This is a genomic window from Mesorhizobium sp. M0571 (assembly GCF_040320985.1).
Classification (GTDB): domain Bacteria; phylum Pseudomonadota; class Alphaproteobacteria; order Rhizobiales; family Rhizobiaceae; genus Mesorhizobium.
On sequence record NZ_JAMYQT010000007.1, the window covers coordinates 1 to 227,293 of the forward strand.

At 62.9% G+C, this 227,293-nt stretch carries 203 protein-coding genes and 2 tRNA genes (1 of these 205 cut by a window edge); 107 read left to right on the forward strand and 98 right to left on the reverse strand.

Annotation, left to right across the window (positions count from 1 at the left end; genetic code table 11):
* Positions 1-99: 99 nt before the first annotated feature.
* Complete coding sequence (locus NKI85_RS10755) at positions 100-273, reverse strand: SlyX family protein (RefSeq protein WP_352524695.1); 174 nt, start codon at positions 271-273, stop codon at positions 100-102.
* Positions 274-439: 166 nt separating this feature from the next.
* On the opposite strand from NKI85_RS10755, the gene NKI85_RS10760 reads away from it, so the two are divergent.
* The 6 genes from NKI85_RS10760 to deoA are packed head-to-tail and all read left to right on the forward strand — an operon-like array spanning position 440 to position 6,614.
* The gene (locus NKI85_RS10760) at positions 440-1,972 is read left to right on the forward strand and encodes an ABC transporter ATP-binding protein (RefSeq protein ID WP_352524694.1); all 1,533 of its coding nucleotides are present in this window, start codon (positions 440-442) and stop codon (positions 1,970-1,972) included.
* Entirely contained in the window at positions 1,969-3,108 is a 1,140-nt protein-coding gene (locus NKI85_RS10765) for an ABC transporter permease (protein ID WP_352524693.1), read from the forward strand. The genes NKI85_RS10760 and NKI85_RS10765 overlap by 4 nt, the downstream gene beginning before the upstream one ends.
* A 1-nt stretch (position 3,109) precedes the next feature.
* Entirely contained in the window at positions 3,110-4,081 is a 972-nt protein-coding gene (locus NKI85_RS10770; RefSeq protein ID WP_352509889.1) for an ABC transporter permease, read from the forward strand.
* A 6-nt stretch (positions 4,082-4,087) separates the two neighbouring features.
* Positions 4,088-4,480 carry a cytidine deaminase gene (gene cdd, locus NKI85_RS10775; RefSeq protein ID WP_352524692.1) on the forward strand — a complete coding sequence of 131 codons (393 nt, stop codon included), beginning with the start codon at positions 4,088-4,090 and terminating at the stop codon, positions 4,478-4,480.
* Entirely contained in the window at positions 4,477-5,295 is an 819-nt protein-coding gene (locus NKI85_RS10780; protein WP_352524691.1) for a purine-nucleoside phosphorylase, read from the forward strand. The genes cdd and NKI85_RS10780 overlap by 4 nt, the downstream gene beginning before the upstream one ends.
* A complete protein-coding gene (gene deoA, locus NKI85_RS10785; RefSeq protein ID WP_352524690.1) occupies positions 5,295-6,614 on the forward strand; it encodes a thymidine phosphorylase in 1,320 nt (439 codons plus the stop codon). The genes NKI85_RS10780 and deoA overlap by 1 nt, the downstream gene beginning before the upstream one ends.
* A 109-nt stretch (positions 6,615-6,723) precedes the next feature.
* Here deoA and NKI85_RS10790 read toward each other — a convergent pair whose 3' ends face one another.
* The 3 genes from NKI85_RS10790 to NKI85_RS10800 all read right to left on the reverse strand — a co-directional run bounded on the left by NKI85_RS10790 (position 6,724) and on the right by NKI85_RS10800 (position 9,209).
* Positions 6,724-7,284, reverse strand: a complete 561-nt coding sequence (locus tag NKI85_RS10790) for a TIGR02281 family clan AA aspartic protease (RefSeq protein WP_352524689.1) — start codon at positions 7,282-7,284, stop codon at positions 6,724-6,726.
* A 201-nt stretch (positions 7,285-7,485) separates the two neighbouring features.
* Positions 7,486-8,115, reverse strand: coding sequence for a uracil phosphoribosyltransferase (gene upp / locus NKI85_RS10795; protein ID WP_352524688.1), 630 nt, complete (start codon positions 8,113-8,115; stop codon positions 7,486-7,488).
* A gap of 119 nt (positions 8,116-8,234) precedes the next feature.
* The gene (locus NKI85_RS10800; RefSeq protein WP_352524687.1) at positions 8,235-9,209 is read right to left on the reverse strand and encodes an adenosine deaminase; all 975 of its coding nucleotides are present in this window, start codon (positions 9,207-9,209) and stop codon (positions 8,235-8,237) included.
* Positions 9,210-9,312: 103 nt separating this feature from the next.
* Here NKI85_RS10800 and ubiE point away from each other — a divergent pair, with 103 nt between their 5' ends.
* From ubiE to coaBC, 3 genes are all read left to right on the forward strand, one after another.
* Positions 9,313-10,089 carry a bifunctional demethylmenaquinone methyltransferase/2-methoxy-6-polyprenyl-1,4-benzoquinol methylase UbiE gene (ubiE, locus tag NKI85_RS10805; protein ID WP_352776730.1) on the forward strand — a complete coding sequence of 259 codons (777 nt, stop codon included), beginning with the start codon at positions 9,313-9,315 and terminating at the stop codon, positions 10,087-10,089.
* Positions 10,090-10,102: 13 nt separating this feature from the next.
* Positions 10,103-11,677 (forward strand): 2-polyprenylphenol 6-hydroxylase, encoded by a 1,575-nt coding sequence (ubiB, locus tag NKI85_RS10810; RefSeq protein WP_352524685.1) that lies wholly within the window; start codon positions 10,103-10,105, stop codon positions 11,675-11,677.
* 65 nt (positions 11,678-11,742) lie between these two features.
* Positions 11,743-13,200 carry a bifunctional phosphopantothenoylcysteine decarboxylase/phosphopantothenate--cysteine ligase CoaBC gene (gene coaBC, locus NKI85_RS10815; RefSeq protein ID WP_352776731.1) on the forward strand — a complete coding sequence of 486 codons (1,458 nt, stop codon included), beginning with the start codon at positions 11,743-11,745 and terminating at the stop codon, positions 13,198-13,200.
* A 149-nt stretch (positions 13,201-13,349) separates the two neighbouring features.
* Here the strand turns inward: coaBC and NKI85_RS10820 are convergent, their stop codons facing one another.
* From NKI85_RS10820 to NKI85_RS10845, 6 genes are all read right to left on the reverse strand, one after another.
* On the reverse strand, positions 13,350-14,840 hold the full coding sequence (locus tag NKI85_RS10820) for an MFS transporter (RefSeq protein WP_352524683.1): 1,491 nt from the start codon (positions 14,838-14,840) through the stop codon (positions 13,350-13,352).
* A 431-nt stretch (positions 14,841-15,271) separates the two neighbouring features.
* Positions 15,272-15,745, reverse strand: a complete 474-nt coding sequence (locus tag NKI85_RS10825) for a DUF992 domain-containing protein (protein WP_352776732.1) — start codon at positions 15,743-15,745, stop codon at positions 15,272-15,274.
* Positions 15,746-15,881: 136 nt separating this feature from the next.
* The gene (locus NKI85_RS10830; protein ID WP_352524681.1) at positions 15,882-16,727 is read right to left on the reverse strand and encodes a tetratricopeptide repeat protein; all 846 of its coding nucleotides are present in this window, start codon (positions 16,725-16,727) and stop codon (positions 15,882-15,884) included.
* Positions 16,728-16,887: 160 nt separating this feature from the next.
* The gene (gene rpsU / locus NKI85_RS10835) at positions 16,888-17,154 is read right to left on the reverse strand and encodes a 30S ribosomal protein S21 (RefSeq protein ID WP_023797519.1); all 267 of its coding nucleotides are present in this window, start codon (positions 17,152-17,154) and stop codon (positions 16,888-16,890) included.
* A 266-nt stretch (positions 17,155-17,420) separates the two neighbouring features.
* Positions 17,421-17,807 carry an SET domain-containing protein gene (locus tag NKI85_RS10840; protein WP_352524680.1) on the reverse strand — a complete coding sequence of 129 codons (387 nt, stop codon included), beginning with the start codon at positions 17,805-17,807 and terminating at the stop codon, positions 17,421-17,423.
* Between the two features lie 109 nt (positions 17,808-17,916).
* Positions 17,917-18,675, reverse strand: a complete 759-nt coding sequence (locus tag NKI85_RS10845) for an SDR family oxidoreductase (RefSeq protein WP_352524678.1) — start codon at positions 18,673-18,675, stop codon at positions 17,917-17,919.
* A 193-nt stretch (positions 18,676-18,868) separates the two neighbouring features.
* Between NKI85_RS10845 and NKI85_RS10850 the strand changes: the two genes are divergently transcribed.
* The 7 genes from NKI85_RS10850 (at position 18,869) to NKI85_RS10880 (ending at position 25,552) form a co-directional block, all read left to right on the forward strand.
* Positions 18,869-19,615: a HEAT repeat domain-containing protein gene (locus tag NKI85_RS10850; protein ID WP_352524677.1), complete on the forward strand. Its 747-nt coding sequence runs from the start codon at positions 18,869-18,871 to the stop codon at positions 19,613-19,615.
* A gap of 129 nt (positions 19,616-19,744) precedes the next feature.
* The gene (locus tag NKI85_RS10855) at positions 19,745-20,998 is read left to right on the forward strand and encodes a sarcosine oxidase subunit beta (RefSeq protein ID WP_352776733.1); all 1,254 of its coding nucleotides are present in this window, start codon (positions 19,745-19,747) and stop codon (positions 20,996-20,998) included.
* Between the two features lie 8 nt (positions 20,999-21,006).
* Positions 21,007-21,417 carry a hypothetical protein gene (locus NKI85_RS10860; protein ID WP_352524673.1) on the forward strand — a complete coding sequence of 137 codons (411 nt, stop codon included), beginning with the start codon at positions 21,007-21,009 and terminating at the stop codon, positions 21,415-21,417.
* The gene (locus tag NKI85_RS10865; RefSeq protein ID WP_352524709.1) at positions 21,417-21,713 is read left to right on the forward strand and encodes a sarcosine oxidase subunit delta; all 297 of its coding nucleotides are present in this window, start codon (positions 21,417-21,419) and stop codon (positions 21,711-21,713) included. The genes NKI85_RS10860 and NKI85_RS10865 overlap by 1 nt, the downstream gene beginning before the upstream one ends.
* On the forward strand, positions 21,710-24,703 hold the full coding sequence (locus NKI85_RS10870; protein WP_352524672.1) for a sarcosine oxidase subunit alpha: 2,994 nt from the start codon (positions 21,710-21,712) through the stop codon (positions 24,701-24,703). The genes NKI85_RS10865 and NKI85_RS10870 overlap by 4 nt, the downstream gene beginning before the upstream one ends.
* Positions 24,696-25,274 (forward strand): sarcosine oxidase subunit gamma, encoded by a 579-nt coding sequence (locus NKI85_RS10875; RefSeq protein ID WP_352776734.1) that lies wholly within the window; start codon positions 24,696-24,698, stop codon positions 25,272-25,274. The genes NKI85_RS10870 and NKI85_RS10875 overlap by 8 nt, the downstream gene beginning before the upstream one ends.
* A gap of 53 nt (positions 25,275-25,327) precedes the next feature.
* The gene (locus tag NKI85_RS10880) at positions 25,328-25,552 is read left to right on the forward strand and encodes a hypothetical protein (protein ID WP_352524670.1); all 225 of its coding nucleotides are present in this window, start codon (positions 25,328-25,330) and stop codon (positions 25,550-25,552) included.
* Between the two features lie 101 nt (positions 25,553-25,653).
* Here the strand turns inward: NKI85_RS10880 and NKI85_RS10885 are convergent, their stop codons facing one another.
* Both NKI85_RS10885 and NKI85_RS10890 read right to left on the reverse strand, forming a co-directional pair.
* Positions 25,654-25,917 carry a DUF680 domain-containing protein gene (locus NKI85_RS10885; RefSeq protein WP_502900654.1) on the reverse strand — a complete coding sequence of 88 codons (264 nt, stop codon included), beginning with the start codon at positions 25,915-25,917 and terminating at the stop codon, positions 25,654-25,656.
* Between the two features lie 172 nt (positions 25,918-26,089).
* On the reverse strand, positions 26,090-26,731 hold the full coding sequence (locus NKI85_RS10890) for a TetR/AcrR family transcriptional regulator (protein WP_352524669.1): 642 nt from the start codon (positions 26,729-26,731) through the stop codon (positions 26,090-26,092).
* A 190-nt stretch (positions 26,732-26,921) separates the two neighbouring features.
* On the opposite strand from NKI85_RS10890, the gene NKI85_RS10895 reads away from it, so the two are divergent.
* Positions 26,922-27,623 carry a hypothetical protein gene (locus tag NKI85_RS10895; RefSeq protein ID WP_352524668.1) on the forward strand — a complete coding sequence of 234 codons (702 nt, stop codon included), beginning with the start codon at positions 26,922-26,924 and terminating at the stop codon, positions 27,621-27,623.
* Between the two features lie 42 nt (positions 27,624-27,665).
* On the opposite strand, the gene NKI85_RS10900 is transcribed toward NKI85_RS10895, so the two are convergent.
* The 3 genes from NKI85_RS10900 to NKI85_RS10910 all read right to left on the reverse strand — a co-directional run bounded on the left by NKI85_RS10900 (position 27,666) and on the right by NKI85_RS10910 (position 30,341).
* The gene (locus tag NKI85_RS10900; RefSeq protein WP_502896069.1) at positions 27,666-28,145 is read right to left on the reverse strand and encodes a MaoC family dehydratase; all 480 of its coding nucleotides are present in this window, start codon (positions 28,143-28,145) and stop codon (positions 27,666-27,668) included.
* A 40-nt stretch (positions 28,146-28,185) separates the two neighbouring features.
* A complete protein-coding gene (locus NKI85_RS10905) occupies positions 28,186-29,001 on the reverse strand; it encodes an SDR family oxidoreductase (protein ID WP_352524667.1) in 816 nt (271 codons plus the stop codon).
* A 512-nt stretch (positions 29,002-29,513) separates the two neighbouring features.
* On the reverse strand, positions 29,514-30,341 hold the full coding sequence (locus NKI85_RS10910) for a MurR/RpiR family transcriptional regulator (RefSeq protein WP_352524665.1): 828 nt from the start codon (positions 30,339-30,341) through the stop codon (positions 29,514-29,516).
* A gap of 145 nt (positions 30,342-30,486) precedes the next feature.
* Here NKI85_RS10910 and NKI85_RS10915 point away from each other — a divergent pair, with 145 nt between their 5' ends.
* The 15 genes from NKI85_RS10915 to NKI85_RS10985 all read left to right on the forward strand — a co-directional run bounded on the left by NKI85_RS10915 (position 30,487) and on the right by NKI85_RS10985 (position 46,146).
* A complete protein-coding gene (locus NKI85_RS10915; protein WP_352524664.1) occupies positions 30,487-31,311 on the forward strand; it encodes an N-formylglutamate amidohydrolase in 825 nt (274 codons plus the stop codon).
* Positions 31,312-31,333: 22 nt separating this feature from the next.
* Positions 31,334-32,896, forward strand: coding sequence for an amino acid permease (locus tag NKI85_RS10920; protein WP_352524663.1), 1,563 nt, complete (start codon positions 31,334-31,336; stop codon positions 32,894-32,896).
* 93 nt (positions 32,897-32,989) lie between these two features.
* A complete protein-coding gene (locus NKI85_RS10925) occupies positions 32,990-34,360 on the forward strand; it encodes a glutamine synthetase family protein (protein ID WP_352524662.1) in 1,371 nt (456 codons plus the stop codon).
* A gap of 100 nt (positions 34,361-34,460) precedes the next feature.
* Entirely contained in the window at positions 34,461-34,865 is a 405-nt protein-coding gene (locus tag NKI85_RS10930) for a helix-turn-helix domain-containing protein (protein WP_352524661.1), read from the forward strand.
* Positions 34,849-35,274, forward strand: a complete 426-nt coding sequence (locus NKI85_RS10935; RefSeq protein ID WP_352776735.1) for a type II toxin-antitoxin system VapC family toxin — start codon at positions 34,849-34,851, stop codon at positions 35,272-35,274. Before NKI85_RS10930 ends, NKI85_RS10935 begins: the two co-directional genes overlap by 17 nt.
* On the forward strand, positions 35,237-36,673 hold the full coding sequence (locus NKI85_RS10940; protein WP_352776736.1) for an aldehyde dehydrogenase family protein: 1,437 nt from the start codon (positions 35,237-35,239) through the stop codon (positions 36,671-36,673). The genes NKI85_RS10935 and NKI85_RS10940 overlap by 38 nt, the downstream gene beginning before the upstream one ends.
* Positions 36,674-36,718: 45 nt before the next feature.
* Positions 36,719-37,210: a DUF2569 domain-containing protein gene (locus NKI85_RS10945; protein ID WP_352524656.1), complete on the forward strand. Its 492-nt coding sequence runs from the start codon at positions 36,719-36,721 to the stop codon at positions 37,208-37,210.
* A 38-nt stretch (positions 37,211-37,248) separates the two neighbouring features.
* A complete protein-coding gene (locus NKI85_RS10950) occupies positions 37,249-38,421 on the forward strand; it encodes an iron-containing alcohol dehydrogenase (protein ID WP_352454040.1) in 1,173 nt (390 codons plus the stop codon).
* A gap of 241 nt (positions 38,422-38,662) precedes the next feature.
* A complete protein-coding gene (locus tag NKI85_RS10955) occupies positions 38,663-39,769 on the forward strand; it encodes an ABC transporter substrate-binding protein (RefSeq protein ID WP_352524655.1) in 1,107 nt (368 codons plus the stop codon).
* A 64-nt stretch (positions 39,770-39,833) separates the two neighbouring features.
* The gene (locus NKI85_RS10960) at positions 39,834-40,748 is read left to right on the forward strand and encodes an ABC transporter permease (protein WP_023675356.1); all 915 of its coding nucleotides are present in this window, start codon (positions 39,834-39,836) and stop codon (positions 40,746-40,748) included.
* Positions 40,745-41,536, forward strand: a complete 792-nt coding sequence (locus NKI85_RS10965) for an ABC transporter permease (RefSeq protein ID WP_023675357.1) — start codon at positions 40,745-40,747, stop codon at positions 41,534-41,536. The genes NKI85_RS10960 and NKI85_RS10965 overlap by 4 nt, the downstream gene beginning before the upstream one ends.
* A gap of 16 nt (positions 41,537-41,552) precedes the next feature.
* Entirely contained in the window at positions 41,553-42,617 is a 1,065-nt protein-coding gene (locus NKI85_RS10970) for an ABC transporter ATP-binding protein (RefSeq protein ID WP_352524654.1), read from the forward strand.
* 121 nt (positions 42,618-42,738) lie between these two features.
* The gene (locus tag NKI85_RS10975; RefSeq protein WP_352524653.1) at positions 42,739-44,289 is read left to right on the forward strand and encodes a cation:proton antiporter; all 1,551 of its coding nucleotides are present in this window, start codon (positions 42,739-42,741) and stop codon (positions 44,287-44,289) included.
* An 89-nt stretch (positions 44,290-44,378) separates the two neighbouring features.
* Entirely contained in the window at positions 44,379-45,293 is a 915-nt protein-coding gene (locus tag NKI85_RS10980; protein WP_352524652.1) for an endonuclease/exonuclease/phosphatase family protein, read from the forward strand.
* Between the two features lie 7 nt (positions 45,294-45,300).
* A complete protein-coding gene (locus tag NKI85_RS10985; protein ID WP_352524651.1) occupies positions 45,301-46,146 on the forward strand; it encodes an EamA family transporter in 846 nt (281 codons plus the stop codon).
* On the opposite strand, the gene NKI85_RS10990 is transcribed toward NKI85_RS10985, so the two are convergent.
* The 13 genes from NKI85_RS10990 to NKI85_RS11050 form a co-directional block, all read right to left on the reverse strand.
* Positions 46,147-46,458 (reverse strand): Dabb family protein, encoded by a 312-nt coding sequence (locus tag NKI85_RS10990; RefSeq protein ID WP_352524650.1) that lies wholly within the window; start codon positions 46,456-46,458, stop codon positions 46,147-46,149. It lies immediately after the preceding gene.
* 15 nt (positions 46,459-46,473) lie between these two features.
* On the reverse strand, positions 46,474-48,102 hold the full coding sequence (locus NKI85_RS10995; protein ID WP_352524649.1) for a GMC family oxidoreductase: 1,629 nt from the start codon (positions 48,100-48,102) through the stop codon (positions 46,474-46,476).
* A 12-nt stretch (positions 48,103-48,114) separates the two neighbouring features.
* A complete protein-coding gene (locus NKI85_RS11000; RefSeq protein ID WP_352524648.1) occupies positions 48,115-48,876 on the reverse strand; it encodes a 3-ketoacyl-ACP reductase in 762 nt (253 codons plus the stop codon).
* On the reverse strand, positions 48,873-50,393 hold the full coding sequence (locus tag NKI85_RS11005) for a GMC oxidoreductase (RefSeq protein WP_352776737.1): 1,521 nt from the start codon (positions 50,391-50,393) through the stop codon (positions 48,873-48,875). Before NKI85_RS11005 ends, NKI85_RS11000 begins: the two co-directional genes overlap by 4 nt.
* 5 nt (positions 50,394-50,398) lie before the next feature.
* Positions 50,399-51,514, reverse strand: coding sequence for an ABC transporter ATP-binding protein (locus tag NKI85_RS11010; protein ID WP_352524646.1), 1,116 nt, complete (start codon positions 51,512-51,514; stop codon positions 50,399-50,401).
* Positions 51,515-51,518: 4 nt separating this feature from the next.
* Positions 51,519-52,463, reverse strand: a complete 945-nt coding sequence (locus tag NKI85_RS11015) for a carbohydrate ABC transporter permease (RefSeq protein WP_352524645.1) — start codon at positions 52,461-52,463, stop codon at positions 51,519-51,521.
* The gene (locus tag NKI85_RS11020; RefSeq protein WP_352524644.1) at positions 52,460-53,419 is read right to left on the reverse strand and encodes a carbohydrate ABC transporter permease; all 960 of its coding nucleotides are present in this window, start codon (positions 53,417-53,419) and stop codon (positions 52,460-52,462) included. Before NKI85_RS11020 ends, NKI85_RS11015 begins: the two co-directional genes overlap by 4 nt.
* A 152-nt stretch (positions 53,420-53,571) precedes the next feature.
* Positions 53,572-54,825, reverse strand: a complete 1,254-nt coding sequence (locus tag NKI85_RS11025; RefSeq protein ID WP_352524643.1) for an ABC transporter substrate-binding protein — start codon at positions 54,823-54,825, stop codon at positions 53,572-53,574.
* Positions 54,826-54,884: 59 nt separating this feature from the next.
* Entirely contained in the window at positions 54,885-56,396 is a 1,512-nt protein-coding gene (locus NKI85_RS11030; protein ID WP_352776738.1) for an aldehyde dehydrogenase family protein, read from the reverse strand.
* A gap of 25 nt (positions 56,397-56,421) precedes the next feature.
* Positions 56,422-57,198 carry an enoyl-CoA hydratase/isomerase family protein gene (locus tag NKI85_RS11035; protein ID WP_352776739.1) on the reverse strand — a complete coding sequence of 259 codons (777 nt, stop codon included), beginning with the start codon at positions 57,196-57,198 and terminating at the stop codon, positions 56,422-56,424.
* On the reverse strand, positions 57,191-58,792 hold the full coding sequence (locus NKI85_RS11040; RefSeq protein WP_352524640.1) for an acyl CoA:acetate/3-ketoacid CoA transferase: 1,602 nt from the start codon (positions 58,790-58,792) through the stop codon (positions 57,191-57,193). The genes NKI85_RS11035 and NKI85_RS11040 overlap by 8 nt, the downstream gene beginning before the upstream one ends.
* A complete protein-coding gene (locus tag NKI85_RS11045) occupies positions 58,789-59,805 on the reverse strand; it encodes a Gfo/Idh/MocA family protein (RefSeq protein WP_352524639.1) in 1,017 nt (338 codons plus the stop codon). The genes NKI85_RS11040 and NKI85_RS11045 overlap by 4 nt, the downstream gene beginning before the upstream one ends.
* The gene (locus NKI85_RS11050; RefSeq protein WP_352524638.1) at positions 59,802-60,857 is read right to left on the reverse strand and encodes a LacI family DNA-binding transcriptional regulator; all 1,056 of its coding nucleotides are present in this window, start codon (positions 60,855-60,857) and stop codon (positions 59,802-59,804) included. Before NKI85_RS11050 ends, NKI85_RS11045 begins: the two co-directional genes overlap by 4 nt.
* A 243-nt stretch (positions 60,858-61,100) precedes the next feature.
* On the opposite strand from NKI85_RS11050, the gene NKI85_RS11055 reads away from it, so the two are divergent.
* Entirely contained in the window at positions 61,101-62,255 is a 1,155-nt protein-coding gene (locus NKI85_RS11055) for a dihydrodipicolinate synthase family protein (protein ID WP_352524636.1), read from the forward strand.
* Between the two features lie 165 nt (positions 62,256-62,420).
* Entirely contained in the window at positions 62,421-63,383 is a 963-nt protein-coding gene (fcl, locus tag NKI85_RS11060; protein WP_352524635.1) for a GDP-L-fucose synthase, read from the forward strand.
* 90 nt (positions 63,384-63,473) lie between these two features.
* Here fcl and NKI85_RS11065 read toward each other — a convergent pair.
* Positions 63,474-63,548: transfer RNA gene (locus NKI85_RS11065), tRNA-Val, on the reverse strand.
* Between the two features lie 104 nt (positions 63,549-63,652).
* Complete coding sequence (gene cpdR, locus NKI85_RS11070) at positions 63,653-64,015, reverse strand: cell cycle two-component system response regulator CpdR (RefSeq protein WP_006199474.1); 363 nt, start codon at positions 64,013-64,015, stop codon at positions 63,653-63,655.
* Positions 64,016-64,168: 153 nt separating this feature from the next.
* Here cpdR and NKI85_RS11075 point away from each other — a divergent pair, with 153 nt between their 5' ends.
* The 3 genes from NKI85_RS11075 to NKI85_RS11085 all read left to right on the forward strand — a co-directional run bounded on the left by NKI85_RS11075 (position 64,169) and on the right by NKI85_RS11085 (position 66,842).
* Positions 64,169-65,110 carry an N-formylglutamate amidohydrolase gene (locus NKI85_RS11075; protein ID WP_352524634.1) on the forward strand — a complete coding sequence of 314 codons (942 nt, stop codon included), beginning with the start codon at positions 64,169-64,171 and terminating at the stop codon, positions 65,108-65,110.
* Between the two features lie 347 nt (positions 65,111-65,457).
* Positions 65,458-66,231: a histidinol-phosphatase gene (hisN, locus tag NKI85_RS11080; RefSeq protein WP_352524633.1), complete on the forward strand. Its 774-nt coding sequence runs from the start codon at positions 65,458-65,460 to the stop codon at positions 66,229-66,231.
* Positions 66,232-66,332: 101 nt separating this feature from the next.
* Positions 66,333-66,842, forward strand: a complete 510-nt coding sequence (locus tag NKI85_RS11085; RefSeq protein ID WP_352524631.1) for a DUF1579 domain-containing protein — start codon at positions 66,333-66,335, stop codon at positions 66,840-66,842.
* A gap of 20 nt (positions 66,843-66,862) precedes the next feature.
* Here the strand turns inward: NKI85_RS11085 and NKI85_RS11090 are convergent, their stop codons facing one another.
* Positions 66,863-67,834 carry an alpha/beta fold hydrolase gene (locus tag NKI85_RS11090; RefSeq protein ID WP_352776740.1) on the reverse strand — a complete coding sequence of 324 codons (972 nt, stop codon included), beginning with the start codon at positions 67,832-67,834 and terminating at the stop codon, positions 66,863-66,865.
* A gap of 477 nt (positions 67,835-68,311) precedes the next feature.
* Here NKI85_RS11090 and NKI85_RS11095 point away from each other — a divergent pair, with 477 nt between their 5' ends.
* Entirely contained in the window at positions 68,312-68,776 is a 465-nt protein-coding gene (locus tag NKI85_RS11095; RefSeq protein ID WP_352524628.1) for an Hsp20 family protein, read from the forward strand.
* Positions 68,777-68,871: 95 nt separating this feature from the next.
* Here NKI85_RS11095 and NKI85_RS11100 read toward each other — a convergent pair whose 3' ends face one another.
* Positions 68,872-69,924 carry a threonine aldolase family protein gene (locus tag NKI85_RS11100; protein ID WP_352524626.1) on the reverse strand — a complete coding sequence of 351 codons (1,053 nt, stop codon included), beginning with the start codon at positions 69,922-69,924 and terminating at the stop codon, positions 68,872-68,874.
* 475 nt (positions 69,925-70,399) lie between these two features.
* Here NKI85_RS11100 and gltB point away from each other — a divergent pair, with 475 nt between their 5' ends.
* Together gltB and NKI85_RS11110 are read left to right on the forward strand one after the other, a co-directional pair.
* Positions 70,400-75,112 (forward strand): glutamate synthase large subunit, encoded by a 4,713-nt coding sequence (gltB, locus tag NKI85_RS11105; protein ID WP_352524625.1) that lies wholly within the window; start codon positions 70,400-70,402, stop codon positions 75,110-75,112.
* 143 nt (positions 75,113-75,255) lie between these two features.
* Positions 75,256-76,710 (forward strand): glutamate synthase subunit beta, encoded by a 1,455-nt coding sequence (locus NKI85_RS11110; RefSeq protein WP_352524624.1) that lies wholly within the window; start codon positions 75,256-75,258, stop codon positions 76,708-76,710.
* A 94-nt stretch (positions 76,711-76,804) separates the two neighbouring features.
* Here NKI85_RS11110 and NKI85_RS11115 read toward each other — a convergent pair whose 3' ends face one another.
* Both NKI85_RS11115 and NKI85_RS11120 read right to left on the reverse strand, forming a co-directional pair.
* Complete coding sequence (locus NKI85_RS11115) at positions 76,805-78,055, reverse strand: SGNH/GDSL hydrolase family protein (RefSeq protein ID WP_352524622.1); 1,251 nt, start codon at positions 78,053-78,055, stop codon at positions 76,805-76,807.
* Positions 78,056-78,081: 26 nt separating this feature from the next.
* The gene (locus NKI85_RS11120; protein WP_352524621.1) at positions 78,082-79,308 is read right to left on the reverse strand and encodes a lytic murein transglycosylase; all 1,227 of its coding nucleotides are present in this window, start codon (positions 79,306-79,308) and stop codon (positions 78,082-78,084) included.
* A 208-nt stretch (positions 79,309-79,516) separates the two neighbouring features.
* Between NKI85_RS11120 and galU the strand changes: the two genes are divergently transcribed.
* Positions 79,517-80,422 carry a UTP--glucose-1-phosphate uridylyltransferase GalU gene (galU, locus tag NKI85_RS11125; RefSeq protein ID WP_352524619.1) on the forward strand — a complete coding sequence of 302 codons (906 nt, stop codon included), beginning with the start codon at positions 79,517-79,519 and terminating at the stop codon, positions 80,420-80,422.
* Positions 80,423-80,444: 22 nt separating this feature from the next.
* Here the strand turns inward: galU and NKI85_RS11130 are convergent, their stop codons facing one another.
* Positions 80,445-82,208, reverse strand: a complete 1,764-nt coding sequence (locus NKI85_RS11130; RefSeq protein ID WP_352524617.1) for an outer membrane beta-barrel protein — start codon at positions 82,206-82,208, stop codon at positions 80,445-80,447.
* A gap of 150 nt (positions 82,209-82,358) precedes the next feature.
* Here NKI85_RS11130 and NKI85_RS11135 point away from each other — a divergent pair, with 150 nt between their 5' ends.
* Positions 82,359-83,360 carry a KpsF/GutQ family sugar-phosphate isomerase gene (locus tag NKI85_RS11135; protein ID WP_352524616.1) on the forward strand — a complete coding sequence of 334 codons (1,002 nt, stop codon included), beginning with the start codon at positions 82,359-82,361 and terminating at the stop codon, positions 83,358-83,360.
* Positions 83,361-83,366: 6 nt separating this feature from the next.
* On the opposite strand, the gene NKI85_RS11140 is transcribed toward NKI85_RS11135, so the two are convergent.
* The 13 genes from NKI85_RS11140 to NKI85_RS11200 form a co-directional block, all read right to left on the reverse strand.
* On the reverse strand, positions 83,367-83,831 hold the full coding sequence (locus NKI85_RS11140; protein ID WP_352524615.1) for an NfeD family protein: 465 nt from the start codon (positions 83,829-83,831) through the stop codon (positions 83,367-83,369).
* A gap of 10 nt (positions 83,832-83,841) precedes the next feature.
* Complete coding sequence (locus tag NKI85_RS11145; RefSeq protein ID WP_352776741.1) at positions 83,842-84,792, reverse strand: SPFH domain-containing protein; 951 nt, start codon at positions 84,790-84,792, stop codon at positions 83,842-83,844.
* 135 nt (positions 84,793-84,927) lie between these two features.
* On the reverse strand, positions 84,928-85,992 hold the full coding sequence (gene hemH, locus NKI85_RS11150) for a ferrochelatase (RefSeq protein ID WP_352524611.1): 1,065 nt from the start codon (positions 85,990-85,992) through the stop codon (positions 84,928-84,930).
* 152 nt (positions 85,993-86,144) lie between these two features.
* Positions 86,145-88,244, reverse strand: coding sequence for a 5'-nucleotidase C-terminal domain-containing protein (locus NKI85_RS11155; protein WP_352776742.1), 2,100 nt, complete (start codon positions 88,242-88,244; stop codon positions 86,145-86,147).
* Positions 88,245-88,527: 283 nt separating this feature from the next.
* Positions 88,528-88,902: an outer membrane lipoprotein Omp10 gene (omp10, locus tag NKI85_RS11160; protein WP_352524705.1), complete on the reverse strand. Its 375-nt coding sequence runs from the start codon at positions 88,900-88,902 to the stop codon at positions 88,528-88,530.
* A 187-nt stretch (positions 88,903-89,089) separates the two neighbouring features.
* On the reverse strand, positions 89,090-90,535 hold the full coding sequence (locus tag NKI85_RS11165; protein WP_352524609.1) for a homospermidine synthase: 1,446 nt from the start codon (positions 90,533-90,535) through the stop codon (positions 89,090-89,092).
* A gap of 122 nt (positions 90,536-90,657) precedes the next feature.
* Positions 90,658-91,863: a hypothetical protein gene (locus tag NKI85_RS11170; RefSeq protein ID WP_352776743.1), complete on the reverse strand. Its 1,206-nt coding sequence runs from the start codon at positions 91,861-91,863 to the stop codon at positions 90,658-90,660.
* A gap of 16 nt (positions 91,864-91,879) precedes the next feature.
* Positions 91,880-92,836 carry a heme-dependent oxidative N-demethylase family protein gene (locus NKI85_RS11175; protein WP_352776744.1) on the reverse strand — a complete coding sequence of 319 codons (957 nt, stop codon included), beginning with the start codon at positions 92,834-92,836 and terminating at the stop codon, positions 91,880-91,882.
* Positions 92,833-93,120, reverse strand: a complete 288-nt coding sequence (locus tag NKI85_RS11180; protein WP_352524605.1) for a YciI family protein — start codon at positions 93,118-93,120, stop codon at positions 92,833-92,835. The genes NKI85_RS11175 and NKI85_RS11180 overlap by 4 nt, the downstream gene beginning before the upstream one ends.
* A 19-nt stretch (positions 93,121-93,139) precedes the next feature.
* On the reverse strand, positions 93,140-93,802 hold the full coding sequence (locus NKI85_RS11185; RefSeq protein WP_352524604.1) for an aminotransferase class IV family protein: 663 nt from the start codon (positions 93,800-93,802) through the stop codon (positions 93,140-93,142).
* The gene (locus NKI85_RS11190) at positions 93,751-94,911 is read right to left on the reverse strand and encodes an aminodeoxychorismate synthase component I (RefSeq protein ID WP_352524602.1); all 1,161 of its coding nucleotides are present in this window, start codon (positions 94,909-94,911) and stop codon (positions 93,751-93,753) included. The genes NKI85_RS11185 and NKI85_RS11190 overlap by 52 nt, the downstream gene beginning before the upstream one ends.
* 170 nt (positions 94,912-95,081) lie before the next feature.
* Positions 95,082-95,888: a helix-hairpin-helix domain-containing protein gene (locus tag NKI85_RS11195; protein ID WP_352524600.1), complete on the reverse strand. Its 807-nt coding sequence runs from the start codon at positions 95,886-95,888 to the stop codon at positions 95,082-95,084.
* A 372-nt stretch (positions 95,889-96,260) separates the two neighbouring features.
* On the reverse strand, positions 96,261-98,096 hold the full coding sequence (locus NKI85_RS11200; RefSeq protein WP_352524598.1) for a M3 family oligoendopeptidase: 1,836 nt from the start codon (positions 98,094-98,096) through the stop codon (positions 96,261-96,263).
* 152 nt (positions 98,097-98,248) lie between these two features.
* On the opposite strand from NKI85_RS11200, the gene NKI85_RS11205 reads away from it, so the two are divergent.
* The 3 genes from NKI85_RS11205 to NKI85_RS11215 all read left to right on the forward strand — a co-directional run bounded on the left by NKI85_RS11205 (position 98,249) and on the right by NKI85_RS11215 (position 102,195).
* Complete coding sequence (locus tag NKI85_RS11205) at positions 98,249-99,811, forward strand: sigma-54-dependent transcriptional regulator (RefSeq protein ID WP_352524597.1); 1,563 nt, start codon at positions 98,249-98,251, stop codon at positions 99,809-99,811.
* A 359-nt stretch (positions 99,812-100,170) separates the two neighbouring features.
* The gene (gene mepK, locus NKI85_RS11210; protein WP_352776745.1) at positions 100,171-102,009 is read left to right on the forward strand and encodes a peptidoglycan L,D-endopeptidase MepK; all 1,839 of its coding nucleotides are present in this window, start codon (positions 100,171-100,173) and stop codon (positions 102,007-102,009) included.
* Between the two features lie 112 nt (positions 102,010-102,121).
* Positions 102,122-102,195: transfer RNA gene (locus NKI85_RS11215), tRNA-Gln, on the forward strand.
* Positions 102,196-102,254: 59 nt separating this feature from the next.
* Here the strand turns inward: NKI85_RS11215 and NKI85_RS11220 are convergent.
* Positions 102,255-102,893, reverse strand: a complete 639-nt coding sequence (locus NKI85_RS11220; protein ID WP_352524594.1) for a 2-dehydro-3-deoxy-phosphogluconate aldolase — start codon at positions 102,891-102,893, stop codon at positions 102,255-102,257.
* A 169-nt stretch (positions 102,894-103,062) separates the two neighbouring features.
* Here NKI85_RS11220 and trhO point away from each other — a divergent pair, with 169 nt between their 5' ends.
* Positions 103,063-103,983, forward strand: coding sequence for an oxygen-dependent tRNA uridine(34) hydroxylase TrhO (gene trhO / locus NKI85_RS11225; RefSeq protein ID WP_352524592.1), 921 nt, complete (start codon positions 103,063-103,065; stop codon positions 103,981-103,983).
* Positions 103,984-104,006: 23 nt separating this feature from the next.
* On the opposite strand, the gene NKI85_RS11230 is transcribed toward trhO, so the two are convergent.
* Positions 104,007-104,366 (reverse strand): YybH family protein, encoded by a 360-nt coding sequence (locus NKI85_RS11230; RefSeq protein ID WP_352524590.1) that lies wholly within the window; start codon positions 104,364-104,366, stop codon positions 104,007-104,009.
* A gap of 276 nt (positions 104,367-104,642) precedes the next feature.
* Here NKI85_RS11230 and NKI85_RS11235 point away from each other — a divergent pair, with 276 nt between their 5' ends.
* Both NKI85_RS11235 and NKI85_RS11240 read left to right on the forward strand, forming a co-directional pair.
* Positions 104,643-105,389, forward strand: coding sequence for a tellurite resistance TerB family protein (locus NKI85_RS11235; RefSeq protein ID WP_352524589.1), 747 nt, complete (start codon positions 104,643-104,645; stop codon positions 105,387-105,389).
* 221 nt (positions 105,390-105,610) lie between these two features.
* A complete protein-coding gene (locus NKI85_RS11240; protein WP_352524587.1) occupies positions 105,611-106,366 on the forward strand; it encodes an SDR family oxidoreductase in 756 nt (251 codons plus the stop codon).
* Positions 106,367-106,378: 12 nt separating this feature from the next.
* Here the strand turns inward: NKI85_RS11240 and NKI85_RS11245 are convergent, their stop codons facing one another.
* Both NKI85_RS11245 and NKI85_RS11250 read right to left on the reverse strand, forming a co-directional pair.
* Entirely contained in the window at positions 106,379-106,759 is a 381-nt protein-coding gene (locus NKI85_RS11245; RefSeq protein ID WP_352524585.1) for a YciI family protein, read from the reverse strand.
* A gap of 34 nt (positions 106,760-106,793) precedes the next feature.
* Positions 106,794-107,978 carry a pyridoxal phosphate-dependent aminotransferase gene (locus NKI85_RS11250; RefSeq protein WP_352524583.1) on the reverse strand — a complete coding sequence of 395 codons (1,185 nt, stop codon included), beginning with the start codon at positions 107,976-107,978 and terminating at the stop codon, positions 106,794-106,796.
* An 83-nt stretch (positions 107,979-108,061) separates the two neighbouring features.
* Between NKI85_RS11250 and NKI85_RS11255 the strand changes: the two genes are divergently transcribed.
* From NKI85_RS11255 to denD, 4 genes are all read left to right on the forward strand, one after another.
* Positions 108,062-108,748 carry a GNAT family N-acetyltransferase gene (locus tag NKI85_RS11255; RefSeq protein ID WP_352524581.1) on the forward strand — a complete coding sequence of 229 codons (687 nt, stop codon included), beginning with the start codon at positions 108,062-108,064 and terminating at the stop codon, positions 108,746-108,748.
* Positions 108,749-108,761: 13 nt separating this feature from the next.
* A complete protein-coding gene (locus NKI85_RS11260) occupies positions 108,762-109,757 on the forward strand; it encodes a cation diffusion facilitator family transporter (RefSeq protein WP_352524580.1) in 996 nt (331 codons plus the stop codon).
* Positions 109,758-109,818: 61 nt separating this feature from the next.
* A complete protein-coding gene (locus tag NKI85_RS11265) occupies positions 109,819-110,025 on the forward strand; it encodes a hypothetical protein (protein WP_352524703.1) in 207 nt (68 codons plus the stop codon).
* A gap of 1 nt (position 110,026) precedes the next feature.
* A complete protein-coding gene (gene denD / locus NKI85_RS11270; protein ID WP_352524578.1) occupies positions 110,027-111,004 on the forward strand; it encodes a D-erythronate dehydrogenase in 978 nt (325 codons plus the stop codon).
* Positions 111,005-111,029: 25 nt separating this feature from the next.
* Here the strand turns inward: denD and NKI85_RS11275 are convergent, their stop codons facing one another.
* The 4 genes from NKI85_RS11275 to NKI85_RS11290 form a co-directional block, all read right to left on the reverse strand.
* Positions 111,030-112,193, reverse strand: coding sequence for a nickel/cobalt transporter (locus NKI85_RS11275; RefSeq protein ID WP_352524702.1), 1,164 nt, complete (start codon positions 112,191-112,193; stop codon positions 111,030-111,032).
* On the reverse strand, positions 112,190-112,858 hold the full coding sequence (locus NKI85_RS11280; protein ID WP_352524577.1) for a DUF1007 family protein: 669 nt from the start codon (positions 112,856-112,858) through the stop codon (positions 112,190-112,192). Before NKI85_RS11280 ends, NKI85_RS11275 begins: the two co-directional genes overlap by 4 nt.
* A gap of 84 nt (positions 112,859-112,942) precedes the next feature.
* Positions 112,943-113,842, reverse strand: a complete 900-nt coding sequence (locus NKI85_RS11285) for a LysR family transcriptional regulator (protein ID WP_352776746.1) — start codon at positions 113,840-113,842, stop codon at positions 112,943-112,945.
* Position 113,843: 1 nt separating this feature from the next.
* Positions 113,844-115,043: an amidase gene (locus NKI85_RS11290; RefSeq protein ID WP_352524574.1), complete on the reverse strand. Its 1,200-nt coding sequence runs from the start codon at positions 115,041-115,043 to the stop codon at positions 113,844-113,846.
* Between the two features lie 565 nt (positions 115,044-115,608).
* On the opposite strand from NKI85_RS11290, the gene odc2 reads away from it, so the two are divergent.
* Together odc2 and NKI85_RS11300 are read left to right on the forward strand one after the other, a co-directional pair.
* Positions 115,609-116,742, forward strand: coding sequence for an ornithine/lysine decarboxylase (gene odc2, locus NKI85_RS11295; RefSeq protein ID WP_352524572.1), 1,134 nt, complete (start codon positions 115,609-115,611; stop codon positions 116,740-116,742).
* A gap of 150 nt (positions 116,743-116,892) precedes the next feature.
* On the forward strand, positions 116,893-117,561 hold the full coding sequence (locus tag NKI85_RS11300) for a GNAT family N-acetyltransferase (RefSeq protein WP_502900655.1): 669 nt from the start codon (positions 116,893-116,895) through the stop codon (positions 117,559-117,561).
* Positions 117,562-117,849: 288 nt separating this feature from the next.
* Here the strand turns inward: NKI85_RS11300 and NKI85_RS11305 are convergent, their stop codons facing one another.
* On the reverse strand, positions 117,850-118,134 hold the full coding sequence (locus NKI85_RS11305) for an SCP2 sterol-binding domain-containing protein (protein WP_352524570.1): 285 nt from the start codon (positions 118,132-118,134) through the stop codon (positions 117,850-117,852).
* 258 nt (positions 118,135-118,392) lie between these two features.
* On the opposite strand from NKI85_RS11305, the gene NKI85_RS11310 reads away from it, so the two are divergent.
* Together NKI85_RS11310 and NKI85_RS11315 are read left to right on the forward strand one after the other, a co-directional pair.
* Complete coding sequence (locus NKI85_RS11310; protein ID WP_352524568.1) at positions 118,393-120,174, forward strand: chloride channel protein; 1,782 nt, start codon at positions 118,393-118,395, stop codon at positions 120,172-120,174.
* A gap of 240 nt (positions 120,175-120,414) precedes the next feature.
* Positions 120,415-121,527, forward strand: coding sequence for a TauD/TfdA family dioxygenase (locus tag NKI85_RS11315; protein ID WP_352524566.1), 1,113 nt, complete (start codon positions 120,415-120,417; stop codon positions 121,525-121,527).
* A gap of 82 nt (positions 121,528-121,609) precedes the next feature.
* Here NKI85_RS11315 and NKI85_RS11320 read toward each other — a convergent pair whose 3' ends face one another.
* Positions 121,610-122,218, reverse strand: a complete 609-nt coding sequence (locus NKI85_RS11320; protein ID WP_352524564.1) for a hypothetical protein — start codon at positions 122,216-122,218, stop codon at positions 121,610-121,612.
* 130 nt (positions 122,219-122,348) lie between these two features.
* On the opposite strand from NKI85_RS11320, the gene NKI85_RS11325 reads away from it, so the two are divergent.
* Together NKI85_RS11325 and NKI85_RS11330 are read left to right on the forward strand one after the other, a co-directional pair.
* The gene (locus tag NKI85_RS11325) at positions 122,349-122,963 is read left to right on the forward strand and encodes a TetR/AcrR family transcriptional regulator (RefSeq protein WP_352524563.1); all 615 of its coding nucleotides are present in this window, start codon (positions 122,349-122,351) and stop codon (positions 122,961-122,963) included.
* Between the two features lie 110 nt (positions 122,964-123,073).
* Positions 123,074-125,380: a hypothetical protein gene (locus NKI85_RS11330; protein WP_352524561.1), complete on the forward strand. Its 2,307-nt coding sequence runs from the start codon at positions 123,074-123,076 to the stop codon at positions 125,378-125,380.
* A 133-nt stretch (positions 125,381-125,513) separates the two neighbouring features.
* On the opposite strand, the gene NKI85_RS11335 is transcribed toward NKI85_RS11330, so the two are convergent.
* Together NKI85_RS11335 and flaF are read right to left on the reverse strand one after the other, a co-directional pair.
* Positions 125,514-127,157: an MFS transporter gene (locus NKI85_RS11335; protein ID WP_352524560.1), complete on the reverse strand. Its 1,644-nt coding sequence runs from the start codon at positions 127,155-127,157 to the stop codon at positions 125,514-125,516.
* 171 nt (positions 127,158-127,328) lie between these two features.
* Positions 127,329-127,631: a flagellar biosynthesis regulator FlaF gene (flaF, locus tag NKI85_RS11340; protein ID WP_352524698.1), complete on the reverse strand. Its 303-nt coding sequence runs from the start codon at positions 127,629-127,631 to the stop codon at positions 127,329-127,331.
* A gap of 557 nt (positions 127,632-128,188) precedes the next feature.
* Here flaF and NKI85_RS11345 point away from each other — a divergent pair.
* Positions 128,189-129,376, forward strand: a complete 1,188-nt coding sequence (locus tag NKI85_RS11345) for a TMEM43 family protein (RefSeq protein ID WP_352776747.1) — start codon at positions 128,189-128,191, stop codon at positions 129,374-129,376.
* Positions 129,377-129,404: 28 nt separating this feature from the next.
* Here NKI85_RS11345 and NKI85_RS11350 read toward each other — a convergent pair whose 3' ends face one another.
* Complete coding sequence (locus tag NKI85_RS11350) at positions 129,405-130,436, reverse strand: histone deacetylase family protein (protein WP_352524558.1); 1,032 nt, start codon at positions 130,434-130,436, stop codon at positions 129,405-129,407.
* A 141-nt stretch (positions 130,437-130,577) separates the two neighbouring features.
* Here NKI85_RS11350 and NKI85_RS11355 point away from each other — a divergent pair, with 141 nt between their 5' ends.
* From NKI85_RS11355 to NKI85_RS11390, 8 genes are all read left to right on the forward strand, one after another.
* Positions 130,578-132,245 carry an amidohydrolase gene (locus tag NKI85_RS11355; protein ID WP_352524556.1) on the forward strand — a complete coding sequence of 556 codons (1,668 nt, stop codon included), beginning with the start codon at positions 130,578-130,580 and terminating at the stop codon, positions 132,243-132,245.
* A gap of 138 nt (positions 132,246-132,383) precedes the next feature.
* Entirely contained in the window at positions 132,384-133,478 is a 1,095-nt protein-coding gene (locus NKI85_RS11360) for an ABC transporter ATP-binding protein (protein WP_352524555.1), read from the forward strand.
* Positions 133,478-134,407 (forward strand): ABC transporter permease, encoded by a 930-nt coding sequence (locus NKI85_RS11365; RefSeq protein ID WP_352776748.1) that lies wholly within the window; start codon positions 133,478-133,480, stop codon positions 134,405-134,407. Before NKI85_RS11360 ends, NKI85_RS11365 begins: the two co-directional genes overlap by 1 nt.
* A complete protein-coding gene (locus NKI85_RS11370; protein WP_352524552.1) occupies positions 134,400-135,209 on the forward strand; it encodes an ABC transporter permease in 810 nt (269 codons plus the stop codon). Before NKI85_RS11365 ends, NKI85_RS11370 begins: the two co-directional genes overlap by 8 nt.
* 27 nt (positions 135,210-135,236) lie before the next feature.
* On the forward strand, positions 135,237-136,265 hold the full coding sequence (locus NKI85_RS11375) for an extracellular solute-binding protein (RefSeq protein WP_352524551.1): 1,029 nt from the start codon (positions 135,237-135,239) through the stop codon (positions 136,263-136,265).
* A 62-nt stretch (positions 136,266-136,327) separates the two neighbouring features.
* Positions 136,328-137,524: a serine hydrolase domain-containing protein gene (locus NKI85_RS11380; protein ID WP_352524550.1), complete on the forward strand. Its 1,197-nt coding sequence runs from the start codon at positions 136,328-136,330 to the stop codon at positions 137,522-137,524.
* A gap of 28 nt (positions 137,525-137,552) precedes the next feature.
* Positions 137,553-138,734 carry a serine hydrolase domain-containing protein gene (locus NKI85_RS11385; RefSeq protein WP_352524549.1) on the forward strand — a complete coding sequence of 394 codons (1,182 nt, stop codon included), beginning with the start codon at positions 137,553-137,555 and terminating at the stop codon, positions 138,732-138,734.
* 332 nt (positions 138,735-139,066) lie between these two features.
* Positions 139,067-141,379, forward strand: a complete 2,313-nt coding sequence (locus NKI85_RS11390; protein WP_352524548.1) for a Tex family protein — start codon at positions 139,067-139,069, stop codon at positions 141,377-141,379.
* 189 nt (positions 141,380-141,568) lie between these two features.
* On the opposite strand, the gene NKI85_RS11395 is transcribed toward NKI85_RS11390, so the two are convergent.
* Positions 141,569-142,474 carry a LysR family transcriptional regulator gene (locus NKI85_RS11395; protein ID WP_352524546.1) on the reverse strand — a complete coding sequence of 302 codons (906 nt, stop codon included), beginning with the start codon at positions 142,472-142,474 and terminating at the stop codon, positions 141,569-141,571.
* A gap of 110 nt (positions 142,475-142,584) precedes the next feature.
* On the opposite strand from NKI85_RS11395, the gene NKI85_RS11400 reads away from it, so the two are divergent.
* The 8 genes from NKI85_RS11400 to amaB all read left to right on the forward strand — a co-directional run bounded on the left by NKI85_RS11400 (position 142,585) and on the right by amaB (position 155,276).
* The gene (locus NKI85_RS11400) at positions 142,585-143,775 is read left to right on the forward strand and encodes an acyl-CoA dehydrogenase (RefSeq protein WP_352524544.1); all 1,191 of its coding nucleotides are present in this window, start codon (positions 142,585-142,587) and stop codon (positions 143,773-143,775) included.
* Positions 143,776-143,885: 110 nt separating this feature from the next.
* On the forward strand, positions 143,886-147,263 hold the full coding sequence (locus NKI85_RS11405) for a transglutaminase family protein (protein ID WP_352776749.1): 3,378 nt from the start codon (positions 143,886-143,888) through the stop codon (positions 147,261-147,263).
* Between the two features lie 6 nt (positions 147,264-147,269).
* On the forward strand, positions 147,270-149,681 hold the full coding sequence (locus NKI85_RS11410; RefSeq protein ID WP_352524541.1) for a circularly permuted type 2 ATP-grasp protein: 2,412 nt from the start codon (positions 147,270-147,272) through the stop codon (positions 149,679-149,681).
* Between the two features lie 7 nt (positions 149,682-149,688).
* Complete coding sequence (locus NKI85_RS11415; protein WP_352524540.1) at positions 149,689-150,573, forward strand: transglutaminase family protein; 885 nt, start codon at positions 149,689-149,691, stop codon at positions 150,571-150,573.
* 111 nt (positions 150,574-150,684) lie between these two features.
* Positions 150,685-151,806, forward strand: a complete 1,122-nt coding sequence (locus NKI85_RS11420; RefSeq protein ID WP_352524539.1) for a DNA topoisomerase IB — start codon at positions 150,685-150,687, stop codon at positions 151,804-151,806.
* A gap of 82 nt (positions 151,807-151,888) precedes the next feature.
* A complete protein-coding gene (locus NKI85_RS11425; protein WP_352524538.1) occupies positions 151,889-152,263 on the forward strand; it encodes a YciI family protein in 375 nt (124 codons plus the stop codon).
* Positions 152,260-153,522 carry an RNA polymerase sigma factor gene (locus NKI85_RS11430; protein WP_352524537.1) on the forward strand — a complete coding sequence of 421 codons (1,263 nt, stop codon included), beginning with the start codon at positions 152,260-152,262 and terminating at the stop codon, positions 153,520-153,522. The genes NKI85_RS11425 and NKI85_RS11430 overlap by 4 nt, the downstream gene beginning before the upstream one ends.
* A gap of 242 nt (positions 153,523-153,764) precedes the next feature.
* Positions 153,765-155,276 (forward strand): L-piperidine-6-carboxylate dehydrogenase, encoded by a 1,512-nt coding sequence (amaB, locus tag NKI85_RS11435; RefSeq protein ID WP_352524536.1) that lies wholly within the window; start codon positions 153,765-153,767, stop codon positions 155,274-155,276.
* 54 nt (positions 155,277-155,330) lie between these two features.
* Here the strand turns inward: amaB and NKI85_RS11440 are convergent, their stop codons facing one another.
* Complete coding sequence (locus NKI85_RS11440; RefSeq protein WP_352524535.1) at positions 155,331-156,194, reverse strand: hypothetical protein; 864 nt, start codon at positions 156,192-156,194, stop codon at positions 155,331-155,333.
* A gap of 776 nt (positions 156,195-156,970) precedes the next feature.
* On the opposite strand from NKI85_RS11440, the gene NKI85_RS11445 reads away from it, so the two are divergent.
* Together NKI85_RS11445 and NKI85_RS11450 are read left to right on the forward strand one after the other, a co-directional pair.
* Positions 156,971-157,783 carry a hypothetical protein gene (locus NKI85_RS11445; protein ID WP_352524534.1) on the forward strand — a complete coding sequence of 271 codons (813 nt, stop codon included), beginning with the start codon at positions 156,971-156,973 and terminating at the stop codon, positions 157,781-157,783.
* The gene (locus tag NKI85_RS11450; RefSeq protein WP_352524533.1) at positions 157,776-158,528 is read left to right on the forward strand and encodes a metallophosphoesterase family protein; all 753 of its coding nucleotides are present in this window, start codon (positions 157,776-157,778) and stop codon (positions 158,526-158,528) included. Before NKI85_RS11445 ends, NKI85_RS11450 begins: the two co-directional genes overlap by 8 nt.
* Positions 158,529-158,577: 49 nt before the next feature.
* Here the strand turns inward: NKI85_RS11450 and NKI85_RS11455 are convergent, their stop codons facing one another.
* The 3 genes from NKI85_RS11455 to NKI85_RS11465 all read right to left on the reverse strand — a co-directional run bounded on the left by NKI85_RS11455 (position 158,578) and on the right by NKI85_RS11465 (position 161,568).
* Positions 158,578-158,757 (reverse strand): hypothetical protein, encoded by a 180-nt coding sequence (locus NKI85_RS11455; protein WP_352524531.1) that lies wholly within the window; start codon positions 158,755-158,757, stop codon positions 158,578-158,580.
* Between the two features lie 91 nt (positions 158,758-158,848).
* Positions 158,849-160,294, reverse strand: a complete 1,446-nt coding sequence (locus NKI85_RS11460) for a DHA2 family efflux MFS transporter permease subunit (protein ID WP_352776750.1) — start codon at positions 160,292-160,294, stop codon at positions 158,849-158,851.
* Positions 160,295-160,392: 98 nt separating this feature from the next.
* Entirely contained in the window at positions 160,393-161,568 is a 1,176-nt protein-coding gene (locus NKI85_RS11465) for an HlyD family secretion protein (RefSeq protein WP_352776751.1), read from the reverse strand.
* Positions 161,569-161,828: 260 nt separating this feature from the next.
* Between NKI85_RS11465 and NKI85_RS11470 the strand changes: the two genes are divergently transcribed.
* On the forward strand, positions 161,829-162,260 hold the full coding sequence (locus NKI85_RS11470; protein WP_352465792.1) for a hypothetical protein: 432 nt from the start codon (positions 161,829-161,831) through the stop codon (positions 162,258-162,260).
* 279 nt (positions 162,261-162,539) lie between these two features.
* Here the strand turns inward: NKI85_RS11470 and NKI85_RS11475 are convergent, their stop codons facing one another.
* From NKI85_RS11475 to NKI85_RS11485, 3 genes are all read right to left on the reverse strand, one after another.
* Positions 162,540-163,730, reverse strand: a complete 1,191-nt coding sequence (locus tag NKI85_RS11475) for an NADH-quinone oxidoreductase subunit D (RefSeq protein ID WP_352776752.1) — start codon at positions 163,728-163,730, stop codon at positions 162,540-162,542.
* A gap of 43 nt (positions 163,731-163,773) precedes the next feature.
* Positions 163,774-164,199, reverse strand: coding sequence for a hypothetical protein (locus tag NKI85_RS11480; protein ID WP_352524527.1), 426 nt, complete (start codon positions 164,197-164,199; stop codon positions 163,774-163,776).
* A 149-nt stretch (positions 164,200-164,348) separates the two neighbouring features.
* Positions 164,349-165,023: a DUF2161 domain-containing phosphodiesterase gene (locus NKI85_RS11485; RefSeq protein WP_352524525.1), complete on the reverse strand. Its 675-nt coding sequence runs from the start codon at positions 165,021-165,023 to the stop codon at positions 164,349-164,351.
* A gap of 254 nt (positions 165,024-165,277) precedes the next feature.
* On the opposite strand from NKI85_RS11485, the gene NKI85_RS11490 reads away from it, so the two are divergent.
* The 10 genes from NKI85_RS11490 (at position 165,278) to apnL (ending at position 178,318) form a co-directional block, all read left to right on the forward strand.
* Positions 165,278-166,303 (forward strand): ABC transporter substrate-binding protein, encoded by a 1,026-nt coding sequence (locus tag NKI85_RS11490; protein WP_352524523.1) that lies wholly within the window; start codon positions 165,278-165,280, stop codon positions 166,301-166,303.
* A gap of 80 nt (positions 166,304-166,383) precedes the next feature.
* A complete protein-coding gene (locus NKI85_RS11495) occupies positions 166,384-168,867 on the forward strand; it encodes an ATP-binding cassette domain-containing protein (protein WP_352524522.1) in 2,484 nt (827 codons plus the stop codon).
* On the forward strand, positions 168,864-169,883 hold the full coding sequence (locus NKI85_RS11500; protein WP_352524521.1) for an ABC transporter permease: 1,020 nt from the start codon (positions 168,864-168,866) through the stop codon (positions 169,881-169,883). The genes NKI85_RS11495 and NKI85_RS11500 overlap by 4 nt, the downstream gene beginning before the upstream one ends.
* 106 nt (positions 169,884-169,989) lie before the next feature.
* Entirely contained in the window at positions 169,990-170,817 is an 828-nt protein-coding gene (locus NKI85_RS11505; RefSeq protein WP_352524519.1) for a phosphogluconate dehydrogenase C-terminal domain-containing protein, read from the forward strand.
* Between the two features lie 266 nt (positions 170,818-171,083).
* A complete protein-coding gene (locus NKI85_RS11510) occupies positions 171,084-172,025 on the forward strand; it encodes a D-ribose ABC transporter substrate-binding protein (RefSeq protein WP_352776753.1) in 942 nt (313 codons plus the stop codon).
* Positions 172,026-172,121: 96 nt separating this feature from the next.
* Positions 172,122-172,775 (forward strand): DUF2291 family protein, encoded by a 654-nt coding sequence (locus NKI85_RS11515; RefSeq protein ID WP_352524516.1) that lies wholly within the window; start codon positions 172,122-172,124, stop codon positions 172,773-172,775.
* On the forward strand, positions 172,772-174,316 hold the full coding sequence (locus NKI85_RS11520) for a sugar ABC transporter ATP-binding protein (protein WP_352524515.1): 1,545 nt from the start codon (positions 172,772-172,774) through the stop codon (positions 174,314-174,316). The genes NKI85_RS11515 and NKI85_RS11520 overlap by 4 nt, the downstream gene beginning before the upstream one ends.
* Positions 174,313-175,377 (forward strand): ABC transporter permease, encoded by a 1,065-nt coding sequence (locus tag NKI85_RS11525; protein WP_352524514.1) that lies wholly within the window; start codon positions 174,313-174,315, stop codon positions 175,375-175,377. The genes NKI85_RS11520 and NKI85_RS11525 overlap by 4 nt, the downstream gene beginning before the upstream one ends.
* Before the next feature lie 2 nt (positions 175,378-175,379).
* Positions 175,380-176,414: a Gfo/Idh/MocA family protein gene (locus NKI85_RS11530; RefSeq protein WP_352524513.1), complete on the forward strand. Its 1,035-nt coding sequence runs from the start codon at positions 175,380-175,382 to the stop codon at positions 176,412-176,414.
* Entirely contained in the window at positions 176,411-178,318 is a 1,908-nt protein-coding gene (apnL, locus tag NKI85_RS11535; protein ID WP_352776754.1) for a D-apionate lactonase, read from the forward strand. Before NKI85_RS11530 ends, apnL begins: the two co-directional genes overlap by 4 nt.
* A gap of 78 nt (positions 178,319-178,396) precedes the next feature.
* Here the strand turns inward: apnL and NKI85_RS11540 are convergent, their stop codons facing one another.
* Positions 178,397-179,605: a GlxA family transcriptional regulator gene (locus tag NKI85_RS11540; RefSeq protein WP_352524510.1), complete on the reverse strand. Its 1,209-nt coding sequence runs from the start codon at positions 179,603-179,605 to the stop codon at positions 178,397-178,399.
* Here NKI85_RS11540 and NKI85_RS11545 point away from each other — a divergent pair.
* Positions 179,589-179,810: a hypothetical protein gene (locus tag NKI85_RS11545; RefSeq protein WP_352524509.1), complete on the forward strand. Its 222-nt coding sequence runs from the start codon at positions 179,589-179,591 to the stop codon at positions 179,808-179,810. The genes NKI85_RS11540 and NKI85_RS11545 overlap by 17 nt on opposite strands.
* A 70-nt stretch (positions 179,811-179,880) precedes the next feature.
* Here the strand turns inward: NKI85_RS11545 and NKI85_RS11550 are convergent, their stop codons facing one another.
* Positions 179,881-180,594: a transcriptional regulator NanR gene (locus tag NKI85_RS11550; protein WP_352524507.1), complete on the reverse strand. Its 714-nt coding sequence runs from the start codon at positions 180,592-180,594 to the stop codon at positions 179,881-179,883.
* 184 nt (positions 180,595-180,778) lie between these two features.
* On the opposite strand from NKI85_RS11550, the gene oiaX reads away from it, so the two are divergent.
* Together oiaX and NKI85_RS11560 are read left to right on the forward strand one after the other, a co-directional pair.
* The gene (gene oiaX / locus NKI85_RS11555) at positions 180,779-182,029 is read left to right on the forward strand and encodes a 3-oxo-isoapionate-4-phosphate decarboxylase OiaX (RefSeq protein ID WP_352776755.1); all 1,251 of its coding nucleotides are present in this window, start codon (positions 180,779-180,781) and stop codon (positions 182,027-182,029) included.
* Positions 182,030-182,033: 4 nt separating this feature from the next.
* The gene (locus NKI85_RS11560; protein ID WP_352524505.1) at positions 182,034-183,368 is read left to right on the forward strand and encodes a four-carbon acid sugar kinase family protein; all 1,335 of its coding nucleotides are present in this window, start codon (positions 182,034-182,036) and stop codon (positions 183,366-183,368) included.
* 96 nt (positions 183,369-183,464) lie between these two features.
* Here the strand turns inward: NKI85_RS11560 and NKI85_RS11565 are convergent, their stop codons facing one another.
* Complete coding sequence (locus NKI85_RS11565; protein ID WP_352524504.1) at positions 183,465-183,968, reverse strand: hypothetical protein; 504 nt, start codon at positions 183,966-183,968, stop codon at positions 183,465-183,467.
* 269 nt (positions 183,969-184,237) lie between these two features.
* On the opposite strand from NKI85_RS11565, the gene NKI85_RS11570 reads away from it, so the two are divergent.
* From NKI85_RS11570 to NKI85_RS11580, 3 genes are all read left to right on the forward strand, one after another.
* Positions 184,238-185,752, forward strand: a complete 1,515-nt coding sequence (locus NKI85_RS11570) for a S10 family peptidase (RefSeq protein ID WP_352524503.1) — start codon at positions 184,238-184,240, stop codon at positions 185,750-185,752.
* Positions 185,753-185,989: 237 nt separating this feature from the next.
* Positions 185,990-187,342, forward strand: a complete 1,353-nt coding sequence (locus tag NKI85_RS11575; RefSeq protein ID WP_352524697.1) for a sensor histidine kinase — start codon at positions 185,990-185,992, stop codon at positions 187,340-187,342.
* Positions 187,339-188,013 carry a LuxR C-terminal-related transcriptional regulator gene (locus NKI85_RS11580; protein WP_352524501.1) on the forward strand — a complete coding sequence of 225 codons (675 nt, stop codon included), beginning with the start codon at positions 187,339-187,341 and terminating at the stop codon, positions 188,011-188,013. The genes NKI85_RS11575 and NKI85_RS11580 overlap by 4 nt, the downstream gene beginning before the upstream one ends.
* Before the next feature lie 39 nt (positions 188,014-188,052).
* On the opposite strand, the gene NKI85_RS11585 is transcribed toward NKI85_RS11580, so the two are convergent.
* Positions 188,053-188,502: a hypothetical protein gene (locus NKI85_RS11585; RefSeq protein ID WP_352524500.1), complete on the reverse strand. Its 450-nt coding sequence runs from the start codon at positions 188,500-188,502 to the stop codon at positions 188,053-188,055.
* Positions 188,503-189,410: 908 nt separating this feature from the next.
* Between NKI85_RS11585 and NKI85_RS11590 the strand changes: the two genes are divergently transcribed.
* The 5 genes from NKI85_RS11590 (at position 189,411) to NKI85_RS11610 (ending at position 194,855) form a co-directional block, all read left to right on the forward strand.
* Positions 189,411-190,415, forward strand: coding sequence for a LacI family DNA-binding transcriptional regulator (locus NKI85_RS11590; protein ID WP_352524498.1), 1,005 nt, complete (start codon positions 189,411-189,413; stop codon positions 190,413-190,415).
* Between the two features lie 73 nt (positions 190,416-190,488).
* Positions 190,489-191,844 (forward strand): ABC transporter substrate-binding protein, encoded by a 1,356-nt coding sequence (locus tag NKI85_RS11595; RefSeq protein WP_352524696.1) that lies wholly within the window; start codon positions 190,489-190,491, stop codon positions 191,842-191,844.
* Between the two features lie 19 nt (positions 191,845-191,863).
* A complete protein-coding gene (locus NKI85_RS11600) occupies positions 191,864-192,799 on the forward strand; it encodes a carbohydrate ABC transporter permease (protein WP_352524497.1) in 936 nt (311 codons plus the stop codon).
* A gap of 52 nt (positions 192,800-192,851) precedes the next feature.
* Entirely contained in the window at positions 192,852-193,634 is a 783-nt protein-coding gene (locus NKI85_RS11605) for a carbohydrate ABC transporter permease (RefSeq protein ID WP_352524496.1), read from the forward strand.
* Between the two features lie 24 nt (positions 193,635-193,658).
* Positions 193,659-194,855, forward strand: a complete 1,197-nt coding sequence (locus tag NKI85_RS11610) for a glycoside hydrolase family 172 protein (protein ID WP_352524494.1) — start codon at positions 193,659-193,661, stop codon at positions 194,853-194,855.
* Between the two features lie 76 nt (positions 194,856-194,931).
* On the opposite strand, the gene NKI85_RS11615 is transcribed toward NKI85_RS11610, so the two are convergent.
* The gene (locus NKI85_RS11615; RefSeq protein WP_352524493.1) at positions 194,932-195,303 is read right to left on the reverse strand and encodes a VOC family protein; all 372 of its coding nucleotides are present in this window, start codon (positions 195,301-195,303) and stop codon (positions 194,932-194,934) included.
* A 238-nt stretch (positions 195,304-195,541) separates the two neighbouring features.
* On the opposite strand from NKI85_RS11615, the gene NKI85_RS11620 reads away from it, so the two are divergent.
* From NKI85_RS11620 to NKI85_RS11630, 3 genes are all read left to right on the forward strand, one after another.
* Positions 195,542-195,700, forward strand: coding sequence for a hypothetical protein (locus tag NKI85_RS11620; protein WP_352524491.1), 159 nt, complete (start codon positions 195,542-195,544; stop codon positions 195,698-195,700).
* A 29-nt stretch (positions 195,701-195,729) separates the two neighbouring features.
* Complete coding sequence (locus NKI85_RS11625; protein WP_352776756.1) at positions 195,730-195,864, forward strand: hypothetical protein; 135 nt, start codon at positions 195,730-195,732, stop codon at positions 195,862-195,864.
* Positions 195,865-196,100: 236 nt separating this feature from the next.
* Positions 196,101-196,541 (forward strand): DUF2267 domain-containing protein, encoded by a 441-nt coding sequence (locus NKI85_RS11630; RefSeq protein WP_352524488.1) that lies wholly within the window; start codon positions 196,101-196,103, stop codon positions 196,539-196,541.
* A 12-nt stretch (positions 196,542-196,553) separates the two neighbouring features.
* Here NKI85_RS11630 and NKI85_RS11635 read toward each other — a convergent pair whose 3' ends face one another.
* The 13 genes from NKI85_RS11635 to NKI85_RS11695 form a co-directional block, all read right to left on the reverse strand.
* Entirely contained in the window at positions 196,554-197,549 is a 996-nt protein-coding gene (locus tag NKI85_RS11635; protein ID WP_352524487.1) for a LacI family DNA-binding transcriptional regulator, read from the reverse strand.
* Between the two features lie 68 nt (positions 197,550-197,617).
* Positions 197,618-198,952: a sulfatase family protein gene (locus tag NKI85_RS11640; protein ID WP_352524486.1), complete on the reverse strand. Its 1,335-nt coding sequence runs from the start codon at positions 198,950-198,952 to the stop codon at positions 197,618-197,620.
* A 22-nt stretch (positions 198,953-198,974) separates the two neighbouring features.
* Positions 198,975-199,790: a carbohydrate ABC transporter permease gene (locus NKI85_RS11645; protein WP_352776757.1), complete on the reverse strand. Its 816-nt coding sequence runs from the start codon at positions 199,788-199,790 to the stop codon at positions 198,975-198,977.
* A gap of 7 nt (positions 199,791-199,797) precedes the next feature.
* Positions 199,798-200,751 carry a carbohydrate ABC transporter permease gene (locus tag NKI85_RS11650; protein ID WP_352530157.1) on the reverse strand — a complete coding sequence of 318 codons (954 nt, stop codon included), beginning with the start codon at positions 200,749-200,751 and terminating at the stop codon, positions 199,798-199,800.
* 4 nt (positions 200,752-200,755) lie between these two features.
* Positions 200,756-202,003: an ABC transporter substrate-binding protein gene (locus NKI85_RS11655; RefSeq protein ID WP_352530155.1), complete on the reverse strand. Its 1,248-nt coding sequence runs from the start codon at positions 202,001-202,003 to the stop codon at positions 200,756-200,758.
* Between the two features lie 202 nt (positions 202,004-202,205).
* Complete coding sequence (locus NKI85_RS11660) at positions 202,206-203,018, reverse strand: SDR family NAD(P)-dependent oxidoreductase (protein ID WP_352530153.1); 813 nt, start codon at positions 203,016-203,018, stop codon at positions 202,206-202,208.
* Positions 203,015-204,016, reverse strand: coding sequence for a sugar phosphate isomerase/epimerase family protein (locus NKI85_RS11665; RefSeq protein ID WP_352530151.1), 1,002 nt, complete (start codon positions 204,014-204,016; stop codon positions 203,015-203,017). Before NKI85_RS11665 ends, NKI85_RS11660 begins: the two co-directional genes overlap by 4 nt.
* 37 nt (positions 204,017-204,053) lie before the next feature.
* Positions 204,054-204,827 (reverse strand): SDR family NAD(P)-dependent oxidoreductase, encoded by a 774-nt coding sequence (locus NKI85_RS11670; protein ID WP_352530149.1) that lies wholly within the window; start codon positions 204,825-204,827, stop codon positions 204,054-204,056.
* Positions 204,828-204,831: 4 nt separating this feature from the next.
* The gene (locus tag NKI85_RS11675) at positions 204,832-205,929 is read right to left on the reverse strand and encodes an ABC transporter ATP-binding protein (protein ID WP_352530147.1); all 1,098 of its coding nucleotides are present in this window, start codon (positions 205,927-205,929) and stop codon (positions 204,832-204,834) included.
* Between the two features lie 10 nt (positions 205,930-205,939).
* The gene (locus NKI85_RS11680) at positions 205,940-206,860 is read right to left on the reverse strand and encodes a carbohydrate ABC transporter permease (protein WP_352530145.1); all 921 of its coding nucleotides are present in this window, start codon (positions 206,858-206,860) and stop codon (positions 205,940-205,942) included.
* Positions 206,853-207,785 (reverse strand): carbohydrate ABC transporter permease, encoded by a 933-nt coding sequence (locus NKI85_RS11685; RefSeq protein ID WP_352530143.1) that lies wholly within the window; start codon positions 207,783-207,785, stop codon positions 206,853-206,855. Before NKI85_RS11685 ends, NKI85_RS11680 begins: the two co-directional genes overlap by 8 nt.
* Positions 207,786-207,842: 57 nt before the next feature.
* Positions 207,843-209,108, reverse strand: coding sequence for an ABC transporter substrate-binding protein (locus NKI85_RS11690; protein ID WP_352530141.1), 1,266 nt, complete (start codon positions 209,106-209,108; stop codon positions 207,843-207,845).
* Between the two features lie 118 nt (positions 209,109-209,226).
* Entirely contained in the window at positions 209,227-209,409 is a 183-nt protein-coding gene (locus NKI85_RS11695; protein WP_352776762.1) for a hypothetical protein, read from the reverse strand.
* Between NKI85_RS11695 and NKI85_RS11700 the strand changes: the two genes are divergently transcribed.
* Entirely contained in the window at positions 209,342-210,448 is a 1,107-nt protein-coding gene (locus NKI85_RS11700; protein ID WP_352776760.1) for an ROK family protein, read from the forward strand. The genes NKI85_RS11695 and NKI85_RS11700 overlap by 68 nt on opposite strands.
* Before the next feature lie 68 nt (positions 210,449-210,516).
* Here the strand turns inward: NKI85_RS11700 and NKI85_RS11705 are convergent, their stop codons facing one another.
* On the reverse strand, positions 210,517-211,476 hold the full coding sequence (locus NKI85_RS11705) for a DMT family transporter (protein WP_352530161.1): 960 nt from the start codon (positions 211,474-211,476) through the stop codon (positions 210,517-210,519).
* 43 nt (positions 211,477-211,519) lie between these two features.
* Between NKI85_RS11705 and NKI85_RS11710 the strand changes: the two genes are divergently transcribed.
* The 3 genes from NKI85_RS11710 (at position 211,520) to NKI85_RS11720 (ending at position 213,803) form a co-directional block, all read left to right on the forward strand.
* Positions 211,520-212,104, forward strand: coding sequence for a LysR family transcriptional regulator (locus NKI85_RS11710; protein WP_352530138.1), 585 nt, complete (start codon positions 211,520-211,522; stop codon positions 212,102-212,104).
* A complete protein-coding gene (locus NKI85_RS11715) occupies positions 212,101-212,772 on the forward strand; it encodes a LysR substrate-binding domain-containing protein (protein ID WP_352530136.1) in 672 nt (223 codons plus the stop codon). Before NKI85_RS11710 ends, NKI85_RS11715 begins: the two co-directional genes overlap by 4 nt.
* A 362-nt stretch (positions 212,773-213,134) precedes the next feature.
* Positions 213,135-213,803 carry an FMN-dependent NADH-azoreductase gene (locus NKI85_RS11720; protein ID WP_352530134.1) on the forward strand — a complete coding sequence of 223 codons (669 nt, stop codon included), beginning with the start codon at positions 213,135-213,137 and terminating at the stop codon, positions 213,801-213,803.
* A gap of 701 nt (positions 213,804-214,504) precedes the next feature.
* On the opposite strand, the gene NKI85_RS11725 is transcribed toward NKI85_RS11720, so the two are convergent.
* From NKI85_RS11725 to NKI85_RS11745, 5 genes are read right to left on the reverse strand one after another with little or no spacing between them, the layout of a single operon-like run.
* Positions 214,505-215,407, reverse strand: a complete 903-nt coding sequence (locus NKI85_RS11725; protein WP_352530132.1) for a dihydrodipicolinate synthase family protein — start codon at positions 215,405-215,407, stop codon at positions 214,505-214,507.
* 49 nt (positions 215,408-215,456) lie between these two features.
* Entirely contained in the window at positions 215,457-217,148 is a 1,692-nt protein-coding gene (locus NKI85_RS11730) for a hydantoinase B/oxoprolinase family protein (protein WP_352530130.1), read from the reverse strand.
* Positions 217,145-219,223 carry a hydantoinase/oxoprolinase family protein gene (locus NKI85_RS11735; RefSeq protein WP_352530128.1) on the reverse strand — a complete coding sequence of 693 codons (2,079 nt, stop codon included), beginning with the start codon at positions 219,221-219,223 and terminating at the stop codon, positions 217,145-217,147. The genes NKI85_RS11730 and NKI85_RS11735 overlap by 4 nt, the downstream gene beginning before the upstream one ends.
* A gap of 44 nt (positions 219,224-219,267) precedes the next feature.
* Positions 219,268-219,417, reverse strand: a complete 150-nt coding sequence (locus NKI85_RS11740; RefSeq protein WP_352530126.1) for a tautomerase family protein — start codon at positions 219,415-219,417, stop codon at positions 219,268-219,270.
* Between the two features lie 15 nt (positions 219,418-219,432).
* Entirely contained in the window at positions 219,433-220,965 is a 1,533-nt protein-coding gene (locus tag NKI85_RS11745; RefSeq protein WP_352530124.1) for a UxaA family hydrolase, read from the reverse strand.
* 202 nt (positions 220,966-221,167) lie between these two features.
* Here NKI85_RS11745 and NKI85_RS11750 point away from each other — a divergent pair, with 202 nt between their 5' ends.
* Positions 221,168-221,869 carry a GntR family transcriptional regulator gene (locus NKI85_RS11750; RefSeq protein ID WP_352530122.1) on the forward strand — a complete coding sequence of 234 codons (702 nt, stop codon included), beginning with the start codon at positions 221,168-221,170 and terminating at the stop codon, positions 221,867-221,869.
* A 42-nt stretch (positions 221,870-221,911) separates the two neighbouring features.
* Here the strand turns inward: NKI85_RS11750 and NKI85_RS11755 are convergent, their stop codons facing one another.
* From NKI85_RS11755 to dctP, 5 genes are all read right to left on the reverse strand, one after another.
* The gene (locus tag NKI85_RS11755) at positions 221,912-222,895 is read right to left on the reverse strand and encodes a hypothetical protein (RefSeq protein WP_352776758.1); all 984 of its coding nucleotides are present in this window, start codon (positions 222,893-222,895) and stop codon (positions 221,912-221,914) included.
* 165 nt (positions 222,896-223,060) lie between these two features.
* Complete coding sequence (gene aldA / locus NKI85_RS11760; protein ID WP_352530118.1) at positions 223,061-224,530, reverse strand: aldehyde dehydrogenase; 1,470 nt, start codon at positions 224,528-224,530, stop codon at positions 223,061-223,063.
* 25 nt (positions 224,531-224,555) lie between these two features.
* Positions 224,556-225,863: a TRAP transporter large permease gene (locus NKI85_RS11765; protein ID WP_352530116.1), complete on the reverse strand. Its 1,308-nt coding sequence runs from the start codon at positions 225,861-225,863 to the stop codon at positions 224,556-224,558.
* Between the two features lie 9 nt (positions 225,864-225,872).
* Positions 225,873-226,352: a TRAP transporter small permease gene (locus tag NKI85_RS11770; RefSeq protein ID WP_352530114.1), complete on the reverse strand. Its 480-nt coding sequence runs from the start codon at positions 226,350-226,352 to the stop codon at positions 225,873-225,875.
* A gap of 9 nt (positions 226,353-226,361) precedes the next feature.
* On the reverse strand, positions 226,362-227,293 hold the 3' portion of the coding sequence (gene dctP / locus NKI85_RS11775) for a TRAP transporter substrate-binding protein DctP (RefSeq protein ID WP_352530112.1). It continues 94 nt past the right edge of the window; only the last 932 of its 1,026 coding nucleotides appear in the window; its start codon lies beyond the right edge, outside the window; it ends in the stop codon at positions 226,362-226,364.

The window sequence follows — 227,293 nt, forward strand, 5'->3', positions numbered from 1 at the left end:
TCGCCATCCGCTCGTACTTCATGCCCAAGCGGGTCAAAGCGGCCCGCATCTGAATCCTGCCTCTGTCAAGCAAGGACAGTCGTGCGGTGCTCGTGACGCTTACGCTTGTTCTTCCAGCGCCAGGAAGCGCTCGGCCAACGCGTCGAGCTTGCGCTGCATGCGCTCGATCACCTTCCACTGTTCGGCGATCTGGCCGGACAGTTCCTCGATGGTCTTCTCCTGCTCGGCGGCGCGGATTTCCAGCGTCGTCAGCCGGTCGGTGGGCATGGTCATTTGAAATCCTCGATCAGGCGATTGTGCAGGCTGCGGCCACGTTGGAAATTGACAAGCATGGCGGGATTTGTCGAGAGTGAACCCTGCTCCGGCCAATTGGCACAGACGGGGCGTCATGCTAGGCGTTTGACCAAGCGGTAAAAAAATAACAGTGGGAACAGGCTGCATGGCGCAAGCCGCAATCGAGCTGATCGGCATCGACAAGAGCTTTGGCGCCGTGCGCGCCAACCGCGACATCAATCTGGAAATTGTGCGCGGCACCATCCACGGCATCGTCGGCGAAAACGGCGCCGGCAAGTCGACGCTGATGTCGATCCTCTATGGTTTCTACCAGGCCGACGCCGGCGAAATCCGTGTCGGCGGCCAGCCGGCGTCGATCAAGACGCCCAATGATGCGATCGCGCTCGGTATCGGCATGGTGCATCAGCACTTTATGCTGGTCGATAATTTCTCGGTGCTGGAAAACGTCATTCTCGGCGCCGAAAGCGATGCGCTGCTGAAGAAGAGCATCGCCAAGGCGCGTTCCGAGCTGGAGCGGCTCGAGCGCGAATACGGGCTCGAGGTCGATCCGGACGCGATCATCGAGGAACTGCCGGTCGGCCTGCAGCAGCGCGTCGAAATCCTCAAGGCGCTCTATCGCGGCGCCGAGATCCTGATCCTCGACGAGCCGACGGGCGTGCTCACGCCGGCCGAGGCCGACCATCTGTTCCGCATCCTCAGGCAGCTGAAGGAGCAGGGCAAGACGATAGTGCTGATCACCCATAAGCTGCGCGAGATCATGGCGATCACCGACACGGTCTCGGTGATGCGCCAGGGCACCATGGTTGCGACGCGCGAAACCAGGAGGACCACGGTCGAGGAGCTGGCCGAGCTGATGGTCGGGCGGCGCGTGCTGCTGCGCGTCGAAAAGGGTGAGGCGAAGGCCGGCGGCGTCAAGCTCGCGGTCAAGAACCTGACGGTCAAGGATTCCCGCGGCGTCACCATGGTCGACGACGTCTCCTTCGACGTCCATGCCGGCGAGATCGTCGGCATTGCCGGCGTCGCCGGCAACGGGCAATCCGAACTGCTCGAAGCGATTTCCGGCATCAGGCGCGCCGTGTCGGGCTCGGTCACGTTGGACGGCAAGCCGATCGACCTTACCGGGGCCGCCGATCCCGGCGAGCTGCGCGAGCGCGGCCTTGCCCATGTGCCGGAGGACCGCCATCATGTTGGGCTGGTGCTGGCCTTCGAGGAGAACGAGAATTCAATCCTCGGCTACCAGGACGACGAGCGCTATCTGAAGGGGCCATTCCTCAACATCGACGCGATCCGTAACGATGCCAGGGACAAGATCGTCAAGTACGACATCCGCCCGGCCGACTGCCGTCTCAAGACCGCCAATTTCTCCGGCGGCAATCAGCAGAAGATCGTGCTCGCGCGCGAAATGGAACAAGATCCGGGCGTGCTGATCGTCGGTCAGCCGACGCGCGGCGTCGATGTCGGCGCAATCGAATTCATCCATAAGCGCCTCATCGCCATGCGCGACCAGGGCAAGGCGGTGCTGGTGGTTTCGGTCGAGCTCGATGAGATCCGCTCGCTTTCCGACCGCATCCTGGTGATGTTCGCCGGCCGCATCGTCGGCGAGCGCGGCCCCGAGGCGACCGAGGGCGAGCTTGGCCTGCTGATGGCCGGCGTCGAGCACCGGGAGGCCGCCGAGTGAGCACTCCCTACGCCAAGCTGCCGGCCTGGGCCGACTATGTGCTGATCCCGCTGATCAATCTGTTCGTCGCCTTCGTCGTCGCCGGCTTCGTCGTCATATTGGTCGGCGAGAACCCGCTGCGTGCAGCCGTCATCCTGGTCGAGGGTGCCTTCGGCCGTGGCCAAGGCATCGCGTTCACGCTTTTCTATGCCACCACCTTCATCTTCAGCGGGCTTTCGGTGGCGGTTGCGGCGCATTGCGGCCTGTTCAACATCGGTGGCGAGGGCCAGGGCTATATCGCCGGTCTCGGCATCGGCATCGTTTGCCTGGCCTTCGACAGCGTGCTGCCGTGGTGGCTGACCTTCCCGATTGCCATTGTCGCGGCCGCGACGATGGGCGCGCTGTGGGCGCTGATCCCGGCCTATCTGCAGGCCAAGCGCGGCTCGCACATCGTCATCACCACCATCATGTTCAATTTCATCGCCGCCAGCGTGATGGTCTATGCGCTGGTGGGCATGCTGAAGCCGCCCGGCTCGATGGCGCCGCAGACGCGCACCTTCCTCGAAGGCGCACAATTGCCGAAGCTCAACTGGATCATCGAATTGTTCGGCGCGAAAATTCGTTCGGCGCCGTTCAACGTCAGCTCCCTGCTGGCGCTGGCCATGGCCTTTCTGGTGTGGGTGCTGATCTGGCGCACGAAGCTAGGCTACGAGATGCGCACCTATGGCCACAGCCCAAAAGCGGCGCGCTATGCCGGCATTTCGGAGATACGCATCATCATCATTGCGATGATGATCTCGGGCGCACTGGCCGGCATGATGGCGCTCAACCCGACAATGGGCGACCAGCACAACGTCGCGCTGGAATTCGTTTCGGGCGCCGGTTTCGTCGGCATCGCGGTGGCCCTGATGGGACGCCTGCACCCGGTCGGCATCGTGCTCGCGGCAATTCTGTTCGGCATGCTCTATCAGGGCGGCGCCGAGCTCGCCTTCGAGATGCCGGCGATCAGCCGCGACATGATCGTCATCATCCAGGGCCTAGTCATCCTGTTCGCCGGTGCGCTCGAGCATATGTTCCGGCCCTATGTCCAGGCGCTGTTCGCCTCGCTCAGCCCGAGATCGGTCGGCATGGAAGCGGTCAAGGGGAAGGGTGCCTGAGATGGATTTCTTCAACGCCATCGTACAGGTCCTGGACTCGACCATCCGCCTGTCGGTTCCCTTGCTGCTCGCCTGCCTCGCCGGCCTCTATTCGGAGCGGGCCGGCGTCTTCGACATCGGGCTCGAGGGCAAGATGCTTGTCGGCGCCTTTGCCGGCGCCGCCGCCGCCTCGGTCTTCCACTCCGCTTATCTCGGCCTCGGCATGGCCATCCTCATCTCGGTCGCTTTCGCGCTGATCCATGGCTTTGCCTCGATCACCCATCGCGGCAACCAGATCGTCTCCGGCGTGGCGATCAATTTCATTGCCGCCGGGTCGACGATCATGCTCGGCCAGGCCTGGTTCCAGCAAGGCGGGCGCACGCCGGCGCTGGCCGCCGGCGAACGCTTCGAAGCGATCATCTGGCCGGGCGCGGATGCGCTCAGGGGCGTGCCGATCCTCGGGCCGATCTATTCGGAGCTCATCTCCGGCCATTCCGTGCTGGTCTATCTCGCCTTCCTCGCCGTGCCGTTCACCTGGTGGGTGCTGTTCCGCACCCGCTTCGGGCTCCGCCTGCGCGCCGTCGGCGAGAACCCGGCCGCGGTCGATACCGCCGGCATCTCGGTCGCGTGGCTGCGCTACCGGGCACTGATCTGCACCGGCGTGCTCACCGGCATTGCCGGTGCCTATCTGTCGATGGTGCAGAATGGCGGCTTCGTGAAGGATATGACCGCCGGCAAGGGCTACATCGCGCTGGCCGCGCTGATCTTCGCCAAATGGAAGCCGGTCAACGCTATGTTCGCCTGCCTGCTGTTCGGCTTCCTCGACGCGGCGTCGATCCGCCTGCAAGGCACGCCGCTGCCGCTGATCGGCAAGGTGCCGGTGCAGTTCATGCAGGCGCTGCCCTATGTGCTGACCGTCATCCTGCTTGCCGGCTTCATCGGCAAGGCAATCCCGCCGCGCGCCGGCGGCGTGCCGTATGTCAAGGAACGCTGATCTATCATGGCTCATGATCTGTTCGAAGCGGCGAAAGCCGCCATGGCCAAGGCCTATGCGCCCTATTCGAAATTTCCGGTCGGGGCGGCGCTGCGCACCGAGGACGGCCGTGTCTTTGCCGGCGCCAATGTCGAGATCGCGTCTTACCCGGAGGGCTGGTGCGCCGAAACCACCGCGCTCGGCCATTTCATCATGGGCGGCGGCGGCAAGATCACGGAAGTCGCCGTGATCGCCGAACGCGTGGCAAAATGCTCGCCCTGCGGCGGCTGCCGGCAGCGGCTGGCCGAGTTCTGCCGGCCGGAAACGAAGTTCTATCTCTGCGACGATGGCGGCGTGGTCGAGACCGTGACCATGGGCGAGTTGCTGCCATACGGATTCAAAGGCGATGTGCTGAAATGAAGGAAGCGCTCGATCATCTCGTCGAGAAGCTGGATGGGCTGGCGCCGACCACCGCTTTGGTGCTGGGATCGGGGCTTGGCGGGCTTGTCGACAAAGTCGAGGATGCGGTGCGCATCTCCTACGCCGACTTGCCGGGCTTCCCCAGAAGCGGCGTCAGCGGCCACGCCGGCGAGGCGGTGGCGGGGCTCTTTGCCGGCGCCCCGGTGCTGATGCTGTCCGGCCGCGCGCATTATTACGAGCACGGCAACGCAGCGGCGATGCGGCCGGCACTTGAGGTGCTCGCCGGTCTCGGCATCTCCAAGCTGATCCTCACCAACGCCGCCGGCTCGGTCGATCCCGGGATGGGGCCAGGCTCGGTGATGCTGATCACCGACCACATCAATTTCTCGGGCTCCAACCCGCTGATCGGCGAACCGAGCGACCGCCGTTTCGTCGGCCTGACCGAAGCCTACGACGCCGGCCTACGCGCGGCGATCGAGCAGGCGGCGAAGGCCACCGGTACCGCGCTGCACAAAGGCGTCTACATGTGGTTCTCCGGCCCATGCTTCGAGACGCCCGCCGAGATCCGCATGGCGCGTGTCATGGGTGCCAACGCGGTCGGCATGTCGACGGTGCCGGAGGTCATTCTCGCCCGCTTCCTCGGCCTGCGCGTCGCCGCCTGTTCGGTCGTCACCAACCTTGCCGCCGGCATGACCGGAGCCGAGCTGTCGCACCAGGAGACCAAGGACATGGCGCCAGTCGGCGGCGCGCGGCTGGCGACCATTCTGCAGCGTGTTTTTCAGGACGGGTTTCCGGAGCACAAGGTCGACGCCTGATGCTTCCCCAGGAAATCATCCGCCGCAAGCGCGACGGTCAAAAACTGTCGGCTGAGGAGATGGCGGTCTTCATCGAGGGCCTGACCGCCGGCACCGTCACCGACGCGCAGGTCGGCGCCTTCGCCATGGCGGTGTTCTTCAACGGCATGAGCCGCGACGAGGCGGTGGCCTTGACAATGGCGATGCGCGATTCCGGCGATGTGCTCGACTGGTCGGATCTGCCCGGCCCGGTCACCGACAAGCATTCGACGGGCGGGGTCGGCGACAATGTCTCCTTGATGCTGGCGCCGATCGTCGCTGCCTGCGGCGCCTATGTGCCGATGATTTCCGGCAGGGGCCTTGGCCACACCGGCGGCACGCTCGACAAGATGGATGCCATCCCCGGCTACATCAGCCAGCCGGATGTTGCGCGCTTCCGCAAGACGGTGCTCGAAACCGGCTGCGCCATCATCGGCCAGACCGCCGATCTCGCACCCGCCGATGCCAGGCTCTACGCCATCCGCGATGTGACGGGAACGGTGGAATCGGTACCGCTGATCACCGCCTCGATCCTGTCGAAGAAGCTGGCGGCCGGCCTCAATTCGCTGGTGCTCGACGTCAAGGTCGGCAACGGCGCCTTCATGGAGAAATCGCGCGACGCAACCGCGCTGGCCAACAGCCTGGTCGACGTCGCCAACGGCGCCGGCCTGAAGGCCTCGGCGCTGGTCACCGGCATGAACGAACCGCTGGCGTCCGCCGCCGGCAACGCGGTCGAGGTTCGCAATGCCGTCGACTTTCTCACCGGCCGCTTCCGCGACCGGCGGCTGGAGGACGTGACGCTGGCGCTGGCCGCCGAGATGCTGCAATCGGCAGGCTTGGTGTCGTCCAACCAGGACGGCCTGCGCCGCGCCGCCGAGACGCTGGCCGGCGGCCGCGCCGCTTCCATCTTCGCGCGCATGGTGGCGGCACTGGGTGGTCCCGTCGACTTTGTCGACAATCCGGAAAAATATTTGCCGAAAGCGGCAACGGAATTCGCGGTCAAGGCGAGCGCGAACGGCTTTGTCACCGGCATCGCGACCCGCGAGATCGGGCTTGCCGTGGTCGGGCTTGGCGGCGGGCGGACGCGGCCCGACGACAGGATCGATTACGCCGTCGGCATCACCAGGCTGTTGCCGGTCGGCGCTGAAGTGCGGGCCGGCGAAGCGCTGGCGCTGGTCCATGCCCGCAATACCGGGGATGCCGAAGCGGCCGCGGCCGCCGTGCTTTCGGCCTATACCATCGGGGCTTCCAAACCGGCCACGGAGAAAACCGTCATCCGGCGGATCCTGCCGCGCGGGTAGAGCCATTCCGATGGTATCGGATGGGCTCTATTTTTCTTTGGACCACGATCTTGTCCGAAAACCGGTCCCCACTTTTCGCTGACGCGGAGCTGCGGTTCGAGATCACCGTCTACTGAACCAGCAGAAGCGTGCCGTCTTCGACCTGGTATTTTTCGAGCCGCTGAAGAAAGCTCATGCCGATCAGATTGGTGTGCAGCGCCTTGTCGTCGAGCACGACGGCCTGGACGCCCTCGACGGTGATCTTGCCGATCTGCAGGCGGTCGATCGTCACCACGGCGGCCTTGATCGCGCCGTTGGCGGTGTTGACCTGATGGCTGAAGTCCGACGAATTCAGCGAAATGCCGATCCTGCGCGCGGTCGAGCTGTTCAAGGCGACGAGCGTCGCGCCGGTGTCGATCATGCCGTCGACCTGACGGCCGTTCAATTTGAAGGCCGACATGAAATGCCCGCGCGCGTCCGCGGTGACGACGACCTTGCGGCCGAGCGGCTGCGGCGTTGCCGGCCTGTCCGGAACGGCGGCAAGGTTCAGGTCGGTTTGTGTGTCCGCCGGCTTGGCCCCGATGGCGGATTTCAACAGGCGCTCGATCACCTGTGGATTCGACTGATAGACGATCGGAAGCGATGCCGACGTTCCGGCAAACACGCCAAGGATGAGAAGCTTGCGCAGCATGGACCGGCCTTTGTGATTGCCGATCCTTAGTCCGACATAGTGATTGCCGCTTTAACGAATGCGGAAACCAGCCGTTTGCGTAAACAATCGGTAAACGGCGCATGATCCTCTCCGGAACGCAGTCGGTTCTGGAAAGGATAAGGCGCAGATTAGAAGCGTTGGAGCGTCCTTTGCGCGTCCAATCGGACGCGGCGCTCTAAACTATTTGGTTCCGTACATGCGGTCGCCGGCATCGCCGAGGCCCGGCATGATATAGCCCTTCTCGTTGAGCTGGCGGTCGATGGAGGCGGTGAAGACGGGGACGTCCGGATGCGCCTGGATGAACCGCTCGAGGCCCTCTGGTGCCGCCAAAAGGCAAAGGAAGCGGATGTTGGTGGCGCCTCGGCCTTTCAGCTTGTCGATCGCCGCGATCGCCGAATTGGCGGTGGCCAGCATCGGATCGACGACGATCACCAGCCGGTCGGCGAGGTCGCCCGGCGCCTTGAAGAAATATTCGACCGCCTCCAGCGTCTCGTGGTCGCGGTAGAGCCCGATATGGGCGACACGCGCCGCCGGCACCAGATCGAGCAGCCCCTCGAGCAAGCCGTTGCCGGCGCGCAGCACCGAGGCGAAGACCAGCTTCTTGCCCTCCAGCGTCGGCGCCTCCATCGTCTCGATCGGCGTCTCGATCGTCGTTGTGGTCAGTTCGAGGTTGCGGGTGACCTCGTAGCCGAGCAGCAGCGAGATCTCGCGCAGCAGCCGCCGGAAGCCGGCCGTCGAGGTTTCCTTCTTGCGCATGATGGTCAGCTTGTGCTGGACAAGCGGATGGTCGACGACGGTGACGCCCTTCATGGTGCTCTCCAACTGCGCAGGTGAATAGTGAATAGTGAATAGTGAATAGGTTTGCGAGTCCTGGTTGAGCGGAAAACTCGCGGTTGACGGGCCGAAGCGCCGGGTGAACCATTCACCATTCACCTGCCCTTGACGTCGAGCCTGCCCAGCAGCGCCGCCCTCGTCTTCCTGTCGACGAAGGCTGCATCGATGGCCGTCCTGGTGACGGCGGTGAGCGCCTTGTCGTCCATCGCAAAATGCTCGGCGGCGATGTCGTATTCACGCTTCAGTGACGTCCAGAAATAGGGCGGGTCGTCGGAGTTGAGCGTTACTTTGCAGCTCGCCGCTTTCAGTGCGGGAAAGGGATGGTCGGCGAAACTGTCAAAGATTTTTAGGGCGATGTTGGAGCCGGGGCAGCATTCGAGCACGACGCCTTCGTCGGCGATGCGCCGGACGAGATCGGGGTTTTCGATGGCGCGCACGCCATGGCCGATGCGAGACGGGCGGATGTGGTCGAGTGCCGCCTCGACGCTCTCCCAGCCCATCAATTCGCCGGCATGGACAGTTATGCCGAGGCCGGCCTCGCGGGCGATTTCGAAGGCCCGGACATAGTCTTCCAGATCGCCTATCCGCTCGTCGCCGGCGACGCCGAAGCCGGTGACCAGCGGATGCCCGCTGCGGGCGGCGAAACGCGCCGCCCGCTCGATCGATTCGACACCGAAATTGCGCACGCCAGTGACGATCATGCGGCCTTCGATGCCGGTCTTCGCCTTCGCGCGGGCCATGCCTTCGCCGAGCGCGTCGGTATAGGCCTTCGGGGACAGCCCGGCCTTGCTGGCATGGTCGGGCGAGGTGAAAACCTCGGAATAGATGGCGCCGTCGCGGGCGAGGCTGGTCAGGTAGTGATCGGCCAGCCGCGCATAGTCTTCTTCGGTGCGGAACAGGTCGGAGGAGAAGTCGTAGGCCGCGAGGAACGAGGTGAAATCGTGCCAGACGAAGGAGCCGTTCTGGATGTAGGGCGAGGCATCCTTGCCGTATTTCTCAGCCTGGCGGAGGACGAGTTCAGGCGCCGCTGCCCCTTCGATGTGGCAGTGCAGTTCTGCTTTCAAAGGCATTCAATTATCCCGTCAGAAGCGCGGCCGAACACCGCGCCTTAAACAATAGCGCCCACACCATCGATCGGCTATGGTCCCGCCGATTTTATGGCGGATCAAAACGATGTCGGTTGAAAGAACCACGGCTGCGGGCGGCATGGAAACCTCCTATGGTTTCAGGCGGGTAGGGTCAGGCGACAAGCAGTCCCTGGTCAATGATGTTTTCCACAAGGTGGCGAACCGCTACGACCTGATGAACGACCTGATGTCGGCCGGGTTGCATCGGTTGTGGAAGGACGCCATGGTCGCCTGGCTCAATCCACCGAAGCGGCCGGGCTGGAGCGTTCTCGATGTTGCCGGCGGCACCGGCGACGTCGCCTTCCGCATCGTTGAGGCGAGCGGCAGGCACGCCCAGGCAACGGTTCTCGATATCAACGGCTCGATGCTCGCCGTCGGCCGCGACCGGGCCGAGAAAAAGGGCCTGTCGGCAAATACTGATTTCCTCGAAGCCAATGCCGAGGAACTGCCTTTTGCCGACGCTACTTTCGATGCCTACACCATTGCTTTCGGCATCCGCAACGTGCCGCGCATCGATGTGGCGCTTGCCGAAGCCTATCGCGTGCTGAAGCCCGGCGGACGCTTTCTCTGCCTTGAATTCTCCGAGGTCGACATGCCGCTGCTCGACAAGGTCTATGAGGCATGGTCGTTCAACGCGATCCCCAGGATCGGCAAGGCGGTGACCGGCGACGGCGAGCCCTATTCCTATCTCGTCGAATCGATCCGCAAATTTCCCAATCAGCAGAATTTCGCAGCGATGATTTCCCGCGCCGGCTTCGACCGCGCCTCGTTCCGCAACTACTCCGGCGGCATCGCCGCGCTCCATTCGGGCTGGAAGCTTTGAGGCAACGCCAGCCATGAGCAGCATCGGCGCTGGTTTAAGGCTCGTTCGGGCCGGCTGGGTGCTGGTCCGCGAGGGCGTCATCGCGGCGTTACCCGGCGACGAGCTCTCCGGTCTGCCGAGATTCGGCTGGCGGATGGCCCGGCTGTTCACCCGCCGCCGCGCGCTTGCCTATGAGCGCGGCGACCGGCTGGCCAAGGCGGTCGTGCGGCTCGGCCCATCCTACGTCAAGCTTGGCCAGTTCCTGGCGACGCGGCCGGACGTCGTCGGCAACGATATAGCGCTTGATCTCGCCATGCTGCAGGACAAGATGCAGACGTTTCCGAAGGCCGAGGCCGTTGCCGCGGTAGAAGCCTCGCTCGGACGCAAGGTCGGCGAGCTCTATGTCGGTTTCGGCGAGGCGGTCGCCGCCGCCTCGATCGCCCAGGTCCATACCGCCGAAACCCTGCAGGACGGCGTCGTTACCCGGGTGGCGGTGAAGGTCATCCGGCCGGGCGTGCGCCGCCGCTTCTTTCGCGATCTCGAGAGCTATTTCCTCGCCGCCCGGCTGCAGGAAAAATACATCCCGTCGTCGCGCCGGCTGCGGCCGGTCGAGGTGACCGAGACACTCGCCCAGACCACCAAGATCGAAATGGACCTGAGGCTGGAGGCGGCAGCTTTTTCGGAGCTCGGCGAAAACACCAAGGACGATCCCGGCTTTCGCGTGCCGTCGGTCGACTGGGAGCGCACCGGTCGCGACGTGCTGACCATGGAATGGGTCGACGGCATCAAGATGAACGATATTGCCGGCCTCGCTGCCGCCGGCCATGATCTGAAGGCGATCGCCGCCAATCTGGTCCAGTCGTTCCTGCGCCATACGCTGCGTGACGGGTTCTTCCATGCCGACATGCATCCGGGGAACCTGTTCGTCGAGGCCGACGGCACCATCGTTGCAGTCGATCTCGGCATTGCCGGCCGGCTCGGCAGGAAGGAGCGCCGGTTCCTCGCTGAAATCCTCTACGGCTTCATCACCCGCGACTATCTGCGCGTGGCCGAGGTGCATTTCGAGGCCGGCTACGTGCCGCGCCAGCACAATGTCGCGGCGTTCGCCCAGGCGATCCGGGCGATCGGCGAGCCGATCCACGGCCAGCCGGCCGAGACCATCTCGATGGCCAAGCTGTTGACGCTTCTGTTCGAGGTGACCGACCTGTTCGACATGGCGACGCGATCCGAGCTAGTGCTGCTGCAGAAAACCATGGTCGTTGTCGAGGGCGTCGCCCGCACGCTCGACCCGGCCTTCAACATGTGGAAGACGTCGGAACCGGTGGTCAGCGGCTGGATTGCCCGCAATCTCGGCCCGCGCGCCCTGCTGGCCGACGCGCGCGACGGCGCCAGCGCGCTGCTGGCGCTGGCCCGTCAGGCGCCGGACCTCGCAGCCCGTACCGAGCGGCTGTCGCGTGAGATCGACCTGATGGCCGAAAACGGCCTGCGCTTCGACGAGGGGACGGCGGACGCGATCGGCAAGGCCGAGGCGCGCCACACCCGCTCCGGCCGGTTGGCGCTGTGGGTGATCGCTCTGACGATGGTGTATATTGCCTGGCGTATATTCTAGCGCTTGTTCCAAAGTGATTGCATTGCTATCGTTGCTTTCACCGATTTCGGGCAAAGTGCAATCAGATGGCCAGCATCACGATCCGCAACCTTGATGACGAGGTCAAGGACCTGCTGCGCCGACTTGCGGCGGAGAATGGCCGGTCGATGGAAGACCAGGCGCGGGTGATGATCCGCGCAGCGGTCGAAGGTCAGCTCGGTCCGGTCGGCCGCATCGACCAGATCGAGAAAACACTGCGCGAGCTGACGAGTTCGCAAAGTCCGGCAACGCCGATGGTTGCCGTCTCCAGCGTGCGAGGCATCCTCTCCGGCAAGCGCATCCTGCTAATCATCGGCGGCGGCATCGCCGCCTACAAGGCGCTCGACCTGATCCGCCGGCTGCGCGAACGCGGCGCTGCGGTGCGCGTGGTGATGACCGCCGCGGCGCAGGAATTCGTCACCGCGCTGTCGGCCGGAGCACTGTCCGCCGACCATGTCTTCACCGGACTCTTCGACCGGCAGGACGAGCACGATATCGGCCACATCAGATTGTCGCGCGAGGCCGCTCTTGTGGTCGTGGCACCCGCCACCGCCGACCTGATGGCAAAGCTCGCCAATGGCCATGCCAACGACCTTGCCTCGACCGTCCTCATAGCCACCGACAAACCGGTGCTGATGGCGCCGGCGATGAACCCGAGAATGTGGTCGCATCCGGCGGTCCGCCGCAACCGTGCGACGCTGAGCAAGGACGGCGTCGGATTCGTCGGCCCGGCGAAGGGCGAGATGGCCGAAAGCAACGAAGCGGGCGAGGGCCGCATGGCCGAGCCGCTGGAGATCGTCGCCGCGATCGAGGCGCTGCTCGACAGCCGGCCAAAGCCGCTGGCGGGCAGGAAGATCATCGTCACCTCCGGGCCGACGCATGAACCGATCGATCCGGTCCGCTATATCGCCAATCGCTCGTCGGGCAAGCAGGGCCATGCGATCGCGGCGGCGCTGGCGAAGCTTGGCGCCGACGTTCGCCTCGTCTCCGGCCCGGTCGGCATTGCCGATCCGGCCGGCGTCGCTACGCTGCACGTCGAAACCGCCGTCGAGATGAAGGACGCGGTCGAGCAGTTGCTGCCGGCCGACGCGGCGGTGTTCGTCGCCGCTGTCGCCGACTGGCGCACTCAAAGTTCAGCCGGGGAAAAGATCAAGAAGGTGGCCGGCGAGGGGCCGCCGGCGCTGCAGATGCTGGAAAATCCTGATATCCTTGCCGGTGTCGGGCATCACAAAAAGCGGCCGATGCTGGTGGTCGGTTTCGCTGCGGAGACACAGGATCTGGTCAGGAATGCCGAGGCCAAGCTTGCGAGAAAGGGTGCCGATCTCATCGTCGCCAATGACGTCTCGCATGAACGCGGTTCCCCCGGCGTGATGGGTGGCGATCGCAACAAGGTGCGGATCGTTTCGAAATCCGGTGTCGAAGAATGGCCCGAGATGAGCAAGGACGAAGTAGCTGCGCGCCTTGCGGCATTGATCACCGAGCGGCTGAAGACGGTTGTGGTTTAGCGATCTCCCCCCTCGTGGGGAGATGCCAAGTGGTGGCAAAGAGGGCAGGCCAGAGGGGGGCGCTGTCCCGCCGACGTTTCGAAGGATCGTCTGCCGCCGCGCTCGAAACAAACAGGATCCCGGGAATCTGCGCGCTCGTATCGGGTAGCTTAAGTCCACGTTTGGCGATCCGTCGCGCCCCCCTCTGCCCTGCCGGGCATCTCCCCCACGAGGGGGGAGATCGGCAGCTTCGCCGCCCCGGAAATCCTGAGCGCGGCAAGGCACCCCAGGATGCCGAGCGGTATGAAGGCGAGGAAGAGCCAGGCGGCGACATTTGCCGCGGCCTCGCGGTTCAGGCCCTCGGAAAAGCCGCTGGCGTTGGCGACGATGCCGGTCAGCGCCGCACCCACGGCATAGCCGATGCGCTGCATGGTCGGCACGGCGGCCGAGGCGATCGTCTGCTCGCCCTCCCGCGCCGATGCCACGATGACGCGCGTGACGAACGGCCAGGCAATGCCGAAGCCGCCGCCTTGCAACAGGGCACAAAGCAGGATCAACGGGATCGAGCCAGCCGGAACCGTATAGGCGAAACCGGCGACGCCTGTGGCGATCATCAGCGCACCGCCGACGATGATCAGCCGCTCGCGTTCCGGCGGCGCATTGGCGACGAGGATCGACAGGATCGACCAGGCGATCGGTTCGGCGGCGATGATATAGCCGGTGGTCAGGATCGGAATGCCGTGCAGGCTGGTCAGGAGCAGCGGTCCGTAGACGGTAAAGGAGCAGGTCGCCACCGAGAACGCCGCGACCATGGTCATGCCCGCGCCGACCGGCGAGCGCCACGAGAACAGCCGCGACGGGAACAGGCGCGAGCGTGGCTTCAGCGCGTCGATATAGATGAACAGCATCAGGCCGATCAGGCCGAGGGTGAGCAGCAGCGACGAGCGCAGCAGGGCGATGTCGACGCCGGCGGTGGCAATCAGCACGACGCTGACGGCGAGGCAGCCAAGGGCCGCAAACGGGAAGGGCGGCGCCGAGCCGCTGGCCGCCTGTGGCCTTGTCGCCTCCGGCGTGTCGAGCACGATGAAGCTTGCCAGCGCCATGGCCGCGCCGCCGAGGGTGAAGACGCCGAAGGCCCAGCGCCAGGACGAGAATTCGGTCATGGCCGCGCCGAGCACCGGCCCGCTGAAGGCAGCGACGCCCCAGATCGCCGACATGACGCCGAAGAGCTGCGGCCAGATCGCGCGGGCAAACAGCCGCTCGACCGAGACGAAGGCCAGCGACACCAGTGCACCGCCGCCGAGCCCTTCGATCAGACGGCCGGCGAGGAACAGCGGCATCGAAGGCGCGGTGGCGCAGACCAGCGCACCGGCGGCATAGAGCAGGGCGGCGACCATCATGTTGGTGCGCAGCGCGACATAGCTCACCAGCCGTCCCGCCGCAGCACCGGCGACGATGGCGCCGAGCTCGTAGATTGCGAGCGACCAGCCGACCAACTGCACGCCGGCGAGTTCGCCGACCATGGCCGGCATGACCGTTGCCACCATCGTCTCGTTGGTGGCGTGCAGCAGGATGCCGAGGCTGATGAAGCAGAAGCGCGCCAGGTCGCCGCTCGCCCACAACGCGCGCCAGTCGACCTTGTTCGTGCCGGTCTTGGTCACCCCGTCCTCCCGAATTTCCCATAGCCCAAAATGTTGGAGCGTTCTTCGCGTCCAATGACGCGTGCCGCGGTATCGGGAGGGCTTGTAGAACCTCAACCGTAGTTGAGTTCAAGCGGTTTTTATTCGCCGTTGGTAGCGGATCCAAAAATCATGCGGGTGAGACGCAAGCAAAACTGGGCTGCTGCACTCCTCAGCCACCGTAACGGTATGGATCCTAGGGCGGAGCAGGAGCGGAGCGACGTCGCGGAGACCCTGGGATGCCGTGACTTCCTGAGCGCTGCAACTTTGAACATCAGGGCAGCACATCCTCTGCGGAGTGGGCTTGCCGGAATCCATGGGCTTTCGGCTTCGGCAGCTATTCGCAGGCCGCTTCACCTGAATATCAGCACACCTACGCTGCCCCCGCCGCGCGCGGAGCCACGCTATGCCGCCTATTTGAACGAGTGGATCAGGTCCAGCGAGGTGACGGCGACTGCCAGGTTGACGCCGGTCTGTGCCTGGACGCTGAGCGGCTGCAGCGAAAAGGCGCTGCCGAGGCCGCCGACCAGGAGATTGGCGCCGCCGCCGGTGACCACGCTGGCCTCGGCATTCACGCCATAGTAGGCGCCGGCAAGATCGCCTTCATCGTGGTTGCGGGTTGCCGCCAGAACCGCCCATACCAGCTGGCCTTGATGCGTCCGGCCGACATCGACGCCGAGCTTGGAAATCACCCCGGTATAGACTTCGGAAGGGCCGCCACGATGCGGACGAAAGACACAGGAAACACCCTTGTTGGAGGTGACCAGATAGGCCGTGCCGCCGTCGATGGTGCAGTCGAGCACGCCGAGCTGAAGCTTGCCGGCGCTGGCGGGAGCGGCAAGAACCGTCGTGGCGAGAGCGGCGGCACAGGCGAGTTGCTTGATCATGGGAAGGTCCTTTCGAAACTGCTTTGAACAACGGCTGAGCACGCCGAGCGTTCCGCCGAAACCTTGGCGCCAACAAGGCAAGGGTAAACGCAGGGTTGTCGAAGTGCGGAAACGGACGCCCGATAAACCGGCCCGGTCAGCCGGCGCTGGTGCGGGCCAGACCGTCCTTGGCCGGTTGGTAGGTCGGATTGAGGTGCACTGCCTCGCGGTAGGATTTCGAGGCCCTGACCTTGTCGCCGCGCCGCTCGTAGATCAGCGCCTGGTTGGACCAGGCCTCGGCGTTCTTGCCGTCGAGCTTGATCGCCATGTTGAAGTCGGCGAAGGCATTGTCCTCGTCGTTCATGGCAAGGTAGGAGAGGCCGCGTCCGTTGTAGGGCTCGGAGGCGTCCGGCGCCAACGAAATGGCTGTCGAGAAATCCTCGATGGCAAAGGCGTGCTGGCCCTGACTCTGATAGATCAGGCCGCGATTGTGATAGGCGCGCGCGTCGGTCGTGTCGAGCTGGATCGCCTTCTGGAAATCGTTGAACGCGTCCTGGACCCGGCCGGCCCTGCGGTAGAGATTGCCGCGGCCGATATAGGCGGCGTCATAGTTGGAATTGATCTGGATCGAGCGGTTGTAGTCGGCGAGCGCGCTCGCCTGGTCACCAAGGAAGCGCTGGATGAGCGCGCGGTTCGAATAGGCCTGGTAGAAATTCGGATTGAGCTGGATGGCGGTGTTGAAGTCCTTCAGCGCCGCCTGGTACTGGCCGCCGCGGCCATAGGCCGAACCGCGCACATTGTAGGCTTCCGGATCCTGGGGGTTGCGCTGGATCACCGCCGACAGCGAGGAGATGTTCTCGCTCGAGCCTTGCGCCTTGTCGATGTTGTTGAACTCGCCGGTAGGAACCGTCTGGCAGCCGGCAAGCGCCAACCCGGAAAGCAGGGCTGCCGTCAGGACGAAGCCGCGCCACGCGGTTCTGCGCTCTACGGTGATTGCGTCCATGTCTGCCCTGTCCTCACTGCGCCGTCAGGTCCGTTCCCCCTCCGAACCGGCATCTCTCCGCACCGGCCGTCTCGACCGGGTCGAACTCAAAACAAAAAGGTGGCGGCGATTCCGCATCGCGCCACCTTGGATATCCTTGGAAAAGGACGAAAAATTGGCGTCAGAACCGCGGCGGACGCGGAGCACCGGCAGCACCGGCTGCGACCGGACGCGGCGTCATCGGCAGCAGGCCTTCGCGCTGGGCGCGCTTGCGGGCCAGCTTGCGGGCGCGGCGCACGGCTTCCGCCTTCTCGCGGGCGCGCTTCTCGGAAGGCTTCTCGTAATGTCCGCGCATCTTCATTTCGCGGAAGATGCCTTCGCGCTGCATCTTTTTCTTGAGCGCGCGAAGCGCCTGATCAACATTGTTGTCGCGGACGAGTACCTGCACGGGCAATCCTGTCTTTCGGGTTTGAAATCAACAGGCAAGCGGCCATAGCCACAAGCCTCCGCGGCGCGTTACACCACGAATTGGGGCGGCTGATAGCAGAATCAGGGCGCTCTGTCCACAGCCGATTGAGAGGCGGTGCCGACCCTGAAACGAAAAACCCGCCTCGGCGGCGGGTCGTCGGTGTGAATCAGCGCTATACGCAAATTACTAGCATAGCTGCCGGCACAAAGCAAGAACAAAATTCGTCTTGGGTCAGATAGGCGCCGCTACGCCGTGGCCAGGTGCAGCTGCTCGAAACCCTCGAAGAACTCGCCGTAGTCGCAGGTTATTTCCTCGCCGGCGGCGATGTCGCGGATCGCGGTGGCTCCGCCATATTGTGAAAAATCGGTGTTCGGCTTGTCGGCATGGTTCATGAAGCGGCCATTGTCGACCTCATAGACTATGAAGCCCGGCCGGTCCGGACTGGGATAGGCATATCTATCGAGCAATTCCCTGAGATGCGGCGGCGCCGTCTCATATTTTTCCATCGGGATCAGCCGGTCGAGGTCCAGATCGAGCCGCCAGATCGGCGTCCCTTTCCGGACCGGCTCGGCGGCGAACACGCCGACGCCTTCGATTGCGCTCGCGGCGATATAAGTCCTGATCAGCAGCATGTTTCCAACCCGTCTTCGAGGAGAAGACGGAATCGTCAAATCGCCGGAAAAATCAAGAGCCGGTTCGCGACATTTCGGCCGGCGGGCATGCGTTGTGCCCGCCGAACCCTCACGTCCGGGTGATCGAGACGCCGCCGTCGGCAAACAGCGCCGTTCCGGTGGTAAAGCTCGACGCATCCGAAGCCAGATAGAGCGCGGACCGAGCGATCTCTTCGGGCTGCGCCATACGCTTCAGGGCATGAATGCCTTCGACGAAAGCCCTGGCCTCCGGCGTGGTCGTCGTCGCGCCCGGCGTGTCGGTGCCGCCGGGCAACAGCGCATTGACGCGCAGCCCTCGCGGTCCGAATTCAGCGGCCAGAACCTGCGTCAATCCAATGAGGCCGGCCTTGGCCGCGGCATAGGCCGCCATGCCCGGCATGCCGGCGGTTCGGCCGACGAAGCTGGAGGTGAAGATCAGTGAGCCGCCACCGCGCTCCAGCATCGCTGGAATCTGGTATTTGGCGCCGAGGAAGGCGCTAGTCAGGTTGGTGTCCATCGTCTCATGCCATGTCGTCGGCAACATGTCGGGAACCGGACCCATCAAACCCACGGCTCCGGCATTGTTGAAGGCGATATCGAGCCCACCGAACCTCTCCAGCGCCAGATCGACAAGTCCTTTCGAATAGGCCTCTTCGGTGACGTCGCCGGCAAGTGCTGCGGCCATCCCGCCGGCCCCGAGGATTTCATCAACGAGGATGTCGAGCTCCGCGTGGCGGCGGGCTGCGACGACGAGCTTGGCGCCTTGCTCGGCAAAGAGCTTTGCGGTGGCGCGGCCGATGCCGGAACTGGCGCCAGTGACGATGGCGATCTTGTTGGCAAGTGCGAGCATTTTTTGCATCCTTTTTTCGCGCCGGCTCTTGCCGGCAATCGGGATGCTTGGTCGCAAATCGGGGCGGTGCGAGCCACCCGATACCTGCGCTCCCTCGATGGTGCTTCTTGACGTCCGCTGGCCACCAGGCTACGGCTCGTCATCCAAAACTCGCGGGTGGACGCGCCACCCATTTGCAATGACCCCCCAAGACATGATGAGCAAGTTGCTGGAGCCCGGCTTCGAGGGCGACGGTGAGTTGACGTGGGCTCTTCGTTCGGAATTTGCCAAAGGCTTTCCGGTAGAAAATCTCCGACCGTTGCTGGTCTCCAGCAATGCCCGGACACAAGCTGCAGCGGTGTTCATAGCGGTCGAAATAGGTTCCAGGCTCCTGAGCTTCAGGCTGAACTGTGTTGTTGCAGAGATAGCCGAACTGCTCGACAGTAAAGAGTCGCGCACCCGGTTCGATGCCATCGAGGCGCTCGGGCGCTGCACCACGCCAGCCGATGGCGCCATTCTCGGTCGCGTGATGCTGCGGCTGGATGACGAACATGCCGGCGTTCGATGGAAGGTCGTTGAGTTCATCTGCATTGCGGAGCGCTGGCAGCTACGGCTCGCGGTGGAAAATGCCGCCGCGTTGCGTCCGGACTCGGCTTTTGGGGCGTTGGTCAACGCTTACGGCCAGCATTTCATGCCGAGCTCCAGGGACCTGCCGAGGTTGCTCAACCACCCGGATGCACTTTTACGGCGCTTTGCAGCCGCAGTGGCTATAAGGCCGCGCGATGTGATCGTCGAGCGCTTCGTGGCCATGGCGGAGCAGTCGGACGATGCGGAAGTTCGTAAAATCGCCGCCGATTGCCGTCAAGGTTATTTGCGGCCGACCTATGCAATCGGGCCGTCAATCTTGAAGCGTGCGTCGTCTGAAACGTCAAAAGGCGAAACTCAGAACAACGGCCGTTGAAGGCACGGCGCAAAACGGCAAGCGCCGTCGCAAACAGTGCAAGGCTGGCAGCGTCGTTTCGCTAGTGATACAGCTCGCGCGCCGGAGCTTGAGTGGGATGCCCGGCCGCCATTTGCGAGGCCTGCGACGTTGAAGAAATACTCGGTATTCGCCATCGCCCGCGAGGCCATGCGCGGCCATAAGGGTTGGGAGGAACAATGGTCCTCGCCGGAGCCGAAGAAGGAGTACGACGTCGTCATCGTCGGCGCCGGCGGCCACGGCCTAGCCACCGCCTATTATCTCGCCACCGTACACGGCATCACCAACGTAGCGGTATTGGAAAAAGGCTGGCTCGGCGGCGGCAATACCGGCCGCAACACAACCATCATCCGCTCAAACTATCTCTATGACGAGAGCGCCGGCATCTACGACCACGCGCTGAAGCTGTGGGACGGGCTCAGCCAGGAGCTCAACTACAACGTCATGTATTCGCCGCGCGGCGTCATGATGCTCGCCCACAACATCCACGACATCCAGGTCTTGAAACGCCACGTCCATGCCAACCGGTTGAACGGCATCGACAATGAATGGCTGACGCGGGAGCAGGCCAAGGAATTTTGCCCGCCGCTCAACATTTCGCCCGATGCGCGCTATCCGGTGATGGGCGCCTCCCTGCAACGCCGCGGCGGCACGGCGCGGCACGATGCGGTCGCCTGGGGCTATGCGCGCGGCGCCTCGGCGCGCGGCATCCACATCATCCAGAATTGCGAGGTCACCGGCGTCAAGCGCGCGCCGAACGGCGCGGTCAGCGGCGTCGAGACGACGCGCGGCTTCATCGGCGCCAAGAAGGTCGGCGTTGTGGCCGCCGGCCACTCTTCAGTGATCATGAACATGGCCGGCGTGCGCATGCCGCTGGAAAGCTATCCGCTGCAGGCGCTGGTGTCGGAGCCGGTCAAGCCGGTGGTGCCTTGTGTGGTCATGTCGAACACGGTGCATGCCTATATCTCGCAGTCCGACAAGGGCGAGCTGGTCATCGGCGCCGGCACCGACCAGTATGTCTCCTATTCGCAGACCGGCGGGCTGCACATTTTGCAGCATACGCTGGACGCCATCTGCGAGATGTTCCCGATCTTCACCCGCATGAAGATGCTGCGCTCCTGGGGCGGCATCGTCGACGTGACGCCCGACCGTTCGCCGATCCTGGCCAAGACGCCGGTGCCCGGCCTCTATGTCAATTGCGGCTGGGGTACCGGCGGCTTCAAGGCGACGCCGGGCTCGGGCCATGTCTTTGCCCACACCATCGCTAGGGACGATCCGCACCCGATCAACGCGCCCTTCACGATCGAGCGTTTCCGCACCGGCCGCCTCATCGACGAGGCGGCGGCGGCAGCGGTGGCGCACTGAAGGCCGCAATGACGCGCAAGACTCACACCATGCTTTTCGGATTGGCCCTCGTGGGCGTCACGGTGCTCTTCATGCTGTTGGTGGTCAGGGAGATTTTGGTTCGAATAGTCGGGTATGAGGCTAACGGGGTCGATCCCGTCATGTTGGCCATGTTTGTAGTTGTGGGCGTACCTACTTTTTTCTGCGTGTGGGCGTTTGCCATACCGAAAATACTCAAAAACGCGTTTCTGAATATCGGTTCCCCAAGAACCTTCTCTGGACCACGAACGCAAGCTGATGTCGATCGAGCCAAAGTGAATTTGCGCGCGGTAGGATTGCTCGTCGAAGACCGCCCTGCCGAAGAAAATGTTGTGACCAATCGTGGCAGACATGACGGCTCTGCACATGATGGGTCGACCAAATCCAAGAAAGTCGATTGATGCTTCTCATCCGCTGCCCCTATTGCGAGGAAGAGCGTCCGGAACTCGAATTCCGCAACGCCGGCGAGGCGCATATTGCGCGTTCCCCCAACATCGCCGGCGAGACTGACGACGACTTCGAAAAGTTCTTTTTCATCCGCTCAAACCCCAAGGGCATCATCTATGAGCGCTGGCGGCACATGCATGGCTGCGCGCGGTTCTTCAATGCCGTGCGCGACACCGTCAGCGACAGGTTCCTGATGACCTACAAGGCCGGCGAGCCGAAGCCCGCGAAGCTGCCGGGAGCCACCAAATGAGCGCCACGTTCCGCATTGCCGGCGCCGGGCGGCTCAAACAGGCAAAGATGGCTGGCTTCAGCTTCGACGGCCGTCCCTATACCGGCATCGAGGGCGACACGCTGGCCTCGGCACTGCTTGCCAATGGCGTCCATCTCGTCGGCCGCTCGTTCAAGTACCACCGGCCGCGCGGCTTCCTGTCGGCCGGCGCGGAAGAGCCGAATGCGCTGGTCGAAATCAAGCGCGATTCCGCCAGGAAGACACCAAATGTCCGCGCCACGGTGCAGGAGCTTTACGACGGGCTGACGGCACAGTCGCAGAACCGCTGGCCGTCGCTCGCTTTCGATATCGGTGCGGTCAGCAACATCGCCTCGCCGATGCTTTCGGCCGGCTTCTACTACAAGACCTTCATGTGGCCGAAGGCGGCGTGGAAAAACCTCTACGAGCCCAAGATCCGGGCCGCCGCCGGCCTTGGCGTCGCCCCCGACCAGCCGGACCCCGACCATTATTCGGCGCGCTTCGCCCATTGCGATGTGCTGGTGCTTGGCGGCGGTGCCGCGGGCATAGCCGCGGCATTGGCCGCGGCCGAGACCGGCGCGCGCGTCATCCTTGCCGACGAGCAGGCGGAATTCGGCGGCAGCCTGCGGTTCGAGAGCGGTGCCAGGATCGACGGCCAGGACGGTTTTGCCTGGGCGCAATCGGCAGTGGCCAAGCTCAAGGCCATGGACAATGTTCGCGTGCTGCCGCGCGCCACCGCTTTCGGCTATTACGCGCAGAATTTCGTCGGGCTGGTCGAGCGCGTCAGCGACCATCTGCAGAACCCCGGCCGCGACCTGCCGCGCGAGCGGCTGTGGCAGGTTCGCGCCAGGCGCGTCGTGCTGGCGACCGGCGCCATCGAGCGGCACATGGTGTTTGCCGACAACGACCGCCCTGGCATCATGCTGGCATCGGCGGCGCGCGCCTATCTCAACCATTATGGCGTCGCCGTCGGCAGGAATGTCGGGGTCTATACGGCGAACGATTCCGCCTATGCGGCGGCGATCGACCTGAAGAAGGCCGGTCTCAATGTGGCGGCCATCGTCGATCTGCGCGACAACCCGACCGGGCCGGTGATCGACGAGGCAAGGGCGCTCGGCATCGAGATCAATTTCGGCCGTGCGGTGATCCGCGCCGGCGGCAAATTGCGGGTGTCGTCGATGACGGTGCAGCCGAAGAACGGCGGCGGCGAGCGCACCATCCCGGTGGACGCGATCCTGATGTCGGCCGGCTGGACGCCGTCGGTGCATCTGTTCTCGCAATCGCGCGGCAAGGTTGCCTTCAACGACGAGACCAAGCGCTTCGTGCCCGGCATCTATGCGCAGGATTGTGTCTCGGTCGGCGCCTGCAACGGCACTGACGGCCTGTCGGCGACCATCGACGAGGCCTACGCCGCCGGCGCCAAGGCGGCCAAGGATGCCGGTAGCAAGCCAGCCAAGAGCACCAAGCCGAAGGTCGATGCCGGCGAAAGCTGGTCGCGCGGCATGCTGGGTGCTGCGCCAGGTGCCGGAGCGGACACAACGGTGAAGGCGTTCGTCGATTTCCAGAACGACGTGACCGCCAAGGACATCCGCCAGGCGGTGCATGAGGGCATGCGCTCGATCGAGCACGTCAAACGCTTCACCACCAACGGCATGGCGACCGACCAGGGCAAGACCTCCAATATGCACGGCCTGGCGATTGCCGCCGATACGCTGGGCAAGCCGATCCCGCAGGTCGGCTTGACGACGTTCCGCGCGCCCTACACGCCGGTAACATTCGGCTCGATCGTCGGCCACGCGCGGGGTCCACTGTTCGACCCGACCCGCAAGACGGCGATCCATCCCTGGGCAGAGCGCCAAGGCGCGGTGTTCGAGGATGTCGGCCAGTGGAAGCGCGCCTGGTATTTTCCGAAGGCTGGCGAGGACATACATGCCGCCGTCGATCGCGAATGCGTCACGGTGCGCAAGACGGCCGGCCTGTTCGATGCCTCGACGCTGGGCAAGATCGAGGTGGTCGGGCCGGATGCGGCCAAATTCATGGAACTTCTCTACACCAATCCGTGGGAGAAGCTCGAGCCCGGCCGCTGCCGCTACGGCATCATGCTGCGCGAGGACGGTTTCATCTATGACGACGGTGTCGTCGGCAGGCTGGCGCCGGACCGTTTTCATGTGACAACGACGACCGGCGGTGCGCCGCGCGTCATGAACCATATGGAGGATTACCTCCAGACCGAGTTTCCGCATCTCAACGTCTGGCTGACCTCGATCACCGAGCAATGGGCGGTGATTGCCGTTCAGGGACCGAGCGCGCGGAAGATCATAGAACCCTTGGTCGAGGGCATCGACATGTCGGACGAGGCGCTGCCGCACATGTCTGTCCGCGAAGGCAAGATCTGCGGCGTGCCGACAAGGCTGTTCCGCATGTCGTTCAGCGGCGAGCGCGGCTTCGAGGTCAATGTGCCGGTCGATTACGGCGAGGCGGTCTGGGAAGCGCTATGGGTCGAGGGCCAGAAACACGGCGCTTGTGCCTACGGCACCGAGTCGATGCATGTGCTGCGCGCCGAAAAGGGCTACATCATCGTCGGCCAGGACACCGACGGCACCGTGACGCCGAACGATGCCGGGCTCGACTGGGCGGTCGGCAAGAAGAAGACCGACTTCGTCGGCATTCGCGGCATGGCGCGGCCGGACCTGGTCGCCAAAGGCCGCAAGCAGCTCGTCGGACTGAAGACCAGGGACCCGAAAGTGGTGCTGGAAGAGGGCGCCCAAATCGTCGATGACCCCAAGCAGGCGATCCCGATGAAGATGATCGGTCATGTCACTTCGAGCTACTGGTCGGAAAATTGCGGCCGCTCCATCGCGCTGGCGCTGGTCGCCGGCGGCCGCGACCGCATGGGCGAGACGCTCTACGTACCGATGCCGAACGGGGTGGTCGAGGTGGAGGTCACCGGCATGGTGTTCTTCGACGAGAAGGGGGAGCGCCTCAATGGCTAAGGCCGCTTTGAAAACTGCCGCCGCCGGGCCGTCGGTCGAACGCCGTCCGGCTCTCGCCGGCCAATCGCTTTCCGCCACCGGTGTCACACTTGCCGTGCTGCCGCCGGCCGAGCGCATTTCGCTGCGCGCGCCGGACGCCTCGATCGCGGCACTCTCGAAAGCACTCGGCGTCGCCCTGCCGCAAAGGCCGAAAACCTCGGCGGCAAAGGCTGGACGCACGGCCTTGTGGCTCGGGCCGGACGAATGGCTGGTCATCGACGAGAGCGGCAAAGATCCGCTCGCCGATTGCGCCAAGATTTCCGTACCGCATTCGGCGGTCGGCATCTCGCATCGCAATGTCGCCGTATCGGTCACTGGTCCGGCTGCTGCTGCGACGATCAATGCCGGCTGCCCGCAGGATTTGTCGCTCGACGCCTTTCCGGTCGGGGCGGCGTCGCGCACCATTCTTGGCAAGGTCGAGATCGTGCTGTTGCGCACTGCGGCCGACGCGTTCCGCGTCGAATGCTGGCGTTCCTTCTCCGACTATGTCTTTACTTTTCTGTCGGAGGCAGCGCGCGACGCGGCAGCATAGGAATGTTCGCCGCGCCTGACCGTTCTGCGACAGCGAGCCGAGGGAGAATGCCGATGCCGTCGAAACCCGCGCCGAAGGCGCCGGCTAAGACGCCGGCCGTGCGCTCTTTCGAAGACGAGCAGCGCACTGGAACGGATATTGAAGAGGAACTCGAGGAAGGACTCGAGGATACGTTTCCGGCCAGCGATCCGGTGTCGATCACCGGGACGGCGATTCCCGGCGCGCCGGCAAGACCCGGCAAGCCCAAAAACGTGGTGGGACAGAAGCGCAAGAAGTGATCTGCACGGCGTGATAAAGCAGGGCTGAGGCCGGCAAGAAGGGCGGCCGGAAATTCCTGCCGCCCGTTCGGTTTGTCACCGCGTATTATCGCCCGGTCGGCTCAGAAGCTGCTGGGCACGATCCACGGATCGATGCCGATGCCGAGCCTCGGACCCTTGCTGTCGGACGAGCCCTTGTGGGTCGCGGCACCCGTCTTTTCAAGCGATCCGGTCGCGGCGCAATCGAGCTTAGCACCGGTCTTGCTGTCAACGCAGGCCGCTTCTTGCTTGGCTGGCTGACTGCTGCCGGCAAATGAAGCGCCCGAGAGCGCCAGCAAGGCGGCGAGCGCGAGGATTGCCTTCTTCATCATCTGTCTCCGGTTCATCTACTGCATCTCGTACATGTACGACACTGCGTACAGATACGCCCAGGATTCACGGAGTTCAAGCGAAATCGTACATGTACGGAGAAATTGAGCGCGGGAATTGCCGAAAGCTCGGCGCAGGAGCGCGGATCGTTCGGAGAAAGATTTTACAGATCGGGAGGAGCGCCGCTCCTCAGCAGTTGATTGGCGTGGTGAGCGGCGCAATCTCGTGTGCGGCAATGGCCTCGAGCATAATGTCGCCGACCCGCGTGATGAACGTCTTCTGGTCGCCGAACGGGTAGAACGGGAAGGTGATCAGCAGCGCGATGGCGCCGTGGCCGACTGCCCACAGCATGGTGGCGATGGCGCGCGGATCACCCTTGAGCCTGCCGGCGGCAACGCAGGCTTCGACCCTGTCGATCAGCACTTTCATCGCCGGGTTGCCGCTCTCCATTTCCGCGAAGGTCTTGCCGGTCGGCGGCTTGACTTTTTCGGTCATGAAAACGGTGCGGTACTCGTTGGGATTTTCCAGCCCGAAGGCGGCGTATTCGACAAGCACCGCCTTGAGCGCCTCGATCGGGTCGTCGGCCGTATGATTTGCGATGCGCCTGGCCAAGGTCTCGAATGCGTCTTCGGCCAGCGCGAACAGGATGTCCTGCTTGTCAGCGAAATAGGAGTAGACCGACATCGGTGCATAGCCGACGCGCTTGGCCAGCTTCCGAATAGTGAGGCCGTCATAGCCTTCTTCCTGGACAAGTTTGTGGGCGGCGTCGACGAGTTCGGAGCGCAGTTCGGCCTTTTGTTTTTCGCGGCGTTCCTGGACGCTTATTGGCAATTTCCGACTGCCTTATGACTGATGGCTGGGTAAGTCATATATACGCTGTACGGCGTCGAGCAAGGGCGGTGTGAAGCAGAGGCTTGACGTCACAAAACGATGTAACCCGACAACAAAGTCGGCAACATCGGACTGTTACAGACAAAGGCTAATTCGCGGCTCTGCAAAAATTTCGTTTCGGGAGGCCGTTATGACCGGAACTGAGCTTTCGTCCGCCATGCCGGACGTGGATCCACTTTCCCATCGCGCCAGGCTGGCGCTCAGGCGCGTCGTAATCGTCACATGGCTGGCGATAGCGCTCGGCTTTGCCATGGAAGCCCTTATCCTGACCGTGCGATTTGCGGCGGATTCCCTGCCGGCCACCACCCAGATCCTGATCGAACTGGCGCAAGGCGTGACCTGGTCGTTCTTCGTCTGCGCCGGCGTCAGCCTCGGCACCGCGGTTGCCAATGTGCGGACCTCGCTCGGCGGCCTGATCGGTGCAATGTCGGCGCCGCTGGCGATGGGCATCGCCAAGGGCACGCAAAAGGTGATGGTCAGCGCGCTCGACGCGGCGGCAAAGCCGGCCATCCTGTCGCTCACCACGCTAGGCATGCTGCGCGCCATCGAATACGGCCTGCTCGGCTGGATACTGGCATCGCTGGCGTCGAAAGACGAACCCCGTCCGCTTCATTTTGCGCTGGCCGGCGCCTCGATCGGCGCGCTGTTCGGCGGCGGTGTCACAGCGCTGACGATAGAGGCTGCCGCGGCGCAGGATGCGGCGCTGGCGCTGCCGCAGGCGATCACAACCGGCGTCAACGAGATCGTGTTCCCGATCGGCTGCGCGCTGGTCGTCTACATCGCCCTGCAGGTCAGCCGGCACATGAAGCTCATCGCCGCCGAAGCCAGATAGATTTGGGCCAGATAGATTTGGGGGTTGTCGGCCTGACGAGAGTCAAACCGCTTCCGGTTGGCGTTCGATCAGCGTCAGCGTCAGCCAGCGCGCAGTCAGCGCCGGTTTTTTCGAACCCTCGATCTCGATGGTCACGTCGTGCGCGGTCTGCACCCAGCCCGACGGCCTGACCTTGACGTCGGCCAGCACGAAGCGGGTGCGGATGCGCGAGCCGGTCTTCACCGGCGCCAGGAAGCGCAGCGAATCGAAGCCGTGATTGACGCCCATCTTGCTGTTTTCAAGCGGCGGCATGGTTTCGAAGGTCATCGCCGACAACAGCGAAAGCGACAGGAAGCCATGCGCGATGGTGCCGCCGAACGGCGTCTCGCGCCTGGCGCGCTCCGGATCGCAATGGATGAATTGATGGTCGTCGGTGGCGTCGGCGAACTGATCGATCATGCGCTGGGTGACCACCCGCCACGGCGACACGCCGACTTCCTTGCCGACGCTGGCCAGAAGCACATCGAGACTGATCGGTTCCACGCTGATGTCCTCCGTTTCGCCCGCCGGATGGCGAGCGGTCTCATTCCTTGAACAATGTCAGCCCGTGCTGCACCGACTGCCCGCCATCGATCGGCAGGATGGCGCCGGTGACATAGCCGCCGGCACGGCTGCACAAATAGAGCGTTGCGCCGGCAATGTCATCCGGTGCGCCGATGCGGCCGATCGGAACATGGTTGCCGACGTGCCTCGCCTGGTCCTCGGTGCCGGTGGCAAAGGCAGTCATCCGGCTCTGGAAAGGGCCGGGCGCAAAGGCGTTGACGGTAATGCGGCGGGCGGCGAACTCGATGGCCAGGATGCGCGTCAGATGGTGAACCGCGGCCTTCGAGGCCGAGTAGGAGTAAGCGTCGTCGGCCAGCGGCTGCGTGCCCATCACCGATCCAAGATTGATCACCCGGGCCGGGTCGGCGTCGCTGGCGGCGGCTTCGAGCAGAGGCAGCAATTCGCGCGTCAGATGGAAGACCGCGGTGACGTTGACGCCGAACACCTTGGCCCAGGCATGATAGGGGAAGCCTTCCAGCGGCGCGCCCCAGGAGATGCCGGCGTTGTTGACCAGGATGTGCAGCCGCTCGGTCCTAGCTTTGACCTCGTCGACGAGCGCCGCAATGCCGGCTTCGCTGGAGACATCGCCGGCGAAGCCCTCGGCCCGGCCGGATGCGCCAAGTCCGTTCAACTCGCCGGCTACCTTGACGCAGTCCTCGCCCTTGCGCGAGGCGATCATCACGGCGGCGCCGGCTTTGACCAGAGCAGTCGCTGCCATGCGGCCGATGCCGGTCGCGGCGCCGGTGACCAGCGCTGTCTTGCCGGCGACTGAGAACAGCTCGTCCAGATAGCTCATCGTACCCTCCGCGCAGTTCACCGCGCTTTTGACTAGTTGTTCAAGCGAGCGGCGTCACGTCGACAAGGCTAGCCGAACTACGATCATCCTTGCCACGGGTAAAATAGCTGGACCGAGGCGATGGTGCGCTTTGCGGCTGAAATGGTTAAGCCCGAACGGCAAGGCGTCCATTTGGGCGTGACATGGGTCGGATGAATGATGCAGCCGTCCCCCTATGCGAGCACCTTGGCTAGCGGTTCATTCGCGCGTGAAGCAAGTCGTCATTACTCCTCCGCCCAAGCCGCAGGCGGGTCTTGAGGAGTTGGGAGGTGGCCGAGCAGTGAGGCGGGACTGACGTTCGTATCGTGGACTATGCTTTCGGGGGAAAGCTATGGGTAAGAAACAACGCACGGTCCTGCTGGCAGCGGTTTTTGCGACTGTCTTTGGCGTCTTTGTGCTGATCCTGATCCTGCAGATGATCAGTTTTTTAGTGGACTAGACCGAAGCGAAGAGCGTCTGTTTCCGAATGGGCTCTACCGCAGGCTTTCCAGTTCGCGGATGCGTTTGGCGCCGTCAGCCTCGAGCTGCCTTGTGACGGCGCCGATCAGCGCTTCGGCAACGACGAAAAGCGCAGCAGATGAATCCCAGGCCGACGGAACGGCGGTGCGTCCGGCGATGACATGGCGGGCGAAGCGGGCGATCGGCGATAGCCATTGGTCGGTAAAGAGCACGATCTGCACGCCACGCTGGTTGGCCGTCTCGGCGAAACGGACCAGGCTGTCCTGGTAGCGCCTGATGTCGAAGATCACCAGCACGTCGCGCTTGCCCATGTCGATCAGCCGGTCGCGCCAGACGCTTTCCTGTCCGCCGAGGTGAAAGACGTTGGGCTGGACGATGGCGAGGTGGGCGGCCATGTAGCGCGCCAGCGGGTCGGTGAAGCGGCCACCGATCAGGAATGTCTTGCCGCGCCGGTCGGCCAGCTTGGCGACGATGTCGGCAAGCTGCTTGTCGGAGAGATGCCGGAACGTCTCGCGCATATTGTCGAGCGTCGCCTCCAGCATCGGCGACACGGCACTGCCGCCCTGCGACGAGGAATTGAGCGTCCGTGACGCCGGCGACTGCAATTGCGCCGCCAGCTCGTCTTGCAGCGCCGACTGGAATTCCGGATAGTTTTGGAAGCCGAGCCGGGCGACGAAACGCAGGATCGTCGGCGACGACACGCCGGCCGCGGCCGAGAATTCGGCGACCGTCTTCAGCCCGATCAGCGGATAGCTGGCGATCAGCGTTTGCGCGGCGCGCCGTTCGCCGGCCGGCATCGTGCCGATGCGGTCGGAGATCAGTTCGGCAATGCTGGAAACCATGTTTTTCCCCACCCTGGCCGGGCCGTTACCGCGTTATCCAAATCGCGTTTGACAAAGCCGGCCAAACTGTATGAAATCATCCGCAGGGACGCAATGAGGCAAAATACGTAACATACGGTACAGCGCTCCCCGGGGACGGCAGACAATGGAGACAGCACGGCCCGCCAGCCTTGCATCGTCAAATTCCGTCAGGGTGACGAACCCCGGCGGATCAAGCCCCTTCGTGCTGACCTGCGATCACGCCTCCAATTTCCTGCCGCCGGAATTCGGAACGCTCGGCCTTGCCGCCGAGGATCTTTCCCGCCACATCGCCTGGGATCCCGGCGCCTTGCCGGTGGCGCGCCGCATGGCCGAGGCGCTCGATGCGACGCTGGTCGAAACCTGCATCTCGCGGCTTGTCATCGACTGCAACCGGCCGCTCGATGCGCCGGACCTGATACTGACGGTCAGCGCCAGCGAAAAAACCGTGGTCCCGGCCAACCAGGGACTTTCCGCCGACCAGCGAGAGGCGCGCATCGCGCTGGCGTGGCGGCCGTTTCACGAGCGGATCGCAACGATCATCGACGAGCGCCTGGCGGCCGGGCGCGAGACGCGGCTGGTCTCGATCCATTCCTTCACGCCGCTCTACAAGGGCATGAGCCGGCCCTGGCACATCGGCATCATCCATGACGAGGACCGCCGGCTGGCGGCGCCGCTGATTGCGGCGCTGAAGCCGCTTGCCGGCGTCACCGTCGGCGTCAACGAACCCTATTCGCCGGCCGACCGGGTCTATTTCACGCTGGAACGCCATGCGCGCTCACGCGGGCTGCCTTGCGCGATGATCGAAATCCGCAACGACGAGATCTCCGGCGCAGCCGGGCAGCGGAAATGGGCGGATATGCTCACCGGCATTTTTCTCAATCTGGAGCCCGAGGCGGCCAAGGGCTCCAGACCAAGCGCAGTCGGAAAGTCAGTTCAATCGGCCAGCTAAGAAACCAAAAGGGGACTTCAAAATGGTAGCACCGGGTTACAGCGAAGGTGACAAGAAGGAGGACCTGAAAGTTCTCCACGGAATGGGCTATGCTCAGGAACTGTCGCGAAGCATGAGCCGCTTCTCGAATTTCGCGATCTCGTTCTCGATCATCTGCATCCTCTCAGGCGGCATCAATTCCTTCGCGCAAGCGACATCGTCCATCGGTGGCGCGGGCGCTGGTATCGGCTGGATCGTCGGGTGCATGGTTTCGGGATTTTTCGCGCTCGCCATGGCCCAGATCGCCTCTGCATTTCCGACCGCGGGCGGCCTCTATCACTGGGCATCCATTCTAGGGAACCGGTTCACGGGCTGGCTCACCGCATGGCTCAACCTGCTCGGCCTGATCACCGTGCTCGGCGCGATCAACATCGGCACTGCGTTCTTCTTCGTCGGCACTTTCGGCGGAGCCTTCGGCATGACTGGTACGCCTGGTGAGATCGTCGGGTTTGTCGCGTTCATCACCGTGTTGCAGGCGCTGCTCAACCATTTCGGCATCAAATTGACGGCTATGTTGACGGACGCGTCCGGCTTCCTGATCCTGGCAACGACAGCCGTGCTGATCGTCGCCTGCCTGGTGTTTGCGCCAGCGATCGACATCACGCGGCTGTGGACGTTCACCAACTATTCGGGTGACGCGGGCGGCGGTGTTTTCCCGCAGTCCGATTCCATGACCTATCTCTTCCTGCTCTGCCTGCTGCTGCCGGTTTACACTATCACTGGCTATGACGCGTCGGCGCATACTTCGGAAGAAACGTTGAGGGCGGCGCACTCGGTTCCGCGGGCAATCGTTTCGTCCGTGCTCTGGTCGTCGCTGATCGGCTGGGTGATGCTGTGCGCGATCGTACTGGCGATTCCGGATCTGGCGGCCGGCGCCAAGCAGGGCTGGGGCGTGTTCTTCGCCACGATGGACGCGATCTTGCCGGCGTGGCTGAAGACACTGCTGTATCTGGCTATCCTGATCGCGCAGTTCCTCTGCGGTCTCGCGACAGTCACCTCTGCCTCGCGCATGCTTTTCGCCTTCTCGCGTGACGGTGGCATGCCGGTCGGCTCGGCCTCGCTAGCCAAGGTCAGCCCGGCCTGGCGCACGCCGGTCAATGCGATTTGGACGGCTGCGGTGCTCGAGATCATCTATGTCTTTCTTGCCCAGTTCATCTCGGTCGGTGGCACGAACATCTATACCATCGTCGTCAATTCGACATTGGTGTTCCTGTTCCTGTCCTTCATCATTCCGATCGTGCTCGGCATGATGGCTTTCGGAACGGCGAAATGGCCGAACCCCGGCCCATGGAATCTCGGCGCCGGCCTATTCAAGTTGTTTTGCATACTGTCGGTCATCGGCATGGCGATCATCTTCTACATCGCCATCCAGCCGCCGAACGACAAAGTGCTCTATATCACCCTGGGCTTCATTGTGCTGACCGCGGTGCTTTGGTTCGGTTTCGAGAACCGCCGCTTCCAGGGTCCGCCCATTGGCGACCAGATCGCAAAGCGCCAGGCGGCGATCAAGGCAGCCGAGCTAGCCATAGGCGAAGCCGGCGCCTGACCCCCTCTCATGACCATGGCCGGCATTGGCGCCGGCCGTGGTTTCCTTTTCAAGTGACAAGCCCGAAACGACAAGCGCTGGAGTGCCGTAAGAATGGCCGGAAATTTCTCGTTCGATCAGTTGAAGCAAGCGGTCTCCAGCGGCGAGGTCGACACGGTGCTGGCCTGCATCGTCGACATGCAGGGGCGGCTCGCGGGAAAGCGGTTCCTGGCCCGGTATTTCGTCGATTCCGCGCATGACGAGACGCATGGCTGCAACTATCTCTTGGCCGCCGACATCGATATGGAACCGGTGCCCGGCTACAAGGCGGCGAGCTGGTCGAAAGGCTATGGCGATTTCGTCATGAAACCGGACCTTGCGACGCTGCGGCGTATCCCGTGGCTGGAGAACACGGCGCTCGTGATCTGCGACGTGCTCGACCACCATACTCATGACGACCTGGCGCATTCGCCGCGCGCCATGCTGAAGAAGCAGGTCAAGCGGCTGCAGGAACGCGGCTATATCGGCTATTTCGCTTCCGAGCTCGAATTCTATCTGTTCAGCGAAACCTATGATTCCGCCCGCAAGAAGCACTGGCAGGGCCTCGACACCGCATCGCCCTATATCGGCGACTACCAGATCGGCATCACCACCAAGGAAGAAGGCGTCATGCGCCGGCTGCGCAACGAGATGGAAGCGGCCGGCATCCCGATCGAGAATTCGAAGGGCGAGTGGGGTCCCGGCCAGGAAGAGATCAACGTGCGCTATGCCGAGGCGCTCGACATGGCCGACCGCCACGTCATCCTGAAGAACGGCGCCAAGGAAATCGCCGAGTCCGAAGGCAAGGCGATCTCGTTCATGGCCAAGTACAATTACGGGCTCGCCGGCAATTCCAGCCACATCCATAATTCGCTGTGGAGCGCCGACGGCAAGACGCCGTTGTTCTACGACAAGAATGCCGAGTGGACGCTGTCGACACTCGGCCAGCAATGGGCGGCGGGCCAGCTCAAATATGCCAAGGAATTCACCTGGTTCCTGGCGCCCTACATCAACTCCTACAAGCGCTTCCAGGCCGGCACGTTTGCGCCGACCAAGATCATGTGGAGCGAGGACAACCGCACCGCCGGTTTCCGTCTTTGCGGCGAGGGCACCAAGGGCATCCGCATGGAATGCCGCGTCGGCGGCGCCGATTTGAACCCCTATCTCGCTTTCGCCGCGCTGATCGCGGCCGGGCTTGCCGGCATCGATGAAAAGCTTGAACTGCAGAAGCCCTTCGTCGGCGACGCCTACCAGGCCTCGCAGCTGCCTGAAATTCCAAAGACATTGCGCGACGCCACCGCGACGCTGGCGGAATCGAAGATGCTGAGGCAGGCGCTCGGCGACGATGTGCTGGAACACTATGTCCACACGGCACACTGGGAACAGTTCGAATACGACCGCCGGATTACGGACTGGGAACTGCACAGGGGGTTCGAGCGGTATTGACGGCGTTGTACTTTATGCAATATCGTTGCGATTATTGCACCGCAACACCTGGGAGGCAGCGTTGCCCAAAGGTAGAGCCCACGTCGATAAGGCGTGGTTCATGAGTCGGATGAAGGAGCGCAAGCTCACGGTACGCAGCATGGCCAGCCGCATGAACATACACTACAGCGCCTTGTCGCGGACACTTAACGGTGAGCGGCGTATGCAGGTCGACGAGATACGCAAGATCGCTGAAATTCTCGACCGGCAGGAAAGCGAGATATTGATGCATCTCGGCAGTTCCAATGATGCGGCGAGGCTGTCGGAGGGTGGCCCCCGGTCTGGTTTCAGGGAGGAGCGAATGGATTTCAACAATGCGCCCGACATGACCGGCGAAGAATACGTCGTGCCGCCTCGGGGTGCCGATCCGTTGTTTGGATGCATGGCCGGGACGCTCACCCTGCTTCCGGATATCGATTACACCGCACCCGCCGATCCGGATTGGGGCAATGTCTATGACGACTGATGGAGTGCTGCTCGACACATGCTTCATGCTGTGGCTGTCAACGGAGCAGCCTGTCACGAGGACTGCGGTCGAGAAGGTGACCAGCGCGCGCAAAAATGGGAGCGTGATCGCCGTTTCCGTGATGTCCGCCTGGGAAATCGGCATGCTTGTCGCCAAGGGTCGGTTGCCATTCATCAAGTCGCCGCTCGCATGGTTCGAACGGTTCGTGCAAACCGGGGCAGCGAGCGTCCAAGGGGTCGACAGTGAGCTTTTGGTCGAGTCTTCGTTCCTGCCCGGCGTCGTTCACAACGATCCGACGGACCGGATCATCATAGCCACGGCGCGTTCGAAAAACCTCGAGATCATCACCCGCGATCGCGCAATCCTTGCCTATGGCGCGGCCGGTTACGTCAAAACAGTGCCTTGTTGATTTGGAGACCTTCTTGGGAACCGTGAAAATAAAATCCCCCATCGACGGTTCGATCTATGCGGAACGGCCTCTGGCCACGGACCAGGCGATCGGTGCCGCGGTCGAGCGCGCCAGGGCGGCGCAAGAGAAATGGGCCGAGACGCCGGTCGTCGAACGCGGCAAATACATGCTTGCCATGCTGGAAGCGCTGGTCGTCATGACTGACGAGATCGTGCCGGAGATCGCCTGGCAGATGGGCCGGCCGGTGCGCTGTGGCGGCGAGTTCGGCGGCGTCAGGGAACGCGTCAGCTACATGGTCGAGATCGCCGAGGCGGCACTGAAGCCGGTGATGGCCTCCAATCCCAAGGACGGCTTTCGCCGCTACGTGAAGAAGGTGCCGCTCGGCGTGGTCATGGTGATCGCACCGTGGAACTACCCCTATCTCACCGCCGTCAACACCATCGTCCCGGCGCTGATGGCGGGCAGCGCCGTCATCCTCAAACACGCGGCGCAGACATTGTTGGTCGGCGAACGTTTTCAGCAGGCGTTCGACAGAGCGGGCCTGCCCAAGGGCCTGTTCCAGAACCTCATCATGAACCATGCGCAGACCGAAAGGCTGCTCGGCTCGGGCAAGATCGACCACGTCAACTTCACCGGATCGGTCGCCGGCGGCCGCGCCATCGAAAAGGCGGCGGCGGGCACCTTCATGACGCTCGGCCTCGAGCTCGGCGGCAAGGATCCGGCCTATGTCCTGCCCGACGCCAAGATGGACCATGCCGTTGCCAATCTCGTCGACGGCGCCTTCTACAATTCCGGCCAATGCTGCTGCGGCATCGAGCGCGTCTATGTCCACGAGAAGGTCTACGACGAATTCGTCGAAGGCTTCATCGCCGAGACCAGGAACTACGTCGTCGGCAATCCGCTCGACCAGGCAACCACCATGGGGCCGATGGCGCAGGCGCGCTTCGCCGACCTGATCCGCGAGCAGAAGGCCGAGGCGATGCGCAAGGGCGCCGAGGCGCACATCAATATGAAGGTGACTAACGACAAAGAAGGTTCGCCCTATCTGGCGCCGGAAGTGCTGACCCAGGTCGATCACCAGATGAGCGTCATGCGCGAGGAAAGTTTTGGCCCGATCGTCGGCATCATGAAGGTGCACAACGACGAGGAGGCGATCGCGCTGATGAACGACAGCCCCTATGGGCTTACGGCCTCGATCTGGACGCGCGACGCCGAGCATGCGGCGGCGATCGGCGATCGCGTCGAGACCGGCACGGTGTTCATGAACCGCTGCGACTATCTCGATCCGGCACTGGTCTGGACCGGCATCAAGGACACCGGCAAAGGCGCGGCGCTATCGGCCATCGGCTACGACAATCTGACCCGGCCGAAATCATACCATTTGCGCGAGGCGATTTAACTCGGTGGCGATCGGCAAGCATACGATCGCTTTTGTGGGGGAGTAATGGCGGATACGCAACAATCGGCCCTGCCAGATCGTGAAGGTCCCGAGGGTATCGGCGGATGGCTTGTCCTGCCGATGCTAGGGTTGATTCTCACGCCTATATTAGGGTTGGTACAAATGTATGATGCCGATTATCTCGGCATGGTACAGAACTGGCAAGCTTTCAGCCTTTCTCAAGGTGTGCTGCTTGTTGCCGAACTGGTGATATCCGGCATCCTAAGCCTTACAGTCCCGACCCTATTATTATTCTTCATGTTCAAGCGCTGGCAGATATTCCCCGGCTGGTACATGATTTGGGCAGTCGCGATGCCGGTATTCGCCATTCTCGATTTATGGGCCGTGTATCTAGCTTTTCCCGACGCCTTTCCGACGCTGGATGATGCGTTCGACGGAGAAACGATGCGCGACATTTACCGTTCGGTCTGGGCCGCAGCCATCTGGATTCCGTACATGATGCGGTCAGACCGTGTGGCCAATACCTTTGTGAACTAATGACATCCGAGAGCACGAAAGCAGTCAAGAAGGTCGAAATGACAAAACTCGTTTCCAAATGGAATTACCCGACGACCGTCCGCTTCGGCGCCGGACGCATCAAGGAGCTGCCGGAGGTGCTGGCGGCGACCGGCATCAAGCGGCCGCTGTTCGTCACCGATCCGGGACTGGCCAGGCTGCCGGTGGTGGCCTCGACGCTGAAGATCCTCGACGACGCCAAGGTGCCGTATGGCGTATTTTCCGAGGTCAAGCCGAACCCGGTGGATTCCAACCTGACCGCCGGCATTGCCGTGTTCAAGAAGGGCAAGCATGACGGCGTCATTGCCTTTGGCGGCGGCTCGGCGCTCGACCTCGGCAAGCTGATCGCCTTCCAGGCCGGGCAGACACGGCCGGTCTGGGATTTCGAGGATGTCGGCGACTGGTGGACACGCGCCGATGCCGATGCGATCGCGCCGATCATCGCCGTGCCGACCACGGCCGGCACCGGCTCGGAAGTCGGCCGCGCCGGCGTCATCACCAATGAAGCGACCCATACCAAGAAGGTCATCTTCCATCCAAAGCTTTTGCCGGCGATCGTCATTGCCGATCCGGAGCTGTCGGTCGGCATGCCGGGCTTCATCACCGCCGGCACCGGCATGGATGCGCTTGCCCATTGCCTCGAAGCCTATTGCGCGCCGGGCTATCACCCGATGGCCGACGGCATCGCCGTGGAAGGCATAAGGCTGGTCTTCGAAAACCTGCCGAAAGCCTATGCCAACGGCAAGGATCTGGTCGCCCGCGCTAACATGATGAGCGCCGCTGCCATGGGAGCGGCCGCCTTCCAGAAAGGGCTTGGCGCCATCCATTCGCTGTCGCATCCCATCGGCGCGCTCTACGACACCCACCATGGCATGACCAACGCCGTGTTCATGCCCTATGTGCTGGCCTTCAACCGCGAGGCGATCGAGCCGCGCATCGCCCGGCTTGCCGCCTATTGCGGCATCAAGGGCGGCTTCGACGGTTTTGCCAAGGCGATCATCAAGCTGCGCAAGGAGCTCAAGGTGCCGCATGCGCTGCCCAGCCTGATCAAGGGGCTCGACATGGACAAGAAACGCAAGGGCCTGATCGCCGACATGGCGGTGGTCGATCCGACCGCCGGCGGCAACCCGGTCAAGCTGACCAAAAAGGCGGCGCTGACGCTGCTCGAAAATGCCATCGCCGGCACCGTCTGAGACAATTTTCGCATCGGAAATCGACTTGGGAAAAGAGGCAAGGAAAGGGGGAAAGATGAAAGGCAAGATCGAAACTAGTTAGCCGGAAAAAGAATCGCGAAGCGATTGCTACAGCCGGTTAAAAAGAGTTTACTTTTTCATACTGCGGGGCATCGCTTTCACAAAGCTTTCATCTGGCTGTCACACGAAAACGATACCGCATCGCAGGCGTCCAACGGCGTCAGTTCAACGGAGAGAACACATGTTCAAATTCACGGGAAAACTGCTTTCCCTTTCGGCCGTCGCCCTGATGGCGACCTCTGCCATCTCGTCGGCCCAGTCCATGGATGAACTGGTCGCCGCAGCCAAAGCTGAAGGCCAGCTCACCACCATCGCGCTGCCCCATGACTGGTGCGGCTACGGCGCGGTCATCGACGGCTTCAAGGCGAAATATCCGGAAATCACAATCAACGAACTCAACCCCGATGCCGGCTCCGGCGACGAGGTCGAGGCGATCAAGGCCAACAAGGACAACAAGGGCCCGCAAGCGCCCGACGTCATCGACGTCGGCCTGAGCTTCGGCCCGACCGCAAAGAAGGATGGCCTGATCCAGGCCTATAAAGTATCAACCTGGGACTCGATCCCGGACAGCGCCAAGGATGCCCAAGGCTTTTGGACCGGCGACTATTACGGCGTGCTTTCGTTTCTGGTGAACAAGGACCTGGTCAAGGAAGCGCCGGCCGACTGGGCCGACCTGCTGAAGCCGGAATTCGCCAATACCGTGGCGCTCGCCGGTGACCCGCGCGCCTCGAACCAGGCCATCCAGGCAGTCTATGCCGCCGGCCTTTCCGGCGGTGCGGCTGCCGGCGAAGCCGCCGGCACGGCTGGTCTCGACTTCTTCAAGAAGCTCAACGCCGCCGGCAATTTCGTGCCGGTCATCGGCAAGCCCGCGACGCTTGCCCAAGGCCAGACGCCAATCCTGGTGACCTGGGATTATAACGCGCTTGCCGGCCGTGATACGCTGAAGGGCAATCCGCCGGTCGACGTCGTCGTGCCGAAGACCGGTGTCGTCGCCGGCGTCTATGTTCAGGCGATCAGCGCCTACGCGCCGCACCCGAATGCTGCCAAGCTGTGGCTGGAATATCTCTATTCCGACGAAGGCCAGATCGGCTGGCTGAAGGGCTATTGTCACCCGATCCGCTTCAACGACCTCGCCAAGAATGGCAAGCTCCCGGCTGACGTGATGGCCAAGCTGCCGCCGGCCGAGTCCTATGCAGCCGCGGTGTTCCCGACGCTCGACGAGCAGGGCAAGGCCAAGGAAGCCATCACCAAGAACTGGGATGCCGTCGTCGGCGCCAACGTCAAGTAAGACTTGAGATCAGCCGGGCGGCTTAGATCGCCGCCCGGCATACCTCCAGGACGGTAGCCGGCGCATGACCGATATCTCGTTGTCCGATCACGCTGTTGCCGGGAAGACCGCGCCTCCTGCCGACGCCCGCAGCATGAGGCTGCCGACGCAATGGCTTGGCGTTGCGCCTTTCTTCATCTTCGCCATCATGTTCCTGATCCTGCCCACGCTCTATCTGATGCTGGGCGCATTCCGGAACGATGCCGGCGAATTCACTTTCGAAAACATAGCGGCCTTGGCGCAGCCGTCGATCGTTGCCGCCTACTGGATCTCAATCAAGGTCAGCCTCGCCTCGTCGCTGATCGGTGCTTTCGCGGGACTTGCCATTGCCATCGCCATCGTGCGCGGCGGGCTGCCGGAGTGGATACGCTCGGCGACACTGACCTTTTCCGGCGTGGCCTCCAATTTTGCCGGCGTGCCGCTGGCCTTCGCCTTTCTCGCGACGCTCGGCCGGCTCGGGCTCGCCACGGTGCTGCTCAACGTCTTGGTCGGCTTCAACATTTATGCCCATGGTTTCAACATCCTGTCGTTCTGGGGCCTGACGCTGACCTATGTCTATTTCCAGATCCCGCTGATGGTGGTGATCATCGTGCCGGCGATCGATGGGCTGAAGAAGGAATGGGGCGAAGCGGCGGCAACGCTTGGCGCGACCCAGGCGCAGTTCTGGCGCATGGTCGTCATTCCGGTGATCTGGCCAAGTTTCCTCGGCACCGTCATCCTCTTGTTTGCCAACGCCTTCGGTGCCATCGCCACCGCTTACGCTCTGACCGGCTCCTCGCTTAACATCGTCCCTATCCTGCTCTACGCGCAGATCCGCGGTGACGTGCTGCACAATGCCCATCTCGGCTACGCCATCGCCTTCGGCATGATCGTCATCACCGGGCTGGCCAATGTCTTCTACATCTGGTTCCGGACGCGCTCTGAGAGGTGGCTCAAATGAAGTCCGGCAGATTCTGGGCCTGGATCGTCTTCGCGCTGGGCGCGGCCTATTTCTTCATTCCGCTGATCGCGACCGTGGAATTCTCCATGCGCATGCGGCGCGGCGCGTATTCCTTCGATGCCTATCAGGTCGTGCTCGGCGATCCCCGCTTCCAGGCGACCTTCATCTATTCGGTGGTCGCCGCCATCTTCACCATCGTCCTTGGCGTGCTGGTGGTGGTGCCGGCGGCGTACTGGATTCGTCTGCGGCTGCCGCAGCTCAGGCCCGTCGTCGAGTTCATCACGCTGCTGCCGCTGGTCATTCCGGCCATCGTTATCGTCTTCGGCTACATCAGAATGTACGGGTCGAACTCACCGCTGCCGTTCCTGGCCAGCGAGACGGGAGCCAATGCCTTGCTGGTCATCGGTTATGCGACACTGGCGCTGCCCTATATGTATCGCGCCGTCGACACCGGGCTTCGCACAATCGACGTGCGGACACTGACTGAGGCGGCGCAGATCCTCGGCGCCGGCTGGGGCACGATCATCACTCGGGTCATCCTGCCCAACGTGCTGATCGCGGTGCTGTCGGGCGCCTTCCTGACCTTCGCCATCGTTATTGGTGAATTCACCATGGCCAGCCTGCTCAACCGGCCTGCCTTCGGACCCTATCTGCAGAACGTCGGCGCCAACCGCGCCTACGAGCCGGCGGCGCTTGCCATCATCGCCTTTGCCATTACCTGGGGCTGCATGTCGCTGATCCAGATCCTGTCGCGCTTCGCGCCGCGATCGGCGAACCGTCCGAACTGACCCGAAGGAAAAAGCCATGGCCGAGCCATTCCTCTCAATCCAGCATGTGCAGAAATCCTTCGGCGCCGCCATTGTGGTGCAGGATTTCAACCTCGACGTCGAGCCGGGCGAATTCGTCTCCTTTCTCGGACCGTCCGGCTGCGGAAAGACGACGGTGCTGCGCATGGTCGCCGGTTTCGAGGAGCCGAGCGCCGGCAAGATCGTCGTGGCCGGCAAGGACATCACAAGGCTGAAGCCGAACCAGCGCAATATCGGCATGGTGTTCCAGGCCTATGCGCTGTTTCCGAACCTCACCGTGGCGCAGAATATCGGCTTCGGGCTGAAGGTCGCCGGCATGCCAAAGGCCGATGCCGACAGGCGCATTGCCGAAATGCTCGACATCATCAAGCTGCCGCAGATGGGCGACCGCTATCCCTACCAGCTTTCCGGCGGCCAGCAGCAGCGCATTGCGCTGGCGCGGGCGATTGCGCCGAAGCCGAAGCTGTTGCTGCTCGACGAGCCGCTGTCGGCGCTCGACGCCAAGGTGCGCGTGTCGCTGCGCGAGGAAATCCGCTCGATCCAGAAGAAGCTCGGCATCACCACCATCTTCGTCACCCACGACCAGGAAGAGGCGCTGTCGATTTCCGATCGTATCGCGGTGATGTATGGCGGCAAGGCCGAGCAGGTCGGCACGCCTTTCGAGATCTACAACCGGCCGGCAACCAAATTCGTCGCCAATTTCGTCGGCACGCTGAACGTGCTCGAAGGCACCGTCACCGACGCGGCTTCGGGCAAGGTTCGCGTCAATTCACAAGAGGTCTCGCTCAAGGGCAAGCTCAACGGCTCGAAGTCCGGCGACACGCTGTCGCTGGCGCTGCGGCCCGAGGCGATCTCGCTCGGCCGCCACCCCGGCCGCGACTCCAGCCTTTCGGGCGAAATCGCCGAGGTGCATTTCCTCGGCTCGGTCATCCGGGTTCGCGTCGGCATCGGCGGCAGCACGGTGTCGCTCGACACGTTCAACAGTCCGGCCACACCGCCGCCGGCCGTCGGCGAAAAGGCCGAGATCTCCTTCTCGTCGGGCGATATGCTGGTGCTGCATTAAGGGAAGAGTGAATGGTGAATAGTGAATAGTGAATGGAACAAGCGGAAGAATGCGCTTTGCGTACTCAAACTCTTCTGAAGATAACCATTCACCATTCACCATTCCGCCGCTACGATAGGGCATGGCGCTTTTCGAACTGACCCTTGTTCTTCTCCTGGCTGCCGTTGCTTTGACGGCGGTGTCGCGGCGTCTGCAGATTCCCTATCCTTCGTTGCTGGCGCTGGCCGGCGCCGGCATCGCCTTCCTGCCGTTTGCACCGACCATCGAGATCGACCCGGAACTGGCGCTCGCTCTGTTCATCGCGCCGGTGCTGCTCGACGCGGCCTACGACACGTCACTGCGCGATCTCAACCGCTACAAGGTTTCGCTCATCCTGCTGGCGCTCGGCGCCATCGTCTTCACCACCGTGACCGTGGCGTTGGTCGGCTGGACGATGGCAGGCCTGCCGCTTGCCGCGGCCATAGCTCTTGGGGCGATCGTGGCGCCGCCGGATGCCGTGGCAGCGGCGGCCGTGCTCGGACAATTCAAGGTGCCGTACCGCATTACCGCCATCCTGCAAGGCGAGAGCCTGCTCAATGATGCGACCGCGCTGCTGATCTACAGGATGTCGGTTTCCGCCGCCGCCGGCTCCATTCTGCTGAGCAGTGCCGTTCCGATGATCCTTCTGTCGACGGTCGGCAGCCTTGCAGCCGGCTATGTGCTCGGCCGGCTGTCTCACGCCATGCTCAGCCGCATCGACGACCCGGCGAGCGGCACCGTGGTGCAATTCGCCACGACGTTCGGCGTCTGGATCCTGGCCGACAAGATAGGACTTTCCGCGATCATCACGATCGTCGTCTATGCGATGACCATCGCCCGCACTGCGCCGCGCCGCATGCTGGCGAGAAACCGCATCAGCTCCTACTCGGTGTGGGAGACGGCGGTGTTCGTGCTCAATGTCCTGGCCTTCGTCCTGATGGGTCTGCAGGCGCGATCGATCGTCGGCAGGCTTGCCCAGCAAGGGCAGAATGAGGCGTTCGTCTTTGCCCTGGCTGTGCTGGCCGTCGTCATCGTCTCGCGGCTTGTCTGGGTGTTGGGCTGCGGCGCGGCGCTGAGACGGCTGGCACGCTCCGGCGATGAGGAGAGGCGCAAAGACGCCCCGACATTTCGCGGCGGTGTGCTCATCGGCTGGTGCGGCATGCGCGGCCTGGTGACGCTCGCGGCAGCATTCGCGCTACCTGCCGACTTTCCGGGCCGTGACCCGATCGTGCTCGCTGCTTTTACGGTCGTGCTCGGCACGTTGGTGCTGCAAGGCGTCAGCCTGAAGCCGTTGCTGCGCTTGCTCAATCTCGACCCCGACCAGACCGTCGACCGGGAGGTGGCGCAGGCGCGTGTCGCCGTCATGCAAGCCGCGCTGGACGTGCTCAGCGGCAAGACGTCGAGTGCCGCTGGGGCGGTGCGCGAACAATATGCCGCCCAGCGCGCGATCGCCGAAAATCCGGAGGATGCCCAGGCGGCGACCGAGTATGACAGGCTGCGCCTTTATGCCATCAAGAGCCAGCGCGATGCGCTGGAGCAGCTGCGCCTCGATGGAACGATCGGCGACGAAGCCTATCACCGCCTCGAGGAAGAGATCGACTGGTCGGAACTGGCCGCTTCCCCGCCGGGCCGTTTCCAGCCGCTGACGACCTAACCGCTGGCCCAAGCCCGCTGCGTCTCGCTGCACATTGCAAGGCTGTCAGTGAACCGCTACTGCCACTAGGAAATTGAGCCGGATAAGCAATGAAGCTGGTCAGCTACAACATCCAATACGGCTTCGGCAGCGATGGCCGCTACGACCTAGCGCGCTGTGCCAATGTCGTCGCCGGCGCCGACATCATCGCCTTGCAGGAAGTCGAGCGCCACTGGCTGCGCAGCAACGAGGACGACCAGCCGGAACTTCTTTCGCAATTGCTGCCCGATTATTATTGGGTCTATGGGCCGGCCTTCGACATGGAAGCCAGCCAACGGCATGAAGGCCGCATCGTCAACCGGCGGCGGCAATTCGGCACCATGGTGCTGTCGAAGCTGCCGGTCGTCTGGTCGCGGCTGCACACGCTGCCGCTCAGGCGCACGCTGCGTCCGCTCAACACCCGCAATGCCGCACTCGAATGCATGATCAGCACCCCTGCCGGCCCGGTGCGGTTCTTCTCGCTGCATCTGGCGCATATCGCCGCCGAGGAGCGGCTTGAGCAGATCGACTACCTGCTCGCCGAGCATCGCCGCGCGCCGTCCGAAGGCGGCCCGTGGAGCGGCACCGACGATGAGCCGGCGCGCAAGTGGAGCAATGGCGAGCCGGAGCCGAAAAACCCGCTGGCGGCGATCTGGATGGGCGACTTCAACATGGAGCCGGACAGCGCCGAATACCGGCGCATCGTCGGCAGCACGCCCTATCATCGTGGTGCCGCCTATCTCGACGGTTTCGTCGATGCCGCCGCCGTCGCCATCGAACCGACAACGGATTTCCACACCCATGTGAAGACCATCGACGGCAGGCTGGCAAAGCGCCGGCTCGACCACTGCTTCGTCGGCGGCATTTTTGCCGGGCGCGTGCGCTCGGTCAGTGCCGATATTGGCGAAATCGCCTCCGACCATTTTCCGCTCAGGGTCGACATCGACCTGGAAACGCCGATCGCCACCGGGACCGGCAGCGGATGAACCGGCGATGAGCCTATTTGTCTTTTTCGCGGTGCTTGCCGCCGCTTCCATGCATGCGATCTGGAACGCGCTGGTCAAGGTCCATCTCGACCGGTTCCTGTCGATCACGCTGATGACGCTCGGCATGGGCGCCGTGGCACTTGTGGCATTGCCTTTTGTCGAGGTGCCGAAGGCGGAGGTGTGGCCCTTTATCCTCGCCTCGGTGATCTTCCACATGGGCTACAGGACGTTCCTGATCGGCGCCTACAAGGCCGGCGATTTCGCCCAGACCTATCCGCTGGCGCGCGGCACCGCGCCGTTGCTGGCCGCTTTGGGAGGCATTGTGGTGGTTGCCGAAATGCCGGCGCCGCTCGCCATCGTCGGCATCGTTTTGTTGTCGGCGGGCACGCTGGTGCTGTCGTTTCGCGGCGGCGCACATCTGGAGAGATTGAACCTGCGCGCCGTCGGCTTCGCGCTGGGCACATCGATCTTCATCGCCAGCTACACGCTGTCGGACGGCAGTGGCGCGCGGCTCGCCGCCACCGCGTCGAGCTATGCGGCGTGGTTGTTCGTCTGCGATGCGCTGTGGGCGCTGGTGCTGTGCGTCGTCTTCCGCGGGCCGGAGGCGCTGCCGGTGCTGGCGCGCGACTGGAGAGCGGGAGCCTATACCGGCGTGCTCAGTGGCGCCGCCTACTGGATCGTGATGTGGGCGATGACCAAGGCGCCGATCGCCTCGGTGGCGTCGCTGCGCGAAACATCGATCCTGTTCGCCATGATGATTTCGGTGTTCGCGCTGGGCGAGAAGATGACGGGATGGCGAGGCGCGGCGGTGCTCAGCATCGTCGCCGGCGTGGTCGCGCTCAGGCTCGGGTAGTTACGCAATCTCCAGGTCGAACACCATCAGCCCGTCCGTGCCGCCTTGAAGCCCCGCGACCAGTCTTGCGCCGGCTCGCTCATGCGCCTCATGCACGAGATAGGCGTCGCGTGCCGCGGCATCGCGAAAGTCGATGGTGAAGCCGTGCGTGAAGCCGCGGGCGAAGGGTTCGGGACTGGCATTGGGGCTGAACTCGACCTTTTCCATGCCCTCGATCACGCGCCGCAGCGCTTCGAGATCGGCATGGACCGCCGCGCGCTCGGCGTCGGCAACGTCGTTGCGGAATCTGACGAAAACACAGTGCCTGATCATTTTTTGTCCCTTCGATTACGCCGCACGGTTTCCAGAAAAGAGGGCCGGCGGCAGCGGCTCGCGACCAAGGATCAGATCGGCGCCCTTTTCGCCAACCATGATGGTCGGCGCGTTGGTGTTGGAGGAGGGGATGCGCGGCATCACCGAAGCGTCGCAGACGCGTAAACCCTCGATGCCGCGCAGCCTTAGGTCAGGCGTCACTACGGCCATCGCGTCATGGCCCATGCGGCAGGTGCCGACCGGATGGTGGTCGGTCTTGGAACTGCGGCAGGCATAGTCGACCAGCTCGTCATCGCTCTGCAAGGCAGGTCCCGGCAGCACCTCTCGCAGCACATAAGGCTGAAGCGCCTTCTGCCGCATGATCTCGCGCGCCAGCCTGAGGCCTTTGATCGACATGTCGCGGTCGTAGGGATCGGACCAGTAGTTCGGGTCGATCAGCGGGCGGTCGGACGGATCGGCGCTGTTCAGCCGCACCGTGCCGCGCGAGCGCGGGCGCAGGAAGGCCGAGTTCAGTGTCACGCCCGGATTGTTCAGCTTCTCGACGCCGGCCTCAATGCCGGAGCCGAGGCCGAGATGCAACTGGATATCGGGAGAGGCGGCAGTCGGATCGGCGTACCAGAAGCCGCCGGTCTCAAACAGGCTGGAAGCCACCGGGCCTTTCTTCAGGAGCAGATATTGCAGGCCGGCCCACGCCGTCCAGTGCAGCTTGGCATAGTTGTCGTAGGTGTGGTCTCCGGTGCATTCGGCGATGACGAACAGGTCGAGGTGATCCTGCAGGTTGGAGCCGACACCGGGCAAATCGTGCACCGGTGTCACGCCGATCGACTTCAGATGGTCGGCCGGGCCGATGCCCGACTGCAGCAAAAGCTTCGGCGAGCCGATGGCGCCGGACGAGACGATCACCTCGCGTTCGGCGCGCAGGATCGCCGGCTGGCCGCCCGGCCTGTCGACGATCTCGACGCCGACGGCGCGGCCTTTGTCGATGACGATGCGCGTCACCAGCACGCCTGTCTTGACCGTCAGGTTCTTGCGTTCGCGGATCGGCCTGAGATAGGCGACCGAGGCCGAAGAGCGTTTTGCGTCCTTCTGCGTCAATTGGTAATAGCCGACACCCTCCTGGCTGGCGCCGTTGAAGTCGGGATTGAAGGGAATGCCCAGCTCCTGCCCGGCGCGGAAATAGGCCTCGCAGATCGGCAGCGGCGCGATCGGGTTTGACACGCCAAGCAGGCCCTGGTCGCCGTGAAAATCGTTGGCGTAACGTTGGTTGTTCTCAGCGCGCTTGAAGTAGGGCAGCACGTCGCGATAGCCCCAGCCGGCAAGGCCGTCTTCCTTTTCCCAGGCGTCGTAGTCGCGGGCGTTGCCGCGCGTGTAGATCTGGGCGTTGATCGATGAGCCGCCGCCGATCACCTTGGCCTGCGTGTACCGGAAGACGCGGTCCTGCATGTGCTTTTGCGGCACGGTCGACCAGCCCCAGGAGGCGATCCCCTTAGTCATCTTGGCAAAACCGGCCGGCATGTGGATCAGCGGATGCCAGTCCTTGCCGCCGGCTTCGAGCAGCAGCACCGAATTTGACGGATCTTCGCTCAGCCGGTTGGCAAGCACGCAGCCGGCCGGACCGGCGCCGACAATGATGTAGTCGGTCATGGCGTCACCTGTTCATAGCCTCGGCACCGACAGCGCGCCGTCGACATTGATGATCGAGCCGGTCGAAAAGCCGAGCTTGCCGCTGGCGAGCGCCGCCACGGCGGCACCGATATCTTCGCTTTCGCCCCAGCGCATTGCCGGCACCAGGCCGCCGTCGATCAGCCCGTCATATTTGGCGGTGACACCCGCGGTCATGTCGGTGCGGATGATGCCCGGCCGCACTTCGAACACGGCGATGTTTTCGATGGCAAGGCGCAGCGCCAGGTTCTTCACCCACATCGAAAGCCCGGCCTTGGAAATGCAGTAATCGGAACGTTCTGGCGAAGCCATCGCGGCGCTGACCGAGGTGATGGTGATGATCGATCTCGCACCAACGCTCGGCTGGCCGAGCATCGCTTTGGCAACGGCCTGGCTGAGGAACACGGTGCCGCGCAGGTTGATGCCGAGCACCCGGTCGAAATTTTCCGGCTTGAGCTCCAGCAGGTCGCCGCGTTCGACGGCGCCGATGCCGGCATTGTTGACCAGGCAGTCAATGCGACCGAAGGCGCCTGTTGCAGCATCGACCAGCGCGGCGTGGTCGTCGAGTTTGGCGATGTCGCTGCTGACATAGGCGAATTTCGCGCCGCGCGCGGTGATGTCGGCGGCGAGCCCGTCGGCGGCTTCGTCGGCAAGGTCGGCCACCAGAATATCGAAGCCGGCGCTGGCCAGCGCCTCGGCGCAGGCAAGGCCGATGCCGCGCGCACCGCCGGTGACGATCGCTGCCGGGCGGTTCATGTTGCGAACTCCGTCTTGCGGATGTGGTCGGCGACGCGCAGCGCCTGTGCGGCGATCGACAGCGCCGGATTGACCGCGGCCGAGTTCGTCAGGAAGCCGCCATCGACGACGAAAAGGTTGGTGTGGTCGAAAGAGCGGCAGAACGGATCGAGTGGCGAGGTCGCCGGATCGTTACCCATCTTTACCGTGCCGCACTGATGCGAGGGCGTGCGCTTGTCGAACGGCCGCGACAGCACGATCGGATAGCCGCAGGCGCGGAAATTCTCGCGCATCACCTTGGTCAGCCCGTCGAGCGACTGCATGTTGGAGCGCCGCCACTGCATGACGATGTCCGTGCCATCGACCATGATGCGGCTTTCGGCATCGGGCAGGTCCTCGCACATCAAATACCAGTCGACGGCGTGGCCGGCCATGAAATCCAGCGCGAATTTGGGCGCGCGCCTGACATTGGCCTTGAGGATGTTGCCGTCGATCTTGCCTAGAAGCTGGACGTTGCCGAGCGGTTTGCCGCCCTTGCCGTCGGATAGATAATAGTCGTTCAGCATCAGCGTCTTCTGGTAGACGGATTTGTTCCTGCGGCGCGGATCGATCGCCAGCATGGCGCTCGAATTGTGGTTCATGAAGTTGCGGCCGACCTGGTCGGAACGGTTGGCCAAGCCTTTGCCACCTCCTTTGCCCTTGGAAGAAGGGGAAGGCGAACGCAGCAGGATGGCGGCGGAATTGACCGCGCCGGCCGACAGGATGACCAGCTTCGGCGCGACTTTCTTCAGCGCACCGTTCTGGCGGTAATGGACGGTCTCGATCGTCCTGGCGTCCGGCGATGCCTCGAGATATTCGACATGGGCGCCGGTCTCGAGCCTGATGTCCTTGTCGGCAAGGGCAGCCGCCAACGGCCCGGATTGCGCGTCGATCTTCCCGGTCCCGGTGTTAGGAAACGCGTCCCACGGCGTGCTGCCGTCTTTCAGCCAGGCTTCGATGTCGACGCCGAGCGGCAGCGATGCCGGATGCAGGCCCAGGCTCTTCAACTCGGCGCGCGCACGCGCGATCGGCGGCTCGTCGGGTACCGGCCCGAAAGGGTAGGGCGTCGAGTGGAACGGCTCGGTCGGGTCTTCGCCGAGTGCACCGCGCACGCGGAAAAGCTGCTCGGCCTTGGAATACCAGGGTTCGAATTCCTCATAGGAGAACGGCCAGGCCGGCGAGATGCCGCCATAGTGCTCCATCTCCGAAAAGTCTTCCCTGCGGTAGCGGATCAGCACAGCGCCGTAGAATTTCGAATTGCCGCCGACATAGTAGTAATTGCCCGGGTTGAAAGGCGCTCCGCCGGCCTCGAGCCACATCTCCTTCGGCCGATAATGACCATCGACGAAGATGGCTCGGGTGTCGCGCGTGTGCGGCGTCGCCGGCAGCGGTTCGCCGCGCTCCAGCATCAGGATCGAGGCGCCGCTGCCGGCAAGGCCGGAGGCGATCGTGGCGCCGCCTATGCCGGAGCCGATGATGACGATGTCTGGATTTGTCATGGTCGTCAGACGATGCGTTTCTCGGTCGCCGGATCGAAGAACACCGCCTTGGTCAGGTTGAAGGCGAGCGGGGTGACCGTGCCCGGCTGGATATTGGCGTCGGCGCGCAGCCGCGCCACCACCGCCTTGCCGCCGAGATTGGTGACCGCGAAAGTATCCGAGCCGGCCGGCTCGATGACCTCGATGTGACAGTCGGCGCTGGCGATGTTCGAGGCGTTGCGTTCGGCGCCCTCGGGATCGGTCAGTGCTTCGGGGCGGACGCCGAAGATGATCGGTTTTCCCTGGAATGCCGACAGGCCGGCCGGCGCATTGGCCAGCGGCAGCGAGATCGGCTGGCGAGCCTCACGCTCCAGGACGACGGAGAAGCCGCTGCCGTTGCTGCCGATCGTCGCCGGGATCAGGTTCATCGCCGGCGAGCCCATGAAGTCGGCAACAAACAGGTTGGTCGGATTGTTATAGATTTCGGCCGGCGTGCCGAACTGCTGTACCTCACCGTCGCGCATCACCGCGATCTTGGTGGCCAGCGTCATCGCCTCGATCTGGTCGTGGGTGACGTAGACGATGGTGGTGCCGGTGGTGGCGTGCAGGCGCTTGATCTCGATGCGCATGTCGACGCGCAGCTTGGCGTCGAGATTGGACAGCGGCTCGTCGAACAGGAACAGCTTGGGATCGCGCACCAGCGCCCGGCCCATGGCGACGCGCTGGCGCTGGCCGCCGGAAAGCTGGCTTGGCTTGCGCTTCAGCAAATGGCCGATCTGCAGGACCTTCGCCACCTTGTCGATCGCCTTCTGGCGCTCGCCGGCCGGCACGCCGCGCATCTCCATGCCGAAGGCGATATTCCCGGCGACCGTCATGTTCGGATAGAGAGCGTAGCTCTGGAAGACCATGGCGATATCGCGCTTGGAGGGGTGGAGATCGTTGATCGTGCGTCCGTCGACGCGAATTTCGCCTTCGGTGATGGTTTCCAGGCCGGCAATGGTGTTGAGCAACGTGGACTTGCCGCAGCCGGAAGGCCCGACCAGCACGAGGAAGCCGCCCTTTTCGAGGTCGAGGTCGATGCCTTTCAGGATCTCGACCGATCCGAAGCGCTTCTTCAGCCCATCAATTTCCAGAAAAGCCATCCGATTATCCTTTAACGGCGCCAGCCATCAGGCCGCGCACGAAATAGCGGCCGGCGAGCACATAGACGAGGAGCGTCGGCAGCGCGGCGATCATCGCCGCCGCCATGTTGACGTTGTATTCGACGACGCCGGTCGAGGTGTTGACGACGTTGTTCAGCGCCACCGTCATCGGCATCACGTCGCCGGAGCCGGCATAGGCGGAGGCGAAGAGGAAGTCGTTCCAGATGTTGGTGAACTGATAGATCACCGTCACCACGATGATCGGCAGCGAGTTGGGCAGCATGATGCGCCGGAAGATCTGGAAGAAGCTGGCGCCGTCGATCTGCGCCGCCTTCACCAGCTCGTTCGGAAACGCTTCGTAATAATTGCGGAAGAACAGGGTGGTGAAGCCGATGCCGTAGACGACGTGGACGAACACCAGGTTCACGGTCGGATTGCCGAAGCCGAAGGTAAGGCCGGTCGCATTCTGCAGCTTGACGCCGAACCGGCCGAAGCTGCCGAGGATCGTTGCCATCGGCAAGAGGACCGACTGGAACGGGATGAAGCAGGCAAACAGCATCAGCCCAAACACCAGCGTCGCCCCGCGAAAGCGCCACTTCGTCAGCACATAGCCGTTGAGCGCGCCGAGCAGGGTCGAGATGATGACGGCCGGAACCACCATCTTGATCGAGTTCCAGAAATAGCCCTTCATGCCGACGCAGGTGAGACCCGAGCAAACTTCGCTCCACGCCCTTATCCAGGGTGCGAAGGTCGGCGCCTGCGGCAGCGCCAGCATGTTGCCGTTCTGTATCTCGTCCATGGTCTTGAACGAGGTCACCAGCATGACGAACAGCGGCATCAGGTAGAACAGCGCAAACAGCGCCAGCAGCCCGTAGATGACGATGCGATTAATAGTCCTGGCGCTGATACCGCCAGTGCCCTGGCGGGCAGGCGTTGCCAAGGCGCTCATCGCGGCTTCTCCCTGAGCTCGGAGTAGAGGTAGGGAACGATGATCGCGGTTATGGTCATCAGCATGATCACGGCGCTGGCCGAGCCGACGGCCATTTCGTTGCGTTTGAAGGTGTATTCATACATGAAGTTCGACGGCAGCCAGGCCGAGCCGCCAGGCCCGCCGCTGGTCAGCGCGACGACCAGATCGTAGGACTTGATGGCGAGATGCGCGAGCACGATCAAGGCCGAAAGGAAAATGGGCCGCAGCAGCGGGATGACGATGCGGCGGTAGAGCTGGAAGGTAGTGGCGCCGTCGATCTGCGCCGCTTTCATGATCTCGCCGTCGATGCCGCGCAGACCGGCCAGGAACATCGCCATGATGAAGCCCGACGCCTGCCAGACGCCGGCGATGACCACCGTGTAGATGACGAAATCCTTGTTCTTGATCCAGTCGAAATGGAAGCTCGTCCAGCCCCATTGGTGCAGCGTCTGCTCGAGGCCAAGGCCGGGGTCGAGGAACCATTTCCAGGCAACGCCGGTGACGATGAAGGACAGTGCCATCGGGTAGAGATAGATCGGCCGCAACATGCCTTCGCCGCGGATCTTCTGGTCGAGCAGGATGGCCAGGAACAGGCCGAGCGCCAGGCAGATGAAGATGTAGAGAAAGCCGAAAATGCCCATATTGGTGATCGACGTGTACCAGCTCGATGGCGGGTCGATGTCGAAGGTCCAACGCCACAGCCGCTGGTAGGCGCGCGGGCCGGTGATGGCATAGGACGGGAAGGTCTTGGAATTGGTGAAGGACAGATAGATCGTCCACAGGATGAAGCCGTAGACGAAGACGATGGTGATGGCGAAACTCGGCGCCAGCACGATCTTCGGCAGCGCATCCTGCAGGCGCGAACGCACCGAGGCGCGCGGACGAGCATTGTGCTCCGGCGTCAGCTTGATCTGGCTTGTCGCAACCGTACTCATGAGCTCCTCCCGTTCTGGGTCGTCCGTGCTTTCACCGCCAAGCGGGAAGACGGCCCGGTGCAGACGGGGTTTTGATCGACCGCGTGGTCGACCATATCTGCGGATTGGAACCTTCCCCGCCGGAGCGGGGAAGGTCTTTTTCGTGCGTGGCCTTACCTGGCGTCGTCGATCGCCTTGACCAGTTCGGTCACGGCCTCGTCCGAGGTCTTGATCTGGCCGTGGACGAACTTGGTCACGACATCCTTGTAGGCATTGGCGATCGCGGGCGGGGCGCCATAGCCCTGGGCCAGCGAACCGAACAACGTGCCCTTCTCGTTGGCGGCCTTAAGGTCGGCGATGCCCTTCTTGCCGCAGGCGTCGAAGTCGGTGTCCGGTACGTCGGTGCGGGCCGGAACCGAGCCCTTGACGACGTTGAAGGCCGACTGGAAGCTCTTCGACAAAGTGGCGGTGGCAAGTGCGGCTTGGGCGGCCTTGCGGTCGTCAGATACGTCGAACATGCCGAACACGTCGGAATTGTAGACGACGCTGCCGTCGGTGCCCGGGAAGCGGTAGCACAGGAAATCGGTACCCGGGATCTTGTTGGCGGCGTGGAACTCGCCTTTGGCCCAGTCGCCCATGACTTGAACCAGGGCATCCCCCTTGATGACCATGGCGGTGGCGAGGTTCCAGTCGCGGCCCGAGAAGTTCGGGTCGACATAGGTGACCAGCTTGGCGAGGTTGTCGAACGACTTCTTCATCGTGTCGGACTTGAGCGATGCGTCGTCGAGGTCGTTGAAGGCCTTCTTGTAGAACTCAGGTCCGCCGGTCGACAGCACGACCGAGTCGAACATGGTGGCTTCCTGCCAGTTCTGGCCACCGAGGGCGAGCGGAATGACGCCGGCCGCCTTGGCCTTGTCGAGCAGCGCAATAAGGTCGTCGAAGGTCTTCGGCTCGGTGCCGCCGATCTTGTCCATCACAGCCTTGTTGATCCACAACCAGTTGACCGAATGGACGTTGACAGGCACCGCGACCCATTTGCCGTCATAGACGGTAAACTTCTGCAGCGCCGCGGGAACAGCCTTGTCCCAGCCCTCCTTGACGGCGATAGCGGTGATATCGCCCATCTTGCCGGCCGCCGCATAGTCGAGCGCGGTGTAGCCGAGCATCTGCGAGGCGGTCGGCGGATTGCCTGCAGCCACCATTGCCTTCAGCGCAACCATTGCGGGGTCACCGCCACCGCCGGCCACCGGCACGTCCTTCCAGGCAAAGCCTTCCTTGGCCAGATCCTGCTTGAGCACGTTCAGAGCGGCAGCTTCGCCGCCCGACGTCCACCAATGCAGCATCTGGACTTCCTTGACGTCCTCGGCATGGGCCGCGAACGCAACGCCCGATGCGAGAGCCGTCCCGATAAGCAGTTTGCGCAACATGTACTTCCTCCCTTGTTGAACTTACACGACCGGCGGATGCCCACCGGGTTCTTCCCAACTCAGCCGACCCACCATCCGGTGCGCTGGCCGCGATGAAACTGGATTGTCTTTTCCTCGGTATAATCCTCGACGGCGCGCTTGCCGAGTTCGCGTCCGAGACCGGACTGCTTGTAGCCGCCGAAAGGCAGCTCGGGATAACCCTCCATGAACGTGTTCACCCAAACGGTTCCCGAACGCACATTCCGCGCCACCGACATGCAGGTATCGATGCTGGCGCTCCACACGCCCGCCGACAGACCATAGGGCGTGTTGTTGGCGATGTGCAACGCCCTTTCAATCGATTCAAAAGTCAGCACCGAGAGCACCGGACCGAACACTTCCTCGCGCGCAATGGCCATGTCTTCGGTGACGTCGCGAACGATGGTCGGATCAAGATACTGGCCGGCGCTCGAAGCAAGCTGCTTGCCGCCGCTATAGATCCGGCTGCCCTCGTTTTCCGCTGCCGTCACGTAGCCGGTGACCTTGGCCACATGGTCGGCGGAGATCATCGCGCCGACCTTGGTGCGATCGTCGAGCGGGTCGCCGACGGTCACCTTGGCAGTCAGCGCCTTTACTGCGCCGAGGAACTCGTGGGCGATCGCCTCATGGACGATCAGCCGGCTGCCGGCATTGCAGCATTCGCCGGCGTTGAAGAAGCCGCCGAATACCGCCGCGTCGGCGGCGGCTTCGAGGTCGGCATCGGGAAAGACGATCTGGCCGTTCTTGCCGCCGAGCTCCATCGAGACTTTCTTCAGCGAGTTGGCGGCAGACGCCATGGTCATCTTGCCGACGCGGGTGGAGCCGGTGAACGACACCATCTCGACCAGCGGGTGGCTGACCATCGGTGCGCCGACATCGGTGCCCAGCCCGGCAAGGATGTTGACGACGCCGTCCGGCAGACCGGCCTGCATCAGGATCTCGCCGAGAACGAACGTCGAGGCCGACGTCATTTCGCTCGGCTTGACCACCGCCGTGCAGCCGGCAGCGAGCGCGAAGGGCAGTTTCTGGCTGACGATCAGGAAGGGAAAATTCCACGGCGTGATGATCGAGACGACGCCGATCGGTTCGCGCAGCACGACACCGAGCATCGCATCGCCGAGATTGGCGTAGCTTTCGCCCTGAAGCGTGCGGGCGAGTGCCGCGGCATAGCGCCAGATGTCGACGGCGCCGCCGATCTCGCCGCGCGCCTGGGCGATCGGCTTGCCGGATTCCAGTGCATCGAGCCGGGCAATGTCCTCGAGCCGCGCCTCGATCAGGTCTGCCGTTTTGAGCAGGATCGCGGCGCGCTCGCCGGCCTTCACGCGCGGCCACGGGCCGGTCTCGAAGGCCTTGTGCGCGGCCTGTACCGCCGCCTCGACATCCGCCGCGCCGGCTTGCGCATAGCGCGAAACGGTGAAGCTGTGGCCGGGGCTGCTGCGCTCCAGCGTGCGGCCGTCCTGGGCATCGACGAACTTGCCGTCGATCAGCAACCGGTAGCTTTTCGGCGCTGCGGCTGCCTCGGCGGGCATAGCAATGTTGAGGGGCGCGTTCATGTGATTTCCAGGTTCTGCTCGCATTTTATGATCTCGAGAACGCCGGCTTCTGCTTGGCTTTGAAAGCCTCGACGCCGGCCCTGAGATCGCTTGTCAGCGCGATGGAGCCGCTGGCCAGCGCTTCGGTCGCGGCAGCACTCTCTTCGCCTTCGGCAATGGCAATCATCAGCTTGGCGGCCTCGGTCGCCAGCGGCCCGCGCTCGGCGATCTTGCCGGCCCAGGCCCTGGCTTCGGCGAACGCCTTACCGGTCTCAACCACCCGGTCGACGATCCCCAGAGTCATCGCCTCGATTGCCAGAAACACCTCGCCGCCGAGCGCCATCCGCCGCACCGCCTGTGCGCCGAAGCGGCGCACGGCGCGCTGTGTGCCGGACCAGCCGGGAACGACGCCGATCGAGGTCTCGGGGAAACCCAGCTTCACCTGTGTTTCCGCTACGCGGAAGTCGCATGCAGCCGCCAGTTCCAGCCCACCGCCCAGCGCATGGCCGGCAAGCACGGCGATCGTCGGCTGCCGCAGCCGCGCCAGCCGATCGAAGACGCGGTGACCGTAGCGCACCCATTGCACCTGGAAATCGACAGCGCTCATGGCTGCCCAAGCCTCGACGTCGCCACCGGCGCAAAAGCCCTTGCCCTCGCCGCAGATCAGCACGACGCGGACGCCTTCCGCCGTCTCGGCCTCGTCGAGTGCTTCTTCGAGCGCCCGCAGCATCGGGATGTCGAGCGCGTTGAATTTCTCCGGCCGGCGCAGCGTGACAATGCCGATGGCGCCGTCAGTTTCAAAGGTGACGAGACGCTCAGCCATGCGCGCCTCCAAGCGAGGCGCCGCCATTGAGCGACAGGCCGATCGGCCGGTCCCGGTAGAGCGCCTCCGGCGTCGTCTTCAGATCGTTGGCGACGGCGAGTGGGATCTCGGCCTGCGCCAGCACATCGCGCTCCAAGTCTACACCTGGCGCCAGCTCGGTCACCATCAGCCCTGCCGGCGTCAGCTTCATCACGCAGCGCTCGGTAACATAGGTGATGTCCTGTCCCTGGGCGACGGCACGCTTCCCGGAGAATGAGATGTGCTCGACCTCGCCGACGACTTTCTTGACCTTGCCTTCCTGGTCGATGCGGATGCCGCCATCGTCCAGCGACAGCTTGGCGCCGGCATTGAAGAAACCAGAAAAGACGATCTTCTTCGCCCGCGCGGTGATGTCGACGAAGCCGCCGGCGCCGGCGGTGACATGCGGCCGCGCCGAAAGCCTGGAGACGTTGACCGAGCCGTGGCGGTCGATCTGCAGGAAGGACAGCAGCGAGGCGTCGAAGCCGCCAGCCTGGAAATAGATGAACTGGTGTGGCGAGGGCATGAAGGCGTCGGCGTTCGACGAGCAGCCGAACTTGAAGTCGAGCAGCGGCACGCCGCCGACCGCGCCCTGTTCGATGACCCAGGTGACCTTGCCGTGCTGGCCTTCCTCGAGCAGGATGCGCGGCACATTGGCCGAGATGCCGAAGCCGATATTGACCGCCATGCCGTCGGCAAGCTCCATGGCGACGCGCCGGGCAATGACCTTCTGGACATTCATTTCGGCGTTGCGAAAGCTCGACAGCGGCCGGAAGATCTCGCCGGAGATGGCCGGATCGTAGGGCGTCAGCGTCGTCTGCAACTGGTCGGGTGCCACGACGATATGGTCGACCAGCACGCCGGGCACGCGCACATCGTGCGGCTTCAGCGTGCCGTTCTCGACGACGCGCTTGACCTGCGCGATGACGATACCGCCATTGTTGCGGGCGGCCAGCGCCTGTTCGAGGCCGCCGAGATAGGCGCCTTCATGCTCATAGGTGAGGTTGCCGCGCTCGTCGGCGGTGGTGGCGCGAATGATCGCGACCTGAGGTACGATCGAGCGGAAATAGAGCCACTCCTCGCCATCGAACTGCTGCACCGAAACGATCGGCTCGCTGGCGGCAGCATTCATGGCGCAGCCCTGGTGGCGCGGGTCGGCAAAGGTGTCGAGCCCGACCTTGGTCAGCACGCCGGGGCGCTTGGCGGCGGCCTCACGATGCATGTCGAACAGGATACCGGACGGCACGTTGTAGGCGGCGACCGTATTGTCGCCGATCATCTTCCAGATCTGCGGCGGCTCGGACGAGGACGGCCCGGACGGATAGGAGCCGCACAAAGTGCGCTTCAGCAGGCCGGGCTTGGCTAAGTGATCGATGCCCTTGATGCCGTACATGTCACCGGCGGCGATCGGATGCAGCGTCGTGATATCCTTGGGATGCCCATCTGCGTCGAAGCGCTCGCCGATAGCAGCAAGCACCGCATCCGGGCAGCCGAGGCCGCTCGACGACGACACGGAAACGACCATCCCATCCCTGATCAGACCGGCAGCCTCAGCCGCGGAGACGAGCTTGCTCACCCAGCACTCCCGAGCTTCGGGTCGATGGCAACGGCCTTGCCGGACCTGGCCGACTGCAATGCCGCTTCGGCCGCGGTCAGCGACCAGACGCCGTCCTCGCCGGTGGCGGAAGGCTGGCCCTCGCCGCGGATCGCCGCATGGAATTGGCGCAGCGAACGGGCATAGAGGTCTTCGCGGTCGAAGCTCAATTCCTCCTCGCCCGTTGCCGTTCGCAGCAACATCGAGCCGACCGGCTTCTGCGTCATTACGTCCCTGGCGATCAGCGAGCCTTCGCTGCCATGCACCTCGAAGCCGGTGCCGGCGAATTTGGTGGTGAAGCCCTCATGCGACTGGGCGATGACGCCCCGTCCGAAGCGCCAGAGGCACATGGCACCGTCTTCCAGCCCGCCGGCGGCCATGCCGGCCGATTGCGTGAAGGCCGAAATCTCCACCGGATCGTCGCCGAGCACGAAGCGCAGCGTGTCGGCATCGTGGACGGTGATGTCGAGCACCACGCCGCCGCCGGCGTCCGGCCTGGTGATGCGCCAGCCCTGCAGGTTTTCCGGCAGATAGACAGAGTGGAAGACGCGTGCGGCGATCGGCCTGCCGATGCGGCCGGCGGCGATCGCTGCGCGCATCGCCCGATGCGAGCCGGCATTGCGCAGATGGTGATTGGTGCCGAGCACGACGCCGGCAGCCCTGGCGGCGGCGACCATCTTGCGGGCGTCGGCGCTGGTCAGCGCCAGTGGTTTTTCGCAAAGCACATGCTTTCCCGCCTCGATGGCGGCGAGTGCCTGTTCGAGATGCAATTCGTTGGTGGTCGAGATGTAGACGGCGTCGATGTCGGATTTGAGCAGGGTGTCGAGCGCCGAGACCGCCGCCGGAATGCGGTTTTCGCTGGCGTAGGTGGCGGCGCGCTCCGGGCTGGAGCTCATCACCGCGGCGATCTCGCCGTCCGGCTGCGCGCGGATGGCGCCAATCATGAATTGCCTTGCGATCGTGCTGGCGCCGATCAATCCCCATCGGACGGTCATGCCGCGTCCCCCACTCCCGCACGCCGAGTTCCATCGCGATCGGGGCCGCAGCTTTCCCTGACCACGAGGTTGACGGCGCCGATATGATCCTCGGCGCGCGTGGTGCGCGACTGGATCATCTTCAGCACGACATGGGCGGCGCGCTCGCCGAGCCCGGCGGTGTTCACCGAGACGCTGGTCAGCGCCGGCATATAGTGCTCGGCCTCGGCGACGTCGTCGAAGCCGACGACGGCAAAATCCACACCGGGTTCCAGGCCACGCTTGCGCAGCGCCAGCAAGACGCCGAAGGCGACGGCATCGTTGAAGCAAAGCGCCGCGGTCGGCGGCGCGGCCATGGCGAGTGCGGTTTCCAGGCAGGCTATGCCGCCCTTGCGGCTGGTTTCGCCCTCGAAGACGAGCCTGTCGGCCGGTGTGATGCCGAGCGCTTCACAGGCCGCGCGAAAGCCGCCCAGCCGCTCGTGGTAGACGACAAGGTCGGACGAGCCGCCGAAGAAGGCCAGCCGGCGGTGGCCCTTGCCGATCAGATGGGCTGTGGCAAGATAGGCGCCGCGATGATTGTCGGGCGTGATCACCGGGATGCGGCTTTCGGGGAGGCGGCGCATGACGAAGACGACCGGAACGCCTGCGGTCTCAAGGCGGCGGAACGCGCCAGGTGTGGTGCCGCGCGCCGGCGACACGACGAGCCCGGCGACACCCTGCTCCATCAGCGATTTCAGCACCTCTTCCTGGCGCACCGGGTTTTCAGCCGTATTGGCGATGAAAGGCACAATGCCGGCCGACTGGAAGACGCGCTCCATGCCGACCGCCAATTCGGCGAAAAACGGATTGGTGAGATCGTTGATGACCATGCCGATGACGTTGGAATGGGCCTTGCGCAGATTGGCGGCGCCGCGGTTGTAGACATAGCCGACATCCTCGATCGCCTTGCGCACCTTGAGCGCGGTCTCAGGCCGGATCAGCCCGCTGCCTTGCAGCACGAGCGATACCGTCGATTTGGACACGCCCGCCTCGCGGGCGATGTCGAGTATCGTTGCTTTGGCCCGGCTGGCCATCCAGATGCGTCCTCCCGGTCGGCTTCTTGTATGAATTTATTGGAACGTTCTAATCCCTGCTGTGGATTTGAGTCAATCGCGTTTTTGGGAATTCGGAGAAATGCATAATCTGCAGGCGGAATTCGGCACGGCACAGGGCTTCTCCCGCTGCAATGCAGCAATCCAGCCCGTGCGAGACAGGGCAACAAAATATCTTGATTTATTGGAACGTTCCATTTAAGCAGCCGTGAAGGGAGAGGAGCCATGGACATCACCTTGCCCGGGGAGGGCGGCCGCGGCACCCGCTACCGGCTCGTCGGCCAGCCGGTGCAGCCCGTGGCCGGCGCGCGGTTCTCGCGCATCGCCTACGCTGCCGCCCATGTTGTCGCCAATCCGCTCGCCATGAACGATCCGTGGTCCAGGCCCGCGGTCGACTGGGACAAGACGATGGCGTTTCGCCATCATCTGTGGCGGCTCGGCTTCCGCGTCGCCGAAGCGATGGACACCTCACAGCGCGGCATGGGTTTCGACTGGGCAAACGCCAGGGAACTGATCCGCCGCTCGATTATCGAGGCGCGAAGCGTCGATGGCGCCGATCTCGCGTCGGGCGCCGGCACCGACCATCTGGCGCCGGGGGCCGCGAGCACGCTCGACGATGTCGTCGCGGCCTATGAAGAGCAGTTCGGCTTCATCGAAGGCCTTGGCGGCAAGGCGATCATGATGGCCAGCCGGGCGCTGGCGGCGGTCGCCAAGGGTCCCGAGGATTATATCGGCGTCTATGACCGCATCCTGTCCCAGGCGTCCGGCAAGGTGATCCTGCACTGGCTGGGAGACATGTTCGACCCGGCGCTGAAAGGCTACTGGGGGAGCAAGAATTTCGAGACCGCGCTCGATACGGTGGTCGCGCTCGTCGGACACCATGCCGGCAAGGTCGAAGGCATAAAGATATCGCTGCTCGATGCCGGCAAGGAGATCGCGCTCAGGGACCGGCTGCCCGACGGCGTGGTGATGTTCACCGGCGACGACTTCAATTACCCCGAGCTGATCGCCGGGGACGGCGAGAGACATTCGCACGCGCTGCTCGGCATTTTCGATGCCATCGCGCCGGTCGCCAATGCGGCGCTGGCAAAGCTGGCCGCCGGCGACCGCGCCGGCTATGACGCGCTGATGGCCCCGACAGTGCCGCTGTCGCGCAAAATCTTCGAGGCGCCGACCGAATATTACAAGGCCGGCATCGTCTTCATGGCATGGCTGAACGGCCACCAGGAGCATTTTTCGATGGTCGGCGGCATGCAATCGGCGCGCGGCATCCGTCACTATGCCGATGTCTTTCGACTTGCCGATCAGGCGGGGTTGCTGGCCGAGCCGGAACTCGCCATCGCCAGAATGACAAGCCTCTGCGCGGTAGCGGGCGTCTGATTGCAAGACGTTGCAGCGTGCGATCCATAAGCCTGGTTTGGGTGGTTTTGCGATTTGCCTTGTCTGGGCAAATCTGTATGCGGTATGCGTCCGGCAGGCAGAGAAGCCGATCCGGCGCTCTGCCGGCCAACTGGCATAGCTGCCGTTCTGCATTGGGGTAAGCTGATGACCTTCGACCTTCAGGGCAAGCGCGTTTTCGTGGCCGGACATCGCGGCATGGTCGGCTCGGCCATCCTGCGCAGATTGGCCGACGAGGATTGCGAGGTCTTGACCGCCTCGCGCGCCGAGCTCGATCTTCTCGACCAGGCCGGCGTGCGGCGCTGGATGGCCGACCACAAGCCGGATGCGGTGGTGATGGCGGCGGCCAAGGTCGGCGGTATCCTGGCCAACAACAGGCTTCCTGTCGATTTTCTGCAGGACAACCTCGTCATGCAGAACAATGTCATCGAGAGCGCCTTTCGTAACGAGGTGCAGAAGCTGCTGTTTCTCGGTTCCTCCTGCATCTATCCCAAATTCGCAGCGCAGCCGATCTCCGAGGACGCCTTGCTAACCGGCCCGCTCGAACCCACCAACGAATGGTATGCGATCGCCAAGATCGCCGGGCTGAAACTGTGCCAGGCCTATCGGCGCCAATACGGCGTCGACTACATCTCGGCGATGCCGACCAATCTCTACGGTCCGGGCGACAATTTCGACCTCAATTCCAGCCATGTCGTGCCCGCTCTGATGCGCAAGGCGCACGAGGCCAGGCGCGCCGGCCGCAAGACCTTGGAGGTGTGGGGCTCGGGCACGCCGATGCGCGAGTTCCTGCATGTCGACGACGCTGCCGACGCTCTGGTCTGGCTGCTGAAGAATTATGCGGGCGACAGCCACATCAATGTCGGTTCGGGGCAAGACATCACCATTGCCGACCTTGCCCGCACCATCGTGTCGGTCGCCGGCGCCGATGCCACAATCACATTCGATCCGACGAAGCCGGACGGCACGCCGCGCAAGCTGATGGACGTGTCGCGCCTGTTCGCCACCGGCTGGCGCCCGCGCCACTCACTGCGCAGCGGATTGGAACAGACCTATGCCTGGTTTCTTGAGCACGTCGAAACCGGCGATCTCCGCCTCGGCGCTGCCTGAGGCTGGTATTGGCGAGCTCGGCATCAGGACTGATGAGCCGGAAACGCCCGCCGATGAGAATACTGACGGCCAATTGACGGATTATCTGGATGGTGGGCGTGACAGGGATTGAACCTGTGACCCCTGCAATGTCAATGCAGTGCTCTCCCGCTGAGCTACACGCCCATCCGAAGCCGCGCATACACCATTTTTGGTTCAGCGCGTCAATAGCGGGAAAAGGGAAAGAATGACCGGCTTGTCGCGTCGGTTAAAGACGCGACAAAAGCGCGTCAGGCGGCCTGCAGCATCTTTTCGACTTCGTTGACGAGGTCGCGCAGATGGAACGGCTTCGATAGTACCTTGGCGTCTTTCGGCGCCTTGGAATCGGGGTTCAGCGCAACGGCGGCAAAGCCGGTGATGAACATCACCTTGAGGTCGGGATCGATCTCGGTGGCGCGGCGGGCGAGCTCGATGCCATCCATCTCCGGCATGACGATGTCGGTCAGAAGCAACGAAAAGGGTTCCTCGCGCAGCCGCTCATAGGCGCTGGCGCCATTGTCGAAATCGCTGACCTGATAACCGGCGCGCTCCAGCGCCTTGACGAGGAACCGGCGCATGTCGTCGTCGTCTTCCGCCAGCAGAATGCGTGCCATCTTGTCCCGTCCGAATCACCCAACCGACAATGCCGTTCGGCAAGCCCGTTAACCATGCTGTATATGAGGAGGCGACGGTAAACATCAAGTGAACGTTGGGCGCACAATCCTGTTTTGGCTTGCGCTTCGGCGGCTGGACATGCGGGCGGCGAGGTGGCACTTTCCTATCATGATGCATTGGTATTTCCGGGTTCGTTCAAATTGAAAACGGCAGCCGAGGATTTTTCGGTCGTTCCACCCTTCGAAATCCGATCGGGCGCCGAACAGCGCGTTCCCTTCCTCTTCAACTCGCCGCATAGCGGCCGCTACTATCCGGACCGGTTCATGGCGATGGCCAAGCTGGACCGCAACGCCATCCGCCGCTCCGAGGACTGCTATGTCGAGGAATTATTCGGCGGTGCCGTCGCGCTCGGGGCGCCGATGCTGGCGGCAAACTTCCCGCGCGCCTATCTCGACGTCAACCGGGAGCCGTGGGAACTCGACCCGCGCATGTTCGCCGAACCGGTGCCATCCTTCTGCAACATCCGCTCGGCGCGGGTGGCCGGCGGGCTCGGCACCGTGCCCAAGCTGGTCGGCGAGGGGCTTGACATCTATTCCGGCCGCTTGCCGCTGGCAGAAGCCGTCGCGCGCATCGAAGCGGTCTACAAGCCCTATCACGAGACGCTGAAGCGGCTCTTGACCAGAACGCATGCGCGCTTCGGCTACGCCGTGCTGATAGACTGCCACTCGATGCCGGCAAGCATAAGAGTTGGCGACAGCGGATTGCGGCCGGACTTCATCGTCGGCGACCGTTTCGGCATCTCCGCCGCGGCGGCGTTGACCGAGACGGCGATCGGCCTGCTCACCGGCATGGGCTACAGCGTCGCCCACAACAAGCCCTACGCCGGCGGCTTCATCACCGAGCATTATGGCCGTCCGGTGCGGCATCTGCATGCGCTGCAGATCGAGGTCAATCGCGGGCTCTACATGAACGAGCGGACGTTCCAAAAGTCGGCCGGGTTCGATGCGCTCGCCGACGACCTGGCACGGTTTTCGGCCGAGCTGATGGCGATGCCGGATCACCATTTCGTCGATCTGCCGTTGGCTGCCGAATAGCGCCGAATCGCGGCATTCGCCGCTCATGAGGCAGCGTAAAAAAAGACCGTATCGTTTGCACGACACGGTCGAAGTCTAGGGAGGAAACGCCCAAGGAGGGCATGGACAGGAACCCCTGTCCGAGAACAAACGTATTGTGCGCTGCACAAATGTCAAGGCGCGTTCCGGCTTTTTAATTCACTGTGAAGTGGAAATTGCATTTCCGTGATGACTGCGTTGCATTTGAGCAACAGTTGACACTGCGCGAAAGTCTCTGAACGCCCTTGTTTCGGCAAAAAACCCCCTTGTTTCGGCATAAAACCATGGGGCAAACGGGCATCTCAGACATGCTGGAGCGGGAGAATCAGTTGGACATCAGCATCGAGTTCATGCGGCGCATTGCGCGTGCCGCCGCAGCCGAGACCTTGCCGCGCTTCCGCAATCAGGGCGCGGTCGCCAACAAGGAGCATGGCAGCTTCGACCCGGTCACCGAGGCCGACCGTGAGGCCGAGCGCGCCATCCGGGCGCTGATCAACGCGCAATACCCCGATCACGGAATTCTCGGCGAGGAACATGGCAGCGAAAACATCTCCAGCCGGCATGTCTGGGTGATCGATCCGATCGATGGCACACGCGCCTTTATTTCCGGCCTGCCGGTATGGGGCACGCTGGTCGGGCTGACGGTCGACGGCGATGCCGTCGCCGGCATGATGTCGCAGCCCTTCACCGGCGAGCTGTTCTACGCCAATGCCTCCGGCTCGCATTATGAGGGCCCGGGCGGCCCGCGAAAACTCACGACGCGCAAGACGACAAATCTCGCCGAGGCGACGCTGTTCACCACCACGCCGGCTCTGTTCAAGGGCGACGCGCGTCTGCGCTATGACCTGTTCGAGAAACAGGTCCAACTCGCCCGCTACGGCACCGACTGCTACGCCTTCGCCATGGTGGCGGCGGGCAGCGTCGATATCGTCGCCGATCCCGGATTGAAGCCCTACGACATCGTGGCGCTGATCCCGATCATCGAGAAGGCGGGCGGCGTTGTCACCACCTTCGAAGGCGGGCCGGCGGAAAAGGGCGGCGACATCCTGGCGGCGGCGACACCGGAGCTGCACGCGGCAGCAATGGCGGCGCTGCGCGGCTGAGATTGGGCATTGCTGCCCAGGCGAGATCGTTGCCATACCTCCTAACAGGATGATGTCAGTTGGCATGCGCTATGGAACGCTGTCAGCGGGGAGGACAATAGATGCCGAGGCAGCCAGCAGCCAGCCATTCCGATGCTCCGGCGGACGGGCGGAGCGATTTCGACTTCTTCTTCGGGCGCTGGACCGTCGGCCATCGAAGGTTGCAGAAGCGGCTGCAGGGCGACAGCAACTGGGATGTGTTTGGCGGCACGTGCGACGTGCGGGCGATCCTTGGCGGCCTCGGCAATGTCGACGACAATTGGATTGAATTGCCCGGCGGGCCCTATCGCGCCGCCACCCTGCGGACCTTCGACCCGGCGGCGAGGCAATGGTCGATCTGGTGGATCGACGGCCGCAATCCGTCGACCATCGATGTTCCGATGCGCGGCACTTTCGTGGCGGGCGTCGGCACGTTCCTGTGCGAAGATGTCTTCGACGGCCAGCCGATCCAGGTCCGCTTCCTGTGGTCGCGGATCACGGACAGGTCGGCACGCTGGGAGCAGGCCTTTTCGCCGGACGGCGGCAAGACATGGGAGACCAACTGGATCATGGATTTTGCCCGCATGGCCTGAAGCCGGACAAGGTATGTGGCTCAGACGTCCCCGGTTCCGGGGATGAAGGCGTCAAATGCCGCAAGCAGCTGCTCGCGATAGAGGTCGGCTTCCTGGAGGATCTCATGGCGGGCGCCGTCGATCATCAGCAACGAGCCGACACGCAGACGTCTGGCATAGGCTTCGACTGCCCTGGTCGAGACGACCTGGTCGGCGCCGGCGGCGATCATCAGCAAGGGAACCTGGATCTTGGCCATGAAATTCGGGTCGCTGACGATTAAGGACGCCTCCGTCGCCGCCCTCAGCCAGCGGATCGTCGGCCCGCCGAGCGCCAGCTGCGGATAGGTTTCATAGATCAGCGTGTTGCGCCGATAGCGCGCCGGGTCGCTGGTCAGCTTGTTTATGGCGAAGGGCACTGTTTCCTTCGGCCGCGGACCCCATGCGGCATAGAGTCGGCCAAGGCCGAGCAGACAGAACAGCGAACAGATGCGGCGAACGGTTTTTATCGAAGCCGGCAGGTCGGGTACGGTGAAGAACGGCGCGATCAGCACCATGCGGCGCACGCGGTTCGCCATTGAGGGCGCAGCGAGTAGCGCAATCACCGCCCCGGCCGAATGGGCCAGTATGTAGTAGGGTCCCCGGCAATCGGGCAGCACGATCTCCTCGAAGAACTGCTCCAGATCGCCGGTATAGTCGAAGAAGCTCCTGACGTAGCCGCGCTGGCGGTCGCCGATCAGCCGGTCGGAAGCGCCCTGGCCGCGCCAGTCAAGGCTCGCCACGCCGAAGCCCCGGTCGGCAAGGTTGCGAATAGTCTCGAAATACTTCTCGATGCACTCGTTGCGGCCGGTCAGGACGACCACGGTGCCCTTCATCGGACGGCTGACCGCGGCAAACAGCCCATAGCGGATCTTCTTGCCGTCGCGCGTGGTGAAGAAGCCGCCGACTGCGTTTTCCGGCAGCGGATTGCCTGGAGTCTCATGGAAGGGCGGGGTCTGGTGGAAGAGATCGGTCATACGGTGTTTGGTTTGGGGTCGGTGCCGGCATGGGCGCAAGTTAGGCATAGACGCCCATGCGCCAAAAGCAAAGGAATTCGGGACGCCGGGGAGGTCGACCCAGGCAGCAAACAAGTGAGGCCGGAAGCAGCCTTGGGCATGCTTCCGGCCTCTGTCGACCCGGGAGGAAGGGACGTTACACCCGGTTCGGCCTCGTCGCGTCGCTTTCTCCGGCGACCTGTTCCTGATCTCGAGAACAGTTTTAGTGCCGCCTGGCTGAACGCTCGCCGAAGCCGCGGTTCATCTGCCGTTCATCGGCTTCGGGACGGTCCGGGAGCGCGATCCGGTTCGGTCGCTCGAAAATCTTGAAATGCCTTCGCCCGCTTCCCAAATTTATCGTGCGGCCGCCAATGTCGGGGCCGCTGGCCTATCCGGAACGCCGTCACGGGTTTCGCACCGGCCATACGCAAACCTTGTTGCTCAACAGGAGAACACACTATGCGTCACGTTGATTTTTCCCCACTCTACCGTTCGACCGTCGGTTTCGACCGGCTGTTCACAATGCTCGATTCGCTTGCGCAGCCGGAAGGCCAAACCTATCCGCCCTACAATATCGAACGCACGGGCGAGGATGCCTATCGCATCTCGATGGCTGTGGCCGGCTTCTCGGAAGATGAGATTTCGATCGAAGCTCACCGCAATGTGCTGACCGTCAAGGGTGAGCGCAAGGAGGAAGGCAATGGCGAAGGTTCCGAACTGCTCTATCGCGGTATCGCCAGCCGAGCCTTCGAGCGCCGCTTCCAGCTTGCCGATCACGTCGAGGTCATCGGCGCCGCGCTGAAGAACGGCCTGCTCTTCGTCGACCTCAAGCGCAACATTCCCGAAGAGCTGAAGCCGCGCAAGATCGCGATCACCTCGGCTCCGGCCAAGGCCAAGCAGATCGAGGCTAAGACCGCCGCCTAAGTCAGGCAGCTAAACTCCTCCTGGGACGCCAACTCCCCGGGAAAAAGGGGCGGTGCAGCAATGCACCGCCCTTTTTTGCTGGCGGGTAAGGCTTGCTATCCGGCGAGCAGGTAGCCGAAACGGTCGACCTCATCGGCCGTGGTCGCGAAGCTGGTGACGAAGCGATAGAGCGCTTCGTCCTCGCCGATATGGCCGTCGTAGCCGAGCGGCCTGTGCCAGTCGTAGAAAGCCGCGCCTGCCGCTTGCACTCTTTCGGCCTCGGACTTTTTCATGACCGCGAAGACCTCGTTTGCCTGCGGCAGCCAAGCCAGACGCGCTGAAGGGGAATCCTCGATCGCCGCGGCAAGCCGTGCCGCCATGGCATTGCCGTGCCGTGCCGTGTTGAGCCATAGCCCACCCCTAAAATAAGCATCGAATTGCGCGGCGATGAAGCGCGATTTCGAGAAGAGCTGGGCGGCGCGCTTCCGCAAAAAGGCCAATTCCTTGGCCCGCTCGAGATCGAACAGCACGATCGCCTCGGCGCACCAGCAGCCATTCTTGGTGCCGCCGAAGGAGAGGATGTCGACGCCGTGCTTCCAGGTCATCTCCGCTGGCGTTGTTTCCAGAGCGACGAGCGCATTGGCAAAGCGAGCACCGTCCATATGTAGCGGCAGCCTGTGCTGCTTTGCGATCGCCGAAATCCTGGTGATTTCGTCAAGTGTGTAGACGGTGCCGACCTCGGTCGACTGGGTGATCGAAACAGCCATCGGCCGCCCGGAATGGACGTTTTCGGATGCGAAACGGTCCACCGCCCTTTCCAGATTGCCGGCATCGATCTTGCCGAGTGCGCCGTCGACTGTATAAAGCCGCGAACCGCCCGTGAAATATTCCGGTGCACCGCATTCGTCCTCGATGACATGCGCTTCGCGATGGCAGAAGGAAATGCCGCCTGGCTTGTGGTAGGCGGTCAGCGACAGCGAATTGGCAGCGGTGCCGGTGGCCACAAAAAACACCGCGACCTCGCGTTCGAAGATTTCATTGAAGCGCTGGTGAACTGCCGTGTCGAGGGCACCGTCGCCATAGGCGGTGGAGAAGCCGTCGGCATGGGCCGACAGGCCGGCAGCGATACGGGGATGGGCGCCTGCCCAATTGTCGGAAGCGAAAATCATGCGTCTGCCTATGCTGGGGAAATCAGTGCGAGCTTGGCCGCTTTCGCATGCCGGCCGCAAGGGGCAGATACCGAAAATCCGCTAAAGCCTGCGAAACGCATGAGCGTACATGCAGCGCCTGAAGCTTACGCTGTCGCCGCGTTTTGCGCAATTTTCTGTCGCCAAAGCCTCAAGAATTTTGTGAATCGGTCTTGTATGCGCCGCAGATTTCTGTCATAAAAATTTAGGACAGTAGTGCTGTCTTATTTTGTCGCACAAAACTGGCCGCATTGGCATATGATTGGCCTCTGCGGCCGTTGCTGCGAGCGACAGCTAGACAGCCTGGCTCTGGCCTGTACGAATACCATATGCGAACCATGCGGAAAGCCGCACGGTCGGCAAGAATTTCGCAAGACGTGCCGCAAGATTGAAAAGGAAGCCACGCGCTTCCCGACGGAAACCAGCGCCCGAAGGGGACGGAACGGAGGACAGGACGATGACGGACATGACGCCATCTGCGACGAAGGCCGCGCAGACGAAAGCGGCAGCCGTCAAAAATCTGCGAACCAACACCGGCTATGCCGCGCACGGCCTCTACGATCCGCGCAACGAGCACGATGCCTGCGGCGTCGGCTTCATCGTTAACATGAAGGGCGTGAAGTCGCATCAGATCGTGGAGGACGGCCTTGCCGTGCTCGAAAACCTGACGCATCGCGGCGCCGTCGGCGCCGATCCGCTGATGGGCGACGGCGCCGGCGTGCTGGTGCAACTGCCGGACCGCTTCTTCCGCGAGGAGATGGCCAAGCAAGGGGTCGAACTGCCGAAGCCCGGCCACTACGCCGTCGGCCATGTGTTCATGCCGCGCGACCCGGAGCTGCAGGCGCATATCGAAGGCATCATCGCCGAGGTGGCACAGCTCGAGGGCCAGCCGCTGCTCGGTTTTCGCGACGTGCCGGTCGACAATTCGTCGCTGTCCAAGGCGGCCGACATCGCCGCTTCCGAGCCGGTGCACCGGCAGGTGTTCCTGGGCCGCGGCGCCGAGATCGAGAACGACGATGATTACGAGCGGCGGCTCTACATTCTGCGCAAGGTCATTTCCGGCCGTATCCACGAGGAGACCAAAGGCGTCGACAACGGCTTCTATGTCGTCTCGATGTCGTCGCGGACCATCGTCTACAAGGGCATGTTCCTGGCCTATCAGGTCGGCGCCTATTACAAGGACCTGACCGACCCGCGTTTCGAGACGGCGCTGATCCTGGTCCACCAGCGCTTCTCGACCAACACGTTCCCGTCGTGGAAGCTGGCGCATCCCTACCGCATGGTCGCCCATAATGGCGAGATCAACACGCTGCGCGGCAACGTCAACTGGATGGCGGCGCGCCAGGCCTCGGTCGATTCCGAACTGTTCGGCAACGACATCTCGAAGCTGTGGCCGATCTCCTATGAAGGGCAGTCGGACACTGCCTGCTTCGACAATGCGCTCGAATTCCTGACGCAGGGCGGCTATTCGCTCGCCCATGCCATGATGATGCTGATCCCGGAAGCCTGGGCCGGCAACAAGCTGATGGGGCAGGACCGCAAGGCCTTCTACGAGTATCACGCAGCACTGATGGAGCCGTGGGACGGGCCGGCGGCGGTTGCGTTCACCGACGGCCGCCAGATCGGCGCCACGCTCGACCGCAACGGGCTGCGGCCGGCGCGCTACATTGTCACCGACGACGACCGCGTCATCATGGCCTCGGAAGCCGGCGTGCTGCCGGTGCCGGAGGAAAAGATCGTCAAAAAGTGGCGGCTGCAGCCCGGCCGCATGCTGCTGATCGACCTGGACAAGGGCCGCATCGTTTCCGACGAGGAGATCAAGTCGGAGATCGCGACCAGGCACCCCTACAAGAGCTGGCTCGCCAACACCCAGCTCATCCTCGAAGATCTGAAGCCGGTCGAGCCGCGCGCCCTGCGCAGGGACGTCAGCCTGCTCGACCGTCAGCAGGCGTTCGGCTACACTCAGGAAGACACCAAGCTGTTGATGTCGCCGATGGCGACCACCGGCCAGGAAGCGGTCGGCTCGATGGGTACCGACACCCCGATTTCGGCAATGTCGGACAGATCGAAGCTGCTCTACACCTATTTCAAGCAGAATTTCGCACAGGTCACCAACCCGCCGATCGACCCGATCCGCGAGGAGCTGGTGATGAGCCTCGTGTCCTTCATCGGGCCAAGGCCGAACATCTTCGACCTGGTCGGCAATTCGCGCCGCAAGCGGCTCGAAGTGCGCCAGCCGATCCTGACCAATGGCGATCTGGAGAAGCTGCGCTCGGTCGGCCACACCGAAGACCGCTTCGACACCAAGACGATCGACATCACCTATGCTTCGAGCGAGAGTGCTGCCGGCATGCTGGGCGCCATCGACCGGCTGTGCGAGCGCGCCGAGGCGGCGGTCGCCGGCGGCTACAACATCATCATCCTGTCCGATCGTCAGCTTGGTGCGGACCGCATCGCCATTCCGGCACTGCTGGCGACGGCCGCCGTGCACCATCATTTGATCCGCAAGGGATTGCGCACGTCGGTTGGGCTCGTCGTCGAATCCGGCGAGCCGCGCGAGGTGCATCATTTCTGCTGTCTCGCCGGCTACGGCGCCGAGGCGATCAATCCCTATCTCGCTTTCGATACGCTGCTCGACATGCACAAGCGTGGCGAATTGCCGGCGGAGGTCGATGCGTACGAAGTCGTCTCCCGCTACATCAAGTCGATCGGCAAGGGCATCCTCAAGGTCATGTCCAAGATGGGCATCTCGACCTACCAGTCCTATTGCGGCGCGCAGATATTCGATGCCATCGGGCTGAAGTCGGACTTCGTGCAGAAGTACTTCACCGGCACGGCGACGCTGATCGAAGGCGTCGGGCTGGACGAGATCGCCGCCGAAACGGTCAGCCGCCATACCGACGGCTTCGGCAACGACCCGGTGCTGCGCAACAGCCTCGAGGTCGGCGGCGAATACATGTTCCGCATGCGCGGCGAGGCCCACATCTGGTCGCCCGACGCAGTGGCGACCTTGCAGCACGCCGTGCGCCAAGGCTCGTGGGAGACGTTCAAGGACTATTCCGCCCAGATCGACAGCGACACGGCGCAGGCGCAGACCATTCGCGGCCTGTTCAAGATCAAGCTTGCCGAAGAGACCGGGCGCAAGAAGGTCAAGCTCGACGAGGTGATGCCGGCGGCCGATATCGTCAAGCGCTTCTCGACCGGGGCGATGTCCTTCGGCTCGATCTCAAGGGAAGCGCACACGACGCTGGCGCGGGCCATGAACGCCATCGGCGGCAAGTCGAACACCGGCGAGGGCGGCGAAGAGGCCGACCGCTATCTGCCACTGCCGGGCGGCGGCAAGAACCCCGAACGCTCGGCGATCAAGCAGGTCGCCTCGGGACGCTTTGGCGTCACGGCGGAATATCTGGTCAATTCCGACATGATGCAGATCAAGGTCGCGCAAGGGGCAAAGCCCGGCGAGGGCGGCCAGCTGCCGGGCCACAAGGTTGATGCGACCATCGCCAAGGTCAGGCATTCGACGCCCGGCGTCGGCCTGATCTCGCCGCCGCCGCATCATGACATCTATTCGATCGAGGATCTGGCGCAGCTCATCTACGACCTGAAGAACGTCAATCCGGCGGCGGACGTATCGGTCAAGCTGGTCTCGGAAGTCGGCGTCGGCACGGTTGCGGCCGGCGTCGCCAAGGCGCGTGCTGACCACATCACCATTTCCGGCTATGACGGCGGCACCGGCGCCTCGCCGCTGACCTCGCTCAAGCATGCCGGCAGCCCGTGGGAAATGGGTCTTGCCGAAACGCACCAGACGCTGGTGCTCAACGGCCTCCGGTCGCGCGTGGCGCTGCAGGTTGATGGCGGCCTGCGCACCGGACGCGATGTCGTCATCGGCGCACTGCTCGGCGCCGACGAGTTCGGTTTCTCGACCGCGCCGCTGATCGCGGCCGGTTGCATCATGATGCGCAAGTGCCATCTCAACACCTGCCCGGTCGGTGTCGCGACGCAGGACCCGGTGCTGCGTAAGCGCTTCAAGGGCACGCCCGAGCACGTCATCAACTTCTTCTTCTATGTGGCGGAAGAAGTGCGGGCGCTGCTTGCCGAGATGGGCTTTACTCATCTCGACCAGATCATCGGTGACACCGACCTTCTGGAAAAACGCGAACTGATCCAGCACTGGAAGGCGCGCGGGCTCGACTTTAGCAAGATGTTCTACAAGCCCGATGCGCCACACGAGGCGGTGCACTGGACCGAGCGGCAGAAGCATCCGATCGACGACGTGCTCGACCGCAAGCTGATCGAACTGGCAAAGCCGGCGCTCGAAGCCAGGCAGCCGGTCAGCATCGAATTGCCGATCCGCAACGTCGATCGTTCGACGGGCGCCATGCTGTCGGGTGAAGTGGCAAAGCGCTTCAGGCACAAGGGCCTGCGCGAGGACACGATCTCGGTGAAACTCACCGGCACGGCCGGCCAATCCTTCGGCGCCTTCCTGGCGCGTGGGGTTTCGTTCGAACTGGTGGGCGCCGCCAATGACTATGTCGGCAAAGGTCTGTCGGGCGGCCGCATCGTCATCCGCCCGCCGGAGAACACGAAAATCGTTGCTGCCGAGTCCATTATTGTCGGCAATACCGTGCTCTACGGCGCAACCGAGGGCGAGGCCTATTTCTGCGGCGTTGCCGGCGAGCGTTTTGCCGTGCGCAATTCGGGTGTCGCCGCCGTCGTTGAAGGCGTCGGCGACCATGGCTGCGAATACATGACCGGCGGGATCGTCGTCGTCATCGGCCAGACCGGCCGCAACTTCGCTGCCGGCATGTCGGGCGGCGTCGCCTACGTGCTCGACGAGGCGGGTGATTTCGCCGAGCGCTGCAACATGGCGATGGTCGAGCTGGAGCCGGTTCCGGAAGAGGACGACCTGATGGAAAAGCTGCTCCACCACGGCGGCGATCTCGACCACAAGGGCCGTGTCGACGTATCCGGCGATATGACCAGCCATGACGAGGAGCGGCTCTATCAGCTGATCTCCAACCACGTCCACTACACGGGCTCGGTACGAGGTCGCGAGATCCTCGACGATTGGGCGATTTTCCGGCCGAAATTCCGGAAGATCATGCCGGTCGAATACCGCCGCGCGCTGATCGAGATGGAACGGATGCGCATGAACGTGGCGGCGGAATAGATTTGGAAATTGCCGGGCAGCCATGCGTCCCGGCAACCATCTTCATCAACAATCCTGACCTCGGACTGACGGTTGCCACGACTGCCTTATGAGGTTAACGGGTGCGTCGCCAGGCGTGCCTTCCGGACAGCAGGGACTGGACTATGGGCAAGGTAACAGGGTTTCTCGAGATCGACCGGCAGGTGCACAAGTACCAGCCGGCTTCCGACCGCATCCGGCATTTCCGCGAGTTCACCCTGCCGATGTCGGACAAGGAGGTCGAGAAACAGGCCGCGCGCTGTATGGATTGCGGCATTCCGTATTGCCATGGGCCGACCGGCTGCCCGATCCACAACCAGATCCCGGACTGGAACGACCTCGTCTACAATGGCGACTGGGACAACGCGATCCGCAACCTGCATTCGACCAACAATTTTCCGGAATTCACCGGCCGCATCTGTCCTGCACCTTGCGAGGAAGCTTGCACGCTGAACCTCGAGGACATTCCGGTCGCCATCAAGACGATCGAGCAGGCGATTGCCGACAAGGCCTATGAAACCGGCCATATCCGGCCCTATCCGCCGGAAAGGAAGACCGGCAAGCGCGTCGCGATCATCGGCTCGGGACCGGCCGGCATGGCGGCTGCCCAGCAGCTCGGCCGCGCCGGCCACGACGTTCATGTCTATGAGCGCGAGAGCCGGCCGGGCGGGCTGATGCGCTACGGCATCCCCGATTTCAAGATCGAGAAGCACTATATCGACCGGCGCATCGAGCAGATGCAGGGCGAGGGCGTTAGCTTCCTTTGCGGCGTCAATGTCGGCGTCGATAAGCCGGTCGCCGAACTGCTCGCCGAATATGACGCGGTGCTCTATTGCGGCGGTTCTGAAACACCGCGTCCGGCCAACATCCCCGGCGACGATCTCGACGGCGTGCATGACGCAATGCCCTATCTGGTGCAGCAGAACAAGCGCATCGGCGGCGAGCCAATCCAGTCGGTGGCATGGCCGTCGCGCCCAATCGTCGCCGGCGGCCAGCACGTCGTCGTCGTCGGTGGCGGCGACACAGCCTCCGACTGCGTCGGCACCGCCTTCCGCCAGGGCGCCGTGCGCGTCACTCAGCTCGACATCCGGCCGCAGCCGCCGGAAAAGGAAGACAAGCTTTCGGTCTGGCCCTATTGGGCGACCAAGATGCGCACTTCGTCGTCACAGGCCGAAGGCGCCGAGCGCGAATTCCAGGTGGCGACGCTTGAATTCATCGGCGAAGACGACCAGCTGACCGGGGTCAAGTGCTGCGAGGTCGACGAGAAGCGCAAGCCGATCGCCGGCACCGAATTCGTCATTCGTGCCGATCTGGCCTTCATCGCCATCGGCTTTGCCGGGCCAGCCAGTCGAGGGCCGGTGTCGGAACTCGACGGGCAGATGAAGATCGTCACCGACAGCCGCCGTTCGAAGAACGTCGAGGCCAATGATCGCGACTACAGGACCAGCGTCGAAAGGCTCTATGCGGCGGGCGACGTGCGGCGCGGCCAGTCGCTGGTCGTCTGGGCGATCCGCGAGGGCCGCCAGGCGGCGCGCGCCATCGACGAGGCACTGATGGGGTCGAGCGTGCTGCCGCGCTGAGGCCGCTCCGAAACTCTACTCCTGCGGCCGTCTGAAGGCGTTTTCTGCGCCTCCGGTGCTCGCGGTCTCTGGCTCCAGAGAAAGAGGTTCTGGTTTACGGCCGGATCGCCGTCGTCGTGTCGGATGCGGCCGCCGCCGTCGCAGGCTGTGTCTTGGGCGGCCACGAGAAATCGTCGGCGCGGCCGGGCGAGGCGTCGGGCGACTTGCCTTCGACGATGAGCTTTTCGCCAGGCAAATTCTTGTCCGCCTTTGCCAGTGGTGCGGCGCCGAGCAGTTCCGAGCCGCCGTCCAGCGCCGGATCGCTCAGTAGCATCGGCACGGTGCGATCGACGGCTATCGGTGCGGCAGCAGGTGCCGGCGCCTCGACGGGAGCGCCGGCCGGGGCAGAAGCCGTCACTACGCTTCCCGGCGCGGCCAGCCCAAGGATCTTCATCAGCGGCTTTTCGGTATAGAAGGCGAGCTTGCGCTTGCCGGCCTTCGACATGTTGATGCCGTCGTCGGAGCGCAGGCGCACCGATTGGCCATTGATGTCCGGTCCGCTGGTGACAAAGGCGCCGTTCTCGTCGACGAACCCGTCCCAGACGTCGACGAATTCGCCGCCATGGCTTTCGGCGGACGAGCGGTAGATATCGTTGAAGGCCAACATGTCGGAGGTCATTTTCGAGACCCGGAAGGCCGGCATGCCAACCCACAGATACGGCACTTTGGCCGAGGCGATGGCCTTGCCGAGCGCTTCGGTCCGGCGCTCGTATTCCTTGGTCCAGTTTTCGGATCGCGGCTGCTCGCGCACATCGCCGACACGCATCTGCTGCCGATCGTTGGATCCCAGCATGACGACGACGGCTGCCGGTTGTTCGGTCGCGATCAGCGACTTGACCTGTTCGGGCCAGTTGTAGACGTCGTCACGCACGAAACCGGACGAGCCGTTGGCGCGGACGACGATCCTGACGCCGGTGTTTTCGGCAAAGGCGGCGTCGAGCCCCTCGGCCAACCCAGACGCCATGAAATCACCGACCACCAGAACGACGCGGGCATCCGGCGCCTTCTCGGCCACCGGGGTTGTCGGCTCGGCCGGCGGCGGCCGGCGAACAGATCGGGGCTTCCTCAGCTTGGGCCTGGGCTTTGCTCTCTGGAATTCTCTCTGGAATTCGGGCGGCGGCTGCTCAAACCGCTCGCTTCTGCGCGGAAACAACAGGTCACGCAGCGACCAGCCACGACTTTCCGGCTCCTGCGCCATGGCCGAGGTGTGAAAGGCGCCGGCGGCGCCGACAGCTAGAACGACGATCGCCAGAACCAGGATCGGCGCGCGACGAACGATCACCCAGATGCGCGCAGCCGAAACCAATCACCCCCTCCATCCCGTAACCGGCTCTAGTTCTGTCTGAGCCATTTGAGCACTTCCTTGCTCGGATACCCGTCCTGGGTCAAGCCGGCCTTTGCCTGGAAGGCCATGATGGCGGTTTTCGATCCATCACCGATCTTGCCGTCGAACTTGCCGTCGTAATAGCCGTGCTCGGAAAGCCGCTTTTGAAGCTCCTGCCTTTCCTCGAAGGAGAGCTTGGTGAAGGGCCGCTTCCAGTCCTGCACAAGCCCACCATAACCGGCGATTTCGTCGGCAAGGAGGCCGACGGCGAGCGCATATTTGTCGGCATTGTTGTAGCGCTTGATCACCGAGAAATTCTTGATCATCAGGAAAGCCGGCCCGCCGCGGCCGCCGGGCAGCTTCAACGTCGCCTTATCCGCACCGTTCTTGAACGGCTTGCCGTTGGCACGGGTGACGCCCAGCGCCTGCCATTGCGACAGCGACTTCGAGCCCCCAGGCAACGTCTTGCCGTCCGGAAGGCTGACCTCATAACCCCAGGTCTTGCCGGCCTGCCAGCCGTTCTTCCTCAGCAAATTGGCGGCTGTCGCCAGTGCGTCGGGAATCGAATTCCAGATGTCGCGCTTGCCGTCGCCGTCCATATCGACCGCATAGGACTGGTAGCTGGTGGGGATGAACTGGGTATGACCCATCGCGCCGGCCCATGAGCCGCTGAGATGGCTTTCGTCGATGTCGCCGGTCTGCAGGATCTTCAGTGCCGCGATCAGCTGGGTGCGGGCAAATTTCGCGCGCTTCGGGTCGGCATAACCAAGCGTCGCCAGCGAGCGCACGACATTGCGCATGATGTCATCCCGTTTGAGGGTTTCGCCGTAGTTCGATTCCATCGACCAGATAGCCAGCAGGATGTAGCGGTCGACGCCGTATCTTGCCTCGATCCGGTCCAGCCACGGCTTCCATTTCCTTGCCATCTGCTGGCCGACAGCGACCGACTGGTCATGGACGCGGTTGTCGAAATAATCCCAGGCGGGGGCGGTGAATTCGGGTTGAGTACGGGCCTTTTCCAGCACCACCGGGTCAGCATCGTTGATGCCCTTGAATGCTTGGTCGTAGACGGAGCCGGAAACGCCGCTCGCCACGGCGTTAGCACGGAAGCTGGCGACCCATTGGCGGAAGCCGGCATCGGCAAAAGCCGGCCCGCTGGGCATGAGCAAAGCAAGCGAGAGGCTGGCGGCCGTCAGGACGCTGGTGAAGCGCCTTGCGACGTTGCGAGCGGACATCTTTTCCTCCTTCTTCATCTCAGGAAGACTATTCATCGCCGAACCCGGTTAGGATTTGGTTTACCATAGGTGCCGTCCGGGATGAAAAAGATGCGTCAATGCTTTACCAGCCGAGATTTCTGTCCCGCCGTTCAGTAATCCTCGATTTCGGCATGAAAATGTCTCGAATCGGGATTGCCGAACCGGCATGCAAATGGATAATTGGCACATGAAGAGAGTTCGCAAGGCAGTATTCCCGGTTGCCGGTCTCGGCACGCGGTTTCTCCCAGCTACCAAGGCCATTCCCAAGGAAATGCTGACGGTCGTCGACAGGCCGGTCATCCAGTATGTGGTTGATGAGGCGCGCGAGGCCGGCATTGAGCATTTCATCTTCGTGACCGGCCGCAACAAGGCGGTCATCGAGGATCACTTCGATGTCCAGTTCGAACTCTACGACACACTTGCACAGCGCGGCAAGAACGACCAGCTCGCTCGCCTGCAGCGGCTGCAGCCGGCGCCGGGGCAGACCAGCTTCACCCGCCAGCAGGTGCCGCTCGGCCTTGGCCACGCCGTCTGGTGCGCGCGCGAGCTTGTCGGCGACGAGCCCTTTGCGCTGCTGTTGCCCGACATGATCATGCAGTCGGAAAAAAGCTGCATGAAGGATATGGTCGAGCTCTACGCCGAGACCGGCAACAACATCGTAGCGGTGCAGGAATGCGATCCCGCCGAGGCGCACAAATACGGCATTGTCGGACGCGGCGAGGATGCCCATCACGGTTTCCGCATCGCCGGTATGGTGGAAAAGCCGAAGACCGGCACGGCGCCGTCGAACCTCTACATCAACGGGCGCTACATCCTGCAGCCGGAGATATTTGGGATACTCGAAGGCCAGGAAAAAGGCGCCGGCAACGAGATCCAGCTCACAGATGCAATGCTGAAGCTGCAGAAACAACAGCCCTTCTACGGCTATCATTACCGCGGGCGCACGTTCGACTGCGGCTCGCCCGAAGGCTTCGTCGAGGCCAACGTTGCCTTCGCGCTGTGGCGCAGCGACATGAATGCAAGTATGGCCGGGGTCATTCGCACGCTTCTCGACGAGCTCACGCCGTCAGAGCACCGCGGCGCGGCCTTTTAGCTTAAACACCGGATTTTGCTGACTACCGCTGCAGCTTCAAGCCGACGAAAATGCTGTTGGCCGTGTAGTCGCGTCCAACAAGGTTGCTGGTCAGTTTTTCAGTCCTGGCGCGGGTGGTGAGCCCGGCATAGCGGTTCAGCCACCATGTCAGCCCAGCCTCGGCGCTCAGCGTCAAATCATGGCTGTCGGAACCGGTATAGTCGCGCCATTCAACGCCGAGAGCGGCATTTCCGGTCAGGTTGGCGCGGATTTGCCGCTCACCGGTGAGGCTGCCGGAATAGAGCATATCGCCGCTTTCGCCCGCGTTCGTCGTGTTCTCGGCGGTCGTCTGTGCGGTGAGGCCGATCGTGGTGCCGCGTTCCGGCGACCATTTGAGATCGGCATTGACCGTCGCGCCCGAAATCGCCGGCAGGGCGTCGTCGTCGATAGCTTCGCGCAGCCAGCCGGCCGAGAACTCGCCGGCAAGCTTCTCACCGAGGTCGAGCTCGACGCCGGCCCGTGCGCCAAGCCGCGTCGAGGAGCGCTGGAAGCCGTTTGGATCGACGCGCAAATCATAAACGCGCCGGCCGATCTCGATTTCGGTGAACGGAGTGATGGCAGGCGAGATTTCATAGCCGGTGCGCAAGGTGGCCGTATAGAGCGTCGAGTCGCGGCCCTTCTGGGACAGCGATCCACCCGACGAAAGCTTGGCGTCGCCAAAGATGTCATGCTCGACCGCGCCGGTCAGCGCGAAGCGCATCTTGCCGGCGTCCTTCTCGACGGCGAGGCTGCCGTTCACGGTCTGACGCACGGGCTGCCCAACGGCGCCGACGATGGCGCCCGGCGACGAGGCCGATTCGGGCACGGCCTCATAGCCCAGCTTGGCGATAGCGCGCAGCTCATTGTCGAGATCGATGTTGAGTGTGCCGTCGACGCGGCCTTGCGCCTCGTGAACGTCATAGCCGGACAAGGTTTCGCGGAAGATGCCATAGCCCTCAATCGTCGCCGAATTCTCCCGCCAGTCGGAGACGGCGTTGAAGCGCAGCGTCGTTTCCGACAGCAATGCCGGCTTGCCGAGGCTGCTCGAATCGGCATTCGACGAAGACGTCAGGCCCTGCTCGAGCGTCGGCCGGATCACGAAGGAGCCGAGCTGGATGCCGGTGGCGGCGAATGGGTCGTCCTCGCTCTTCTTGTCCTGACCTTCGATGGCTTCGGTGCGCTCGGCGCCGGGGTCAAGCTTGAGCCTCTCGGCGGAATCGACAGTAACGGCCCGGCGGTTGGCCGTATCCTGCTCGTCCGCGGCGTCGGTGTCTGTGTCCCCGGCCGCCGCGGCCGCTGCAGTCGCGGTTCTCTTGCTCTTCTTGTTGTCCGCGGCCTCGTCTTCGGCCTTGGCCTTGTCCGCATCGGCGGCGCGTTGCGTTGCGCTCGGCCGCCGTCGTGGCGGGGGAGCAGGGTTGTCGGCAAACGGATCGTCGGTGGCTGCCGGCGGATCGAAAATGCCGCCGGTTGCGGCGGCTTCGCCCGTGCCGTCGTCAGGCAACGCGCCGGGGCTGGCCGGACGATAGGTAGGTAGCGGCGTATTGTCATTGGCGGTTGCGGCAGCCTGGGTTCCAGCCATGCTCAACTGCCCGGTCTTGCGCTGCTGGTCGTCCAGGATTGTCGATTCCGAAACCTCGCCGCGCAGCTCGGTTTCTTGGGCGCAAAGCAGTGCCGGACGCGACAACGCAAAGACACTGGTTGCCAGCAGCAAGGCGCAGACCGCCTTGCCTTTTCGTCCCATTTTGTTTTCAGGCTGAAACCCGGACATCGCCACCACTGCTTGCGCGGCACACGCGCGCCATACTTACGAAACCGTAAATGGGGATGGTTAACGGAGCGTTGAGGGATAGCCCGTCAGGGCGTTCAGGGCGGCAATTCCGTTGGACAGGCGCGCGCCGAAGCGCTAATCGCATCGTCCATGGACGTGAAATCCCCAGACAGGAAACGGCTCGACCGGCAGGCCGCGATTGCCTCGGCGCTGAGAACGGTGGCGACAGAGCAGGCCGGCGTCGCGGCACTGGCAGGCGCGCTCGAAAACGGGCTGGCTGAGCCGTTCGCACGGGCCGTCGACATGGTGTCCCAGATCGATGGCCGCGTCATCGTCACCGGGGTCGGCAAAAGCGGCCATATCGGCTCGAAGATCGCCGCGACGCTCGCCTCGACCGGCACGCCGGCCTTCTTCGTCCACCCTGCCGAAGCCAATCACGGCGACCTCGGCATGATCGCCAGGAACGACGCCATCATTGCCCTGTCGTGGTCGGGGGAAAGCCTCGAGCTCAAGGGCATCATCGCCTATTCGAGGCGCTTCTCGATCCCGCTGATTGCGGTCACCGCCGGTGAAAAATCGGCTCTGGCGCGCGCGGCGGACGTGGTGCTTCTGCTGCCGCGAGCACCGGAAGCCTGTCCGCACGGGCTTGCGCCGACGACCTCGACGCTGCTGCAAATGGTGATGGGCGATGCGCTGGCCGTCGCGCTGCTCGAGGCGCGGGGCTTCACCCCGGACCATTTCCGCACTTTCCATCCGGGCGGCCAGCTCGGAGCCAACCTGACGCAAATCCGCGAGATCATGCATGTCGGCGACAGGCTGCCGCTGGTGGCGTCCGGCACCGGCATGCGCGAGGCGATCCTCGAATTGTCGCGCAAGGGATTTGGCTGCGTGGCGGTCACTGCCGCGGACGGCAAGCTGATCGGCATCATCACCGACGGTGACATCAGGCGCCATATCGGCAGCGATCTCCTGGCCATGAGCGTCGATCAGGTGATGACCAGAGAACCAAAAATGGCCGCGCCCGACACGCTGGTTGCCACGGCGCTGCAGACGATCAACGATTCGGCCATCACCAGCCTGATGGTGGTCGAGGGCAGACGGCCGATCGGGCTCGTCCATCTCCACGACCTGCTGCGCATCGGTGCCGCCTAGCGGGTTTTAGACCGCCTCGACCGTCAGTTCCAGGTCCGTATCGGCAGCACCGGTTACGCGCACCTGCGTGCCGGCCGGCAGGTCAGGGCCGGAGACGCGCCACAACGTGTCGCCCAGCTTGATGCGGCCGCGTCCGTCCTTGATCGGCTCGGCAAGTGTCGCCATCCGGCCGACCATCTGCGCGCCGCGGCGGTTGAGCAGCGGCTGGTCGGTTGGATCATGGCGCCCGCCCACCAGCCGCTTGCCGACATAGGCAGAGACCAACGACAGTGCGAGGAAAGCGAGGACCTGGACCTGCCAGACCCAGAAATCGGCGTTCCAGACGAGCAGCGAGACAACACCGATCAAAAGCGCGGCAATGCCGATCCACAGCATGAAAATGCCCGGCGCGATGACCTCCATCACCAGGAGGACGAAGCCGAGAACCATCCAGTTCCACGGGCCGAGTTCGGAAACGATGCGGTCGAGCATGGCGGCGGCCTCAGGTCTCGCTCGGGCGAACCACCGGCGGGCGCGCCGCCTGACGTGCAGCACCGGCGGTGCCTTCGCTCCTGAAAACTTCCTTGGCGATTTCCCCTATGCCGCCGAGCGTGCCGATCAGCGAGGAGGCTTCGAACGGCATCAGCACGACCTTCGAATTCCCGGCCGAGCCGATCTTGGCCAGCGCCTCGGTGTATTTCTGTGCAACGAAGTAGTTGAGCGCCTGCACGTCGCCCTTGGCGATCGCCTCCGACACCACTTGCGTGGCGCGCGCTTCGGCCTCGGCCGAGCGCTCGCGCGCCTCGGCGTCGCGGAAAGCGGCTTCCTTGCGGCCCTCGGCCTCCAGGATCTGCGATTGCTTGAGGCCTTCGGCGGCGAGGATCTGGGCGCGCTTGTTGCGTTCCGCCGTCATCTGGCGGCCCATCGATTCGATGAGATTGGCGGGCGGATTAATGTCCTTGATCTCGACGCGGGTGATCTTGATGCCCCAGGGATGGGCCGCCTCGTCGACGACGCGCAGCAGGCGCTCGTTAATGGCGTCGCGGTTCGACAATAGCTCGTCGAGGTCCATCGAACCCATCACGGTGCGGATGTTGGTCATCGTCAGGTTGAGGATGGCATTCTGCAGGCCGGCGACCTGATAGGCTGCCTGCGCCGCATTGAGAATCTGGAAGAAGGCAATGCCGTCGACACCCACTATGGCGTTGTCGCGGGTGATGATTTCCTGGCTCGGGACATCGAGGACCTGCTCCATCATGTTCATCTTGGCGCCGATACGGTCGACGAAGGGCACGATGAGGTTGAGGCCCGGGCTCAATGTCTTGGTGTAACGACCAAAGCGTTCGACGGTATAATTGTAGCCTTGCGGAATTGTCCGGATGCCTTTGAACAGCACCAGCATGACAAGGGCGACAAGAACAAGCAGCGCGATATCGAAACCACCGAAACCCATTTGGCTCTCCCTCAAAGGCCGGCCGCATAGGACATTCCCACGCGGCCGACTTCAACAAACACTTAAGTGTGTTTCAGCAATGTTACAATCAGGTGATCATGCATTGGCGGTGCATAGACGGCTGCGGCGATCCGTTCAGGCCCAGCCGGACAGTTCGCGCCGCACCATTGCCTCGATCACCGCCATGCCCTCGGGACGGTCGTTGAGGCAGGGGATGTGCGCGAACTTCTCGCCGCCGGCATGATGGAAGATCTCTGCCGCCTCCCTGCCGATCTCGTCCAGCGTCTCGATGCAGTCGACGGAAAAGCCCGGATTGACGATGGCTAGCGATTTCACGCCTTCGCGTCCCAGTCGTTCGACCGTCTTGTCGGTGTAGGGCTGCAGCCATTCCTGCGCGCCGAAGCGCGACTGGAAGGTGGTGATCAGCTTCTTCTCGTCCCAGCCGAGCTTTTCGCGCAACAGCCGCGTCGTCTCGAGGCAATGGGCTTGGTAGGGATCTCCTTTGTCGGAATAGGGTCTCGGAATGCCGTGATAGGAGGCGATGACAATTTCCGGTTCGAAGTCGAGGCTCGCCAGATGCTGTTCGATCGAACGGGCGAGAGCTTCGATATAGGCCGGCTCGTCGTAATAGGGCGGTACGCTGCGGATGGCCGGGGCGCGGCGCATCTTCATCAGCACGCGAAACAGCTGGTCGTTGGCGGTTGCAGTCGTCGTCGCCGAATATTGCGGATAGAGCGGGAAAGAAAGAATGCGGTCGCAGCCCTGTTCGACCAGTCTCTTGGCCACGCTTTCGGTCGACGGGTTGCCGTAGCGCATCGCCCAGTCGACGACGACGTTGGGTAGATCGCCGAGCGCAAGCCCGAGCTTCTCGGCCTGGGCGCGGGTATAGGTGCGCAGCGGCGACTCGTTGCGCTCCCGATTCCAGATCCTGGCATAGTTGGCGCCAGACTTCTTCGGCCGGGTGGTGAGGACCAGGCCATAGAGGATCGGATACCAGACCGCCTTGTTGAGCTCGATGACGCGCGGGTCCGACAGGAATTCCCGGAGATAGCGCCACATCGGCTTGAAGTCGGTGCCGTCGGGGGTGCCGAGATTGATCAGCATGACACCGACCTTACCTGTCTTGACCGGAGAGTGTCCTGCCGACAGCGAGGCGGCGGTCTTCTCAGCATTGATCTCGACGGGGCCGGCAAGCGTCATGGGGTTCTCCAACACCGCAAAACCAGCGGTGCCGCGGCGAAAGTAGCGATGCCGCGCCGGTTTTCAAATGCAGCGTCTAGCCGCACCTTATCCCGGAAATGCAGCACCCGCCCGGTTTGCCGGGCGGGTGCATTGAATTCCTGCGGCATGAACTACTTCGAGGCCGCGGGGATGGTCAAGGTTGCACCGACCGGAAGCCGGCGTGGCTCGTATCCCTTGTTGGCGTCGGAGATCACCTTCCATTTGGTGCCGTCGCCATAGGCCTTCACCGCAAGATCCCAGTAGGTATCGCCGGCGACGATCACATGGCTGCTTTCGGCCGGTGCTGCCTCAGCCGGCTTGGCGGGTTCGGCTGGTTTTGCCGGCTCACTCGGGACCGGCTTGGCCGGTTCCCCAGCCGGAGCGGGGGTAGCCGGAGCAGGGATTGCCGGGGCCGGTGTGGCCGGAGCAGCAGGTGCCGCTGGCTGGACCGGCTCGGCGGGTGCGGGTGTTGCCGGCGCGGTTTCAGCCGGGACGGCCGGCGGCGTTTTGGAAATGTCGCCCGAACCGGCCGGCAGTTCGGGCATTGCCGGCTCAGCAGGTTTTGCCGGCGCTGCCTCGACAGGTTGGGCCGGTTTGGCGGGTTCTGCGGCCGGGGCTGCCGCTGCTGCGACTTCGGTGATGCGGCCGTCGAGCTTCGGTGTATAGGGCCGGTGCGCGCCGAGATAATCGGCGACGACCTGTTCCAGCCCCGGGCCGTAATCATAGGCGTTCTTGGCCTTCTCGGCGAACACCTTGTAGCCGTCGCCGCCTTGGCGGACATAGTTGTTGGTGGCGACCAGGTAATCCTTGTCCGGCTTGATCGGCGTCCAGGCGCCGCCTTCCATGACTTCGACCGATTTGACGCGTCCATTAGGTGGCGCCGATTTGTCGAACGCATATTTCAAGCCGGCAACCTGTGGGAAGCGTCCGGCGCCGTCCTCGACCTGGCTGAGGCCGCTTTCGAGGCCGGCAACCAGATCCTTGCCGGAGATCTGGAAGGTCGCCAGCGTGTTCTGAAACGGCAGCACGGTGAGAACCTCGCCCATGGTGACGGTGCCCTGGTCGATCGAGGCGCGCAAGCCGCCGCCATTCGAGATGACGATCTCGACACCCTGGCCCTTGACCCGGTCGAGGACGGCGTCGGAGACCAGATTGCCCATCTCGCATTCGCGGGCGCGGCAATTCTCGCGGCTGCCGTCGATCGCCTTGGTGGTCTCGGCGACTTCCTTGTTCTTCAAGGCCTCGATCGGCGCGCCGAGTTCCTTGATGCGGGCAAGCACGGCGGGGTCGGGCGTGATCGATTTGTCGAGATGGATGGGATCGCCGCTGGCCTCCTTGACGACGCCATTGTCGTCGAACACGACCTTAAACTCGCCGAGATATTTCGAATAGGACGCCGCCTGCACGACCGGAACTTTGTAGCCGTCCGGATTGTCGACCATCGTCGGATAAGGGCCTTCCGCCTTGGGGTCAGTGTTGGACAGCAGCGAATGGCTGTGGCCGCCGACCACCACGTCGACGCCCGGGATCTTGGCGATCACGTCGCGCTCGCGCTTGTAGCCGATATGGGTGACCGCGATAATCTTGTTGACGCCCTGCGCCTTCAGTTTCTCGACCTCGGCGGTGATCGACTTGACGTCGTCCTCAATGGCGATGTTCGGGCCCGGGGAGGCAAGCTCCGGCGTGTCGTTGGTGACTGCGCCGACGATGCCGATCTTCTGGCCGCCGACCTCGACCACGATCGACGGCTTGACGCGGTCGCCCAGCTTGGATTGTGCATTGGCCTTCACATTGGCGCCGAGCACCGGAAACTGAATCATGTCGAGGAACGGCGCCAGCGCCGACTCGCCATCGTCGAACTCATGGTTGCCGAGCGCCTCGGCATCGAATTTCATCTGGTTGAGGAATTCGCCTTCCGTCTTGCCCTTGTAGGTCGTGTAGAAGAGCGAGCCCTGGAAATTGTCGCCGGCGCTGAGCAGCAGTACGTTCTGGCCTTCCAGCTTCTTACGCTCCTGGGTGATCGCGGTGATCAGGCGGGCGGCGCCGCCGACGCATTCGCCCTTGGTCTCCTCCTCGGCCGAGCAGGTCGATTCGTATTTGTTGTTGCTTTCGATGCGGCTGTGCCAGTCGTTGATATGCAGGATGTTCAGCGTGTAGTCGGCAAAGGATACCCCTGCCGACAGGCCAAGCGCCGATGCCGACAGCGCGGCGATGGCAGCGATCTTCTTCATTCTCGTCTCCCGGGTGACCTGAGTACAGCGCCGCGCGTCATTTGGGACGCGCAAAGGACGCTGTACCAATTTTTGATTCCTTTCCGAAAATCGACTCCGATTTTCGGGGTCATGCGCACACGCGTTTAACGCTCTTGTTTGACTGGGATGTAACAGCCCTCTCGGGCCATGTTCACATCGCGTTTCAATCGATGCAAGCGGAAATCGGCATCAGCTTTGCCGGCGCAAAAAGACGGCGGCTTGAAGCCGCCGGCCTTTTGCAAAGTCAATTCGGAATCGAATTTCAGGTGCGCCTGGTCAGCACAAAATTCTGCCCGCTCGCGCTGGTGCAATTGAGCTGGCTGGTGGAGACCATCAGGCAGTTGAAGCTGATCGGCGTCTGGCGGATCAGCGAAGTGCCATGGATCTCGACCGAGGTGCCGCCGGTCATGGTGTAGCTGCCATCGGCAAGCTTCTGGCCGGTGTCGGTGGCGACGGTCGCGAAACTGCCGGCTTTGAAGGTGGACAAACCCGTGCCCTGCGCGTCGATCCAGGAGCCTTCGACCCCATTGGCCGTGATCACCGGCGGCTCGCTCGGGCCGGTGGTGGTGCAGGCCGCCAACGCGACCGTAGCGGCCGCGGCAATGCCAGCCGAAAGCAGTCTTTGCGCAATCGTCATCATCAAAATCCTCTCCTCTCACATCGGCCCGAAAATCGATCCGATTTTCGGAAAGCACGATGCGCACATTCGAAGTGCTAGAGCGTACTTTGTGCGTCCAAATGGACGCACGTCGCTCTAGGCCGCCCCTCTTCAATCGCTCGATTTCCGGGCGATTGCAAGCTGGCGGAGCGTCGAGGCAAAGCTGCTATCGAACGAGGATGTTGCGGAATTGCCACGGGTCTTTGGTGTCGAGGTCCTCGGGAAACAGACCAGGCCGATTGTCGAGCGGTGTCCAGTCGGTATAATAGCTCCTGATCGGCCCGAGATAGGGGCCCTGCACGTCGAGGCAGCGCTTGTAATCCATCTCGTCGGCCTCGACGATGCCGGCCTCGGGATTTTCCAGCGCCCAGACCATGCCGGCCAGCACCGCCGACGTGACCTGCATGCCGGTGGCGTTCTGGTAGGGCGCCAGCTTGCGCGCCTCGGCCAACGACAGTTGCGAGCCATACCAGTAGGCGTTCTTGGCGTGGCCGTAGAGCAGCACGCCCAGTTCGTCGATGCCATCGACCAGTTCGTTTTCGTCGAGCACGTGATGCACGGGTTGAGCCTTGCCGGCGACACCGAACATCTCGTGCAGCGACAGCACGGCGTCGTTGCAGGGATGATAGGCGTAATGGCAGGTCGGCCGGTATTGCACCTTGCCCTTCTTGCCGCGCAGCGTGAAAAAATCGGCAATCGAGATCGCTTCGTTGTGTGTCACCAGGAAACCGTATTGCGGGCCGGGCGTCGGACACCATGTGCGCACGCGTGTATTGGCGCCGGGCTGCTCCAGATAGATCGCCGCCTTCGAACCGTTCTTGTGGCTTTTGGCGTTCTTCGGCATCCACGCCTCATGCGTGCCCCAGCCGAGCTCGGCCGGCTGCAGCCCTTCCGAAATGAAGCCTTCGACCGACCAGGTGTTCCAGAACACGTTCATCGGCTTGGGCTTCTTGGTGCGCTGGGTGTCGCGCTCGGCGATATGGATGCCCTTGACGCCGGCCTTCTTCATCAGCCTGGCCCAGCCTTCGCGATCGTGCTGGGCGGGTTCCGAGAAGTCGAGGCCAAGATCTGTGGCGAGGTTGACCAGCGCCTGCTTGACGAACCACGAGACCATGCCCGGATTGGCGCCGCAGCACGAGATCGCCGTGGTGCCGCCCGGGTTCTTCGCGATTTCGGCGCGGACGGTCTCGCGCAGCGCATAATTGGTGCGTGAGGCGTTGTCGGCCTTGTCGTCGAAATAAAAGCCGAGCCAAGGCTCGACCACGGTATCGACATAGAGGACGCCAAGCTTGCGGCAGAGCTTCATCAGCTCGAGCGAGGAGGTGTCGACCGACAGGTTGACGCAAAAGCCCTGGCCGCCGCCATTGGTCAAAAGCGGCGTCAGTAGCTTCTTGTAGTTCTTTTTGGTCACTGCATCCTGCATGAAGGTGATGCCGCGCTCGTCGAGCAATTTGCGGTCGGTATCGCGCGGGTCGATGACCGTCATGCGCGACTTGTCGAATTTGAAATGGCGTTCGATCAGCGGCAGCGTTCCCCGTCCGATCGAGCCGAAGCCGATCATCACGACAGGGCCGGTAATCTCACCGTAAACGGGCCAGTTTTCATTCGCCATTTGTCGATTACTCCCTCAAAAAACGCTTTGGAACAGCGGCTTGGCCGCGGCGCGACAAACCATAGATCATTGTCACAATAAAGCGAAAAGCGGGACGGCCGGCATTGCGCCGCGCCATGCGGCTACGGCTCGACCAGTCTTGCGAATTCCGGCTTGAAGAGGTCACGTACCTCTGAGACCGGCAGTTCCAGCACATCGTCGCCGCAGGCCTGGATGGCATGCGGCAACCCCTGCAGTCCGAACACCAGGACCTGCTTGTCGCCCTCACGCCAGAGGCTGGCCGCCAAATTTTCGCCGATGAGATCGTCCATGCCGCATTCGGCTTCGTGATCAATATCGCTCTGATTGGTCGGTTTCTTGCGCCGTTGCTTGACGAAGGACACGAGGGAAGGACCGGGCTTGCCATCTACCGTATCCGAGAATATGTCCTGAAGGCCAAGCAGAACCCCGCGGCGCACATCCATGATGTAGGCGTCCGAATAATTGGTCGGATGTGCCCCGCCGCAAAAGAGACTGCCGGACTCCTGCCAGCTCATCAGCCGCGGTGTCAGCGAGGTCACTTGGGATTGGCTGTCTTCATAGCCGCCGAGCGTGTCGTCATCCCCGCCGTCGATCGGGCCGACTTCGTTAAAACCGGCATATTGCCTCGCCGCGCAGCTCAGCGCGCCGAGATTTGCGCGCCGGCGTCTGTCTTCCAGCAAAGCATTCGCGGCCGTGACCGGAACATTGCCGGACAGTTGGACGATCCATGGCGTGGCAAATTTGGTGCGCGGGTCGACGACGTAGTGGTAGGTCGCATCCGGCCAACCGGCCGTCTCGCCGGTATCGAGCGGAGTATCCAGCCGCAGGTAGTCATAGGGGGACGTTTCCATGGTGATCGGCGTGTCATCGGCGAAGAACGTCATATCGCTGAAGTCATGGAGGTCGAACGGGCTGCCGGGCTCGCTGTCGGTCGCCTCCCGACTTGCGACCCGCTTCAATCTGAGCGACAGCGCCTGCTTTCCGTTCCAGCTGCCTTCGAGGGTTTTGCCCCTATCGGAAGAGGCCAGGCGCCAGACGGCGGCAATCGGCGCGACCTTTCCGTCGCCGCAATTGTCGGCGCCGCATTCCTCCTCCTCGGCCAGTTCGAACTTGCTGCCCTTTTGCGACCTGGCCTGCAGCGGGATGTCGACGCCCTTCGAGCGGTAGAAATAGCGGCCGGCCAGCGGGCCGTCGGGCGCCGCGGGATCGCCGGTGAACTCGACGACGATATCGCTCTTTCCGAGCTTGCCGGAATAAGTCACCGGCTCGGCCTCGGCTGCCGTCGATAGTCCGAGGATGGCAGCCACGAGAGCGACCTGTCTGCTAAGATACTGAATCATCGTTCCCCCGAGCCATGATTTTCAGTCGTTCCGTCAGCCGGTCACGGTCGGCTGTCAGGCCCTTATAGTCGAGCTGTGCCTCGTCCAACGCCAGAAGCTGTTCGGCCAAGGACGCTGCGAGCGCCGCGCGGTCGCGGTGGCGCCCCAGCACGGCGAGCGGGTCGAGATGGATGCGGATGGTGAAGAGTATGTCGCCCGAGACGGGGAGCTTTCTCAGCGTCTGCCGCTCGACGCGGATAAAGGCATGGGCGTCGATGTCGCCGTCCGGGAATCTCGACGGACGATTGCTGGCGCGGTCGATGCGTTCGAGGTTGGAGAGCGGATGGTAGAGTGCGTCGCCCGCCTGGATCGACCAGTTGTAGCGCTCGACGGCTTGGCCCTGGAGGCCGTCGAACATGCGGTTGATGAGATCGGCCGGGCGTGTGCCTGGACCGAAACCCGGTGCCGGCGCGTGGATCTGCTGCAGCGGCTTGCCGAATTTTTCGATCAGCGACCATGACGACGGGAAGCAGAGCGAGCCGGCGGTCAGACGCCAGCCGCTCTCGTCGCGGCGCATCAGGATCAAATCCTCCTGGACAAGCAGCGAGGCCGCGACAAGCGGCGCATCGCTGAAAGGACCTGCGGTGCCTGCACGCTCGAAATTGTCGGTGCCGCCGATCACCTCGATCCCCTCGTCGGTGCGCCTGTAGGCCCCGGGAAAGTTCGCCGCCAGATGCGCACCGAGCAGATCGAGCACTTCGCGCTGAGCGTCGCGTGTTCCTTGCTCCTCGACAAAAACCTTGTCGGGAATTTCCGCATAAAGCCGGCGTTTCTCGGCCAAGTAGGGCAGCAGATATTCGTCGGCTTCGATCCACGCGGCCGGGTCCAGCGGCTTCAGCCCGATGGTGAAGAGTTTCGACGAGCCGTCATAGGGTGTGTGGGTCGGGGGGCGGAAACTCATGCTTCTTTGTAGGCTTCCAGCGCGGCAGCGGCCATTCTCGCCGTGAATTCGGTGATTTCGTAGTCGGCGGCACCTGCCTTGGCGAAGGGATCGTCCGCCAGTCTGGCATCGAGCACCTCGCGTGAACCGCGCGCGATGATGATGCCGCCGGTCCTTGGCCGCTTCGGCCCGGAGGCGACAAGGATGCCTTCCGCGTAGCAGGCCTTCAGCCATTCGACATGCGCTTGCTGCAGGCGGTCGATCTCGGTCAGCGGCACTTTGTAGTTCAGCGAAACGACGAACATTCAATTCTCCCGCTTTGCATCATGCCAGTCTTGCCGGGATCAATCCGCGCAGCGAGTTGCCGACGAACAACGCCTTGGCCGATTTCAGATCGTTCCATGTGTAGACCGCTTCACGGGCGCGGCCTTGATCCAGCAGTTCGCCGCGCAGGACGCCAGGCAGCAGACCGCAATCGAGCCGCGGCGTCGCCAGCACGCCGTCGCCGAAATCGGCAAAGACATTGGTGATCGTGCCCTCGCAGATTTCGCCGCGCTCATTGGCCAACAGCACCTCGTCGGCCCGGCTGACGAGATATTCGGCGCGGGCGCGCGTATAGGTTTGTCGGCGGCTGGTCTTGTGGCGCAGCAGCATGTCGCTCGAAGCGAGCCGCACCCGCGCCAGCTGCAGGGTCCAGACCTTGTCGGCGGCGAGCGGCTCGTAGGGCTGCACCGAAACCGCTACTTCGCCACTGCGCGACAGGGCCAAGCGGGTGCGCAACACGATCTGCTGGCGGCCGACCGCATTCATCAGTGCTTCGCCGACCCTTTGCGGGTCGCAGGCGAAGCCGAGCTCGCTTGCTGAGCCGTAAAGCCGCGCGAGATGGCGATCGAAACGGAGGAAACCCGAGCCGGGTTCCCAGCGCATGGTTTCGATCAGTTCGAAATCGGCGGTGTTCCCGTCGCGAAACGGGCTTTCAGCAGACACTCCTGGTACTCCTCCTCGGCCGTCGAATCGAAGACGACACCACCGCCGACATTGTAGACGGCCTCGCCATCGGCAAAGAGCGAGATGGTGCGGATCGCCACGGAAAAGCGCATCCGGCCGCCGGGCGCGATCCAGCCTATGGCGCCGCAATAGACGTCGCGCGGCCCACCTTCCAGATCACGCAGGATCTCCATGGCGCGGATTTTCGGTGCGCCGGTAATCGAGCCGCAGGGAAACAGCGCAGCGAAGATCTGGCGGATGGAGAGGCCGGGCAAAAGCGTCGCCCGTACACGGCTCACCATCTGGTGGACGGTCGGGTAGCTCTCGATGCGGAAAAGCTCCGGAACGTCGAGCGTGCCAACCTCGCTGATCAGCGAAATGTCATTACGCAGGAGATCGACGATCATCCGGTTCTCGGCCTGGTTCTTCTCGTCGTTGCGCAAGAACGTTTTCAGGCGATCGTCCTCTGCCTTGGTGGCGCCGCGCGGCGCGGTGCCTTTCATCGGATGCGTCTCGATCATGCCTTCGGCGTCGACCTCGAAAAACAGTTCCGGCGAACGCGACAAGACGATCGGCTCGCCGAGTGCGACCAGCGCGCCATACTTCACCGGCTGGCGTTCGGTCAGCGCATCGAAGGCGGCCAGCGGATCGCCGGACCAGTGCGCGTGGACCGGAAAGGTGAGATTGCCCTGGTAGCAGTCGCCCTTGCGAATATGATCGTGCAGCCTGGCAAAGCGTTTGGCGTAGTCGTCCGAGGACCAGACCGCCTTGGCGTCAAAGATTGGGGCATCGAAGATCGGGCCGTTGGTCGCCGGCAGATCACCTGGCGCGACCGTCTCTTCGACCGGCGCGTCGAACACGCCCAGGCAGAAAAGCGGAGCGCGGCGGCCGGCCGGCAGCAGCGGAACGAGCTTCGGCTCAAGCAGGTAGCCGGCCTCGTAGGAGAAATAGCCGGCCAGCCATTTGCCGCCGTCATGTGCGGCCTGCGCGGCTTCCAGCGCCGGCAAAAAGTCCCGCTCGCTATGCGCCGCGATGATCTCGGCCGGCCGGTCGAAAACGAGCTGACGCGCGCTCTCGTCGTTCCGGAATATTGCAGAAGGCAGGGACATGGGGCAGGGACATTAGGCTCGGATGCTGCGGTCGCCAGCGATCGATCTATATGGGGGCTCGACCGTGCGCAATCGAGGGAACGGCGTCTCAAGACGCAAAGGCGCGGCTGCAAAAACAAAAGCGACGCCCGAGGGGCGCCGCCTTGTTCCAAATGCCGTCCCGGGATGGATCAGGTGTTGCTGGCTTCCCCCGCGGTCGGGAAGCGGCGCACAAATTCCTTTTCGTCGCCGGCGGCAAGCAGTTTCGCCTGCTCGATCCAGCGTTCACGTTCGATGCGGCCGTCGAAATTCAACGTCGCCTCGATCCGCCTGACGTCGTCGGGCGTCCAGGCGGCGATCTGGGCGTAGGTCGTGACCCCAAGCCCTTTGAGCAGCCGCTCGTTGGTCGGGCCGATGCCGATCAGGCGACGCAGATCGTTGGCGTTGCCGGCTGCTGCGGCTGTTACCTTGCCGGTCGCGGCTTTCTTTGCCGCTGGCGCAGCTTTGTTTGCCGCTGGCGCAGTCTTTTTTGCCGCTGGCGCGATCTTGGGTGCGGCGCTCGCTTTCGATGCAGGCGGTTTCGGCGTTGCCGGTTTCGCGGCACTTGCGCGTGGCATGGTCGCGGCCGCCGCGGATTTCTTCGGCGCCGGTTTGGCCGGCGCGGATGTCGACATCAGGGTTGACGGCGCCTGGATCGCTGCTTTGGTCGCGCCGGCCTTGGCGGTGGTCTGCGTCTTGGCGGGTTGCATCTTGGCGCTTGGCGCTTGGGCGGCTGGCGCCTCGCCCAGCCGGCGCTCGAGGTCGGCGCGGGCGCGGCCGCATGCATCCAACTCACCGGTCAGACGGTCGCTATCGGCCCGCAATCTGTCGCGTTCGCTGCGCGTGCGGTCGAGATCGCCGCGCAAACTGTCGAGCTCGCCACGCAGGCGTCCCCAAATGAACCAGCCAACCAACACACCTACCAGGAACGCCAGGAGCATGTAGAAAAAAGTGCTCATTGTCTTTCTCTCTCCAGTCCGATCCGTCCGCCCTGGCCTGGAGCCATGACCTCAGCGAAGGACCATTCGATGGTGGTTCCGCAATTTGCAGAACAGCCGGCTTCGATCGAGCTGTCGGCGACCGGTTTGCCCCTAGCCAACAGCCGTTGTCGCATCCGCCGACACGCCATGACCGGTCGGGATTTTCCGACCTGACCCATTCGTGCCCGGCTGAGCTTGAGGGCGGACGCTATCATACAGCTTACGGGAATCTAACGGAAAACTTCCATGGAAAGTTATTTAAGAACAAATATCCAAGACAAGAATAGAACCATCGCCAATATGCATTGCAGCTAAACTGTTCTGGAAAACCCGGTCACCCGGTGTTGCGCATCAATTGTCCAGTGCTTCCAGCTCGTCGATCAGTCCGCTGATCACGCCAAGCCCGATCTGCCAGAAGGCAGGGTCGGCCGCGTCAAGGCCGAACGGCGCCAGAAGCTCGGAATGATGCTTGGTGCCGCCGGCGCGCAGCATGGCAAAATATTTCTCCTGAAAGCCGCGCTCCGCGTTCTGGTAGACCGCGTAGAGTGAGTTCACCAGACAATCGCCGAATGCATAGGCATAGACATAAAAAGGCGAGTGGATGAAGTGCGGGATATAGGTCCAGAAAACCTCATACCCCTCGCGCAGCTTGATCGCCGGCCCGAGGCTTTCCGCCTGCACTTCCAGCCAGAACTGGCCGAGCCTGTCGGAGGTCAATTCGCCGCTCTTGCGCTCGGCATGCACCTTGCGCTCGAACTCATAGAAGGCGATCTGGCGCACGACCGTGTTGATCATGTCCTCGACCTTCTGCGCGAGCATGGCCTTGCGCTCGCGTTTGTCGGTGGTCTGCTCGAGCAGCGAGCGGAAGGTCAGCATCTCGCCGAAGACCGATGCGGTTTCGGCCAATGTCAGCGGCGTCGACGCCATCAAGGCACCCTGGCCGCCGGCCAGCACCTGATGCACGCCATGGCCGAGCTCGTGCGCCAGCGTCATCACGTCGCGCGGCTTGCCCATATAGTTCAACAGCACATAGGGATGCGCCGAAGGCACGGTCGGATGCGCGAAGGCGCCGGGCGATTTGCCGGGTCTCACCGGTGCATCGATCCAGTTGCGGTCGAAGAAAGTTCTCGCGATCTCCGCCATGTCGGGCGAAAAGCGCTGGTAGGCGGAAAGCACGGTGTTCTTGGCCTCGTCCCAGCCGATGACTGCCTGCGGGGTCTCCGGCAGGGGCGCGTTGCGGTCCCAATGGTTCATCACCTCCATGCCGAGCCAGCGCGCCTTCATCGCGTAATAGCGATGCGACAGGCGCGGATAGGCGTCGCGAACGGCGGCGGCGAGTGCATCCACGACGCTGCGTTCGACGCGATTGGCGAGGTGGCGGGAATCGGCAATGTCCTCGAAGCCGCGCCAGCGGTCGGAGATCTCCTTGTCCTTGGCCAGCGTGTTGGTGACCAGCGTGAAGACGCGCAAATTCTGCCGAAAGGTGGCGGCCAGCGCCTCGGACGCCCGGCGGCGAACCTCGCCATCGGCGTCCTGCAGGCGATTGAGCGCCGGCTCCAGCGTCAGCTCCTCGCCGTCGACGTCGAAGCGCAAGTCGGTCATCGTCTCGTCGAACAGGCGGTTCCAGGCCCCGCGCCCGGTAATCGACTTCTCATGGAAGAGTTGCTCGATGCGGTCTTCGAGCTGATAGGGCTTGTCCTTGCGCAGATCGAGCACCCAAGGCCGGTAGTGGGCGAAGGCCGGATCGGCGGCGAGTGCGTTTTCGATCGCGCTATCGTCGATGAGGTTCAGCTCGAGCGCGAAAAACAGCAGGTGCGCGCTGGCATCGGTCATCTTTTCCTGGATATCGCCATAGAGCTTGGCGCGCTGCGGATCCGACGTGTTGCCGGCATAGATAAGCCCGGCATAGGAGACGATCCGGCCGATCAGCTCCTCCAGCGCTTCATAGGCCTGAAGCGCCTCGCCCAGCCTGCCGGTGCTGCCACGCCCGGCCTCGGCGGCGAGCGTGCCTTTCCAACGGCTCTCGAAGGCGATGGCATCGGCGGCGGCCTTGGCGATGTCGCGCTTCAGTTCGGGCGCTTCCATGCCCGAATAGAGATCGGCCAGATTCCATTCCGGCAGATCGCCAAGCTCCGCCACGCCCTGACCGGACGCCGCCGCCAGCTTTCGAGCAAAAACCATGCGCATTGCCGATCCTTCCAGACACGAAAATTCGAGGAAACGAGAAGCCGGTCAAATCCTAAGGAATTCGTTCACCGGGTTTTTTGAAACCTTATTTAGAACCCTGTGCCAAGATGATCCATAGGGCGCATTCTCGGGCGGGCACGGTCGGATCAGTCATGGCAGCTTCCATACTCATAGTCGATGACGATCCGGTGCAGCGCAGGCTGCTCGAGGCGGCGGTGACGAAATTCGGCCACACGGCGATCGTCGCCGATGGCGGGGAGGCCGGTCTCGATCTCGTCGACGGGCCCAATGCGCGCGACGTCTCGGTGGTCATCCTCGACCTGATGATGCCCGGCCTCGACGGCATCGGCGTGCTGAAGGCGATGCGCGAGCGCGGCATCCACATTCCCGTCATCGTGCAGACCGCGCAGGGCGGCATCGAAACCGTCGTTTCGGCAATGCGCCACGGCGCCTTCGACTTCGTCGTCAAGCCGGCCTCGCCCGACAGGCTGCAGGCGTCGATCGGCAACGCGCTCAAGGTCGAAGCGCTCGAAGGCGAAGTGAAGCGCTCGTCACGGCAGCGCGGCGGCCATCTGACGTTCAAGGACATGATCACCCACAGCCCGGCGATGGACCGGGTGATCCGGCTCGGCCGCAAGGCGGCGGCGTCCAACATCCCGATCCTGATCGAGGGCGAATCCGGAGTCGGCAAGGAGCTGGTGGCGCGCGCCATCCAGGGCAGCGGCGACCGCCGCTCGAGACCCTTCGTCACCGTCAATTGCGGCGCCATTCCCGACAATCTGGTCGAATCGATCCTGTTCGGTCACGAGAAGGGCTCGTTCACCGGCGCCACCGAAAAACACACCGGCAAGTTCGTCGAAGCGCATTCCGGCACGCTGTTTCTCGACGAAATCGGCGACCTGCCGCTTGATGTGCAGGTCAAGCTGTTGCGCGCCGTGCAGGACGGCGAGGTCGATCCGGTCGGCGGGCGCTCGACCGTCAGGGTCGACATCAGGCTGATCTCGGCAACCCATCGCAACCTGCTGCAGCAGGTCAAGGACGGCAAGTTTCGCGAGGATCTGTTCTATCGGCTGAACGTCTACCCGATCGTCGTGCCGCCATTGCGCGACCGTCGCGACGACATCCCCTATCTGGTCGAGCACTTCATGGAGAAGGTGGCGCCCACTGACCCGCGTCGCCGGCTGCGGGGCATCTCGGCTGCGGCGCTCGCCATGCTGCAGGCCTATGACTGGCCGGGCAATATAAGGCAGCTCGAAAACGCCGTCTTCAGGGCTTCGGTGCTCGCCGAAGGCGACATGCTGACCGAAGAAGAATTCCCGCAGATCCGGGCGCAGGTCGAGGGCACGGTCAATCTCGATGCGGACGTCGCGCTGCCAGCTTCCGGGTTGCCAGCTTCCGGATTGCCAGGTTCGGGATTGCCTGCGGGCAGCCAGTCGCGTGACAGCATACCGGCCGCCTGCGGCATCGCCGCGGCCGAACCCGATGCGCTGGCCAGGCCGCGCTTCGGCACGCTGCGGGCGCTCGACGAGCGCGGCAATGTGCGTGCGCTGGCCGACGTCGAACTCGAAATGATCAAGCTCGCCATCGACCACTATAATGGCCAGATGAGTGAGGTCGCCCGCCGCCTCGGCATCGGCCGGTCGACGCTCTACCGCAAGCTCAAGGAATACGGCATCGACCCGGAAACCGGCCGCGTCGAGCGGCTCGCTTCCTGAGGCACAGGGCCAAGCCGATTGTCATCCGGACATCATTCGAAGCAATTGCGCCTTGAAACGAGGTGTTCGCCGTAGCGTTCACGTATTAAGGCGGACGGTAACAGATCGTGTTTCGGGCAAGCGCCGAAACATGATCTAAACCAGCGGTTTACCAAGATATCCGGCGCAATATTTTTGGCGGGATATCGCCACCGTGTTACCGCATTTCGGCTTCAATAAGCGATGATTAACCATTAGGATCGATATTCGGATGCACACACCACGCATCCGTTTGGTCAAATCCGGGGACAAAACGGCAGCCTGCAAGGCCTTTTGATTTGAACAGAATCGAACGACACAAAAACGGGCGGCATTATCACATGAGCGTCTGGCCGAGATGGCTGGCAGCGGTGATTGTTGCCGTCGGGTTCCTTGCAGCGGCGGCAACCGGCGCCAGCGCCGAGACACGTTCGCTGAAGCTCTATCATCTCCACACGCATGAAAAGGCGGAGATCGTCTACAAGCGCAATGGCCGCTACGACCAGGCGGGCTTGCGAAAGATCAACATCATCCTGCGCGACTGGCGTCGTAACGAGCCGACCAAGATGGATCCGCGCCTGCTGGACCTGGTCTGGGAGGCTTATCGGGAGAGCGGCGCAACCGACTACATCCAGGTCGTTTGCGGCTATCGTTCGCCGTCGACGAATTCGATGCTGCGCAGCCGCAGCAGGGGCGTCGCCGAGAAGAGTCAGCACATGCTCGGCAGGGCGATGGATTTCTACATTCCCGGCGTGCCGCTGAAGAAGCTGCGCGACATCGGCCTCAGAATGCAGGGCGGCGGCGTCGGCTACTATCCCAGCTCCGGCTCGCCCTTCGTGCATATGGATGTCGGCAATGTGCGCCACTGGCCCGGCATCAGCCGCCAGGAACTGGCGCGCGTGTTCCCCAACGGCAAGACGCTGCATGTGCCGAGCGACGGCAAGCCGCTGCCTGGCTATCAACAGGCGCTCGCCTCCTACAAGGCCCGCAAGGGCGCCGGCGCGCCGGCCATCGAACTGGCCAGCGCAAGCGGCGGTGGCAAAAAATCCCGCGGTTTCCTGGCGGCCTTCTTCGGCGGCGGCGACGACGAGGCGGACGACAGCGCCGATGTGGCGATGGCCGAGCCAGCGCCAAAGCCTCGCAACGTGAAGCCGGCGCCGGCCGCCAAGAGCAACAACCTGCCTGGCATCGCCATCGTGGCGCCTCAGGATGCCAAGCGCGCCGCGATTCCGGAAGTCGCCGATGCTCCGGCGCCTGCGCCCGAACCGGAGAATGACACGCCGGAGACGATCATCGCGGCATTGCCGGCGCGCAGCATCCCGCTGCCTGATTTTGCTCCGCGCCCGAAGGCCGACATCGGCGCCCAACCGCCTGAAAACATTCCGTTCGGGGTGGCGGACGCGACTGGGTCCACCGAACAGGCGGTGGCAACCGCGCAGGCCCCGGCAAGTGTTCCTTTTGGCTCGGCGGCACCGTCCGCTGTCGCCGATCCGGTGCAGGTCGCGGCCAACAACATTCCCGTGCCGAGTTGGCGGCCCGATCATTCGCTGACGGCCGATCTTACGCCAGCCGCTGCTGCGCCGGCCGATTTTGCGCCGCAGGACAAGCAAGTGTTGCTGGCGCTGGCGAGTGCGACCGAGCGGAGCAACACCGCCACCGACGCATTCTCGGTATTGCCGTCGGCGCGGCCCGACAGTTCCCAGCCCGACGAGGTCAAGGCCGTTCTGGAGCGGGTCAGCGCGACCGACAAATACCAGGTCGCTTCGCTTTCCGAGCAAGCATCGGTGTTCGAGGAACCGGCGAGCGACGATGGCGCATCGCCGCGCGAGGCTATCGTTGCCCGCCCGGCCGGTTCCGATCCGGCTTCCGTCATCGGTGCGGGCGTGAAGACCACACGCAAGGAACCCAGGCCCACCGCCCACGACCTGAAACCTGGCCCCAAGCCGGTGGTGGTCGCTGCCGCGCCGCAGGCTGCCCGTTGGGCGCTGCACAGCGGCGAGTATGTCGCAAGCGTTTCAGATGCCACAACGGCGCCGCGCTACGCCTACGACTTCGTCCGCACGGCGCCGAGTGAGGTCTATACCGTAGGCTTCCAGCCAGGCAACGAGATGGCCGACGCCAATCGGTTCACCGGCAAGCCCGTCAAGTTCATGTCGGTGGCCCGATTCCAGACCAAGTAACGGCTGGGCAAACATCATTAAGGCCGCGCTGGCAACCGCGCGGCGTGTCATCCGTTCCACTGTTGGCACTGGCTTCTATCGCGCTGGGATGCTACCCAACAGGCAGCATTTCTCCCGCTTCGTCTAATGGTAGGACAGCGCCCTTTGAAGGCGTGAATCGTGGTTCGAGCCCATGAGCGGGAACCAGCCGGCGAACCAGATCGGAAGTAGGCCAGATCGGCGGGGGGTTTTTCATGCAGGAGATGCTAGCGCCCGAGCTTGCGCGCCTCGCGTGCCAAGGCTTCGATCTCGTCCCATTTGCCGGCCTTGACCAGATCGTCCGGCGCCACCCAGGAACCGCCGACACAGATGACGTTGGGCAGGCTGAGATAGTCGGCGGCATTCTTGCCGGTGATACCGCCGGTCGGGCAGAATTTCACGTCGGCAAGCGGCGAGGCGAATGCCTTGAGCGAGGCGATGCCGCCCGACTGTTCTGCCGGGAAGAACTTCAGGAAACGCAGGCCGGCTTCGCGAGCGGCCATGACCTCTCCCGGCGTGATGGCGCCGGGCAGCAACGGCACATCGCTGTCCTTGGCTGCCGCGAGAAGCTCGCGGGTGATGCCGGGGCTGACGATGAACTTCGAGCCGGCTGCCGCCGCCTCGCCGAACTGGCGGGCGTCCAAAATGGTGCCGGCGCCGACGACGGCGTCTTCGACCTCGCCCGCCACCCGGCGGATCGCCTCCAGCGCGTCGGCGGTGCGGAGCGTGATCTCAATCGCCGGCAGGCCACCGCGGGCCAGCGCCCGGGCCAGCGGCACCGCGTCGGCGAGATTGGCGATCTTCAGCACTGGGATGACCGGCTGGCCATCGAGGAGCGACAGGAGCTTTTCGGTCGTGCTGGGCATTCGTCGTCTCTCCTCTGTTGATCAATTCGACCGGTTAGCAGAAGGCGGTTTTTCTGTCCACGAAACGCGGCGTGTCGCGATGTCACGCGTGGTGTTCCAAACCGACCGCGGGTAGAACGCTCTCGGCTCTGCCTTGAAACGGCTGTCGTGAGCGTTTAGTGGCTCGGTGATGACACTGTCCAGCCAAGCCTTCCGCGTCGCCGCGCTTTACCGCTTCGCCCGGCTCGACGCCTTCGAGGCACTACGCACGCCGCTCGCCGCCTTCTGCTGTGCACGCGGCATCAAAGGCACGCTGCTTTTGGCGCGTGAGGGCATCAACGGCACGCTCGCCGGCAGTGAAGCGGCAATCGCCGCGCTCATCAATCATCTCGAATCCATCGAAGGTCTCGCCGGCCTCGAGATCAAATACAGCAGCACCGCAGCGATGCCGTTCCACCGCATGAAGGTGCGGCTGAAGCGCGAGATCGTCACCATGGGCGTGGACAATATCGATCCGGCGGCAGGTGCAGGCACCTATGTTGCACCGGCCGACTGGAACGCATTGATCTCAGATACAGGCACCATCGTCATCGACACGCGCAACGCCTACGAGGTGTCGCTCGGCACCTTCAAGGGCGCTGTCGATCCCGCCACCGCCAGCTTCCGCGAATTCCCGGCCTGGGTCGAGCAGCATCGCGACGAGCTCGACGGGCGCAAGGTCGCCATGTTCTGCACCGGTGGCATACGCTGCGAAAAGGCGACGGCCTACGTGAAGTCGCTCGGCTTCGGGGATGTGTTCCACCTCAAGGGCGGCATTCTGAAGTATCTCGAAGACGTGCCCGCCGAACAAAGCCTCTGGCAAGGCGAATGCTTCGTCTTCGACGAGCGCGTTTCGGTATCGCACGGGCTGGTCGAAGGCGACGCGGAACTCTGCCGGGCGTGCCGGCATCCGCTGACAGCAGAAGACCGGCTGTCGCCGAAATACGCCGCCGGCGTTTCATGCCCGCATTGCTTCGATGCCCGCTCGGACGAAGATCGCGCCCGCTACGCCGAGCGCCAGCGCCAGGTCGAGCTGGCGCAAGCGCGCGGCGATCGCCACATCGGAAGTTAGCTTCACGTTAAGCGACCTTCACATTACGCGACAGAGAAGCGGTCGATGACCCACAGCCATGTCCCGTCGCTCTGCCGGCGCGCGATCTCGGTGGTGATCGTGCCATCGGGAAGCCGGGTCGAGGTGAGCGCCAGGTCGCCATTGATGACAGCCGGGCGCTGATCTCCGGACTGAAATTTTCGGCCGGTTGCGGTGATCTTCGCGAACAGCGCCCGTATGGCTTCGCGGCCGAACGTCAGTTGTCCGCTACCGCTGTCGATGACGGCATGCGGCTCAAAAAGCGCTGCCATGCCGTCGATGTCTCCGACCCACTGCCGCGAAATCAGCAGACGCTCCAGTTGTTGGGGATCGCGTGCCGGCTCGCGGTCTGTCTCATCGGTCATGCTAAGCTCCTCCCAAGGGACATGCCGCGACATTCCTCGAAGTCGAGGCTGGTTTCGACACGTCCAATGTCTGCAGCGCCGCGTGTTTTTTGGCGCCGAAGGAGGCTGCAGCAGTTTGATTTCCGCGTGAAATTCCAGCAGACGTCGGTTCGAGGTCATGCGCGGCAGCGGGCAAAAGGATGCACCCCGTCATTGTAATGTCAAACTGCGGGACCTAGGTCTTCGACGTGCAAACCTGCCCGCGCACCTTCGGCCGGGCCAATTCTGGAGGCATAGATGTTCGATCCCAAGAAGCTCCTCGACGATCTGCTCGGCTCGCAACTTCCCGGCACCGGATCGACCGTCCGCGACAAGGCCGGACAGGCGGTGCAGATGGCCAAGGACAATCCGCTTGCCGCCGGTGCGCTGGCTGCGGTGCTGCTCGGAACCGGCCCAGGCCGTCAGGTCACCGGTGCGGCGGTGAAGCTTGGTGGGTTGGCTGCGATCGGTGGCCTCGCCTACAAGGCCTACCAGAACTACAAGAATGGCAATGCGCCGGCCGAGACGCAAGCTGCCGGCGAACCGGAATTGCTGCCGCCGCCGGCCGATACCGCCTTCCATCCGTCGCAGGCGCCGCAGGGCGAAGACGAATTCACGCTGACGCTGGTCAGGGCGATGATCTCGGCGGCGAAGGCCGACGGCCATGTCGATGATGAAGAGCGGCAGAAGATCGCCGGCAAGCTCAGCCTCGCCGGCATCGGCGCCGAAGCGGAGAAATTCCTGATGTCGGAACTGGAGGCGCCGCTCGATCTGGATGTGCTGATCGCCGGCGCCAAGACCGATGCGCAAAAGCTGGAGCTCTACACCGCCTCGCGTCTTGCCATAGATCCGGACACGCGCGCCGAACGCGGCTATCTCGACCTGCTTGCCGGCCGCCTCGGCCTGCCGGACGCGCTGGTCGATCATGTCGAGGCGACGGTGACGGCGGCGAAGGTACCGGCGGCAGGCAGCACCGCCAAGCCGGTGGCCGGTTCGCGTTGGTAGCTTGAGGGAAGAGCCGCGAAGCCCGGCGCTATTCGCGTTAGCTTCTCGTTAACCGAGGAAGCGCATCATTTTAGCCAGTCGGATCGGCTTTCCTCCTCCCAAGCCCGGTTCGGATCAGGGGCGGTCGCCAATGGCCGCCCTTTTTGCGAGCACAGCCTTCAGGCCGGCTTGCCATGGTTCCCGTCATTTGCGATGGCTCATCTCTTCCAGGGAGTACAGCCATGACCGACTACAAAACCGCCATCGTTACCGGCGCCGGCACGGGAATCGGCAAAGGCGTCGCCACGGCACTGCTCAAGGCCGGCTGGAATACGGTGTTCTGCGGCCGCCGCAAGCCGATGCTGGAGGAAGCAATCGCTGCGGCCGGTCCGTCACAGGCCAAGGCATTGGCAGTTGCTTGCGACATCAGCAAGGCCGATCAGGTCGACGATCTGTTCGAGACGGTGGCGGCGGCTTTCGGGCGCGTCGACCTGCTCTTCAACAACGCCGGCACGAGCTACAAATCGACATTGATCGACGACATCCCGGTCGAAGTGTGGGACGAAATCGTCGGGGTCAATCTCACCGGCTCGTTCCTGTGTGCTCGCGCCGCCTTCGGCGCCATGCGCAGGCAGCAGCCGATGGGCGGTCGCATCATCAACAACGGCTCGGTATCGGCCTATGCGCCACGGCCGGGCTCGGTGCCCTATACGGCGACCAAGCACGCTATAACCGGGCTGACCAAAACGCTGGCGCTGGACGGCAGGCCCTTCGACATCGCGTGCGGTCAGATCGACATCGGCAACGCGCTGACGGAGATGGCGCAAGCGATGACGGTCGGCGTGCCGCAAGCCAACGGCACCATCGCTGCCGAAGCGGTGATGGATGTCGAACGCGTCGCCGATGCCGTCCTCCACATGGCCAGCCTGCCGCTCGACGCCAACGTGCTGTTCATGACCGTGATGGCAACCAAGATGCCGTTTGTCGGGCGAGGGTAGTCGCAGTCCGGTCTAGGGCTGCGCGGCCGGAAGCGGCACACCGGGAAGATACAGCGAAATCGGGCGGATTTCGTAGACGGCGGTCGGATTGACGCGGCGAAGGTCGCGCGCAATTTCGATCGCGGCGTCACGGCTGGCGCAGTCGACGACATAGAGCCCCAACAATTGCTCCTTGGTCTCGGCGAAGGGGCCGTCAATAACCATTCCGGCGCCTGGCCCGCGCAAGGTGCAGGCGTCTTGTGTCGCGCCGAGCCGCGCCGCCGGCCCAAGGGTGCCTTCCCGGTAAAGCCGATCGTTGATCTGGAGCAGGTCGGTCATCAGCGCCGCATCCTCCTCCCGCGTCAGCGCCGCAATTGCTTCTTCCTCATGATAGGCAAGGATGGCATAAAACATCCGATGTCACCTTTCTTCAGCCGTGTACCTGTCCTCACTTCGCCAGGAACGCTTCGATCCGTTCCAGCGCGCGCAGGATGTTCTCCTCGGAATTGGCATAGGACAGCCTGACATAGCCCTCGCCGAGAATGCCGAAATCGGGCCCGCCGATCAGCGCCACGCCGGCATCCTCGAGCAGCGCCGAGGCGAGCTTCTTGGCCTTCCAGCCGGTTTTGGAAACATTGGGGAAGGCATAGAAAGCGCCTTTCGGCGTGATGCAGGAAACGCCGGGCAAGGCATTCAGGCCTTCGACCACGACCTTCCTGCGGCGGTCGAAGGCGCGCATCATTTTGTCGACGTCGTCCTGCGGGCCGTCGATGGCCGCGATGCCGGCGTACTGGCTCGGCGCGTTGACGCAGGACCAGCAATTAACCGCCAGCTTGCGCACCTTGTCGTAGAGATGCGCGCCCTTGTCGCCATTCGGCCAGATCGACCAGCCCATGCGCCAGCCGGTCATCGCCCAGGTCTTCGACCAGCCGTTGAGCACGATCAGCCGGTCACGGATTTCGGGGAAGGCGAGCAGCGAACAATGCGTCTCGCCGTCATAGGTCATCACGTCGTAGATCTCGTCGGAGAGGATGGCGACGTCCGGGTGCGCTTCCAGCCCCTTGACGAGCTTCTCGATTTCGGCTCGCGGCGTGACGCCGCCGGTCGGATTGGCCGGCGAGTTGAGGATCAGCAGCCTGGTCTTCGGTGTGATCAGCGCCAGCGTCTCCTCGGCGGAAAAGGCAAAGCCGTTCTCCTCGCGCATCGGCACCGGGATGGGGGCAGCACCAGTGAACTCGATCATCGAGCGGTAGATCGGAAAGCCGGGATCGGGATAGAGGATCTCGGCGCCCGGCTCGCCGAACATCAGGATCGCCGCGAACATGGTCGGCTTGCCGCCGGGCAGGATCATCACCGCCTCGGGCGAGACTTCGACGCCGGTGGTAGCCAGCGTGCGGCGCACCACCGCCTCGCGCGTCGCCAACAGGCCATTGGCCGGCGTATAGCCGTGATGGCCGTCGCGCAGCGCCTTGATCGCGGCCTCGACGATGTGCTGCGGCGTCTTGAAGTCGGGCTGGCCGATGCCGAGATTGACGATGTCGCGGCCTTGATGGGCAAGTGCGGTGGCACGCGCCAGCACCGCGAAGGCATTTTCCTCGCCGAGGCGGTCGAAGGCCGAAATCGTGTGGAGCATTTTTCCCGTCCGTGTGGTTCTTTCAGCGAGCGTGCGTTTTTGTGAGCGTCCTTTCGCAAAAGTCAAACGGATTGGAGCTTCGGGTGTCGGAAAACCTCAAGAATTGGCAGCCGCGTCCGCGGCCGGAACGCAAGGTGCTGGAGGGGCGCTATGTCGGGCTGGAGCCGCTCAATGCCGAAAAACACGGCGATGGCCTGTTCGAGGCATCGGCAGTGCCCGATGTCGACGGCCGCTTTGCCTGGCTGCCAGACTACCCGCCGGAAACCCGCGCCGCCTTCCAGCCGTGGTTGGACAAGGCAGAAGCCAGCGAGGACCCGCTGTTCTTCACGGTCATCGACAAGGCCAGCGGCAAGGTCGCCGGACGCCAGACGCTGATGCGTATCGACCCTGCCTATGGCGTGATCGAGATCGGCAACATCTATTGGGGTCCGCTGATCTCGCGAAAGCCGGCGGCGACGGAAGCACAGTTCCTGTTCATGAAATACATCTTCGACGAACTCGGCTATCGCCGCTATGAATGGAAATGCAACAATCGCAACGAGCCGTCGAAGCGCGCGGCGGAACGTTTCGGCTTCAAGTTCGAAGGCATTTTCCGTCAGCATCTTGTGGTCAAGGGCGAAAACCGCGATACCGCGTGGTATTCGATCATCGACAAGGAATGGCCTGATCTGCGCAGAGCCTATGAGGCGTGGCTCGCTCCGGCCAATTTCGACAGCGACGGCCAGCAGAAGCGGCGGCTCGAGGATTTCCGCGCCGAGTTCGGGGTGTAGCAGGAGCTCATAAATGGCGCATACCCACGACCATGATGCGCAGGGGCATGACCAAAGTCACGGCGCCGGGCATGTGCATGGCTCGACCGACAAGAAGCGCGTGCTGATCGCGGCCTGCCTGACCGCCGGCTTCATGGTCGTGGAAGCGCTCGGTGGCCTGCTGACGGGCTCGCTGGCGCTGCTGGCGGATGCCGGCCACATGCTCGCCGATTGCATCGCGCTCGGCCTTGCCTGGTATGCTTTTCATCTTGCCAGTCGGCCGGCAACCGTTCGCCTCACCTACGGTTTTGGCCGGGTCAAAACCCTGGTCGCCTACACCAACGGCATCGCCATCTTCGCCATTGCGCTGTGGATCGTCTACGAGGCATGGGGCCGCCTGCAAGCACCGGCCCCGGTGCTCGGCGGGCCGATGCTGGTCGTTGCGATCGCCGGCCTGCTGGTCAACATCGGCTCCTTCTTCGTGCTGCATGGCGGCGATCGTGGCAGCCTGAACATGCGTGGCGCCATCCTGCACGTGCTCGGTGACCTGCTCGGCTCGGCAGCGGCGATCGTTGCGGCGCTGGTGATCCTGGCGACGGGCTGGACGCCCATCGATCCCATCCTGTCGGTCCTTGTCGCGCTGCTGATCCTGTCCACGGCCTGGTCGCTGATGCGCGAAGCCGCCCACGTCCTGCTCGAAGGCGTACCGGCAAGCCTCGACCGCGACCTGATCGCCAAGGACATAGAAGGCGCGGTCAAGGGCGTGCGCGAGGTGCACCACATGCATGTCTGGTCGATCGACGGCTCCAGCAATATGGCGACGTTGCACGCCTGCCTGGATGAAGGCGTCGATTCGCATATGGCGGTCAGCGCGATCAAGAAGCGGCTTGCGGCAGAGCATGGCATAGCCCATGCCACCGTCGAACCGGAATTCGGCCAATGTGCCGACAGCCATGACGGCCGTCATGAGCATGAAGGCGAGCACGACGATGCGCATGATGCGGCACCGCATCGCGGCCACTATCACTGACTCGGGAGTTCTTCGTATTGGCAACGATCAACATGAACCCCCGCCTCCCTGGGGCCGCCTGATGGATCGCGATACCCGCAATGCGGCGATCGGCGCCGCCTGGGTTTTGCTGCTGTTCGGCATCGCAGCCTATTATCTTCCAACCGTGATGCTGGCGGTCGGCAAAGTCTCGACCGTTCTTGCCGGCATCGTCGCCGCGGTCTTCATGGTGGCGATTTTCGTCGTGTTCTGGTTGCGTAGCCGCAGCCAGCGCAAAAAGGATCATTGATATGCGCATTCTGATCACCGGCGCGGCAGGCATGGTCGGCCGCAAACTCATCGCCCGGCTGGCCAAGGACGGGACGCTCAGCGGCCGCAAGATCGCCGCGCTCGACCTTCACGACATCGTGCCGCCACAAGCGCCGGTCCTCGAAGGTGTCAGCATTACCCTCCACACCGGCGACCTTGCAGCACCAGGCGCGACGGCAAATCTGGTCGCGTCGCGCCCCGACGTGATCTTCCATCTCGCCGGCGTCGTGTCGGGTGAAGCGGAGGCGAATTTCGATCTCGGCTATCGCGTCAATCTCGACGGCACCAGGGCGCTGTTCGATGCCATAAGGCTGGCGGGGTTTGCGCCGCGCGTCGTCTTCACCTCGTCGATCGCCGTGTTCGGCGCCCCATTCCCGGATGTCATCCCGGACGAGTTCCATCCGACGCCGCTGACCTCCTACGGCACGCAGAAGCTGATCGGCGAGGCGCTGCTTGCCGACTACACGCGGCGCGGCTTCTTCGACGGCATCGGCATCAGGCTGCCGACCATCTGCGTCAGGCCCGGAAAGCCGAACAAGGCGGCCTCAGGCTTCTTTTCCGGCATCATCCGCGAACCGTTGAGCGGCCATGAAGCGATCCTGCCGGTGCCGCGCTCGGTGGTGCACACACACGCCAGCCCGCGCTCGGCGGTCAATTTCTTGATCCATGCCGCCCAGATCGACGGCGCTGCCGTCGGCCCGCGCCGCAATCTGACGATGCCGGGCGTCGCCGTCAGTGTCGGCGAGCAGATCGAAGCGCTGGAACGTGTCGCCGGCGCCAAGGCGGTGAAACTGATCCGCGAGGAGCCCGACGAGACGATCTGGGCGATCGTCAAAGGCTGGCCGACACGCTTCGAGGCGCGACGCTCGATGGAACTTGGCTTTGCCGCCGAAACGAGCTTCGACGACATCATCCGCGTCTACGTCGAGGACGAGTTGGGCGGCAAGATCTCTATTTAAAGCGCCCGATCGGACGCAACGAGGGTCAGGCGCCGGTCAGGCTGGCCGACAGCAGCAGCAGGCCGAACAGGAAGACGAAGGCGGCGCCGCCGATCTCGACGAAGGAATGGATGCGGTTGCCCATGCGGCCGTCGCCGGCGAAGTACACCGCCCAGTTCTTGGCCGTCACCGCAAGCGTCGCCAAGGCCGAAACCGTGATCGCCGTGCCGAGCGCCATGGCCAGCACCGAAAGGATGCCCCCGAACCATAGGCCATTCAGCAAGGCGAAGCTCAGCACGATCAGCGCGCCGGAGCAGGGACGGATGCCGACGGCAGCGACAGCCGACCAGGCGGTGCGCCAGTCGAAACGGTCGCCGGAAAGCAGCGCCGGGTCGGGCGCATGCGAATGTCCGCAGGTGTCGCAGACCTCGCCGACCGCATGGTGATGGTCGTGCGCAGCATGAGCATGGTGTTGGTCGTGGGCGCCGTGGTCATGGGAATCATGATCATGCGAATGGTCGTGATCGTCATGCGCATTAAGCGCGTGGGAATGCGTCGCGTGCGCTGAATGTGAATGGCCGGCATGCGAATGGCCGGCGTGGCCGGCGTGGGCGGCCGAGAGGCTGTAGCCGGGATTTGCGCCGAACAGGCGCAGGATCGCCGGGCCGGCCTTGCGCCACAGAAGCCAGGCGCCGAACAGGGTGACGAAGACATAGCTCATGATTTCGAGGAACCATGCGGCGTCAGTCATCGAGACAGCGGTGCCGCGCAGCACGAAATAGGCGAGCAGCATCACCACGATCGCGGTCAGCGCCTGCAGCAGGGCCGAGACGAAGGACAGCATGATGCCGCGCCGGAGCGCGACTTCATTGGCCACCATGTAAGACGAGATCACCGCCTTGCCGTGGCCGGGGCCGGCAGCGTGGAAAATGCCATAGGCAAAGGACAGGCCGATGAGCAGCCACAGCTTGCTTCCGTCCTGGCGCATCGCCTTCATCGCGCCGGCAAGCGCATGATAGAATTCCTGCTGGCGCAGATTGATCCACATCAGGATGTGGGCAAACGGGCCGGTGGTTGGGGCCATCCCGTCATTGGTGCCGATGCCGAGCGAACTCTGGGCGTGGGCGGAGCCGAGGAAGTGCGTCATCACCAGGGTGGCGGCCAGAAGGCCGAATGCCAAACGCAGGGACGGTTTCGTCACTGGATCTATCCTTCCGGCTGACAGGTCAGCTCAAGCTTGGTGGCAAAGATCTTGCTCATGTCGGTGCCCGTCGGATCATTGAAGAAAGCGTCGGTCAGGGTCTTCTGGTTCTCGGCGATCGCCTCGTCCGGGTTTGGGCGGACGACCTTGCTGGTGCAGGTCGAGGGCAAGCCATCGACCTGCAGATTGGCATCCTCGGTGAAATCGATCGCGGTGTAGAAGGTCGGGTCGTAGACGCCGATATCGATCTTGCCGCTGAGCTTGATCGGCGTCTTCGGTTCGGATTCGAACAGGATGATGAGCTGGTCGTTGTCGAAATTGGCCATCAAATGCGGCGGCGGGTTCATCGCCACGTCCTTGCCATCGACGGTGACAAGCTGGAAGTAATTGAACTCCGCCAGCGAAGCATGGACGGTGTCGGCGACTTCCTTCAGCTCCTTGTCGTCGAGCTTCAGGTCGGAATTCTTGTCGAATTCCATCATCACCGTGCTCGAAAACAAATCGTCGAAGCGCCAGAGATGGCGCAATGCCTTCACAGTTTGGTGATCCGGGCTGAGGACCACTTCGAGGCGGGCCTCGGCGAAGACGTGGGGATGCACCTCAGCCGGTCCGACGGCGGCAAATGTCCCCGCCAAGGCCGAAGCCAGCATGATTGCTTGCCGTTTCAGGTGCATTCTCGGTCGTGATTCCATCGGCTTCGGTGAATGCCGACAGTTACCACAAAGGGGGCGAAAATGGGACCGGAAGGCGGCTGAAGCTCATGCGCTCCCCAGTGCCTTGAACCACTGCACCAGGAAGTCGACGAAAACGCGAACCTTTGCAGGCAGATAGCGCCGGTGCGGATAGACGGCAAAAATGCCGCCGCCGGGCAGGATGCGGTCATCCAGCACCGTCACCAGCTTGCCGCTTTCAATGTCGGGCGCGGCGATGAAATCCGGCAGGATGGAAAACCCCAATCCCGCCACCGCGGCGGCCCTCGCCGCCATCGGGCTGTTGACCTCGATCGGGCCGGACACCGAAACACTCACCGTATCGCCACTGTCGCCCTTGAACGGCCAGTTGGTCAGCCAGCGGCCATTGGTGTCGATGATGCAGGGCACGCGGCCAAGGTCCTGCGGCCGCACCGGCATACCGTGTTTGGCGATCAGTTCGGGAGATGCGCAGAGCCGCACCGAAAACGGCGCCAGCCGTCTCGCAATCAGTGAGGAATTTTCCAGCCGCGAAATGCGCACTGCCAGATCGAAGCCCTCCTCGACCAGATCGACGAAACGGTCGTCGAGATGAATGTCGAGCACGATGTCGGGATGCTGCTTGGCGAAGTCGATCAGCGATTGGCCGATCGGCGCGTCGGCAAAGGTGCGCGGCGCCGACAGCTTGATCCTGCCGCGCACGTCGCCGGAGGATTCGCGCACCGCATCGGCAAGGCTGTCGACCTCGCGCACAATCTCCGAGGCGCGCCGGTAATAGGTGTGGCCGGCCTCGGTCATCGAGAACTGCCTGGTCGTTCGATTGAGCAGCAGCGCACCGAGCTCGTCCTCCAGCTCGCGCACATATTTCGACAGCAGCGCCTTGGAGCGGCCGATCTTGCGTGCCGCCGCCGAAAAGCCTTCGGCCTCGACCACGTCGATGAAGGCGCGCATGCGGGTCAGCGTATCCATGTCATGCGCCTCCTTGGTGAGCTGAAAGGATGCGAGCGGCGAGCGTAATCAACTGCCGGTCGCTGTTCTTCGGGCCGAGCAGCGAAAGACCGAACGGCGCCCCGCCGGTCTTGCCGAGCGGCAGCGTGATCTGCGGAAATCCCGACAGGCCGGAAAGACACAGCAGTCTCAGCGCGCGCTCGCGATAGGTCTGCAAATCGGCGAATGATGCGGCCTTGAGCGGCGCGGCACCCGGAGCGGTCGGAAGCACAAGAACGCCGTCCTCGCCAAGCAGATCGGCAAGTTCGAGTCGAAACGAAACGCGACGTTCCGTTTCACGCTGCGCGGTCGCCGCGTCGATGGTCGCGCCATGCTCGAAGCGCTCCTTGACGCCGGGGCCGAGCATGCGGTCGCCGCCGGCGATCCAGACGCCGTGGCTTTGCCAGGCTTCATAGCCTTGCAGCTTGCGGAAGCACCAATAGAGATCGTCGGTGGAATGCGACAGCGGCCCAACGGTGCGCGGCGCGCCCAGCACCGTAGCGACACTGTGGATCATCGAGCGATATTCATCAGCCTCCTGCGGGCCGAGCACGAGCCCGTCCAGCGCACCGAGGGCGAGGGGGCGTCTCAGTTCGTGGCGGTGCGGATCGTCGCCGAGCAGCACCGTGCCGACCTTTTCGTAGGTGACGATGTCCTTGGCGAACCAACCGAACGTGTCCAGCGAAGGCGCCAGCGGCATGGCGCCGTCGAGCGAGATGCGGCCATGCGTGGTCCTGAGGCCGATCAGGCCGCAGAAGCTTGCCGGCGCACGGATCGAGCCGCCGGTGTCGGAGCCGGTGGCAATGTCGGCCAGCCCGCCGGCCACCGCCGCGGCAGAACCTGAGGACGAGCCGCCGGTGACGCGGTCGGGAGCCGCCGGATTTATCGGTGACGGGAAATGCGCGTTCAGCCCCAACAGCGAAAAAGCCAGTTCGTCGGTCTGCGTCTTGCCGACGAAACGGGCGCTGGAATCAAGCAGCGCCTGGACGGCCGGCGCCGTCGACGTGGCCGGCGAAGCCTCCCGGTATTTCTGCGGATTGCCGCAGCCGGTGCGGTAGCCGGCGACGTCGAAGATATCCTTGACGGCCAGCCGCAAACCGGCAAGCGGGCCATTTACCTGCTCAAGGTCGGGGATCTGATCAAGGTCGAGAAAAGCGTTCAGCGGGCCGCGAGTGCCTGTCATTCGTTCGATATCCGGATGTGCTTGCCGCAGCATTGTTTTTTCTGGTTGCCGCAGCATTGTTCGATGCCACAAATTTTACAACCTGCCATACGATTTTTATTGATTGTGAAATCTTTCGATCTTATATCGCGTTTGCCCAAAGTCGCACGTGCCTGTGGGTGTCCGCCGATCCTCAAATGGTGAGGGATATCGGTAAGGTAACTGGAGCCAACCCCTCCAGTCGGTTTAGCGGCCAACCGCCAGACCGAGGACACCTTGAAGCAACGACGGTGCGGGCCTTTCTGGTGTTCTGCCGGTCGTCCAAAGACCGGGGTTACTGAAGAGGCACACCTTCATTGCCGGCAGTGCGGACGGGTCTCCCATCCAAGCCAAGGCAGACAAAGCGAACCGAGGCCGGGCAAGGCCAAGGTTCACCGCCGCGAGACGGCGTTTCATGGTTCCGGGGTCTCCACCGGCTGGTTCCATGGATTGACGTCCCGCCTTTGTCCACCGCGCGTTCGCGAGGCCGAGAGCCTGCGTCCGCAAGCCTTTGTGCGCGCCGAAAGGCGCTGATGGAGAGACCCCGATGGCTACCCAGCGCATCCTTGACTTCCTCGCTACCCGACGTCCGAACGGCCCGTGCCTCGTCGTCGACCTCGATGTCGTGCGCGACAATTTCCGCGCCTTCGAGAAGGCGCTTCCCGATTCCAAGATCTACTATGCGGTGAAAGCAAACCCGGCGCCGGAAATCCTGCGCCTTCTTGCTGCGATGGGCTCGTCCTTCGACACCGCTTCCGTTGCCGAAGTCGAGATGGCGATGGACGCCGGTGCGCCGGCGGACCGCATCTCCTTCGGCAACACCATCAAGAAGGAGCGCGACATCCAGCGCGCCTACCAGCTCGGCATCCGGCTGTTTGCGGTGGACTGCGTCGAGGAGGTCGAGAAGATCGCCCGCGTCGCTCCCGGCGCCCGCGTGTTCTGCCGCGTCTTGACCGACGGCGAGGGCGCCGAATGGCCGCTGTCGCGCAAGTTCGGCTGCGTGCCGGCGATGGCGGTCGACGTGCTGCGCCATGCCAGGACGCTCGGCCTCGACGCCTATGGCGTGTCGTTCCATGTCGGCTCGCAGCAGACAGACCTGACCGCCTGGGACCGCGCGCTCAGCGACGCCAAGAAGGTGTTCGCGACCCTGGCCGACGAAGGCATCGTGTTGAAGATGGTCAATATGGGCGGCGGCTTCCCGACCCGCTATCTCAGGGATGTGCCGGTGGCGCAGGCCTATGGCCAGGCGATCTTCTCGGCGCTCAGGAAGCATTTCGGCAACGCGATCCCCGAGACGATCATCGAGCCGGGCCGCGGCATGGTCGGCAATGCCGGCGTGATCAAGTCGGAAGTCGTGCTGATCTCGAAGAAGGCCGACAACGACAATGTGCGCTGGGTATTCCTCGACATCGGCAAGTTCGGCGGTCTCGCCGAGACCATGGACGAAGCGATCCGCTATCCGATCGTCACCGCGCATGACGGCACCGAGACCGCGCCCTGCGTGCTCGCCGGCCCGACCTGCGATTCGGCCGACGTGATGTACGAAAAGACGCCGTACCCGCTGCCCTTGTCGCTGACCATCGGCGACGAGGTGCTGATCGAGGGCACCGGCGCCTACACGACGACCTACGCTTCGGTCGCCTTCAACGGCTTCGAGCCTCTCCGATCCTACGTGATCTGAGGGCTTCGGCTTTCAGATCATCCGGCGCGGGCGAGCAGATCGCCCGCTTCGGTTCGCCTGTGGAATCTCCGCTCGTGAAGGATCGCGGAAATGGACATTGTAGATTTCATTGTTGAAGGCGCAGCGGGAATCTCCCCCCTTGAGGGGGAGATGGCCGGCAGGCCAGAGGGGGTCGGTCCGGCTGCCTCAGCTTCCTTTGGGCCGCATGGGGCCGGCGCTTCACGCGCGGCGACCCCCTCTGGCCGCTTCGCGGCCATCTCCCCCTCAAGGGGGGAGAATGCCGGCGCTTTTGCCATCACCGCCGAAACCGCTGGCGACATCGGTGCGCGCGAGGCTTTGCTCGATCGCGCCATGGGGCCGAAGCGCCGGAAAAAGTCGTCGGAGAAGCTGCGGCGCGGTCGACGGCCCTCGGAAGGCCTTGCCTTTGTCGCGCGCGATGCGTCGGGCACTGTCGCCGGCACGGTGCGGCTATGGGACGTGGTGCTGGGCGAGGGCGGTCCGGCAGCGCTGCTGCTCGGCCCGCTTGCGGTCGACCCGGCGCTCAAGAATGCCGGCATCGGCTCGGCGCTGATGCGCCATGCGATCACGGAAGCCGCGCGCCTTGGCCATGCGGCGATCCTGCTGGTCGGCGATGCGCCCTATTACGAGCGCTTCGGGTTTTCGGCCGAAAAGACCGGCTCGCTTGCCATGCCGGGACCCTACGAACGGCACCGCCTGCTGGCGCTGGAACTGGTTGTCGGCGCGCTCGACGGCGCGCAGGGCACGCTGAAGGCTGCAGGGCGCAAGCTGAAGGTGCAGAGGCTGCCGCTCGCTGCTTGAGGGGGCGTGATGCTCAGGGGACCGAGCCGGAGTGGGAAGGCGGTTTTCAATTCGCCTCCATTGCCCGTTCCGGACGCCGGCGCTGCCCCTCACCTGCCTGCCGGCATCCTCTCCCCGTATAGTGACGGGTAGAGGGGCTCTCATCGACGATTTCGCCAATCGCCAGCGTTGCAGAACAGCGCCAACGTTGCGGTCAGCCCCTTCTCCCCGTCACTATACGGGGAGAAGTGCCCGGCAGGGCGATGAGGGGCAGCGCCGAGGTCGACCATTGGCGCTTTGTTTGGCCGCTCAGCCGATCAACTGGCTGAGTGCCATGGCGACGCTCATGTCGCCTTCGACCTTTATCTTGCCGGACATGAAGGCCATGGTCGGGTTGAGGTCGCCTGATATCAGCGAGTCCAGATCGTCGAGCGAGAGCTTTATGGTGCAATCGGCCGGCGCATCGGTGGTCGAGACATCGGCGCCGTCGATGACGATGACGCCATCACTGCCGGTGTCGAACTTCACGGAACGATCGAACCCGGCACTCGCCACGCGCGACCTGATCTTGTCGGCAATCTCCTGAACGCTCATGGCGGTTCTCCTCGTCTCGTTGGGTTTGTCGCGCGTTGGCGATTCGACCTGGCCGAAGTCGCTTGCCTAGTTTTACAGCCACGGCCGCCGGCGCATATAGCTTCGGGTTGACGTTTACGTCAACGCAGTTCCCCCTCGCCGAAATGGTCTTATCGACGCAGCATCACGCCGGGATGACCCTTGGCCGCCGGCATGTTGCCATGCGCTGTCGCCGGGCGTATCAGGCACCACTCCCCACGAATATCGGCGAGCCATCCGGTGCTTTCCAGAAACGAACCGCAAGTCTATGCCCGCCGGCTGCGTGCGGTGCTGATCCGATCGATCCCGCTGCTCGAGGCGCGCGGCATCGCCGTCGTCGTCCTGGCGGCTTTGGTCGGGGTGACGGCGGGCGCACTGGTCACCGGCATGAGCGGGTTGGTGCAAGTCCTGCATGGGCTGCTGTTCGGCGTTCAGCCTGGCGGGCGGCTTTCGGCGATGTTTTCGCTGCAAAGGCCGGAGCAGGCGCTGATCCCGGCGATCGGCGGCATCCTGCTCGGGCTGACGGTGATCTGGCTGAGAAAGCGGAAGTTCCGCACGCCGGTCGATCCGATCGAAGCCAATGCACTGTACGGCGGCCGCATGTCGCTGACCGACACCTTCATCATCGCCGGGCAGACGCTGATCTCGAGCGGCTTCGGCGCTTCGGTCGGGCTCGAGGCCGGCTACACGCAGGTCGGTTCGGGCCTGGCGTCGCGGCTTGCACGCTTCTTCAAGCTGCGCCGCAACGATGTCCGCATCCTCGTCGGCTGCGGCGCGGCCGGCGCGATCGCCGCCGCCTTCGATGCGCCGCTGACCGGCGCCTTCTATGGTTTCGAGCTGGTCATCGGCATCTACTCGGTCGCCAATGTCGCACCTGTGATGGCCGCCGCGATCTCGGCCTCGCTGACCGCAGAGGTGTTCGGCGGCGTGCCGTTTCCGCTGGAGCTCGCCGGTCTGCCGCAGCTCACCGTCAGCCAGTATTTGCCGTTCATGCTGCTCGGGCTTCTGGGCGGCGGTGCTTCCATCGCCATCATGCATCTGGTGAGCCTGATCGAGCGCCTCTTTGCCCGGCTGTCGATCGACGCCTCGCTGCGCCCCGCCATCGGCGGCGTGATGGTCGGGCTGCTGGGACTGATCACGCCGCAGGTCCTATCCAGCGGCCATGGCGCGCTGCATCGCGAATTCGCAATGAACTACGGTCTGGGCGTGGTGGCCAGCGTCTTCGTGCTGAAGCTGGCGGCGTCGGCGATTTCGCTCGGCTCCGGCTTCCGCGGCGGCCTGTTCTTTGCCTCGCTGTTCCTCGGCGCCCTGCTAGGCAAGATGTTTGCCGGCGCGATGGCGTTCGTCTCGCCGGCGACCGGCATCGACCCCGCCGTCGCCGCCGTGGTCGGCATGACCTCGCTCGCCGTCGGCGTCGTCGGCGGTCCGTTGACGATGACGTTCCTGGCGCTGGAATCGACCCGCGACCTTACGCTGACCGGCGTGGTGCTGGCCGCCTCGCTCATGGCGGCGATCCTGGTGCGCGAAACTTTTGGCTATTCCTTCTCGACATGGCGCTTCCATCTGCGCGGCGAAACGATCCGCAGCGCGCATGATGTCGGCTGGATGCGCAGCCTGACGGTCGGTTCAATGATGCGAAAGGATGTCCGCACCATCAACGCCTCGACGACGCTTGCAACATTCCGCAAGGCGGTGCCGCTCGGCTCCTCGCAGCGCGTCATCGCGGTCGATGCCGAACTGCACTATGTCGGCGTGCTGATCGTCGCCGAATTGCACAGCCATTTGTCGGATGACGAGATGCCGGTGCTGTCCTTCGCCAAATTCAAGGACGCGGTGCTGGTGCCGAGCATGAACGTGCAGTCGGCCGCAGAGACCTTCCAGCGCGCCGGCGCCGAGGAATTGGCGGTGGTCGAGGATTTCACCGACCGCAAGGTGGTCGGGCTGTTGACCGAAGGCCACCTGATGCGGCGCTATGCCGAGGAACTCGACAAGGCGCGGCGCGATCTGTCGGGCGAAGGGTAGGGTCGAGAAGGGGCGATCCCGTTGCATTTAGCTAGACATTGCCGGCAAACGACCGCTACCATCGCCGTATAGATCTGAACCAGATTTCACCTGGTGATCGAGTGCTCGAAGAACCGAACAGAAATCCCGGATCCCATCGCTATGGGAAGCCGAGCTTGTGGTGGCCACCACCGCTGGGTTGATGGCCTGCGGGTCTGATCCAAGCTGAAAATCAAATTCTGTGTTCAGAGAGACACCACCATGAATACCATGCTTTCCGTGGAAGCCCGGGAGACCGCGCTTGCCGTGACTTTCCTGTCGGGCGAAACAGTCTGCTACCCTTGGCTCTGGCTAAAGGACAATGCGCCATCGGCGTTTCACCCACAGACCGAAGAGCGAATATTCGACCTGACCAGCGTAGACCCCTCGCTGAGGCCGCTCAGCGTGCGAGACACAGGCGGCGCCGTGGGCATTGTCTGGCCGAATGACCAGGCTGAGGAGGAATTCCCGAGCCAGTTCTTTGAATCCTACCGCCCGGGGAGAAAGCGGGACGATCCGGCTGACATCGCTCCGAAAGTCTGGGACGCCTCAATCGATCTTGAAACCATACCGCGTCACGCCGCCGGAGACCTCTTGCAAAGCGATGCCGATCTGCTCGCCTGGCTGCAGGCCACGGCTGCATACGGGCTCTCCATCGTCGACGGGCTTGGCGACGATCCCGACGCGGGGCGGCGTGCGGCCGAGCGGATAGCGTTCCTGCGCCAGACAAATTTCGGCACGATGTTCGAAGTCGTGTCGATGCCGAACCCGAACAATTTGGCCTATACGCCGGTCGCCCTGCCGTTACACACGGATCTCGCGAACCAGGAGGTGCCGCCCGGCTATCAATTCCTGCATTGTATCGCGAACGACGCTGAAGGCGGTGGATCGATCTTTGCCGACGGGTTTGCGGTCGTCGCCGCGCTACGGGCGGAAGATCCGGAAGCCTACCGCCTCTTGTGCGAGGTCGAGATCCCTTGTCGTTTTCACGATGAAAACTACGATCTGCGCGGTCGGTTTCCTGTGATCGTAACTCAACGCGGTGGAGAAGTGACAGAGTTACGGTTCAACGCCCATCTTGTGGATGTCATCGATCTTCCCTCCGACATATGCGCACCCTTTTATGCGGCCTATCGCAAGCTGATGATGATGATCCGCGGCTCGCGTTTCCAAATAGCCTACCGCCTTAAAGCCGGCGAAATGGCGGTCTTCGACAATCGGCGGGTCTTGCACGGCCGCCAGTCGTTCAACCCAAATACGGGGCCAAGACATTTGCGGGGATGCTATGTCGATCGTGGTGAGTTTCAGAGTCGTATTCGCGTCCTCTCCCGATAGTGGCACGACACCGCGAAGGAGCATCGACCTGCCGAAGGTCGCCTTCGGCAGGCGGTTGGCTGGCAACGGGCGGGTTGCCTGCCTATCGCTTTATTGCGCCCCACCAGCGAATGGCCATCACGGCGAGAAGAAGGAGCACATAGGGCCAATAATAGACGTCATGGACCGCGCGTTTGCCTTCGGCAATCAAAAAGGTCAGCCATATATCGTAACCGCCGACGGTATGGAGGATGCGCCATGCGCGCGGCCCGATCCATGCCGCCGTCCGGTCGAAAGACGTTGCGGCCATGCCGATGATGAACAGGTAGGCCAGACCGCCGAAGACGAACATGGCGGGGTCCGTAGCCTCTTTGAACTGTGCCGGGCTGATCTGCGCAAAGGTGAACAAGGCGATCGCATGCACGCCGTGCGAGAATGCGAAGGCCAGGCCGATCTGACGTCGATGGCGGCGCAGGAAACGCGTGGATGCACTCGGCAAGTCGCGAGCGAGCGCCGATGCCGAAAACGCCGTGCAGAACAGGACGAGCGATATCTGGGCAGTGAGCCGTATGACTTGGCGGACGGCTTCGATCGTGAAATCGCCGCGAAATGCGACAAGCCCGGACAGTGCGAGAGTGATCGCTGCCAAAAACCAGAAGAGCCACCAACGGCTCGTTGCCTTGTCTGCAATGGATGATGCGACGGCGCTCATGATACCTCCCTGAGTGCAAATGTAATCACTGCTTACATTTGAATTGAGGCTATTGCAATCGCAAAGTAAGTCGTGCTTGCATCGATCGCGAGATCGTGATGGTTGGGATGGATGCGTTCTGGCAGAGGACATGGACAAACAACGCAAGACCTATCACCACGGCAGCTTGCGGCAGGCACTGATCGATGCCGCCTTGGCCATCGCCAGGGAGGACGGCGTCGACCAGGTGACGGTGCGGGAGGCGGGCAAACGGGCCGGGGTGTCGTCGGGAGCGCCGTTCCGGCACTTTCCGACCAAGACCGCCCTGATGACCGCCGTGGCCGAAGAGGCGATGCGCCGGTTTCGCGCCGAGATCTCCGTCGAACTGGATAGGGCAGATCAGCTTGATCCGCTCTCGCGCTTTCGGGCGCTGGGCTCAGCCTATCTCAACTGGACCATCAACAACCCGACGCATTTCGAGATCATCTCGATGCGCCGGGCGATCGATTTCGACGCTTCCGAAACGCTTGTTCGACTGAACGAAGAAATCCGCGGTCTGATGGTCCAGATACTGGAAGACGCTCGTGCGGCCGGGCAATTGCGGAAAACGAATATCGAAGGCATTCCCTTACAGGCACGCGCGCTTGTCTATGGGCTTGCCCGAATGTGGGTCGATGGCCAGTTCGCCCAATGGGGCGGCATCGAGAAGGCCGAATTGCTGATGAAGCAAAGTCTCGACGATTTTCTCGCCTTGCTGGCGAAATAAGCAGTCCAGCACCGCGCCGACCCATCCGTAAGTCATCCGTAAGTGCGCTTCCTCTACGTCCTGTTTCGAACCAGGCGACATGTCTGCGCCGTACAGAGAGGGAAACGAACATGAGCACGCTTCTTGCACCAATTGTGATTGGCCCCGTATCGGTCTTGAGTACCTCGGTCCGTATCGATGGGCCGCTCCCCGGGTCGAGCATTTCCCTCCTGGTAAATGGCATACCTGTCCCTGCAGTAAATGCCGGCGCCACAACCACTACCTTTGTGCCGGTCGCCGCAGGCTCCCTCAACGTGGGGGATGCATTGACCGCACGCTGGACGCTCGGCGCCGAAACCAGTGACCCAAGCCCGGTCCCGATCGTCGTGCTCGGGTATCCCTCGACGCTAAGCCCATTGGTGTACTTGAGCCAGGTGCACGAGTGCGTCGACTGGGTGCTGATAGGCGCAGCCTATCCTGGCGCCACGGTCGAGATTTTCAACGGCGGCGCATTGATTGGCAGCGATACTGCACGCGGAAATGTCGTACCAGTGCGCATACGCGGGCCGATCCAGGCCAACGATGTGCTTAACGCGATGCAGTCCGTTCAGACGCCTGCCGGACAGGTGAAGAGCAGTCCGACCCCGAGCTTGCCCGCCGAACCGACGCCGTATCGGGAAAATACTATGCCGGCACCAGCAGTCGGCTCAGTTCCTGGGTGTGCGCAAGCAGTACCCGTTAGGGGGTTGGCTCAAGGCGCCACCACGAAGGTCCACTTCAATGGCGACGTGCTGGAATATCCTTTCGTCGGCGCCAACCTCCTGGCGCTGCTTGGCCGTGCCGCGCATAATCCGGATGTCTTCAGCGCCACGCAGCACTTCGAGCGCTGCAATGCATCAAGTCCGTCATCTGCCCCTCCGGTGATCGTCGACGAAACCTTGCCGGTTCGAAAGCCCGTAATCGGGATCGGGACCTCACAGTACAACTGCCCGGCAGCCCGTGCCTTGCCTATCTCCAATCTCGAGCCCGGCGCGACATTGACGATCCAACTTGTCGATCCGACTTCGGGTGCGGCTACCGTGCTCGGGAGAATCGGAGTGGGCGAGGATGTGAGTTCCGGCCAATACTGGATTCCCGACATGTCGGCCCTGATCCCGGCCTCGCCGCCGTTTCCATCGCTCGTCGTCATCCAGGAGCTGTGCGGCAAGACAGCCACATCGGATAAGTTGCTGGTGGTGGGGACTTACCAGGGCAGCGTATTTCCGCCGACCGTCATGGAGCCTGCATTTGAATGTGCAAGCGGCGCTTTCGTCAACAGCGTCGACAATGCGGTCGTGCGTTTGTACTCGGACGCGCCAGATTCTCCTGTAATCAGCAAGCCCGTCTTCAGTTATGGCGGTCTCGTCTGGGTCGAGACATTTCGGCCTTTGCGCGCCGGCGAGCACATTCACGCCGAGCTGGAGCTTACTTGTCAGCCCCCCGCGCTTCGGGTCGGGAGCCCGATCAAAGTATCCGACCTGACCCCACTCAAGACCCCGGATATTCAACAGCCCGTCCGGGTCTTCCAGCGGCTCATTTACGTATCAGGCATAATTCCCGGCGCGCGCGTGCATGTATTCGTGAACGGGAAGTGGCGCGCCAGCGATACGCCACTTGGTTGGACGACGCTCTACTTCGGGATTTACGTGGGCGAGCTCAAGGTAGAAGACCAAATTACGGTGATGCAGACATTGTGCACGAAGATGTCTCCGCTCACCAGAGTTCCCGTCAATGTCTTCCCCGGGGAAATGTTGCTCTCCGCGGCTCCCCCATCCCTGACAGCGGGCCAGCCGGCGACGATAACCATCAAAGCTGTCGACGCCGATAACAAGTACCAATCGGTTGGAGGGACCATATCGCAAGGGGGCGTGGTGGTCGGGGCCACCAACACAGCGTTCACCCTGTCTCCGCCGACCGGCCAAGTATCGGTCAGCTTGCAAGTTGCAGCCGTTGGTTACAACACCGAGACCATCAGTATTCCCCTTACTGCGCCGCCGGTGGTCAAGCCAGCGATGCTGACGATAGCAACGGGTCTCTGGTTCAACGCCAGCAAGAAAGAAATCACTGAAATCACGTGGCACCTGCAGGGGCCGTCCGGCAGCTTTTCAAAGACCGAAAAGCCGAACGCGGAGCCGGCGTTGGTTCAGTTCGCGTTGCCCAAGCCGGCCGGCGGCGGGTTCACGCCGTTCACTCTCAGCTGCGAGGTCACATTCCAGTTCCAGGATTTCAATTTCATCTCAGGCGCATCTGGTACGAGGTCGAGTGACTTTATCGAGGGAGGCCTCATAAAGCCGTCTCCATCAACTGTCGAGATGCATTGGAGCGGTACCGACCTGACAATTAACTTCCTGGTGAAGTGGATACAGCAGGGCGATTATTTCGTCATAGAGCTCATGTAGTCGAACCACCGGCGGAAGGGGCGTTAGGGTGACTGGAGCGGTTCATCGTTTCACGGAAACGGCGAACCGCTCTATCTCTTTGTTTTCCGCAATTCCGGACGGAAAACCGTTTCACACTTTTCCTGGATTTGCGCTAATGCTCGATCGGTCCCTTCGGCATGACCAGCGCCGTGCCAGCAGTCGTCGGCCGCTCGATCATGCGACGGACGCGTGGCGGCTCGTTGCCGCTGTGCAGCGCCCTTATGCGCTCGCCAATGACGGCGTCGGCGTAGGTGGCGCGCCTGTTGTGGCGGATGTATTCGACCCATGTCGGCGTGTGGTAGTGCTCGATCCAGATTGAGGGGTTTTCGAGGTCGCGCGCCAACGTCCAGTTGCGGGCGCCGTCACGGCGGCGGATGCGGCCGCGCTCGGCCATGGTGGCGAGGAATTCCGGCACGTCCTCGTTGCGGATGACATATTCGATCATGATGGCGATGGGCCCGCTGCGCGGCTTCAGGTCGAGCGCCAGATGCGGCTCTTGGAAGCGGTTGAGCGGATCGAGGTTGAGCACCGCCTGTTGCGGCAGCGGCAGCAGCAGGCCGATGGCGCCTCCAGCCAACATCGTGACGCTGGCGGCCATCAGAGCGACTTCGGCGCCGTGCACGTCGGCAACGACGCCCCACACCCAGCTGCCGAGCGCGATGCCGCCGAAGGTTGCGGTCTGGTAGACCGAAAGCACGCGGCCGACCACCCAGCGCGGTGTCGACATCTGGACGGTGACGTTGAAGTGCGAAAGCGCTGTCACCCAGCAGGCACCGCCGACCAACAGGCCGAGCGACGTCTGCCAGGCATTCTCGCTGACGGCGGCATTGAAGGCGCAAAGCGCGAAGCCGGCGAATGCCATGCGCACCATCGTCTCGCTGGACAGGAGCTGCCGTAGCCTGACGCTGGTCAGCGCGCCGCCGACGGCGCCGATGCCGAAAGCGCCGAGCATGATGCCGTAGGTCAAGGCATCGCCCTTGACGACGTCGCGCGCGACCAAGGGCAGCAGTGCCAGGACCGCGCCGGCGCTGAAGCCGAAGGCCGAGCTCCTGACCAGCACCTTGCCGATATTGGGCGACATGGCGACGTAGCGCAGGCCGGCGCCCATGGCGGCGCCCAGCGTCTCGCGCGGCAAAGTCGATGCCGGCAGTTCCGGCCTCCAGCGGGCCAGCACGACGATGAGGCCGACATAGCTCAGCGTGTTGGCGGCAAAGGCGGCGGCAGCACCTGCGGCGGCCACGATGATACCGCCGATCGCCGGGCCGACGCTGCGCGTCAGGTTGAAGCCCATCGAGTTGAGCGCGATCGCCGCCGGCACCTTGGCGCGAGGCACCATGTCGCCGACCGAAGCCTGCCAGGACGGGCTGTTGAGCGCGGTGCCGCTGTCGATCAGGAAGGTGAAGGCGAGCAGCGTCCACGGCGTCATCAGGTCGAGATAGGTGAAGACGGTGAGAAGAGCCGAAACAACCAGCATGAAGATCTGGGCGATCAGCATGACCTTGCGCCGGTTGAAGCTGTCGGCGATGGCGCCGGCCAGCAGCGCAAACAGCATGATCGGCAAGGTGGTCGAGGCCTGGACCAATGCCACCTGGTAGGACGAGGTGGCGATCGTCGTCATCATCCAGGCGGCACCGACGCCCTGGATCAGGCCACCGAAATTGGAGACGAGGCTGGCGGACCACACCGCACGGAAGATGCCGTGCCGGAACGGCGCCAGCGCCGAGGCGCTTTCGCTTTCCGGTGTGTCGTCGCTCATAAATGCTTTCCCGGGCTCAAAACGCTTTGTTCTTCCGATGAATCGGCCCCGCAAGCCAAGGATTCAATAGAACATCACATCGCAAAGGGCGAACGCATTCTCGAAAAACATCATGGTCCAACAACGAGATAGCGGGCCGGTCAGCGCGTGCCGCTGCGGGCGAGCGGCTGCTCACGGCATGCCGTCCCTGACGATCTCCGACACTTCGATCAGCCCTTCGAAATTATCGGTGCGGCCCTGGCGGATGTCTTCGGTTTCGCGCAGCAGCCACAAACCAATCGAGATGAGATTGGCGCACAGTTCCCTGGGCAGGGCGTTGTCGCCGGAGCCGAGATATTCGACGAAGGCGGTCCAGACGCGGCTGGTGAAATGAAGTGCCTCGATCGCCTCCGGCGAGTTGCGGTCGGCCACCGCCGCCGACAGCATGTCGATCGAACGGGTGAGACGCTGCCGGTGCTCGGCGCCGGTCTCAATCTCGGCTTGGGGGAATACATCGTTGGCGCTCTACCGTTCCGTCGGAGTGGTCAGGTCAGGGAACTCAACAGATCGAATTGCGAGATTTGATCCAGATGCTGGCATCGCCAGCTGCCGAATACGCATCACTTTTACGAAGGCGCACCAACACCCGGGGCCGCGCACAAAATCGCACCGGTTTTCAGGGAGCGCGACGTTGCGTATCCGGCTCCGGAATGGTTCCGGACTTGAGGTTTGGTGGTCGCCGCGCCCCCGATCAACGGCTGATTCGGCTACAATCCAACCGCAGACGAATCCGACATCAAACGCGATTTGACGGAAACCAATTCAATGGGTTGGTGGCGACTGCGAGGGTGGCTTTTTGAAGCGTCCGTGTGCTTTGCGGCGGCCGGATCCAACTGCAAGTGTGCCGTATCGGCAGCTCGTCGATTGCGATAGGCTCCTGCTATCGGGACGGATGGGGCGTCTGTCTCGGTTTGGGGTAAGGCCGGTTCCTCACCACTGCGCGGCAGAGCGCAGATTTCGTGAAACCGGCTTTGGGGAATTGGGGGGGAACAATGAGCGATTCATTTCAGGAAGTAACGTCCGTCTCGTGGTTCGGGCGGATCAAGCGCGCGGTCGGCAGCGTCGTTTTCGGCCTGCTCTTGATCATGCTGATGGTGATCGGCCTGTTCTGGAACGAGGGCCGCGCCGTGCAGACGGCACGTTCGCTCGCCGAGGGATCGGGCGCGGTGATCTCGGTTGGCGCCGACAGCATCGATGCCGGCAATGACGGTAAGCTCGTCCATGTCGCCGGGGCGGTGACGGCGAGCGGCGGCCTTGCCGATCCGGACTTTGGCATTTCGGCGCAAGGATTGCGGCTGTCGCGCAGCGCCGAGATGTACCAATGGAAAGAGGAACAGAAATCCGAGACGACGAAGAAGCTGGGCGGCGGCGAGGAGACGGTGACGACCTACAGCTATTCGAAGGTGTGGGACGACAGTCAGATCAACTCGTCGGAGTTCAAGAAGCCGGACGGCCACGAGAATCCGCCGATGGAGATCCACAGCAAGAGGTTCCAGATTCCGGACGGCAAGCTCGGTGCATTCACGCTCGACCGGCCGGTGCTGGACCTGATCGGCGGCGACAGGGAATTTTCACTGTCGCCGGACCAGTCGGCCGTCATAGACGCTGCCTATACCGGCACCAAGCGGGTCAACATTGTCGACGGAAAGATCTATCTCGGCTTCAACACCACGTCGCCGGCACTGGGCGACTATCGCATTGGCTATGAGCTGGCGCCGCTCGGCGTGGTCAGCATTGTCGCGCGCCAAACAGCGGGCGGGTTCGAACCTTACCAGACAAAGGCCGGCGATCAGTTGCTGATGGTCGACACCGGCAATGTTCCTGCGGAAAAGATGTTCGCCGACGCGGTCAGCACGAACACGCTGATCACCTGGCTGCTGCGCGCTGCCGGCCTGTTGCTGTTGGCCATCGGCTTTGCCCTGCTGCTTAGTCCGATCGGCGTCATCCTCGACGTCATTCCTTTGCTCGGCAGCGTGGCGCGGATGGGGACCGGCATCATTGCCTTTTTCCTGGCGATCCTGGTCGGCACGACGACGATGGCGATCGCCTGGTTCTGGTACCGACCGATGCTGGCGGCAGGCATTCTGGCCGCCGGCGTCATTGCAGCGGCGGCGGTCTATTATCTTGGCCGCTCGCGCAAGCCGGCGGCGCCGGTTGCCGCGCCGAGCGCGGCCACATGATCTGCAGGCGCCGGGTCCAGCAGCGCTTCTAGCGGCCTTCGAACCCGGTCAGCACGCCGACGGCGTTGACACCGATTTCCTCGACGGCGTAGCCGCCTTCCATGACGAACAGCGTCGGCAGGCCGAGCCTGGCGATGCGGCGGCCGATCCTGGGGTAGTCGGCGGTCTTCAGCTTGAACTGGCTGATCGGGTCCTTCTCGAAGGTGTCGACGCCGAGTGAAACCACGACGACGTCCGGGGCGTAAGCCGAAAGCCTCGTGCAAGCGTCCTCGAGTGAGGCGTTCCACACGTCCCAGCCGGTGCCGAAGGGCATCGGATAGTTGTCGTTGAAGCCTTCGCCGTCGCCCTCGCCGCGTTCATCGGCATGACCGAGGAAGAACGGATATTCGGTCATCGGATCGCCGTGCAGGTTCAGCACCTGAACGTCGCCGCGGCGATAGAATATCTCCTGGGTGCCGTTGCCGTGGTGATAGTCGACATCGAGGATCGAAACGCGTCTGGCGCCGTGATCACGGAACCATTGCGCGGCGACGGCGGCGTTGTTGATGAAGCAATAGCCGCCCATGAAGGCTGCACCGGCATGGTGTCCCGGCGGGCGGCAGAGCGCGAAGGCAGAAGGTTCACCGGCCTTGACCAGAGCGGCGGCGGTCAGCGCGACGTCATAGGACGACTTGATCGCGTCCCATGTGCCTTTGACGAACGTCGCGCCGCCGTCAAAGGAGTAGAAGCCGAGCAGCGCATCGATGCCTCTGGGGCGCACGTCGCCGCGCAGGCCGCGCGTCGGCCAGGTGAAGGGAATGGCCGAACCCGTGCGGCCGGACGCTTCCCAGAGCGGCCACACGGTCGGCAGGAAATCGATGTAGTCGCTGGCATGCACCTTCTTGGCGGCGGCGAGGTCGTGGCTTTCCGGCGGCAGGATCGGACCGAGCTTTTCGCTCTCCACCCGCGCCCTGATGAACTCGGCGCGCGAGGGCTTTTCGAAGGCCGGCACGATGGCGCCGGCGATCAGTTCGACATTGCCGGCATGACCGGCATGGAGAGGCGAAAAAACAGTCTTCATGAAATCTTTCCGTGGTGAGACGCGGCGACCCTAACCGTCCTGCACTGCCCTTCACAAGGCGCTGGGCCAACCAGCCATGGCTTGCTGGCCCGGCAGCCGGTCGTCTAGCCTGTCGCGGCCGCAACGAAACCGCAGGTAATCATGAGTTCAAATGCCGACCTGATCGTCACCAATGCCCGCGTGCTGACCATGGATGAAGGCAATCCGATGGCCGAGGCGGTGGCGATAAAGGACGGCAACATCCTGGCGGTTGGTGATCGCCGGACCATCGAGGCGATGAAGGGGCCGGCCACGGAGATTATGGATGCGCAAGGGGGGTCGGTGGTGCCGGGCTTCATCGAAGCGCACATGCATCTTTTCGGCGGCGCGGCCGAACTCGACAATCTGCATCTTCAGGGCGTGCATGGCTTCGATGCGCTGAGCGACGCGATCCGTGCGTATGCGGCGGCACGGCCGAACGCCAAATTGCTGCTTGGAGCCGGCGTCGATTACACCATCCTTTCCAGGGAAGAACCGGTCACCCGCCATCATCTCGACCGCATCATCCCCGACCGGCCGTTCGCCATGTCTGCTTCCGATCACCACACGATGTGGGCCAACACCAAGGCGCTGGAACTGGCGGGCATCCTGCACGGCAAGCAACTCGGCCCCGGCAACGAGATCGTCATGGGCGCCGACGGCCTTGCGGCGGGCGAATTGCGCGAGGGAGAGGCGTTCGGGCCGATCCTCGAACTTTCCGGGCAGAACCGCGTTCGGCTCGGCCTCGCGACAGGCGGCGAGCCCGAGCCGTACCCTTCCGCCGCTGAAATCGCGGCCGATCGTGACCTGATGCATCGCGGGCTGCAATGGTGCGCCCGCCACGGCATTACCTCGATCCAGAACATGGATGGTAATCTCTACCAGCTCGAGCTGCTTGCCGGACTGGAGCAGGAAGGGCGGCTGCTCTGCCGCACCAAGATACCCTTCCACTTCAAGAATTTCATGACGCTCGACAGGCTGGAAAAGGCATCGAGGATGGCTTCCGCCTATCGATCGGAATGGCTGTCGTCCGGCATGGTCAAGATGTTTTATGACGGCGTGCTCGAAGGCTGGACCGCGGTCATGGTCGACGATTATGCCGACCGGCCGGGCTGGCGCGGCGAGCCGCTGTTCACGCCCGAGCATTTCGCCGAGGTGGCGGTGGAGGCCGACCGGCGCGGCTTGCAGATCGCTGTACATTCGATCGGCGACGGCGCGGTGCGTGCGGTCCTCGACGGTTACGAGGCGGCGCGACGGAAAAATGGCAGGCGCGACAGCCGGCACCGGGTCGAGCACATCGAGGTGACCACCGCCGCCGACGTGCCGCGCTTCGCCGAACTCGGCGTCGTCGCCTCGATGCAGCCGCCGCACCCGCCCGGCGCCATGGACTTCCCGCTGGAGCCGACGCTCTCGCGCATCGGCCGCGAAAGATGGCCGCTGAGCTATGCCTGGCGGACGCTGAAGCAGGCGGGTGCGCATGTCGTCTTCGCTTCCGACTGGCCGGTGTCGCGGGTCGATCCGATCCTGGGCATTCAGGCGGCGGTGCTGCGCAAACCTTGGGCAGACGGCGTTCCCGACCAGAGCTTCTCGCTGTTGGAAGCGCTTGCCGGCTATACGGTCGAAGGCGCCTACGCCGAATTCATGGAGCACCGCAAGGGCCGGCTGAAACCCGGTTATCTGGCCGATCTGGTGGTGCTGTCGGCCGATATTGAGGCAATTCAGCCGGCTTCCCTGCACAAGGTGCATCCGGTCACCACCATCTGCGGCGGCAAGGTCACTTATCAGATTTGATGATGGAGCTGCCGTGGCACGGGGCTTGCGTTCTGAACCGAGATTCAGACGCATGGTTGCCAAGCCGACCGGCATGTGCTGACAATCGAATGGGAACTGCATCCGCCTTTAAGAGCGGACATAACAATGGGGTAGTGCGTGCCGGATCACCCGGGTAAGAGTGCAATCGAGGTACGCGGCGTCCGCAAGGTGTTCGGTACCGGGGACGCACAAGTCGCCGCTCTCGACACGGTTTCGGTATCGATCCGCGAGAATGAGTTCTTCACGCTGCTCGGGCCGTCCGGCTGCGGAAAAACGACGCTGCTTCGGCTGATTGCCGGCTTCGATTTTCCCAGCGAAGGCGAAATCCTGCTTCACGGGCAGGACATCGCGCCGCTGCCGCCGTTCAAGCGGCCGGTCAACACCGTGTTCCAGTCCTATGCGCTGTTCCCGCACATGACGGTGGCCGAGAATATCGGCTTCGGGCTGGAGATGCTGGGCAAGCCGAAAGCCGAAATCAAGGCACGCGTCGCCGAGATGCTGAAGCTGGTCAAAATGGAGGCGCTCAGCGGCCGCCGCACCAGCCAGATCTCCGGCGGCCAGCAGCAGCGCGTGGCACTGGCCCGCGCGCTGGCGCCGCAGCCAAAAGTGCTGTTGCTCGACGAGCCGTTGTCGGCGCTCGACTACAAGCTGCGCAAGGAGATGCAGATCGAACTGAAACGGCTGCAGCACCAGACGGGCATCACCTTCATCTTCGTCACCCACGACCAGGAGGAAGCGCTGACCATGTCGGACCGCATCGCTGTGATGTCGGCCGGTAAGATCCTGCAGGTCGGCACGCCGTGGGACATCTACGACAAGCCGGCGGAGCGCTTCGTTGCCGACTTCATCGGCGAAACCAATTTCCTGACCGCAGCCATCACCGATATCGGCAACGGCAAGGCTCGCGCGACCCTCAAATCCGGCGCAACGATCGACGCGACCGTGGCTGAAGGCTTCCAGCCGAAGGATAATGCTACCGTGGTGGTCAGGCCGGAACACGCCAAGCTGACCAGCGGCAAGGGCGACCTTTCGGGAACCATCGAAAACATCGTCTATTTCGGTACCGACACGCATATTCATGTCCAACTGGACAGTGGCGAAGCCTTCACCGTGCGCCAGCAGAACACGCGCAGCGCAGGCTGCGGTTTCGAGCGGGGCGACAAGGTCGGCGTCTCGATCGGCAACGACGCCGCGCAAGTGCTGAGGGATTGATGGCAGTCACGTTTTCCCAAGCTGCATTGTTCGAAGCAGAGGCGGAGAAGGCCAGCGCCAGGCGCCACCGCCTGCTTTCGTTACCAGCTTTGATAATCATCGGGATTTTCGGCGTGCTGCCGCTTCTCATCATCCTCATCTATTCATTTCTTGCCGCAGCACCTTACGGCGGCGTGCAGTGGAAGTTCTCGACAGACGCCTATCTGAACTTCCTGTTCCAGCGCGATATTTTCGACGACACGCTGCAGTTTACGCCGGATTTTCTGATTATCTATCTGCGCTCGTTCGTCTTCGCCGTGGTGACGACGGTCATCTGCCTGCTGCTCGGCTTTCCGACAGCCTATTTCATGGCCACGCGACCGCCGGCGCAGCGCAACTGGTGGGTGCTGCTGATCACCATCCCGTTCTGGTCGAACCTGCTGGTGCGCACGCTCGCCATCATGTTCATCATCCGCGACGAGGGCCTCATCAACAACGCACTGATGGCTCTGGGGGTGATCGAGAAACCGATCACCATGCTCTACACCAACTTCGCCATCCAGCTCGGCCTGTTGTACTCGTTCCTGCCGTTCATGGTGCTGCCGCTCTATTCCAGCCTGGAGAAGCTGGATTTCCGGCTGGTCGAGGCCGCCTACGATCTCTATGCGACGCGTCGGCAGGTGCTATGGCGGGTGATCATCCCGCTGTCGCTGCCCGGCATCATCGCCGGCTGCCTGCTTGTGTTCATGCCGGCCCTCGGCGCCTATGTGACGCCGCTGATCCTCGGCGGCGGTATCCACCTGATGATCGGCGATCTCATCGCCCAGCAATTCGGCTCCGGGCGCAACTGGCCGCTCGGCTGCGCGCAGGCGCTGATCCTGATGGCAGCGGTGCTGGTCGCGCTCTACTTCTATGTCCGCAACACGTCGGGGAAGATGAGGCATGGCTGATCCCCGCGTCGACATCAAGGACCAGCCTGGCTTTCGCTCGATTGCCATCATCTGCCTTTGCGTGCTCTACGCGCCGATCCTGATCCTGATGATCTTTTCGCTGAACACCGGGTCGCTGGTCACTCGTTGGGAAGGCATCGGCTTTAGTTGGTATGGCAGTGCGCTGCTCAACGAGGAATTCCACAACGCCGCCAAGAACACGCTGATCATCTCGGTGAGCGCCACCATCATCTCGACGATCGCGGCGACGCTGGCGGCGATCGGCATGACCCGGGTGAAGCCGTGGCGCGGGCTGTCGGCGGCCTTCATGGTCATCAACCTGCCGCTGATGGTGCCGGAAATCATTACGGCGGTGGCAACGCTATCGTTCTTTGCGCTGATCGCGGGCACTCTCGAGCTCAATTTCGGCATCGGCAATCTGATCCTCGCCCACACCGTCTTTTGCATTCCTTTCGCCTATATGCCGATCCGGGCGCGTCTCGAGGACATGGATCTGACGCTCGAAGCTGCCGCGGCCGATCTCTATGCCACGCCCTGGCATGCTTTCCGGCGCATAACGCTGCCATTGCTGGTTCCCGGCATCCTGTCGGGTGGGGCGCTCGCCTTCATCGTCTCCTTCGACGATTTCACCATCACGCAGCTGGTCGCCGGCCCCGGGCAGACGACGCTGCCCCTCTACATCTGGAACCAGATCAGGCGGCCGATGACGCCGGAGATCAATGCCATCTCCACCATCCTGCTGCTGGTGTCGATCCTGTTCGTCTCGATATCGTTCCTGATCGCGCGCCGCCGCGCCAAGTGAGTCAATGGGAAGGCAAAGGAGACTGTGATGTCTAGGAAACTGATGGCTGCCGTTTCGACGGCAGCACTTTTATGGGCAGTACCTGCACTCGCCGATGGTGAGCTGCACATCTACAATTGGGGTGATTACACCAACCCCAAGCTGATCGAGAAATTCGAAAAACAATACAACGTCAAGGTGACGCTGGACGACTACGATTCCAACGAGACCATGCTGTCGAAGGTGCGCGCCGGCAATTCCGGCTACGACATCGTCGTCCCGTCCGACTACACCGTGAAGATCATGATCGATGAGGGCCTGCTCGAAAAGACCGAGCCCAATGCGATGCCGAACGGCAAGAACCTCGACCCGCGCTTCGTCGACATCTACTGGGATAGTGGCCGTCACTACACCGTGCCGTGGCAGTTCGGCACCACCGCGTTCGAAGTCAACACCGACAAATACAAGGGCGACATCGACACGCTGGCAATCCTGTTCGACCCGCCGGACGAGTTGAAAGGCCAGATCAACATGCTCGACGATGTCAACACCGTGATGCACGCGGCCGAGCGCTATGCCGGCGTGCCGCGTTGCGGCGCCGACAAGGCCAATCTGAAGAAGGTCAACGACATTCTCATGGCCGCCAAGCCGTCATGGAAGACCTTCAGCTACGACACCATCACCAAGATCACCTCGGGCGATGTGATCGTCACGGAGGCGTGGAACGGCGCAACCTATCGTGCGCGCCAGAAAATTCCGGCGATCAAATACGCCTATCCCAAGGAAGGCATCGAAGGCTGGATGGACAATGTGGCCGTGTTGAAGGGCGCGAAGAACCTTGAAAATGCGAAGCTGTTCCAGGACTTCGTCATGGCTCCGGAAAACGCGGCGCTGATTTCGGAATTCGCCGGCTACGACAACGGCATTACCGGCAGTCACAAGTTCCTGTCGCCGGATTTCGCCAGCGCGCCGGAAATCAATCCACCGGCTGGTGCGCCGACTGCGGAATTCGTGCCACCTTGCCCACCGGAAGTGGTCGAGATCTACAACAAGATCTGGACCAATCTGCGCAAATAGGCTCGACGTGGGATCGATCGAAGGGAGGCTTCGGCCTCCCTTCTTTGCGACAAGGGGATTGGATGAAATCTTATCGCAACAGCGAACCGGCGCCGCCGATCATGCAGGGTTCGCCGCCGCAGATGGTGCCGCCGAAGCTCGACTGGGACCGGCCGCCATGGAATCGTTGGGCGTTCCAGCACATCCGCGAATTTCTGCCGACCGTCGAAGTCTGGCGCGGCAATGGCCATCGGCATCGCTTCGAGCGCGCCGAGGTCGATCTCGACGCGCTGTCGGTGAATGACAGCATGGGGCAGCCGACTACGCTCGCCGGACTGCTCGATGAGACCTATACGGACGGGTTTCTCGTGCTCAAGGACGGCAAGGTCGCCTATGAGCGCTATTTCAACGGCATGGCCGAACGCACGCTGCATCTATCACAGTCGATGGCGAAGTCTGTCACGGCCTCGGTGTTCGGCATACTGGTCGGGCGCGGGCTGATCGATCCGGCCTTGCCGGTGACGGCCTATCTGCCGGAGCTGGAAGCGACCGGCTGGGCAGGCGCCAGCGTGCAGCATGTGCTCGACATGACGAGCGGGGTGCGCTTTTCCGAGGAATACACCGACCCCTATTCCGATATCGGCCAGGTCGATGTCGCCACCGGCTGGAAGCCGGTGCCGCCGGGCAGCGATCCGGCCTTCCGCTGGCCATCGCATATGTTCGAACTGATCCTGGGGCTCAAGGAAAAGAGCCGGCCGCACGGCGCTGCCTTCGAATACCGCTCGATCGAGACCGACGTGCTTGCCTTCATCATGGAACGGGTGAGCGGCAAACGGCTGGCGCAGCTGGTTTCGGACGAACTCTGGCAAAAACTCGGCGCCGATGAAAGTGCCTGCTTTACCGTCGACAGCGCCGGTTATGCGGTCGCCGACGGGGGCTTCAACGCCACGCTGCGCGACTATGGCCGCTTCGGCCAGCTGATCCTCGACAATGGGGGCGGCATCGTGCCGGCCGACTGGATCGAGGCGACGCGCAACGGCAGGCATGGACCGGATTTCAGTCCCAGCCTGCCGGAAGGCAGCTATCACAACCAGTTCTGGATCGAGGACCCGCGCTCGCGCGCGCTGATGTGCCGGGGCGTGTTCGGGCAGCTGATCCATATCGACTGGGATACGAGAATGGTCGTGGTGAAGCTTTCGAGCTATCCGGATTTCACCAACATCGGCTATTCGGTGGCGACGCTGAAGGCGGTGCATGCCATTGCCGCTGCGGTCGGCTGAGCCTCAAAGAAAATCCGCAAGGACCATCATGACCGGCAAGACCGCGTTCGAGACCAGATATGGCTTTGCCCGCAATGAGGTGCTGCTCGGCAATTGGCGGGAAAGCCCGTTCAGCCGGTGGTCGTTCCAGAATGTCGGTGAGCTGGTGCCGAGCATGAGCGTTGCGGCAAAGCCGGGTGGCGGCGAGGTGCCGGTGCAGGATTTCGGCGGGCTGCTCGGCGAAAAGGTCGCGCTGGCCGGTGGCCCTGAGAGCGTCACAGCCTTTCTCAGGCGCTCCGCTACCGACGCGCTGACGATCATGAAAGGCGGCAAATTCGTCGGCGACTGGTACGCACCGCATATGGATTTCGGCGCCCGCCACATCGTCTTTTCGCTCAGCAAGTCGCTGACCGCCATTGTTGCCGGCATATTGGAAGGTGAGGGGATTTTCGATCCGGACGCACCGGTGACCCGCTATCTGCCCGAAGCCGCCGGTTCGGCCTATGGCGATGCGAGCGTGCGGCATGTGCTCGACATGACGGTAAGCCTCGATTTCGAAGAGGCCTATCTCGATCCGGAAAGCGCATTCGCCCGCTACCGTCGCGCGACGCTGTGGAATCCTGGCGGCGGTACAGAGAGCCTGGCAGCCTTCATCATGACGCTGCAGCGTCTGGAGGAGCCGCATGGCCGGACGTTCCGCTACCGCTCGCCCAACTCCGACCTGCTCGGCATCCTGATCGAGCGCGCATCCGGCCGGCGCTTCGCCGATCTGATGCGGGAAAAATTGTGGCTGCCGCTCGGCGCCGCCAGCGAGGCATCGGTGACTCTGGACATGGAAGGTACGGCGCGCGCGGCCGGCGGCATTTCGGTGACGCCGCGCGACCTTGCGCGCGTCGGCGAGATGATGCGGCAAGGCGGCGTGGCCAATGGCCGCCGCATCGTCCCTGAAAGCTGGGTGCGCGACACGACCGTCGCAGGCGGTGACGCCGAGGCCTGGCGGCGCGGCACGATGGCGTTCCTGTTTCCGCAGGGCCGCTACCGCAACAAATGGTACCAGACGGGGGCGGAAAGCGGCGCCTTCTACGGTATCGGCATCCACGGCCAGTGGCTCTACGTCAATCCGAAGGCCGAAGTGGTGATCGCAAAGATGTCGTCGCAGCCGAAGCCGGTCGACGATCAGCTCGATCTCGACATGATTTCCTTCTTCGAGGCGCTGAGCCGGATGGTTTAGCGGGGGCAGTGGTCGAAGTCGGAGCCGCCCCTCAACCCCCTGCCGGGACCTTCTCCCCGCGAAGAACGGGGAGAAGGGGCTGGCCGCAACGCTGGCGCCATCCTTGCAACGCCGGCGATCGGCGAAATCGCCGATGGCAGCGCCCTCTCCCCGTCCCTATACGGGGAGAGGATGCCGGCAGGCAGGTGAGGGGCGGCGCCAACGCTGCTGGTTCAGGCGCACCCAACCCTCCGCTTTCCTGTGGACCTCTCAAGCGGTTGAAACGCTGCGGTTGGCGCAGCGGGCGTCTCCGCCTATGGTCGCCGTTCTTTTCGACCAACGCGAGGGCCGACATGGCATCCGACAGTAAGCGCATCGCAACGATCATAGCCGCCGAGATCGGCGCGCGGCCGGAACAGGCCGCGGCAGCGATCGGACTGCTGGACGACGGCGCGACCGTGCCGTTCGTGGCGCGCTACCGCAAGGAGGTCACCGGCGGCCTCGACGACACGCAACTGCGCGATCTTGCCGAGCGGCTCGCCTATCTGCGCGAGCTCGACGCGCGCCGCGACACCATCCTTGGTTCGATCCGCGAGCAGGGTAAGCTGACCGAGGAGCTCGAGGCGAAAATCGCTGCCGCCGTCACCAAGGCGGAGCTCGAAGACATCTACCTGCCTTACAAGCCGAAACGCCGGACCAAGGCCGAGATCGCGCGCGAACGTGGGCTGGGGCCGTTGGCCGAGGCCATCCTCGCCGACCGTGCTGCCGTGCCCGGCGAACTGGCGCTGGCCTATATCAAAGAGGAGGTGGCCGACGCCAAGGCGGCGCTGGAAGGCGCGCGCGATATCCTGTCCGAACAGTTCGCCGAGAATGCCGATCTGGTCGGCAGACTGCGGACCTATATGAAGGAGCGCGCCTTCATGCGCTCACGTGTCGTCGACGGCAAGCAGGAGGCCGGCGCGAAATTCTCCGACTATTTCGACCATGTCGAGCGCTGGGCCAACGTGCCGAGCCATCGCGCGCTGGCGATGCTGCGCGGCCGCAACGAGGAGGTCCTGTCGCTCGACATTGAGGTCGATGCCGACGATGCCTCGCCGGTGAAGCCGGTCGAGCGGATGATTGCCGATGCCTACGCCATCGGCCGCCAGTTGCCGGGCGACCGCTGGCTGATGGAGGTGGCCGGCTGGACCTGGCGCATAAAGCTGTCGCTGCATCTGACACTCGATTTGATGCGGGATCTGCGCGAGCGGGCCGAGGAGGAGGCGATCCATGTCTTCGCCCGTAATCTGAAGGATTTGCTGCTCGCAGCACCCGCCGGCTCGCGCGCCACAATGGGGCTCGACCCCGGCATCCGCACCGGCGTCAAGGTAGCGGTGGTGGATGGCACCGGCAAGGTTCTGGTGACGACAACGGTCTATCCGTTTCCGCCGAAGAACGACGTGCGCGGCACGCAGTCCGAGCTGGCCAAGCTCATCCGCCTGCACAAGGTCGAGCTGATTTCGATCGGCAACGGCACCGGCAGCCGCGAGACCGAGCGGCTGGTGGCCGATATGCTGGCTGACATGCCTGCTGGCTCCGGGCCGAAGCCGCTCAAGGTGATCGTCAGCGAGGCTGGTGCCTCGGTCTATTCCGCTTCCGCCACGGCGGCAGCTGAATTTCCAGGCCTCGACGTGTCGCTGCGCGGTGCGGTGTCGATCGCGCGGCGCCTGCAGGATCCGCTCGCCGAACTGGTCAAGATCGAGCCGAAGTCGATAGGCGTCGGCCAGTACCAGCACGATGTCGACCAGTACCGGCTCGGCCGCTCGCTGGAAGCGGTGGTGGAAGACGCGGTCAACGCCGTCGGTGTCGATCTCAACACGGCGTCGGCACCGCTTCTGGCGCGGGTTTCGGGTCTCGGCGCATCGCTGGCCGAGGCGATCGTTGCGCATCGCGACGTCTCCGGCCCGTTCGCCAGCCGCCGCGAACTGTTGAAGGTCTCCCGCCTTGGACCCCGCGCGTTCGAGCAATGCGCCGGGTTCCTGCGCATTCCGAACGGCACCGAACCTCTTGATGCCTCGGCCGTGCATCCGGAAGCCTATGGCGTGGCGAAAAAGATTGTTGCGGCCTGCCGGCGCGACGTACGCTCGCTGATGGGCGACAGCGCCGCACTCAAGGCGCTCGACCCGCGCGTCTTCGTCGACGAGCGCTTCGGCCTGCCGACAGTGCGCGACATCCTGGCGGAGCTGGAAAAACCCGGCCGCGATCCGCGCCCCGGTTTCAAGACCGCGACCTTTGCCGACGGCGTCGACGACATCAAGGATCTGAAGCCCGGCATGCTTTTGGAAGGCACCGTCACCAATGTCGCGGCCTTCGGCGCATTCGTCGATATCGGCGTGCATCAGGATGGATTGGTGCACGTCTCGCAACTGGCCGACCGTTTCGTCAAGGACGCGCATGAGGTGGTCAAGGCCGGTGACGTGGTCAAGGTGCGTGTCGTCGACGTCGACATCAAGCGCAAGCGCATCGGCCTGTCGATGCGCAAGGACGGCGACGGTGGCGCACCGAAGCCGCGTGACAATGGCAACAGGCCGGTGCCGCGCGCGCCGGCGCCTCAGCGTCAGCCGGAGCGGCCGGCGCAGCAGGGCGCGTTTGGCGCCGCTCTGTCGGAGGCGCTGAAACGGAGGTAGGTGTTTTGTGGCAATCGTTTTTGCGACCCGGAGCGGAGCGGCCAGTCCGGTTCGGCGTGGCGCGAAGCGATTCGTGAACGCGACTTTGCGGAATTTTGTTCTTGCTTTGTGCCGGCAGCTATGCTACTAATTTAGTCATGGTGTTTGCGCCAGCGACCCGCCCTCCAAAGGCGGTTTTTTGCGTCTACCTCAAACCGCTTCTGATTTTTTGGCCACATGCATGAGCAGCCAATCGCGAAAGCTGGCGACCGGCGGATGGCCGCGCTTGTCGTGCGGCACGACGAGATAATAGGCGCTGCGGCTCTCCATCGGCCGGCCGGGAGCCGGTACGAGCTGACCGCGCTGCAGCTCGCCCGATATCAGGATCTGCGGCAGCAGGGCCACGCCGAGCCCGGCCATGCAGGCCTGGGCGGCGGTGCCGAATTGCTCGAACTGCATGCCTGGCCCGGTTGGCGCGCTCAGCCCTTGATACGCGAACCACTCCGCCCAGGCGCCGGGGCGGGTCGCCATGTGCAACAGCGGCAGGCGGCCGATGTCGGCGGCTGTGACGATAGCGCGGCCGGCCAGAAAGTCGGGCGAGACCACCGGCGCCACCGTCTCGCGCATCAGGAGCATGGAGTCGGCATCCGGCCAGTCGGCCAGGCCGTAATGGACAGCGGCGTCGAGCCGTTCGCGAGCGAAGTCGAAGCGACCGACACGGGTGACGAAGTTGATGGTGATGTCGGGGTTGTTTTCGACGAAATCCGGAATGAGCGGCATCAGCCAGCGGGTGCCGAAGGTCGGCAGGATGGCGAGGTTCAAGATGCCACTATGCCGATTGCTCATCAATCCAAGGGCGGCGTCGCGCAATTGGCCAAGCGCTGAGCGCACCGCCTCGGCATAGAGTTCGCCTGCCGCCGACAGCCGGACATTGCGGCTGTCGCGCTCGAACAGCCGGCGGCCGAACTGATCTTCCAACAGTTTGATCTGCCGGCTGACGGCGCCCTGGGTCAGATCGAGTTCCTGCGCGGCAGCGGTAAAGCTGCCCAGCCGGGCCACCGCCTCGAAGGCGGCAAGGGCGCTGATACCAGGTAGAAGGCGGCGCTGGACATTCATGATCCATTACTAACGGTCATTGGTCGGTGAAGCAATTTCGTTTGATTTTTTCGGGCCAGGAGCCGATAAGCCGCGCACTTGAAGATTTTTGTTTTTGAGGACCGAGAGCCATGGCCGCCGACAAGAACGCATTCGTCTGGGATGATCCTTTCCTGATCGAGGATCAGCTTTCGGAAGACGAGCGTATGGTGCGAGATGGCGCGGCGGCATTTGCCGCCGATAAGCTCGCTCCGAAGATCGAGGAAGCCTATCTCGAGGAAAAGACCGATGCCGGCATCTTCCGCGAGATGGGCGAAGCCGGGCTGCTCGGCATCACCATTCCGGAAGAATATGGTGGGCTCGGCGCCAATTATGTCACCTACGGGCTGGTGGCGCGCGAGGTCGAGCGCATCGATTCCGGCTATCGCTCGATGATGAGCGTGCAGTCGTCGCTGGTGATGTATCCGATCCATGCCTACGGCTCGGAAGAGCAGCGCAGGAAATACCTGCCGAAGCTGGCGTCGGGCGAATGGATCGGTTGTTTCGGCCTGACCGAGTCGGATGCCGGTTCCGACCCGGGCGGCATGAAGACGCGGGCCGAGAAGACCGCGAGCGGCTACAAGCTCTCCGGCTCGAAAATGTGGATTTCCAACGCGCCGATCGCCGACGTTTTCGTCGTCTGGGCAAAATCGGCCGCGCATGACAACGAGATTCGCGGCTTCGTGCTGGAAAATGGCATGAAGGGACTGTCGGCGCCGAAAATCGGCGGCAAGCTGTCGCTGCGCGCGTCGATCACCGGCGAAGTGGTGATGGAAGGCGTCGAGGTCGGCGAAGACTCCTTGCTGCCCAATGTCTCGGGCCTCAAAGGTCCGTTCGGCTGCCTCAACCGGGCGCGCTACGGCATTTCCTGGGGTGCAATGGGCGCGGCGGAGGATTGCTGGCACCGCGCCCGCCAATATGGCCTCGATCGCAAGCAGTTCGGCAAGCCGCTGGCCGGCACGCAGCTGTTCCAGAAGAAGCTCGCCGATATGCAGACCGAGATCGCGCTCGGCCTGCAGGGCAGCCTGCGGGTCGGGCGGCTGATGGATGAAGGCAAGATGGCGCCGGAGATGATCTCGATCGTCAAGCGCAACAATTGCGGCAAGGCGCTCGACATCGCCCGCCAGGCCCGCGACATGCATGGCGGCAATGGCATCCAGATCGGCTATCACGTCATGCGCCACGCCCAGAACCTTGAAACCGTCAACACCTATGAGGGTACGCATGACGTGCATGCGTTGATCCTCGGACGCGCGCAGACGGGGATACAGGCGTTTTTCTGAGCCGCTAGCCGTCGCTTAAATTAGGTGCACCGCAACATCTGCTTGGAGAATGCCCGCCATTTGTGTCAGGGTTCGGCGAGTTCTTATGAAAAGCCGACTTTCGAGGCCCTATGGCAATTCTGGCAGCCGTCTACCACCTGACCCATTACAAATATGACCGGCCGGTCGTCCTCGGCCCTCAAATCGTCAGGCTGCAGCCGGCGCCGCATTCCCGCACCAAGGTGCTCAGCCATTCGCTGAGGGTCGGGCCGGCAAACCACTTCGTCAATCTGCAGCAGGATCCCTACGGCAATTTCCTGGCCCGCTTCGTCTTCCCCGAGCCGGTGACGGAATTGAAGATCGAGGTCGATCTCGTTGCCGACATGACGGTCTACAATCCATTCGATTTCTTCGTCGAGCCGTCGGCCGAAACGTTCCCATTCGAATACCCCGAAGAGATCAGGGACGATCTCACCATCTACCGGACGCCCGAGCCGGCAGGGGTGCTGTTGCAGGCGTTCCTGAAGAGCATCGACCGCAGCCCGACCAACACCGTCAACTTTGTCGTCGACCTCAATGCCAGGCTGCAGCGCGAAATCGCCTACATCGTGCGCATGGAAACCGGCGTGTTCTCGCCCGAGGAAACGCTGGCCGCCGGCAAGGGATCGTGCCGGGATTCAAGCTGGCTCCTGGTGCAGATCCTGAGGAACCTCGGCATCGCCGCGCGTTTCGTCTCCGGCTACCTGATCCAGCTCAAACCCGACCTTGTCGCGCTTGACGGGCCGCCCGGCACCGCGACCGATTTCACTGACCTCCATGCCTGGTGCGAGGTCTATCTGCCGGGCGCCGGCTGGATCGGTTTCGACCCTACCTCCGGCCTGCTCACCGGCGAAAGCCATGTGCCGCTCGCGGCGACGCCGCATTTCCGCAATGCAGCACCCATTTCCGGCATGGCGAGCTTCGCCAATGTCGAGTTCGGCTTCGACATGCGGGTCGACCGCATCGCCGAGCACCCACGCATCACCAAGCCGTTCTCCGACGAAAGCTGGCAAGCACTGGACGCGCTGGGCGTCGAGGTCGATGCCGCGCTCCAGGCCGGCGACGTGCGGCTGACCATGGGCGGTGAGCCGACCTTCGTCTCGATCGACGATTTTGAGGCGGCCGAGTGGAACACGGCAGCCGTCGGGCCGACCAAGCGGGGAAAGGCCGATGCGCTGATCCGCCGACTGCGCGAGCGCTTCGCGCCCGGCGGCTTCCTGCACTACGGCCAGGGCAAGTGGTACCCCGGCGAAAGCCTGCCGCGCTGGACGTTCTCGCTCTACTGGCGCACCGATGGCGAGCCGGTGTGGAGCGACCCGTCGCTGATCGCGCATGAAAAGAGCGAAGCGGATGTCGGACCGAAGCAGGCCGAAAGCCTGCTGACGGCGATTGCCGATGAACTCGGCATCGACAAGACCATGGTCAGCGAAGCCTATGAGGATCCGGCCGAATGGCTGCTCAAGGAAGGCAAGCTGCCGAAGAATGTCGATCCGTCCAATTCGAAGCTGGAGGACCCGGAGGAGCGCAGCCGCATGGCGCGGGTGTTCGAACGCGGGCTGACCAAGCCGTCGGGCTATGTGCTGCCCGTCCAGCGCTGGAACAGCCAGGCGTCCGAACCGCGCTGGCGCTCGGAGAAATGGAAGACGCGGCGCGGCAGGCTGTTCCTGGTGCCGGGCGATTCTCCGGTCGGCTATCGCCTGCCGCTCGGCACGCTGCCCTACGTGCCGCCGGCGCAGTTTCCCTATATCGTGCCGGTCGATCCATCGCTGCCGCGCGGACCGCTGCCGGCGCGCGAGGCTATTTTGCCTGAGGCCGCTCCTTTGTCAGAGGCGGCACCGGCCGAACTGGAAGGCGCCGACGAAATGGCGCGCCGCCAGCAGGCGGTCTCCTTCACGGCCGCCACCGGCCAGCAGGATCGTGTCGAACAGGAGATCACTGAGATCGGCGGCGCCGTGCGCACCGCGCTTTCGGTCGAGCCGCGCGACGGCCGACTTTGCGTGTTCATGCCGCCGGTCGAGGCGCTGGAGGATTATCTCGAACTGGTCGCGGCGGCGGAGAACGCTGCAAAGGCGATCGGCCTGCCGGTACATATCGAGGGCTACGGCCCGCCGCACGATCCGCGCCTCAACGTCATCCGTGTGGCTCCGGATCCCGGTGTCATCGAGGTGAACATCCATCCAGCCGCGAATTGGCAGGATTGCGTGGCGACGACAACGGCGATCTACGAAGAGGCGCGGCAGACGCGGCTTGGCGCCGACAAATTCATGATCGACGGCCGCCACACCGGCACCGGCGGCGGCAATCATGTCGTCGTCGGCGGCGCCACACCCAATGACAGTCCGTTCCTGCGCCGGCCCGACCTGTTGAAGAGCCTGGTGCTGCAGTGGCAGCGGCATCCGTCGCTCTCTTATCTGTTCTCCGGCCTGTTCATCGGCCCGACCAGCCAGGCGCCGCGCTTCGACGAGGCGCGCCACGATTCGCTCTATGAGCTCGAAATCGCGATGGCGCAGGTGCCGCATCCGGACAAGGGCGCGGCACCCCTGCCGTGGCTGATCGACCGGCTGTTCCGCAACCTCCTGACCGACGTAACGGGAAATACCCACCGCTCGGAAATCTGCATCGACAAGCTGTTTTCACCCGATGGCCCGACCGGCCGGCTAGGGCTGGTCGAATTCCGCGGCTTCGAGATGCCGCCCAACGCACGCATGAGCCTGGCGCAGCAATTGCTCGTGCGCGCCATCATCGCCCGGGCCTGGAAGAACCCGCTCGACGGCCGTTTCGTGCGCTGGGGCACGTCCCTGCACGATCGTTTCATGCTGCCGCATTACGTCTGGGCTGACTTTCTCGACGTGCTCGACGACCTCAAGCTGAACGGTTTTGCCTTCCGTCCGGAATGGTTCGACGCCCAACTCGAATTCCGCTTCCCGTTCTGCGGCGAGGTCCAGCATGCCGGCATCAAGCTGGAGCTCAGGCAGGCACTGGAGCCGTGGCATGTGATGGGCGAGCAAGGGGCGATCGGCGGCACGGTGCGCTTCGTCGATTCCTCCGTCGAGCGGCTGCAGGTGAAGACCGAAGGGCTCAACCCGGAGCGTCACGCCATCGTCTGCAATGGCCGCCTGGTGCCGATGAAGGTGACCGACAACCGCGAAATCGCGGTGGCGGGCGTTCGCTTCAAGGCCTGGCAGCCGGCTTCGGGCCTGCATCCGGCGCTACCGGTCAACACGCCGCTGGTTTTCGACATCTATGACCGCTGGTCGGGCCGCGCGGTCGGCGGTTGCGTCTATCATGTCGCGCATCCCGGCGGGCGCAGCTACGACACGTTCCCGGTCAATGGCAACGAAGCGGAGGCGCGACGGCTCGCCCGCTTCGAGCCGCGTGGCCACACGCCGTCCAGCTATGTGCTGCGCAACGAAGAAGCCTCTGAAGATTTCCCGATGACCCTTGACCTTCGGCGGCCGCAAAGACTCTGATCAGCAATGGCGAAGGGGAATCACAAGAAGCTGCGCAGCAAGCCGCAGACCCACAATCTGCTGGCGCACTACCAGCCAATCGACGGCGCCGTCGACGAGATGGTCGATGCGTCGGGCAATCCGCGGCCGGCCTGGCGTCACTTCATCGAGGCACTGGAGGAACTAGGGCCGGAAAAGCTTGCCCAGCGCTTCGCCCGCGCCGACCAGTATCTGCGCGATGCCGGTGTCTATTACCGCGTCTATGACAAGGCCGGCGCCAATGAACGGGAATGGCCGCTGGCGCATGTGCCGCTGCTGATCGAGGAGCAGGAATGGGCTGACATCAGCGCCGGCCTGGTCCAGCGCGCCGATCTGTTCGAGGAGACCATCGCCGACATTTATGGGCCCAACCGGCTGGTCGAGAAAGACATTCTGCCGGCTGGATTGATCGCGGCCAGCCCGGAATATTTGCGGCCCGTCGTCGGCACCAGGCCGGCCAGCGGCCATTTCCTGCACTTCTGCGCGTTCGAGCTCGGCCGTGGTCCGGACGGCCGCTGGTGGGTGCTTGGCGATCGCACGCAGGCGCCGTCGGGCGCCGGCTTTGCACTGGAGAACCGCGTCGCCACCACGCGCGCGCTGTCCGACATCTATGGCGAGATGCATGTGCACCGCTTGGCCGGCTTTTTCCGTCGCTTCCGCGACGCGCTGAACGGCATGGCCAAGGAGACCGGCGGCCGTGTCGCCATCCTGACGCCGGGACCGCTGAACGAAACCTATTACGAACATGCCTATATCGCGCGCTATCTCGGCATCATGCTGCTCGAGGGCGAGGACCTGACCGTCTCAGGCGGCAGGCTGATGGTGCGCACGGTTTCGGGGCTGATGCCGGTGAGCGTGCTGTGGCGGCGGCTCGACGCCGCCTTCGCTGATCCGCTTGAATTGCGGCCGGATTCCCAGATCGGCACGCCGGGGCTGGTCGAAGCGATCCGGCAAGGGGCGGTTTCGGCCGTCAACGCGTTGGGCTCCGGCCTGATGGAGACACGCGCGCTGCTCGCCTTCCTGCCGAAGATTTCGCGCGCCCTGCGCAACGAGGAGCTGCTGCTGCCGACCGTCGCGACATGGTGGTGCGGGCAGGAGACCGAACGTCGGCATGTGCTCGCCAATATCGATCGCATGGTGATCGGCCCGGCGTTGTCGACACGGCTTGCCTTCGAGGACGACGGCTCGACCAAGCTCGGTTCGGCGCTGTCGGCCGAGGAGCGGGCCGAACTCGTTGCCCGGATCGAGCGGGACGGCGGCGACTTCGTCGGCCAGGAAGCAGTGACGCTTTCGACCACCCCGGTCTATGTCGGCGGCTGGCTGGAGCCGCGGCCGGCAAGCCTGCGCGTCTATCTGGCGCGGACGCCGGAAGGCTGGACGGTGATGCCCGGCGGTTTCGCCCGTGTCGGTTTTTCGCTCGACCCGACGGCGATCGCCATGCAGCGCGGCGGCCAGGCGGCGGATGTATGGGTGGTCAGCGACAGGCCGGTGGAGCGCGAGACGCTGCTGCCGCAGGAGCATGATAGCTTCACGCGCACCTTGCCGGGCAGCCTGCCCAGCCGCGCGGCGGAGAACCTGACATGGCTCGGCCGCTATATCGAGCGATCGGAAGACACGGTGCGCATTCTGCGCGCCTACCACGTGCGGCTGGCCGAGACATCCGATCCCGAGATGCCGCTGCTCGCCGACATCAGAGACTATCTCGCGCCCTTCGGCATCGACGTCGAGACGGCAATCCCATTGGGGCTGATCGGCACGCTGGACAGCGCGGTTTACAGCGCCGGGCAGATCCGCGACCGCTTCTCGCCCGATGGATGGCTGGCATTGAAGGATCTGTCGAAGACCATCCATCAATTTGCCGCGACAGTGGCGCCGGGCGACGACGCGACAAGGGCAATGACGGTCATCCTGCGCAAGCTGGCCGGGTTTTCCGGCCTGCTGCATGAGAACATGTACCGCTTCACCGGCTGGCGTTTCCTGGAAATCGGCCGCAGGCTGGAACGTGGCATCCAGATCGCCCGCACGCTCGCCCGGCTGACCAGAGCCCAGGCGCCGGAAGGCGCGCTCGACATGATGCTGGAGATCGGCGACAGCGTCATGACCCACCGTCGGCAATATCCGGTGCAGGCGGGACGGCGCACGGTGGTCGACCTTCTGGCGCTCGATCCGCTCAACCCGCGCTCAATCCTTTTCCAGCTCGAACGGCTGAAGGCCGAAATCGCGCTGCTGCCCGCTGTCGGCGGTGAAGGCCATATGTCGCCGGCGGCCAAGGAAATCTTGCAGCTCAACACGTCGATCGCCATCAAGGAGCCCTCGGACATGACGACCAAGGCCCTCGGCGATCTCGCCAATGAAATCGGCGGCCTCTACAACAGCCTCTCCAAAGCCTATTTCGGGTAGAGACGGCATGCTCTACGACATCAGGCTTCACCTGCGTTCCGACTATGATGCGGCGGCCGGCGGCGGCCGCCATCAGGTGCGCGTGTTGCCGCCGACCATCCCTGGCGTGCAGCGCGTCATCGCCGCTTCACTGTCTTTTGTGCCGGCGCCCAGCGAACGCTCCGACTTTTCCGACTTTTTCGGCAACAGTGTCACCTCGATCGCCTTTCGTGACGCGCATGATGCGCTCGATATCAGGATGAGCGCGCGTGTTTCAGTGTCGCGGCCGGAGCCCGGGCTTGACGTATCGCCGGACATACGCCGGCTGAGGGAAGAACTCGGCGCGGTGCACTCGCTGGCGCCGGCTTCGCCGCATCATTTTCTGGCCGCCAGCGATCATGCCGGCATCGACGCGGCAATCACTGCCTATGCGAAAGACAGTGCCGGCAGTTCGACGGTCGGCACGGCCATGGCTCTGTGCAACCGCATTCACCGCGATTTCACCTATGATGGCGAGGCGACCACCGTGCAGACGCGGGCCAGCGACGCCTTCGGCCTGAAGCGCGGCGTCTGCCAGGATTTTTCCCACATCATGATCGCCGGCCTGCGCGGCCTCGGCATTCCTGCAGGCTATGTCAGCGGGTTCCTGCGTACCATCCCGCCACGCGGAAAGCCGCGGCTCGAAGGCGCCGACGCCATGCATGCCTGGGTCAAGGTGTGGTGCGGGCGCGATACCTGCTGGCAGGAATTCGATCCGACCAACGGCATGCGGGCAAGCAACGACCATATCACGGTCGGCTATGGCCGCGACTACTCGGACGTGGCGCCGATCGTCGGCGTGCTGAAAACCACGGGCGGGCAGGTTGGCGAGCAGGCAGTCGACGTCATACCGGTCGTGCTCGAAAAGGCGTGACGACGCACTTCCTCGTTGCACGGCGTCGTCGATAGGCTGTCCTGGCAATCGAGAGGCGGTGGAACCCGCAGCCAGCAAGCGGCTTATCTACGGAAATTCCGTGGAGAGGACATGCTCGACAAATCCGGGTCGTCGTCTGGCCGATCGGCTGTGAGGAAAGCTGCACCAAAGAACGGGGTGCCGCGGAACGGAGCGCTGGAGAACGGCGCGCAAGCCTCGGCTGTTAGGGCCTCGCTCAACTATGTCAGCGACATCGAACCCGGTATTCATCGGCTGCGTTCAGGCAAGGGGTTCTCGTACAAGGGACCGGACGGGCGTGCCGTCGATAAGGATGCGCTGACACGCATCAAGGCGCTCGCCATTCCACCGGCCTGGACGGATGTGTGGATCTCGCCGGATGCCGACGGTCACATTCAGGCGACCGGCCGGGACCAGCGCGGGCGCAAGCAATACCGCTATCATCCGCACTGGGCCGAGGAGCGGGACGGGGTCAAATATTCGAGCCTCATCGCCTTCGCCGAAAGCCTGCCTGAACTGCGACGGCAGATCGATGTCGATTTGCGCCGTCACGGGCTGCCGCTGGAACGGGTCGTGGCGGCTATCGTCTGGTTGCTCGACAACACGATGATCCGCGTCGGCAATGCCGCCTATGCGCGCGACAACCAGAGTTTTGGTCTGACCACGCTGCGCGATCGCCATGTCGACATCAAGGGCTCGAGCCTGCGTTTCGCCTTCAAGGGCAAGTCAGGCAAGGAATGGAGATTGAAGCTCGTCGATCGACGGATCGCCAAGATCGTGCGTGGAGCGCAGGACCTGCCGGGCCAAAAGCTGTTCCAGTATCTCGACGAGGATGGAAACAGGCATCCGGTGCGCTCAGACGACGTCAACCGCTATATCAGGGAGAACGCCGGCGTGGATTTCAGCTCCAAGCATTTCAGAACCTGGGGCGGTACCATTCATGCCGCCTCGCTGTTTGCTCAAACCGAACGTCCTGAAAGCCAGGCGCAGCAGAAGAGGGCGATGAACAGCGTCATCGACAAGGTTGCCGAGCGGCTCGGCAATACGCGCACAGTCTGTCGCCAATGCTACATCCATCCGGAAGTCTTCCGCGCCTGGTCCGAAGGGCGGCTGCTTAGCGAAATGGCGGACGCGAACAAAGGCAAGCGCCCGATCGCCGGGCTCGACGACGAGGAGGCGCTGGTCCTGAGATGGCTGAAGGCGAGGGAAGGCTGACGCCGGACGGGCGATTTTTTTGTCGACGCCATGTCGGCATCGGTCCTACTGTTTCGTCCTTTGATAGAGAAAAGGACGACCCATGCTCTACGCGATCCTCTGCTATGCCTCCGAAGACGTTGTCTGCTCCTGGAGCAAGGAACAGGACGATGCTGTCATGGAAAAACTCCTGGGCGTACAGGAAAGATATGCCCAGGCGGGCCGGCTTGGCCCGGTGGCGCGGCTGCTGCCGACGACCGCCGCGACAACGCTGAGAAAGGTCAAGGGCGAAGCGGTCGTCATCGATGGTCCGTTTGCCGAAACCAAGGAACAGTTCCTCGGTTTCTACACGCTCGAATGCGCCGACCTCGATGAGGCTGTCGACTTCGCGCGCGAGCTTTCCGAGGTCAACCCGAGCGGCGGCTCTTACGAGATCCGGCCGGTCTCCCTCTTCAATCCCGCCAAGGTTTCTGCATGACCGAACTTGCCTGGATCAGCACGGCAATCAGCACCGCTCGCCCGCAGGCGATGGGGGCATTGCTGCGCTACTTCCGCGACCTCGACGCGGCGGAGGAAGCATTCCAGGACGCCTGCCTGAGGGCACTGAACAACTGGCCGAAAAACGGCCCGCCGCGCGATCCGGCAGCCTGGCTGATCTTCGTCGGCCGCAACAGCGGCATCGATGCGGTGCGCAAGCGCGCCAAGCAGGCGCCGCTGCCGGAGGAGGACCAGATCTCCGATCTCGAAGATGCCGAGAGCGACATCGCCGAGCGGCTGGACGGCGCGCATTACCGCGACGATATTTTGCGGCTGCTGTTCATCTGCTGTCATCCCGACCTGCCGGCCACTCAGCAGATCGCGGTGGCGCTGCGCATCGTTTCCGGCCTGACGGTCAAGCAGATCGCCCGCGCCTTTCTCGTCGGGGAAAGCGCGATGGAGCAGCGTATCACTCGAGCCAAGGCTCGCATCGCCGATGCCGGCGTGCCGTTCGAGACGCCGGGAGCGGTCGAGCGCTCCGAACGGCTCGCCGCCGTCGCTGCCATGGTCTACCTGATCTTCAACGAAGGCTACTCCAGCAACAGCGGCGAGGCATCCGCCCGTGCGCCGCTTTGCGAAGAAGCGATCCGGCTGGCCCGGCTGCTGCTCAGGCTGTTCCAGACCGAGCCGGAGATCATGGGACTGACGGCGCTTTTGTTGCTCCAGCATGCACGTGCGCCGGCTCGCTTCGACGAGAACGGCGAGATCGTGCTGCTCGAAGACCAGGACCGCAGCCTGTGGAGCCGCAAGATGATCGATGAGGGCCTGGCGCTGGTCGATAAGGCGTTGCGCCATCGCAAGCCCGGTCCCTACCAGGTACAAGCGGCGATCGCCGCCTTGCATGCTCGGGCGGAAAAGCCCGAGGAGACGGACTGGAACGAGATCGACCTGCTCTACGGGCTGCTCGAGCAGATGCAGCCGTCGCCGGTGGTGACCCTCAATCGCGCCGTCGCGGTCTCCAAGGTGCGTGGACCGGAAGCGGCACTTGCCATGATCGAGCCGCTGGAAGGAAGGCTTTCCGGCTATTTCCACTTCTTCGGCCTCAAGGGCGGCCTGCTGATGCAGCTTGGCCGCGGCGAGGAGGCGCGCGTCGCTTTCGACCGCGCCATCGCGCTTGCCAACACGGCCGCCGAGGCAGCGCATATCCGCATGCATATCGACCGGCTGATGAAAGAAGGCGCTAAGCAAACGGCGCATTGATCCGACGCCTCCGCCTGGTTCAACGGTCTGATCTTTGGCTTAGACCATGCCGGGGTGGCGATTTTTCCCTGAAACGAGTAATGCCACGCCATGACAGCGCCCGATGTGCCGACCGGCACAGAGACGGCATGGCGCAAGGCTTGGACCGAAGTGCTTTTGTTTTATGCATGTCGTTGTCCCAAAACCGCTGCGCACTTTTGGGCGACATGCATTATGAGCGGCGGGATATGAAAGGGATAAAAATGACGATTGCGAAGGAAACGGCCGGGCTTCTGGCGAAACTGGGCGTTGCCGAGGGCGCGCTTACGGGCGGCGATCTTATCGTGCGCAGCCCGGTGACCGGCGAGCAGATCGCCGCGCTGAAGACCATCTCGCCGGCCGATGCGGCAACGACCATCGACAATGCCCACGAAGCTTTCCTGGCGTGGCGGCAGGTGCCAGCTCCCAAGCGTGGAGAGCTGGTGCGGCTGCTCGGCGAAGAGTTGCGCACACACAAGGCCGAGCTTGGCCGGTTGGTATCGATCGAAGTTGGCAAGATCCCATCCGAGGGTCTTGGCGAAGTGCAGGAAATGCTCGACATCTGCGATTTCGCCGTCGGTCTTTCTCGGCAATTGTACGGCCTGACCATCGCCACCGAGCGTCCCGGCCATCGCATGATGGAAACCTGGCATCCGCTCGGCGTGGTCGGCGTCATTTCGGCCTTCAACTTTCCGGTGGCGGTATGGTCGTGGAACGCGGCACTTGCGCTGGTCTGCGGCGACGCGGTTGTGTGGAAGCCGTCTGAGAAGACGCCGCTGACGGCGCTCGCCTGCGAAGCGATCTTCAAGCGCGCGGCAAAGCGTTTCGGCGATGCGCCGGAAGGGCTGGCGCCGGTGCTGATCGGTGATCGCGCCGTCGGAGAGATCATGGTGGACCATCCGAAGGTGCCGCTGGTTTCGGCCACCGGCTCGACCCGCATGGGCCGGGATGTCGGTCCGCGTCTGGCGAAACGCTTCGCGCGTGCCGTGCTGGAGCTCGGCGGCAACAATGCCGGCATCGTCTGCCCGACGGCCGATCTCGACATGGCGCTGCGTGCCATCGCCTTCGGCGCCATGGGCACGGCCGGTCAGCGCTGCACGACGCTCAGGCGCCTGTTCGTGCATGACAGCGTCTATGATGCCTTGGTTCCGCGCCTGAAGAAAGCCTATGAGAGCGTCTCGGTCGGCAATCCGCTGGAGACCAGTGCTCTCGTCGGCCCGCTGATCGACAAGGCTGCCTACGAGAACATGCAGAAGGCGCTGGAGGAGGCGGCTTCGAATGGCGGCACGACAACCGGCGGAATGCGGGTCGAGAACGGCCAGCCTGAGGCTTACTACGTGCGTCCGGCGCTGGTCGAAATGCCGCGGCAGGTTTCGCCGGTGACGGAGGAGACCTTCGCGCCGATCCTTTATGTGATGAAATATTCTGACTTCGACGCCGTGCTCGACGAGCACAATGCGGTGGGAGCGGGGCTGTCGTCGTCGATCTTCACCCGCGACCTGCAGGAATCCGAGCGCTTTCTCGGCGTCGACGGCTCGGATTGCGGCATCGCCAACGTCAATATCGGCACATCCGGGGCCGAGATCGGTGGCGCCTTCGGTGGCGAGAAGGAAACCGGCGGCGGCCGCGAGAGCGGTTCCGATGCCTGGAAGGCCTATATGCGGCGCGCCACCAATACGGTGAACTATTCCAAGGCGCTGCCGCTTGCGCAGGGCGTGTCGTTCGACATCGACTAAGAAGGCCTTGTCGTGGCGGCGCCAAAGCCGCCACGCCGGCTTTGAAGTGAGCGGTCAGCCGTCCCCGCAAGATACAAAACAGTTATCGAAGGCTGCATCGATGATGGCGAGCTTGACCGCCTGGGCGGTCATGTATTCCTGGTAGAACTCGCTCGACAACCACATGACCGAATGACCGCGCTGGCCCAGCCAGCCGATGCTGCCGAGTTCCTCGGCATCGCGCAATTTGCGTGACAAATGGGTCCGGGAAAGCTTGAGCCAGTTCGCGAAATCTCCGATCGAGACGACACCGGTCGGAATCCGGTCCAGGCCGGCATGATCGGGATCGACGCCGGATATCAGCCAATCCATGACGATGCCGCCATTGTCGAGCCAGGTGAACAACGAAAAGGTCTGTCTCGGCTCCCGCACGGCATGCGACGAAAGCAGGCCGTCGGCCACCAGCGGCTGCAGTTTGGCGAGCACGTCCGGATGTGCGACGAATGCAGCCAGTCGAGATCCATTGTCCAGGCTGTCCAGCGTTTTCAGATGAGCCATGAACCAGCCGGCGACCGTCTCCAGAGTGCCCGCGGTTGGCTCAAAGGGGCGGATGCGCCCGTATTTGATCGGCAGATGCCGGATGAAACCGTAATGCAGCATCTCCTTCAGGAAGGCGTCGGCGGTGTTGCGGCTGGCTACCGAATGCTGGTGGATGTCGCCCATGAACCGTGCAGACGTAAGTCCCTTGCGATGATCGTCCGGCTCTCGATCGAAATACAAGGCAAGGCCGATATGGGCCATCAGCCAACGCTGTTGCGTGGCGAACACGGAAGCCAGCCGCGGGTTCGCTTCATAGGTCTCGAGCAGCGTCCGGGATTGAGCCTGGACATGGCGACGCAATGCCGAATGGCCGGCAATGTTTTCAGAATCCAGCGCCATCCCCGCCGAGCCCAACCAAACTTTGCAACCGGAAATACCGGTCACAATTTCAGCCTTCGCCGGTCGTGTCCAGAGCCGCCGAACCGGGATACAAGCTGAATTCCGCCCGGATAACTAGCTGAATTCCCCGAGATGGTCGCCGATGACCCCGCTCTCGCGAGGCGCTGATCTCGCTGCAGAAGGCTGGCCTGCTCGAACCCACCAATGGGGCTTCGCCTGTCCAGCCCGTGCTCCCGTCGATGGCCAAGCGGAACCAACACAAGTTTTGCTCGTTGATGAGCGCCGATTGGACTGAGACAGTGAGGAACTACAATATGGAGAATGGCCTTTTCGCCACGCCGCCTGCAGCTTTCCGGCAAACAGAGTCGGTCTGGCTACGGGCGCTCAAGTGGCTGTTGCGCCGAGTGCGCAGCGCCTCCGACAGCTCGGGAACCATGTTGAAGCCAATCCTTTCCGGACCCGAGGATGATAGCGGGCCCACTCCGCCTCGACGCGCTTGAGGCCGATCGCGCTGCGATCTTGACGCCAAAAATGACCGCTCACATATCTTTTTAGGGCCGGCGCCGACGGCCATGCGGTGGATGACCGCTGCGGAGGCCGGACGCGGCGGCGTGTCCGCCTGACCCAGCGAGGGCGGCATCATGCCGCTGCCGTCCGTCGTTGCGCCGACCCGGACCCGGACACAGCCGGTTGCGGCGCAACGCCGGGAACCATCGGGCATGCTTGGCTATTAGATACAGGCGGCTGCTGGTCTGCCGGGCCAGGAGCCATTGCTTATGATCATCGATCCTCCACCGAAAAGTGCTATCCCGGCATCCGTTCCGTCGGTCGATCCAAAAGCCGCCCCGACGCCTCGCAATGCCGAAGCGGAGGTCTTTTATATCGAAGCGATCCGCGAACTTGTCGCGACCGGCATCCCCTTTCTAGTCGCCGGCACCTATGCCGTAAGCGCCTATACCGGGATCACCCGCCTGACCAAGGATCTCGACATTTTCTGCAAGGCCGGCGACTGCCCGCGCATCCTCGCCCATTTCAAGCGCATCGGCTACGCCGTCGTGGTCGAGGACGACCGGTGGCTCGGCAAAGTGTTCAAGGGCACGCATTTTTTCGACGTCATTTTCGTCTCGATGAACGGCACAATGCCTGTCGACGACCAGTGGCTGGAGCACGCACGTCAGGGCGAATTGCTGGGCAGCCAGGTGCGGATTATCGGTCCCACCGAGCTTATCTGGTCCAAATGTTTCATCCAGGACCGGGGCCGCCACGATGGCGCCGACATCTCGCACACCATCCTCAAGGCGCACGACCAGATCGACTGGCAAAGGCTGCTTTCCTACATGGAAGTTCATTGGGAAGTTCTGCTGATGCATCTCTTGAACTTCCGATGGATCTATCCGTCGGAGCGGGGCCGCGTGCCCGCCTGGCTGCTCGACGAGCTGCTTGACCGGCTGGCCAAGCAGCGCGAATTGCCACCTTCCCGGATGAAAATCTGCCGTGGGCGCATGCTTTCACGAACCGACTATGAGATCGACGTCAAGGACTGGGGCTTTGCCGACGTCGGCGGTGAAGGAGAACATAGCAATGGCTGACGAGCTCGAAACTGCTTCGCCGAAGGCGGAAAACGGCAGCGCACTCAAAGTCGCCGCCATTGGCGATCTGCATGTCGGCAAGGAGGACCGGGCCTCGTACCGCGATCTTTTCGGCGAGATGTCGCGTGAAGCCCAGGTTCTCGTGCTGACGGGCGACCTTACCAATCTCGGCAAGCCTCGGGAGGCCGAAATCCTTGCCGAGGAACTGCGTGCCTGCACGATCCCGGTCGTCGCCGTACTTGGCAATCACGACTATGAGTCAGGCGCCGTCGAGCAGGTCTCCGACATTCTGCGCCAGGCGGGCGTTCACCTGCTCGACGGCGAGGCGACAGAGATTCACGAGGTCGGGTTCGTTGGGGTCAAGGGTTTCGTTGGCGGTTTTGGGTCGCGCATGCTCGGCTCCTTCGGCGAACCGGCGATCAAGTCAATGGTGGCGGAAAGCGTGAACGAAGCGATGCGGCTTGAAAACGCGATGCGGCAGGTCCGCGCCAAACGCACGCTTGTCGTTCTGCACTACGCGCCTGTCGTCGAGACGGTCGTAGGCGAGCCGCTGGAGATCTTCCCGTTTCTCGGTTCATCGCGCCTGGCCGAGACAATAGACCGGTTCCAGGTCAGCGCGGTGGTGCATGGTCATGCGCATCGCGGCGCCTACGAGGGCCGCACGCCGGGCGGGGCGCCGGTCTATAACGTTGCCATGCATGTCGCCAAGCCGACCGGCCGTCCCTACGCCATGCTCGAAATCTGACAGGCGCCGCCACTGGCGCAAGCAATCGCCAGTACACACTGCAGAACGATCACAGCAATTGCCGGCGGAAAGACGTCCGCTTCGGTGGAATGTCGTTTTCATCCGGATTGGGAACGGGGTCCTCGTCGGGGAGCCTGTCGGGATCCGGCTCACGCACGGGCTTGGGATCGGGGATAGGAGGCGGCGGCACCGGGGTCGGTATCGGCTCGGGTGTGGGAATAGTGGCCATCGTAATCATCTCCTCTTGGCGCAGAACAACGCAATGGGCCAGCTGGTTCCCGCCTTCCTCGTTTTGGAAACCACACCGTCTTGCCTGCGGGTCAGCCCATCTCCGGATTCGCCTGGCTGCTGCCCGACTTGCGCGACCGCAGCAGCAGCGCAATCGGAACGAACAGGGCGGTTGCCACCGCGCAGTAACGGAAGACATCGACATAGGCGAGCAGCGTGGCCTGGCGGGCGATCAACTGGCCGAGCCAGCCAATCGCCTGCTGCTTCGCCTCGACCATCGCCGAACCATGGGCGACGAAATGCTCGGTCGCCTGCCGAAGCACCTGCTGATAGGCGGGCGACGATTGCACGGTGTGGCCGACCAGATTCGATTGATGGATTTGGGAGCTTTGCGCAATAACGGTGTTGGACAGCGACACGCCGATGCTGCCGCCGATATTGCGTGCAACGTTGATCAGCGCCGATGCCTGGTTGGTCTGTTGCGGGGGCAGGCCGACATAGGCCGCGGTTGAAATGGGAATGAACAGGAACGGCAGCCCGACCATCAGGAAGACACGGGCAAAGGCAAAGAAGCGGAAGCTGGCGTCCGGGGTAAGTGAGGTCATGTGCCAAAGGGCGACTGCGACCACCGACATGCCCATCATGATCAGGTATTTGGGCTGCACGATGCTGCCTACAAATCCGGACACCGGCATCAAGATCAGCATGGCGATGCCGCCCGGCATCATCGAAAGGCCCGAGAGCGTCGCGGTGTAGGCAAATGTCGTCTGCTGCAGCTGCGGCACGATCTGGGTGGTGCTGAACAGGATAGCACCGACCGCCATCATAACCAGGAAGGCCGTGCCGAACTGGCGAGTGAACAATAGGCGCATGTCGACGACCGGATCGCTGCGGCTGATTTCCCATGGGATGAGCAGCAGGAACGCGATCGCGGAAATCACTGCGAAAGTCGTAATGAAATTCGAGGCGAACCAGTCGTAGCGTTGGCCTCGGTCGAGGAAGATCTCCAGGCATCCCAATGCCGTCGCCACCAGGATGAACCCGACCCCGTCGATCTTCAGGCCGCCTTTCAGCCGTTCCTTGCGTTCGCGTTCGAGTACGTCCGGTTCGACCAACAGCCATTGCACCAGTGCCAGCGACAGGATGCCGAACGGCACGTTGATGAAGAAGATCCAGTGCCAGGAGAAATGGTCCGTCAGCCAGCCGCCGATCGTCGGCCCGACCGTCGGCGCGACGATGACGGCAATGCCGTAAAGCGCGAAGGCTTGCGAGCGCTTTTCCGGCGGAAAGGTGTCGGCAAGGATCGATTGCTCGCTTGGCGCCATGCCGCCGCCGCCGAGGCCCTGAAGGATCCTGAACAGGATAAGCAGTTCCAGGTTGGGCGCCAGTCCGCACAGCAGCGAGGCGACGGTGAAGATCGCCACGCAGAGCATGTAGTAGCGCTTGCGGCCGACAACGCTTGCCAGCCAGCCGCTGACCGGGATGATCACCGAGTTGGCAACGAGATAGGTGGTAATGACCCAGGTGCTTTCGTCCATCCGGCCGCCAGGCTCCCGGCGATGTTGCGCAGGGCGACATTGGCGATCGAGGTGTCCACCAGACCGGCTTTCGCCGTGATTTCTGGCGGCTTCGCCGCTCATCGCACCTTGACCGTCGGCACCACCGACAGACCTGGGCCAAGAAGCATATCGGGCGGCTTGTCGAAGACGATCTTGACCGGTACGCGCTGCACCACCTTGACGTAGTTGCCGGTGGCGTTTTCGGCCGGCAGGAGGCTGAAGGCGGTGCCGCTGCCGGCCTGGATGCTGTCGACGCGGCCATGGAAGGACTTGTCCGGGTAGGCGTCGATGTCGATGTCGACCGGCTGTCCGGGCCGCATCAGGTCGAGCTGCGTCTCCTTGAAGTTGGCCTTCACCCAGACCTCGTCGGGAACGAACATCATCAATACCTGGCCGGGTTGGGCGTAGGTGCCGTCAGCGGCCGAAATGCTCGTTGCACGCCCGGCGACCGGTGCTGTGATGGTCGTGCGCGACAGCGTCGTGCGGGCTTGATCCTGGCTGGCCTTGGCCTGCTCAAGCTGCGCCTCGGCGCTCCTGGCCTGTGCCTGCAAGACCGAAACCTGGCTTTTTGCCGAGGCGACATTGGCCTCGGCGCTGTCCAGCGCGGCCTGGTCCTGACGCAGCGTCGATGCCGCCTGCTGCGCCTGCTGCTGCGTTGCCGTGCCCCTGGCCAGGAGTTCGCGATTGCGCTGATCCTCGGCCTTAGCGAAATCCAGCGCTGCCTTGGCCTGTGCAACCTGCCTCTGCGCGGCGTTCACCTTTGCGTTTTGAGCCTCGATCTGGGCGGTGACATTGACGATTTCGGCCTCGGCCGCGGCGACGCCGGCATCGGCCTGCTTCAGGTTTGCCTGATAATCGCTGTCATCGATGCGCAGGAGGACATCGCCCGCCTGCACGTGCTGATTGTCGGTAACCGCCAGCTCGGTGATGCGGCCGGCGATTTGGGCGCCGATCGTCACCGTGCGGGCGTCGATGAAGGCGTCGTCGGTCGATTCGTACTGGCCGGCGTTCGGCCACCAGATCACGACGCCTGCCGCGACGAGCAACAGCGCAAGCGCGACCGCTGCCGTCGCATAGGGATGGCGCTTGGGAAAGCCGAGCAGACCGGCCTTTCGTTGCGAGGCATCCCCGTCGGGCTTTTCCTGCCGGGGCCCTGCCGATCGCTCACGAGATTCTCGAACCCGGGCCGGTTGCTCCCGAGTTTCATTTACAGGCTCGACGTCTTGTTCGACGCTTTGAGGCTTCGTGTCCAACGGAATGGCTTTCAAGATTGATATTGCAGCCGCCGGAGCGGACGCAAAGCCAAACGGCAAGCTTCCGCAAAAGTTCCTGTCCGGAATGGGTTCGGTTAACGGGTCGACATCGAACCCACCGAGCGGCGCGGGCGCGTTGGAACTCGAGCACCGCTTCACCGTATGCTTCATGTTGCGGCGGTCCGGCCTTGTCAGCGCTCCACGGCGCGATAATTGCTCATAAAGGCGTGGGCAATTTCACCTGTCGACAGGAGCCGACCATGAAACATCAAACACTCGACCAACTGCATGCCGTCGCGGAAGTTGAGTCCTTCGCGGCGTATCCGGCGATGACTCGAAACCAGCGGATTGAACGTTGGGCAGAACTTCTCGAGCAAAACCCGACGCGATGCCTTGGAGCGCTTCCGGGCACCGAATATATGAACAGGGAAGCGCGTGACAGATCGCGTGGCGCTGGGACGCCGCTCACTGTCGCTTTCGAGGATCCGGTTCTGCGTGCCATGGGCCTGAATGACGATACCTATGGTGAGGCAAAGCGCTTCTTCGAACTGAGCGACCGGCAGTTGCACCAAATCGTCTGCCATTGCCATGTCGGTGCTACGATGCAAGCGCGATGGGCCGCTGCCAGGGTGCGCGGGATAGTCCGCGGCAACAGATTTGTTGCCTGGATGAAGGGGTTGATCGTGCATTGACGCGGTACGAGGAACGGCGGAACACGCGTTCTTTCCGCGCCGTGGAGAGCGCTTCCGAATCTGGAAGGGCTCGTGCGCCGTCGGGCCGCACAGATTGTGAAACTCCTCGACGCTTGGCTGCGCTTTGTCGCGGCCATGCGTCTGTTTGCGATGTGAGAATTTGAGCTGACCCGCGGCAATTGAGCCTTCATCCGACGGGCTTTCGAGCGCCGTTCAGGCATGCGCGATCTGGCTAAGGACGAAACAATCCTGCGATCGCGGAAGATTCTTCGATCCGCTCTAGCGGTCGATCTCTCCAAACACAATGTCGAGCGAGCCGATGATCGCGGCAACATCGGCGATCATATGGCCTCGGGACAGGAAATCCATCGCCTGCAGGTGGGCGAAGGAAGGTGCGCGGATCTTGCATCGGTAGGGAATGTTGCCTCCGTCCGATACGAGATAGACGCCGAACTCGCCTTTCGGCGCCTCGACGGCGGCATAGACTTCACCGCGCGGCACGCGAATGCCTTCGGTATAAAGTTTGAAGTGATGGATCGTCGCTTCCATCGAGCGCTTCATTGTAGCACGCGGCGGCGGCGTGATCTTGCTGTTCGGGATCGCGACCGGCCCCTGGCCTTCGGGCGAGCGCAACTTTTCCAGGCATTGCCGCATGATCCGGACCGACTGGCGCATTTCCTCCATGCGTACGAGATAGCGGTCGTAGCAGTCGCCATGCTTGCCGACCGGTATATCGAAATCCATCTCCGAGTAGCATTCGTATGGCTGCGCCTTGCGCAGATCCCATGAGGCGCCCGATCCGCGCACCATCACGCCGGAAAAGCCCCAGGCCCAGGCATCATCGAGGCCGATCACGCCGACATCGACATTGCGCTGCTTGAAAATGCGGTTGTCGGTCAACAGCCCTTCGAGATTGTCGCAGACCTTGAGGAACGGATCGCAGAAATTCCAGATGTCGTCGAGGAGCTCCGGCGGCAGATCCTGATGCACGCCGCCGACCCTGAAATAATTCGCGTGCATGCGGGCGCCGGACGCGCGCTCATAAAAGACCATCAGCTTCTCGCGCTCGTCGAAACCCCAGAGCGGCGGCGTCAGCGCGCCGATGTCCATGGCCTGCGTGGTGACGTTGAGGAGGTGCGACAGGAGCCGGCCTATCTCGCAGAAAAGCACGCGGATGAGCTGCCCGCGTTTCGGAACCGATATTTCGAGGAGCTTCTCGGCGGCGAGACAGAATGCGTGCTCCTGGTTCATCGGCGCGACGTAGTCGAGCCGGTCGAAATAGGGCAGGGCCTGCAGGTAGTTCTTGTACTCGATGAGCTTTTCGGTGCCGCGATGCAGCAAGCCAATGTGAGGATCGGCGCGCTCCACGATTTCGCCGTCGAGTTCGAGCACCAGCCGCAGGACGCCGTGAGCAGAGGGATGTTGCGGCCCGAAATTAATGGTGAAGTTGCGAACCGCAGCCTCGGCCATGACAGTCCTCCGCAATTAGGCGGGTTTGTCCGCGTTCAGCCGCTCATGTCGTCGTCTGGATGATCAGCGTCAGCGTGCCGTCGCCGTCGATATTGGCCGCCACGACCTGCGTGGAATTAAGGCCGTTCGCCGCCAGTGCTGATGCTGCCTGCGGTGATGCGTCGATCGAACTTTGCAGGATACGCAAATCCTCGGCGCTGGTCTGGGTGACCACAGCCTCCGCCTGTGCCTTGATTTCAGGAGGCAGATCCTCCATCGCCACGATCGTCACAGCGGTGAAATTCTGGGCGGAGAAGGCTTGGTCCGGTGTAGCCTGGTCGGGCGTGGCCCCTTCGGGCGTGGCTTGCTCGGGCAGGGTTTGCGGGGCCGTCGGCGGGACAGGGGCAAGCTCTGGTCCCACGGATTGCGCGTAGACCGGCGAGGCAAGGGCCAGTGCCGAAAGTGTGGCAATTGTCGTCGATAGGCGCATGACCTTTCCTTCCGTTTTGCTCAGGGGATGATCATTTCGGTGACGACACAACCATCGTGCCGAAATATGGTTCCGTCACGGAGATGGCCGTCTTGCCGAAAAGCCGTGATTGTCGCGGAAGCAGAGCGCGAAATCCGGCGTTGGCTGTCTCAGGCGGCGGCGTGGCTGCGATGCGGCTGCGGCCAGCGCTGCAATGCTTCGCGGCCCAGATCGGTCAATTCGTAGACCCCGCGGTCGGCGCGCGCGAACCAGCGATACACGTTGTGCAGCAGGATCTTGGGCGCGTTCGGCAGGTTGGGCTTCAAGTCACGCGGCCGTTGTGGGCCATCGGCGAGTGCTGCGGCGCACGCGAGCGCCTGCTGGCGATAGGCGGTCATGATCGGCGCACGCGAGCCGCCGCCGGCGACAGGATCGCCCTGCCGGCGCCGATGTTCGTCGACCAGCTTCGAGCGACGCCGGGGATCCCGACGCGGAGCCAATGCCGTCGGGCTGAGCAGCACCTGAACCTCGCCGTTCGCGTGCACGCCAAGCAGGCCAAAGCCGAGGCGACGGCAGAGATTCCGGTACCTCACATCGCTCTCACGGCCCTTGCCGCGGACCGACATGCGGGCTGCGAGCCAGACCTCGTCGCTCGCCGCCATACGGTCGACGCCCTGGAGCACGAGCTCGAGATTGAACTTCAGTTTCAGCTCGCAGATGACGACGATCGGTGGAGAGTCGGCGCTCAGCGCCAGCAGATCGCAGCCGCCGATCTCGCCCTTGACCATAAATCCCAAGCCTTCGAGGAAGGTCTTGACCGGGCTGTAGAGTGAGGTCTCGAGCATTGGCCTTCGTCCGTTGCGAATCATCCTGCCCTATTGGCGGTTCAGCGCGATGATCGCTCTTTGCCGTTGAACAGGAGGTAAACGACGGCCAAACCTAAGCGATTGCTGCGGCTCGCCGGTGGGGCAGAGCCGCGCCACGGGCGCTTGCCAATTTGGTATGCTGGTATAATATGTACCTGAGATAGCGTGCTCCACGTAGCTGCGCTGTGCTCGACATGACAGACTGAGCCGATCGTGTTTTTGGGAGGAATACCATGAGATTTGCAACTGTGGCGGCGCTTGCCGGCGCCGCGCTGGCCAGCGCGGCGGTGCTGCCGGCAATGGCGTCTCCGGACGCGCCGGTCATCGCGCTCGCCAACGCCTATTACGGCAACACCTGGCGCCACCAGATGGTCGAGGCTTTCGAAGCCTCGGCCAAGGAGGCGAAGGCGGCCGGTCAGATCGCCGACTACATCATCATGAATGGCGACGGCTCCGTGGCGCAGCAAAACAGCCAGATCGCCGAGCTGATCCTCAAGAAGGTCGATGTGCTGGCCGTCGACGCAGCCTCGGAAACCGCAGTCAACGGCGTCATCCAGAAGGCCTGCGCCGCCGGCATTATCGTCATTTCCTTCGATTCGGTCGCGTCGGCGCCCTGCAACTACCAGCTCAATTTCGACTTCAAGGGCTACAAGGCAGCCCAGGCCGAGGCCGTCATCAAGATGCTCGGCGGCAAGGGCAACATCCTGCAGGTACGTGGCGTGAAAGGCTCCGCGCCGGATAACGACATGTACAATTCGCAGCAGTCGGTGCTGGCGAAATACCCCGAAATCAAGGTGCTTGCGACGGTCTACGGCCAAGCGACCGCCTCGGTCGCGCAAGCGGCGATCGCCAACGTGCTGCCCAGCCTGCCGCATGTCGACGCGGTGCTGGCACAAGGCGGCAGCGACGACGTCGGCATCGCCCAGGCCTTCGTCCAGTATGGCGGCGAATATGAAGGCAAGATGCCGATCATCGAGGGCGGCGGCGGCACCGACTTCGTCAAATGGTGGGCCGAAGAAAACGCCAAGAACGGCTACAAGACCGTCTCGATGAACACCACGCCGGGCATTGGCGGCGCAGCGTTCTGGCTCGGCCTGTCGCTTCTGAAGGGAGCCGAAGCGCCCAAGCTGATGATCATGCCGGTGGCGACGGTCGACGCCGGCAACCTCAAGGACTACGCGAAGCTGCCGGGCGGCCAGATCATCAGCCCGAGCTATTCGCTGGACTGGGTCAAGGAAAATCTCCTGACCAAGAAATGAGGCGGCCACGCTTCACTTCGGCCGGGCGCCGCCTCGACGGATCACGCCCGGCAACCGCTATCGAAGAAACAGAGACGAGAATGTCCCATCTTGCCCTTGCCGACCCGGGAGATGCCGCGTTTGCGGGGCAGGTGATGCCTGTCCGGCAAAGCGTGGTTTCGCTCAGGCAGATAAGCAAGAGCTTCGGACCGACACTCGCAAATGCGGACATCGATCTCTCCGTCTCGGCCGGGGACGTGATCGGGCTGGTCGGCGGTAACGGTGCTGGAAAATCGACGCTGATGCGCATCCTGTGCGGTGCCATGTGGCCGACGCTGGGCTCGATCTCGTTCGGCGGCGAAGTGGTGAGTTTCAGCGACTACGACACGGGAGAGGCGCAAAAGCGTGGCATCCGCATGGTGCACCAGGAACTGTCGCTGTGCGCCAACCTGTCTGTCGCCGAGAACTTCTTCCTGGAAACACCTGCGGATGCGGCGAGCCGGCCTGGCTGGAGAACGCTTTACAAGGCTCGGGCCCGTTCGGCGCTCGACGCGGTCTTTCCAGGGAACGGCATCGATGCAGATGCCGAAATCGGCCATCTCTCCATTGCCGAACGGCAAATGGTGGAGATTGCGCGCGCGGCGGCAACGCCCGGCGTGAGGCTCATTGTCCTCGACGAGCCGACATCTTCCCTCGACCTCGATCGTTCGAGGCAGCTCAGGGCTTTCATCCGTGAGCGAGCGAAATCGGGGTTGGCGTTCATCTTCATCAGCCACAAGCTTCAGGAAATCATCGACATCGCCACGCAGATCGTGGTGCTGCGCAACGGCCGCACTGCTTGGCATGGCCCTGTCGCGGATGCGTCGATCGGAAAGCTGGTGCAGCTTATGGGCGGCGACGCCAATCCGGTCCATCAGCACGCCGTCGCAGCCGCTTCCAGCGCGGATGTGCTGGTGCAACTCTCCGGTACGCTGACGTCCGAACTTGGCCGCGACATCGACATTGTTCGCGGCGAGATCGTCGGCCTGGCCGGTCTCGAGGGCAGCGGCCAGAAGGAGCTGCTGCACGCGATCTTCAAACCGGATCGCAAACAGGGCGCGGCAGTCATAAGACATGCCGACGCCGGTTTCATAGCAGGAGACCGCCAGAAGGAAGGCGTGTTTCCCTTGTGGAGCGTGCTGTCGAACATCAGCATCGGCGCCCTTGCCCGCCGCCCGGTGTTGGGCCTTGTTTCCGATCGCGTCAACCACGATGCGGCCGTTAGCGCAGCCGGCCGGCTGCGGCTCGATGACAGACGTTTCAATTCGAACATCACGGAGCTAAGCGGCGGCAATCAGCAAAAGGCGCTGGTTGCGCGGGCACTGGTCGCCGAGACGCCGATCATCCTTCTCGATGACCCGACGCGCGGCGTCGATATCGCCACCAAGCAAGATTTCTACCGGCTCTGTAACGAGATTGCGCGCAGCGGACGGACGCTGGTCTGGCACACGACTGAGGACGCCGAACTGCTGGCCTGCGATCGCGTGCTGGTCTTTGCCTGCGGACGGATCGTTCGGGAGCTGGCCGGCGATGCGATCACCGAGAAAGCCATCGTCGGCGCGTCCTTCGCCCAGCCAGCGGACCGGCTCGCCGGCACTCTCCGAGGGGATGGGCCTGCGGCCAGATTTGCCCGGCGGCTGATGAATGCGGCGCCTTTTATCGGCCTTGCCGTCGTGCTGGCCGTCATGATCTGGGCCAATCCGGCGGTCGCCTCGGTTTTCGGCCTAGACCTGCTTCTGTTGCCGGCGCTGTCGCTGGTGCTGGTGACGGCGGCGCAGATGTTCGTTGTCGGAGGCAGCGAAATCGACCTCGGCGTCGGTGCCTTCGCCGGCCTTGTCAGCGTGCTCAGCGCCACGCTGCTCTATGACCGGCCATGGCTTGGCGCCCTGGCGCTGATGGCGGCAGTCGCCGCCTATGCCGGACTTGGCGGCTTGATCCAGGCGCGAAAGATTCCGGCGATCGTCGTTACGCTCGGCGCATCGTTCATCTGGATGGGCCTTGGCTATTCGCTGCAGCCGACGCCCGGCGGCGCCAGTCCCGAATGGCTGTCGGCCCTCGTCAACTGGTCACTGGGGTCCGTGCCAACATCCATCATCCTCATCGGCATCGTTGCGCTGATCGCGTTCGTTATTGACCGATTGCCGCTCGGCGTGGTGCTGCGCGGCTTCGGCAACAATCCGACCGCCATGATTCGCTCCGGCTGGTCGCCGACGTGCTATGCTTTGGTGCGCTATCTGGTGTCGGGGCTGTTCGCCGCAGCCGCCGGCCTGTCGCTGACCGCGATCAACACGGCGAGCGACATCAATTCCGGCAACTCGTTCACGCTGCTCAGCGTCGCGGCCGTGGTCATGGGCGGCTGTGCCTTGCTGGGTGGTGTCATCTCGCCGCTCGGTGCCGTTGTCAGTGCCGTCACCCTGTCGCTGATCGGGGCGCTGCTCGGCACGCTGAACGTCAGCAGCGATTTCAATGCCGCGACGCAAGGACTGATCCTCATAGCACTGCTGACGCTGCGCAGCCTGACGGCCGACCGCAGGAGCGAACAATGAATGCGCTGAACGCGTTCAGCATCTGGGCGCAGAGGAACCGCTGGATCTGGTCGGCGATTGGCGTGCTTTTGTTGTGGCTCGTACTGTCGGCGGTCACCAACCGGTTCAGCCTGTTCAGCCTGTCGGGCATCCTGCTTTCGGCCTCCTTCCTGACGGTCGCCGGTATCGGCCAGATGTTCGTGGTGACGACCGGGCGCGGCAATATCGATCTGTCGGTCGCCTCGGTGATTACGCTCAGCGCCTTCGTCGCGCTGCTCACCATCAAAGGCCAGGACGCCAATCTTGCCATTGGCGTCCTTGTCGCAATCGTGCTTGGCCTCGCGGTCGGTGCGCTCAACGCGCTGCTCGTCGTCAGGCTGGGCATACCAGCGATCATCGCCACACTGGCGACCGGCTATGTGCTGGCGACAGCGACGCTGCTGTCCAACCGGGCGATAACAGGATTCGCCGTCAGCCCGACGCTCAAACATCTGGCCACGGGCCGCGTCGCGGGCGTGCCGATCATGACCGTCATCGCAATCCTGGGGGTGGCGGCCGCGTCCTTCGTGCTGCGCTACACGGTGTTCGGGCAGCTGTTGTCGGCGGTCGGCCAGAACCGGACCGCGGCGCGGCTGGCGGCCATCCGCAACGGTCCGGTGATCGCATCGGCGTTCATCATCTCATCGGTGCTGGCGGCGCTCGATGGCCTGCTGCTCGGGGCCTATATCGGCGGCGCCTTCCTCGAGATGGGCCAGCCTTATCTGCTGCAGTCGATCGCCGCGGTGGTGCTGGGCGGGACGCTCATCTTCGGCGGCTCGGCGACCGCGATCGGCACCCTGTTTGCCAGCATTCTTCTGATCCTGATCGTCACCACCATGCAGATCATCGGCCTGCCTCCCGGTGCCCAGGACATCGTCCAGGGCATCGTCGTCATCTTCGTGCTCGCCCTTGCCGGGCGGCAGGCGTTGGCGAGGCGACCCTCCGTCGAACCCGCAAGCAACGACGACGGAGCGCTGGCCAGGGATGGGCCAAGCTGAGCGGCGGCTCCCGCCTGTCTAATCCGCCAACCGGCGGCAGTGTGCATACAAGGTCAATAGGATGACGATCGGCAGAGCCGTCGTTGGAAATCAGGAGTAACGGACAATGACAACGATTGCGCTGTTTGGTGCCGGCGGCAAAATGGGTTACCGCCTGTCGACCAATTTTCGCGGATCTCCCTATACGATACGCCATGTCGAGGTCAGCGACGCCGGTCGCGAGCGGCTGAAATCGGATCTCGGCATCGACGCGGTCAGTGCCGATGAGGCGCTTGATGGCGCCGATGTGGTGATCCTGGCGGTGCCGGACACGCATATCGGCAAGGTCGCGGCGAGCATCGAGAGCAAGCTTGCCGCCGGCACCATGGTCGTCGTGCTCGACGCCGCAGCACCTTTCGCCGGCCACCTGCCGAAGCGGCCGGACCTGACCTATTTCGTCACCCACCCGTGCCATCCGCCGATCTTCAACGACGAGACCGACATGGCGGCCAAGAAGGACTATTTCGGCGGCGTCAAGGCCAAGCAACACATGGTCAGCGCCTTGATGCAGGGACCCGAGGAAGATTTCGCCAAGGGTGAAGCAATCGCCAAGATCATCTGGGCCCCGGTCATGCGCTCGCATCGCGTCACGGTCGATCAGATGGCACTGCTCGAGCCCGGCCTTTCGGAAACGGTATGCGCTTCACTGCTCGTCGTTATGAAAGAGGCCGTCGACGAAGTCGTGGCGCGCGGGGTCGACAGGCAGGCGGCGCTCGACTTCCTGCTTGGCCATATGAACGTGCTTGGCGCCGTCATCTTCGGCGAGACCAAAGGCGTGTTCTCCGACGCCTGCAACAAGGCGATAGAGTTCGGCAAGCCGGTGCTGATGCGCGATGACTGGAAGCGGGTGTTCGAGCCGGAGGAGATTGCTGCGAGCATTCAGCGCATCACTTGAGGGTGCCGACGCGTCTTCCGGGACATGTCACCTGAAATTGTCATTGACTCATCATACCAGTTGGCTTAGCTGTTCGATGGCTCGGACCATCAAGCTTCGCAGCAAGCTCAGGGCCTGGACGAGTGGAGGATAGCGGGGAAGCGATCCGTCGAGGTGAAGCCGGCAAAAGGCTTATGAATCTGACGCGATCCGCGATCTGCGCTGGCCAACGAATTGAATGCATACAGCCTTGGGATCAAGGCACGGGTTTTCAACGGGAGGAATACATGAAACTGACACGCAGAATGACGCTTGCGGCTTTTGCCGGCATGCTGGCGCTTGGCACCGCCGCACCCGCCTACGCGGCGGATCTGATCGCCATCATCACGCCCTCGCACGACAATCCGTTCTTCAAGGCGGAAGCCGTCGGTGCGGAAGCCAAGGCCAAGGAACTCGGTTACGAAGCGCTGGTGCTCGTCCATGACGACGACGCCAACAAGCAGTCCGAGCTGATCGACACGGCGATCGGCCGCGGCGCCAAGGCGATCATCCTTGACAATGCCGGCGCCGACGCCACCGTCGCTGCCATGCAGAAGGCCAAGGATGCGGGTGTTCCCTCATTCCTGATCGATCGCGAGATCAATGCCACCGGCGTCGCCGTGGCGCAGATCGTCTCCAACAATTATCAGGGCGCCCAGCTCGGCGCGCAGGAATTCGTCAAGCTGATGGGCGAGAAGGGCAATTTCGTCGAGCTCGTCGGCAAGGAATCCGACACCAATGCCGGCATCCGCTCCAAGGGTTACCACGACGTCATCGACGACTATCCGGACCTGAAGATGGTGGCGCAGCAGTCGGCCAATTGGAGCCAGACCGAGGCCTACTCCAAGATGGAATCGATCCTCCAGGCCAATCCGGACATCAAGGGCGTGATCTCCGGCAACGACACGATGGCGATGGGCGCCTATGCAGCACTTGCCGCTGCCGGTCGCAAGGACGTCATCGTCGTCGGCTTCGACGGGTCGAACGACGTGCGCGACTCGATCACCTCCGGCGGCATCAAGGCGACGGTCCTGCAGCCGGCCTTCGCGCAGGCGCAGATGGCGGTCGAGCAGGCCAACGACTTCATCAAGAACAAGAAGTCTCCACCTGAGGAAAAGCAGCTGATGGACTGCGTCCTGGTCAATGGCGACAATGCCGCCAAGCTGGAGACGTTCGCGCTCACCAACTGAGCCGGCGTAACATCAAGCAGCAAGGGACGAGCCTTCGGTTCGTCCCTTGCTTCCATTTCCCTGGGTGCTCCTGACCGCCATGCCGAACGAGCCGACATGTTCAACAAGCTGACCCGGCCGATCCTTGTCGCGTCGTTCCTTGCAGCAATAGTCAGCCTGACCGCCTGCAAGATCCTGCCGACGCCGTCAGGCGATACCAGCGGCAATGCCACGGGCTTCAATCCCGACAAGATGGTCGAGGACATCTGGGCGGCGAAAGTGATACCCTATCTGCAGCAGAAGGCCGGGCCGTTTCCCGAGGTTCATGCTTTGGCGAAGACCGATCCCGCCGCTGCCGGTGCCAAATACGGCAATCCGAATAAGCAGGCGAATTCGCCATGGACCTTCGCCGTCCGGCTCGAGGGCAAGGTCGTTGCAGCCAATACACAGTCACGCGCGGCGACGATGGACGTCGATGCCGACGGCGACGGCAAGGCGGATGCGCGGGTGCAGATCGGCCCCGCCATGCGTGGGACCGCGCTGCGCGACAGCCTCGACTTCATTCAATTCAACGATTTCACCAACCAGATCGACTTCGCCCAATTCGGCAAGGCCTTCAACGCCTACGCGGACAAGACCGTGCTTTCCAAGCTGCCGCGCGAGGCACTCGAGGGCCGAAGCGTCAAGATCCTCGGCGCCTATACGCCAGGCAGTGGCCAGGACCTGCCGCTGGTGACGCCGGCGGAGGCAGAGATCGGGCCGAAGCCATGACCGGCGATCAAGACGTCATCCTGAAGCTGGAGGATGTCTCGAAAGTGTATTCGGGCACCGTCGCGGTCAAACGTGCGAATTTTGAGGTGCGCAAGGGCGCGGTCAACGTGCTGGTCGGCGAAAACGGAGCCGGCAAATCGACGCTGATGAAGATCATCGCCGGTGTCGAGCAGCCGACCCTCGGGCGCATTCTGCTGGACGGTGAAGAGGTCTCCTTCTCCTCATCCGGGGACGCGGTGAACCGCGGCATCGGCATGGTGTTCCAGGAGCTCAACCTGTTCGGCAACCTGACTGTCGCCGAAAACATTTTCGCGACCCGCGAAATCACCAACCGCTTCCGCAAGATCGACCGCCGGGAGCAGGAGCGCCGCGCGGCGGAATTCCTGGAACGCCTGGAAGCCGGCATCCGGCCGGACATGCTGGTCGAGGATCTGCGCATCGGCCAGCAGCAGCTGGTCGAGATCGCCAAAGCGGTTTCGCTCGATGCGCGCATCCTGATCATGGATGAACCGACCTCGGCGCTCAGCGCGGCGGAGGTCGAGATCCTGTTCAAGGTGATTGCCGACCTCAAGGCGCGCGGCGTCGCAATCGTCTACATCTCGCACCGGCTCGAGGAACTGATCCGCATCGGCGACACCATCACCGTGCTGCGCGATGGGCGTATCACCGGCCAGGCGGAGATGAAAGACGTCAACACGCAGTGGATCGTGCGGCAGATGATCGGCTCCGACGCCAAGGACTTCGCCAAAGCCGATGGCCATGTGCCGGGCGAAGAGATATTCCGCGCCGAGGACATTTGCCTGCCGCGCGCCACCGGCGGACTTGCGGTCGACCATGTCTCGCTTTCGCTGCGCGCCGGCGAGATTCTCGGCATCTACGGCCTGATGGGAGCCGGACGCAGCGAGCTGTTCGACTGCATCATGGGCCGCCACGGCCATTCGACCGGAACGATATTCATCACCGGCAAGAAGGTGCACGAGCGGGACACGACGCGGCGCATCCGGCGCGGCCTGGCGCTGATCCCCGAAGACCGCCAGCGCGAAGGGCTGGTGTCGATCCTCTCCGTCGCCAGCAATCTGACGCTGGCAAGCCTGTCCCGGTTCGTGCGTCTATTCCACATTCGCGGTGCCGCCGAAAGACAGGCGGTGGCCCAGACGGTACGCGAACTGGCGATCAAGGTCGCCGACCCGGCGCAGGAAGTCTCGTCGCTATCGGGCGGCAACCAGCAGAAGGTGGTCATCGGCAAGGCGCTGCTCACCGGGCCGAAGGTGCTGCTGATGGATGAGCCCAGCCGTGGCATCGACGTCGGCGCCAAGGCCGACGTTTTCCGCACCATGCGCAAGCTGTCGCGCGACGGCTTGGGGATCCTGTTTGCCACCTCGGATCTTGATGAGGTGATGGCGTTGTCCGACCGGATCGCGGTGATGAGCAATGGAAAATTGACCGGCATGTTCGATCGCGCCGAGGCGACTGAGGCGGCCCTTGTCGCTGCCTCGGCGCTCGGCCACGGACCGGTCCCGCATGGAGAGCAAGGCGCATGACTGACATTCCGGCCAAGGCGGCGGTCACCCCCATGTCGAGCGGCTCGGTCCTGTTGACGCTGATGAAGGCGAGGACGTTCATCGCGCTGATCGCGGTGCTGTTATTCTTCTCGATCGCTGCACCCAATTTTCTGTCGGCCGCCAACCTTATCCTGATGTCGAAGCACGTTGCGCTGAATGCATTTCTGGCAATGGGCATGACCTTCGTCATCATCACCGGCGGCATCGACCTGTCGGTCGGCTCGATCGTTGGGCTGTGCGGCATGGTGGCCGGCTATCTCGTGCTGAACGGCATCGACCTGCAGGTCGGCTATACCATCTATTTCAACGTCTTCGAGATCGCGCTGATCACGCTTGCCGTCGGCATATTGATCGGCGCCGTCAACGGCTTGCTGATCACCAGGCTTAACGTTGCGCCGTTCATCGCCACGCTCGGCGTGCTCTATGTCGCGCGCGGCCTGGCGCTGCTGTCGTCGGACGGGCGCACCTTCCCCAATCTCATTGGCAAGCCGGAGCTCGGCACCACCGGATTCGGCTTTCTCGGCGCCGGCCGGTTGCTCGGCCTGCCGGTCGCATTGTGGATTTTGCTCGTTGTTGCGCTAGGGGCGGCCTATCTCGCCAAATACACCCCGCTCGGCCGTCACATCTTCGCGGTCGGCGGCAACGAACGGGCGGCGCGAATTTCGGGCGTCCGCGTCAACATGGTGAAGATGTTCGTCTACATGTTCTCTGGCTTCTGCGCCGCGATCGTCGGGCTGATCATCTCGTCCGAGCTGATGGCGTCGCATCCGGCGACCGGCGAGAGCTTCGAGCTGAACGCCATTGCCGCGGCGGTGCTCGGCGGCACCTCGATGTCGGGCGGCCGCGGCACGATCGGCGGCACCATTGTCGGTGCCTTCGTCATCGGCATCCTTTCCGACGGGCTGGTGATGATGGGGGTGAGCTCGTTCTGGCAGATGGTGATCAAGGGCCTCGTTATCATCGTCGCCGTCGTCGTCGACCAGGCGCAACGCCGACTGCAGAGCCGTGTCACGCTGATGCAGATGGCAAAGGCAGGCTGACCGTGGCGGAGCTGCGTGGAGCGCTGATCGGCTGCGGCTTCTTCGCCGTCAATCAGATGCATGCCTGGGGCGACATAGAGGGAGCCTCGATCGCCGCCATCTGCGACCGCGATCCGGACCGGCTGCGGATCGTCGGCGACCAGTTCGGGGTCGCGCGGCGCTATACCGACGCGGCTGCTTTGTTTGCCGGCGAAAGGCTGGATTTCGTCGACATCGCCACCACCGCACCAAGCCACAGAACGCTCGTGGAGATGGCGGCGCAGCACGGCGTGCCGGTAATCTGCCAAAAACCGTTCGCGCCGACGCTTGCCGACGCCAAGGCGATGGTGAAGGCATGCGCCGACGCCGGCGTGCCGTTGATGGTGCATGAGAATTTTCGTTGGCAGTCGCCGATCCAGGCGGTGCGCGCCGTGCTCGACAGCGGCGAAATCGGCACGCCCTTCTTCGGACGGATTTCGTTCCGCTCTGCCTATGACGTGTTTTCGGGCCAGCCCTATCTGGCGACCGGAAGGCGCTTCATCATCGAGGATCTCGGCATCCACATCCTCGACATCGCCCGCTTTCTGCTGGGCGACGTCTCGACGGTCACTGCGCGAACGGCGCGCATCAATCCCAATATCGCCGGTGAGGACGTCGCGACGATGCTGATGGACCATGCGAGCGGCGCGACCTCCGTGGTCGACTGCAGCTACGCGAGCAAGCTCGCGACAGAGCCGTTTCCGGAGACGCTGATCGAGATCGACGGCAGCGATGGCACGATCCGGCTGGCGCAAGGCTACCAGCTCGCCGTCACCGGCAGGAGCGGGACAGTCGTCAGCGACGTCTCGCCACCGCTGCTGGCCTGGGCATCGCGACCATGGCACAACATCCAGGAAAGCGTCGTCGCAATCCAGCGGCATTGGGTCGATTGCTTGACCAACGGAACCGAGCCCGCGACCTCGGGCGCGGACAATCTCAAGACATTGGCGCTGGTAGAGGCGGCGTATGCCGGCGCCGCAAGCCGGGAGCCGGTGCAACTCGACGCCTTGCTGAAATGACAGCCGACGCCTTCCTCCTCTATGGCACACGTGCCGTTGAAGCCGAACCGGTCAGGCTGCGCGCCGGCGCGCTGACGGCGGACTTCGTCAACGGCAATCTGCGCACCATTCGGCATGGCGGCACCGAAGTTCTGCGCGCCATCGCCTACATCGTCAGGGATCGCGACTGGGGCACCTACGAGCCGACACTGGCCGACCTTACCATCGAGCAGGATGCCGAGGCTTTTTCCGTCAGCTATTCGGCAAGTTGCCAAGCACCGGACGGCAGCCGGCTTGGCTTCCGCGCGACCATCAAGGGCTCCGCCGATGGCCAGTTGGTCTTCGACGTGAGCGCTCTTCCCGACAGCGATTTCGAAACCAATCGCTGTGGCTTCTGCATTCTGCATCCGATAGCCGGCCTGGCCGGCAGCCCGGTCACGATCGAGCATACCGACGGCAGTGTGGTCGCGACGCGGCTTCCGGAGCTGATCGATCCCTGGCAACCTTTCAAGGCTTTACGGGCGATCACCCATGAGGTCCGGCCGGGCGTCACCGCCGAATGCCGGACGGAAGGCGACACGTTCGAGATGGAGGACCAGCGCAACTGGTCGGATGCGTCGTACAAGACCTATGTCCGGCCGCTCGCGCTGCCATGGCCCTATGTGCTGCCTGCCGGCAAGACCTTCCGCCAGACCATCAGCTTGCGGATAGAGGGTCGCGGGAAAGTGCCAGCTGCTGCGGCAACCGCCGAACCAATTCGCGTCACGCTCGGCCAAGCCGGACCGGCGCTGCCGGATATCGGCGTGATCATCTATCCGGATGAGGTCGAGGCCGCGCTGGGCAAGCTGCCGATGCTGTCCGAGCTTGGTCCGCAGCAATTGATGTTCCACTACGACCCGACGCGTGGCCATGGGCTCGACGCCTTGAGGGCTTACGCCCAGCTCGCCGCCGCCTATCCGGTCCGGACAACGCTCGAATGTGTCATTGCCTGCGATGGCGATCTCGACGCCGAGCTCTCAGGCGCCGCCGACGGGGTGCGCAAGGCCGGTCTCAAGCTCTCGGCCATTGCCGTCTCGCCCTCGGTCGACCGGCAGTCGACGCCGCCGGGCAGCGCATGGCCGCAATGCCCGCCGCTCGAAGACGTTTATGCCGCGGCGCGGCGTGCCTTTCCCGACATCCGCCTCGGCGGCGGCATGGTCAGCTATTTCACCGAGCTCAACCGCAAGCGCGTTCCTGCGGACCTCCTCGATTTCGTCACCCACTGTACATGCCCGATCGTGCACGCCGCCGACGATCTCAGCGTCATGCAATCGCTGGAGGCGCTGCCTTTCATCACAGCCTCGGTGAGGGCGATCTTCGGGCCAAAACCCTATCGGATCGGGCCGTCGACCATTGCCATGCGCCAGAATCCCTATGGCGGTGCGACCAAGGCCAATCCCGACAGTCAGCGCATCGCCATGGCCGACCGCGATCCTCGCCATGCCGGGCTGTTCGGAGCCGCATGGACGATCGGCTACGCCGCCAGCGTCGCTCCGGCGGGGCTCGAAATGCTCACGCTCTGCAGCTTCACCGGGCCGTTCGGCGTGTTGGCCTCGTCGGGTGAACCGGTCGAGGAAGGTACAGCTCGGCTGATTTTCCACGCGGTGAAAGGACTTTGCGAGTTGGCCGGCCATGCGCATGTGGCGGCGACAACGACCGATGAGACGCGGGTGCTGGCAGTGGCCGGCCGCTCCCAGACAGGCAAGATCATCATCTGGCTGGCGAACCTTACCCCTGATGACGTTCCGGTCGATGTTTCCGGGCTCGGCTCCGATCAGGGTCCTCTGAAGCTCTGGGATGGACGAATGTCACGCCAGATTCAGCGAGACACGTCGGGCCGCGACCGTCTTGCGATGACGCCCTACGCAATCGTCCGGATCGGCTGAAGTCATTTGCCAGGGTTCATGAGTCGCCGCAGTTCCGCAGCGGTTGCCCGTAGCCGCAGCACTTCCGCTGCCGACTTGTCACCGGATTTGCTTTCGAAACTCGCCTGGTGCCATTCCAGTGGTCTTGGAAAAAAGACGGCTGAACGAAGCGACGTCCTGATATCCCACCCGATAGCAAATTTCTGAAACGCTCAGTTTCGTTTCCTCAAGCATCGATTTTGCCAACTCCAGCCGCCTTTCCTGGATCCATTTTCCCGGCGTTGTCTGGAGCTCGTCGAAAAATCTGCGAGACAGGGTTCGCGAAGACATCGCCAATTCGGTTGCGAGAAATTTCAAATCGATTTCTGGCATCTTGTCTTTCGAGAGCTCGCGCAGCTTGTTCTCGAATGGGCTGGCCTCGTTCGAAATTTCGTCGAGAGGAAATTCGTAGGGACTCTGGAATTTGCGCGGCGGAGGAAGAACTAGAAGTTTTCGAATGATCCGCTCCTCCTTTGAGAAGCCCAGATCGATCAGCAAAGCCCTGGCGAGTTCGAGTCCGGAAAACCCGCCTCCGCATGTGTAAAGGCGGTCCTGGCGAATGATCAGGCGGGAAGAGTCCCATCGCACTTGCGGAAACCGGCGGCTTGCCTCGGTTTTCAGCCACCAGGATATCGTCGCGCGTTTGCCGTCCAATAATCCCGAATTGGCGAGCAGATAACATGCGCCGCAATGTGCGGCGATGATTGCGTCCTGCTGCTGCGCGAGCGCTATTAGCGGTTTTGAATGTTCACTCTCCTCGTCGAGCGAGCGCAGAAGCTCCGGAATCTCGACACCCGGCATCGCAATGAGAATCAGGACATCCATTTTTCGGGATGGTTGAGCCTTTGTCGGGAAGGAAATTCCGGTGCTTGATGTTGACGGCGCGCCCCTTGAAACGAACTCACATGAAAGAACCTGTGAACGGCAGACGTCATTCACAAGCTGAAACATTTCCACGAGCGTGGAGACGACGGCCGAATAGAAATTCGACGGCAGCCAGATCACAACGTGGAGGCTCCTGACAGCCATTGCGGTACTCCCGGTGTCGTTCTCGTCGGATGGCAAGTCTAGCATAGTCTTTGTCAAAATTGCCAATTCCAGAAAAAGCGCGGCGCCTCCAGGATGGCCGTATACGGGCTTGCTGACGGCGGCATCGCCTTTACGACGCTGTTCGTAGCTGCCGCTTCCGGAGTGGCGCCGACGCCTTGTTCGTGGGGCGCTGGCGTCGACCTCCCTGCAGATCGGCGCTGCATTGGGTCTCGCCGCCATTCTTGCGGTGGCCAAAGTCGGTTTGGGTGGGGTCGGTTTGGGCGGGCAGGCCGGCGTCGCACCGGATGTCGTCAACGGGCTGCGCGTCGCCGGTTGGTTCGCGGCGGCGGCGGCTCTCCTCGGGGCGGTTCTTGCGCTGACGCTGAAGCAGCGGAATACGGTGTTGCCTCGGGATGTTGCCGCTTGCCCCGAAGCTGCATCCTAATCTTTGGTCAGTCAGAAAAACCGATGAACAGGGTCCCGGCCGCTAAGCCGGTCGGGACTGCGCTTCTTTTTCAGTTGCCGGAATTCATCACGTAAAGCGCACGCGAGCGTTCGAGGTGCTTGATCATCGCCTTCTCGGCGCCATCCGCATCCTTGGCTTCGATGCGTCCGATGATCTCTTCGTGCTCGGTCAGCGTGAACTTTTCCTTGCCGGTCCAGATCAGCATTTCGGTGTGGTACTCCTTTAGCCAGCCAAGCATTGCCTCGCTGACCGCGACATAGATCGGGTTGCCGGATATTGCCGCGATCTGGGTGTGGAACTTCATGTCGGCGGATATGAAGGCTTCCGAGTCGCCGCGAAAGCTGCGCTGCTCGGCGACGGTTGCCCGCAGCCGCTGCACATCCTCGGCGGTGGCCTTTTCAGCGGCTTCCTTGACCATGCCGCGCTCGAAGAAGATACGCGCGTTCTTGAGGTGCTCCAGCGTGTCCTTCGATGACGACAGGATGATCTTGGCCGCGCCGTCGACCTGCTTGATGATCGACTTGGCGGTCAGCTGCAGCACCTTGGCCCGCTCGCCATGCGAGATCGCGACCAGCCCCATATTGCTCAACGCCTGCATCGCCTCGCGGATGGCCGGCCTGCCGACCTCGAAGCGCTCCATCAATTCGCGCTCCGACGGCATGTCGTCGCCCGGCAGCAATTCGCCGCTGGTGATCAGGCGCTTCAGTCTCAAGAATACTTCGTCGGAAAGCTTGCGCCGGACGATCGGCTCCGAACGGTTCATCGTCGCGAATCACTCCTATGACCGGCCTCTATCTAGCATTTCCGCCGCGAATTCCGGTACGCCTGTCGCCCCCTCGCCCTTACCTGCCAGGCCGGATAGGGCTTGCAATGCTTATGTACTCATTATACCAGATTTCGAGGGCCAAGGAACCTTTTTCGAACTCACCCCGGCAGGCCGCGCGAATATGATTGTTCTTACTTATCGCATCGAAACGCCAGGCAATATCGAGGCGCTGGCGGCCAAGATCGCAAGCGACCAGTCGACCGGAACCTTCGTCGCGCTGGCCGGCGAGACCGAAGAGCTCAAGGCCAGGGTCGCGGCGCGCGTCCTAGCGATACGGCATCTGCCGGACGCGGACCGGCCGTCACTTCCAGAAGCAAGCAATGGCCCGTTCAAACGCGCCGACGTCGACATTGGCTTTCCGCAGGACGCCATCGGCACCGACCTGTCGGCGCTGATGACCATCGCCATCGGCGGCACCTTTTCGATCAAGGGCCTGTCCGGCATCCGTGTCGTCGACATGAAGCTACCCGAGGAGTACCGCAGCGCGCATCCAGGCCCGCAATTCGGCGTCACGGGCAGCCGCAGGCTGACCGGTGTCACCGATCGTCCGATTATCGGGACCATCGTCAAGCCGGCGCTGGGGCTCCGCCCGCACGAGACGGCCGCAATGGTGGAAGAGCTGATTGCCGCCGGCGTCGATTTCATCAAGGACGACGAGAAGCTGATGAGCCCGGCCTATTCGCCGCTGTCGGAGCGGGTGAAGGCAATCATGCCGCTGATCCTCGACCAGGAGCAGAAGACCGGCAAGAAGGTCATGTATGCCTTCGGCATCTCACATGCCGATCCCGACGAGATGATGCGCAACCACGATCTGGTGGTAAAGGCCGGCGGCAATTGCGCGGTGGTCAACATCAATTCCGTGGGCTTCGGCGGCATGGCCTTTCTAAGAAAACGCTCGAAGCTGGTGCTCCACGCCCACCGCAATGGCTGGGACATTCTCACCCGCCATCCCGGCCTCGGCATGGATTTCAAGGTCTGGCAGCAGTTCTGGCGGCTGCTCGGCGTCGACCAGTTCCAGATCAACGGCATCGCCTCGAAATACTGGGAACCGGACTGGTCCTTCGTCGAATCGTTCAAGGCGGTGACCACGCCGATCTTTTCGCCGGCCGATTGCGCATTGCCGGTCGCCGGCTCCGGCCAGTGGGGCGGGCAAGCGCCTGAAACCTTCCAGCGGACCGGCCTGACGGTCGATCTTCTCTATCTCTGCGGCGGCGGCATCGTCAGCCACCCGGACGGGCCGGGCGCCGGCGTCCGCGCCGTGCAGCAAGCCTGGCAGGCGGCGGTCCAAGACATTCCGTTGGCGGATTATGCCTTGAGCCATGTCGAGCTGGCGCAGTCGATCGAGAAGTTCGGCGACGGCAAGGCGGCCTGACGCCATGCAGAGCCTGCTTCTGAGCTATTATGGCGACGACCTCACCGGCTCGACCGACGTGATGGAGGCGCTCGAGCTCGGCGGGGTGCCGACCGTGCTGTTCATGCGCCAGCCCGACGAGGCGCTGCTTTCGCAGTTTGCGCATTGCCGCGCCATCGGGCTGGCCGGCACCAGCAGAAGCGAGACGCCGCAGTGGATGGACACGCATCTGCGCAACGCCTTCGCCTGGCTGAAAACCCTTACCGCCGAGATCTGCCACTATAAGGTCTGCTCGACCTTCGATTCCAGCCCGGCGATCGGCAGCATCGGCAGGGCGATCGAGATCGGCCGCTCGGTTTTCCGGCAAGATAGCGTGCCGCTGGTCGTCGGCGCGCCGCAGCTCAAGCGCTACACCGCATTCGGCCATCTGTTCGCGGCCTATCGCGACAAATATTTCCGTATCGATCGCCATCCCGTGATGAGCCGTCATCCGACCACGCCGATGGATGAGTCCGATCTGCTGATCCATCTGTCGCGTCAGACAGACCTCGCCTCTGGGCTGGTCGACCTGGCGACGCTGCAAGCGGCGTCGCGGTCCGAAGCATTCGACCGGCTTGTGGAGAATGGCACAGACATCGTGCTTGTCGATGTCGACAGCCTGGAAACCCAGGCGCTTGCCGGCAAGGAGATATGGCGCGCTCGCAAGCCGGGCGGTTATTTCGTCGTCGGCTCTTCGGGCATCGAATATGCCTTGCTGGCTGAATGGGCATCGAACCGGATCGTGGATGCCAACCCCGCGTTTTCGCCGCCGGGCGCTGCCGACAGGATCGCCGTGGTCTCGGGGAGCTGCTCGCCGACGACGGAACGACAGATCCGGCATGCTCTGGCCGATGGCTTCGACGGGATCGAGCTCGACCCGGTCGAACTGGTTTCTGAGGCTTCCGACGACGCTATTGCGCGCGCGGTTGCAACCGGCCGCTCCAGTCTGGCAGCCGGGCGCAGCGTCATCCTCTACACCGCGCTCGGACCCGCGGCCGACCGCGGTGCTGAAATCGATCTCTGGGAAGGCGCCCGCCATAAGCTTGGCCGCGGCCTTGGCGAGCTTCTCCGCGAACTGACGCTCGAGCAGAGACTGCAGCGCGTGGTTATCGCCGGCGGCGACACGTCGAGCCATGCACTTGGCCAGATGGGCGTCGATGCGCTGACGGTGCGAATGCCGCTACCGGCATCGCCGGGCTCGCCGCTTTGTCTCGCGCATTCGCGCATAAAGGCGATTGACGGGCTGGAAATTGCCCTCAAAGGTGGGCAGGTCGGAACCGACCGCTATTTCTGCGCTATTCGCGATGGGGTCGGCGGTTGAGAGCATGGATCTAGGTAAGTCGTTTGGTCCTCAAATCGGAGCTCGGCAAAATCCATTAGCCGGCAAAGCAACCAGCAGCGGCGTGCTTGATCCGGGTCACCTCGTACGGGCCATCGCCCTGACTGGATGGCGCTGACGGGCATAGGCGACGCAGGCGTCCACCGTGCTGACACAGAGCGCATCGCGGTTGTTCGGCAGGTTGTTGTCGCCGGCGTAGGCGATCTCGGCAACATGGCCGTCAATCATTCGAATTTGCGTGTTGCAATAGCCGCCGGGGGCGACGTTGACGGAACCTCCGAGCGCCGGGACGGGGCCAATGGCCACGGTCGGAACCACAATGTTGAGATTGCCGCGTTGAACGACGCGCTGATAGGTCCAGATCTGGCCGGATCTGCCAACATCGGCGGTGGCGGTCGGAAAGCCGGCGCACATTCGAACGTCCGCTTCGCTGAGGCCGACCATCTCCTTGCGGGCGGCCGCCGCCGTGGCGTCTTCCTTCGCACTGCTCGACGTGTCGTCCGGCATGACGCAGGAGGACAGGATGGCGGCGCTTGCCGATAGAACGAGAAGGGCAAGCTTTCGGATGTGGAAAGATGTCATACCAACTTCGGATTGCACGGGAGCCCCAATGCCAACCTAGGAAGTGAGCCAATCGAGTCAACCGGCAGAAATTCACGAAGTCGTTGGCACGCTATGCCACCGCGTATCTGCTGCAAGGGGTTGACGCTGCCGCCGTGACCCTCGCGCCCTATCTTCCGCCTGGGCTTTCCCACCCCCGACCCCTTTTGTCAGATGTACTGGCGCACGGTGCTGTGACTTTGGTTCGGCCGACGGTGTGCTAGTTTCCAGCCAGTTGCTCCGGAGACGTCATGCCTATCAAGCTGCAAGAAATCGCCCTCGCTCTTCTGCTGTTGGTCGCCGGCGCTGGGTCCGGTCATGCCGAGACGGCCCAGCGGCCGCCTGCGGGCGGGGTTCTCTCGCTCCTGCCGCCGCCGCAGACTTCCGATCATTCGATCGTCATTGCCGGACGCACGCTCGATTACGAGGCCAAAGCCGGCACGTTGTCATTGCCGTCCGGCACAGGCGATATCACCGCCGAGATTTTCTACGTCGCCTATGCCCTGCACCCCGGAAAAGAAACGGGACCGGATCCGCGGCGCTCGATCACCTTCGTGTTCAATGGCGGTCCGGGAGCGGCCTCCGCCTATCTGCATCTCGGCGCACTCGGTCCGCGGGTCCTGGCGACGGCGGCCGATGGAAGTTTCCTGCCGCCGCCACAGAGGCTGTTCGATAACCCCGACACTTGGCTCGACATGACCGACCTGGTCTTTGTCGACCCTGTCGGAACCGGTTACAGCCGCGAAGCGCCCGGCACGGAAGCACACAGCTTCTGGGGCGTCAGTCAGGACGCCGCCTCGATAGGCGCGTTCATCCGGCTCTATCTGGCGCAGACGAACCGCACGGCATCGCCGGTGTTTCTTGCCGGCGAAAGCTATGGCGGCTTTCGGGCGGCATTGCTCGCCAGGAAGCTTCAGGAAGACACCGGCATCAGCCCGAGCGGCGTCGTGCTGATCTCGCCGGCACTCGAATTCACGCTGGTGCGCCCCGATGAGTTCCAGCCGCTCCACTGGGCGCTTGAGCTGCCGTCGCTGGCGGCGGTGCGCCTGCACAGCGAAGGCGTTTCCGGCCCGGCTCTGCAGGAGCGGCTGGCGGAAGTCGAACGCTATGCGCTCGGTGACTATCTGGCGGCGCTTGCCGGCGGGTTGGAGCAAGGTGGACACCTGGCGAGCCAGCGCGTCGCCACAGTCACCGGTCTGCCGCTCGATCTTGTCCAGCGCCACTTTGCACGCATTCCCATAGGGCTCTTCGCCAAGGAGTTTGCACGGGCAAAAGGCAATGTTCTCAGCGCCTATGACGGTACCATCGAGACGGCGGACGTGGCGCCAGAGAGCCTGGGAGTCGACGGTCCAGATCCGGTGCTCGACCGAAGCGTGCCGGCGCTCACCTCCGCCTTTGTCGGCTATGTGCGCGACGAGTTGAACTTCCGCACCGATATCAGCTACCGGCTTCTCAACCACGAAATCAGCGGCAATTGGGACTACGGAACGAGCCCGACGCGTCAGGGCTATGCCGGCGTCATGGACGACCTGCAACAGGCGCGGGCACTGAACCCCAGCCTTGGTGTGCTGATCGTCAACGGCTACAGCGACCTGGTGACGCCCTACATGACCTCGCGCTACCTGCTTGGTCAAATTCCTTCGCTTGCCGGCGCAAAGCCCATTCGCAGCGAGGTGCTGGAAGGCGGGCATATGATGTATCTGAGGCCAGATGGCCGGGCAGCGCTGAAGCAGGCCGCGTCCGAACTTTATCGGACGACGCAATGAGGCGGTCTGTGCAAAAAACGCCGGATGCGCTTTTCGTCCGGTCCGCAAGCCCTAGTTCCTTCGCGATTGATCGGTTACAGATCCAGGATGGCGTCTTTCAGCGACGTTCGACAACGGATTAGCCGGCTCTCCAGAATCGCGCCACTGGCGCGGCGTGCTGCCGAGCGGGCCATTCGGAACACCAAGCCACACAGGCTGACAAGCCTTGTCGACCGCTGGAATGCGCTGTCGCTGGCAATGCAATTCCTGCTCGCGGGCGGTCTATTCTCCCTGTCGGCCATGGTGGTGGTGGGGATTTCCGTCACGAGCCACATAGAAGCCGTGGTCACGCAGAATTCGGCTTCCGCTACTGCTCTTTACGTGGACAGCGTCATCGCGCCACTGCTTCCGGATATGCGCAAGAGCGAAGTCTTAGATGAGAGCGTTGCCCATGCGCTCGATGAAACGCTGGGGCAAGGCGCACTCGGCACAAGGCTCGAATCCTTCAAGCTCTGGCGTCGCGACGGAACCATCCTGTATTCGACCGACAAGACATTGATCGGCAAGCGCTTTGAACCCAGCGACAATCTCCGGGCGGCATTCGCAGGCCAAATGGTTTCGGAATTCGACAAGCTCGACGATCCGGATAGCCAGGCCGAAAGAGCCAGCGGCCTGCATCTCCTCGAGATCTACAACCCGGTGCTTCAGCCATGGTCGGGGGAAGTGGTGGCCGTTTCGGAATTCTACGAGGTCGCCACTGATTTCGAAAGAAACCTGCATCAGGCACTCATTCGAACCTGGCTGGACGTTGCCGCCGTCACAGCGGCTTTCTTCCTTGGGCTCTCGGCAATCGTGTTCCGCGGCAGCCGCACGATTAGCTCGCAGAGCCGCTCGTTGAAGCAGCGCATTGCCGAACTCTCCGATCTGCTTGCTCAAAACAGACTGTTGAGGCTGCGGGTGCAGCGTGCCTCGCAGCGCGCCACCGCACTCAACGAACGCTATCTCAGGCGCATCGGTGCGGATTTGCACGACGGGCCCGCGCAACTGGTTGCTCTCGCGGCGCTGGGAATCGACAGCCCCGTCATTGCCGATCCCGCGACGCCGCCAGCCGAACGTGCACAGGAATTGCTAACCATCAAAGCACATCTGGACGATGCCATGCGCGAGATCAGGAGCATCAGCAAGGGCCTTGTCCTGCCGCATATCGAGCATGCAGAATTGGCCGAAATTCTCGAGCTTGCCGTGCAGGCGCACGAAGAACGAACCGGAGCCAAAGTGGCGCTATCGATGACCGGCGGCCATGCGACATTGTCGCCGGCGGCCAAGATCTGCATCTTCCGCTTCGTCCAGGAGGGGCTGAACAACGGATTTCGCCATGCCGGAGGTGAAGGTCAGTCGGTCGAGAAACATTTCGACGGCGAGCGCGTTTGTATCGAAGTGTCCGACGCCGGCCCCGGCTTTGACCCGCAAATCGTGCGTCCCGAGAGGCTGGGGCTCGTTGGGCTGCGCGAGCGGGTGGAAAGCCTAGGGGGCCAGTTTACCGTGACTTCCTCACAAAGTGGCACAGTCGTAAGAATGGCCCTCAACATCATTGAAATGGGGCAGACATGACCGCAGCCATCAAGCTCGCTATCGTCGACGATCACCCGCTATTCAGGGAAGGCGTTGTTCGCACGCTCGATCAGATCGGCGGGTTCGAGATCGTCGGCGAAGGAGACAGCAGAGACGATGCCTTGCGGATAGTCGAAGACCGGCAGCCCGACATTCTGCTGATGGACATCTCGGTGCCTGGGGGTGGCCTTGGCGTGATCGGACCGGCCCTGGAGCGGCATCCGGCACTGAAAATCGTGATGCTGACCGTTTCGGAAGAAAACCAGCACGTAATGACGGCGTTGCAGAGCGGGGCAAGGGGCTATGTTCTGAAAGGGGTCGGGTCGAGGACGTTGGCTGCGATCCTGCGCACGGTAGCGTCGGGCGAACGATATGTCTGTCCACAATTGTCGGCGCGCCTGTTGGCCGATCTCTCGGCTCTATCAAATGAGCCGGCGAAAGCTGACGGACTTGCCGAACTCACCAGCCGCGAAAGGGAGATCCTGACGCTGGTTGCTGCGGGACTGAGCAACAAGCGGATCGGGCTTCGGCTGAACCTGCATGAGAAAACGATAAAGCACCACATGACGCGAATCCTGGCCAAGCTCAACGTCAGCAACAGGACCGAAGCCGCGATGACCTTGCGCGACGCGACTGAGCGCCGGCATCCGTCTGTTCGCGATCATGCTTGAGCCAAAATTGCCGCACGGCACGGCTATGTGAACTGGCCGTCAATCGATCATTTCGAGCAACCTGTCCCGGTCAGAACGCGTCGCCAGGCGCCGAATGATGGTGCGGCCTTTGGCATCCCGCATTTCATATTGGCCGCTGTCGATGCGTTCGCTGAGGCCGTTCGAATGCACCACGCCGACGCTCGGCCCACGCACCTCGACCCGGTCTCCTGTGGTCGCGTTGATGAAGAGTTTTGGCTTGCTGTCGGGGTTTGCCACAGGGGCCAGATCAGGGGGATTGTCCTCCTGCGACTTTGCTTTGCCCTTGCCCGCATTGCTATTCGAGTTTGAATTGCCGGAGTTTCCACCCGGATTGCCGGAATTGCCGTTCCCGTTCCCGTTGCCATTTCCGTTCCCACCATCTTTGGCACAGGCAGTTTGCGGGCCGAGCGTCGGCGACGGTCCATCGAACACGATGCGATAGGGGCTCACGACGAGAATGAAGGTCAACGGGATTGCAGAAATGCCGACACGACGTCCTCGTGAAGATCCGGTCCTTCGTCTCCGGGTCGTCATCGATGAAGTTGCCAGTCGCATATTGGAAATCCCCTTAACCGTACGGCTATGTCGTACTGCCTCCTGTTCGCATTCGTGTCATGCCTAAAACAATGGTTTGCATCCGGGACGTCAAGACCCACCAGTCCCACGATGGTAACTGGTGGGTCTCGCTAGCGCAGGAAGGGACTATTTACTGCGCAAGTCTTTTGCCTTCCTTTGGTTGCGTCTCGGCGATAGCGCCGACTTCCCACCGTCAGCCAACAATAAATCCAATGGCCGCGATCCCGAAACACAGGCCAAATAACGGAAAAAGCAACCAACGCGCCTGGTGAACGCTCGGGTCCATAGCGGCCTCCTGTAACAGTCGGCATCGCAACGGGGTCATCGGAGCTCGGTTCCTGAAACTCTCGCATTTGGGGCTTTTGCGATAGCAGCCTCGGACCAAAGTTTGGCTGTGCAGGTCCTTGGTCGACAGGCCTACAGACTGAAGTCCTATACCAGGAGCAATGGACCCAGCCCTGCGTTCGGCGGCCTTTGTATCCACCGGGCGGCTGCGATCCACCGGTCCCTTCGAATGCTTTGCGTTCCTGGCTCTATGGCAGCAGCGATGTTGGTCCACTGCCATATCGTTGAAACGTCACCAGTACAGACCCATATGCGAGTTGCGTCGGATGTCTCCTCCCATTGCGTCCGGCGCGTTCCCCTCTGGAGGTTATAGACCTTCACGCTTGGCCGGGCTTAACAGTCCGGCCTTTTTCTATTGGTCATTGTGCAGCCTATCCGCCTGACGGCTCCTTTTTGCGAGGCCCACCCTAAAAATCGATTTGCAAATGCATTCATGTGCTCATAACCTGTCATTAATGAGCACGATTTCCAAAGTTGCCACGCGAGCGGGCGTATCGCGCACGACAGTGTCGCATGTCATCAATCATGCCGACCGGGTGTCGAAATCGCTGCGTGAACGCGTACAAGCGGCGATCGACGAACTCGGCTACACGCCGAACCCACAGGCGCAAAGCCTGCGCACCGGCCGCACCAACATCGTCGCGATGCTGATCCCGGACATCCGCAACCCGTTCTATCCGGAGCTGGTGAAAACGGCGCAGTCGACGCTCGAAGTGGTCGGCCTCGACATGCTGATCTTCAACACCGACGTGCCGGGCGGACATTCACAGGTTCACGGGCGCGAGTATTTGCGCCAGATCGGGCGCAAGCGGGTCGACGGCGTCATTGTCGCCGACTTCGCGCTGCATGGCATGCACAGCGAACTGCTCGGGCTCGATCTGCCCGCCGTCTTCATCGGCCATCTCCCCAACCATGCTGTCGACAGCGTCCAGCTGGATGATTTCGGCGGCGGCTATCTGATGGGCGAGTATCTGGCGAAGAGGGGCCACCGTCGCGTCGCCCATGTCACCGGGCCATCCTTTTTCAAGGAGGCGATGGCGCGCGCCGCCGGCTTCGAAAAAGGGCTCGCCGACAATGGCGCGCCAATCGCCGCCGATCTGCGGTTCGAGGGAAGCTATCTTGCCCCGTCAGGACGGGAGGCGGTCACTTGGCTCCTGGAGAAGCACGGCGGAAACCTGCCGTCGGCGATGTTCTTCGCCAACTATCTGATGGCCTCTGGTGCGCTGACTGAATTCTATGACCATGGGGTCAATATCCCTCAGGACATGGCCGTCGCGGTCTTCGATGACCTGCCTCAGCTCGAATATGTCAGGCCGAAGCTGACCCGTGTCGGCAACAGCCCGACAATGCTCGCCAAGCGCGCCACGGAAATGCTGCTCGAACGCCTGGGCGGCAAAGTCGAGGGCGCGCCACGCACCGAAGTGATCCCATGCGCGTTGAGCCCATCCGACAGCGCATGACGCCAAATGCCGGCAGAGGGAACGGAGGTCCCTTCGCCAACGTTCGACCGAAGAACACCAAAGGGAGGAAATGATGACTGACAAAACGACCCGCAACCGGCTGTCAGCCGGCCTCAACCGCCGTCGGCTGATCCAGGGCGGCGCCACTTTCGCCGCCGCCGGCCTCACAGGCTTCCCGTTCATCAACAGGATGGCCGTGCGCGCCCAGGAAGCGCCGTTGAAATTCTGGCAGTTCTATGCGCCTGGCGGAGACGTGAAACCGCAGGTCCAGTGGTTCCAGAAGCTGGTGGCCGACTGGAACGACGGTCACGACCAGAAGGTTGATCTCGAATATGTCGTCAACAGCGAATACATCTCCGGCTCCAAGCTGGCGACGGCCTTCGCGTCGGGCGAGGGGCCGGACATCTTCCTCATCAGTCCCGGCGATTTCCTGCGTTATTACAATGGCGGCGTGCTGGCCGACCTGACGCCGCATATCGAGGACGCCGCCAAGGCCGATTTTCCGGAAAGCGTCATCGCCAACCGCATGGTCGACGGCAAGATCTACGGGGTGCCGATGGAGGTCGAGCCGATGGCCTTCTACTATTCGATCAAAGCGTTCGAGGAAGCAAAGCTCAACGAGAACGACGTGCCGAAGACTTGGGACGAGCTGTTGGCGGTTGCCAAGAAGCTGACGACGCCCAACCGCTATGGCGTGCTGTTCGAAACGACGCCCGGCTACTATCAGAACTTCACCTGGTATCCGTTCCTGTGGCAGGGCGGCGGCGAATTCCAGGGCAAGGACGGTAAGAGCGCCTTCGATTCGCCGGCCACCGTCCAGGCGCTGAAGCTCTGGCAGGATGCCATCAATACCGGCGTGGCGCCCCGTCAGGTGGTCGGCGGCGGTTTCGACATCGTCGCCAATCTCGGGGCGGGGCTGTGCGCCATGCAGAACTGCGGCATCTGGGGCATTTCGGCGATGGACAACAACGCCAAGGATGTGCCCTACGGCATCTTCAAATTGCCGACGCCGGCCAATGGCAAATACGTCACCGTCGGCGGCGGCTGGGCTTTCGTCGCCAATGCCGGGGGCAAGAACCCGGATGCTTCCGCCCAGTTCTGCGCCTGGGCGCTGGCCTCGATGGATCAGGCCTCGGTCGACCGTGTCGTCAACTGGTGCACGGTCGCCAAGAGCGACATGCCGCCGCGAAACAGCGCGCTGAAGGCCGGCGCCGATGTCTTCAGCACGGGTAAGTTTGGCACCTTCGCCAAGGAGATCCACCCGGGAACGCGTGCCGAACCGCGGATTCCGCCTGAAGCCTACAAGATCATCTCCGATGCCATCCAGTCGGCACAGCTTGGCGGGGTCGATGCCCAGCAGGCGGCGACGGCGGCCAGTCAGCAACTCGACGCGTTCCTCGCGTCCTATTCCGGCGCGCCGATTCTTTAGGCCGCTTTCCAGTATGCGCATGGACCAGATGAAATCGCCGGCCGCGAGCGCCAAATCCGCTCGCGGCCTTACCGCCAAGCAAAGGGAGCGCTACGCCGCATGGCTGTTCGTCCTGCCCGATGCGCTCGGCCTGCTGGTGTTCGTCGGCGTGCCGATGCTGCTTTCGCTCGCTGTCGGGTTCTTCGAGGTCAACGGCTTCGGCGGCTATAGATTCGTCGGGTTCGGCAATTACAGGCGCATGTGGGGCGACCCGTTGTTCTGGTCGTCCGTGAAGGTGACCGTGGCCTATGCCGTGATGCTGGTGCCGGCACTCTACGTCGCCGGGCTGGGGCTGGCGCTTCTGGTCCAGAAGACCAACCGCTTCAACGCGGTCATGCGCTCGATGTTCTTTGCTCCGCAGATGGTCAGCCTGGTCGTAGTGGCGCTCGTGTGGCAGCTCATGCTGGTCGAGAAGGTCGGCATCGTCAGCCGGCTGGCGCCGCTCGTCGGCCTCAGCGGAATTTCGCTGCTCGGCGATCCAAATCTCGCGCTGTTCACCCTGGTGCTGGTCAGCGTCTGGTTCCTTATGGGCTTCTATATGCTGATCTTCCTCGGCGGGCTCCAGGACATCCCGGCAGAGTATTACGAGGCAGCAAAAATCGACGGCGCTGGGCCAGCGACAAGCTTCTGGTACATTACCTTGCCACTGCTCAAGCCAACCAGCTTCTTCGTCCTCCTGGTCTCGCTGGTCGCGGCTGTCGCCGGTGGCCAGGTCTTCGACCTGATCTATGTGATGACCAAGGGCGGGCCGGTCAATTCGACCTCGGTGCTGATCATCTACATCTACAAGCAGGCGTTCCAGTTCGGGGCCTTCGGCTATGCGTCGGCAATGGCATCGCTGCTGGTGCTGGCGCTGATGCTGGTCACGGTCTTCTTCTTCATACTGACGCGCGGCGGGCGTTTCGAGCATGACTGACAGCCGAACTCCTTCCGCGCGTTCGCAGATACAAGCGGCGAGGTTCGCCTGGATGCTGGCGACCGCGGCGCTTGGCCTGATGACCGTGTTCCCGCTCGTCTGGATGCTGGTCATCGCGCTCAAGCCAGCGAGCGACGTCTTCACCCCGAGCCTCATTCCGGAACGGCCGACGCTCGGCAATTTCCTCTATGTGCTGACCGAGGTGCCGTTCCTGCGCTATCTCTTCAACTCGTTCTTCGTATCGGCGACGGTGACCGTCGCGGCGCTGTTCTTCCATTCGATGGCCGGCTATTCGCTCGCACGGCTGCATTTTCCGGGCCGCGACACGCTGTTCCTCGCCATGTTCTCGACCTTTCTGGTGTCGCTGCCGGTGATCATCGTGCCGCTGTTCATCTTGACGCGGATGCTGCACATGCTGGACAGCTATGCCGGGTTGATCATTCCGGCGATCTTCAACGCATTCGGCATCTTCCTGCTCAGACAATACTACCTGTCCCTGCCGAGGGAACTGGAAGAAGCGGCGATCATGGACGGCGCCAGCTATTGGCGCATCTATTGGAGCATCATCCTGCCGCTCAGCCGGCCGATCCTGTCGGCATTGGCGATCCTGTTCTTCCTCGCCAACTGGAACGCTTTCCTGTGGCCGCTGACGATCACATCGGACCTCGATCTCTGGGTGGTGCAGGTTGCCATCGCAAACTTCAAGAGCCAGTACGCCGCCGCCTGGAATTACGTCATGGCCGCCTCGACCATCGTCGCCGTGCCGATGCTGGTCCTTTTCGTGATCTTCCAGCGCCAGATCATGGAATCCATCAAGACAAGCGGCCTGAAATAACTGCTGAAGCAAGAGGAGAACCACATGGACAACGCCGGCCTGTCGCCGCTTCGCGGGCTCGCCAAATTGCGCGACGCCAAAACCCGCCGGTTTTCAAGCTACGACCGCACCGGCGGCAATGACGACCGGCTGCATATAGAACCCGGCCAGACGGTGGTGATTGCCGAGCATGACGGTGCCGGCATCGTCACGCATATCTGGGCGACACTCGCCTGTAAGAGCGAGGACTTCCTGCGCAAGATCGTGCTGCGCGCTTACTGGGATGGCGAGGAACATCCAAGCATCGAAACGCCGATCGGTGACTTCTTCGGCATGGGGCATGCCCGCACCCGCAATTTTGCCAGCCTGCCGGTGCAGGCAAGCCCCGAGGACGGCAAGGCCTTCAACTGCTATTTTCCGATGCCGTTTGCCAGCCAGATGCGGTTCATCGTCACCAACGAAGCCGAGGACGACCTGCTTTTCTATTACTATGTCGATCTCGAACTGCATGAAAAACTAGAGGAGGGCCTGGGTCGCTTCCATGCCCAGTACAGGCAGGAGCGACCTGATGGCATCGACGAGACGGGGCTCGCCAACGAGCAGATCCTGTTTGGCGGTGAAAACACCGACGGGAAGGGCAACTACGCCATCCTGGAGGCGGAAGGTCACGGCCACTATGTCGGCGTGCTCTATTCGGTGTATTCGCGCCGCCGCTCCGCTCTATGGGACTGGTACGGCGAGGGCGACGACATGATCTTCGTCGACGGCGAGCCAGGCATTTCGGTCCCGGATACGGTGCGCAAGCCCGATCCGCGTATCGGGCCGAAGGCCGAACTGATCGGCGATCGTGGCGAGACCAGCCCCGACGCCAACGATGCCTGGCCGCCGACTCTACACGGCACCGGCACGGAGGATTATTTCAACACGGCATGGTGCCCGACACAGGACTACAGCGCGCCCTATCACGGCATCATCGCTGCCGGCGGGCCGAACTGGACCGAGCCGGTAACGCTCTATCGCTGGCACATAGAAGACCCGGTCATCTTTCACAAACGCATCCGGGTGACCATCGAGCACGGTCACGCCAATCGCCGCGCGGACGACATCTCGTCGGTCGCCTTCTGGTATCAGGCCGAACCGCACAAGCCGTTCGGAGCACTTGCCGATGTCAAGGACCGCATCCCCACCTTTCGCGCGCCTTATCACAATTGGAATGCCGCCTTCGACGAGAAGAGGCGTTAAAGCGGGATGCGTTCAAATTGAACCGCGCATCCCGCGCTATCTGCGTCGGGGCACGATCCTGCCGTAGCTCGCCGCCTCAGCTACGAGGTGGAAGTTGCTGGACAGACCATGTGTTGCCGTCGGGATCCTTAAAGAAGACAAATTTGCCCCAAGGAAAATCCTTGATATCGCTGACCTCGATACTTTGAGCGGCGAGGTGCCGGTGCGCCTTATCGATATCGGGCACGACCAGTTGCAGTCCCCTTATGGAGCCTGGGGTGCTGTCGACGATACCCTTGCCCATGGCAATCGAACAGGCCGAACCGGGCGGCGTCAATTGCACGAAACGTAGCTCGTCGCTTACCGTGTGATCATGATCGAGATGAAAGCCGACCTTCCCAACATAAAAGGCGATTGCATTGTCGACATCCGTTACGGGTACCGGGACCAGTTCCAGCTTCCAATCCATGTCAGGCCTTTCGCAGCTTAGTAGCCAGGCGATGCAGAGCACCGTTGGCCGCACTCCCATCCCGCTATCTTCTCGATGCCATTGTCAGCCCGGGCCAGTCAGCCAGTCAAGAGATGCCCGGGTTCCGCCAATGTGACGACTGGCCTTGATTGCCAGCTGACGTGGCGTTCGGAACCGATAAGCGCAAGCTCAGTTAGACGGGAAACAGACGCATTTCGGATCAGCAAGGACGACTTTCATGCCGGATATCGGAACGCAGATCGCCGGATACAATGAACGCGCGCCGTTGACGCTCGAAGAGCTGCGTCGCCTGGAAGAGACGCTCGCCGAAGCTGGCGAGATCCTCGGCAGCGAAGCCGAGGCGCCAAGCAGGGCCTGTGGTGAACGCGCCGCCTAAAGCAGTCCGGATCGGGATCGGCGCCCCCATTGTTTGGGAACGCGGCGGCGCTTGGCATCGAGATGAGGCAGGCGATCGAACTCGCCATCGACGAGCAGAACGCGAACGGCGGCATCGCGGGCCTTGCCGTCATGGCAAGGGCATCGCCTATCGCGAGCCCGTAAGGTGGGATGAAAAAAGGGCGACAATCTGGCCGCTGTGACTGCACTCAACGTGGTCGAAAACGGCCGCTTCCGACAGATCGCCGAAATCCGGCAGATGCAGAGCGTCGAGCAGACCTGACGCAAAAGGCTCCCCGACCGAACCGGCTTTCATCGCTTTGCCGGGCAATTTTCACAGGACTACGAAACAATTGCCTCCGGTCGCCGTTTCGCCCGCAGAACCTTTCGAGGAGGCGACGATGAGCGCAACCGGCTTGGACGTTTTTGACAAAACGCTTCAAATAACAAACATCTGGCTCGACGAGATCATGGCGGATATTGGTCCGGACCGACACGTCGCCTGGCATACATTGGGCGCCGTTCTGCGAACCCTTCGGGACAGGCTGCAGATCGGACTGGCCGCCAAATTGGGAGCGGAATTGCCGCTGCTCGTGCGCGGCGCCTACTATGATCGCTATCGGCCCGCCGACATGCCCGACAAGACACGCTCGCTGGAGGAGTTCCTGCAACACATCGCCGAGGAATTGAAATCGACCCGTCCTGTCGATCCCGAGGATGCGGCACGCTCGGTGTTGCGTGTGCTTGCACGCCATATCGACCTTGGCCAGTCGGCAAAGGTGCGGGATGCGCTGCCAAAAGAAATCCAGGCGCTCTGGCCTGAAAGCGTTGGCGTCAAGTAGCGGCGGTCCCGCTCATGCGGATGCGCGACGGACCAGCTGCCACGAAACGTTAAAAAGGGTGGGCGTTGCGCCCGGCACTGCCGATATCAGTGAGATCAGATGATCGGCAAGACGCTCGTAGTGGGTGGTCTCGGGGCCGACCGTGGTCAATGCCGGATGACTGAATTCACCCTCGTCGATATTGCCGCAGCCGATGACTGCAATGTCGCCGGGCACGGATAGGCCGGCCTCCTCGAATGCGTGCAGGGCGGTCACGGCTGCAAGATCGGATTCGACAAAAAGCGCGGTCGGCCGATCCTTGCGGGCGGCCAGCGCCGTGGCATTGGCAAAGGCAGCCTTGCGCGCTTCTGCACCGCCGATCACTAGGTCGGCTCGCAGCGGAAGGCCGCGTGCTTGCAGGAAGCTGCGATAGGCGGCGAGACGGCTTCCGTCCACCGCTTGCTCATGCAGCATATAGGCGATGCAGCGATGGCCGGCTTGATAGAGGTAGTCGAGTGCCTCGAAGACGGCCTTGCCGGTATGCTGACGCACAACCGAGAAGCCTGCCGGCTCGATGGTCGGGTGGAAGATCACGGCCGGCCGGCCCGCGACCGCCAGGCGTGCGGCTAAAAGCATCACCTCGGGCTCTGAGAGATGTTGCCAGTCGGCGATAACGCCGTCTGCCAGCCCGCTCTCGACCTCGCGCACGATCCTGTCCGTTCGCTCTATGTTGTCACCCGCAGTGATAATTGTCGAAAATCCCCTCAGCGCCGCCGCCGATTGGATATCCTGCGCGATCCGGTCGCTGAACGGCACGCCGAGACGAGGCAGTACAAGGCAGATTCGCTCGGCCTGCTGGCGGCGCAGCTGCCGCGCGGTGCGGTTTTGCACGTAGTTGAGCTCAGCGACGGCCTCGAGGATACGCTGCCGCGCCTCCTTGCCGACGAATTTCAGGCGCGCGCTGTCGCCGCTGAGCAGGTAAGACACGGCAGCGGTCGATACATTGGCGCGCCGGGCAACATCGGCCATGGTCGGCGCTTTCCTCCGATTGACGTTTCTCTCGTGCATCGTTGGGTCAGCAGCGCGAGGCGACATGCTCAGCTGTCGCTCATCCGGATTTCATTCCAATTTCCGTGCCCGGCGGGAAGGATCTCGGGCCTTGCCTCGCCGGCCTCCTCCATAAGGGCAACGATGCGGCCCCGCAGCCATGCACGCGTCTCTGTGTGATCGGGCGAAGCTATGAGATTGGTCAGTTCGTTCGGATCGCTATCGAGGTCGTAGAGCCTCGCCTCGACATAGAAATCGCTGCCGGAATCCCGCCAGCCGTCTTTTCCCGGCGCCTCGACCTCGTATTTCCACCGTCTGGTGCGCAAGGCGCGGCCGACATGGTGCTCGCTGATTTGAATGAAGATCTCGTCGCGCGGCGGCCGTTCACCCCGTAGCGCGTCGAGCAGCGAGACGCCCTGCATTGAATTGGACACTTTCAGGCCGGCCGCGGCGAGCAGGGTCGGCGCGAGATCGACGAGGCTGACCAGCCCGTCATATATGCCGACGCGCTCGAAGCCGGGTCCATGAAAAAGTGTCGGTACGCGGATCGACGCCTCGTGACAGGAGCGCTTGTATTCGTTGTTGCGGGTTTTGAAGTGGCATCCATGGTCGGAGGTGAAAAGGATAATCGTGTCGTCAAGCCGGCCAAGACTGTAGAGCGCCTCGATCAGCCGTCCAAACGCCTCGTCAAGGCGTGCGACCATACCCAGATAGCCGGGAAAATGCTCGGCTGTCGTGCCGCCAAGCGCTGCGAGATCGCCGGGGATGGCGAGCTTTCTGCGGATCCTCTCCTCGTATCCGAGCGGAGCAGGGTAGTTGTCCGTCTGGTTCTGGTGATGCGGCTCGAGGAAGGACAGGAACAGGAAGAACGGCTCGTCTTCTTTAGAGGTGACGTAGCGGATCGCTGCGTCGGTAAGAGCATCGACGCGGTATCCCGGCAGCTTCACCGCCCTGCCGTCATTGTCGTGGACGACGGTGTCGAAGGGGCCGGAGGTAAACTCCAGGATATTGGAGGCGAGCCAGTAGCGGTAGCCACCGCGCTCTTCCTGGGTCACCGGCTCGGCGGAGCCCAGGTGCCATTTGCCAATGTAGGCGGTGTCGTAGCCTGCCGCGGCGAAATGATGCGCCAGCGTGCGCTCGCTCGTCGGCAGTGGAATATCGTTGCGGTAGCAGCCGGTTGTGGTCGGGTACCGCCCCGTCTGGAAGACGGAGCGGGCGGGTCCGCAAACGGGCTGGCACGTAAACGAATTCGCCACGAACGTGCCGGTCCCGGCGAGGCGGTCGAAATTCGGCGTAAGCTCGAGCGGGTTGCCGTGGGCGCCGACGGTGTCCCAACGCTGCTGGTCGGTGAAGAAGACGATCACGTTCGGTCGGCGGGACATCATGGGATGCAATGGCTCCGAATGGTTATTTCATGCCTGCCAGCATCACGCTGCGGACGAAGTAGCGCTGCGTGAAGAGGAACAGCAGCAGGCTCGGGATGAAGAGAATGACCCCGCCCGTCGCCGTCAGGTTCCACTGGGTGAAGAATTCCTGGTTGAAAAGCGTCAGCCCCGTCGTGATAGGCCGCATCTCGGTGGTGTTGACGGCGACCAGCGGCCAGAGAAATTCGTTCCACTGGAACACGAAGGTGAGGAGGGCCAGCGTCGCCAGCGCCGGACGGACCTGCGGCAGCACGATGCGCCAGTAAAGGCCGAGCTCCGAGCAGCCGTCCATCCGCGCGGCGTCAAGCAACTCGTCGGGAATCGGACGGATGAACTGCCGCATCAGGAAGATTCCGTAGGCGCTCATGGCAAATGGGAGGATAAGGCCCTGATAGGTGTTGAGCCATCCCATCCGCGCGGTGAGCACATAAAGCGGGATCATGCGGATGAAGAACGGGATCATCAATGTCGACAGCACCGCGACAAACATGACGCGCTTGCCGGCGAATTCCATCTTGGCGAAGACGTAGCCGATCAATGGGTCGAAGATCAGATGGAGGACGGTAATCCCGCCGGCGATGATGAAGCTGTTGAGCGTGAAACGCGCGAACGGCGCCTTCTGCCAGATGTCGATGTAATTCGTGAATTGCCACGTCTCGGGGATCAGAATCGGAATGCCGCTGAAGACATCGGCATCGCTCTGCAGCGACAGCGAAAGCATATAGAGGAACGGAAAGATCGACAGCGCCACGCAGAAGAGCAGCAGCAGGTAGGTCGGGAGCGTTTTCGCCAGTTTCATGCCGACCTCAATAGGTGGTTTCGCGATTGAGCAGACGGAACTGAACGAAGGTGATGGCCAGGATCAGCAGGAACATCAGGAAAGACAGCGCCGAGGCGTAGCCGATGTTGAGTTCGAAGAAGGCTGCCTCGAACACATGCAGGCTGAAGAACCGTGTCGCGTCGGCCGGTCCGCCCTTAGTTATCAGATAGGCCGGCGCCAGCTCCTGCAACTGGCTGATCGTGCTGACAACGGCGATGAAGAGCGTGGTCGGCGTCAGCAGCGGCCAGGTCAGATAGCGGAACTGCTGCGCCGGCGTGGCGCCGTCGAGGGATGCGGCATCATAGAAGTCGGACGGGATCGACTGCAACGCGGAAAGGTAGATCAGCATGGCATAGCCGACATCCTTCCAGACCGTGATGGCGATGAGGGTCGGCAGCGCGGTCGAGGTGTCGCCGAGCCAATTCTGCGTCGGCAGGCCAAGCTCGGCAAGGAAGCTATTCAAGATGCCCGTGTAGGGATCGAGGATTGCCTGCCACATCAACGCGACGATCACGAAGGAGGTGATATAGGGAAAGAAGATGATTGCGCGGATCAGAGTGCGTCCCGGGATAGGCCGGTTGAGCACGACCGCCAGTCCGAGGCCAATGGCGATGCTGGCCGCGGTGACGCCTATCGCGAAGGCCAACGTCACGAAGAGCGACTGCCGAACGCGCGCGTCGCCGAGGGCAGCAACGTAGTTGTCCAGTCCGGCGAATTGGCTCTCGCCGATCAGCGGCTGGCCGCTGTACAGGCTCGCCCAAAACTCCAGCCCTATCGGATAGAAGAAATAGACCGAGAAATACAGGATCGCGGGCGACAGCAGCAGGTAAGCGATAAGCGTTTGCCGTGTGCGGCGGCTGAAGCGGCCGGCTCGGCGGATCGGTATGGCGCCGACGCGAATGTCCGTGCCGGCCGTATCGGTGCTGCCGCTGACAATCATCGGCCTAGTTGTTGGCCAGGATGACGTTGGCCTCGGCCGCGAATTTCGGCATGATCTCAGCTGCTGGCTTCTGATTATAGACGATATCCTCGAGCGCACTTTGCAGGAGCTTCTCGATTCGCGCGTGCTTGCCGGTGAGGCGCAGGTCGGCGGTGACGTCTTGCGCGTAAGGCAGGCATTTGCTGAAGCTGCCGATGACCGGATCGGCTTGAACCTCGGCGTTTTCGGCCCAGGATTTGCGCGGCATCGTCATGCCCGCTTCCTTGGTAGCCGCTAGTTCCGTGTCGAGCGCGACGAGCCGCTTCAACAATTCCCAGGCTTCCTTCGGGTGCTTGGCGTCTTTCGGGATCATCACGCTGACGCCGCCTGCGAACGTCGCCTGCACCTTGTGCTTGAGTGAGGGAGCAACCGCCCAGTTGAGCTTCGGGTTGCCCGAGCGGATCGGCTTCACGTCCCACGGACCGGTAATGATCATGGCGACCCGGTTGGCTGTGAACAGCTTTTGCGGACCCTCGTAATCAGCGCCCGCCACCGGATTGGTGGCTGCCTTTTCCTTATGGATCAAGTCGGCAAGGAACTGGATCGCCGCGATCGCTTCGGGACTGTCGAGATTGACCTTGTTTGTCTTGGGGTCGTAATAGGTCGCGCCGTTCTGCAGCAGCCACGACCAGTAGTATCCGATGCTGGGGTTGGGAGCGAAGCCGAAACGGGCACCGCTCGTCGTCGCTTTGGCGACCTTCAGGAAATCTTCCCAGGTCGCCGGCGGCGCGTCGAAGCCCGCATGCTTCAGCATATCGACGTTGTAGACGAGGGTGGCGCAGGTGAGGTGGATCTGGACGCCATAGTACTGGTCGCCGAGCTTGTTGCGCCCGACCGAATAGGCTTGCCAATCGTCGGGATAGCCGATCGCCTTGCCGTCTTGTTGGATGAAGTCGTTTAGCGGCCGCAGCAGATTGCGCTGGCCAAACTCCTGCACCCAGCCGCCGGGTTCGGCGACGAGATCGGGCGGGCTCTTCGCCGCAAAATCCGCCACCAGCTTGGTGCGCATATCCGGCCACTGGAATTTCTCCCACTGCACCGACCATCCGGGATGATCGGCCTCGAACTTCGCTATTACATCGGCATAGGCTTGATAGGCGTGGCCGGCATTCCAATAGAGCGTCAAGGTCTCGGCATGGGCCGCTGTCGCGGTCGCCAGGGCCGCGCCCAAAACCATGCCGTGCAGGAATCCGACTGGATTGTAGCGGCTCATCTTGGTCTCCTCCCAGGTTTGCCACCCGCCTTCCTATCAATGGACGGCGCGCCATATTATTCGATTAATATACCCGCTATATTGCAGTTTTTGTCAAGCTCCGAGTGTAATGCAGTGCATTGGTTCTGGCCGAACTCGGGCGGAGCTATCTGCAGCGCGCGATGGCGAAGTTGCTACCGGTACCGGTATGGACGGTCGCGGCTTAACCTGGAAAGATTGTGAAACCGCCGTCGACGCGGATGACCTGCCCGTTGATAAAGCGCGCGCGCGGACCGGCGAGGAAGGCCACCGCTTCGGCGATCTCTTCAGGCTCCGCATACCGGTTCAGCGATTTCTTGCTCGAGTCCATGCGCTGCGGATCGACCACGCGGCTCGCCTGGAACCGTGCCGTCTTGGTGGCGCCAGGGCTCACCGCATTGACGCGTACGCCATCGTCGATCAATTCCTTGGCGAGGCAGCGCGTATAATGGACGACGGCTGCCTTAAGCGTCGAGTAGACCACCTCGGGCGAGCATCCGATATGCGCTGCCGCCGAGGCAATGTTGATCACCGAGCCTGAGCCACGCTTGACCATCGGCGGAACGAACGCCTGGCAGACCAGCATCGTGCCGATGAGGTTGTTCTCGGTCAGGACCTTGATGTCGTCGTAGTCGATGTCGAGTGCGTTGTTGGGACTGGGCTTTACCCCCTTGGCGCCGATGTCGCCGCCGGCGCAGTTGACCAGAATGTGCACGTCGCCGAGATCCGCCTCGATCTTCCTCTTCATTTCGGCGACGGCCTGCTTGTCGCCGATGTTGCCCGTGACCGCGGTCACCCGCGTCCCATGCTTCTCCAGACCCTTGGCGGAGTCGCCGAGATCCGCGAATTCGGCGTATTGAGATGGCCGGGTCCAGTCGAGGTCGTGAACCGCGACGTTTGCGCCGAGTTCGGCCAGGCGGTCGGCCATCACGCGGCCGAGGCCGCGCCCCGAGCCGGTGACGAAGGCCGTCAGGCCGCTGAGTTCTCGGGTGGTCATGCTGATTTCTCCATTGCAATGAAACCGAACGTCTTCATGTTGGCGGTGCTGCGGCGGATCATGTCGAGCTCATACGAAGCGAGCGCGCCGTCATCATCGCGCTCCCACGGCGTGCGGTAGTCGGCGTCGTCCGCAAGCCGGTTTACGCGCGCAGCACTCAGGCAGGCCGCGAACTCGCGTGCGGTCTTCGGCGCATATCCGTTCCACCAGTCGTCGGTGAGACAGCGAACGTGACGGGCCTCCAGCGCGCCTGGCTCGAGCACGGCCGTCAGCGTGTCGTGGTGCTCGCCAAGGATGGCTGCCAGTTCGGCGAAAGGCACGGCGCCATCCCCGATCGCGCAGCGGACCAGACGATAGCCCTCATCCGTGAACTGCACGCGATAGTCCTTGAGGTGGAGGTGGCGGACATGCGGCGCGATCCGTCGCGTGAAGGCAAGCGGCGCCTCGCCGACGGGGAAGGTGTTGCCGGTGTCGTAGGTGATGCCGACACCCGGCCCGCCGAGTTCGCAAAACGCGACCAGTTCGTCGCTGCCGAAGTCCTGATGGTTCTCGATGCCGAGCACCCGGCCCTCCGCCGCCGCCCGCGGTCCCCATTCCGTCAAGGCAGCGCGGATCATCGCGTTGAACTCGCGCCATTTCTGGCCCCATGCGTTGCGGTCGCCGCACAGGACGGGCGTCAGCGCGATACGGATCGTCGTCGCTTCGAGCAGGCGCGCAGCCCGAAAGGTGTTGTCCAGCGGACCTGCCACGAGAAGTCCGCCGCTCACCACCGGGACGATGTCAAGCGCGGTCAGACGCCTGCGCAGGGCGACGATTTCGGCGTCCGGCAAGTCGCTCAACCAAGGTTCGTAGATCTCGAGCGTGCGTGCGCCCAGTTCCTGCGCCAGTGCTATGAAGCCCTCCAGCCCCACCCCGGCCGAATTGTGCCGCGGCGTGCCGCGGCCCTGCAGGCCGAGATAGTAGGTCAGTCCGTAGGGGTTGAGGCCGAGACGAAGCATCAGCTTGGCAGTTCCAATGAAGAGCGGGGAGGGGTCACTATCGCAGGCCGGCATCGACGGTGATGGACTGTTTCGTGATCATGCGGCTGTCATCCGCTGCCAGGAAGAGCACCGTCCGTGCAATCTCCTCGCCCAGGAGGACGCGGCGGATCAATTGTCGCTGCACCGTCTGGTCGACTGCCTCCTGCGTCTTGAACCACAACTCGCGCTGCCGCTCGGTCATGACGGCGCCGGGTTCGACCGCATTGACGCGGATGTCGTCGGGTCCGAACGACCGCGCCAACGCACGCGTCAGGGCCACCACCGCCCCCTTGGCGGTGGCATAGGTCACCATCTGGTCCGCTCCGAAACGCCAGGCGATGGAGGAGAAGTTTATGATCGAGCCGAAGCCGAGTTCCTTCATATGCGGATGCACTGCCTGCGCGGCGAAGAAGTGATGCCGGAGATTGACGTCGAAGCTGCGGTCCCAATATTCGGCCGTCACCGCGTCGATGGGATGGCGCTGATCATTGGCAGCGTTATTCACCAGGACGGCGACCGGACCAAGCCGCAATCGCACGCCTTCTACCGACGCCTGCAGCGCATCGACGTCGGTCACATCGCAATGGAGATACAAGGGGGCTCGCCCGGCGGCAGCACCGAGCTCGCGCAGCAATGCCTCCGCGGGTTCATCCTGTACATCGAGAAAGGCCACGCGGGCGCCATTCGCCACGAAAGCGCGGACCATATCGGCTCCGATCCCGGAGGCGCCGCCGGAGATCAGCACGACCCGATCGGTCAAGCTGGGATAAGTTGCGAATTGTACGGACATCAAATCACAGAAGCGCCTTGGTTGTTGGGTCGAACAGGCAGGCACGCGACATGTCGATGCCGAGCACTATCGTCTCGCCCATGACGGGAGCGTCGTCCGGCTCGAAACGGCCGGTGATCTCCAGATCACCCAGCCTGAGGACGGCAAGCGTCTCGGCGCCGGTCGGCTCGACCAACTCGACCGGCGCCTGCATGGACGCCACAGCCGGTTTCCGCGACTTCAGGTCCGTCGTGAAACGGTAGATATGTTCCGGCCGGATACCGAGCACGACGTCCTTTGGCGCACCGGCGGGCAGCGGCGCGGCGAGGACAAGACTAGCGTCGCTGCCGTCAGCGGCGCGTACCGAGATGCTGGTTGAGCCGGTAGACCGGGCGGGAATGAAATTCATCGCCGGCGATCCCATGAAACCGGCAACGAACATGTTGGTCGGCCGGTCATAGATCCGCTTCGGCGTGTCGAACTGCTGCACCGAGCCCTGGTTCATCACCGCGATGCGGGACGCGAGCGTCATCGCCTCGACCTGATCGTGGGTGACGTAGACCGTGGTCTTGCCGACGCGATGGTGGAGCTTCTTGATTTCGGTACGCATGTCGACGCGCAGCTTGGCGTCGAGGTTGGACAAGGGCTCGTCGAACAGAAACAGCTTTGGGTCGCGTACGAGGGCGCGCCCCATCGCTACGCGCTGCCGCTGGCCGCCCGAAAGCTGGCCGGGCTTGCGTTTAAGCAGCTGTTCGATCTGCAGGAGGGCGGCAACCCGCTGTACAGCTTCTGCTTGCACCGCTTTTGGCACGCCGCGGCTCTCCATGCCGAAGGTGATGTTCTGGCGCACCGTCATCGTCGGATAGAGGGCGTATGACTGGAATACCATCGCAATGTCGCGGTCTTTGGGTTGCACCGAGTTCACCAGCCGGTCGCCGATCCAGATCTCGCCCGACGTGACGGTTTCCAGACCGGCGATCATAGCGAGCAGGGTTGACTTGCCGCAGCCCGACGGGCCGACAAGGGCGATGAATTCGCCGGTCTTAGCCTCGAGATTGATGCCGGCAAGAATCTCGAGCGAGCCGTAGCTCTTGTGAAGGTTGCGGATCATCAACGCGGACATGGACGACGCCTCATTTGATGGCGCCCTGGGTGAGGCCGCGCACGAAGTATTTTCCGCCGAACAGATAGATCAGCAGCGGTGGCAGCGCGCCGATCAGCACGGCGGCGCTCATCACATCGTAAGCACGCGCGGTCGTGCCGCCGGCCGTGAGCGCGACCAACGCCGCCGTAATCGGCTGCTGCTGGCCCGATGTGAAGACGACGCCGAACAGATACTCGTTCCAGATGCCGGTGAACTGCCAGATGACGGTGACAATCAGAATCGGCGGCGACAGGGGGAGGATGATCTTGCGGAAGATTCGCCAGAACCCGGCGCCATCGATGCGAGCCGCCTTGATAAGGTCGTCCGGTATGCTGACGTAGAAATTGCGGCAGAACAGGGTCGTGAACGAGATGCCCTGGACGACGTGGATCAACACCAGCCCGTATGTGGAATTGGTCAGGCCGAGCTTGCCGAGCAGGAACGCCCACGGCATCAGCGAAATCTGGCCGGGCATGAAGACGCCGAGCAGCATCAGATTGAAGATCAGTTCGGAACCCCGGAAGCGCCATTTGGAGAGGATGTAGCCGTTCATGGCGCCGAGAATGGTCGAGATGATCGTGGCGGGGATCGTCATCGCCAGCGAGTTGAAAAAATTGCGCTTCATGCCCTCGCAGGTACCGCTGACGCAGTAGGTTCCCCAGGCTTGCGCCCACGCGTCGAGGCGGAAGCTGCGAGGCACGGAGATGAGGCCGTTGCGGGCAATCTCCGACTGCTCGCGCAGTGAGTTGAAGATCACCACCAGCAACGGCACGAGATAGACGACCGCGAAAAGCGTCAGCACGGCATAGACAAGGAAGCGGCTCCAGAAATGCCGGCGCGTAGCCGCGGCAGCTTCCGGATCAGGGCGGGCCGGATCAAAGCGGCGGGCATCGGGGCTAATTTCAGCCATTGCGGCCCTCCGCCCGCCTGCGCCAGACGATCCACAAGGAGTACGGCACCAGCACCACCGCGACCGCTGCGAGCATCATCATGGCCGCGGCGGCACCCTCGCCGATTTGCCCGCGCTGGAACATCAGGTCGTAGACGTAGATGGCGGGGAAGGTGGTGGACACACCTGGCCCGCCCCGCGTCAACGCCGCCACTAGGTCGAACGTCTTGATGGCGAACTGTATCTGAATGACCGCCACCGCCAGGAATATCGGGGCGATGGTTGGCAGGATGACCCGCCGATAGGTCCGGAAAACCGACGCGCCGTCGATTTGCGCGGCTTTGACGAGATCCGGATCGACCGACCGCAGACCAGCCAGGAAAAGTGCCATCGCGAAGCCGGACGACTGCCAGATACCGGTTATGATCACCGCATAGATCGCCGTGTTGCGGTTGGCCGTCAGGGCGAAGCTGAAGTCGGTCCAGCCGAGCCCCCGAACGAAGCCCTGGATACCGTCGACAGGGTTATAGAGCCAGCTCCACACCGTACCGGTGACGATGAACGACACCGCCAGAGGGTAGAGAAAGATGGTGCGCCAAACCGCTTCGCCGCGGACGCGCTGGTCGATAGCGATCGCGAGCAGCAGGCCGACCGCCATCGAGCCAACGATATAGAAGCCGCCGAACAGGAAGAGGTTCGTATAGGCGATGTTCCAGCGCCGGTTTGCCCAGAGCGAAGCGTAGTTGTCCAGGCCAACGAACCCATAGGTCGGCAACAGCGACGAGTTCGACAGCGAAATATAGAGCGTCCACAGCGTGAAGACGAAAACATAGACGAAACTCGCCGCTATCGACGGCGCCAGCACCAGAATGGGCACCATCGTGCCCAGGCGCTCGCGCCACGGACGGGCCGCGGCAGCTGGTACAATCAGATCATGGGTGGACATCGGGCTGCTCCGGCGAAGTCAGGCCGGGCGCTTTGCCCCCGGCCATCATCGGCAGCTTCACTTTTGCGCTTCGGCCGCATCCGCCATCGCATTGGCGGCGTCCTGCGCACTCATATCCGGCGTCGCTACAAACTCGGTGATGGTATCCATCATTGCGCCGCGGACCTTTTGCGGGACCGTCATGTTGTGCGCCATCGAACGGACGAGCGTGCCGGCGGCGATCGAGGCTTGCAGATCCTTTTGCGAGAGTTGCTGGCAGGGATTGAAGCCGTTCGAAAGATCGACGTCGAGGCGCGCCGGGATGGAGCCCTTGGTCTGATTGAAAATGGTCTGGAACTCGGGCGACAGGATGATGCTGGCGAGCAGTTTCTGCCCCTCAATGTAGTCCGGGTCCTTCTGCTTGAAGAACACGACCGAGTCTGAATTCAGGATGAAGCCCGGCTTGCCCCAATCGGTCGGCGCCTGGGCACAGACATAGTCGGTGCCCTCCTTGAAGCCGCCGGCGGTCAGCAGGCCGATCGTCCAGTCCCCCATGATGTGGAAGGCGGCCTCGCCGCGGCCGACCAGATGCGACATGGTATCCCAATCACGCCCGTTCATGCCGGGGTCCATGTACTTCGAGGTCATGATGCGGAACTGCTCGAAGGCCTTGACCATGCCGTCGCTGCGCATGGCGTCGACGTCGCCCTCGACGAAGGCCTTCTTGTAGAGATCGAGGTCCTGACCGTACACGACCACTTCGAAGACGGTCGAGTCGGTCCAGTCGGCGGTCGAGTGCGAAATGCAGATCTTGCCGCTGGCCACGATCTTGTCGCAGGCGGCGTTGAATTCCGCCCATGTCTTCGGCACCTCGGTAACGCCTGCGTCCTTCATGACCTTCGGCGACGCCCACAGCCAGTTGATGCGGTGAATGTTCATCGGCGCCGCCACCCAATTCCCGGTCGGCTTCATCACCGGCAGCAATTCGGGAGCGACGACCTTCTCCCAATTTTCCGCCTTGGCCAGTTCGTCGAGATTGGCTGTCATGCCCGTCTCGTTCCATTCGGCGATCTCGGGCCCCTTGAGCTGCACAGCGGGAGGTGCGTTGCCGGCGATCACGTCGGCACGCAGTTTGGCCAGGGTATTGGCCGTATGGCCTGCGATGGAGGTCTGCTGCCAGGTGCCACCCTTGGCGGTAAACATCTCGCCGAGCTTGGCAATAGCCTGGGCGTCCGATCCGGTCGCCCATTGATGCAAGAGGTTGGTCTTGGGCTCCGCGAACGCTGCGCCCGCGACAAAGGTGTAGGCCGTTGCGGCCACAAGGGCCGTCCTCAGATATTTCATCGTTTCACTCCCATATGTGATGCACGGTTCGTATCGACCGCTTGTGGCCCGCGATTTGAGGTCGTGGCCGGTGAGATGCAGTAATCTCCGTTCTTTCCAAGATGACATATTTGGGCTATCAGTCAACGTCCTTTGTGCTCATCATGAACAAACCTTCGCTTAGAAATTGGTTGATCGACAGGCCGTCCGCATCGCCGGAGAGCCTGATCGTCCGATGCCTGCGTGAGCGCGGCGTGCTTTCAGCGTCGCAGATCACGCACATCACCGGTTTGGCGCGGTCGACGGTTTCAACCGCGCTCAATGGCTTGAAAAAGTCCGGAATGGTGATCGAATCCTCGGCCCATCATGACGGGGCCAGGGGCATCGGCAGGCCTGCCGCGACATTGACGCTCAATCCCGCCGCAGGCACCTGCGTCGGCATCCATCTGGCCCTCGACGAGATGCGGTGCGTCGTTGCCGACGTTTCGCATTCTTTCATTGCCGAACAAACTATTCCCATGGGTCTGGACTACCAGCCGCAACAGGCGGCTCAGCTCGCCAAGTCAGTGATTGCCCAATGCTACGAAGAGAACGGTCTGCCGATGGCGGGGCTCCTGGGGGTTGGGGTCTCCGTCTCGGGCCCTGTCAGCCGCGAAGGAGTGGTGCTGCGCGCGAGTATCGTTCCGACCTGGGCCGGGGTCAACATCCGCGATGTGTTCGGGCCGGTTCTCGAACAGCCGATCTTTGCCGACAATGAAAGCAACTGCTCGGCCATTGCGGAGTTGATGTGGGGCGCGGCCGTCGGCCAGGACGATTTCGTACTATTCAAGATCGATCTGGGCGTCGGCGGGGCCATTGTCCAGCATGGCCGGCTGGTGAGCGGCATCGCCGGCGGCGCCGGCGAATTCGGGCACATCAGCATTGATCCCGGCGGCGATCTTTGCCGGTGCGGAAATCGCGGATGCCTGGAGCTCTATGCCAGCTTTGCCCGGCCGCTCGATCAGATTTCGCGCATCGTGCGGCGGCCGGTCACGATGGACGACGTGATCATGATGGCAGAGCAGGGCGATGTGAGGGCGCTGCGGATGATCGAGGATACCGCCGAGTTCGCCGGCCGCGGTCTTGGCTTGATCGGTTCGGTGCTCAATCCGCCACTCATCATCATCGGCGGCCGCATGGCCTTGGCGGGCGACATTCTCCTGGCACCACTGATCGCGTCATATGAACGCCACACGCTGATCAAGTCCCGCGATGTCGCGCCCGCGCTGCGCACGCGGATAATCGTTGGCAAGCACACGGAAAACGATGCATTGCTCGGTGCGGTCGGCCTCGTGCTGCGCCACAACAGCCGTCTTCAATGATCCGGCCTTGTTTCGAGCGGTGCTCTGACGTTGCGAGTTGCTGGCCGAAGCGGCGGTGCTGATGTTGCCTACGCGACACGCATTGTGCGCTGCCTCGGCTTGATCGCGGTGGCGAGCAGCAGGCCGGCGACGATAAAGGCGGCGCCGGCGAGATCGTAGTCGTGCAAGCTTTCGCCAAGGAAAAGATAAGCGAGCACGGCGACGAAGGCAGTCTGCAGATAGAGCAGCATGCTGGCGCGCCCGGCGCCAAGCGTCTCGACGCTACGATTATAGAGATAGTACATCAGAGCGCCGCCCGGGCCAGCGATATAGGCGAGAGCCAGAAGGCCGTTCGCATGCAGCGCCGAACGATCCCCGGAAAACAGTTCCCAGAGATAGAGGGGCAGTGCGGCCAGCGCGCCGGCTCCCAGCAGCAGGACCACCATCGGCAGAAGCTCGATAGCGAATTTGGAGCGACGCAGCAGCACGGTGTAGAGGCCCCAGCAAAACGCGCTGCCGACGATCCACAACTCGCCGGGATTGAACTGCAGCTGCATCAGCGCGGCAAGGTCGCCGCGCGCCACGATCACCACCATCCCGATCAGAGCGAGCAGCGCTCCAAGCGCCTTCCAGACACCGAGGGGCTCCCCGAGCACGAAGCGGGCAAGCACCATGGTCATGATCGGCGACAGCGCCATGATGATGCCGGCGGTTGTCGCGTTGGTGTAGTTGAGGCCCGTGTAGATCATGCCCTGACACAGGGCCAACCCGATGGCGCCGATGACCAGCACCTCGATCGCGCGGGATTGGATCAGCACGAGCATCGCCCCGTGATGGTGATGGACGATAGGCAGCAGGATCGCGCAGGCGAGCGTCAGCCGCCAGAAGCAGAGCGCCCAAGGCGGCATCTCGGGGGCAACCCACTTGGCGGCGATGTAGACGCCGGCCGACAGGAGCCAGCAGAACGTCGCGAGGGAATAGGCGAGCGGAAGCGATGCGCCGGGTGTCGCCTTCGCTACACTTGGATGTGCTATCGGCAGCGATTGGATGTCCGTCTCCTCCCACCGCAGACTTTAGCAAATTTGCTGCATCTTGCCGAGCAGCAACAACAGCTATTTTACCAATCTAATCCAAAACGGTGGGTCATTGCGGGTCCTGCCGCTCACGGTCGAGCAATGGCTGGAACACACGCGTTCCACGCAAAACGCCTGGTTTGCGCCCTTGCATGAAATTGCCGCCCTTGTACGATCCTGTCATACGACGGCCAGCCAGAAGGTACGGGTGGACCAGCTGCCCTCCTACGACCGGCCGGTCCTCTTGACGGAACGTCGTTCCCCTAAGGCAGAGCGGCTAAAAACCTACCGGCTGAACCGATGCGAGTGGATCGTGAATAGGCTGCCTCCCCTCAAGAGCCTGCAAGCGTTCGACGCCGCTGCCAGGCACCTCAGTTTCAAGAAGGCGGCGGAAGAACTGCATGTTACCCCGACGGCAATCAGCCATCAGGTGAAGCTGCTCGAAGAGCGCATCCAGCGTAAGCTCTTCAACCGCCTTGTGCGGTCACTTTCCCTGACCAAAGCAGGCGAAACCTATGCTCCGCTGGTTGAAAGGGTTTTTCTTATCTTGAACTGGCTTCAGAGGAAGTCGGCGACGCCACCGCGACGGGCGAGTTGTCAGTGACAACGACGACCTCTTTTGCCACCAAATGGCTGATGCCGCGATTGAGCCGGTTCCGGCAACGCCATCCGGACATTGTCATCAAGGTGAGCGGGTCCGACGAGACTGTCGACTTCACACGCCACAACTTCGATCTCGCTATTCGTTACGGCTTCGGTGATTACACCGACTTGAGCACGGTTTGGGTGCTGTCGGACAAGGCCGCCGTGGTTTGTTCCCCCTCGCTGCTCGTGGGTACATCTCCGGGCGACTATGCGGCGGCCGTTTCGCGCGGTCCGCTCATTCACTATGAATGGTCGGGATTCACCAAACGCGATCCAAACTGGTCCACCTGGTTTCACGCGGTCGGTCTGGATGGTGTCCATGTTCCAGCCAGCGCGGTCTACAGTGATGAGCACATGTGCATACAGGCGGCGATCGACGGTAACGGTTTTGCGCTGGTAGGGTTGATTGCCGCCGCTGATGATATCGTGCAAGGCCATCTGGCATTGGCGTCTCCCGTAATGCTCCCCAACAAGAACTATTACCTGATCTGCCCCGAAACCCGCGCTAGCAATCCAAGGGTGGCGGCGTTCCGGGAATGGCTGCTCGAGGAGGCCGACGTTTTCCGCGATAGTCGCGCCGGCGAACTTATTGAAGATCAAACCGTGCTATCCGGTCCGCTCACCTGACAGCTGAGCAATCCTCGCTTCATCGCCTGACAATTTTTGATAGGTTTTGCCGTGTTTCTTGGCGCAGGCAGCATTCGATATTGGCAAGCCTTTCGAGGACAGGAAACGCGTCCGGGCCACGGCGAGGGGACCGCGTGAGACCTTAGACGGAACCAACTTGCGACAACACCGTCGGCAATCGCTTTATACCGTCCGCGCGACGGGCGCCGCTGTCTGAGGAGCCGTCGGGCTCAACCAGGCGGCGGCTTTCGTTTGAGTGGCATGCCGATGATTTTATTCAGCCGTCGGCTCAAATCAAATCGGGCGTCCATCGTGCATGTGTCTGATAGGTCTGCGGCAAATGCAAATTGGAGCAGATCACAATGGCTACTATTCTTCACATTGACGCCAGCGCACGGGTCTCGCGCTCGCTTTCGCGGGCTCTATCCGCAAAGTTCATCGAAGCTTGGATGGCGCGTAACCCCGGCGACAGGGTCATCCGGCGTGATATCGGCGCAAATCCGCCCCCGGCCACGACAGAACCGTGGATCGCCGCCGTCTTCGCCAAACCCGAACAGCTTACCGAGGACCAGCGACAATTGATCGCTTTTTCCGATACGCTGATCACCGAACTCGAAGCAGCGGACATCATCGTCCTGGGCACGCCGATGTACAATTATGGCATGCCCACGGCCTTGAAGGGATGGGTCGATCAGGTCGTCCGCGTCAACAAGACGTTCACCTTCGATCTTGGGCGAGGGGACTTCCCGTTGGAGCCGGTGCTTTCGGATAAAACACTGGTGCTCCTGAGTTCTTGCGGAGAATTCGGTTTCGAGCCGGGCGGCATTCGCGGCCATATGAATCATCTCGACACCCATCTGCGAGCCATCAAGCACTATCTCGGCGTCGATGATATGCATCATATCGGGATTGAGTATCAGGAATTCGGCGGTGACCGGCATGTCAGATCGATCGCGGCCGCGCATGCCGCAATTCCGGCTCTTGTCGATCGGTTGTCGGTTCCGCACGTCGCTTATGCGGCTGCTTCTTGATTGCCCGTTCGTAATACCCACCGTGCTTGCCGGTCAAAGGCTCGGAAGCAAGGAGGTCGACGATGGCATTTGGCTCGTAAGCTTCATGCATTATGATTTGGGATATAACGACCTGGAACAGAGGACCTTGCAGGCCATCGACAACCCGTTCGGCACGAGGTTGTCACACATGTCTTAGGTACGTTCTGTTACCCATGTCCCCGGGCCGTACAATCAGAATTTTGGTAGCGGGAGAGGGATACCGCCAATACAGTGCGGCCACTGAATTCATTTGCTAACTCGACTCCTTTGCAAGTTATAGGGCGGTTTGCAGCCTTAAATCGTGTCCCCGCAACCACTTCTGTCATAGTACGATAACCGTCTCGGTCTAACCGAGGCGGTTTTTTCGTGCGGCGAATTTGAAAATGTCTGGATTGCGTAAGGCCGGGCATTAAGGCGCATATTTTGCGCGAAGGCCTTCATGAACCTCAATCATCGGCGGAATGCGCCGTGCAGCGTGCAGCGGTGGTGCTTCGACGTAGAAATCGGAAAACACGCTCGCAGCAACTCTGCACTACGCAGATGTTCGCCCACCTCCGGCCACGCAACATCGATCCGCAATTCGGGGCCATGTGGGCACATTTCAGACATTCAGTCAGCCAACGAGACACTGACGAATGGCGGCCCCTGGACTCAAAACAGACGACGTGGACATCCATATTTCAAGAATCGACAAGCGCTGATAGATCCGATATCGCCCGTCGAATTACTCCTTCCACTTTCGATCGTTCCTCGCCCGTGATCGGGAGACGTGGCTTTCGGACATGTTCCGGGGCGCCGTACACTAGGTGCTCGGCAAATTTGATGTACTGGACCAGCTTGACGTCCGTATCGAGATGGAACGCCGGCGTCATCAATCGGTACAATGGAAGTGCTCTCGTGAAGTCACAGCTGCGTGCCATGTTGAAGAGCGATACGCACTCGGCGGGCCATGCATTCGTCATCCCGGAGACCCACCCGATCGCACCCAGAGCCAGGCTTTCCAGGATAAGATCGTCCACGCCGCAAAAGACATCGAAGCGATCTCCGAAGGCGTTGAATAGGTCCGTAACCCTGCGGATATCACCGGTCTCTTCCTTGATGGCCACGATGCCGGGCACATCGACCAGCGCCTTTAGCGTTTCGACGTCGACGTCAACCTTGTACGCAATCGGATTGTTGTAGATCATGACGGGCAGATCGCTCGCTTCAGCCACCGTTTTGTACCACGCAACGGTCTCGTGGCGGTCAGTACGATAGGCAAGGCTGGGGAAGGTCATCAGGCCATCAGCCCCCAACTTTTGGTATTTGCGAGCTGCGGCTATTGCATTGTCGGTGGACAGTTCCGCAAGGCCTGACAGCAGAGGCACCCGTCCCGCAACGACCTCTTTCGCGCCCCGAACGACGGTATCGCGTTCCGACTGCGAGAGAGTTGCATTTTCGCCAAGCATTGGCAGCACGATGACGCCGGAAACGCCATTCTCGATAAGCCTGTTTATGCTCGTTTGCGTGGCTTCAATATCAATCGCCCCTGATGCCTGCATCTTCGTGGTGACAGCAGGAAATACGCCAGTCCAGGTCATCATCTCATCTCCAGTTCGCGAGCGCATTGGCCGCATTGTTGATTTTGAACGTTCAGCTTGAAATGTCGGTGTCGCCTGTTTTTGGCTTTGGCTGAAAGCGATAGTCAGCGACGGCCTGCGCAAGCGAAGTCTTGCCATTGAGCAGATCAGCTGCGATCGACTCTGGATCGCGCTTTGCCGGATCGCCCCAACCACCGCCGCCAGCCTGCTCGTGGCGGATCACGGTGTCCTTGCCGATCTCCAGCGTCACCTTCGCCGGCAGCACGCGCCATTCGCCGTCTTGCTTCAGCAGATTCCTCGAGCTCGCCGCCGCCTGGCCTCCGAACAGCCCGTAGGGCGGATGCTCGTGGCGATCGGCACGCAATTGAAGGATCGCATTGTCGGCCAGTATCCGGTACTGCCGTATTAGCCCGAGCCCACCACGATACTGACCGGCGCCGCCGGAATCCTCCCGTAGCGAATATTCCTCCATGATGATCGGATAGCGTGCCTCGATTGTCTCTATGGGCAGATTAGACATGTTCTGGCTGGGATTGGTGATCCCTTCGATGCCGTCCTTGTCGGATCGCCCGCCCCAGGCGCCGTTGATCATATCAACGAAGACGAACGGCTTTCGTTCGGGCCCGTGATAGCCGCCGATGGCGACCACCGTGTTGCCGCCCTCGCCCGCCGCCATCAGCCGTTGCGGCGCAATCTGCGCCAGCGCGCCCATTACCGTATCGACGACGCGGTAGCCGGTCAGCGCCCGCGCCGCCACTGGTGCTGGCATTCTTGGATTGAGGATCGAGCCCTCCGGTGCGGTCACCGTGATGCACCGGTAGACACCGGCATTGTTAGGCACGTCCTGGTCGAGCGCGCAACGTATGGTCAGGTAAGTTGAGGATTTCACGAAGGAGAGCGTCGCATTGATCGCGCCTTTCACCTGGGGTGACGAGCCGGCAAAGTCGACCCAGAGATGGTCGCCCCTTACCGTGATTTTACAGGCGATCGGGATTGGCGCTGGTGAGAAACCATCGCCGTCGATGTAGTCCGTAAATGTGTAATCCCCGTCCGGCCAGCCGGCGATCGCCTTTCGCGTCAGCTCCTCGCCGTAGTCGATCAGGCGATCGAAATAGGCTTCCAGTTCGTCGCCATACCGCTCGAAGAGCCGCAGCATCTCCCATTCGCCGATGTTGCAGGTGGCGTATTGCGCATCGAGGTCGCCGAGCACTAGGTCAGGCAGCCGCACATTCTTCTCGATGATCTTGAACAGCGTCTTGTTGGCGACGCCGCGATCGTAGAGCTTCATTGGCGCAATGCGGAGGCCCTCCTGGAATATCTCTGTCGAGTCGGAGGCATTCGACCCCGGCACGCGCCCGCCTACATCGCAGTGGTGGGCGATAACCACGGAGAAACCGAGCAGCCGCTCCCCTGAAAAGATCGGCTTGAACATGAAGATGTCGGGAAGGTGCATGCCGCCGTCATAGGGGTCGTTGAGAACGATCACATCGCCTGGGAACATGTCATCGCGGAAGCGCTCGATGATCACGTCCATCGCGTCAGGCACGGCACCCAGGTGCAGTGCTACGGTCTTGGCCTGGCTGAGGATGCGGCCTCGGGCGTCGCAGATTGTCACGGAGTAATCGAGCACGTCGCGCACGATCGGCGAGCGCGCCGTGCGCATGATCGCATAGGCCATGTCGTCGACAATAGTGTCGAGACCCGACTTGATGACGGCGAAGGTGATGGGATCGATCGCGCTCACGAAGTGGCCTCCAGCGTCGCAACAAGACTGCCGGTCGCGCTTGGCTCGACCCGCACCCCTGGCGGAATTACCATGGTCGTGTCCGCGCCCTCGATGATCACCGGTCCGGCGAGCGCCGCTATCACCGCCTCCCGCCGTACGATGGGTGTGTCGATCGCAGCGTCGCGACCGAAATGCACCATGCGCCTTTCCATGCCGACGCCGACTACTGACCGCGCGGCTTTGAGCACGGTGAAATCGAGCGGCTCGGAGACACGACCGTGAGCGTGCAGCCTCAACGCCACCGCCTCCACAGCATCGATCGGCGTATAGCCATAGGTGTCGCGGTAGGCCGTGATGAACGCGGATCGCAGCGACGCGGCATCGAAGGCACTGGAGAACGGTATCGATAGCGACGCGTCCTGCCCCTCAAGCCGCAAATCGATTTCCTCGGTGAAGTCGATGCTCCCCGCCGCATAGCCTTGCGCGACCAACGCAGCGGTCGCGGCAAGACGCATCTCCTGCCTGAGCGCCGCAACCAACACCGGGTCCAGCAGGTCGAGCCGTGCCTGCGCCGAACGCAACTCGTGATGTTCGACGCTGCCAGCCAGCATGCCCATCGCCGTGAACACGCCAGCCGCTGGCGGGAACACCACGCGTGCAATGCCGAGTGTCCTTGCCAGGTCGCAGGCATGAACGGGCCCAGAGCCGCCGAAGGCCAGCAGTGTCAGCTCGCGCGGATCGAGGCCCCGCTCGACGGTGACGGCGCGGATGGCGCGAACCATATTGGCGTTGGCGATCTCGCGGATGCCATAGGCTGCGGCCTCAGTGTAGAGGCCAAGTGGGGTACCGAGATTCTTGCCGATCACAGCCCGCGCCGCCTCGACGTCAAGCTTCAGGGAGCCGCCTGCCAGCCGGGGCGGCAAATAACCGAGCACGACATTGGCGTCGGTGACCGTCGGCCGCGAGCCGCCCAACCCGTAACAAACAGGACCGGGGGCGGCGCCCGCCGAAAGCGGCCCGACGGTCAGCAGGCCCGCGGCGTCGATCGCGGCGATCGAGCCGGCTCCATTGCCAACCTCGGCCACATCCACTGTCGGGACCCGCATCATATAGCCGCCAGCCTTGATGAAGCGCGAAGGCACCGACATGCCGCCGCGAAATTCATATTCATGCGTGCGGCTCAGCACGCCGCGATGGACAAGTGCGGCTGAAGCGGTCGTCCCGCCCATGTCGAAAGCGACGACGTTTGGCTCGCCCAGGACGGCGGCAAGGCGTTCGGCGCCCACGGCTCCGGAAGACCGGCCGGACGAGATGAAAAACACGGGATTCCGTTGTGCAGTGACGGAGACAGAGAGCCCGCCATTGGAATTGCCGATCAGCAGCGGAGCCGTCACACCGGCCGCGCGCAATTTGCTTTCGAGACGATCGAGATAGCCGCGCAGCGCGGGCAGCACATAGGCGTTGACGACCGTGGTCGACGTCCGCTCGTATTCGCCGGCTTCCGGCAGAACATCTACAGACGCCGTTACGGCAATCTGCCGAAATGCCTGCGAGAAGACGCGCGCCGCGATGCGTTCGTTCTCGGGGTTCTTGTAGGAATTGAGAAAGCAGATAGCGACGGATTCGATGCCTTCGGCTTGGAAGAAGGCACCGGCCGCCAGCACGCCATCGGGGTCCACCGGGATGTTGATGGTGCCGTCGGCGAGCGTGCGTTCCGCCACCTCCAGCCGATAACGCCTGGCAACCAGTGGCTCCGGCTTGTCCCAGGTCAGGTCAAACATACCGGGCGTGCGCAGCCGCCCGATCTCCAGAACGTCGCGAAAGCCCCTGGTGGTGATCAGGCCGGTGCGGGCGCCAAGCTTTTGCAACAGCGTGTTTGAACCGACCGTGGTGCCGTGCAGCACCTCGGTGAGTGCCGAAGGTGGCATGCCGGACGCAGCCAGCACTTCGGCCATGCCTGATATCACCGCGTCCTCGGGTGCCGAAGGCGTCGAACTGACCTTGGCGGAGAACGTCAGACCATCGGTTCTGAGCAACACCAGATCGGTGAAGGTGCCACCGATATCGACGCTGAGCCGTCCCGTCAGGGGCATCGATATGCTATTTGTCGGAAGCAAGCTTGCCGCCCACCGCCCAGTCATGCTTCTTGATATCCTCGAACACGATATCGATGACGTCGGGCGGGCATTTTCAGGATGCGAGCCGCCTCAGGCGTCACCACCTCGACCAACTCGCGCTTCTGGTCGACGCTGCGTCCCTTGAGCAGCTTGACGTTGATTGTCGGCATGATTCTTCCTTTGATCTATAGCCATGCGTTGACGTGCCAGGGCGCGAACTCATCGTCGCCATAGCCGAGCAGTTCGCTCTTGGTTGCCTTGCCCGACGCAGTGGCGATCATCTCGCGGAAAATCTCCTCGCCCATCTCGTCGATGGACCTGTCGCCGTCGAGGATCGTGCCGCAATTGATGTCCATGTCCTCTTCCATGCGTGCGTACATCTCGGAATTGGTTGCAAGCTTGATCGAGGGCGCCGGCCGGCAACCAAAGCACGAACCCCGCCCGGTGGTGAAGGCGATGAGATTGGCGCCGCTCGCCACCTGGCCGGTCGCCGACATCGGGTCGAAGCCGGGCGAGTCCATGAACACCAGCCCGCGCTTGTCGATCGGCTGCCCATAGCCATAGACCTCGACCAGGTTGGTGGTGCCGCCCTTGGCCACCGCGCCCAGCGACTTCTCGAGTATGGTCGTCAGCCCACCCGCCTTGTTACCGGGCGAAGGATTGTTGTCGAAGCCCTGCGGCTCGTTGCTGGTGTAATCGTCCCACCATTCGAGGAGGCCGATCAGTCTCTCGCCAACTTCGTTGCTGACGGCGCGTTCGAGCAACAGGTTCTCGGCGCCGTAGATTTCCGGCGTCTCGGCCAGGATCGCCGTGCCGCCGCAGGCGACGAGGCGATCGACAGCCGCACCCAGCGCCGGATTGGCGGAAATCCCCGAAAAACTGTCCGACCCGCCGCATTGCAGCCCAACCATGATTTCGCTTGCCGGAATCTTCTGCCGCTGTTTCGTCGCCGCCTTTTCCAGCATCACCTCGACCATTTCGATGCCACGCGCGATGCTGGAGCGTGTGCCGCCGGTTTCCTGCATCACCAGCTTGGCCAGCTCGTCGCCGAGTTCGAGCTCTTCCTCGTCCATCAGTTGATCGATCTGGTTATCCTCGCAGCCAAGTCCGACGAGCAGCACGCCGGAGAAGTTGGGGTGCTGCGCGTAGCCGGCCAGGGTCCGGCGCAACATTTTCATCGACATAGAACCATCGGCAACGCTGCAGCCGGACTTGTGCGTCAGCGCCACTACGCCGTCGACGCCGGGATAGGGCAACAGCTGCCTCGGATCGCGAAAATGATCCGCGATCATTCGTGCAACCAGCGCCGAGCAGTTCACCGAGGTCAGCACCCCCACATAATTACGCGTGCCTACCTTGCCGTCGGGGCGCAAGTAGCCGTCGAAGGTTGGAATATCCCAGGGCGCCCGGAACGGCGCGTTCGACAGCCGCGTTCCGATCGCATGTCCGGCCATCGACACTTCGAAACCCATGTTGTGGAGATGGACATGCGAGCCGGCGGCAACCGCGCTGATAACAAGGCCGATTGGCTGGCCTAGACGATGGATGACTTCACCATTTCCCAGCGGCCGAAGCGCGACCTTGTGGCCGAATGGAATGTCGCCAGCGGCCTGCACGTTGAATGGCGCCAGTGCCTCGCCGGCAACGATGTCGCGCAGTGCAATCGCTACTTCGTCGCCCGGCTTGAGCTGCAGCACCGCATTTTTCACTTCGGCCATCCACGAACTCCTGTCGGTGGCAATCAAACACAGTGTTGCTTAATTGTCAGCAATCAGCAAACGTAATTTTTGGCCATTCCCCGAGGGCATCGCGTGATGACGTCTGTGAGCGCTAATGGGGATCGTTAATTGTCAGCAATGCTTGTTGCGCTGCCACAAGCGCCGGAATATGTAGGTTGCACCCGTGGCCATGAGTCGGTTGATGACAAAACTTACAAGTCTCAAGTCAGAAAAGCGGCTGCTCGACCGCAGAGCTGCGGATCAGATACGCTCGCATATATTGGAAGGCGTGCTTCCAGCCGGCGAACGTCTGCTGGAAACGCAGCTTTCCGAGGAGCTCGAGGTCAGTCGCGGAACCGTCCGTTCGGCGCTGGCACAGCTGGCCAATGAGGGGCTTGTCCAGCAAGTGGCCTTCACCCGGTGGGAAGTTTCCGGCACCTCGACTGTCGACGCCTGGGAGATCTACACGCTGCGTGGCGCGCTTGAAGGGCTGGGCGCGCGACTTGCCGCGGCCAACGTCACCGAGCCTGATGGCTCGCGCCTGCGCGGCATCGCCGACGATCTGCTGCATGCTATCCGCGAAGGCCGCTTCCAGGATGCGACGAGCATCGATTTCAATCTCCATGCGGCGATCATTGAACTCGCCCGGCATGAGCGCCTGGCCGAACAGCATCGCTTCATCGTCCAGCAGGTGCGGTTTCATATGGTGCAGTCAGGCTTTCTGCCCAACGACTATGAGGAACTGATTGCCGAACACAAGGCGCTGATCGAGGCGGTGATCGCACGTGACGCCGATCGGGCCGAAAAGCTCGCGCGCAATCACAACGACGCCGAGGTCAAGCTTCTGGCAAAGTTGCTGAAGCAGGGCGGAAGCGTCAAGCCCATTCGGGAAAAGGTGTCTTGAACGTCGTGGTGCCGCTAGCACCAGCGGCTCCATGAAAGCCGGCTAACCAGCCATCCCAAGGGCCGCGCGCAGATTGTTGCTCAGTATGGTCGTTTCTCCCGCAAAGCCGCACAGAGCGGCGCGAATCAAGCTCAGATCGATCTCGGCGCTGTGCTCGCGGGAATAACCGCCGAGTGCCCCCGTGTCGCCGGGATAGCGTCCGTCGGGGTGCTGGTAGAGGTCCATTCCGGCGATCACGATGCGCTCGGGGTCGAGCGCGGCGGCAACGGCAATCATCAGCGCGCCGTTGGTCGGGATCACTGGCCCGGAAAGGTCCGCCAGCGACGGATCAAAAGCGTCAAGGAAAACATAGCCGGCTGATGGCGGGCGCATCGCCATTGTATGACGCAATAAGATTGGCCGGCCCACAGCTGCCGTCGGAAACACGATCACGGGCCGACGCCCGAAGCCAGGAGGGTCAAGGTCTGAGGTGAAGACGATGTCTGGCGCTGTCAGCCAGCCGCGCCGGCGCCAGTTCCAGTTGACCCGAAACAGTGTGGCGTCGCCAACATCCGCCAATCTCGGGTCTTCCGACGACGGCCCGTTACCCAGGCAGATGATGGTGCGTGGGTTGCCGAGCCGCGCCTTGAGGTACGCCAGCGAGGCGAGGCGATGGCCGCCGAACAGGTCGATCAGGAACGTGCCGTTGAAGGGCGGCTTCTTCGGCAAGTCGAGCGACGGCAGCAATGTTGTCAGCGAGTCAGACGTGATGGGTTTGCTGCTGTCGATAAAAGCCACTGTCCCGATCGCTCGGGCCAGCGCGGCTGGGCCGATAACCAGAACCGCATCCAGCCGCCTCCGCCAACGCTTCGTGCTTGCCGAATATGGCGAGGCGAGCACGAGCTCATGCGGGTAGCGCCGGCGCAATTCGGCAACTTCCCCAGACCCCGCTGCCAGCACGAGCTGGTAGGTGGGACGCTGCCTGAGAGCTGTGTCGATTGTCTTGTAAAGTCGACCGATCTCATCTGGCGTGCCGGCCAGCACCACCGTTGAGTGGCCTTGCGGCAGCAGCAGCCCGAACCGCTGCAATTCCTCAGTAAAACTCATCGCACTGCCCGCGCCATTTCGGCCAGATTTACGGTTCTGCCGGCAAAGGCGCAATGCCTTGCCGGCAGAACCGTGCCTCAATGCATGGCGGGTGCCCTAGAGATCTCAGGCGTAGTTGATGTAGATGGTCTTCTTCTGGAAATAGGCGTCGAGCCCGTACTTGCCGTCCTCGCCACCAATGCCGCTGTCGCGGATGCCGGCGTGATGGGCATGAACGGCATCGCCGCCTGGGCGATTTACGTAGATCTCGCCGAACTTCAGCTCGCGCACCAGCCGCATCACCCGCCGCATATCCTTGGTGAAGACATAGGCCGACAGGCCGTAGTTCGATTCATTGGCAAGCCGCAGGCCTTCGTCGAAATCGCCGACGGTCATCACCGGCACGACTGGACCGAACACTTCGTCCTGCATGATACGCATCTGGTTGTCGGTGACGGTCATCACCGTCGGCTCATACCAATAGCCACACGCGAACTCGCCCTCGGTCAGACGGCGCCCGCCTGTTAGCACTTCGGCCCCGGCCCCGCGCGCCGCCTCGACCATGCGATCGACCTTGTCGAGCTCCATCCCACTGAACTTCGGACCGATGTCGACCATGGTTGTCGGGTCGCCGACCTTCAATGCCTTCACCGCACGGGTGAACTTTTCCAGGAACTCATCAGCGACACGCCGATGCACATACATGCGTTCGTTGCAGATGCAGATCTGGCCGCAATTCTCGAAACGCGACAGCACCGCTGCACGCACCGCGGCGCCTATGTCGGCATCCTCGGCCACCACGAAGGGCGCCTTGCCACCGAGTTCGAGCCGCAGCAGCTTCAGGCCCTCGGCGGCGGCGCGAAAGATCTCCTTGCCGGCGCGCACGCTGCCGGTAAGCGTGATGAGACGCGGGATGGGATGGCGCACCAATGCCGCGCCAATGCCCTCGCCGGTGCCGCTTACCACGTTGATGACGCCGGGTGGGAAGTCGAGCTGGGAGGAGAGCTGCGCGATCTCCAGCGCCGAGATCGGTGTGCCTTCATGCGACTTGATGACAATGGTGTTTCCCGCTACCAGCGCAGGCCCCATCTTGCGGCACATCAGTGCGGCCGGATAGTTCCAAGCGGTCAGGCCGATCACAACCCCATGGGCGACGCGCTGGATCCAGATCTGTTCGTCGGGCATGTCAGAGGGGATGATGTCGCCGGTGATGCGGCGCGCCTCCTCGGCGGCATAGGTGAGATAAAGCGCGGCACCCTCAATCTCGCCGCGCGCTTCCTGGATGGGCTTGCCCTGCTCGGCAACGACGATGCGTGCGAGGCGTTCCCGGTTCTCGAGGATCAGCCGCGCCAGATCCTTGAGCAACTGGCCACGCGCCGCCGGCGGCAACGCCTCCCATCCTGGCTGGGCAGCCCGGGCCGCGACGAGCGCCCGGTCCGCATCGTCCTCTCCGCCCTTCGGTACGGAGGCGATCACCGCCTGCGTCGCCGGGTTCTCGACGGCGATCCATTCCTTGACGGTGGAATCCACCCATTCGCCATTGATGTAGTGGCGATAGCGGTCGGTGCCCTTCACCAATTCCTTCATAGCCGGCATAGCGAAAATCCTGTGTTGAACGTCATCAATGAAATGTTCCCTGAGGGACATAGCCGGCGGCAATCGGCAACCAGAGCGTGATCTGCGGCACGAAAACCAGCACGAAGAGGGCAACAATCAGCATAAAAAGCAGCCCCCACACTTCTCCGAGAATCACAGCGACCTTGATGCCGGTAATGCCCGAAATCAGGAACACCAGTTGTCCCATAGGTGGCGTAATCAACCCGATCATCATGTTCACGGTCGAGACGACACCGAAATAGACCGGATCAATGCCGAGTTCGCGCACCGTCGGCATCAAGATCGGGATGACGATCAGCAGCATCAGCAGCGTGTCGAGCAATGCCCCAAGGATGAGGAACAAAATCGTCACCAACAGCATGAACATTGGAGCGCTGAGGTCCAGCGACGCAATCCAGACGCCCAGTTGCTCCGGTATCTGCTCCGCGGCGACAATGTAGTTCATCAACACCGCGCCAGCGATGGTGATTGCGACGATCGCAGTCGATCGCGAGGATTCCATCAAGACGTTGAACAGGACCCTCGGAGACAGGGTGCGGTACCAGAACAGTGCCAGCAGCAGCGCGCAGAATGCGGCCACAGCCGCCGCTTCGGTAGGGGTCACGGCGCCCGAATAGATGCCGCCGAGCAAGATCACCGGCAACAGCAAAGTCGGCGCGGCATCGCGTGTCACGGCGACGGCTTCCTCCCGGTTCGGCTTCGGTTGTGTGGGAAAATTCTGCAGCCGCGCCTGCACGGCCACCACCGCCATCATCACCAGAGCCAGAAAGATGCCGGGGCCGACCCCTCCCATGAAAAGGTAGCCGATGGAGGTGTTGGAAACGACGCCGTAGAGCACCATGGGGATGGAGGGCGGGATGATCGGCCCGAGGATCGAGGATGCCGCAGTCAGTGCTGCGGCAAAGCCGGGGCGGTAGCCGGCCTTGATCATCATGTCGATCGATATCTTGCCAGGCCCGGCGGCATCCGCCAGCGCGCTGCCGCTCATGCCGGCAAAGATCACGCTCGCGACGATGTTGACGTGGGCCAGTCCGCCGCGAAACCGGCCGACGAGCAGGTTGGCAAAGCCGAACATCTTATCAGTCATTTTGCCGGCGTTCATCAGTTCGGCAGCGAAGATGAACAAGGGCACCGCCAGCATGACAAAATTGCCATAGATGCCGTTGAGGCTCTGGCTAGCCACCAATCCCATGTCGCGGCCGGTGATGACGAAGTAGACAATGCCGGAGGCCAGCATAGCGTGCCCGAGAGGCATACCGACGAACATCCAGACAAAGAACAGAACGAACATCACCTCGACGGCGAATGACATGAAAAATTCCTAGATATGCTGTTCCCAACCGGGCCGTAGCAATTGCCAAAGACGCCGAAGCGCGCTGACGACCGCGGCAATGAGAAAGATCGGGAAACTTCCAAAAACGAACTGCATGGGCAGATGCAGCAAGGTCGAGTGACGGATGCGAAGAAACAGGATGTATTCGACGGTGCCCGGCAAGGCGGCAAGAAACACCAGCGCCAGCGACAGCGTCACGAACATTGCCAGCACGCGGCGGGACCGAGGCGGAAACAGGCCGTAAACGACATCGAAGACGATATGTTGCCGCTCTCTGATCAGGATATCGCTCGTCCAGAAAACGATCCAGACATAGGCAACGACGCAAAGTTCGTTCGTCCATGAGATCGGGGAATTGAAGACGTAGCGGGCGACGATGCCGATTACGAAGCCGGCGAACATCACGGCAAAGGCCACGACGCTCACCGACTCCGCCAATCGCTTCCAGTAGACACCCAAGGTCTGCATCAGCAGATCTTATGCGGCGCCGATACGGTCGAGCATTCCCTTCTGCCAATTCTTGGAGAAGTCCGAATTGATGAAGGCGTCGAGCACATGCTTGCGGAAGGCAGCGACATCAGGCGTCGTCACCGTGTTTCCATGCGCCTCGAAGAATGCCTTGCCGTCGTTCTCGGTGGCAATCACCCCGTCGTCGTTCACCTTCTTGGCCGCATCCTCGGCGGCGATGACTGCCTTCTGTTCGTCGGCGCTTAGACCGGCCCAGAAAGCCGCTGGCATGGTGAAGAAGACGTTTGCCACCTGGTGGCCCGTGAGCACGACCTGCTTTGTCACTTCGTAGAATTTGGAAGCAATTGCATCTGGCAGGGGATTTTCCAACCCATCGATCGTTCCGGTCTGCATGGCAAGGTAGACCTCCTCGAATGCCAGCGGGGTTGCACTGGCACCCAGCGCGTTGCCAAGGAACTGCCAGGCATCGGAGCCAGGCATTCTGAGCTTGACACCCTTGAGGTCGGCGGGAACGTTGACGGTACGTGGAGCGCGCAGCATTACGTGACGAGTGCCGAGATATTGGCTCTTCACGATCTGCAGTTTGAGATCACTTGCCACCTTTTCCTTGAATTCCTTACCAATGTCGCCGTCATAGACGGAGTCTAGGTGCTTGGCGTCGCGGAAAAGATATCCGGTGGTGAAGATTGAGTATTCCGGAATCAATTCAGCGATATCGGAGGGCGAAGTTAGCGCCACTTCGAGGTTGCCCCGTTGCATTGCTTCGATTTCGGTACCCTGCGCGAACAGCGTGCCGTTGTAGTGAAGCTGCACATCGAAAGCGCCGGGCATCGACTTGTCGAGCTCCGCCTTGAACGCCTGCAGGCCCTTCGACTGCCATTCAGTATCGGGACCGGGCGTGGAAGCACGTATGACCTTGCCCGCCGCAAAAGCGAGGCGCG

What these genes read in the sequence shown, in the direction of transcription:
- NKI85_RS10755 (WP_352524695.1), bottom strand. Translation starts at nt 273, where the DNA reads ATGACCATGCCCACCGACCGGCTGACGACGCTGGAAATCCGCGCCGCC.
- NKI85_RS10760 (WP_352524694.1), top strand. Translation starts at nt 440, where the DNA reads ATGGCGCAAGCCGCAATCGAGCTGATCGGCATCGACAAGAGCTTTGGC.
- NKI85_RS10770 (WP_352509889.1), top strand. Translation starts at nt 3,110, where the DNA reads ATGGATTTCTTCAACGCCATCGTACAGGTCCTGGACTCGACCATCCGC.
- cdd (WP_352524692.1), top strand. Translation starts at nt 4,088, where the DNA reads ATGGCTCATGATCTGTTCGAAGCGGCGAAAGCCGCCATGGCCAAGGCC.
- NKI85_RS10780 (WP_352524691.1), top strand. Translation starts at nt 4,477, where the DNA reads ATGAAGGAAGCGCTCGATCATCTCGTCGAGAAGCTGGATGGGCTGGCG.
- deoA (WP_352524690.1), top strand. Translation starts at nt 5,295, where the DNA reads ATGCTTCCCCAGGAAATCATCCGCCGCAAGCGCGACGGTCAAAAACTG.
- NKI85_RS10790 (WP_352524689.1), bottom strand. Translation starts at nt 7,284, where the DNA reads ATGCTGCGCAAGCTTCTCATCCTTGGCGTGTTTGCCGGAACGTCGGCA.
- upp (WP_352524688.1), bottom strand. Translation starts at nt 8,115, where the DNA reads ATGAAGGGCGTCACCGTCGTCGACCATCCGCTTGTCCAGCACAAGCTG.
- NKI85_RS10800 (WP_352524687.1), bottom strand. Translation starts at nt 9,209, where the DNA reads ATGCCTTTGAAAGCAGAACTGCACTGCCACATCGAAGGGGCAGCGGCG.
- ubiE (WP_352776730.1), top strand. Translation starts at nt 9,313, where the DNA reads ATGTCGGTTGAAAGAACCACGGCTGCGGGCGGCATGGAAACCTCCTAT.
- ubiB (WP_352524685.1), top strand. Translation starts at nt 10,103, where the DNA reads ATGAGCAGCATCGGCGCTGGTTTAAGGCTCGTTCGGGCCGGCTGGGTG.
- coaBC (WP_352776731.1), top strand. Translation starts at nt 11,743, where the DNA reads ATGGCCAGCATCACGATCCGCAACCTTGATGACGAGGTCAAGGACCTG.
- NKI85_RS10825 (WP_352776732.1), bottom strand. Translation starts at nt 15,745, where the DNA reads ATGATCAAGCAACTCGCCTGTGCCGCCGCTCTCGCCACGACGGTTCTT.
- NKI85_RS10830 (WP_352524681.1), bottom strand. Translation starts at nt 16,727, where the DNA reads ATGGACGCAATCACCGTAGAGCGCAGAACCGCGTGGCGCGGCTTCGTC.
- NKI85_RS10840 (WP_352524680.1), bottom strand. Translation starts at nt 17,807, where the DNA reads ATGCTGCTGATCAGGACTTATATCGCCGCGAGCGCAATCGAAGGCGTC.
- NKI85_RS10845 (WP_352524678.1), bottom strand. Translation starts at nt 18,675, where the DNA reads ATGCTCGCACTTGCCAACAAGATCGCCATCGTCACTGGCGCCAGTTCC.
- NKI85_RS10850 (WP_352524677.1), top strand. Translation starts at nt 18,869, where the DNA reads ATGATGAGCAAGTTGCTGGAGCCCGGCTTCGAGGGCGACGGTGAGTTG.
- NKI85_RS10860 (WP_352524673.1), top strand. Translation starts at nt 21,007, where the DNA reads ATGACGCGCAAGACTCACACCATGCTTTTCGGATTGGCCCTCGTGGGC.
- NKI85_RS10865 (WP_352524709.1), top strand. Translation starts at nt 21,417, where the DNA reads ATGCTTCTCATCCGCTGCCCCTATTGCGAGGAAGAGCGTCCGGAACTC.
- NKI85_RS10870 (WP_352524672.1), top strand. Translation starts at nt 21,710, where the DNA reads ATGAGCGCCACGTTCCGCATTGCCGGCGCCGGGCGGCTCAAACAGGCA.
- NKI85_RS10875 (WP_352776734.1), top strand. Translation starts at nt 24,696, where the DNA reads ATGGCTAAGGCCGCTTTGAAAACTGCCGCCGCCGGGCCGTCGGTCGAA.
- NKI85_RS10880 (WP_352524670.1), top strand. Translation starts at nt 25,328, where the DNA reads ATGCCGTCGAAACCCGCGCCGAAGGCGCCGGCTAAGACGCCGGCCGTG.
- NKI85_RS10885 (WP_502900654.1), bottom strand. Translation starts at nt 25,917, where the DNA reads ATGAACCGGAGACAGATGATGAAGAAGGCAATCCTCGCGCTCGCCGCC.
- NKI85_RS10895 (WP_352524668.1), top strand. Translation starts at nt 26,922, where the DNA reads ATGACCGGAACTGAGCTTTCGTCCGCCATGCCGGACGTGGATCCACTT.
- NKI85_RS10905 (WP_352524667.1), bottom strand. Translation starts at nt 29,001, where the DNA reads ATGAGCTATCTGGACGAGCTGTTCTCAGTCGCCGGCAAGACAGCGCTG.
- NKI85_RS10910 (WP_352524665.1), bottom strand. Translation starts at nt 30,341, where the DNA reads ATGGTTTCCAGCATTGCCGAACTGATCTCCGACCGCATCGGCACGATG.
- NKI85_RS10915 (WP_352524664.1), top strand. Translation starts at nt 30,487, where the DNA reads ATGGAGACAGCACGGCCCGCCAGCCTTGCATCGTCAAATTCCGTCAGG.
- NKI85_RS10920 (WP_352524663.1), top strand. Translation starts at nt 31,334, where the DNA reads ATGGTAGCACCGGGTTACAGCGAAGGTGACAAGAAGGAGGACCTGAAA.
- NKI85_RS10925 (WP_352524662.1), top strand. Translation starts at nt 32,990, where the DNA reads ATGGCCGGAAATTTCTCGTTCGATCAGTTGAAGCAAGCGGTCTCCAGC.
- NKI85_RS10930 (WP_352524661.1), top strand. Translation starts at nt 34,461, where the DNA reads ATGAGTCGGATGAAGGAGCGCAAGCTCACGGTACGCAGCATGGCCAGC.
- NKI85_RS10935 (WP_352776735.1), top strand. Translation starts at nt 34,849, where the DNA reads ATGTCTATGACGACTGATGGAGTGCTGCTCGACACATGCTTCATGCTG.
- NKI85_RS10940 (WP_352776736.1), top strand. Translation starts at nt 35,237, where the DNA reads ATGGCGCGGCCGGTTACGTCAAAACAGTGCCTTGTTGATTTGGAGACC.
- NKI85_RS10945 (WP_352524656.1), top strand. Translation starts at nt 36,719, where the DNA reads ATGGCGGATACGCAACAATCGGCCCTGCCAGATCGTGAAGGTCCCGAG.
- NKI85_RS10950 (WP_352454040.1), top strand. Translation starts at nt 37,249, where the DNA reads ATGACAAAACTCGTTTCCAAATGGAATTACCCGACGACCGTCCGCTTC.
- NKI85_RS10955 (WP_352524655.1), top strand. Translation starts at nt 38,663, where the DNA reads ATGTTCAAATTCACGGGAAAACTGCTTTCCCTTTCGGCCGTCGCCCTG.
- NKI85_RS10960 (WP_023675356.1), top strand. Translation starts at nt 39,834, where the DNA reads ATGACCGATATCTCGTTGTCCGATCACGCTGTTGCCGGGAAGACCGCG.
- NKI85_RS10965 (WP_023675357.1), top strand. Translation starts at nt 40,745, where the DNA reads ATGAAGTCCGGCAGATTCTGGGCCTGGATCGTCTTCGCGCTGGGCGCG.
- NKI85_RS10970 (WP_352524654.1), top strand. Translation starts at nt 41,553, where the DNA reads ATGGCCGAGCCATTCCTCTCAATCCAGCATGTGCAGAAATCCTTCGGC.
- NKI85_RS10975 (WP_352524653.1), top strand. Translation starts at nt 42,739, where the DNA reads ATGGCGCTTTTCGAACTGACCCTTGTTCTTCTCCTGGCTGCCGTTGCT.
- NKI85_RS10980 (WP_352524652.1), top strand. Translation starts at nt 44,379, where the DNA reads ATGAAGCTGGTCAGCTACAACATCCAATACGGCTTCGGCAGCGATGGC.
- NKI85_RS10985 (WP_352524651.1), top strand. Translation starts at nt 45,301, where the DNA reads ATGAGCCTATTTGTCTTTTTCGCGGTGCTTGCCGCCGCTTCCATGCAT.
- NKI85_RS10990 (WP_352524650.1), bottom strand. Translation starts at nt 46,458, where the DNA reads ATGATCAGGCACTGTGTTTTCGTCAGATTCCGCAACGACGTTGCCGAC.
- NKI85_RS10995 (WP_352524649.1), bottom strand. Translation starts at nt 48,102, where the DNA reads ATGACCGACTACATCATTGTCGGCGCCGGTCCGGCCGGCTGCGTGCTT.
- NKI85_RS11000 (WP_352524648.1), bottom strand. Translation starts at nt 48,876, where the DNA reads ATGAACCGCCCGGCAGCGATCGTCACCGGCGGTGCGCGCGGCATCGGC.
- NKI85_RS11005 (WP_352776737.1), bottom strand. Translation starts at nt 50,393, where the DNA reads ATGACAAATCCAGACATCGTCATCATCGGCTCCGGCATAGGCGGCGCC.
- NKI85_RS11010 (WP_352524646.1), bottom strand. Translation starts at nt 51,514, where the DNA reads ATGGCTTTTCTGGAAATTGATGGGCTGAAGAAGCGCTTCGGATCGGTC.
- NKI85_RS11015 (WP_352524645.1), bottom strand. Translation starts at nt 52,463, where the DNA reads ATGAGCGCCTTGGCAACGCCTGCCCGCCAGGGCACTGGCGGTATCAGC.
- NKI85_RS11020 (WP_352524644.1), bottom strand. Translation starts at nt 53,419, where the DNA reads ATGAGTACGGTTGCGACAAGCCAGATCAAGCTGACGCCGGAGCACAAT.
- NKI85_RS11025 (WP_352524643.1), bottom strand. Translation starts at nt 54,825, where the DNA reads ATGTTGCGCAAACTGCTTATCGGGACGGCTCTCGCATCGGGCGTTGCG.
- NKI85_RS11030 (WP_352776738.1), bottom strand. Translation starts at nt 56,396, where the DNA reads ATGAACGCGCCCCTCAACATTGCTATGCCCGCCGAGGCAGCCGCAGCG.
- NKI85_RS11035 (WP_352776739.1), bottom strand. Translation starts at nt 57,198, where the DNA reads ATGGCTGAGCGTCTCGTCACCTTTGAAACTGACGGCGCCATCGGCATT.
- NKI85_RS11045 (WP_352524639.1), bottom strand. Translation starts at nt 59,805, where the DNA reads ATGACCGTCCGATGGGGATTGATCGGCGCCAGCACGATCGCAAGGCAA.
- NKI85_RS11050 (WP_352524638.1), bottom strand. Translation starts at nt 60,857, where the DNA reads ATGGCCAGCCGGGCCAAAGCAACGATACTCGACATCGCCCGCGAGGCG.
- NKI85_RS11055 (WP_352524636.1), top strand. Translation starts at nt 61,101, where the DNA reads ATGGACATCACCTTGCCCGGGGAGGGCGGCCGCGGCACCCGCTACCGG.
- fcl (WP_352524635.1), top strand. Translation starts at nt 62,421, where the DNA reads ATGACCTTCGACCTTCAGGGCAAGCGCGTTTTCGTGGCCGGACATCGC.
- cpdR (WP_006199474.1), bottom strand. Translation starts at nt 64,015, where the DNA reads ATGGCACGCATTCTGCTGGCGGAAGACGACGACGACATGCGCCGGTTC.
- NKI85_RS11085 (WP_352524631.1), top strand. Translation starts at nt 66,333, where the DNA reads ATGCCGAGGCAGCCAGCAGCCAGCCATTCCGATGCTCCGGCGGACGGG.
- NKI85_RS11090 (WP_352776740.1), bottom strand. Translation starts at nt 67,834, where the DNA reads ATGACCGATCTCTTCCACCAGACCCCGCCCTTCCATGAGACTCCAGGC.
- NKI85_RS11095 (WP_352524628.1), top strand. Translation starts at nt 68,312, where the DNA reads ATGCGTCACGTTGATTTTTCCCCACTCTACCGTTCGACCGTCGGTTTC.
- NKI85_RS11100 (WP_352524626.1), bottom strand. Translation starts at nt 69,924, where the DNA reads ATGATTTTCGCTTCCGACAATTGGGCAGGCGCCCATCCCCGTATCGCT.
- gltB (WP_352524625.1), top strand. Translation starts at nt 70,400, where the DNA reads ATGACGGACATGACGCCATCTGCGACGAAGGCCGCGCAGACGAAAGCG.
- NKI85_RS11110 (WP_352524624.1), top strand. Translation starts at nt 75,256, where the DNA reads ATGGGCAAGGTAACAGGGTTTCTCGAGATCGACCGGCAGGTGCACAAG.
- NKI85_RS11120 (WP_352524621.1), bottom strand. Translation starts at nt 79,308, where the DNA reads ATGTCCGCTCGCAACGTCGCAAGGCGCTTCACCAGCGTCCTGACGGCC.
- galU (WP_352524619.1), top strand. Translation starts at nt 79,517, where the DNA reads ATGAAGAGAGTTCGCAAGGCAGTATTCCCGGTTGCCGGTCTCGGCACG.
- NKI85_RS11130 (WP_352524617.1), bottom strand. Translation starts at nt 82,208, where the DNA reads ATGTCCGGGTTTCAGCCTGAAAACAAAATGGGACGAAAAGGCAAGGCG.
- NKI85_RS11135 (WP_352524616.1), top strand. Translation starts at nt 82,359, where the DNA reads ATGGACGTGAAATCCCCAGACAGGAAACGGCTCGACCGGCAGGCCGCG.
- NKI85_RS11140 (WP_352524615.1), bottom strand. Translation starts at nt 83,831, where the DNA reads ATGCTCGACCGCATCGTTTCCGAACTCGGCCCGTGGAACTGGATGGTT.
- NKI85_RS11145 (WP_352776741.1), bottom strand. Translation starts at nt 84,792, where the DNA reads ATGGGTTTCGGTGGTTTCGATATCGCGCTGCTTGTTCTTGTCGCCCTT.
- hemH (WP_352524611.1), bottom strand. Translation starts at nt 85,992, where the DNA reads ATGACGCTTGCCGGCCCCGTCGAGATCAATGCTGAGAAGACCGCCGCC.
- NKI85_RS11155 (WP_352776742.1), bottom strand. Translation starts at nt 88,244, where the DNA reads ATGAAGAAGATCGCTGCCATCGCCGCGCTGTCGGCATCGGCGCTTGGC.
- omp10 (WP_352524705.1), bottom strand. Translation starts at nt 88,902, where the DNA reads ATGACGATTGCGCAAAGACTGCTTTCGGCTGGCATTGCCGCGGCCGCT.
- NKI85_RS11165 (WP_352524609.1), bottom strand. Translation starts at nt 90,535, where the DNA reads ATGGCGAATGAAAACTGGCCCGTTTACGGTGAGATTACCGGCCCTGTC.
- NKI85_RS11175 (WP_352776744.1), bottom strand. Translation starts at nt 92,836, where the DNA reads ATGAGTTTCCGCCCCCCGACCCACACACCCTATGACGGCTCGTCGAAA.
- NKI85_RS11180 (WP_352524605.1), bottom strand. Translation starts at nt 93,120, where the DNA reads ATGTTCGTCGTTTCGCTGAACTACAAAGTGCCGCTGACCGAGATCGAC.
- NKI85_RS11190 (WP_352524602.1), bottom strand. Translation starts at nt 94,911, where the DNA reads ATGTCCCTGCCTTCTGCAATATTCCGGAACGACGAGAGCGCGCGTCAG.
- NKI85_RS11195 (WP_352524600.1), bottom strand. Translation starts at nt 95,888, where the DNA reads ATGAGCACTTTTTTCTACATGCTCCTGGCGTTCCTGGTAGGTGTGTTG.
- NKI85_RS11200 (WP_352524598.1), bottom strand. Translation starts at nt 98,096, where the DNA reads ATGCGCATGGTTTTTGCTCGAAAGCTGGCGGCGGCGTCCGGTCAGGGC.
- NKI85_RS11205 (WP_352524597.1), top strand. Translation starts at nt 98,249, where the DNA reads ATGGCAGCTTCCATACTCATAGTCGATGACGATCCGGTGCAGCGCAGG.
- mepK (WP_352776745.1), top strand. Translation starts at nt 100,171, where the DNA reads ATGAGCGTCTGGCCGAGATGGCTGGCAGCGGTGATTGTTGCCGTCGGG.
- NKI85_RS11220 (WP_352524594.1), bottom strand. Translation starts at nt 102,893, where the DNA reads ATGCCCAGCACGACCGAAAAGCTCCTGTCGCTCCTCGATGGCCAGCCG.
- trhO (WP_352524592.1), top strand. Translation starts at nt 103,063, where the DNA reads ATGACACTGTCCAGCCAAGCCTTCCGCGTCGCCGCGCTTTACCGCTTC.
- NKI85_RS11230 (WP_352524590.1), bottom strand. Translation starts at nt 104,366, where the DNA reads ATGACCGATGAGACAGACCGCGAGCCGGCACGCGATCCCCAACAACTG.
- NKI85_RS11235 (WP_352524589.1), top strand. Translation starts at nt 104,643, where the DNA reads ATGTTCGATCCCAAGAAGCTCCTCGACGATCTGCTCGGCTCGCAACTT.
- NKI85_RS11240 (WP_352524587.1), top strand. Translation starts at nt 105,611, where the DNA reads ATGACCGACTACAAAACCGCCATCGTTACCGGCGCCGGCACGGGAATC.
- NKI85_RS11245 (WP_352524585.1), bottom strand. Translation starts at nt 106,759, where the DNA reads ATGTTTTATGCCATCCTTGCCTATCATGAGGAAGAAGCAATTGCGGCG.
- NKI85_RS11250 (WP_352524583.1), bottom strand. Translation starts at nt 107,978, where the DNA reads ATGCTCCACACGATTTCGGCCTTCGACCGCCTCGGCGAGGAAAATGCC.
- NKI85_RS11260 (WP_352524580.1), top strand. Translation starts at nt 108,762, where the DNA reads ATGGCGCATACCCACGACCATGATGCGCAGGGGCATGACCAAAGTCAC.
- NKI85_RS11265 (WP_352524703.1), top strand. Translation starts at nt 109,819, where the DNA reads ATGGATCGCGATACCCGCAATGCGGCGATCGGCGCCGCCTGGGTTTTG.
- denD (WP_352524578.1), top strand. Translation starts at nt 110,027, where the DNA reads ATGCGCATTCTGATCACCGGCGCGGCAGGCATGGTCGGCCGCAAACTC.
- NKI85_RS11280 (WP_352524577.1), bottom strand. Translation starts at nt 112,858, where the DNA reads ATGCACCTGAAACGGCAAGCAATCATGCTGGCTTCGGCCTTGGCGGGG.
- NKI85_RS11285 (WP_352776746.1), bottom strand. Translation starts at nt 113,842, where the DNA reads ATGGATACGCTGACCCGCATGCGCGCCTTCATCGACGTGGTCGAGGCC.
- NKI85_RS11290 (WP_352524574.1), bottom strand. Translation starts at nt 115,043, where the DNA reads ATGACAGGCACTCGCGGCCCGCTGAACGCTTTTCTCGACCTTGATCAG.
- odc2 (WP_352524572.1), top strand. Translation starts at nt 115,609, where the DNA reads ATGGCTACCCAGCGCATCCTTGACTTCCTCGCTACCCGACGTCCGAAC.
- NKI85_RS11300 (WP_502900655.1), top strand. Translation starts at nt 116,893, where the DNA reads ATGGCCGGCAGGCCAGAGGGGGTCGGTCCGGCTGCCTCAGCTTCCTTT.
- NKI85_RS11305 (WP_352524570.1), bottom strand. Translation starts at nt 118,134, where the DNA reads ATGAGCGTTCAGGAGATTGCCGACAAGATCAGGTCGCGCGTGGCGAGT.
- NKI85_RS11315 (WP_352524566.1), top strand. Translation starts at nt 120,415, where the DNA reads ATGAATACCATGCTTTCCGTGGAAGCCCGGGAGACCGCGCTTGCCGTG.
- NKI85_RS11320 (WP_352524564.1), bottom strand. Translation starts at nt 122,218, where the DNA reads ATGAGCGCCGTCGCATCATCCATTGCAGACAAGGCAACGAGCCGTTGG.
- NKI85_RS11325 (WP_352524563.1), top strand. Translation starts at nt 122,349, where the DNA reads ATGGACAAACAACGCAAGACCTATCACCACGGCAGCTTGCGGCAGGCA.
- NKI85_RS11330 (WP_352524561.1), top strand. Translation starts at nt 123,074, where the DNA reads ATGAGCACGCTTCTTGCACCAATTGTGATTGGCCCCGTATCGGTCTTG.
- NKI85_RS11335 (WP_352524560.1), bottom strand. Translation starts at nt 127,157, where the DNA reads ATGAGCGACGACACACCGGAAAGCGAAAGCGCCTCGGCGCTGGCGCCG.
- NKI85_RS11345 (WP_352776747.1), top strand. Translation starts at nt 128,189, where the DNA reads ATGAGCGATTCATTTCAGGAAGTAACGTCCGTCTCGTGGTTCGGGCGG.
- NKI85_RS11350 (WP_352524558.1), bottom strand. Translation starts at nt 130,436, where the DNA reads ATGAAGACTGTTTTTTCGCCTCTCCATGCCGGTCATGCCGGCAATGTC.
- NKI85_RS11355 (WP_352524556.1), top strand. Translation starts at nt 130,578, where the DNA reads ATGAGTTCAAATGCCGACCTGATCGTCACCAATGCCCGCGTGCTGACC.
- NKI85_RS11365 (WP_352776748.1), top strand. Translation starts at nt 133,478, where the DNA reads ATGGCAGTCACGTTTTCCCAAGCTGCATTGTTCGAAGCAGAGGCGGAG.
- NKI85_RS11370 (WP_352524552.1), top strand. Translation starts at nt 134,400, where the DNA reads ATGGCTGATCCCCGCGTCGACATCAAGGACCAGCCTGGCTTTCGCTCG.
- NKI85_RS11375 (WP_352524551.1), top strand. Translation starts at nt 135,237, where the DNA reads ATGTCTAGGAAACTGATGGCTGCCGTTTCGACGGCAGCACTTTTATGG.
- NKI85_RS11380 (WP_352524550.1), top strand. Translation starts at nt 136,328, where the DNA reads ATGAAATCTTATCGCAACAGCGAACCGGCGCCGCCGATCATGCAGGGT.
- NKI85_RS11385 (WP_352524549.1), top strand. Translation starts at nt 137,553, where the DNA reads ATGACCGGCAAGACCGCGTTCGAGACCAGATATGGCTTTGCCCGCAAT.
- NKI85_RS11390 (WP_352524548.1), top strand. Translation starts at nt 139,067, where the DNA reads ATGGCATCCGACAGTAAGCGCATCGCAACGATCATAGCCGCCGAGATC.
- NKI85_RS11395 (WP_352524546.1), bottom strand. Translation starts at nt 142,474, where the DNA reads ATGAATGTCCAGCGCCGCCTTCTACCTGGTATCAGCGCCCTTGCCGCC.
- NKI85_RS11400 (WP_352524544.1), top strand. Translation starts at nt 142,585, where the DNA reads ATGGCCGCCGACAAGAACGCATTCGTCTGGGATGATCCTTTCCTGATC.
- NKI85_RS11405 (WP_352776749.1), top strand. Translation starts at nt 143,886, where the DNA reads ATGGCAATTCTGGCAGCCGTCTACCACCTGACCCATTACAAATATGAC.
- NKI85_RS11410 (WP_352524541.1), top strand. Translation starts at nt 147,270, where the DNA reads ATGGCGAAGGGGAATCACAAGAAGCTGCGCAGCAAGCCGCAGACCCAC.
- NKI85_RS11415 (WP_352524540.1), top strand. Translation starts at nt 149,689, where the DNA reads ATGCTCTACGACATCAGGCTTCACCTGCGTTCCGACTATGATGCGGCG.
- NKI85_RS11420 (WP_352524539.1), top strand. Translation starts at nt 150,685, where the DNA reads ATGCTCGACAAATCCGGGTCGTCGTCTGGCCGATCGGCTGTGAGGAAA.
- NKI85_RS11425 (WP_352524538.1), top strand. Translation starts at nt 151,889, where the DNA reads ATGCTCTACGCGATCCTCTGCTATGCCTCCGAAGACGTTGTCTGCTCC.
- NKI85_RS11430 (WP_352524537.1), top strand. Translation starts at nt 152,260, where the DNA reads ATGACCGAACTTGCCTGGATCAGCACGGCAATCAGCACCGCTCGCCCG.
- amaB (WP_352524536.1), top strand. Translation starts at nt 153,765, where the DNA reads ATGACGATTGCGAAGGAAACGGCCGGGCTTCTGGCGAAACTGGGCGTT.
- NKI85_RS11440 (WP_352524535.1), bottom strand. Translation starts at nt 156,194, where the DNA reads ATGGCGCTGGATTCTGAAAACATTGCCGGCCATTCGGCATTGCGTCGC.
- NKI85_RS11445 (WP_352524534.1), top strand. Translation starts at nt 156,971, where the DNA reads ATGATCATCGATCCTCCACCGAAAAGTGCTATCCCGGCATCCGTTCCG.
- NKI85_RS11450 (WP_352524533.1), top strand. Translation starts at nt 157,776, where the DNA reads ATGGCTGACGAGCTCGAAACTGCTTCGCCGAAGGCGGAAAACGGCAGC.
- NKI85_RS11455 (WP_352524531.1), bottom strand. Translation starts at nt 158,757, where the DNA reads ATGGCCACTATTCCCACACCCGAGCCGATACCGACCCCGGTGCCGCCG.
- NKI85_RS11460 (WP_352776750.1), bottom strand. Translation starts at nt 160,294, where the DNA reads ATGGACGAAAGCACCTGGGTCATTACCACCTATCTCGTTGCCAACTCG.
- NKI85_RS11470 (WP_352465792.1), top strand. Translation starts at nt 161,829, where the DNA reads ATGAAACATCAAACACTCGACCAACTGCATGCCGTCGCGGAAGTTGAG.
- NKI85_RS11475 (WP_352776752.1), bottom strand. Translation starts at nt 163,730, where the DNA reads ATGGCCGAGGCTGCGGTTCGCAACTTCACCATTAATTTCGGGCCGCAA.
- NKI85_RS11480 (WP_352524527.1), bottom strand. Translation starts at nt 164,199, where the DNA reads ATGCGCCTATCGACGACAATTGCCACACTTTCGGCACTGGCCCTTGCC.
- NKI85_RS11485 (WP_352524525.1), bottom strand. Translation starts at nt 165,023, where the DNA reads ATGCTCGAGACCTCACTCTACAGCCCGGTCAAGACCTTCCTCGAAGGC.
- NKI85_RS11490 (WP_352524523.1), top strand. Translation starts at nt 165,278, where the DNA reads ATGAGATTTGCAACTGTGGCGGCGCTTGCCGGCGCCGCGCTGGCCAGC.
- NKI85_RS11495 (WP_352524522.1), top strand. Translation starts at nt 166,384, where the DNA reads ATGTCCCATCTTGCCCTTGCCGACCCGGGAGATGCCGCGTTTGCGGGG.
- NKI85_RS11500 (WP_352524521.1), top strand. Translation starts at nt 168,864, where the DNA reads ATGAATGCGCTGAACGCGTTCAGCATCTGGGCGCAGAGGAACCGCTGG.
- NKI85_RS11505 (WP_352524519.1), top strand. Translation starts at nt 169,990, where the DNA reads ATGACAACGATTGCGCTGTTTGGTGCCGGCGGCAAAATGGGTTACCGC.
- NKI85_RS11510 (WP_352776753.1), top strand. Translation starts at nt 171,084, where the DNA reads ATGAAACTGACACGCAGAATGACGCTTGCGGCTTTTGCCGGCATGCTG.
- NKI85_RS11515 (WP_352524516.1), top strand. Translation starts at nt 172,122, where the DNA reads ATGTTCAACAAGCTGACCCGGCCGATCCTTGTCGCGTCGTTCCTTGCA.
- NKI85_RS11520 (WP_352524515.1), top strand. Translation starts at nt 172,772, where the DNA reads ATGACCGGCGATCAAGACGTCATCCTGAAGCTGGAGGATGTCTCGAAA.
- NKI85_RS11525 (WP_352524514.1), top strand. Translation starts at nt 174,313, where the DNA reads ATGACTGACATTCCGGCCAAGGCGGCGGTCACCCCCATGTCGAGCGGC.
- apnL (WP_352776754.1), top strand. Translation starts at nt 176,411, where the DNA reads ATGACAGCCGACGCCTTCCTCCTCTATGGCACACGTGCCGTTGAAGCC.
- NKI85_RS11540 (WP_352524510.1), bottom strand. Translation starts at nt 179,605, where the DNA reads ATGGCGGCGAGACCCAATGCAGCGCCGATCTGCAGGGAGGTCGACGCC.
- NKI85_RS11550 (WP_352524507.1), bottom strand. Translation starts at nt 180,594, where the DNA reads ATGAACCGTTCGGAGCCGATCGTCCGGCGCAAGCTTTCCGACGAAGTA.
- oiaX (WP_352776755.1), top strand. Translation starts at nt 180,779, where the DNA reads ATGATTGTTCTTACTTATCGCATCGAAACGCCAGGCAATATCGAGGCG.
- NKI85_RS11560 (WP_352524505.1), top strand. Translation starts at nt 182,034, where the DNA reads ATGCAGAGCCTGCTTCTGAGCTATTATGGCGACGACCTCACCGGCTCG.
- NKI85_RS11565 (WP_352524504.1), bottom strand. Translation starts at nt 183,968, where the DNA reads ATGACATCTTTCCACATCCGAAAGCTTGCCCTTCTCGTTCTATCGGCA.
- NKI85_RS11570 (WP_352524503.1), top strand. Translation starts at nt 184,238, where the DNA reads ATGCCTATCAAGCTGCAAGAAATCGCCCTCGCTCTTCTGCTGTTGGTC.
- NKI85_RS11575 (WP_352524697.1), top strand. Translation starts at nt 185,990, where the DNA reads ATGCAATTCCTGCTCGCGGGCGGTCTATTCTCCCTGTCGGCCATGGTG.
- NKI85_RS11580 (WP_352524501.1), top strand. Translation starts at nt 187,339, where the DNA reads ATGACCGCAGCCATCAAGCTCGCTATCGTCGACGATCACCCGCTATTC.
- NKI85_RS11590 (WP_352524498.1), top strand. Translation starts at nt 189,411, where the DNA reads ATGAGCACGATTTCCAAAGTTGCCACGCGAGCGGGCGTATCGCGCACG.
- NKI85_RS11595 (WP_352524696.1), top strand. Translation starts at nt 190,489, where the DNA reads ATGACTGACAAAACGACCCGCAACCGGCTGTCAGCCGGCCTCAACCGC.
- NKI85_RS11600 (WP_352524497.1), top strand. Translation starts at nt 191,864, where the DNA reads ATGGACCAGATGAAATCGCCGGCCGCGAGCGCCAAATCCGCTCGCGGC.
- NKI85_RS11605 (WP_352524496.1), top strand. Translation starts at nt 192,852, where the DNA reads ATGCTGGCGACCGCGGCGCTTGGCCTGATGACCGTGTTCCCGCTCGTC.
- NKI85_RS11610 (WP_352524494.1), top strand. Translation starts at nt 193,659, where the DNA reads ATGGACAACGCCGGCCTGTCGCCGCTTCGCGGGCTCGCCAAATTGCGC.
- NKI85_RS11615 (WP_352524493.1), bottom strand. Translation starts at nt 195,303, where the DNA reads ATGGATTGGAAGCTGGAACTGGTCCCGGTACCCGTAACGGATGTCGAC.
- NKI85_RS11620 (WP_352524491.1), top strand. Translation starts at nt 195,542, where the DNA reads ATGCCGGATATCGGAACGCAGATCGCCGGATACAATGAACGCGCGCCG.
- NKI85_RS11630 (WP_352524488.1), top strand. Translation starts at nt 196,101, where the DNA reads ATGAGCGCAACCGGCTTGGACGTTTTTGACAAAACGCTTCAAATAACA.
- NKI85_RS11635 (WP_352524487.1), bottom strand. Translation starts at nt 197,549, where the DNA reads ATGGCCGATGTTGCCCGGCGCGCCAATGTATCGACCGCTGCCGTGTCT.
- NKI85_RS11640 (WP_352524486.1), bottom strand. Translation starts at nt 198,952, where the DNA reads ATGATGTCCCGCCGACCGAACGTGATCGTCTTCTTCACCGACCAGCAG.
- NKI85_RS11645 (WP_352776757.1), bottom strand. Translation starts at nt 199,790, where the DNA reads ATGAAACTGGCGAAAACGCTCCCGACCTACCTGCTGCTGCTCTTCTGC.
- NKI85_RS11650 (WP_352530157.1), bottom strand. Translation starts at nt 200,751, where the DNA reads ATGATTGTCAGCGGCAGCACCGATACGGCCGGCACGGACATTCGCGTC.
- NKI85_RS11655 (WP_352530155.1), bottom strand. Translation starts at nt 202,003, where the DNA reads ATGAGCCGCTACAATCCAGTCGGATTCCTGCACGGCATGGTTTTGGGC.
- NKI85_RS11660 (WP_352530153.1), bottom strand. Translation starts at nt 203,018, where the DNA reads ATGACCACCCGAGAACTCAGCGGCCTGACGGCCTTCGTCACCGGCTCG.
- NKI85_RS11665 (WP_352530151.1), bottom strand. Translation starts at nt 204,016, where the DNA reads ATGCTTCGTCTCGGCCTCAACCCCTACGGACTGACCTACTATCTCGGC.
- NKI85_RS11670 (WP_352530149.1), bottom strand. Translation starts at nt 204,827, where the DNA reads ATGTCCGTACAATTCGCAACTTATCCCAGCTTGACCGATCGGGTCGTG.
- NKI85_RS11675 (WP_352530147.1), bottom strand. Translation starts at nt 205,929, where the DNA reads ATGTCCGCGTTGATGATCCGCAACCTTCACAAGAGCTACGGCTCGCTC.
- NKI85_RS11680 (WP_352530145.1), bottom strand. Translation starts at nt 206,860, where the DNA reads ATGGCTGAAATTAGCCCCGATGCCCGCCGCTTTGATCCGGCCCGCCCT.
- NKI85_RS11685 (WP_352530143.1), bottom strand. Translation starts at nt 207,785, where the DNA reads ATGTCCACCCATGATCTGATTGTACCAGCTGCCGCGGCCCGTCCGTGG.
- NKI85_RS11690 (WP_352530141.1), bottom strand. Translation starts at nt 209,108, where the DNA reads ATGAAATATCTGAGGACGGCCCTTGTGGCCGCAACGGCCTACACCTTT.
- NKI85_RS11720 (WP_352530134.1), top strand. Translation starts at nt 213,135, where the DNA reads ATGGCTACTATTCTTCACATTGACGCCAGCGCACGGGTCTCGCGCTCG.
- NKI85_RS11725 (WP_352530132.1), bottom strand. Translation starts at nt 215,407, where the DNA reads ATGATGACCTGGACTGGCGTATTTCCTGCTGTCACCACGAAGATGCAG.
- NKI85_RS11735 (WP_352530128.1), bottom strand. Translation starts at nt 219,223, where the DNA reads ATGCCCCTGACGGGACGGCTCAGCGTCGATATCGGTGGCACCTTCACC.
- NKI85_RS11740 (WP_352530126.1), bottom strand. Translation starts at nt 219,417, where the DNA reads ATGCCGACAATCAACGTCAAGCTGCTCAAGGGACGCAGCGTCGACCAG.
- NKI85_RS11745 (WP_352530124.1), bottom strand. Translation starts at nt 220,965, where the DNA reads ATGGCCGAAGTGAAAAATGCGGTGCTGCAGCTCAAGCCGGGCGACGAA.
- NKI85_RS11750 (WP_352530122.1), top strand. Translation starts at nt 221,168, where the DNA reads ATGACAAAACTTACAAGTCTCAAGTCAGAAAAGCGGCTGCTCGACCGC.
- aldA (WP_352530118.1), bottom strand. Translation starts at nt 224,530, where the DNA reads ATGCCGGCTATGAAGGAATTGGTGAAGGGCACCGACCGCTATCGCCAC.
- NKI85_RS11765 (WP_352530116.1), bottom strand. Translation starts at nt 225,863, where the DNA reads ATGTCATTCGCCGTCGAGGTGATGTTCGTTCTGTTCTTTGTCTGGATG.
- NKI85_RS11770 (WP_352530114.1), bottom strand. Translation starts at nt 226,352, where the DNA reads ATGCAGACCTTGGGTGTCTACTGGAAGCGATTGGCGGAGTCGGTGAGC.